Annotated in this window: 205 protein-coding genes, 1 tRNA gene and 2 pseudogenes (1 of these 208 cut by a window edge); 120 read left to right on the top strand and 88 right to left on the bottom strand. The window is 61.7% G+C overall.

What is annotated here, in order from left to right; all coding sequences use genetic code 11:
• The 4 genes from lysS to AC1D06_RS04825 form a co-directional block, all read right to left on the bottom strand.
• Positions 1 to 1,246, bottom strand: a 1,246-nt coding sequence (gene lysS / locus AC1D06_RS04810) for a lysine--tRNA ligase (RefSeq protein ID WP_477985367.1), incomplete at its 3' end; no start/stop codon positions are given.
• A gap of 249 nt (positions 1,247 to 1,495) precedes the next feature.
• Positions 1,496 to 2,953 carry a glutamate--tRNA ligase gene (gene gltX / locus AC1D06_RS04815; protein ID WP_477985368.1) on the bottom strand — a complete coding sequence of 486 codons (1,458 nt, stop codon included), beginning with the start codon at positions 2,951 to 2,953 and terminating at the stop codon, positions 1,496 to 1,498.
• Between the two features lie 185 nt (positions 2,954 to 3,138).
• On the bottom strand, positions 3,139 to 3,741 hold the full coding sequence (locus tag AC1D06_RS04820; protein WP_477985369.1) for a hypothetical protein: 603 nt from the start codon (positions 3,739 to 3,741) through the stop codon (positions 3,139 to 3,141).
• 62 nt (positions 3,742 to 3,803) lie between these two features.
• The gene (locus AC1D06_RS04825) at positions 3,804 to 4,487 is read right to left on the bottom strand and encodes a TetR/AcrR family transcriptional regulator (protein WP_477883715.1); all 684 of its coding nucleotides are present in this window, start codon (positions 4,485 to 4,487) and stop codon (positions 3,804 to 3,806) included.
• Between the two features lie 155 nt (positions 4,488 to 4,642).
• Between AC1D06_RS04825 and AC1D06_RS04830 the strand changes: the two genes are divergently transcribed.
• From AC1D06_RS04830 to AC1D06_RS04885, 12 genes are all read left to right on the top strand, one after another.
• Positions 4,643 to 5,890 carry an HlyD family secretion protein gene (locus AC1D06_RS04830; RefSeq protein ID WP_477985370.1) on the top strand — a complete coding sequence of 416 codons (1,248 nt, stop codon included), beginning with the start codon at positions 4,643 to 4,645 and terminating at the stop codon, positions 5,888 to 5,890.
• A gap of 178 nt (positions 5,891 to 6,068) precedes the next feature.
• On the top strand, positions 6,069 to 7,631 hold the full coding sequence (locus AC1D06_RS04835; protein ID WP_477985540.1) for a DHA2 family efflux MFS transporter permease subunit: 1,563 nt from the start codon (positions 6,069 to 6,071) through the stop codon (positions 7,629 to 7,631).
• A gap of 193 nt (positions 7,632 to 7,824) precedes the next feature.
• Positions 7,825 to 8,121 carry a type II toxin-antitoxin system RelE/ParE family toxin gene (locus tag AC1D06_RS04840; RefSeq protein ID WP_477985371.1) on the top strand — a complete coding sequence of 99 codons (297 nt, stop codon included), beginning with the start codon at positions 7,825 to 7,827 and terminating at the stop codon, positions 8,119 to 8,121.
• Positions 8,122 to 8,129: 8 nt separating this feature from the next.
• A complete protein-coding gene (locus tag AC1D06_RS04845) occupies positions 8,130 to 8,438 on the top strand; it encodes a HigA family addiction module antitoxin (RefSeq protein WP_477985372.1) in 309 nt (102 codons plus the stop codon).
• Between the two features lie 254 nt (positions 8,439 to 8,692).
• Positions 8,693 to 10,210, top strand: coding sequence for a sugar ABC transporter ATP-binding protein (locus tag AC1D06_RS04850; protein WP_477985541.1), 1,518 nt, complete (start codon positions 8,693 to 8,695; stop codon positions 10,208 to 10,210).
• A 16-nt stretch (positions 10,211 to 10,226) separates the two neighbouring features.
• Complete coding sequence (locus AC1D06_RS04855) at positions 10,227 to 11,246, top strand: ABC transporter permease (protein WP_477985373.1); 1,020 nt, start codon at positions 10,227 to 10,229, stop codon at positions 11,244 to 11,246.
• Between the two features lie 76 nt (positions 11,247 to 11,322).
• Positions 11,323 to 12,258 (top strand): substrate-binding domain-containing protein, encoded by a 936-nt coding sequence (locus tag AC1D06_RS04860; protein WP_477985542.1) that lies wholly within the window; start codon positions 11,323 to 11,325, stop codon positions 12,256 to 12,258.
• Between the two features lie 116 nt (positions 12,259 to 12,374).
• Positions 12,375 to 13,427 carry a sugar phosphate isomerase/epimerase family protein gene (locus tag AC1D06_RS04865; protein WP_477985374.1) on the top strand — a complete coding sequence of 351 codons (1,053 nt, stop codon included), beginning with the start codon at positions 12,375 to 12,377 and terminating at the stop codon, positions 13,425 to 13,427.
• Between the two features lie 224 nt (positions 13,428 to 13,651).
• Positions 13,652 to 14,821 (top strand): Gfo/Idh/MocA family protein, encoded by a 1,170-nt coding sequence (locus tag AC1D06_RS04870; RefSeq protein WP_477985375.1) that lies wholly within the window; start codon positions 13,652 to 13,654, stop codon positions 14,819 to 14,821.
• A 111-nt stretch (positions 14,822 to 14,932) separates the two neighbouring features.
• The gene (gene copM, locus AC1D06_RS04875; protein WP_477985376.1) at positions 14,933 to 15,352 is read left to right on the top strand and encodes a CopM family metallochaperone; all 420 of its coding nucleotides are present in this window, start codon (positions 14,933 to 14,935) and stop codon (positions 15,350 to 15,352) included.
• Positions 15,353 to 15,517: 165 nt separating this feature from the next.
• Positions 15,518 to 16,900 carry a GH1 family beta-glucosidase gene (locus AC1D06_RS04880; RefSeq protein WP_477985377.1) on the top strand — a complete coding sequence of 461 codons (1,383 nt, stop codon included), beginning with the start codon at positions 15,518 to 15,520 and terminating at the stop codon, positions 16,898 to 16,900.
• Positions 16,901 to 16,906: 6 nt separating this feature from the next.
• Positions 16,907 to 17,452, top strand: a complete 546-nt coding sequence (locus AC1D06_RS04885) for an NADPH-dependent FMN reductase (protein ID WP_477985378.1) — start codon at positions 16,907 to 16,909, stop codon at positions 17,450 to 17,452.
• A gap of 71 nt (positions 17,453 to 17,523) precedes the next feature.
• On the opposite strand, the gene AC1D06_RS04890 is transcribed toward AC1D06_RS04885, so the two are convergent.
• Entirely contained in the window at positions 17,524 to 17,949 is a 426-nt protein-coding gene (locus AC1D06_RS04890) for a hypothetical protein (RefSeq protein ID WP_477985379.1), read from the bottom strand.
• Entirely contained in the window at positions 17,946 to 18,725 is a 780-nt protein-coding gene (locus AC1D06_RS04895; protein WP_477985380.1) for a creatininase family protein, read from the bottom strand. Before AC1D06_RS04895 ends, AC1D06_RS04890 begins: the two co-directional genes overlap by 4 nt.
• Before the next feature lie 80 nt (positions 18,726 to 18,805).
• Between AC1D06_RS04895 and AC1D06_RS04900 the strand changes: the two genes are divergently transcribed.
• The 5 genes from AC1D06_RS04900 to AC1D06_RS04920 all read left to right on the top strand — a co-directional run bounded on the left by AC1D06_RS04900 (position 18,806) and on the right by AC1D06_RS04920 (position 22,863).
• The gene (locus AC1D06_RS04900; protein ID WP_477985381.1) at positions 18,806 to 19,312 is read left to right on the top strand and encodes a MarR family winged helix-turn-helix transcriptional regulator; all 507 of its coding nucleotides are present in this window, start codon (positions 18,806 to 18,808) and stop codon (positions 19,310 to 19,312) included.
• 127 nt (positions 19,313 to 19,439) lie between these two features.
• Positions 19,440 to 20,462, top strand: coding sequence for a LacI family DNA-binding transcriptional regulator (locus AC1D06_RS04905; RefSeq protein ID WP_477985382.1), 1,023 nt, complete (start codon positions 19,440 to 19,442; stop codon positions 20,460 to 20,462).
• Positions 20,463 to 20,473: 11 nt separating this feature from the next.
• Entirely contained in the window at positions 20,474 to 21,424 is a 951-nt protein-coding gene (locus tag AC1D06_RS04910) for a 2-hydroxyacid dehydrogenase (RefSeq protein WP_477985383.1), read from the top strand.
• Between the two features lie 195 nt (positions 21,425 to 21,619).
• On the top strand, positions 21,620 to 22,021 hold the full coding sequence (locus AC1D06_RS04915; protein ID WP_477985384.1) for a hypothetical protein: 402 nt from the start codon (positions 21,620 to 21,622) through the stop codon (positions 22,019 to 22,021).
• A 110-nt stretch (positions 22,022 to 22,131) separates the two neighbouring features.
• Positions 22,132 to 22,863: a dienelactone hydrolase family protein gene (locus AC1D06_RS04920; protein WP_477985385.1), complete on the top strand. Its 732-nt coding sequence runs from the start codon at positions 22,132 to 22,134 to the stop codon at positions 22,861 to 22,863.
• Positions 22,864 to 23,020: 157 nt separating this feature from the next.
• On the opposite strand, the gene xylA is transcribed toward AC1D06_RS04920, so the two are convergent.
• The 7 genes from xylA to AC1D06_RS04955 all read right to left on the bottom strand — a co-directional run bounded on the left by xylA (position 23,021) and on the right by AC1D06_RS04955 (position 30,469).
• Positions 23,021 to 24,331 carry a xylose isomerase gene (gene xylA, locus AC1D06_RS04925; protein WP_477877642.1) on the bottom strand — a complete coding sequence of 437 codons (1,311 nt, stop codon included), beginning with the start codon at positions 24,329 to 24,331 and terminating at the stop codon, positions 23,021 to 23,023.
• Between the two features lie 76 nt (positions 24,332 to 24,407).
• Entirely contained in the window at positions 24,408 to 25,862 is a 1,455-nt protein-coding gene (xylB, locus tag AC1D06_RS04930; protein ID WP_477985386.1) for a xylulokinase, read from the bottom strand.
• A gap of 18 nt (positions 25,863 to 25,880) precedes the next feature.
• Entirely contained in the window at positions 25,881 to 26,909 is a 1,029-nt protein-coding gene (locus AC1D06_RS04935; RefSeq protein WP_477985387.1) for a LacI family DNA-binding transcriptional regulator, read from the bottom strand.
• Between the two features lie 137 nt (positions 26,910 to 27,046).
• Entirely contained in the window at positions 27,047 to 27,550 is a 504-nt protein-coding gene (locus tag AC1D06_RS04940) for a DUF1993 domain-containing protein (protein WP_477877645.1), read from the bottom strand.
• Between the two features lie 83 nt (positions 27,551 to 27,633).
• Positions 27,634 to 28,704 (bottom strand): nickel/cobalt transporter, encoded by a 1,071-nt coding sequence (locus AC1D06_RS04945; RefSeq protein WP_477985388.1) that lies wholly within the window; start codon positions 28,702 to 28,704, stop codon positions 27,634 to 27,636.
• A gap of 128 nt (positions 28,705 to 28,832) precedes the next feature.
• The gene (locus AC1D06_RS04950) at positions 28,833 to 29,474 is read right to left on the bottom strand and encodes a DUF1007 family protein (RefSeq protein ID WP_477877647.1); all 642 of its coding nucleotides are present in this window, start codon (positions 29,472 to 29,474) and stop codon (positions 28,833 to 28,835) included.
• A 101-nt stretch (positions 29,475 to 29,575) separates the two neighbouring features.
• Positions 29,576 to 30,469, bottom strand: a complete 894-nt coding sequence (locus AC1D06_RS04955) for a LysR family transcriptional regulator (protein WP_477985389.1) — start codon at positions 30,467 to 30,469, stop codon at positions 29,576 to 29,578.
• 587 nt (positions 30,470 to 31,056) lie between these two features.
• On the opposite strand from AC1D06_RS04955, the gene odc2 reads away from it, so the two are divergent.
• Positions 31,057 to 32,190: an ornithine/lysine decarboxylase gene (gene odc2 / locus AC1D06_RS04960; RefSeq protein WP_477985390.1), complete on the top strand. Its 1,134-nt coding sequence runs from the start codon at positions 31,057 to 31,059 to the stop codon at positions 32,188 to 32,190.
• Positions 32,191 to 32,281: 91 nt separating this feature from the next.
• A complete protein-coding gene (locus AC1D06_RS04965; RefSeq protein ID WP_477985391.1) occupies positions 32,282 to 32,881 on the top strand; it encodes a GNAT family N-acetyltransferase in 600 nt (199 codons plus the stop codon).
• A gap of 284 nt (positions 32,882 to 33,165) precedes the next feature.
• Here the strand turns inward: AC1D06_RS04965 and AC1D06_RS04970 are convergent, their stop codons facing one another.
• Positions 33,166 to 35,097, bottom strand: coding sequence for a DEAD/DEAH box helicase (locus AC1D06_RS04970; RefSeq protein WP_477985392.1), 1,932 nt, complete (start codon positions 35,095 to 35,097; stop codon positions 33,166 to 33,168).
• A gap of 409 nt (positions 35,098 to 35,506) precedes the next feature.
• On the opposite strand from AC1D06_RS04970, the gene AC1D06_RS04975 reads away from it, so the two are divergent.
• Positions 35,507 to 36,064, top strand: coding sequence for a hypothetical protein (locus AC1D06_RS04975; RefSeq protein WP_477985393.1), 558 nt, complete (start codon positions 35,507 to 35,509; stop codon positions 36,062 to 36,064).
• A 143-nt stretch (positions 36,065 to 36,207) separates the two neighbouring features.
• Positions 36,208 to 36,585 (top strand): VOC family protein, encoded by a 378-nt coding sequence (locus AC1D06_RS04980; RefSeq protein WP_477985394.1) that lies wholly within the window; start codon positions 36,208 to 36,210, stop codon positions 36,583 to 36,585.
• Positions 36,586 to 36,621: 36 nt separating this feature from the next.
• Here the strand turns inward: AC1D06_RS04980 and AC1D06_RS04985 are convergent, their stop codons facing one another.
• The 6 genes from AC1D06_RS04985 to AC1D06_RS05010 form a co-directional block, all read right to left on the bottom strand.
• Complete coding sequence (locus AC1D06_RS04985) at positions 36,622 to 37,041, bottom strand: DUF2267 domain-containing protein (RefSeq protein WP_477985395.1); 420 nt, start codon at positions 37,039 to 37,041, stop codon at positions 36,622 to 36,624.
• Positions 37,042 to 37,063: 22 nt separating this feature from the next.
• Entirely contained in the window at positions 37,064 to 38,053 is a 990-nt protein-coding gene (locus tag AC1D06_RS04990) for a WD40 repeat domain-containing protein (protein ID WP_477985396.1), read from the bottom strand.
• Entirely contained in the window at positions 38,031 to 38,180 is a 150-nt protein-coding gene (locus AC1D06_RS04995) for a hypothetical protein (RefSeq protein ID WP_477985397.1), read from the bottom strand. The genes AC1D06_RS04990 and AC1D06_RS04995 overlap by 23 nt, the downstream gene beginning before the upstream one ends.
• 186 nt (positions 38,181 to 38,366) lie before the next feature.
• Complete coding sequence (locus AC1D06_RS05000) at positions 38,367 to 39,437, bottom strand: CobW family GTP-binding protein (RefSeq protein ID WP_477985398.1); 1,071 nt, start codon at positions 39,435 to 39,437, stop codon at positions 38,367 to 38,369.
• A gap of 147 nt (positions 39,438 to 39,584) precedes the next feature.
• Positions 39,585 to 40,421 (bottom strand): IclR family transcriptional regulator, encoded by an 837-nt coding sequence (locus tag AC1D06_RS05005; RefSeq protein ID WP_477985399.1) that lies wholly within the window; start codon positions 40,419 to 40,421, stop codon positions 39,585 to 39,587.
• Positions 40,414 to 40,815 (bottom strand): acyl-CoA thioesterase, encoded by a 402-nt coding sequence (locus AC1D06_RS05010; protein ID WP_477985400.1) that lies wholly within the window; start codon positions 40,813 to 40,815, stop codon positions 40,414 to 40,416. Before AC1D06_RS05010 ends, AC1D06_RS05005 begins: the two co-directional genes overlap by 8 nt.
• Before the next feature lie 93 nt (positions 40,816 to 40,908).
• Here AC1D06_RS05010 and AC1D06_RS05015 point away from each other — a divergent pair.
• From AC1D06_RS05015 to AC1D06_RS05045, 7 genes and pseudogenes are all read left to right on the top strand, one after another.
• A pseudogene (locus AC1D06_RS05015) lies at positions 40,909 to 41,865 on the top strand (FAD-dependent monooxygenase); the annotation flags it as partial.
• A 147-nt stretch (positions 41,866 to 42,012) separates the two neighbouring features.
• Entirely contained in the window at positions 42,013 to 43,668 is a 1,656-nt protein-coding gene (locus tag AC1D06_RS05020; RefSeq protein ID WP_477985543.1) for a benzoate-CoA ligase family protein, read from the top strand.
• A gap of 31 nt (positions 43,669 to 43,699) precedes the next feature.
• Entirely contained in the window at positions 43,700 to 44,425 is a 726-nt protein-coding gene (locus tag AC1D06_RS05025) for an alpha/beta hydrolase (RefSeq protein WP_477877659.1), read from the top strand.
• A gap of 52 nt (positions 44,426 to 44,477) precedes the next feature.
• Positions 44,478 to 45,173 carry a fumarylacetoacetate hydrolase family protein gene (locus tag AC1D06_RS05030; protein WP_477877660.1) on the top strand — a complete coding sequence of 232 codons (696 nt, stop codon included), beginning with the start codon at positions 44,478 to 44,480 and terminating at the stop codon, positions 45,171 to 45,173.
• A 2-nt stretch (positions 45,174 to 45,175) separates the two neighbouring features.
• On the top strand, positions 45,176 to 45,823 hold the full coding sequence (gene maiA, locus AC1D06_RS05035; RefSeq protein WP_477877661.1) for a maleylacetoacetate isomerase: 648 nt from the start codon (positions 45,176 to 45,178) through the stop codon (positions 45,821 to 45,823).
• Positions 45,824 to 45,847: 24 nt separating this feature from the next.
• Positions 45,848 to 46,951 carry a cupin domain-containing protein gene (locus AC1D06_RS05040; protein WP_477877662.1) on the top strand — a complete coding sequence of 368 codons (1,104 nt, stop codon included), beginning with the start codon at positions 45,848 to 45,850 and terminating at the stop codon, positions 46,949 to 46,951.
• Positions 46,948 to 47,730 carry a maleylpyruvate isomerase family mycothiol-dependent enzyme gene (locus tag AC1D06_RS05045; protein WP_477877663.1) on the top strand — a complete coding sequence of 261 codons (783 nt, stop codon included), beginning with the start codon at positions 46,948 to 46,950 and terminating at the stop codon, positions 47,728 to 47,730. Before AC1D06_RS05040 ends, AC1D06_RS05045 begins: the two co-directional genes overlap by 4 nt.
• A gap of 20 nt (positions 47,731 to 47,750) precedes the next feature.
• Here the strand turns inward: AC1D06_RS05045 and AC1D06_RS05050 are convergent, their stop codons facing one another.
• Together AC1D06_RS05050 and trhO are read right to left on the bottom strand one after the other, a co-directional pair.
• A complete protein-coding gene (locus AC1D06_RS05050) occupies positions 47,751 to 48,932 on the bottom strand; it encodes an amino acid aminotransferase (RefSeq protein WP_477877664.1) in 1,182 nt (393 codons plus the stop codon).
• 17 nt (positions 48,933 to 48,949) lie between these two features.
• Entirely contained in the window at positions 48,950 to 49,894 is a 945-nt protein-coding gene (trhO, locus tag AC1D06_RS05055) for an oxygen-dependent tRNA uridine(34) hydroxylase TrhO (RefSeq protein WP_477985401.1), read from the bottom strand.
• A gap of 108 nt (positions 49,895 to 50,002) precedes the next feature.
• On the opposite strand from trhO, the gene AC1D06_RS05060 reads away from it, so the two are divergent.
• The 7 genes from AC1D06_RS05060 to hemH all read left to right on the top strand — a co-directional run bounded on the left by AC1D06_RS05060 (position 50,003) and on the right by hemH (position 56,909).
• A complete protein-coding gene (locus tag AC1D06_RS05060; protein WP_477877666.1) occupies positions 50,003 to 50,287 on the top strand; it encodes a YciI family protein in 285 nt (94 codons plus the stop codon).
• Positions 50,288 to 50,289: 2 nt separating this feature from the next.
• Positions 50,290 to 50,655, top strand: a complete 366-nt coding sequence (locus tag AC1D06_RS05065; protein WP_477877667.1) for a nuclear transport factor 2 family protein — start codon at positions 50,290 to 50,292, stop codon at positions 50,653 to 50,655.
• The gene (locus AC1D06_RS05070) at positions 50,652 to 51,551 is read left to right on the top strand and encodes a heme-dependent oxidative N-demethylase family protein (RefSeq protein WP_477985402.1); all 900 of its coding nucleotides are present in this window, start codon (positions 50,652 to 50,654) and stop codon (positions 51,549 to 51,551) included. Before AC1D06_RS05065 ends, AC1D06_RS05070 begins: the two co-directional genes overlap by 4 nt.
• 113 nt (positions 51,552 to 51,664) lie before the next feature.
• The gene (locus AC1D06_RS05075) at positions 51,665 to 53,110 is read left to right on the top strand and encodes a homospermidine synthase (protein WP_477985403.1); all 1,446 of its coding nucleotides are present in this window, start codon (positions 51,665 to 51,667) and stop codon (positions 53,108 to 53,110) included.
• 174 nt (positions 53,111 to 53,284) lie between these two features.
• Positions 53,285 to 53,677, top strand: coding sequence for an outer membrane lipoprotein Omp10 (gene omp10 / locus AC1D06_RS05080; protein WP_477877670.1), 393 nt, complete (start codon positions 53,285 to 53,287; stop codon positions 53,675 to 53,677).
• Positions 53,678 to 53,808: 131 nt separating this feature from the next.
• A complete protein-coding gene (locus tag AC1D06_RS05085) occupies positions 53,809 to 55,749 on the top strand; it encodes a 5'-nucleotidase C-terminal domain-containing protein (protein WP_477985404.1) in 1,941 nt (646 codons plus the stop codon).
• Between the two features lie 125 nt (positions 55,750 to 55,874).
• On the top strand, positions 55,875 to 56,909 hold the full coding sequence (hemH, locus tag AC1D06_RS05090) for a ferrochelatase (protein WP_477985405.1): 1,035 nt from the start codon (positions 55,875 to 55,877) through the stop codon (positions 56,907 to 56,909).
• On the opposite strand, the gene AC1D06_RS05095 is transcribed toward hemH, so the two are convergent.
• Complete coding sequence (locus AC1D06_RS05095) at positions 56,906 to 57,685, bottom strand: MBL fold metallo-hydrolase (RefSeq protein WP_477877673.1); 780 nt, start codon at positions 57,683 to 57,685, stop codon at positions 56,906 to 56,908. The two genes, hemH and AC1D06_RS05095, sit on opposite strands and share 4 nt — an antisense overlap.
• A gap of 87 nt (positions 57,686 to 57,772) precedes the next feature.
• Here AC1D06_RS05095 and AC1D06_RS05100 point away from each other — a divergent pair, with 87 nt between their 5' ends.
• The 5 genes from AC1D06_RS05100 to AC1D06_RS05120 all read left to right on the top strand — a co-directional run bounded on the left by AC1D06_RS05100 (position 57,773) and on the right by AC1D06_RS05120 (position 61,235).
• Positions 57,773 to 58,726, top strand: a complete 954-nt coding sequence (locus tag AC1D06_RS05100) for a GlxA family transcriptional regulator (protein WP_477985406.1) — start codon at positions 57,773 to 57,775, stop codon at positions 58,724 to 58,726.
• Between the two features lie 93 nt (positions 58,727 to 58,819).
• A complete protein-coding gene (locus tag AC1D06_RS05105; protein ID WP_477985407.1) occupies positions 58,820 to 59,869 on the top strand; it encodes an SPFH domain-containing protein in 1,050 nt (349 codons plus the stop codon).
• Positions 59,866 to 60,324, top strand: a complete 459-nt coding sequence (locus AC1D06_RS05110) for an NfeD family protein (protein WP_477985408.1) — start codon at positions 59,866 to 59,868, stop codon at positions 60,322 to 60,324. The genes AC1D06_RS05105 and AC1D06_RS05110 overlap by 4 nt, the downstream gene beginning before the upstream one ends.
• A 72-nt stretch (positions 60,325 to 60,396) precedes the next feature.
• Positions 60,397 to 60,756, top strand: coding sequence for a DUF5675 family protein (locus AC1D06_RS05115; protein ID WP_477985409.1), 360 nt, complete (start codon positions 60,397 to 60,399; stop codon positions 60,754 to 60,756).
• The gene (locus AC1D06_RS05120; RefSeq protein ID WP_477985410.1) at positions 60,753 to 61,235 is read left to right on the top strand and encodes a hypothetical protein; all 483 of its coding nucleotides are present in this window, start codon (positions 60,753 to 60,755) and stop codon (positions 61,233 to 61,235) included. Before AC1D06_RS05115 ends, AC1D06_RS05120 begins: the two co-directional genes overlap by 4 nt.
• Here AC1D06_RS05120 and AC1D06_RS05125 read toward each other — a convergent pair whose 3' ends face one another.
• The gene (locus tag AC1D06_RS05125; protein ID WP_477985411.1) at positions 61,236 to 62,231 is read right to left on the bottom strand and encodes a KpsF/GutQ family sugar-phosphate isomerase; all 996 of its coding nucleotides are present in this window, start codon (positions 62,229 to 62,231) and stop codon (positions 61,236 to 61,238) included. It lies immediately after the preceding gene.
• A 191-nt stretch (positions 62,232 to 62,422) separates the two neighbouring features.
• On the opposite strand from AC1D06_RS05125, the gene AC1D06_RS05130 reads away from it, so the two are divergent.
• A complete protein-coding gene (locus tag AC1D06_RS05130) occupies positions 62,423 to 63,940 on the top strand; it encodes an outer membrane beta-barrel protein (RefSeq protein WP_477985412.1) in 1,518 nt (505 codons plus the stop codon).
• A 387-nt stretch (positions 63,941 to 64,327) separates the two neighbouring features.
• Here AC1D06_RS05130 and AC1D06_RS05135 read toward each other — a convergent pair whose 3' ends face one another.
• Positions 64,328 to 65,611 (bottom strand): metal-dependent hydrolase family protein, encoded by a 1,284-nt coding sequence (locus AC1D06_RS05135; protein ID WP_477985413.1) that lies wholly within the window; start codon positions 65,609 to 65,611, stop codon positions 64,328 to 64,330.
• A 186-nt stretch (positions 65,612 to 65,797) separates the two neighbouring features.
• Here AC1D06_RS05135 and AC1D06_RS05140 point away from each other — a divergent pair, with 186 nt between their 5' ends.
• Positions 65,798 to 67,153, top strand: coding sequence for a substrate-binding domain-containing protein (locus AC1D06_RS05140; protein WP_477985414.1), 1,356 nt, complete (start codon positions 65,798 to 65,800; stop codon positions 67,151 to 67,153).
• The gene (locus AC1D06_RS05145; RefSeq protein ID WP_477985415.1) at positions 67,150 to 67,659 is read left to right on the top strand and encodes a MarR family transcriptional regulator; all 510 of its coding nucleotides are present in this window, start codon (positions 67,150 to 67,152) and stop codon (positions 67,657 to 67,659) included. The genes AC1D06_RS05140 and AC1D06_RS05145 overlap by 4 nt, the downstream gene beginning before the upstream one ends.
• Positions 67,660 to 67,957: 298 nt before the next feature.
• Here the strand turns inward: AC1D06_RS05145 and AC1D06_RS05150 are convergent, their stop codons facing one another.
• The 5 genes from AC1D06_RS05150 to AC1D06_RS05170 all read right to left on the bottom strand — a co-directional run bounded on the left by AC1D06_RS05150 (position 67,958) and on the right by AC1D06_RS05170 (position 73,487).
• Positions 67,958 to 69,085: a substrate-binding domain-containing protein gene (locus AC1D06_RS05150; protein WP_477985416.1), complete on the bottom strand. Its 1,128-nt coding sequence runs from the start codon at positions 69,083 to 69,085 to the stop codon at positions 67,958 to 67,960.
• 70 nt (positions 69,086 to 69,155) lie between these two features.
• A complete protein-coding gene (locus AC1D06_RS05155; RefSeq protein WP_477985417.1) occupies positions 69,156 to 70,148 on the bottom strand; it encodes an ABC transporter permease in 993 nt (330 codons plus the stop codon).
• The gene (locus AC1D06_RS05160) at positions 70,145 to 71,128 is read right to left on the bottom strand and encodes an ABC transporter permease (protein ID WP_477985418.1); all 984 of its coding nucleotides are present in this window, start codon (positions 71,126 to 71,128) and stop codon (positions 70,145 to 70,147) included. The genes AC1D06_RS05155 and AC1D06_RS05160 overlap by 4 nt, the downstream gene beginning before the upstream one ends.
• Entirely contained in the window at positions 71,125 to 72,639 is a 1,515-nt protein-coding gene (locus AC1D06_RS05165) for a sugar ABC transporter ATP-binding protein (RefSeq protein ID WP_477985419.1), read from the bottom strand. The genes AC1D06_RS05160 and AC1D06_RS05165 overlap by 4 nt, the downstream gene beginning before the upstream one ends.
• Positions 72,636 to 73,487: a sugar phosphate isomerase/epimerase family protein gene (locus tag AC1D06_RS05170; protein WP_477985420.1), complete on the bottom strand. Its 852-nt coding sequence runs from the start codon at positions 73,485 to 73,487 to the stop codon at positions 72,636 to 72,638. Before AC1D06_RS05170 ends, AC1D06_RS05165 begins: the two co-directional genes overlap by 4 nt.
• A gap of 325 nt (positions 73,488 to 73,812) precedes the next feature.
• On the opposite strand from AC1D06_RS05170, the gene tehA reads away from it, so the two are divergent.
• From tehA to AC1D06_RS05195, 5 genes are all read left to right on the top strand, one after another.
• Positions 73,813 to 74,802: a dicarboxylate transporter/tellurite-resistance protein TehA gene (gene tehA / locus AC1D06_RS05175; protein ID WP_477985421.1), complete on the top strand. Its 990-nt coding sequence runs from the start codon at positions 73,813 to 73,815 to the stop codon at positions 74,800 to 74,802.
• 60 nt (positions 74,803 to 74,862) lie between these two features.
• Positions 74,863 to 75,603, top strand: coding sequence for an SDR family oxidoreductase (locus AC1D06_RS05180; protein WP_477985422.1), 741 nt, complete (start codon positions 74,863 to 74,865; stop codon positions 75,601 to 75,603).
• Between the two features lie 150 nt (positions 75,604 to 75,753).
• Positions 75,754 to 76,212: a hypothetical protein gene (locus tag AC1D06_RS05185; RefSeq protein ID WP_477877691.1), complete on the top strand. Its 459-nt coding sequence runs from the start codon at positions 75,754 to 75,756 to the stop codon at positions 76,210 to 76,212.
• A 217-nt stretch (positions 76,213 to 76,429) separates the two neighbouring features.
• The gene (locus AC1D06_RS05190) at positions 76,430 to 77,650 is read left to right on the top strand and encodes an efflux RND transporter periplasmic adaptor subunit (protein WP_477877692.1); all 1,221 of its coding nucleotides are present in this window, start codon (positions 76,430 to 76,432) and stop codon (positions 77,648 to 77,650) included.
• A 2-nt stretch (positions 77,651 to 77,652) separates the two neighbouring features.
• Positions 77,653 to 79,617, top strand: coding sequence for a MacB family efflux pump subunit (locus AC1D06_RS05195; protein WP_477985423.1), 1,965 nt, complete (start codon positions 77,653 to 77,655; stop codon positions 79,615 to 79,617).
• A gap of 35 nt (positions 79,618 to 79,652) precedes the next feature.
• Here AC1D06_RS05195 and AC1D06_RS05200 read toward each other — a convergent pair.
• Both AC1D06_RS05200 and ggt read right to left on the bottom strand, forming a co-directional pair.
• Positions 79,653 to 80,619 (bottom strand): annotated as a pseudogene (locus tag AC1D06_RS05200) (PAS domain-containing protein); the annotation flags it as partial.
• A 222-nt stretch (positions 80,620 to 80,841) separates the two neighbouring features.
• Positions 80,842 to 82,428: a gamma-glutamyltransferase gene (gene ggt / locus AC1D06_RS05205; RefSeq protein WP_477985424.1), complete on the bottom strand. Its 1,587-nt coding sequence runs from the start codon at positions 82,426 to 82,428 to the stop codon at positions 80,842 to 80,844.
• Positions 82,429 to 82,594: 166 nt separating this feature from the next.
• Here ggt and AC1D06_RS05210 point away from each other — a divergent pair, with 166 nt between their 5' ends.
• The 3 genes from AC1D06_RS05210 to AC1D06_RS05220 all read left to right on the top strand — a co-directional run bounded on the left by AC1D06_RS05210 (position 82,595) and on the right by AC1D06_RS05220 (position 84,585).
• Positions 82,595 to 83,047 (top strand): DoxX family protein, encoded by a 453-nt coding sequence (locus tag AC1D06_RS05210; protein WP_477985425.1) that lies wholly within the window; start codon positions 82,595 to 82,597, stop codon positions 83,045 to 83,047.
• Positions 83,048 to 83,289: 242 nt separating this feature from the next.
• Positions 83,290 to 84,120, top strand: coding sequence for an alpha/beta fold hydrolase (locus AC1D06_RS05215; RefSeq protein ID WP_477985426.1), 831 nt, complete (start codon positions 83,290 to 83,292; stop codon positions 84,118 to 84,120).
• Positions 84,121 to 84,246: 126 nt separating this feature from the next.
• A complete protein-coding gene (locus tag AC1D06_RS05220; RefSeq protein ID WP_477985427.1) occupies positions 84,247 to 84,585 on the top strand; it encodes a lysozyme inhibitor LprI family protein in 339 nt (112 codons plus the stop codon).
• An 8-nt stretch (positions 84,586 to 84,593) separates the two neighbouring features.
• Here the strand turns inward: AC1D06_RS05220 and AC1D06_RS05225 are convergent, their stop codons facing one another.
• The 13 genes from AC1D06_RS05225 to AC1D06_RS05285 form a co-directional block, all read right to left on the bottom strand.
• Positions 84,594 to 85,541: an ABC transporter permease gene (locus AC1D06_RS05225; RefSeq protein ID WP_477985428.1), complete on the bottom strand. Its 948-nt coding sequence runs from the start codon at positions 85,539 to 85,541 to the stop codon at positions 84,594 to 84,596.
• Between the two features lies 1 nt (position 85,542).
• Entirely contained in the window at positions 85,543 to 86,523 is a 981-nt protein-coding gene (locus AC1D06_RS05230; protein ID WP_477985429.1) for an ABC transporter permease, read from the bottom strand.
• A 1-nt stretch (position 86,524) separates the two neighbouring features.
• Entirely contained in the window at positions 86,525 to 87,991 is a 1,467-nt protein-coding gene (locus tag AC1D06_RS05235) for a sugar ABC transporter ATP-binding protein (protein ID WP_477877747.1), read from the bottom strand.
• An 11-nt stretch (positions 87,992 to 88,002) separates the two neighbouring features.
• Complete coding sequence (locus tag AC1D06_RS05240; RefSeq protein ID WP_477985430.1) at positions 88,003 to 89,019, bottom strand: substrate-binding domain-containing protein; 1,017 nt, start codon at positions 89,017 to 89,019, stop codon at positions 88,003 to 88,005.
• A 147-nt stretch (positions 89,020 to 89,166) separates the two neighbouring features.
• The gene (locus AC1D06_RS05245; protein ID WP_477985431.1) at positions 89,167 to 90,051 is read right to left on the bottom strand and encodes an SMP-30/gluconolactonase/LRE family protein; all 885 of its coding nucleotides are present in this window, start codon (positions 90,049 to 90,051) and stop codon (positions 89,167 to 89,169) included.
• A 4-nt stretch (positions 90,052 to 90,055) separates the two neighbouring features.
• The gene (locus AC1D06_RS05250) at positions 90,056 to 90,247 is read right to left on the bottom strand and encodes a tautomerase family protein (RefSeq protein WP_477877702.1); all 192 of its coding nucleotides are present in this window, start codon (positions 90,245 to 90,247) and stop codon (positions 90,056 to 90,058) included.
• Between the two features lie 112 nt (positions 90,248 to 90,359).
• Positions 90,360 to 91,109, bottom strand: a complete 750-nt coding sequence (locus AC1D06_RS05255) for a response regulator transcription factor (RefSeq protein ID WP_477877703.1) — start codon at positions 91,107 to 91,109, stop codon at positions 90,360 to 90,362.
• Entirely contained in the window at positions 91,109 to 92,371 is a 1,263-nt protein-coding gene (locus tag AC1D06_RS05260) for a GAF domain-containing sensor histidine kinase (protein WP_477985432.1), read from the bottom strand. The genes AC1D06_RS05255 and AC1D06_RS05260 overlap by 1 nt, the downstream gene beginning before the upstream one ends.
• A gap of 312 nt (positions 92,372 to 92,683) precedes the next feature.
• Entirely contained in the window at positions 92,684 to 93,652 is a 969-nt protein-coding gene (locus tag AC1D06_RS05265; protein WP_477985433.1) for an acrylyl-CoA reductase family protein, read from the bottom strand.
• A 164-nt stretch (positions 93,653 to 93,816) separates the two neighbouring features.
• Positions 93,817 to 94,902: a DUF2252 family protein gene (locus AC1D06_RS05270; RefSeq protein WP_477985434.1), complete on the bottom strand. Its 1,086-nt coding sequence runs from the start codon at positions 94,900 to 94,902 to the stop codon at positions 93,817 to 93,819.
• 380 nt (positions 94,903 to 95,282) lie between these two features.
• A complete protein-coding gene (locus AC1D06_RS05275) occupies positions 95,283 to 95,702 on the bottom strand; it encodes a hypothetical protein (RefSeq protein ID WP_477985435.1) in 420 nt (139 codons plus the stop codon).
• A 153-nt stretch (positions 95,703 to 95,855) separates the two neighbouring features.
• The gene (locus AC1D06_RS05280; protein ID WP_477877708.1) at positions 95,856 to 96,206 is read right to left on the bottom strand and encodes a YidB family protein; all 351 of its coding nucleotides are present in this window, start codon (positions 96,204 to 96,206) and stop codon (positions 95,856 to 95,858) included.
• 1 nt (position 96,207) lies between these two features.
• Entirely contained in the window at positions 96,208 to 96,663 is a 456-nt protein-coding gene (locus AC1D06_RS05285; RefSeq protein WP_477985436.1) for a hypothetical protein, read from the bottom strand.
• A gap of 260 nt (positions 96,664 to 96,923) precedes the next feature.
• Between AC1D06_RS05285 and AC1D06_RS05290 the strand changes: the two genes are divergently transcribed.
• Positions 96,924 to 98,393: an MATE family efflux transporter gene (locus tag AC1D06_RS05290; protein WP_477985437.1), complete on the top strand. Its 1,470-nt coding sequence runs from the start codon at positions 96,924 to 96,926 to the stop codon at positions 98,391 to 98,393.
• A gap of 28 nt (positions 98,394 to 98,421) precedes the next feature.
• On the opposite strand, the gene AC1D06_RS05295 is transcribed toward AC1D06_RS05290, so the two are convergent.
• From AC1D06_RS05295 to AC1D06_RS05305, 3 genes are all read right to left on the bottom strand, one after another.
• The gene (locus tag AC1D06_RS05295) at positions 98,422 to 100,017 is read right to left on the bottom strand and encodes an adenylate/guanylate cyclase domain-containing protein (protein WP_477985438.1); all 1,596 of its coding nucleotides are present in this window, start codon (positions 100,015 to 100,017) and stop codon (positions 98,422 to 98,424) included.
• A 150-nt stretch (positions 100,018 to 100,167) separates the two neighbouring features.
• On the bottom strand, positions 100,168 to 103,977 hold the full coding sequence (locus AC1D06_RS05300) for a peptidoglycan-binding protein (RefSeq protein ID WP_477985439.1): 3,810 nt from the start codon (positions 103,975 to 103,977) through the stop codon (positions 100,168 to 100,170).
• Positions 103,978 to 104,343: 366 nt separating this feature from the next.
• On the bottom strand, positions 104,344 to 104,517 hold the full coding sequence (locus AC1D06_RS05305) for a hypothetical protein (protein WP_477877713.1): 174 nt from the start codon (positions 104,515 to 104,517) through the stop codon (positions 104,344 to 104,346).
• A 252-nt stretch (positions 104,518 to 104,769) separates the two neighbouring features.
• On the opposite strand from AC1D06_RS05305, the gene AC1D06_RS05310 reads away from it, so the two are divergent.
• Genes AC1D06_RS05310 through AC1D06_RS05330 form a run of 5 tightly spaced genes read left to right on the top strand, consistent with a single transcriptional unit; the run spans position 104,770 to position 110,677 of the window.
• Positions 104,770 to 106,563 (top strand): acyl-CoA dehydrogenase C-terminal domain-containing protein, encoded by a 1,794-nt coding sequence (locus tag AC1D06_RS05310; RefSeq protein WP_477985440.1) that lies wholly within the window; start codon positions 104,770 to 104,772, stop codon positions 106,561 to 106,563.
• A 55-nt stretch (positions 106,564 to 106,618) separates the two neighbouring features.
• Positions 106,619 to 106,879 (top strand): AbrB/MazE/SpoVT family DNA-binding domain-containing protein, encoded by a 261-nt coding sequence (locus AC1D06_RS05315; protein WP_477985441.1) that lies wholly within the window; start codon positions 106,619 to 106,621, stop codon positions 106,877 to 106,879.
• Positions 106,879 to 107,208 carry a type II toxin-antitoxin system PemK/MazF family toxin gene (locus tag AC1D06_RS05320; protein ID WP_477877716.1) on the top strand — a complete coding sequence of 110 codons (330 nt, stop codon included), beginning with the start codon at positions 106,879 to 106,881 and terminating at the stop codon, positions 107,206 to 107,208. Before AC1D06_RS05315 ends, AC1D06_RS05320 begins: the two co-directional genes overlap by 1 nt.
• 39 nt (positions 107,209 to 107,247) lie before the next feature.
• Complete coding sequence (locus tag AC1D06_RS05325; RefSeq protein ID WP_477985442.1) at positions 107,248 to 108,456, top strand: acetyl-CoA C-acetyltransferase; 1,209 nt, start codon at positions 107,248 to 107,250, stop codon at positions 108,454 to 108,456.
• 10 nt (positions 108,457 to 108,466) lie between these two features.
• The gene (locus AC1D06_RS05330; RefSeq protein ID WP_477985443.1) at positions 108,467 to 110,677 is read left to right on the top strand and encodes a 3-hydroxyacyl-CoA dehydrogenase NAD-binding domain-containing protein; all 2,211 of its coding nucleotides are present in this window, start codon (positions 108,467 to 108,469) and stop codon (positions 110,675 to 110,677) included.
• A 73-nt stretch (positions 110,678 to 110,750) separates the two neighbouring features.
• Here AC1D06_RS05330 and AC1D06_RS05335 read toward each other — a convergent pair whose 3' ends face one another.
• Positions 110,751 to 112,235, bottom strand: coding sequence for a DHA2 family efflux MFS transporter permease subunit (locus AC1D06_RS05335; RefSeq protein WP_477985444.1), 1,485 nt, complete (start codon positions 112,233 to 112,235; stop codon positions 110,751 to 110,753).
• 505 nt (positions 112,236 to 112,740) lie between these two features.
• Here AC1D06_RS05335 and AC1D06_RS05340 point away from each other — a divergent pair.
• A complete protein-coding gene (locus AC1D06_RS05340; RefSeq protein WP_477985445.1) occupies positions 112,741 to 113,391 on the top strand; it encodes a S24 family peptidase in 651 nt (216 codons plus the stop codon).
• 11 nt (positions 113,392 to 113,402) lie between these two features.
• Here AC1D06_RS05340 and AC1D06_RS05345 read toward each other — a convergent pair whose 3' ends face one another.
• Entirely contained in the window at positions 113,403 to 114,314 is a 912-nt protein-coding gene (locus AC1D06_RS05345) for a DMT family transporter (protein WP_477985446.1), read from the bottom strand.
• Positions 114,315 to 114,402: 88 nt separating this feature from the next.
• On the opposite strand from AC1D06_RS05345, the gene AC1D06_RS05350 reads away from it, so the two are divergent.
• Positions 114,403 to 115,284, top strand: a complete 882-nt coding sequence (locus tag AC1D06_RS05350) for a LysR substrate-binding domain-containing protein (RefSeq protein ID WP_477985447.1) — start codon at positions 114,403 to 114,405, stop codon at positions 115,282 to 115,284.
• Between the two features lie 20 nt (positions 115,285 to 115,304).
• On the opposite strand, the gene AC1D06_RS05355 is transcribed toward AC1D06_RS05350, so the two are convergent.
• Positions 115,305 to 116,045, bottom strand: a complete 741-nt coding sequence (locus AC1D06_RS05355) for a carbon-nitrogen hydrolase family protein (RefSeq protein ID WP_477985448.1) — start codon at positions 116,043 to 116,045, stop codon at positions 115,305 to 115,307.
• Between the two features lie 448 nt (positions 116,046 to 116,493).
• On the opposite strand from AC1D06_RS05355, the gene AC1D06_RS05360 reads away from it, so the two are divergent.
• Together AC1D06_RS05360 and AC1D06_RS05365 are read left to right on the top strand one after the other, a co-directional pair.
• Positions 116,494 to 116,907 carry a tellurite resistance TerB family protein gene (locus AC1D06_RS05360; protein WP_477877724.1) on the top strand — a complete coding sequence of 138 codons (414 nt, stop codon included), beginning with the start codon at positions 116,494 to 116,496 and terminating at the stop codon, positions 116,905 to 116,907.
• 186 nt (positions 116,908 to 117,093) lie between these two features.
• Entirely contained in the window at positions 117,094 to 118,509 is a 1,416-nt protein-coding gene (locus AC1D06_RS05365; protein WP_477985449.1) for a DHA2 family efflux MFS transporter permease subunit, read from the top strand.
• A 1-nt stretch (position 118,510) separates the two neighbouring features.
• On the opposite strand, the gene AC1D06_RS05370 is transcribed toward AC1D06_RS05365, so the two are convergent.
• The 3 genes from AC1D06_RS05370 to AC1D06_RS05380 are packed head-to-tail and all read right to left on the bottom strand — an operon-like array spanning position 118,511 to position 121,119.
• Positions 118,511 to 118,894, bottom strand: coding sequence for a VOC family protein (locus AC1D06_RS05370; protein WP_477877726.1), 384 nt, complete (start codon positions 118,892 to 118,894; stop codon positions 118,511 to 118,513).
• 3 nt (positions 118,895 to 118,897) lie between these two features.
• A complete protein-coding gene (locus AC1D06_RS05375) occupies positions 118,898 to 119,635 on the bottom strand; it encodes an RlmE family RNA methyltransferase (RefSeq protein ID WP_477985450.1) in 738 nt (245 codons plus the stop codon).
• A 2-nt stretch (positions 119,636 to 119,637) separates the two neighbouring features.
• Positions 119,638 to 121,119 carry a Ppx/GppA phosphatase family protein gene (locus AC1D06_RS05380; protein WP_477985451.1) on the bottom strand — a complete coding sequence of 494 codons (1,482 nt, stop codon included), beginning with the start codon at positions 121,117 to 121,119 and terminating at the stop codon, positions 119,638 to 119,640.
• 493 nt (positions 121,120 to 121,612) lie between these two features.
• On the opposite strand from AC1D06_RS05380, the gene AC1D06_RS05385 reads away from it, so the two are divergent.
• From AC1D06_RS05385 to AC1D06_RS05400, 4 genes are all read left to right on the top strand, one after another.
• A tRNA-Gln gene (locus tag AC1D06_RS05385) sits at positions 121,613 to 121,686 on the top strand.
• Between the two features lie 426 nt (positions 121,687 to 122,112).
• Positions 122,113 to 122,409, top strand: coding sequence for a hypothetical protein (locus AC1D06_RS05390; RefSeq protein ID WP_477985452.1), 297 nt, complete (start codon positions 122,113 to 122,115; stop codon positions 122,407 to 122,409).
• Positions 122,410 to 122,468: 59 nt separating this feature from the next.
• The gene (locus AC1D06_RS05395) at positions 122,469 to 122,789 is read left to right on the top strand and encodes a type II toxin-antitoxin system RelE/ParE family toxin (RefSeq protein ID WP_477879121.1); all 321 of its coding nucleotides are present in this window, start codon (positions 122,469 to 122,471) and stop codon (positions 122,787 to 122,789) included.
• Positions 122,790 to 122,798: 9 nt separating this feature from the next.
• Positions 122,799 to 123,113 carry a HigA family addiction module antitoxin gene (locus AC1D06_RS05400; protein WP_477879120.1) on the top strand — a complete coding sequence of 105 codons (315 nt, stop codon included), beginning with the start codon at positions 122,799 to 122,801 and terminating at the stop codon, positions 123,111 to 123,113.
• Positions 123,114 to 123,223: 110 nt separating this feature from the next.
• On the opposite strand, the gene rtcR is transcribed toward AC1D06_RS05400, so the two are convergent.
• The gene (gene rtcR, locus AC1D06_RS05405) at positions 123,224 to 124,837 is read right to left on the bottom strand and encodes an RNA repair transcriptional activator RtcR (protein WP_477985453.1); all 1,614 of its coding nucleotides are present in this window, start codon (positions 124,835 to 124,837) and stop codon (positions 123,224 to 123,226) included.
• A gap of 534 nt (positions 124,838 to 125,371) precedes the next feature.
• On the opposite strand from rtcR, the gene AC1D06_RS05410 reads away from it, so the two are divergent.
• Positions 125,372 to 125,794 carry a hypothetical protein gene (locus AC1D06_RS05410; RefSeq protein ID WP_477879118.1) on the top strand — a complete coding sequence of 141 codons (423 nt, stop codon included), beginning with the start codon at positions 125,372 to 125,374 and terminating at the stop codon, positions 125,792 to 125,794.
• 71 nt (positions 125,795 to 125,865) lie between these two features.
• Here AC1D06_RS05410 and AC1D06_RS05415 read toward each other — a convergent pair whose 3' ends face one another.
• Entirely contained in the window at positions 125,866 to 126,078 is a 213-nt protein-coding gene (locus tag AC1D06_RS05415) for a hypothetical protein (protein ID WP_477985454.1), read from the bottom strand.
• A 206-nt stretch (positions 126,079 to 126,284) separates the two neighbouring features.
• Between AC1D06_RS05415 and AC1D06_RS05420 the strand changes: the two genes are divergently transcribed.
• The 3 genes from AC1D06_RS05420 (at position 126,285) to AC1D06_RS05430 (ending at position 131,272) form a co-directional block, all read left to right on the top strand.
• A complete protein-coding gene (locus AC1D06_RS05420) occupies positions 126,285 to 127,841 on the top strand; it encodes an RNA-binding protein (protein ID WP_477985455.1) in 1,557 nt (518 codons plus the stop codon).
• Positions 127,842 to 128,987: 1,146 nt separating this feature from the next.
• The gene (locus tag AC1D06_RS05425; RefSeq protein ID WP_477985544.1) at positions 128,988 to 130,397 is read left to right on the top strand and encodes an RtcB family protein; all 1,410 of its coding nucleotides are present in this window, start codon (positions 128,988 to 128,990) and stop codon (positions 130,395 to 130,397) included.
• Between the two features lie 137 nt (positions 130,398 to 130,534).
• Positions 130,535 to 131,272, top strand: coding sequence for a hypothetical protein (locus AC1D06_RS05430; RefSeq protein WP_477985456.1), 738 nt, complete (start codon positions 130,535 to 130,537; stop codon positions 131,270 to 131,272).
• A 4-nt stretch (positions 131,273 to 131,276) separates the two neighbouring features.
• Here the strand turns inward: AC1D06_RS05430 and AC1D06_RS05435 are convergent, their stop codons facing one another.
• A complete protein-coding gene (locus AC1D06_RS05435; RefSeq protein WP_477985457.1) occupies positions 131,277 to 132,200 on the bottom strand; it encodes an alpha/beta fold hydrolase in 924 nt (307 codons plus the stop codon).
• Between the two features lie 217 nt (positions 132,201 to 132,417).
• On the opposite strand from AC1D06_RS05435, the gene AC1D06_RS05440 reads away from it, so the two are divergent.
• The 4 genes from AC1D06_RS05440 (at position 132,418) to AC1D06_RS05455 (ending at position 136,038) form a co-directional block, all read left to right on the top strand.
• Positions 132,418 to 132,795 (top strand): winged helix-turn-helix transcriptional regulator, encoded by a 378-nt coding sequence (locus AC1D06_RS05440; RefSeq protein ID WP_477985458.1) that lies wholly within the window; start codon positions 132,418 to 132,420, stop codon positions 132,793 to 132,795.
• Between the two features lie 78 nt (positions 132,796 to 132,873).
• Complete coding sequence (locus tag AC1D06_RS05445; protein WP_477985459.1) at positions 132,874 to 133,947, top strand: alkene reductase; 1,074 nt, start codon at positions 132,874 to 132,876, stop codon at positions 133,945 to 133,947.
• A 178-nt stretch (positions 133,948 to 134,125) separates the two neighbouring features.
• The gene (locus tag AC1D06_RS05450) at positions 134,126 to 134,785 is read left to right on the top strand and encodes a peroxiredoxin (RefSeq protein ID WP_477879112.1); all 660 of its coding nucleotides are present in this window, start codon (positions 134,126 to 134,128) and stop codon (positions 134,783 to 134,785) included.
• Positions 134,786 to 134,970: 185 nt separating this feature from the next.
• Positions 134,971 to 136,038, top strand: coding sequence for a lysylphosphatidylglycerol synthase transmembrane domain-containing protein (locus AC1D06_RS05455; protein WP_477985460.1), 1,068 nt, complete (start codon positions 134,971 to 134,973; stop codon positions 136,036 to 136,038).
• Positions 136,039 to 136,050: 12 nt separating this feature from the next.
• On the opposite strand, the gene AC1D06_RS05460 is transcribed toward AC1D06_RS05455, so the two are convergent.
• Complete coding sequence (locus AC1D06_RS05460; protein WP_477985461.1) at positions 136,051 to 136,698, bottom strand: ThuA domain-containing protein; 648 nt, start codon at positions 136,696 to 136,698, stop codon at positions 136,051 to 136,053.
• A 195-nt stretch (positions 136,699 to 136,893) separates the two neighbouring features.
• On the bottom strand, positions 136,894 to 138,933 hold the full coding sequence (locus tag AC1D06_RS05465; RefSeq protein ID WP_477985462.1) for an NAD(+) synthase: 2,040 nt from the start codon (positions 138,931 to 138,933) through the stop codon (positions 136,894 to 136,896).
• Positions 138,934 to 139,191: 258 nt separating this feature from the next.
• Between AC1D06_RS05465 and AC1D06_RS05470 the strand changes: the two genes are divergently transcribed.
• Positions 139,192 to 141,753, top strand: coding sequence for a GcvT family protein (locus AC1D06_RS05470; protein WP_477985463.1), 2,562 nt, complete (start codon positions 139,192 to 139,194; stop codon positions 141,751 to 141,753).
• A 266-nt stretch (positions 141,754 to 142,019) separates the two neighbouring features.
• Here AC1D06_RS05470 and AC1D06_RS05475 read toward each other — a convergent pair whose 3' ends face one another.
• The 6 genes from AC1D06_RS05475 to AC1D06_RS05500 form a co-directional block, all read right to left on the bottom strand.
• Positions 142,020 to 143,654, bottom strand: coding sequence for an NTP transferase domain-containing protein (locus AC1D06_RS05475; RefSeq protein WP_477985464.1), 1,635 nt, complete (start codon positions 143,652 to 143,654; stop codon positions 142,020 to 142,022).
• The gene (locus AC1D06_RS05480) at positions 143,651 to 144,358 is read right to left on the bottom strand and encodes an XdhC family protein (RefSeq protein WP_477985465.1); all 708 of its coding nucleotides are present in this window, start codon (positions 144,356 to 144,358) and stop codon (positions 143,651 to 143,653) included. The genes AC1D06_RS05475 and AC1D06_RS05480 overlap by 4 nt, the downstream gene beginning before the upstream one ends.
• Entirely contained in the window at positions 144,358 to 144,687 is a 330-nt protein-coding gene (locus AC1D06_RS05485; protein ID WP_477879105.1) for an XdhC family protein, read from the bottom strand. Before AC1D06_RS05485 ends, AC1D06_RS05480 begins: the two co-directional genes overlap by 1 nt.
• Before the next feature lie 222 nt (positions 144,688 to 144,909).
• Entirely contained in the window at positions 144,910 to 145,362 is a 453-nt protein-coding gene (locus tag AC1D06_RS05490; RefSeq protein WP_477985466.1) for a CoxG family protein, read from the bottom strand.
• A gap of 133 nt (positions 145,363 to 145,495) precedes the next feature.
• Positions 145,496 to 145,972: a nuclear transport factor 2 family protein gene (locus AC1D06_RS05495; protein WP_477985467.1), complete on the bottom strand. Its 477-nt coding sequence runs from the start codon at positions 145,970 to 145,972 to the stop codon at positions 145,496 to 145,498.
• A 6-nt stretch (positions 145,973 to 145,978) separates the two neighbouring features.
• Positions 145,979 to 146,605, bottom strand: coding sequence for a pyridoxamine 5'-phosphate oxidase family protein (locus AC1D06_RS05500; protein ID WP_477879102.1), 627 nt, complete (start codon positions 146,603 to 146,605; stop codon positions 145,979 to 145,981).
• 137 nt (positions 146,606 to 146,742) lie between these two features.
• Here AC1D06_RS05500 and AC1D06_RS05505 point away from each other — a divergent pair, with 137 nt between their 5' ends.
• Positions 146,743 to 147,660: a LysR substrate-binding domain-containing protein gene (locus tag AC1D06_RS05505; protein WP_477985468.1), complete on the top strand. Its 918-nt coding sequence runs from the start codon at positions 146,743 to 146,745 to the stop codon at positions 147,658 to 147,660.
• A gap of 40 nt (positions 147,661 to 147,700) precedes the next feature.
• On the opposite strand, the gene AC1D06_RS05510 is transcribed toward AC1D06_RS05505, so the two are convergent.
• Complete coding sequence (locus tag AC1D06_RS05510; RefSeq protein ID WP_477985469.1) at positions 147,701 to 148,591, bottom strand: SphA family protein; 891 nt, start codon at positions 148,589 to 148,591, stop codon at positions 147,701 to 147,703.
• Between the two features lie 389 nt (positions 148,592 to 148,980).
• A complete protein-coding gene (locus tag AC1D06_RS05515) occupies positions 148,981 to 149,892 on the bottom strand; it encodes a LysR family transcriptional regulator (protein ID WP_477985470.1) in 912 nt (303 codons plus the stop codon).
• 175 nt (positions 149,893 to 150,067) lie between these two features.
• Here AC1D06_RS05515 and AC1D06_RS05520 point away from each other — a divergent pair, with 175 nt between their 5' ends.
• Genes AC1D06_RS05520 through AC1D06_RS05535 form a run of 4 tightly spaced genes read left to right on the top strand, consistent with a single transcriptional unit; the run spans position 150,068 to position 153,736 of the window.
• Positions 150,068 to 151,234 (top strand): alpha/beta hydrolase family protein, encoded by a 1,167-nt coding sequence (locus AC1D06_RS05520; RefSeq protein WP_477985471.1) that lies wholly within the window; start codon positions 150,068 to 150,070, stop codon positions 151,232 to 151,234.
• A 42-nt stretch (positions 151,235 to 151,276) separates the two neighbouring features.
• A complete protein-coding gene (locus tag AC1D06_RS05525; RefSeq protein ID WP_477985472.1) occupies positions 151,277 to 152,221 on the top strand; it encodes a VOC family protein in 945 nt (314 codons plus the stop codon).
• A gap of 6 nt (positions 152,222 to 152,227) precedes the next feature.
• Positions 152,228 to 152,593 (top strand): Rieske (2Fe-2S) protein, encoded by a 366-nt coding sequence (locus AC1D06_RS05530; protein WP_477985473.1) that lies wholly within the window; start codon positions 152,228 to 152,230, stop codon positions 152,591 to 152,593.
• Positions 152,594 to 152,605: 12 nt separating this feature from the next.
• Positions 152,606 to 153,736 carry an FAD-dependent oxidoreductase gene (locus tag AC1D06_RS05535; RefSeq protein ID WP_477985474.1) on the top strand — a complete coding sequence of 377 codons (1,131 nt, stop codon included), beginning with the start codon at positions 152,606 to 152,608 and terminating at the stop codon, positions 153,734 to 153,736.
• A 338-nt stretch (positions 153,737 to 154,074) separates the two neighbouring features.
• Here AC1D06_RS05535 and AC1D06_RS05540 read toward each other — a convergent pair whose 3' ends face one another.
• Entirely contained in the window at positions 154,075 to 155,019 is a 945-nt protein-coding gene (locus AC1D06_RS05540; RefSeq protein ID WP_477985475.1) for a LysR family transcriptional regulator, read from the bottom strand.
• A gap of 408 nt (positions 155,020 to 155,427) precedes the next feature.
• On the opposite strand from AC1D06_RS05540, the gene AC1D06_RS05545 reads away from it, so the two are divergent.
• The 3 genes from AC1D06_RS05545 (at position 155,428) to AC1D06_RS05555 (ending at position 158,418) form a co-directional block, all read left to right on the top strand.
• Entirely contained in the window at positions 155,428 to 156,546 is a 1,119-nt protein-coding gene (locus AC1D06_RS05545; RefSeq protein WP_477985476.1) for an MFS transporter, read from the top strand.
• A gap of 16 nt (positions 156,547 to 156,562) precedes the next feature.
• Positions 156,563 to 157,540: a fumarylacetoacetate hydrolase family protein gene (locus AC1D06_RS05550; protein ID WP_477985477.1), complete on the top strand. Its 978-nt coding sequence runs from the start codon at positions 156,563 to 156,565 to the stop codon at positions 157,538 to 157,540.
• A 107-nt stretch (positions 157,541 to 157,647) separates the two neighbouring features.
• The gene (locus AC1D06_RS05555; protein ID WP_477985478.1) at positions 157,648 to 158,418 is read left to right on the top strand and encodes a cyclase family protein; all 771 of its coding nucleotides are present in this window, start codon (positions 157,648 to 157,650) and stop codon (positions 158,416 to 158,418) included.
• A gap of 147 nt (positions 158,419 to 158,565) precedes the next feature.
• Here AC1D06_RS05555 and AC1D06_RS05560 read toward each other — a convergent pair whose 3' ends face one another.
• Both AC1D06_RS05560 and AC1D06_RS05565 read right to left on the bottom strand, forming a co-directional pair.
• The gene (locus tag AC1D06_RS05560) at positions 158,566 to 160,068 is read right to left on the bottom strand and encodes a DegQ family serine endoprotease (protein WP_477879091.1); all 1,503 of its coding nucleotides are present in this window, start codon (positions 160,066 to 160,068) and stop codon (positions 158,566 to 158,568) included.
• Between the two features lie 502 nt (positions 160,069 to 160,570).
• Positions 160,571 to 161,392: a helix-turn-helix transcriptional regulator gene (locus tag AC1D06_RS05565; RefSeq protein WP_477879090.1), complete on the bottom strand. Its 822-nt coding sequence runs from the start codon at positions 161,390 to 161,392 to the stop codon at positions 160,571 to 160,573.
• A 186-nt stretch (positions 161,393 to 161,578) separates the two neighbouring features.
• Between AC1D06_RS05565 and AC1D06_RS05570 the strand changes: the two genes are divergently transcribed.
• The 5 genes from AC1D06_RS05570 to AC1D06_RS05590 all read left to right on the top strand — a co-directional run bounded on the left by AC1D06_RS05570 (position 161,579) and on the right by AC1D06_RS05590 (position 166,543).
• Positions 161,579 to 162,676 carry an ABC transporter ATP-binding protein gene (locus AC1D06_RS05570; protein ID WP_477985479.1) on the top strand — a complete coding sequence of 366 codons (1,098 nt, stop codon included), beginning with the start codon at positions 161,579 to 161,581 and terminating at the stop codon, positions 162,674 to 162,676.
• A gap of 21 nt (positions 162,677 to 162,697) precedes the next feature.
• Positions 162,698 to 163,858, top strand: coding sequence for an ABC transporter substrate-binding protein (locus AC1D06_RS05575; RefSeq protein WP_477985480.1), 1,161 nt, complete (start codon positions 162,698 to 162,700; stop codon positions 163,856 to 163,858).
• A gap of 230 nt (positions 163,859 to 164,088) precedes the next feature.
• On the top strand, positions 164,089 to 164,955 hold the full coding sequence (locus AC1D06_RS05580) for an ABC transporter permease (RefSeq protein ID WP_477985481.1): 867 nt from the start codon (positions 164,089 to 164,091) through the stop codon (positions 164,953 to 164,955).
• A complete protein-coding gene (locus AC1D06_RS05585; RefSeq protein ID WP_477985482.1) occupies positions 164,955 to 165,767 on the top strand; it encodes an ABC transporter permease in 813 nt (270 codons plus the stop codon). The genes AC1D06_RS05580 and AC1D06_RS05585 overlap by 1 nt, the downstream gene beginning before the upstream one ends.
• A gap of 14 nt (positions 165,768 to 165,781) precedes the next feature.
• On the top strand, positions 165,782 to 166,543 hold the full coding sequence (locus tag AC1D06_RS05590; protein ID WP_477985483.1) for an SDR family NAD(P)-dependent oxidoreductase: 762 nt from the start codon (positions 165,782 to 165,784) through the stop codon (positions 166,541 to 166,543).
• Positions 166,544 to 166,554: 11 nt separating this feature from the next.
• Here the strand turns inward: AC1D06_RS05590 and AC1D06_RS05595 are convergent, their stop codons facing one another.
• A complete protein-coding gene (locus tag AC1D06_RS05595; protein WP_477985484.1) occupies positions 166,555 to 167,679 on the bottom strand; it encodes a patatin-like phospholipase family protein in 1,125 nt (374 codons plus the stop codon).
• Positions 167,680 to 167,997: 318 nt separating this feature from the next.
• Between AC1D06_RS05595 and AC1D06_RS05600 the strand changes: the two genes are divergently transcribed.
• From AC1D06_RS05600 to AC1D06_RS05675, 16 genes are all read left to right on the top strand, one after another.
• Positions 167,998 to 169,140 (top strand): RyR domain-containing protein, encoded by a 1,143-nt coding sequence (locus AC1D06_RS05600; protein ID WP_477985485.1) that lies wholly within the window; start codon positions 167,998 to 168,000, stop codon positions 169,138 to 169,140.
• A 2-nt stretch (positions 169,141 to 169,142) separates the two neighbouring features.
• On the top strand, positions 169,143 to 173,336 hold the full coding sequence (locus AC1D06_RS05605; protein ID WP_477985486.1) for an nSTAND1 domain-containing NTPase: 4,194 nt from the start codon (positions 169,143 to 169,145) through the stop codon (positions 173,334 to 173,336).
• A 310-nt stretch (positions 173,337 to 173,646) separates the two neighbouring features.
• Complete coding sequence (locus AC1D06_RS05610; protein WP_477985487.1) at positions 173,647 to 174,375, top strand: FadR/GntR family transcriptional regulator; 729 nt, start codon at positions 173,647 to 173,649, stop codon at positions 174,373 to 174,375.
• An 87-nt stretch (positions 174,376 to 174,462) separates the two neighbouring features.
• Entirely contained in the window at positions 174,463 to 176,283 is a 1,821-nt protein-coding gene (gene lepA, locus AC1D06_RS05615) for a translation elongation factor 4 (protein WP_477985488.1), read from the top strand.
• 4 nt (positions 176,284 to 176,287) lie between these two features.
• Complete coding sequence (locus AC1D06_RS05620) at positions 176,288 to 177,154, top strand: hypothetical protein (RefSeq protein ID WP_477985489.1); 867 nt, start codon at positions 176,288 to 176,290, stop codon at positions 177,152 to 177,154.
• A gap of 207 nt (positions 177,155 to 177,361) precedes the next feature.
• On the top strand, positions 177,362 to 177,859 hold the full coding sequence (locus tag AC1D06_RS05625; protein WP_477985490.1) for a hypothetical protein: 498 nt from the start codon (positions 177,362 to 177,364) through the stop codon (positions 177,857 to 177,859).
• Between the two features lie 75 nt (positions 177,860 to 177,934).
• On the top strand, positions 177,935 to 178,138 hold the full coding sequence (locus AC1D06_RS05630; protein ID WP_477985491.1) for a type II toxin-antitoxin system CcdA family antitoxin: 204 nt from the start codon (positions 177,935 to 177,937) through the stop codon (positions 178,136 to 178,138).
• Positions 178,139 to 178,190: 52 nt separating this feature from the next.
• Positions 178,191 to 180,551, top strand: coding sequence for a helix-turn-helix transcriptional regulator (locus AC1D06_RS05635; RefSeq protein WP_477985492.1), 2,361 nt, complete (start codon positions 178,191 to 178,193; stop codon positions 180,549 to 180,551).
• Between the two features lie 209 nt (positions 180,552 to 180,760).
• Entirely contained in the window at positions 180,761 to 182,326 is a 1,566-nt protein-coding gene (locus AC1D06_RS05640) for an ABC transporter substrate-binding protein (RefSeq protein ID WP_477985493.1), read from the top strand.
• 339 nt (positions 182,327 to 182,665) lie between these two features.
• Complete coding sequence (locus AC1D06_RS05645; protein WP_477985494.1) at positions 182,666 to 183,688, top strand: ABC transporter permease; 1,023 nt, start codon at positions 182,666 to 182,668, stop codon at positions 183,686 to 183,688.
• Positions 183,688 to 184,575, top strand: a complete 888-nt coding sequence (locus AC1D06_RS05650) for an ABC transporter permease (RefSeq protein ID WP_477985495.1) — start codon at positions 183,688 to 183,690, stop codon at positions 184,573 to 184,575. Before AC1D06_RS05645 ends, AC1D06_RS05650 begins: the two co-directional genes overlap by 1 nt.
• The gene (locus tag AC1D06_RS05655; protein WP_477985496.1) at positions 184,572 to 185,417 is read left to right on the top strand and encodes an ABC transporter ATP-binding protein; all 846 of its coding nucleotides are present in this window, start codon (positions 184,572 to 184,574) and stop codon (positions 185,415 to 185,417) included. The genes AC1D06_RS05650 and AC1D06_RS05655 overlap by 4 nt, the downstream gene beginning before the upstream one ends.
• A complete protein-coding gene (locus AC1D06_RS05660) occupies positions 185,414 to 186,310 on the top strand; it encodes an ATP-binding cassette domain-containing protein (protein WP_477985497.1) in 897 nt (298 codons plus the stop codon). Before AC1D06_RS05655 ends, AC1D06_RS05660 begins: the two co-directional genes overlap by 4 nt.
• A 26-nt stretch (positions 186,311 to 186,336) precedes the next feature.
• Entirely contained in the window at positions 186,337 to 187,884 is a 1,548-nt protein-coding gene (locus AC1D06_RS05665) for a hydantoinase/oxoprolinase N-terminal domain-containing protein (protein ID WP_477985498.1), read from the top strand.
• A complete protein-coding gene (locus AC1D06_RS05670) occupies positions 187,874 to 188,974 on the top strand; it encodes a DUF917 domain-containing protein (protein WP_477985499.1) in 1,101 nt (366 codons plus the stop codon). Before AC1D06_RS05665 ends, AC1D06_RS05670 begins: the two co-directional genes overlap by 11 nt.
• The gene (locus tag AC1D06_RS05675) at positions 188,974 to 190,050 is read left to right on the top strand and encodes a DUF917 domain-containing protein (protein ID WP_477985500.1); all 1,077 of its coding nucleotides are present in this window, start codon (positions 188,974 to 188,976) and stop codon (positions 190,048 to 190,050) included. Before AC1D06_RS05670 ends, AC1D06_RS05675 begins: the two co-directional genes overlap by 1 nt.
• 428 nt (positions 190,051 to 190,478) lie before the next feature.
• On the opposite strand, the gene AC1D06_RS05680 is transcribed toward AC1D06_RS05675, so the two are convergent.
• On the bottom strand, positions 190,479 to 191,558 hold the full coding sequence (locus tag AC1D06_RS05680) for a DUF3616 domain-containing protein (protein WP_477879067.1): 1,080 nt from the start codon (positions 191,556 to 191,558) through the stop codon (positions 190,479 to 190,481).
• Between the two features lie 383 nt (positions 191,559 to 191,941).
• Between AC1D06_RS05680 and AC1D06_RS05685 the strand changes: the two genes are divergently transcribed.
• Positions 191,942 to 194,605, top strand: a complete 2,664-nt coding sequence (locus AC1D06_RS05685) for an EAL domain-containing protein (RefSeq protein ID WP_477879066.1) — start codon at positions 191,942 to 191,944, stop codon at positions 194,603 to 194,605.
• A gap of 9 nt (positions 194,606 to 194,614) precedes the next feature.
• On the opposite strand, the gene AC1D06_RS05690 is transcribed toward AC1D06_RS05685, so the two are convergent.
• From AC1D06_RS05690 to AC1D06_RS05705, 4 genes are read right to left on the bottom strand one after another with little or no spacing between them, the layout of a single operon-like run.
• Positions 194,615 to 195,451, bottom strand: coding sequence for an ABC transporter permease (locus tag AC1D06_RS05690; RefSeq protein ID WP_477985501.1), 837 nt, complete (start codon positions 195,449 to 195,451; stop codon positions 194,615 to 194,617).
• Positions 195,452 to 195,454: 3 nt separating this feature from the next.
• Positions 195,455 to 196,333, bottom strand: coding sequence for an ABC transporter permease (locus AC1D06_RS05695; RefSeq protein WP_477985502.1), 879 nt, complete (start codon positions 196,331 to 196,333; stop codon positions 195,455 to 195,457).
• Positions 196,330 to 197,418: an ABC transporter ATP-binding protein gene (locus tag AC1D06_RS05700; protein ID WP_477985503.1), complete on the bottom strand. Its 1,089-nt coding sequence runs from the start codon at positions 197,416 to 197,418 to the stop codon at positions 196,330 to 196,332. Before AC1D06_RS05700 ends, AC1D06_RS05695 begins: the two co-directional genes overlap by 4 nt.
• Positions 197,419 to 197,473: 55 nt before the next feature.
• Positions 197,474 to 198,649: an extracellular solute-binding protein gene (locus tag AC1D06_RS05705; RefSeq protein WP_477985504.1), complete on the bottom strand. Its 1,176-nt coding sequence runs from the start codon at positions 198,647 to 198,649 to the stop codon at positions 197,474 to 197,476.
• A 180-nt stretch (positions 198,650 to 198,829) separates the two neighbouring features.
• On the opposite strand from AC1D06_RS05705, the gene AC1D06_RS05710 reads away from it, so the two are divergent.
• Genes AC1D06_RS05710 through AC1D06_RS05725 form a run of 4 tightly spaced genes read left to right on the top strand, consistent with a single transcriptional unit; the run spans position 198,830 to position 203,646 of the window.
• Entirely contained in the window at positions 198,830 to 199,549 is a 720-nt protein-coding gene (locus AC1D06_RS05710; RefSeq protein ID WP_477985505.1) for a GntR family transcriptional regulator, read from the top strand.
• Positions 199,550 to 199,567: 18 nt separating this feature from the next.
• Positions 199,568 to 200,755 (top strand): mannonate dehydratase, encoded by a 1,188-nt coding sequence (gene uxuA, locus AC1D06_RS05715; protein WP_477985506.1) that lies wholly within the window; start codon positions 199,568 to 199,570, stop codon positions 200,753 to 200,755.
• A gap of 30 nt (positions 200,756 to 200,785) precedes the next feature.
• Complete coding sequence (uxaC, locus tag AC1D06_RS05720) at positions 200,786 to 202,201, top strand: glucuronate isomerase (RefSeq protein WP_477985507.1); 1,416 nt, start codon at positions 200,786 to 200,788, stop codon at positions 202,199 to 202,201.
• Positions 202,198 to 203,646, top strand: coding sequence for a mannitol dehydrogenase family protein (locus AC1D06_RS05725; RefSeq protein ID WP_477985508.1), 1,449 nt, complete (start codon positions 202,198 to 202,200; stop codon positions 203,644 to 203,646). Before uxaC ends, AC1D06_RS05725 begins: the two co-directional genes overlap by 4 nt.
• 55 nt (positions 203,647 to 203,701) lie before the next feature.
• Here the strand turns inward: AC1D06_RS05725 and AC1D06_RS05730 are convergent, their stop codons facing one another.
• Positions 203,702 to 204,334 (bottom strand): Vgb family protein, encoded by a 633-nt coding sequence (locus tag AC1D06_RS05730; protein WP_477985509.1) that lies wholly within the window; start codon positions 204,332 to 204,334, stop codon positions 203,702 to 203,704.
• A 28-nt stretch (positions 204,335 to 204,362) separates the two neighbouring features.
• Positions 204,363 to 205,583, bottom strand: coding sequence for a helix-turn-helix domain-containing protein (locus tag AC1D06_RS05735; RefSeq protein ID WP_477985510.1), 1,221 nt, complete (start codon positions 205,581 to 205,583; stop codon positions 204,363 to 204,365).
• 118 nt (positions 205,584 to 205,701) lie between these two features.
• On the opposite strand from AC1D06_RS05735, the gene AC1D06_RS05740 reads away from it, so the two are divergent.
• Both AC1D06_RS05740 and AC1D06_RS05745 read left to right on the top strand, forming a co-directional pair.
• On the top strand, positions 205,702 to 206,499 hold the full coding sequence (locus AC1D06_RS05740) for a DUF899 domain-containing protein (RefSeq protein WP_477985511.1): 798 nt from the start codon (positions 205,702 to 205,704) through the stop codon (positions 206,497 to 206,499).
• 5 nt (positions 206,500 to 206,504) lie between these two features.
• A complete protein-coding gene (locus AC1D06_RS05745; protein ID WP_477985512.1) occupies positions 206,505 to 206,804 on the top strand; it encodes a hypothetical protein in 300 nt (99 codons plus the stop codon).
• Between the two features lie 10 nt (positions 206,805 to 206,814).
• Here the strand turns inward: AC1D06_RS05745 and AC1D06_RS05750 are convergent, their stop codons facing one another.
• Positions 206,815 to 208,353 (bottom strand): cation:proton antiporter, encoded by a 1,539-nt coding sequence (locus tag AC1D06_RS05750; protein WP_477985513.1) that lies wholly within the window; start codon positions 208,351 to 208,353, stop codon positions 206,815 to 206,817.
• Between the two features lie 134 nt (positions 208,354 to 208,487).
• Positions 208,488 to 209,477, bottom strand: a complete 990-nt coding sequence (locus AC1D06_RS05755; protein WP_477985514.1) for a YihY/virulence factor BrkB family protein — start codon at positions 209,475 to 209,477, stop codon at positions 208,488 to 208,490.
• A 250-nt stretch (positions 209,478 to 209,727) separates the two neighbouring features.
• Between AC1D06_RS05755 and AC1D06_RS05760 the strand changes: the two genes are divergently transcribed.
• Positions 209,728 to 210,096 carry a response regulator gene (locus AC1D06_RS05760; protein ID WP_477985515.1) on the top strand — a complete coding sequence of 123 codons (369 nt, stop codon included), beginning with the start codon at positions 209,728 to 209,730 and terminating at the stop codon, positions 210,094 to 210,096.
• Between the two features lie 48 nt (positions 210,097 to 210,144).
• On the opposite strand, the gene AC1D06_RS05765 is transcribed toward AC1D06_RS05760, so the two are convergent.
• Entirely contained in the window at positions 210,145 to 210,726 is a 582-nt protein-coding gene (locus tag AC1D06_RS05765) for a TetR/AcrR family transcriptional regulator (RefSeq protein WP_477985516.1), read from the bottom strand.
• Between the two features lie 187 nt (positions 210,727 to 210,913).
• Here AC1D06_RS05765 and AC1D06_RS05770 point away from each other — a divergent pair, with 187 nt between their 5' ends.
• From AC1D06_RS05770 to AC1D06_RS05780, 3 genes are read left to right on the top strand one after another with little or no spacing between them, the layout of a single operon-like run.
• Positions 210,914 to 211,411 carry a (2Fe-2S)-binding protein gene (locus tag AC1D06_RS05770; RefSeq protein ID WP_477985517.1) on the top strand — a complete coding sequence of 166 codons (498 nt, stop codon included), beginning with the start codon at positions 210,914 to 210,916 and terminating at the stop codon, positions 211,409 to 211,411.
• Positions 211,408 to 212,466, top strand: a complete 1,059-nt coding sequence (locus AC1D06_RS05775; protein WP_477985518.1) for an FAD binding domain-containing protein — start codon at positions 211,408 to 211,410, stop codon at positions 212,464 to 212,466. The genes AC1D06_RS05770 and AC1D06_RS05775 overlap by 4 nt, the downstream gene beginning before the upstream one ends.
• Entirely contained in the window at positions 212,456 to 214,711 is a 2,256-nt protein-coding gene (locus tag AC1D06_RS05780) for a xanthine dehydrogenase family protein molybdopterin-binding subunit (protein ID WP_477985519.1), read from the top strand. The genes AC1D06_RS05775 and AC1D06_RS05780 overlap by 11 nt, the downstream gene beginning before the upstream one ends.
• An 89-nt stretch (positions 214,712 to 214,800) precedes the next feature.
• On the opposite strand, the gene AC1D06_RS05785 is transcribed toward AC1D06_RS05780, so the two are convergent.
• The 6 genes from AC1D06_RS05785 to AC1D06_RS05810 form a co-directional block, all read right to left on the bottom strand.
• Positions 214,801 to 215,622: a TolB family protein gene (locus tag AC1D06_RS05785; protein WP_477985520.1), complete on the bottom strand. Its 822-nt coding sequence runs from the start codon at positions 215,620 to 215,622 to the stop codon at positions 214,801 to 214,803.
• 123 nt (positions 215,623 to 215,745) lie between these two features.
• Entirely contained in the window at positions 215,746 to 216,729 is a 984-nt protein-coding gene (locus AC1D06_RS05790; protein WP_477985521.1) for an ABC transporter ATP-binding protein, read from the bottom strand.
• Between the two features lie 3 nt (positions 216,730 to 216,732).
• Positions 216,733 to 217,560 (bottom strand): carbohydrate ABC transporter permease, encoded by an 828-nt coding sequence (locus AC1D06_RS05795; protein WP_477882585.1) that lies wholly within the window; start codon positions 217,558 to 217,560, stop codon positions 216,733 to 216,735.
• Positions 217,557 to 218,435: a carbohydrate ABC transporter permease gene (locus AC1D06_RS05800; RefSeq protein WP_477985522.1), complete on the bottom strand. Its 879-nt coding sequence runs from the start codon at positions 218,433 to 218,435 to the stop codon at positions 217,557 to 217,559. Before AC1D06_RS05800 ends, AC1D06_RS05795 begins: the two co-directional genes overlap by 4 nt.
• Positions 218,436 to 218,504: 69 nt before the next feature.
• Positions 218,505 to 219,779, bottom strand: coding sequence for an ABC transporter substrate-binding protein (locus AC1D06_RS05805; protein WP_477985545.1), 1,275 nt, complete (start codon positions 219,777 to 219,779; stop codon positions 218,505 to 218,507).
• A 44-nt stretch (positions 219,780 to 219,823) separates the two neighbouring features.
• The gene (locus tag AC1D06_RS05810) at positions 219,824 to 222,142 is read right to left on the bottom strand and encodes an alpha-L-rhamnosidase (protein ID WP_477985523.1); all 2,319 of its coding nucleotides are present in this window, start codon (positions 222,140 to 222,142) and stop codon (positions 219,824 to 219,826) included.
• An 84-nt stretch (positions 222,143 to 222,226) separates the two neighbouring features.
• Here AC1D06_RS05810 and AC1D06_RS05815 point away from each other — a divergent pair, with 84 nt between their 5' ends.
• The gene (locus AC1D06_RS05815; protein WP_477985524.1) at positions 222,227 to 223,327 is read left to right on the top strand and encodes a LacI family DNA-binding transcriptional regulator; all 1,101 of its coding nucleotides are present in this window, start codon (positions 222,227 to 222,229) and stop codon (positions 223,325 to 223,327) included.
• A gap of 10 nt (positions 223,328 to 223,337) precedes the next feature.
• On the opposite strand, the gene AC1D06_RS05820 is transcribed toward AC1D06_RS05815, so the two are convergent.
• Positions 223,338 to 224,375 (bottom strand): LacI family DNA-binding transcriptional regulator, encoded by a 1,038-nt coding sequence (locus AC1D06_RS05820; RefSeq protein ID WP_477985525.1) that lies wholly within the window; start codon positions 224,373 to 224,375, stop codon positions 223,338 to 223,340.
• Between the two features lie 168 nt (positions 224,376 to 224,543).
• Here AC1D06_RS05820 and AC1D06_RS05825 point away from each other — a divergent pair, with 168 nt between their 5' ends.
• The 5 genes from AC1D06_RS05825 to AC1D06_RS05845 all read left to right on the top strand — a co-directional run.
• Positions 224,544 to 225,791 carry an ABC transporter substrate-binding protein gene (locus AC1D06_RS05825; protein ID WP_477985526.1) on the top strand — a complete coding sequence of 416 codons (1,248 nt, stop codon included), beginning with the start codon at positions 224,544 to 224,546 and terminating at the stop codon, positions 225,789 to 225,791.
• A gap of 240 nt (positions 225,792 to 226,031) precedes the next feature.
• The gene (locus AC1D06_RS05830) at positions 226,032 to 226,949 is read left to right on the top strand and encodes a carbohydrate ABC transporter permease (RefSeq protein ID WP_477985527.1); all 918 of its coding nucleotides are present in this window, start codon (positions 226,032 to 226,034) and stop codon (positions 226,947 to 226,949) included.
• A complete protein-coding gene (locus AC1D06_RS05835) occupies positions 226,949 to 227,818 on the top strand; it encodes a carbohydrate ABC transporter permease (protein ID WP_477985528.1) in 870 nt (289 codons plus the stop codon). Before AC1D06_RS05830 ends, AC1D06_RS05835 begins: the two co-directional genes overlap by 1 nt.
• A 29-nt stretch (positions 227,819 to 227,847) precedes the next feature.
• Complete coding sequence (locus AC1D06_RS05840) at positions 227,848 to 229,803, top strand: glycoside hydrolase family 127 protein (RefSeq protein ID WP_477985529.1); 1,956 nt, start codon at positions 227,848 to 227,850, stop codon at positions 229,801 to 229,803.
• A 9-nt stretch (positions 229,804 to 229,812) separates the two neighbouring features.
• Positions 229,813 to 230,686, top strand: partial view of an ABC transporter ATP-binding protein gene (locus AC1D06_RS05845; RefSeq protein ID WP_477985530.1) — the 5' portion only. 224 nt of this gene lie beyond the right edge of the window; 874 of the gene's 1,098 nt are visible here — the first part of the coding sequence; it begins with the start codon at positions 229,813 to 229,815; its stop codon lies off the right edge, out of view.

Consider the following 230,686-nt stretch of genomic DNA (forward strand, 5'->3'; position numbering starts at 1 on the left):
CCTCCCAGGCATTGCAATAGGTCTCGAAACGTTCGACCAGGCGCGGCTCGCCAGGCACTTCCTTGGCGAAGGGCGAAATGTCCTTGGGGAAATGCGTCACGTGGCTCGGCTGGATCAGCGTGCCCTCGACCTTCTCCTCGAAGATGAAGGCCAGGCATTCGCCCCAGGTCCAGTCCTTCTCGACCTCAAAGCCGGCAGCTTTGGCCGCCGCACGGGCCTCCTCGTCGGTCTTGATGGCGAGGAAATCGATGCCGGTCACTTCCTTGACGGCATCAGGCATCGGCACCCGCTTGAACGGTCCCTTGAAGGAGATGTCCGTGTCGCCGTACTTGAACTCGGTCGAACCGTGGATCGCCATGGCCAGCTCGGCGAACATGCGCTCGACGAGGTCCATGATGTCCTCGTAGTCGGCATAGGCCCAGTAGCATTCCATCATGGTGAATTCCGGATTGTGCCGGGTGGAGACGCCTTCGTTGCGGAAATTGCGGTTGATCTCGAACACCTTGTCGGTCAGGCCCGAGACCAGCGTGCGCTTGAGGTACAGTTCCGGCGCAATGCGCAGGAACATGTCGAGTTTCAGCGTATTGTGATGCGTCTTGAACGGCTCGGCCGTGGCACCGCCATAGACGGAATGCAGCATCGGCGTCTCGACTTCCAGAAAGCCGTCCTTTTCCATGAAGCGGCGGATGCCGGAAATGATCCGGCTGCGCTGCAGGAAGCGCAGCTTTGAATCGTCATTGGTCATGATGTCGAGATGGCGCTTGCGATAGCGGATCTCGATATCGGAGACGCCGTGCCACTTTTCCGGCATCGGCAGCAGCGTCTTGGTCAGCATGGTGATCTCTTTGGCATTGATCGACAGCTCGCCGCGCTTGGTACGCCGCACCGTGCCGGTGACGCCGATAATGTCGCCGATGTCGATCATGGCAAGCATGTCGCGCGCGGCTTCCGGCGTCACGTCCTTGTGCGAAAAAATCTGGATCTTGCCTGACGCGTCATGGATATCCATGAACATGCCCGAATTGCGCGAGGAATAGACGCGGCCGGCAACGGTGACGACGTCCTGCGTCTCGGTGTCCGGCACCAGGTCCTTGTACTTCTCGGCCAGGTCGGCATTGGTGATCGTGCGATGGAAATGTGCCGGATAGACGTCGCCGATCTTCTCGCGCAAAAGCTTCAGCTTCTGCGCACGCACTTCGGCGGCATCGGAGGAAAGGGCGGTTTCGGTCGTCTTTGTGTCGTTCATCGTCTCTCGCCTTAAAGGGCTGTCGTTGTGGTCACCCCCCTCTGCCCTGCCGGGCATCTCCCCCTCAAGGGGGGAGATTGAATGGGGCACTCTCACCGTCCGCTCGCTACCGTCGAATACTGAGCACTCTATCTTTGCTTGGGGCAACGAACGAGCCTCTGGTCGATCTCCCCCCTTGAGGGGGAGATGCCCGGCAGGGCAGAGGGGGGTATTCCAGCGCTGCCGTTCCCGACAGCCATATTCCAACTGCTAATTTCCGCTTCCGACCATCGAGGCCACCACCGCGGCCGCCTGTTTGAGCCGCTGGCGCACAACCGAGCGGCCAAGCAGTGCCATGGAATCAAACAGCGGCAGCGAGCGCTGGCTGCCGGACACCGCTATAAACAGCGGCGGCGTGACGACGCGCAGCTTCTTGCCCATCCGGTCGGAAATGGCGCGCAGCTCTGCCTCGATCGTCTCGACATTCCATTCGAGGATCTTTTCGAGATCGGCCTGCACCGTGTTGATGATCTCGAACGTTTCGGCCGGCGACGTCTTGACGCCGGCAAACGAGGCGGGCGTTAGGCCGACATCGGAGGACAGCAGGAAGCCGGCGAGCGGCGGCAGTTCGCCGAGCCGCGTCACGCGCGATTGCGACAGTTTCAGGCCCTCGGTCAGGCGCGAATTCTCCGACGCCCATTCCAGCACACGGGCGATGAAATCCTCCGGCGTCAGCTTCTCGCGGATCCAGCGGCCGTTCAGCCAGTCGAGCTTGGCGATGTCGAAGATCGCGCCAGCTTTGGAAAGGTTGTCCGGATCGAATTTTTCCGCCAACTCGTCCATGGAGAGCATTTCCTCTCCTTCGGCGATCTGGATGAAGAACAGGCCCAAAAAGTTCATCAGCGCTTCCGGCAGGTAGCCGAGCGCGGAATAGTAGCTGATCGAGGTCGGGTTCTTGCGCTTGGAGAGTTTTGATTTGTCGGCATTGCGCATCAGCGACAGATGCATGAACACCGGCTGGTCCCAGCCGAAATAGCGGTAGAGCAGAATATGCTTCGGCACCGAGGCCAGCCATTCCTCGCCGCGCGCCACATGGGTGATCTTCATCAGATGGTCGTCGATGACGTTTGCCATGTGATAGGTCGGCATGCCGTCGCTCTTCATCAACACCTGCATGTCGACGCTATCCCACGGGATCGACACGTCGCCATAGACGCCGTCGTGGAAATCGCAGGAACCTTCGGCGGGAATCTTCATGCGGATGACGGAGCTTTCGCCCGCCTGCATCCGATGCGTCACTTCCTCGGCCGTGTAGGTCAGGCAGAGCCCATCATATTTCGGCGGCTTGTTGGCTGCACGCTGTGCCTCGCGCATCTGCTCCAGCCGCTCAGGCGTGCAGAAGCAGCGGAAGGCATGGCCCTTGTCCAGCAGCTCCTGGCCATAGGGCTGGTACATATCCTTGCGGTCGGACTGGCGATAGGGACCGTAGGGGCCGCCGACATCCGGGCCTTCCGACCATTTCAGCCCCGTCCATTTCAGCGCATCGAGCACCTTCTGTTCGAATTCCGGCGTCGAGCGCGTCGCATCGGTATCCTCGATACGAAGAATGAACTCGCCGCCGTTTTTCTTGGCGAACAGATAGTTGAACAGCGCGATATAGGCGGTGCCGACATGCGGCTCGCCGGTGGGAGAAGGAGCGATGCGGACGCGAACGCCGGAAGCTGTCATTTGATAGGACCCATGCGGAAATGGCTGACGGCAGCCGGAAAGCGCGAAAAACGCTGGCCACCTCGATTGGGCGAGCCTTAGGCCATATTCACGATTGCGCGTCAAGGAAAACGTCGAAGAGGCGGCGAAGCTTCACTCCCCGGAAGACCTTTGAAGGGCGCCCAAAAGTGAAGACCGGTATCCTGTCAGCAGATACCCACCTCACATCGGCGGACTTGAATCCTGTCGATCTCCAATTCGATCGCCGTGCCCTGCTCTTGCGTAACCCCCTTCGACAACTTCCGACGCTCCAGATTCCTCTGCTGATGAACCAAGTCGATGGTGGACTGCACCAGACGTCGATTTTGCTGCGTGTCATCCAGAATATACGACTGCCCACAAGCAGCGTCGAGCAGATGAATCTCAAGACTGCCCTGGCTGTTCAGCAGGAAGTAGAGGCCAATGATCACGTCCTTCTGCTTCCACTCTGATGGCGGAGGTTGTCCACCCGGAGTTTCCCAGGACACGCGGCGAAAAACGACGTCATTGTTCATAGGCGAACCGTCGAGACGACGAAGTACTGCAAAATCAAAATAAGCTTTATTGCCTGTTCTATCAGGGTAGTAACCGACGACTTTTGCTCGCAGCACGGCGTCGGCATACCCATAGGAGTCCCAGCGCATCTGGCTGACAGGGATAGCACAGGCTTGAAGATAGTGCGGCCAGAGGATCCAAAGCCATGAAAGCAGATAGAAGATGCAGCTCTTTCTCATCGGAACCGTGACCAGGGATCGACTGCTAAATTTCATCGGCCGATCGATCGGCCAATCCCAAAGTCAATCTATGCCCGGAAGAGACCAGTGTTCAACCCCTATCCCCCCGCTCCGTAGGTGTTCAGAAAAACCTTGACGGCGGACGCGACGTTCCTTTCGATTTGCTCTGCCGTGGGCGCCTCCTTCATTTCGCCGAACAAACGCAGGCGGAACAGTCCGGCAAGACAGAGATCGCCGAATTGGCGGCCGATCATCATCGCATCGTCTATGTCCTTGAGATTGCCCTGCTCCGCCTGCCGCTGCAGGTACTTGGCGAGCATGACCGGTCCGCTGTTCGGCCCGGCGACCATGAACTGAGCGGCAAGGCCGGGCATGCGGTCGATCACGCCGATCACCGTGCGCATGCCGCGGATGGTCTTGTCGGAGAGCAGATGGGTCGCGAAGAGAACGCCGAAATCATGCAGCGTCTCGGTGACGGGCAGATTTTTTTCCAGGATCTCCTGCAATTGGCCGAAGATGCGCAGCTTCTGCCGCTCGATCATCGCGAAGAACAGGTCTTCCTTGTTCTTGAAATAGACGTAAAGCGTGCCCTTGGAGACACCGGCCTCGCGGGTGATGTCGTTCATGCTGGCAGCGTCAAAACCCACTTGCATGAAGACTCTGAGCGCACCATCGAGAATCTGCTCGCGTTTGACAGGATCTTCGCCCGCCGCGGGCCGCCCGGCCGGCGTATCGGCCTGCGGCATAATCGCCGCATCGGTCTTGCCAAGGACCTCGTTCATGTCCATTTCCCTTTTATTCATTTTATTCGAACCGATCGGTTCGATTGCCTCTTGATATGGGACAAAAAACGGATTATGTCAATCTCGAACTGAACCGTTCGGTTCGATTGACTGTCCGGTTCGAACTCTTTGTGTGGAAGGCGGGAGTACCCGGTATGGCAAGCACGAACACCAATCTGCGTCCGGTCGAAGAGAACAATGAAGTTCCCACCGGTAGCGAAGCGCCGAAGATGGAAAAGCCGGCGGAACCGATCGCTCCGGCCGCACCGGCGGCAGCCCCTGCACCGGCTGCCGCGCCTGCGGCGCCGGCTGCTGCGGCCGAGCCCGCCAAGAAGAAGGGCGGCGTGCGGCGCTTCATCCTGCCGGTGATCTTACTCGCTGCCATCGGCGCCGGCGCCTATTACGGCCATGATTATTGGGTCACAGGTCGGTTCTTCGTTTCCACCGACGACGCCTATATCGGCGGCGACATAACCAATATCGCACCCAAGGTGACCGGCTATGTCGCCAAGGTCAACGTGGTCGCCAACCAGCGCGTCCACAAGGGCGATGTGCTGGTGACGCTCGACAATGGCGATTACAAGCTTGCCGCCGACCAAGCCGAGGCCGCCATCGAGACCCAGAAGATGACGCTCGAACGCTTCGACGCCCAGATCGCCGCCGCCAAATCCGCCGTCACCCAGGCCGAGGCACAGAAGACCTCTCTGGAAGCCTGGCTGCGCGGCACCCAGATCACGCTCGATCGTCAGGAAGACCTGGCCGCCAAGAAGGCCGGCACAAGGGCGGATCTTGACAACGCTCGCGTTGCGTTAGACCAGGCCAAGGCGAACCTCGCCGGCGCCGACTCGGCGATCGCCTCCGCCCAGGCCAATATCGCCGTCGTGACCGCCCAGCGCGCCGAGGCCGAAAGCCAGATCAAGTCGCTGCAGGTTGCCAAGGACAAGGCCGAACGCGACCTGTCCTTTACGCTCATCAAATCGCCGATCAACGGCGTGATCGGCAATTTCGCCGTCCAGGATGGCGACCTTGTTTCGCCCGGCCAGCGCCTTGCCTCGCTTGTTCCCGTCGATGATCTCTATATCGACGCGAACTTCAAGGAAACGCAACTCGAAGGCATCAAGCCCGGCGCCGAAGTCGACATTACCATCGACGCGCTGAGCGGCCATCCGCTGCGCGGCACGGTCGAATCGATCGCACCGGCCTCTGGCTCGGTCTTCTCGCTGCTGCCGCCGGAAAATGCCACGGGCAACTTCACCAAGGTGATCCAGCGCGTGCCGGTCCGCATCGCCATCCCCAAGGATGCGCTTGAAAGCGGCAAGCTGCGCGCCGGCCTTTCCGTGGTCATCGCCATCGACACCCGCACCGGCGACGCCAGCAAGATGCATTTGGCAGACGCCGAATAAGACTTGAAGCGCGGCGGCTCTGGTAACGGGGCCGCCGGCCGAACTTCGATCAAACTCATGTTTGGGCCGCGGGACCGCTGCGGCAGGGAGGGCCGCCATGGCCGCCACGACAGCCACAGTCGATCAGGTAACCCAGCTTCCGCGCGCTTCGGCTCCCGCCGCTCCGGCCCGGCCCGCGATGCCGATGGCGCCGCCGATACCCGAGCTGACCACGCGCCGCGTGCTCGCCTTCTTTGCCATGGTCTTCGGCATGTTCATGTCGATCCTCGACATCCAGATCGTTTCGGCCTCGCTCGCCGAGATCCAGGCGGGCCTCTCTGCCTCCAGCGACGAGGTCGCCTGGGTCCAGACCTCCTACCTGATCGCGGAAGTCATCATGATCCCGCTGTCCGGCACGCTGGCGCGGATTCTTTCGACGCGGGTGCTGTTCTCGGTCTCGGCGGCCGGCTTCACGCTCGCCAGCATACTCTGCTCCACTGCCACCAATATCGATCAGATGATCGTCTACCGCGCCTTCCAGGGCTTTATCGGCGGTGGCATGATCCCGTCGGTGTTTGCGGCCGCCTTCACCATCTTCCCGCCGTCCAAGCGCGCCGTCGTCTCGCCGATGATCGGCCTGGTGGCGACGCTGGCGCCGACGATCGGCCCGACGATCGGCGGCTATCTCAGCCACGCCTTTTCCTGGCACTGGCTGTTCCTGGTCAATGTTCTGCCCGGCATTTTCGTTGCCATATCAACCTGGCTGCTGATCGACTTCGACAAGCCCGAATACAGCCTGTTCAAGAAGTTCGACTGGACAGGCCTCGCCGCCATGGCCGTCTTCCTCGGTTCGATGGAATATTTTCTCGAAGAGGGCAATACCAAGGGTTGGTTCGACGACAATAACATCACGATTGCCTTCGTAGCGTCGGCGGTCGGCGGCGTGATCTTCTTCTGGCGGGCCTTTACCATCCCCTTCCCCGTCGTCGATCTCCGCGCCTTCACCAACAGGAACTTTTCCTTCGGATCGGTGTTCTCCTTCGTCATGGGCATCGGCCTTTATGGCCTGACCTATCTCTACCCGGTCTATCTCGGGCGCATCCGCGGCTATGACTCGCTGATGATCGGCGAGACCATGTTCGTCTCCGGCCTGGCAATGTTCTTCACTGCGCCGCTGGCGGGCTTCCTCTCCAACAAGCTCGACCTGCGCGTGATGATGGCGATCGGCTTCGGCGGCTTCGCCACCGGCACCTGGATCATGAGCCATCTCAATGCCGATTGGGATTTCTGGGAACTCTTGATCCCGCAGATTCTGCGCGGCTGCTCGCTGATGCTGGCCATGGTGCCGATCAACAACGTCTCGCTGGGCACGCTGCCACTCGACAAGATCCGCTCCGCCTCGGGCCTGTTCAATCTGACACGCAATCTCGGTGGCGCGGTGGGGCTGGCGGCGATCAACACCATGCTGACGCATCAGACCGACGTGCACTACATGCGGCTGGCGGAACATGTGAACTTCGCCAACCCGGCCGCGCTCACCATGATGAACAATCTGGCGGCGACCTATAACAGCGTCGGCATGGACGGCAGCCAGGTAGCAATCAAGAAAATGGTCGGCATGGTCACCCGGCAGGCCTATCTCCTGTCCTTCATGGATATCTTCATGGCGCTGACCATCCTGTTCGGCGTGCTGGTGCTGATGACCGCCATGCTGAGCAAGCCAAAAGCCCCGCCGAAGGGTGCGGGTGGCGGCGGACACTGACGAACCCGCCGCAATCCACGCAAGACTTCGGCTGACGACAAGCGCACGGTAACGACCTCCCGCCGTGCGCTTGTTGTCGGCCATCAGCTTTCCTAAATCCTAATGCGACACTTGACGGTGTCCACCTGCGATTATTCCAGCGCTTGCAGCATGAGTTATAGAGTGGTACATTCACTCGAAACTGGAGAGATGAATGATCGTCGGTTTTCGGGACGATTGGTTGCGGGCATTCTTCGTGGAGGATGTCCACTCCCGGAATATTCCTGCCGACCTCGAAAGCCGGTTGTTCCGCAAACTGCAGATGATCGACGACGCAATGACCGATCAGGACTTGCGTGTACCGCCCAGTAACCATTTCGAGAAACTGCGCGGTAATCTCGATGGTTTGTGTTCAATCCGGGTCAACAAGCAATGGCGGGTGGTCTTTCGATGGGATGGCAGTCGCGGCGAGGCGTCCGATGTCTATCTTGACGACCATAGTTATCGATGAGGTGAAAGATGCTGATGACCAAGCGTAAGCCGGCGACGATCGGCGAAATCTTGACGGAAGAATTCATGCAGCCGCTCGGCCTGACGCAGGCGGCCTTGGCCGAGGCAATGGGCGTCCAGCGCAAGCACGTAAACGAATTGTGCAACGACCGGCGTAGCGTGACGGCAGCAACCGCGCTGATTTTGGCGCGCGTGTTTGGCAACAGCCCGGACTTCTGGCTCAACGTGCAGCGGCGCAACGATTTATGGGATGCCATGCACAGCCCCAAGGAACGAGCGCGGATCGAGCGCGCGAAGCCGCTGGCGACAGCAGCGTAGCCCGCAGGTCGCTATCCTTGCCCCAACGCTGGCATCGACCGGCACATCGAGAGGCGGGGCCATCGCATCTTTAACTGACCCAACTGCCGCTACAGCAGAATTCTTCCAAATAATAACAGCATGCTCTAAAGTTGCTTTACGTACCTCATTTTCTGGGCTAGCTTGAATCCCGGAGGAATTCAGGTGTTGTATCTCAGCTACATTGGATTTGCTGCGTCTTTCGCGCGCCCCGAACGGGGTGCCGCCCGATGAGCATGTCCGCCGCGGGCTCACTCACGCCGCTGTTGCAGGCGGTCGGGATATCGAAGACCTTCGGCATTGTCGAAGTGCTGCGCGACATCAACCTCACCGTCAATGCCGGGCAGGTGCATGCGATCATCGGCGAAAACGGCGCCGGTAAGTCGACATTGATGAAATTGCTCGCCGGACACCTCACACCCACCCGCGGCGAGCTCAGCATGGATGGCCAGCCGATCCATCTCTCCGGTCCTGTCGATGCGGAACATCGCGGTATCGTCCTTGTCCATCAGGAAATCCTGCTCGCGCCCGACCTGACCGTGGCGCAGAACATCTATCTCGGCCGTGAATTGCGCCGCGGCCTGACGGTCGACGATCGCGCCATGAACGCCGGCGCTCACAGGGCCATTCTCGAACTCGGCGCCGACATCGATCCCACCGCCATTGTCGGCCGGCTGTCGATCGCCCAGCGGCAATTGGTGCAGATCGCCCGCGTGCTGCTGGTGCCGCATCGCGTGGTGATCTTCGACGAGCCGACCGCCTCGCTCACCCCGGTCGAGACCGAGGCGCTGCTGAAGGTGATCCGCGACATCCGCGACAAGGGCGTCGCCGTGCTCTACATCTCGCATCGCCTGCAGGAGGTGAAGGAGATTGCCGATCAGGTGACCGTGCTGCGCGACGGCCGCCTCGTTGCCAGCCATCCGGTGAGCGAACTGGAACCGGCAGATATGGCGCGGCTGATGGTCGGCCGCGACGTGGCGAAACTCTATCCGGACCGCCATGCCGCGACCACCGCTGGAACTGTGCTCGAGGTCAGCGATTTCAGCGTCCCGCACCACGCCGAGCATGCCTCGTTCAAGCTGCACAAGGGCGAGATCCTGGGCTTTGCCGGCCTGGTCGGCGCCGGCCGCACGGAACTGATGGAAGGCATTGTCGGCCTGCGGGCCGGCAGGGGCCAGATCCGGTTGAACGGGCAGCCGGTGAGCTTTCTGGACGTCAAGTCGAGCCTCAGGGCCGGCATCGTCTATCTCTCCGAGGATCGCAAGGGCAAAGGCCTGCTTCTCCTGAAAGACCTCAAGACCAATCTGACGCTCGCCTCGCTCGGCAAATTCATCCGCGCCTTCCAGATCGACCGCAACAGGGAACGCGCCGCGCTGGACGAGGCAATCCGCGAATTCGATATCCGCACCGGTCGCAAGGACCTGCTCGCCGGCCAGCTCTCGGGCGGCAATCAACAAAAGCTGCTGCTCGCCAAGATGATGATGCTCGATCCCTCGATCGTCATCATTGACGAGCCGACGCGCGGCATCGACATCGGCACCAAGGAACAGATCTATAAATTCATCGCCAAGCTGGCCGCAGAAGGCCGTTCGATCATCGTCGTCTCCTCCGAAATGCCGGAACTGATCGGCATTTGCGATCGCATCATCGTCATGCGCTCGCGCCGGATCGTCGGCGAGGTCACAGGCGAGCACATGAACGAGAACGAGATCGTCGTGCTTGCCACGGGCGTCAAAATCGGGGAGGCCGCCTGAGCGGCGAAGACTGAGCATGGCCAATGTTTCGACCGAAACTCCGAAGATCGAGCGCTCCTGGAAGGATGTCGATCTGCGCGCCGTCGCGCCCTTCGTGGCGCTGGCGCTGCTGCTCATCGTCGGCTTCTTCATCAACCCGAATTTTCTTGGCGGCACGAATCTCTCCAACGTCATGACCCGCAGCGCCTTCATCGCCATCATCGCGGTCGGCGCCACCTTCGTCATTTCCTCCGGCGGGCTGGACCTGTCGGTGGGCTCGATGGTCGCCTTCGTCGCCTGCCTGATGATCCTGTTCATGAATTCGGGCGTTATTGCCGAGCCCGGCCTGATGCTGCTTGCCGCCATGGCGCTCGCCGTGGTCATCGGCGCGCTCTGCGGCCTCGCCAACGGCCTCATCACCACAGTCGGCAAGATCGAGCCCTTCATCGCCACGCTCGGCACGATGGGGATCTATCGCGGCCTGACCACCTGGCTGTCGCAGGGCGGCGCGATCACATTGCGCTCGCCGGACCTGCAGAGCCTCTATCGCCCGGCCTATTTCGGCAATATCGTCAAGATCGGCAGCTTCAATGTTACGGTGCCGATCCTCATCATCGTCCTCACTGCCGCCATCGGTGCCTTCATCCTTTATCGCACCCGCTATGGCCGGCACGTGCTGGCGGTCGGTTCCAACGAAGATGTGGCGCGTTATTCCGGCATCCCGGTCAATATCGTGCGCACCGTCACCTACGTGCTCCAGGGCCTCTGCGTTTCGGTCGCCGTGCTGCTTTATGTGCCACGTCTCGGTTCGACGTCTGCGACAACAGGCACTCTCTGGGAATTGCAGGCGATCACCGCCGTGGTCGTTGGCGGCACTGCGCTGCGTGGCGGTGTCGGCCGCATCTGGGGCACAGTCTGCGGCGCCTTCATCCTCGAAATCGTCGGCAACATCATGCTGTTGTCGAATTTCATCAGCGAATACCTGATCGGCGCCATCCAGGGCGCGATCATCATCATTGCGATGCTCGTTCAGCGTTCGCTGATGCGGAAATCGTGAACCGGCCGGGTCAAGGGGTCGCCCGGCCCATGTCGTGGACCCTGAACTTGGGAGAGAGAACATGCGTAAAGGACTAATGGGCATTGCCGCCATCAGCATGATGGCGCTTACCGGCGTCGCCCACGCCGATGACAAGAAGGTGACGATCGGCGTGTCGATCCCGGCCGCCGACCATGGCTGGACGGCGGGCGTGGTCTTCCATGCCGAACGCGTCGCCAAGCTGCTGATGGCCGAACATCCGGGCCTCAACGTCATTGTCAAGACCTCGCCGGATGCCGCGAGCCAGGCCAATGCCATCCAGGACCTGCAGACGCAGGGCATCGATGCGCTGGTCATCCTGCCGTCCGACCCGGATCCGCTGGTCAACGCCATCAAGGAAGTCAAGGACGCCGGCAAGTTCGTCACCATCGTCGACCGCGCGCCGTCGGTGAACGACAACACGATCCGCGACCTCTATGTCGCCGGCAACAATCCCGCCCTCGGCCAGACGGCCGGCGAATATATCAAGAAGAACGATCCGGACGCCCAGGTCGTCGTTATCAGAGGCCTGCCGATCCCGATCGACCAGCAGCGTCAGGACGGCTTCGACAAGGGTATTGCCGGCTCGAACATCAAGGTTCTCGACCGCCAATACGGCAACTGGAACCGCGACGACGCCTTCAAGGTCATGCAGGACTATCTGACCAAATATCAGAAGATCGACGTGGTCTGGTGCCAGGATGACGACATGGCCGTGGGCGTGCTGCAGGCCATCGACCAGGCCAAGCGTACGGATATCAAATATGTTCTCGCCGGCGCCGGCTCCAAGGACATGGTCAAGAAGGTCATGGACGGCGACAAGCTGATCCCGGTCGACATCCTCTATCCGCCGGCAATGGTCGGCACTGCGATGGAACTGACCGCCAACAACTTCTATGATCAGGTCCCGGTCCGCGGTACCTATGTCCTCGACGCCACTCTCGTCACCAAGGACAATGCCAAGGATTTCTACTTCCCGGATTCTCCGTTCTGATCTGACGTGACCCTCTCGCGCCCATCCCACCGGATGGGCGCGTTTCTTTATGACCTTTTCCGTTTCGCAATCTTTTTTCCGATGTTAATTTCCCGCCACAATCAGGAGGAATCCAAATGAAGACGATCAAGGGCCCGGCGCTGTTTCTCGGACAGTTCGCGGGCGACACCGCCCCCTTCAATTCCTGGGATGCGATCACCAAATGGGCCGCCGATGCCGGCTATGTTGGCGTCCAGGTCCCGACCTGGGCCGGCCAGCTCATCGACCTCAAGAAGGCCGCGACCTCCAAGGACTATTGCGACGAATTCGCCGGAGTCGCCCGCCAGAACGGCATCGAGGTCACCGAGCTTTCCACCCATCTCCAGGGCCAGCTCGTCGCCGTCCATCCGGCCTATGACGAAGCCTTCGACGGCTTTGCCGCACCCGAAGTGCGCGGCAACCCTGGAGCACGCCAGGCCTGGGCCGTCGACCAGGTGAAGATGGCGATCTCGGCCTCGAAGAATCTCGGCATCAAGGCGCATGCGACCTTCTCCGGCGCCCTTGCCTGGCCATTCATCTATCCCTGGCCGCAGCGCCCGGCCGGCCTGGTCGAAACCGCCTTCGACGAACTCGCCCGCCGCTGGACGCCGATCCTCGACCATGCCGAGGACAATGGCGTCGACGTCTGCTACGAAATCCATCCGGGCGAAGACCTGCATGACGGCGTAACCTTCGAGATGTTCCTCGAGCGGGTTAAGAACCACCCCCGCGCCAACATGCTCTACGACCCGTCGCACTATGTCCTGCAGTGCCTCGACTATCTCGACCACATCGACATCTATCACGACCGCATCAAGATGTTCCACGTCAAGGATGCCGAGTTCAACCCGACCGGCCGGCAGGGCGTCTATGGCGGCTACCAGGGCTGGGTGCAGCGCGCCGGCCGCTTCCGCTCGCCCGGCGACGGCCAGGTCGATTTCGGCGGCATCTTCTCCAAGCTGACGCAACATGATTTCGACGGCTGGGCCGTGGTCGAATGGGAATGCGCGCTGAAGCATCCGGAGGATGGTGCGCGCGAGGGTGCGGAATTTGTCCGGCATCATATTATTCGTGTGACGGAGAAGGCATTCGACGACTTTGCCGCGTCCGGGACGGATGATGCGGCGAACAGGCGGATGCTGGGGCTGTAATGGGTGGGGGTTACCCCCCTCTGCCCTGCCGGGCATCTCCCCCTCAAGGGGGGAGATCGACCGAGGGGCACGGCCATCGTCCCAAAACGAACGTCGCTGAATATGCAACGGCAAATCGAGGCAGGAAGAGCGCCCCATCCAATCTCCCCCCCTTGAGGGGGAGATGCCCGGCAGGGCAGAGGGGGGTACCACGGCTGCCAACCAACAAGAACAGGAGAAACCACATGGCCATCGAAGGAACGACGGAAAAATTCGAGCCGCGCATCAAGCTCGGCATGGTGGGCGGCGGCTCGGGCGCCTTTATTGGCGCGGTGCACCGCATCGCGGCGCGCATCGACGATCACTATGACTTCGTCGCCGGCGCGCTCTCGTCGACGCCGGAGAAAGCACGCCAGTCCGGCGCCGAACTCGGCCTCGACCCGTCGCGCACCTATGACGATTTCAAATCCATGGCGATCCGCGAAGCCAAGCTCAAGAACGGCATCGAAGCCGTGGCTATCGTCACGCCGAACCACATGCACTACCCGGCCGCCAAGGAATTTTTGACCCGCGGTATCCACGTGATCTGCGACAAACCGCTGACCTCCAACCTCGCCGACGCCAAGAAGCTGCTGAAAGTTGCCAAGGAGAGCGATGCGCTGTTCATCCTGACGCACAATTACACCGGCTATCCGATGGTCCGCCAGGCGCGCGAAATGGTCAAGAACGGCGAGCTCGGCGAAATCCGCCTGGTGCAGATGGAATATCCGCAGGACTGGCTTTCCGAACCGATCGAGCAGACCGGCCAGAAGCAGGCAGCCTGGCGCACCGACCCGAAGCAATCCGGTGCCGGCGGTTCGACCGGTGATATCGGCACGCATGCCTATAACCTCGGCTGCTTCATCTCCGGCCTCGAGGCGGAAGAGCTCGCCGCCGACGTCCACACTTTCGTCGCCGGCCGCCAGCTCGACGACAATGCGCATGTGATGATGCGCTTCAAGGGCGGCGCCAAGGGCTTGCTCTGGTGCAGCCAGGTGGCTCCGGGTCACGAGAACGGCCTGAAAGTCCGCGTCTACGGCACCAAGGGTGGCCTGGAATGGGTGCAGGCCGATCCGAACTATCTCTGGTACACGGAGCTCGGCAAGCCGAAGACACTGCTCACCCGCAACGGCGCCGGCGCCGGCCCCGCCGCCGGCCGCGTCAGCCGCATACCTTCAGGTCATCCGGAGGGCTATCTGGAAGGCTTCGCCACCATCTACACCGAAGCAGCCAAGGCGATCATCGCCAAGCGCAACGGCAAGCCGGTCGACCCGGCTGTGATCTATCCGACCGTCGAGGACGGCGTGAAGGGCGTGGCGTTCGTCGAGGCCTGCATCAATTCGTCCAAGCGCAATGGCGCCTGGGTGAAGCTCTGACAGTAGGTCACGACAATCAATGTGAGAAACCGGGGCGGCAATTTTGCCGCCCTTTCCAATTGCGGCCACAATGACGCTGCTCGATAATGTTGAATGCTTTGGAGATTGACCATGAATCCTATTCTCAAGACGACAGCATTTGCCATCTCGATCGTGATCCCGATCCTCGCCGCCCCTGCTTTTTCGATGGCCATGACTCTTCCCGAGGCATGTGAAAAACCCGGCGAGAGCATGGCGATGCAACAGCAAATGGACATGTCCAGCATGCCGATGAAGGACTTCCAGAAGGATTTCATGAGCGGCATGCAGCAGATGGATCCGGCGATGACGCAAGGCATGATGCAAGACAAGCCGGACGTCGCCTTCATCTGCGGCATGATCGCCCATCATATGGGCGCAGTACAGATGTCCGAGGTCGAGCTCAAATACGGCAAGGATGAATGGGCGCGGCAATTGGCGCAGAAAATCATCGATGCCCAGAGGAAGGAAATCGATGACATGACCAAATGGCTGGAGAAGAACCCGAAATAGCGCCGGTCCATAAAGTCTATGCCCCGCAAACAGCCGTGGCAATTCAAACTGCAACGTTACAGATTTAAAAATTTCGTAACTCGACTTTCCGGCCCGGCTTGGCTAAACCGCCTCCGAACTCTGGCGCGACGCGCCTGTCCGTCACCCTAAAAGGGGAAATTCAGCATGGATCCGAAAATTCTCGCCGCCCGCTTCCCGGGAGATTTTGTGTTTGGCGTCGCCACCGCCGCCTTCCAGATCGAAGGCGCCAGCAAGGCCGACGGCCGCAAGCCATCGATCTGGGACGCCTTCTGCAACATGCCGGGCCGGGTGCATAACCGCGACAATGGCGACATGGCCTGCGACCACTATAACCGCCTGGATGAAGACCTCGACCTGATCAAGGAACTCGGCGTCGAAGCCTATCGCTTCTCGATCGCCTGGCCACGCATCTATCCCGATGGCACCGGCCCGCTGAACGAGAAGGGCCTGGATTTCTACGACCGCCTCGTCGACGGCTGCAAGGCGCGCGGCATCAAGACTTTTGCCACGCTTTACCATTGGGACCTGCCGCTGACGCTGATGGGCGACGGCGGCTGGACGGCGCGCTCGACGGCCTGTGCCTTCCAGCGCTATGCCCAGACGGTGATCCGCCGCCTGGGCGACCGGCTCGATGCCGTGGCGACCTTCAACGAGCCCTGGTGCTCGGTGATCCTGTCGCATCTCTACGGCATCCATGCCCCGGGCGAGCGCAACATGCAGGCCATGCTGCATGCCGCCCACTTCACCAACCTCGCCCATGGCCTCGGCGTCGAGGCGATCCGCACTGAGGCGCCCAAACTGCCGGTCGGCATCGTCTACAATGCCATGTCGGTGATGCCGGCCTCCAATAGCGAGGCCGACAAGGCCGCCGCCGTCCGCCACGATGCCTTCCACAACGGCATCTTCTTCGACCCGGTGTTCAAGGGCCATTACCCGCAGGCGCTCCTCGACGCCTATGGCGATATCATGCCGAAGATCGAGGCCGGCGACCTCAAGACGATTTCGCAGAAAATCGACTGGTGGGGCCTGAACTATTACCGGCCCGAGCACGTCTCCGCAGATCCCAACCCGAACGCCGCCTTCCCGGCGACCGTCGAGGCTGCTCCCGTCAAGCCGGAAAAGACCGATATCGGCTGGGAGATCAATTCGACCGGGTTGAGCCACGTCGTGCGCGACCTCTATGCCCGCTACGAGCTGCCGGAGCTCTACATCACCGAAAACGGCGCCGCCTACAATATGGGCGTCGGCGTCAATGGCGAAGTCGACGACCAGCCACGGCTCGATTACTACACCGACCATCTGTCGGTCTCGGCGGACCTGATCAAGGAGGGCTATCCGCTGCGCGGCTATTTCGCCTGGTCGCTGATGGACAATTTCGAATGGGCGGAGGGCTACAAGATGCGCTTCGGCCTCGTCCATGTCGATTATCAGACGCAGGTGCGCACGGTGAAGAAGAGCGGCAAGTGGTATAGCGCCCTTGCCAGCGAATTCCCCAAGGGCAACTATATCAAGACCGACGCCGCCTGATCAGCCGTGAAGCGCTTCCTCGCCATATCGGGCAGCCTGCGCCGTGTTTCCACCAACACGGCGCTGCTGCGCGCCATGGCGAAAGATGCACCGGACGGCATCGCCATCGAACTCTATGACGGCATGGGCGACCTGCCGATCTTCAATCCCGATCGCGAAGGCGATCTGACGCCACAGGCCGTCAACGACCTCGGCCAAAAGGTTCGCGAAGCCGACGGCCTGATCATCTCCTGCCCGGAATATGCCCATGGCATTCCGGGCGGGCTGAAGAACCTGCTCGATTGGCTGGTATCGCGCGACGAGATCCCGCACAAGCCTGCGATGCTGCTCAGAGCGTCGAGCCGCAACGACATCTCGCACGCGGCGCTGTCAGAGGTGCTGCGCACCATGTCGGTGGCGGTGATGCCGGAGGTCGGCATCCACATCCATCTCATCAGCCGGACACCGGATGAGATTGCAAGAATATTCGCCGACCGGAAACGACAAGAGGAGTTGCAGCGAGCCTTGCACGGCTTCGCGGGATGGATAGACGGGTTGAACGGCCACGCCTAGGCCGAAGCCCAGCGGCCCCCAAAGCACCGACTATTTAATCCCATACTCGGTGCTCCAGACTTTTGCCGCAGTCATGCTCCCGCCATCGAATGACATGCAAGGTGCTGCTGGTTCTCATATCTGGATTCTTCAATATAGACGTAACCTTTCACTGGATCCTTCAAGGTCTTGTAGAACTGGTCAAATTCTGCGTCCTCCATTGACAACAGAGCTACAGAAGTTCCGTTGACAAAGAGCTCATACGGCATCAAACCTTTGCCTTCACAATTGGTTATCTCGACAAAGAAAGTGGATTCCCACTCGTGGAGCCATTTCACATTCTGCTTTGGAAGCGATATTTCGATTTTTCTCCAACGATCGCCCAACGTTCCGAAATACCCTTTGGGCCGCGTCTCTACCACGCCATCGTCGTGAATACGTAATGGTGATATCCTCATGGCACAGGCAGCGCACGCGGCGGCCAGAGTGATTGCAAATGCGGTCGAGAGATATCTCAAAGGTCTGCCACCAGCGAGCGCCTCGTCCCAAAAATCGACATATCGAACCTGTCGACATCCTCGACCAGTTCCACCAGCCCCTTCACCGCATGCTCGATCAGCGCCTCACCCTTCTCAGCCGTGGCAGCGGTCGCATCCCCCGCCGCCCCATCCGGATTGAGATCGCTCATCATCCAGCCGAAAGCATGTGGTCCATAGGCGCGCAAATGGCCGAAATCGCGAGCGAAATAGCTCTGACGTGAGTGAAAATTCTGCGCCAGCGACATATCGACCTTGTCCGGATGCAGCGCCAGCATCACCGATGTCTCGATAGCGCCGCCATGGATGTCGAGCGCCTTTTCCGCCGGCGTGATCACGCCGTCGGGCACGCCGAAGCGTGTCCAGCTCGTCGTCACGCACAGCATCTTGAACCGCACCCGCGCCTCGGTGGCGACGATGGTGAGCAGTGGTGAATTGCCGCCATGGGCGTTGAGCAGGATGAGCTTTTCCACGCCGCTCTGCATCAGGTTGTCGGCGATGTCGAGCCAGCCCTCGACGGCCTCGTTGAAGGCGAGCGAGCGGGTGCCCTCGCGGTCGGAATGCTCGATCGAATAGCCGATCGGATCAGCCTCGAGGAACAGCATCTCGATATGCTGCGGCAGCGCCTCCTTCAGGCGCTGAGCGATGCCCTCTGCGATCAGCGTATCGGTGTCGAGCGGCAGATGCGGACCATGATATTCGTGGGCTCCGAGTGGCAGGACGGCAATGGTCCGAGGGTTTTTTTCGTGATCGGCCATTCTGTCCAACTTCCCCTTGCCATGCGCCTTGCGCTTCAGTCATACAGTCTCCGCAGATTTAAGCAAAGACCGGGGCGGACATGGTCAAGAAGGACAAGGGCGACAAGAAGGAGAAGGACGACAAGCCGAAAGAGCGATATGTGGCAGGCACGCTGCAGCCGGAAATCACCCGCGCAGCACGCTCGATGCGGACCTTCCTCACCAATTCGCTGTCGGCAAGCAGCATCTATGCCGGCCAGGACGCGGTCATTCTGGCGCTCGCCGGCAAGGAGTCGATGACCGCAGGCGCGATTGCCACCGAACTCGGCGTCAAGCCCCCGACCATGACCCGGACGCTGTCGCGCATGGAGGCGCAGGGCTTCATCCAGAAATTGCCGGGAGAGACCGACGGCCGGCAGATGCGCGCCACGCTGACGCCCGAAGGGCAACGGCATGTCGGCGCCATCGCCTATGCGATCAAGGCGACGGAGGCTTTCGCTTTCGATGGCCTGACCGACAAGGAAATCCGCCAATTCTCCAAGGTGCTGCGCCGGATCAATCGTAATTTCGGTGATCAGCCCGATGATGACGAGGGAAATGGTGAATAATACGCTTCCCTCGCGCGGAGGGCGTTGCAGATGCGCGATTCTGTGATACCTCAATCGATTTAGGGAGATATGCGGATCGGTGCCGCCGTGTTCATAAGTTCGGCGGGTCGTGCGTGCGGGAGGCTGTATGGCCCAGAAGATTAAACTATCGACCATAGCCGAGACCTTGGGCGTATCGACCGCCACGGTTTCGCTGGCACTGCGCGACAGCCCGCTGGTTGCCGTCTCCACCCGCGACAAGATCAAGGAACAGGCACGCGCGCTGGGCTATATCTATAACCGGCGCGCAGCCAGCCTGCGCACCTCGCGCTCGGGCATTATCGGTGTCATCGTCCACGACATCATGAATCCGTTCTACGCCGAAATCCTCAAAGCGATCGAAAGCGAGCTCGACCGCAGCCAGCACACCTTCATCCTCTCCAATCACTACGACTCGGTCGAAAAGCAGCGCAATTTCATCGAGACCATGCTGCAGCTCGGCGGCGACGGCATCATCATGTCGCCGGCGATCGGCACGCCGTCGGAGGACCTGGAACTGGCCGAGGAAAACGGCATGCCGGTCATCCTGGTCGCCCGCACCATCGAGGGCGTCAGCCTGCCTGCCTTCCGCGGCGATGACAGCTATGGCATCTCGCTCGCCACCAACCACCTGATCTCGCTCGGCCACAAGGTGATCGCCATGGTCGGCGGCACGGACCAGACCTCGACCGGCCGCGACCGCTACCAGGGCTATGTCAATGCGCTCCGCAAGGCCAATATAGATGTTCTGCCGGAACTCAGGATTCCCGGCCCTCGCACCCGCCAGAGCGGCTTCGAGGCGGCGGTGCATTTCCTGTCGCTGCCGCTCAAACCCACCGCCGCCGTCTGCTGGAACGACCTCGTCGCCATCGGCCTGATGAATGGCATCGCCCGTGCGGGGCTGACACCAGGGGTTGACATCTCGGTCTCCGGCTATGACGATCTTGAGGAAGCTTCGATCGCCACGCCGGCGCTGACGACCGTCTGGAACGGACAGTCAGAGGTCGGCCGGCTCGCGGCGCGGGCACTGCTCGATCGCCTGGCCGGCAGCCACGAGCCCGACGGCCTTCATCTCATCAAACCGGAAATGCGCATCCGCCAGTCTTCCGGTCCCATGAAACCGCGAAAGTAACGATATTTCCCATGACCACTGTTCTCCTGATCGGCAAGGTTCATCCGCGCGTGCGCGAACGTCTCACCGGCCGCTTCGACCTCATCGAATTGAAGAGCGCAAATCCGGCCGATGTGACGCCGGAAATGGCTGAAAAGGTCGTGGCGGCCGTCGCTTCCAGCGGCAGTTCGGCCGCCTTGATCGACGCGCTTCCGAAACTGAAGCTGATCGCCAATTTCGGCGTCGGCTATGACGGCGTCGACGTCAGGCATGCCGCGAGCAAGGGCATCATCGTCACCAACACGCCCGACGTGCTCGATGAGGAAGTCGCCGACACCGCCATCGGCCTGCTGCTCAATACCATTCGCCTGCTGCCCCAGGCCGAGAACTGGCTGCGTGCCGGCCGCTGGGTCAAGGAAGGTCCGTTCCGCCTGTCGCCACTGTCGCTACGCGGCCGGCATGTCGGCATCTATGGCATGGGCCGCATCGGCCAGCAGATCGCCAGCCGTCTGGAAGCCTTCCACGTCAAGATCAGCTATCACACCCGCCGGCCCAACAGCGCCGTGCCCTATGACTATGTCGGCTCGCTGAAGGAATTGGCCGAGACGGTCGATACGCTCGTCTGCATCGTGCCGAAGACGGCGGAAACGCGTCGCACAATCAACACGGAAATCCTCAAAGCGCTCGGTAAGAACGGCGTGCTGATCAATGTCGGCCGCGGCTGGACGGTGAGCGAGGACGACCTGATCCAGGCGCTGGAAAATGGCGACATCGCCGGTGCCGGCCTGGATGTGTTCGACGACGAGCCGAACGTGCCGGAAGCGCTGATGACGTTCGACAATGTCTCGCTGCTTCCGCATGTTGCCTCGGCCTCGGTCGTCACCCGCAACGCCATGGCCGATCTCGTCGCCGACAACGTCATCTCCTTCCTTGAGAAGGGCGCACCGGTCACCCCGGTGCCGGAGACGCCGTGGAACGGATAACACGTCGCCCGAAAATGGCCCCGGTTTCGGGATAACGACATGCGCAAAACAAGTAGAATTTAATTAGAATTTTACCATATTCCGAAAATCGTTAATCCTCCGGCAAGTTTTGCGCCGCATCATTGCTCCTCGAGCCGGGCATGCGCGCCCGGCGCCGCCCCAAAACCTCGGGACGGCACCAAGATGGAGCGGATCATGGGCATGCGCGCGCTCATCCTGACGCTTTGCGTCGGCGGTTTTGGATTGTGGATGCTCGGCCCGGCGAAAGAGCCGGCGCCCGATCCGGTCGTCACGGCTTCGGTCAACAAAACCAACCTGGATTTCACCGTTTCGAACATGGAAAACGGCACGGCTTGCCTGCTGACCCGCGGCAACCGCCAGAGCGGCCGTTCCAGCGACGTCAGGCCCGGCCACGATTGCGAAACGGTCTGGCCCGGCCTTGGCGAGGTGCGCAACTGGACGCAGAATGAAGACAACACCGTGACGCTCACAGATGACAGCGGACGGGAAGTCCTGACGCTGGCACAGGGCGACGGCGTCGATTTCGAAGCGCTTCAACCCGACAACGCGGTGCTCGCCTTCAACGCAGTGAACTGAAGCCCATAAATTCCTTGCAGCCAGACACGCCAATTTGTCTTGAGCCGGTCACGGCCATTTGACAGATTGCCAGAGCCGCTTGGCCGGCCGTCAAATGCAAGGGAATGTTCATGAAACGCGAGATCGAGATCAAAACCGCCGATGGCACCGCCAGGGCTTGGGTTTTCCGCCCGGATGGCGCAGAGACCAGCAAGGGCGCCCTGTTCTATATGGACGGTATCGGCATCCGGGATGCGATGTTCGACATGGCCCAGCGACTTGCGGACGCCGGCTATGTCGTCCTACTGCCTGATCTCTTCTATCGCTTCGGCGCCTATGGCCCATTCAGCGGCAATGCCTTCAACGTCGAGGCCGATCGCAACCAGATCATGACGATGATCCGTGGCACAAGCCATGCCATGACCAGGGCCGATACCGCCGCCTTCCTGGACGCGCTCGCCGCCGAGGGCGTGGATGGACCGGTCGGCGTGACCGGCTATTGCATGGCCGGCGGCCGCGCGATCACCGCACTTGCCACCTATCCGGATCGCATCGCGGCCGCGGCGAGCTTCCACGGCGGCAATCTCGCCAGCGACGCGGAGGATAGCCCGCACCGCTTGGCCAGCCAGATCAAGGGCCGCGTCTATGTCGGCGTTGCCGGCGTCGACGGCAGTTTCCCGCCCGAACAGTCCGCCCGGCTCGCTGAGGCATTCCGGGTGGCCGAAGTCGACCATATCATCGAGAATTATGTCGGGATGAAGCATGGCTGGACCGTCCCGGATCGCGACGGCGTCTATGACGAAACCGGTGCCGAACGGCATTGGAAGCGCCTGCTGACGCTCTTTGAGGAAAGCCTTGGGTGACAGTGGTGTCCTCTTCCCTCGGGGAGGAGGGTCCAGAGGACGGGTCGAGACGAGTGGCTCGACCCAGTGGGGCCGGATGAGGGGGCCGCCTCGCCCAGGAAGCCCGCTCATCTGTCCTTCGGACATCTTCTCCCCGATGGGGAGAAGAGGGTATCTATCAAACGTACCGGTTGACCACGTTCTCCAGCGCTTCCTGCTTGCCGGACTTCGGCCGCGGGTTGACGTTGGAATTGACAACCCAAGCCTCGATTTCTTCCAGCGTATAACCGCCGTCGAGCATTTTCCGCGCCTCAGGCACCTTCCAGCCGGCATAACGAGCCTCGAGCGGATCGGAAAGCGCCTTGTCCTCGATCATCTGCACAGCCGCCTTGAGGCCGCGGGCGCAGCAATCGATACCGCCGATATGGCCGATCAGCAGGTCTTCCGGATCGAGTGACTGGCGGCGCAGCTTGGCATCGAAATTGGTGCCGCCATTCTTGAAGCCGCCACCGGCCAGGACCTGGTAGAAGGCCAGCGCCATTTCCGGCACGTTGTTGGGGAACTGGTCGGTGTCCCAGCCCGACTGATAGTCGTTGCGGTTCATATCGATCGAACCAAAGATGCCGAGCGCATTGGCAAGCGACAATTCATGCTCGAAGGTGTGGCCGGCGAGAATGGCATGGCCCTGCTCGATATTGACCTTCACTTCGTTTTCCAGGCCGTACTTCTTGAGGAAGCCGTAGACCGTGGCGACGTCATAATCATACTGGTGCTTGGACGGCTCCTGCGGCTTCGGTTCGATCAGGATCGTGCCCTCGAAGCCGATCTTGTGCTTGTACTCGACGACCAGGTTAAGGAAACGGCCCATCTGGTCCAGTTCGTGCTTGAGATCGGTGTTGAGCAGAGTCTCATAGCCTTCGCGGCCGCCCCAGAGCACATAGTTCTGGCCGCCGAGCTTCTTGGTGGCGTCGATGCAGGTCTTGACCGTCGCAGCGGCAAAGGCGAACACATCCGGATCGGGATTGGTGGCGGCACCCGACATATAGCGGCGATGCGAGAAGAGGTTCGCCGTGCCCCAGAGCAGCTTGACGCCGGTCTGGGCCTGCTTCTCGGCGAAATAGTCGACGATCTCGTTGAGGTTTTTGGTGTTTTCAGCAAAGTTGCTGCCCTCGGGCCGCACGTCGGCGTCGTGGAAGCAGTAGAACGGCGTGCCAAGCAGGGTGAAGAATTCGAAGGCGACGTCGGCCTTCAGCTTGGCCGCTTCCATGGTGTTGTTGAACCAGGGACGCTCGAACGTGTTGCCGCCGAACGGGTCGGTGCCGGGCCAGACGAAGGTGTGCCAATAGGCCACCGCAAAGCGCAGATGGTCTTCCATGCGCTTGCCCATGACGATCTCATCGGGATTGTAGTGGCGATAGGCCAGCGGATTGGTGCTGTCCGGACCCTCATATTTGATCTTCTCGATCGTGCCGAAAAAGCCGGTGCTCATAGTTGTCTCCTTAGGTTAGTGTTCGTTATTGTCTGCGTCGCGCGGGGTCGTTTAGCGCATCGCGAGAACTGTCATCTTATTGCCCAAGCGCCGAAATCGCCGGATATACCGACCGATAGCGCGCATAGGCCGCCTCGTAGGCAAGCGTCAGCGCGCTATCGGGCTCGATCGTCTCATCCGTGGCAGGCGGCGTGCAGACCGCGACCGGATCGGCACCGGTGGCGGCGATCAGACCGAGCCGTGCGGCGCCAAAAGCCGCGCCGAAATCGCCATCGGCGGGAATGTCGACCGGAATGCCGAGCGAGGTGGCGATCGACTTCAGCCAGTAGCGCGAACGCGAACCGCCGCCGATGGCGGTGACGCGGGCGATACGTGTGCCGGCGCTCTTCAAGGCTTCGAGATTGTCGCGGATGGCGAAGGTCACGCCTTCGAGCACCGCCTGCGTCAGAACGACCCGCTCCGACTCGTGACCCAGGCCGGTGAAGACGCCGCGGATCTTCGCATCGTTATGCGGCGTGCGTTCGCCGGAAAGATAGGGCAGGAAGGTCACCGAACTCGGCGCCTTCAAGTCATCGCCGAGTTCCTTCGTCAGTTCCGCCGCGCCCTTGCCGGTGATGCCGGAATACCAGTTGAGCGCATCGGTGGCCGAGAGGATGACGCCCATCTGGTGCCAGGTGTTCGGCAGCGCGTGGCAGAAGGCGTGCACGGCGCTGGCCGGATTGGGCAGGTAGCGCGCGTTGGCGGCAAACAGCACGCCGGACGTACCGAGCGAGACGAAGGCATGACCTTCGCTCACGGTGCCCATGCCGCAGGCCGAAGCCGCATTGTCGCCGGCGCCGCCGGCAATCACCACGCCCGAGCCCATGCCCCATTTGGACGCCAGTTCGCTGCGTAGCGTGCCGGCCTTGTCTGTGCCTTCGACCAAGGACGGCATCTGGCTCTCGTCGAGACCGGTGGCGGCGAGCAGATCGGCAGACCAGGCGCGTTTGCCGGTATCGAGCCAGCTTGTGCCGGCCGAATCCGACATTTCCGAAATATACTCGCCGGCGAGCCAAAGCCTGAGATAATCCTTCGGCAGCAACACCTTCTTCACCCTGGCGAAGACATCCGGCTCGTTGTTCTTCACCCAGACCAGTTTTGGCGCGGTGAAACCGGGGAAAACGATATTCCCGGTGATGGCGCGGAAACGCGGATCAGCGTCGAGCGCCGCCGCTTCCTGATAGGAGCGCGTATCATTCCAGAGGATGCAGGGCCGCAGCACCTTGTCATCGGCATCGATCAGCGTCGCACCATGCATCTGGCCTGAGAGGCCGATGCCCTTGACCGCAGCCAATTCCTTCGGATGGGCTGCCTTGAGGCCGGCGATCGCCTCTTCGGTCGCCCTTATCCAATGCGCCGGATCCTGTTCAGACCAGCCCGAATGCGGCCGCGACACGTCGAGCGAACCGCTCGCCGAGCCGATAATCTTCTGCTGGTCGTCCATCAGCATGGCTTTGACGCCGGACGTGCCGAGATCGAGACCGAGATACATAATGCCTCCTGCTGCCGCTCAGGGCAGATTGTCCTTCAAGAAAATGTCGATGCGGATGCGCTCCTGCGCATCGATGACCGGCACGCCATCGGCCTTGGCCTTCATCACGCGGATGGCGCTGCGAACCTCGTGGCCGGGATCCTGGTTGAGGATCGCATCGATGAGCTCGGCATTCAACGCCTCGCGCGTAAACGGTGTCAGTTCGTGCGCGATGACGACCGGCCGCCGGGCGCCGGATTGCCGCTCCCGGAGCGCCCGGATGAGCCCACGGTTGCCGGCGCCAAGATTGTAGATGCCGGCCAGCCCGGGATGCTGGTGCAGGAGATGACCAACGAGATCATGCAGCCGCGACGGATCGTCCTGCCCTTCCACAACCGGCAGGATATCGAGGCCGGAATTGATCTCTGCGAGCCGCGCGGAAAATCCGGCAAGGCGGTCGCGATGGTCGCCCACCAGCATCGAGCCGGCGATGACGGCGACGCTGCCCTGCTGCCCGTTCAGGAACCGGCCCATCAGGCTGCCGGCGGTGCGGCCAGCCGCGACATTGTCGACGCCGGCGAAATGGTCGCGCTCCGAACCCGGCAGGTCGGAGACCAGGGTAACCACGGCGACACCCTGCTGCCGCAGCCGGCCGATGGCCGCATGCACCTCCGGCGCATCGACAGCAACGACCGCAACACCGGCGGGCGGATCGGCGAATAAACCGTCCAGCGCTTCCGCCAGCCGGTGCGCGTCGAAGGCCGGAACCTCGATGCAGTGGAGGCTGGTCCGTTCCAGCGGCGAGCGCTTGATCGCCTCGCCGACCTCGCGGCGCAATTCGACCATGAAGGAATTATCGCTGCCGGGAATGACGAAGGCCAGCGGATAGACACGGCCCTTGGCGAGATTGGCCGCAGCCATGTCACGAACGAAGCCGATGCGGCCGATCGCATCCTCAACCCGTGCCCGCGTCTCGGCGCGGACGCCCGGCCGGCGGTTCAGCACGCGATCCACCGTAGCAAGGCTGACGCCCGCCGCCTCAGCGATGTCATGTACTGTTGGCCGCATGGTGTCCTCCCTGCGGCTCGTCTTACAACAGATTTTGAGGTACGTAAATCAGAATTTGGTACTTTAAGCTCCGGTCAAAAAACGGGCGCCCTTCGCCAGCCGGCAAGGAACGCCCGTTGACTGTCTGCAAGCTGCGATCAGGCGCCCATATAGAGGATCTTGCCGAGCGGCAGGCCGTTGTGGCGCAGGATGTCGTAGGCGGTGGTGACGTGGAAATAGAAATTCGGAAGGGCGAAGCCGATCAGGTAATCATGTGCGGTGAACTGTCGCACGCCGCTGCCGAGTTTCAGCTCGACGATCGCGTCGTCGCGGCCGTTCATCTGCTCGGGCGTCACGGCTTTAATGAGCTCGATCGTCTTGTCGATGCGCGCGTGCAGTTCGGCGAAGCTCGATTCGGTATCGGGCAGCGACGGGTTCGGCAGGCCGGCGGTGCGATAGAAGGACCCTTTGGCATGGTCGGAAGCGAGCTGCACCTGATTGGTCAGGCTGCGCATGTCGGGCGCAAGCCGGGCATTGAGAAAGACCGAAGGGTCGATCTTGCGCTCGATGCAAAGCGCTTCGGCCTGGTCAAGCGCGGCCTTGAGGCCTTTGAAGCGCGGCAGGATGGAAAGCGTGGCGACGGAATGAAGGGTGATGCTCATATTTTCGGTGTCCTGAAAAAGAAAATCGGCGGCCTCTATGTGCGCTGCCGCCGACGCTTTTACCAGAGCGTGTCGCTATTTTATCAGTCGTAGAGCGAGGCGAGCAGGAACAGCAATCCGAACAGGATGACGAAGACGGCGGCCAGCAATTCCACGGCATTGCCGATCCACAGGCCGGCCGAGCCGTCGCCGGCGATCTTCAACGCCGTCCCCTTGGCCATGACGGCAATCGTCGCCAGGATCGATACGGTGATCGCGGTGCCGATCGACATGCCGAGCACCGAGAGCGCGCCCCCGAGATAAAGCCCGTTGAGGAAGCAGAAAGTCAGCACGAAGAGTGCGCCCGTGCAGGGCCGCAAGCCCACGGCGATGATTGCCGTCCAGGCCGAGGCGAGCGAGAATTCCTCGCCCGCGACCATGTCGACGGATGGCACATGCGCATGCCCGCAGACTTCGCAGACCTCGCCGGCCGTGTGCGCATGCGGATGGTTGAGGCCGGGACCATGGCGATGGCCGCGCTCGATGCCCTCGCGGAAATTCATGCTGCCCATGCCGGCAACGGCGAGCTCCGGGCCGACCGGCGCCAGCTCAAGCACAGGCCGCCACATCAGGATGCGCAGCTTGCGCACCAGCATATACATGCCGAAGACGACGATCAGCGCAAACGAGCCGACTTCGAGCCATTTCTGTGCATCGTTCATGGTGATTGTCGTGCCGCGCAGGATGAGGAAGCCAGCGGTGACGACAACGATCGCCATCATCCCCTGCAGCAGGGCGGAGAGGAAGGAGATCACGATGCCGCGCTTCAACTCGATCTTGTTGGCAATCATGTAGGACGAAATCACCGCCTTGCCGTGGCCGGGACCTGCGGCATGGAAGACACCGTAGAGGAAGGAGACACCAACCAACGGCCAAACCTGCCAGAAATCGGTGCGCATCCCTTTCAGAGCCGCGACCAGAGGCCGATAGAACTGCGCCTGCATGGCGTTGATCCAGAACATCAGCTTCGCCAGCCAGGGCATATATTCGATAACGAAGTTCGGCGGCGCACCGGCGCCGGGATCGGTATTGCCGATGCCAAGCGACGAGCCGGCATGGGCGAGGGTTGCGGTGGTGAGGAAAGCGAGAAGCGCTAGAAAGGCAGTCTTGGCCACCCCTCCCCAACCCCTCTCAATTGGAGCACACGACGGTGCCGCGAGTCTTCTCCCCCCTTGTGGGGGAGATGGCCGGCAGGCCAGAGAGGGTCTTGCCACATACGCATCGTCCGCGAGAATATTCCATCTCATTTGCATGTCACCTCCTCGCGGATGGCGAAGAGCTTCGCCATGTTGGTCCCGGTGGGGTCATTGTAAAAGGCATCGGTCAGGGTCGATTTATTTTCGGCAATCACCTCATCCGGATCCGGACGCACGATCTTGCCGGTGCAGCCGGCAAAGTCGCCCATCATCACCACGTCTTTTTCCGTCGGAAAATCGATAGACGTATAGAGTGTCGGATCGTAGATGCCAAAGGTCAGCTTGCCCTTGAGCGGCATCGGTTTGGCCGGCTTGATGGCAAAGAACATCAACAGCTGGCCGTCGCGATAGTCCACATTGATCACATCAGGCTTCTGCACGTCGACATGTTTACCGTCCTGGGTGAGGTTCGTATAGTAATCGAAATCGGCCAGCGACGTGCGCACCGTCTCGCCCACTTCCTTGAGTTCTTCAGGATCGAGCTTGAGATTGGTGTTCTTGTCGAAATCCATCAGCACGCTGGACGAGAACACTTCATCGAAGCGCCAGACATTGTGCAGCTCGACAACATTGTGATTGGCATCGGCAACGATCTCCAGCCGGGCATCGGCGAAGACGTGCGGATGGGCAGAAGCTGCCGCCGGCAAAAGCACGGCCATGGCCAGAAGCGGCAGAAATGAATGTTTCATCTGGAGACTGTCCCGTAATCCTGGCCGCCCAAAAACCGAACGAATGAGTCAAAATTCCGAATGATTAACGGCCTGCGGCAATTTGGACACTATGCCCGGACCTATACGTTCTTCTTGAACCAGCCATGCAGGTAATCAACGAAGCGGCGGACCTTGGCCGGCAGATAGCGGCGGTGCGGGTAGATGGCGTAGATGCCGCCGCCATCGGGCATGAAATCTTCCAGGATGGTGGTGAGTTCGCCGCATTCGGTCTTGGGCTTGGCGACGAAATCCGGGATCAGGGCCACGCCCAGCCCGGCGATCGCCGCCCGCGTCGAGGCGATCGGTGAGTTGACCTCGATCGGCCCGCTGACGGTGACGCTCTGGAAGCCGCCGCTTGCGCCGGCGAAGCGCCAGTTGTTGTAGGAGCGGCTGTTGGTATCGACGATGCAGGGCACCAGCGCCAGGTCCTGCGGCGACTTGATCGGCCCGTATTTTTCCAAGAGCGCCGGAGAGACGAAGCAGTGCATGCCGAAATCGCAGAGTTTGCGCGCGATCATGCCGGAATCTTCCAGCCGGGTGATGCGGATTGCCACATCGAAACCCTCCTCGATCAGGTCGACGAAACGGTCTTCGGCAATGATTTCCAGCGTAATGTCGGGATGTTCCAGCGAGAAGTCGATGAGCGAGCGGCCGATCTCGGCATCGACGAAACTTCTGGGCACGCTGATCCGGATACGCCCCTTGAGATCGGTGGCGCCTTCGCGCACCTGGTCGGCAAGACTGTCGATCTCTTTGAGGATTTCCGACGCCTGCCGGTAATAGGTATGGCCCGCTTCGGTCAGCGAGAATTGCCGGGTCGTGCGGTTGAGCAAGAGCGCGCCGAGCTCATCCTCCAGCTCCTTCACATATTTGGACAACAGCGCCTTGGAGCGTCCCAGCTTACGGGCGGCGGCCGAATAACCTTCGGCATCCACCACATCGATGAAGGCCCGCATCCTAGTCAGCGTATCCATGAAACCCCATTTCAGAAATTCGTTAAAATTCTCATGTCTGCCAGTGTCTTACCACGGCAAAAATTTTTCAAAAAGGGGCAAGAAAATTCTTGATTATGACGGCGAATATGCCTATCTCACCGTCAGCCCAAAGTCGCACGTGCCTGTGGGTGTCCGCCGAACCCTCGATATGGTGAGGAAATCGGTAAGGTACCTGGAACTAACCGCTCCAGTCGCTACTCCGGCCAACCGGAACAAGCGAGGACATCTTGAAGCAACGACGGTGCGGGCCTTTCTGGTGTCTGCCGGCTTTCCAACAGCCGGGGTTACTGAAGAGGCACACCTTCATTGCCCGATGTGCGGTGGGAACCACCCTCCAATCTAAGGCAGCAAATCTGAACGATCGCCATTCCGTGGCGTTGGTTCAAAAAGCCGCGTGATGGCTTTCGCATTTTGGCGCCGGGGTCTCCATCGGCTGGCGCCGGAACAAGAAATCGTCACCACTTTGCCCTCCGGTTTCCGGAGAACTGCCACATCGACGTAGCGATCAGGCCGTATGAACCCGGCTGACGCAACGCCCGCTGATTCGACTTTGGAAGGGAACAGCCATGACAACGCAGCGCATTCGCGATTTCCTCGCCACCCGACGTCCCGAGGGTCCGTGCCTTGTCGTCGACCTTGACGTGGTCAAGGACAATTTCACGGCATTCCGCCATGCCCTGCCGGACAGCATGATCTATTATGCGGTGAAGGCAAATCCCGCACCGGAAGTCCTCAAGCTGCTTGCCGGGCTCGGCTCCAACTTCGATTGCGCCTCCGTGGCCGAAATCGAAATGGCGCTTGACGCCGGCGCGACGCCCTCGCGCATTTCCTTCGGCAACACGATCAAGAAAGAGCGTGACGTCGCCCGCGCCCATGCGCTCGGCATCAACCTCTTCGCTGTCGATTGCCATGAGGAAGTGGAAAAGATCGCCCGCTCGGCCCCCGGCGCCCGGGTGTTCTGCCGCGTGCTCACCGATGGCGAAGGCGCCGAATGGCCGCTGTCGCGCAAGTTCGGCTGCGTGCCGCAGATGGCCGTCGACGTGCTCGTCTATGCCCATCAGCTCGGTCTCGTCTCCTATGGCGTCTCGTTCCATGTCGGTTCGCAGATGACCAAGGTCGATGCCTGGGATTCGGCACTCGGCGACGCCAAGCGCGTTTTCGCGCAGCTGGCCAAGCAGGGCATCGAGCTCAAGATGGTCAATATGGGCGGCGGCTTCCCGACCAAGTACCTCAAGGACATTCCGACCTCCGAGGCCTATGGTCGCGCGATCGTGGCAGCACTGCGCAAGCACTTCGGCAACCACATTCCGGAAACCATCATCGAGCCGGGCCGCGGCATGGTCGGCAATGCCGGCGTGATCAAGACGGAAGTTGTGCTGATCTCGAAGAAGTCCGACAACGACGCTCATCGCTGGGTGTTCCTGGACATCGGCAAATTCGGCGGCCTCGCAGAGACCATGGACGAAGCCATCCGCTACCCGATCCGTTCGGAGCGTGATGCTGACGAGATGGAAGCCTGTGTCATCGCCGGCCCGACCTGCGACTCGGCGGACGTGCTCTACGAGAAGAACATGTATCCGCTGCCGGTGACGCTGACGATCGGCGACGAACTGCTGATCGAAGGCACAGGCGCCTATACGACGACCTATTCGGCGGTCGCCTTCAACGGCTTCGAGCCGCTCAAGGCCTATATCATCTGAAATACCGCCAGCCCCGTAGCCAGCCGGGGCGGCAAACTCACAATTCCACTCCACTGACCGCTTACCACGGCATTGAGCACGGGAGGCCAAGATGGCCGCTGTTCTTGATACTGTCCGCGCACTGTTTGCGCCCAAAACCGAAACCGCTTTCCGGATCGACGCTGAAAATCCGTCCGATATCGTCGCGCGCGAGCGCCTGCTCGACAAGATGATGGGCTCGGACCGCAAGAAGAAGTCTTCCGAGGCGCTACGCCGCAACCGCGTGCCGGCCGAAGGCCTGGCGCTGGTCGCCCGCGACCCGTCCGGCCATGTCATCGGCACTGTCCGCCTCTGGGAAATCGAAGCCGGCGTCACCCGCGATGACATCCGTGTGCCGGCGCTGTTGCTCGGCCCGCTGGCCGTCGATTCCGACCATGAAGGCAAGGGTATCGGCGGGGCGCTGATGCGTGCGGCCATCCTCGAAGCCAAGAAGCGCGGCCATGGCGCCATCCTGCTGGTCGGCGATGCGCCGTATTACGAGCGCTTCGGCTTCTCGGCCGACAAGACCCGCACGCTGATGATGCCCGGCCCGTTCGCCCGCGACCGCTTCCTGGCGCTCGAGCTCAAAGACCGCTGGCTCGAAGGCGCCGCCGGCGTGCTGGTCCCCTCAGGTCGCCGGCTGGCCGAGCCGCCGCTGAAAAACGCCGCCTGACGGCCGGGAAGAACCCGGCCTCTATTCAATCCTGCTGAAACACAACAAGAATCAGCCCCTGATTCCTAGGGGATGCATTTCTTTAAGCTCAAGCTATCCTTGCCAATGCGTGGGGAGGCGGCGATCAGTTGTTTTAGCCGCAGGGCCGGTCTGGCCCCATCGCGTTCCCCCGCATGCCACATGCTTCGCGACGAGGCGGCGTCGACGAAGCCAATGCCCTCTTCCCTTTGACAAGGGAAGAGGGCAAATTGCTTTTAGGGACATGCGGAAAGCAATCGCAGACCTCAGCGCGTGTTGCTCTTGCCCTTTTTGCCCTTGGGCTTGCCCTCGCCGCCGCGGTCATAGGGCGCCTTGGTCGGCTTTGCCCAATCCTTGCCGGGCCGATCGGAATAGCTGCGCTTACCCTCGAACTCAGCCTTCTTGGCGAAGGGCTTGCGCGGACGCTCGCCCTCGAAATCAGCCGCGGCGCCATCACGCTTAGCCGGCTTATCATCGCTGAACGTCTTGCGCTCGCCTTCGAATTTTTTCGGCGCACGCGGGGCGCGGTTGAAATCCGGCATGCCTTCGATCGTCCGGATGCGCATGCCGCGCTCCAGCGTCTTGTTCGGCCCGATCTGGTGCAGGAACGCGTCGGCGCTGTCGGCGGCTAGTTCGACGAAGGTTTCGTCCTGCTGCATTTTGATCTGGCCGATATCGGCCTTGGAAATATTGCCGGCACGGCAGAGCACCGGGATCAGCCAGCGCGGCTCGGCATTCTGCTTGCGGCCGACCGAAAGCGCCACCCACACACTCGGCCCGAATTCTTCGCGCGAGCGACGCGGTGTCGCCTCACGCGGGCTTGCGTCACGGGAGGCGTTGTCACGGGTCGCCGGACGCTTGGCGGCCGCATATTCGGTGACTGGGCCGATATCGATCAGCTCTTCCGGCGCCGAGCGGCTGCCGCGATAGAGCTGCAGGAAGGCTGAGGCAATCTTGTCGGCACCGAATTTCGCGACCAGCGCACCGACCAGATCGCGCTCGTCCTCGTCGATGGGCGTTTCGAACACATCGTCGGCCAGCAGCCGCTCGCGGTCGCGCGCATTGACATCGTCAGCCGAGGGCGGCGAGGCCCATTCGGCGCGGATCGAGCCCGCCTGCAGCAGGCGTTCGCCCTTGCGGCGGATATTGGTCGGGACCACCAGCGCCGACACACCCTTGCGGCCGGCACGGCCGGTACGGCCCGAGCGGTGCAGCAAGGTTTCGGGATTGGTCGGCAGGTCGGCATGAATGACCAGTTCGAGATTGGGCAGGTCGATGCCGCGCGCCGCCACGTCGGTGGCGATGCAGACCCGTGCACGGCCGTCACGCATCGACTGCAGCGCATGGCTGCGTTCGTTCTGGCTAAGCTCGCCGGACAGCGCCACGACGGTGAAGCCGCGATTGTGCAGCCGCGCCGTCAGGTGATTGACCGCCGCACGTGTGTTGCAGAAGACGATGGCATTCTTGGCTTCGTAGTAACGCAGCACATTGACGATGGCGTTGTCGCGATCGCTCGGCGCGGTGACCAGCGCGCGATATTCGATATCGATATGCTGCTTACGCTCGGTGGAAGCAGCAATGCGCACAGCATCGCGCTGGTAGCTCTTGGCGAGCGTCGCAATCGAATTCGGCACGGTGGCCGAAAACATCAGCGTCCGCCGATTGCTGGGCGAGGCTTCGAGGATGAATTCCAGGTCTTCGCGGAAGCCGAGATCGAGCATTTCGTCGGCCTCGTCGAGCACCACGCCGCGGATGCTGGCGAGATCGAGCGCACCGCGCGTGATATGGTCACGCAACCGGCCGGGCGTGCCGACGACGATATGGGCGCCGCGCTCCAAGGCCCGGCGCTCGGTGCGCACATCCATGCCGCCGACGCAGGTGGCGATGGAGGCGCCAGTTTCCTCGTAGAGCCATTCGAGTTCACGGGCGACCTGCAGCGCAAGTTCGCGCGTCGGGGCGATCACCAGGCCGTAGGGCGCATGTCCACGCTCGAAACGCCTCTTGTCACCCAACAGCGTCGGCGCCAGTGCCAGGCCGAAGGCCACCGTCTTGCCCGATCCCGTCTGCGCCGAAACCAGCGCATCGGCACCATCGAGTTCGGGTGCCAGCACCGCCTGCTGCACAGGGGTGAGTTCGAGATAGCCGCGCTTCTCAAGCGCCACAGCGAGCGCCGGCGCAATGCCTGCAAATTGTGTCATGTCATGTCTTTCGGATGTCGCGCATCCGAGGCCTCAGCGGGTCGGATGCAAGCGCGGCGAACCGCGTCGATATTAAGCTGGCGCCTACATAGAGTGCATTGCACAAAATGTCGAGTGCATACGCGACATAGCTTGAATGCGGTTAACGCGTGCGCTGCCGTTGAAGCATGCTGGCATTCATGCGTGGGTGTCTTCGGCAGGTTACATTAAATGTCGGTCGCAGTCGACCGTCTTGCCGTGCCACCTCGGCGGCACTAAGCTCTTCGAAAAACGAGGCCAGCCGACGTGGTGCAGAAATCGGGTGCTAAACTCCCTACCCTTCTCGGCGGAATAACCAGCCTCTTGGTCGGCCTTGGCGCCTTCGCTACTGCGATCGCTGGCCTGCTCGACGGCACTATGTCTGTGACGGATGGATGCGCCCAAGCGAGATAGTGTGGAGGCGAGAGCTGTGATTTCAGAAGAGATAATAAAGATAATTTCAGCTAAGTTACGTTTAGAGATCGACAAGGAAACAGCTCGGAAGGCAGTGAGGGAACTACTTCCTGACGACCTGCCCCCCTATCTCGAAGAAGAATTGGCATACTCAATTGCGACACATGACAGTGGAAATCTTGAATACTGTCTGATAGTTGCAAACATGTTCGATATGCTAAAGGATTTTCCTGCGGTGCTGTGCCCGATATTGAAGGAGGATTGGCACGCCTCACATGAATATATCGTTGCGATAATAGACGAGCAGCGGTACGAGCCAGGCATCGACTTTCTTTATGATGCAGCAATCAGGGAGTATCCGTACCCGATCAAAGATGAATTCTCTTCTCTTGGCAAAAAGTGTGCGTGGGCATTGGCTGGATTTGGAACTGAGTATGCTCTTGAAAAGCTGCAATTGCTGACACATGCTGACGATCCGAATGTCGCCGAAAGAGCTCGTCAGCTCATTACAGGTGAAATATCGTCCATGGACTGAGTCCAATTTCTGATACCCCGATCTAACTTTCGAATAACAATATTGGCTGGATGCACACGTTGTAGCGCTACCCGTCGAACGGCGTTCTTATTTCTCTGCTAAACCGCCTCCCGCTGCATTTTCGCAGATCAAGGGAGATGACGATGAGCCACGGAACATTCGGCTGGAATGAGTTGATGACGAGCGATGTGGAAGCCGCCAAGGCCTTTTACGCCAAGGTTGCCGGCTGGACTTATCAGGACATGCCGTTCGGCGGCATGACCTATACGCTGGCTTTCGTCGAGGGCAATCCGGTGCCGGTTGCGGGCATGATGCCCTGCGCCGCCGACCAGCCGGGCGCCAATGACTGGTTCGCCTATATCAATGTCGATGACATCGACGCAGCCATCGAAGCAGTGACCGGCGCCGGTGGCATGGTCATGCGCGAGCCGTTCGAGATCGAAAGCACCGGCTGGATCGCCATTGTCATGGATTCGGCCCACACGGCCGTCGGCCTGCTCGAACCCAAGCCGATGGCTTGAAGGATCGGGGTGGCCGCCGCCGGCCGCCCTACCCTCTCAATCGAGCCAGTAGCGCTGCGCTGCCGCCGGCAACGTGTCGAGCGTCCGGCGGAAATCGCCCATGGCAACATTGCGCCGAAGCGCCTGCGCAACATCGCGGATCGAGCTCGCTGAGGCAAGATTGTGGTCTTTTCGAACTGATTGGACCTCGGCTATCAGTTGCGCCTCCGGAGGAAACGGTGGTGGATCGGCTCTGGGATGCCAATCCTCGACGAACAGCGCCCGGATGACCGGCGGCAAGGCATCGGCGAAGCGCAACGCCTGCTCGACGGTCAAATGCTGACGAAATGTATGCAGCACGCCGCGCAACACGGCATAGGCCTGATGATGGGTAGCCAGCATGGAGATCTCGAGTAGATCATCCATGAACCGGTCGAAATCCCGCGAGGCATTCTCGTAGTCTTGTGGGAGGGTCATGATGCACCTCCCAGGGCGTGCCCTAAACCGAAATATCCACGACGCCACAATCGCCGGCTTCCGAGGCGAATGCAAGCAGCTTGCCGTTCTCTGACCAACCCATCGAAGAGATCGCGCCCTTGCCCGGCCGGCGCAGCAGCGCCTCCTTCTGGTCGCCGATGCGCACGCCGAGGATCATGCCGTCGATGAAGCCGATCGCCAGCACTTCTTCGTGCGGATGGAAGGCGACGGCGGTGGCGAGGATGTTGGCGCGCGTGCCGAGTTCCAGCGGCGCCTTGCCCATCGGTCCATCCTTGGCGGCGAAGGGCCAGACGATCGCCGCCGGCGCGCCGGAAGAAGCCAGCCACTTGCCCTTGGGCGACCAGGAGAACGACTTGGGCTTGGCCGGATAGCCGCTCATGCGCATCTGGCGCGTCTCTTCACCGGGTTTGCCGTCGATCTTCCAGCCGTGCAGGGCATTTTCCTGCATCGTGGTGACAAGGAAGCGGCCATCCGGCGAAAACGTCACCTGATTGTGGGCGCCCTTCCATTCGAGGTTGACCGGGGCGCCATTGGTGCCCGCCCATTGCAGGGTGACGCCATTGTAGCGGGCGATGGCGACCCGCAGCCCCTTCGGCGCAAAGGCGAGGCCCTCGATCGAGCGTTGCTCGGAAAATTCGCGTGTCTTGCCACCCGACATCACGACAGTCGCCGTCTTGCCGAAGGCATAGGCCACTGCACTTGATGGTCCTGCGGCCAAGGCCGTGATCCATTTGCGCGGCACTTCGGCGATAGGCTTTACGCTGCCGTCGGCCATGATGCGATTGACCTTGCCGTCCTCGCCGCCGGTGACGAGCGAATTGGTCAGCGGATCGGAGACGACGGTCAGAAGCCCCTCATGCGCCTCGACCGTCTTCTGGCCCATGTCCAGCCGGTGGATTTCGCCGGAAGAGGCAGTGAAGAACGGCACATTGCCGAGAAAGAAGGCGCCCAGCACATGGCCTTCGAGGTCAAGCGGTGCGACAGTCGGCATCCAGGGTCTCCACGATAATTCTCCGATCCCATTCGAGGATTTCGGTACGCGCGATGTCGATCACGCGCATTTCCCATTTCCACTCATAGGCAAACCATTCGTCCCAATGGATTTTCAGCCAGTCCATGTCAATACAGACGGCACCGGGACGTGTGGATTCTTCGGGCAGAACGAACCAGACTTGGCCAGCCTTGTAGCCGGAGACCTAGACGGGCCCCAGGGCCTCCATCAGCCCCGAGATCGCCGCTGTCCGAAAGTCTGAGAGCTTCGCCGCGCCAGAGTTCGGCGCGGCCACTTTCCGTAAGAGACGGCATCAAGCCGCCTCGCAGGCCCTGAAACTGTCCTCGATCTTCTTGCGATCGAGATCACGGCCGATGAAGACCAGCCGGCTTTCACGCTTCTCGCTGTCCTTCCAGGGGCGCTGATGATTGCCCTCGATGATCATGTGGACGCCCTGCACGACATAGCGCTCCTCGTCCTGGTCAAAGGCGATGATGCCTTTGAGGCGCAGGATGTTCGGCCCTTGCGTCTGCGTGATGCGCTCGATCCAGGGGAAGAATTTCTTCGGGTTCATCGCGCCGCCGCGCAGCGAGATCGACTGCACCGTCACGTCATGGATCGCCGACGGGCCATGGTCGTGATGATGGTGGTCATGATCGTGACCATGGTGATCGTGGTCGTGATGATCGCAATCGGGACCGCAGACATGATCCTCATGGCCATGTTCGAGGAATTGCGGGTCGTTTTCCAGCGCCCGATCGAGGTCGAAGGCGCCGACATCGAGGATCTTGCCGAGGTCAACGTTGGAACGCTCAGTGTGATAGATGCGCGCCGACGGGTTGATCACGCGCACGATGTCCTCGATGCGCTTGACCTCTTCCGGTGTGACGAGGTCGGTCTTGTTGAGCAGCACGACATCGGCGAAGGCAAGCTGGTCCTCGGCCTCGCGCGAATCCTTGAGGCGCAGCGGCAGGTGCTTGGCATCGACCAGCGCCACGACGGCGTCGAGCTGGGTCTTGGCGCGCACATCGTCATCCATGAAGAAGGTCTGGGCGACCGGCACCGGATCGGCAAGGCCCGTCGTCTCGACGATGATCGCATCGAAGCGGCCCGGGCGGCGCATCAGGCCCTCGACGACGCGGATCAGGTCGCCGCGCACCGTGCAGCAGATGCAGCCATTGTTCATCTCGTAGATTTCTTCGTCCGACTCGACGATCAGGTCGTTGTCGATGCCGATCTCGCCGAACTCGTTGACGATGACGGCATATTTCTTGCCGTGATTGTCGGACAGGATGCGATTGAGCAGCGTCGTCTTGCCGGCGCCGAGATAGCCGGTGAGAACGGTGACGGGAATGGGCTTGGTCTGGGTGGCAGCTTCGGTCATGAGAGCCTCGAAAAGAATGACGGGCGCGGCTGGGAACCGTGTCAGGGCCTATATAGGAGAGGATGGGCCGGAGCGCAAATAGGGCGGCGAACGCGGAGACAACGGGTCGTGCCTCTGCCATCCTCGATGTCTGAAGGAGCCAACCTCTCAGAACCGCCCTCTTCGTGACTTCCCGCCTTTCTCCTCCTTTCCATCCGTCGTCGCGAAAGACAGCTTTGCGCAAAAGGCTTTGAGTTGTTTGACGGCGCCGGAATTCGGCTGAGCAACGGCCGGATCGGTGCCAATCAGGGTAACGATCGCCTGTGCCTCAGCCTGCCAATCGAGTATCGGAGCGGCGATGGCAACAAGTCCCGGGATGAAGCGACCTTCGACGGACGCATAACCTTGTGCTCGAACGGTCTCGACCAACGCGCCCACGTCCTTGGCTGTTTGCATGCTCTGCGGCCCGGTTTTCGAACTGCCGCGGGCCTGTCGAAGCTCCGCGTCGAGCACGGCCCGCAGCGGTTCGGCCGGCGCCCAGGCGAGAAACGCCCGGCCAGTGGCGGAATTGAGAAGCGGCAGGATCGTACCCAATCCCATCGAGGTCACGGTCGGCGAAGCCGCCCGCTCCCAGCGGACCACTGTCGCGCCTTGATTGCCCCAGACGGAAAGAAGTGCAGTCAGACCTGTGTCGCTCCGCAGATCCGGCAGCATATCGGAAACGCGGTTCACGAAGTCGAGCCGCCCCAGCGCGGAAAGGCCAAGCATGACCGCACCTGGACCGAGGTCATACTTGCCGGAACGGCCGGCCTGCACCACGAGACCAGCATGCTGAAAGGAAGCGAGATATCGATGCACCTTGCTTGGCGGCATCCGGCAATCGCGCGCAAGCTCGGATAAAGAAACCGGTCCGCTCAGGCCGGTCATGAACTGCAGAAGCTTCAGCGCCGCATCCAGCGACTGGATGCCGCCAGCCGGCACCTCCGTCTTTTCGTCGTCACTCATGGCCATTCACCAACTCGCGCAAGGCTTCGATATCCGCAGCAACGATCGCCGCGCCATCGCGCTTGAATAGACCCCTCACCTCCGTGCCGGCAACGGCAATCTGACCATCAACGCACACCTCGTAAGCGATGTGCATCGTCTTCCGTCCCCATTTCTCGATTGCGATGGTGATTGCCAGAATATCGCCATCACGCATCGGGCGGCGGAACCGGGCCGAGGCCTCCATCAGTCCGAGACCCTGCGCGGAAAGCTTTCGACAGACCTCCTCATGGCCGCCATACCGCCTCAGCCAATCATGAAACGTGCGGTCGAACCATGCATAGACATGGGGATAGAAAACGATTCCCGCGGGATCGCAATCTCCGAAACTCACCGGATATTCAAGTAGATGCATTTTTCCAATTTTCCTCTGTATGAAATTCGTTGCATAATACGGAAAAATATCTATCCTTCAATGCAACATATGTCGAGGGCTCTGGAGGATGCCATGTCGAAACTGACGACCGTCGAGATACTGGGTGGAGGCCCGGCCGGGCTTTACACCGCCATTCTCCTGCGACGTTTCATGCCGCATGTCCGGCTGCGCGTGACCGAACAGAATCCCAAGGGCGCCACCTTCGGCTTCGGCGTCGTCTTCTCGGATCAGGCGCTGGACTTTCTGAAAGCGGACGATCCGGAAACGCACGACCTCGTCACGTCGGGCATGGAGCGCTGGCGGGACATGGTGCTCAATTTGCCCGGCGGGCCAGTGATTTTGGACGGCGTCGGATTTTCGGCGATCGGACGGCTGGAATTGATCGAACTCTTACGCCAGCGCGCCGAGGCGCTTGGCGTCGAGATCCGTTTCTCGCAGCCGGTCGCGTCGCTCGATGACCTTGAAGCCGATCTCATCATCGGCGCGGACGGGCTGAATTCGCTGGTGCGCAGGTCCGATAAAGCCGGCTTCGCGCCGAGCCTCGAATATTTCAGCAATCACTTTGCCTGGTTTGGAACGGATCGGCCATTCGAGACGCTGACGCAGACCTTCGTGAAAACGGCCAAAGGCGCATTCAATGCCCATCATTACCGGTTTCAGGCCGCCCGCAGCACCTTCATCGTCGAATGCGACGATGCGACGTTCAACGCCTGCGGCTTCGCCAAAATGGATGAAGACGAGAGCGCACGCGTCTGTGAGACTGTTTTTGCCGACATCCTCGATGGCGCACCGCTCATCACCAACAAGTCGATGTGGCGCCAGTTTCCACGACTCTGGTGCAGGAACTGGTTTGCCGGACGGCGCGTGATTCTCGGCGACGCCGCACATACCGCCCATTTCTCGATCGGTTCCGGCACCCGGCTTGCGATGGAGGATGCCATCGCCCTCGTGCGTGCACTTTCGACCCATGCGGATGTCGATGCTGCGCTCGCCGCCTATCAGGCAGAACGCCAGCCGGTGGCCAGGAAAATCGTCGACGCCGCCAATACGTCGGCCGAATGGTATGAGGGTTTCGCGAACAAGATGGCGCTGCCGCCGGTCGATTTCGCCTTCGACTACATCACCCGTTCCGGCCGTATCGATATGGACCGGCTGCGCCAGATGGCGCCCGCCTTCATGGCCCGTTACGAAGCGGCAAAGAGCGGGGATACAGCATCCGTCGCCGATCCGGTCGGCGATGGCACGCCGGGTGCAACCGAGATCGGTTTCGACAAAGCCGCGCATCCCAACTGCTCCAGCATTCTTTGGGATAACTTGACCCGAAATCCCGACAAGCCGGCGCTGATCGGACCTGCCGGCACGACGACCTATGCCAAACTCATCGCCGAGGCTGCGCGTTGGGGCAACGCCTTCATCGCATCCGGCTTGCGGCGCGGCGATCGCATTCCATTTTTCCTCGACGACACGCCGGTCTATCCGGCCGCCTTTTTCGGCGCGGTCCGCGCCGGATATGTGCCTGTGCTTCTCAACACCCAGACCACGCCGGATGTGCTGAACTTCTTCCTGCAGGACACCGGAGCGAAGATCGCGCTGTGCGAAGCCTCGCTTGCCGGTCGCTTCTCGGATGAGACCCTGCGAGGCACTGCTTTGGAGCGTGTCGTGATCGTCAATGGCGCAGCCCAGGGGGATGGACGCCTGTTGGCAGCCGATTTCCTTGCCGGCCAATCCGATGTGCTCGGATGCGCCGATACCGGTGCGGACGACATGGCCTTCTGGATGTATTCGTCGGGTTCGACCGGACGTCCGAAGGGCATCGTACATCTGCATCACGACATGGCCTATACGCAGGCATCCTTCGGCCGGAATGTCCTGAAGCTGAAGGACGACGATATCTGCTTTTCCGTTCCAAAGATCTTCTTTGCTTATGGTTTCGGAAACGCACTCACATTCCCTTTTTCCGTGGGCGCGACCACGCTTCTTATGCCCGGACAGCCCAAGCCCGATGCTGTGCTCGACCTGATCGAACGGTTCAGGCCGACCGTTCTCTTCGGCCTGCCGACGCTCTACACGGCGCTGGCCCGGGCGGATGGTTTCAAGTCCCGCGACCTGAGCTCGCTCAGGCAATCGATGTCCGCCGCGGAGATCCTGTCCAAGGATATTTACGACACCTGGAAGGCACTGACCGGCCACGGCCCCACGGAAGGCCTCGGTTCGACCGAAATGCTGCATATCTATCTTTCCAACAGTCTCGATGATCATCGGATCGGTTCGGCCGGCGCCCGCGTGCCCGGCTATGAGATCCGTCTGGAGACGCAGGAAGGCAAAATTCCCGGCCCGGGCGAAGAAGGCGTGATGTTCGTGCGTGGCCATTCCTCGGCACCGTCCTACTGGAACCGTCCCGACAAAACGCGCGAAACCATGCGCGGTGACTGGCTCTATACCGGCGACCGGTTCATCGAGAGGGACGGCTATTATTACTTCCAGGGTCGCGCCGACGAACTGATCAAGGTCTCCGGCCAATGGGTGTGGCCACTCGAAGTGGAACGTTGCCTCAACGAACATCCGGATGTCCATGAATGCGCAGTCCTCGCACATCAGCTCGAAGATCGCCGCATGACACTGCGGGCCGTGGTACGCCTGCGCAGCGGCAAGACGGCCGACGACGCGCAGACGGAGGCTTTGCGCGCCTATGTGAAGTCCCGGCTGCAGCCTTATAAATATCCGCGCATCGTCGAATATGTCGCGGATTTGCCGAAGACCGGAACGGGCAAGATCGACCGCCAGGCGGTCGCGGCCATGCCGCTGGTCTCGAAGGAAGCAATCCCTGCATAGAGTCAAATCGACCATAGAGGAGGAGAGATTTATGGCGACTTACGTTCTTGTTCACGGTGCCTGCCACGACGGCAATCACTTCGAGGCCTGCGCGGCTCCGATCCGCGCGGCCGGACACGAGGTTCATTGTCCCACGCTGAAAGGCAATCGCCCCGGCGACGACCGGAAGGCAGTGACGCTCGACGACGCGATCAACTCGCTGGTAGAGTATTTCGACGAACATGGGATCGATGATGCGATCCTCGTCGGCCACAGCTGGGGCGGCATGGCGATCACCGGGGCAGCGGACCGGCTTGGCCCAGGCCGGGTGCGGCGTCTGGTCTATTTCAGCGCGTTCGTGCCCAATAACGGCGAAAGCCTGATCGACATGTGTCCGCCGCATTACCAGGCGCTTTTCCCGCAGCTTGCGGGAGAAACCGGAGAGGTCCTGTTCCCCTATCCCATTCTCCGGGAAGCCTTCATCAATGACGGCACCGACGAACAGGCCAGATCGCTGTTCGACAGTCTCAATCCGCAGCCGTTCAACACGATGAATGACCGGATCAGCCTTTCGAAGAACCCGGCCGAATTCGCCATCGGCAAATCATTCCTGCATTGCACCGAGGATACATCCTTGCCGCAATCGCTGCCGTTTCATCCGCGCCTGTCCGAAAAGCTCGGCCTCTACCGGCTGGTAAGCATGCCGGGCAGCCATTCGACCCATCTCACGGCGCCGGAACTGCTGGGCCTGAAGATAATCGAGGCTGGCCGAGACTGAAGCGGGCAGGGAATATTTCGTTTCCCGCCATACAACCAAACTGGAGACTTTCATGGGTTACGTTTTTCCTCCCGCGCCGGTTCCGAGCGTGGCAGTCGCCGACAGCATCGACCGCCTGCCGGTGAGACGGATTTTTTGTGTCGGGAGGAATTATGCGGCCCATGCTCGAGAAATGGGCAAGGACCCTGACCGGGAGCCGCCTTTTTTCTTCTCCAAGCCCGCGGATGCGGTGGTCGACTCCGATGTCACCATTGCCTATCCGCCGCAAACCGAGAACTTCCACTATGAAGCGGAACTGGTGGTGGCGATTGGCAAGGCCGGCAGCAACATCGCCGAAGCAGATGCGCTCGATCACGTCTGGGGCTACGCCGTCGGTAATGATCTCACGCGCCGCGACCTTCAACTCGCGGCGCGTGACCTGGGACGTCCCTGGGATTTCGGCAAGGCATTCGATCGATCCGCCGTGATCGGTCCTGTCTCGCCTGTCTCCAAAACAGGGCATTTGAGCAAAGGGGCGATCCGCCTGAGGGTGAACGGCGAAACCAAGCAGGATGCGAACCTTTCCGAACTGATCTGGTCGGTGCCGGAGATCATTTCCTATCTGTCCCATTCCATCGCGCTTGCGCCCGGCGACCTGATCATGACCGGGACGCCGGCTGGTGTCGGGCCGCTAATGCCGGACGATGTATGCGTCGTCAGCATCGATGGACTGGGGAAAATCCGGACGGATGTCGGGCCAAGGATGTAACCATGGGCTTCAGACTGCACAATTTCTTTCGCTCTTCCACCTCGACGCGGCTGCGCGCAGCCCTGAACATCAAGGGGCTCGACTATGAATATGTCCCTTACGTGCTTCGCCGGGGTGACACGCTGAGGCCGGATTATCTGGCGATGAATCCGGCAGGGCTGGTGCCGACGCTGGAACGCCCCGACGGCACGCACTTGGCGCAGTCGCTCGCGATCATCGAATGGCTGGAGGAAACCCATCCGGAGCCTGCGCTGCTGCCCTCCGATCCGGATGGCCGGGCACGCGTCCGGGCGCTCGCGCTGACGATTGCTTGCGAGATTCATCCGCTCAACAATCTTCGCGTTCTCGGCTATCTCGCAGACCAATTCGGAGCCGACGAAGCCGCACAAAAGGCGTGGTTCTGCCACTGGGTCGAGACCAGTTTCGATACGTTCGAGACTTTGCTTTCCTGCGACCGGCGGACTGGCCGTTTCTGCCATGGCGACACGCCGGGCCTCGCCGACCTGTGCCTCTATGCCCAGGTCTGGAACAACCGCCGCTTCGACATTGCGACAGCCAAATGGCCGACGATTGCCGGCATCTTTGAGCGGCTCGACGCAATTCCCGCCTTCAGCCGGGCGGCGCCGCCCAATCAGCCCGACGCGGCCTGACAAAACACCATCTGGAGAAATGCCATGCTCGACAAGACGGAAGGTGTTCCCGCCAATCAAATGACGCCCGACGACACGCCGGAATTGCGCGCCCTCTACCGTGGCTTTGAAGAACAGCATCTGATGCCGCTCTGGATTCAGCTTGGCGACTTGATGCCGCGCCATCCCAAGCCCCGGGCGGTGCCGCATGTGTGGAAATGGGCGGAGCTCCTGCCACTCGCGCAGCGGTCCGGCGATCTGGTGCCCGTCGGACGTGGCGGCGAGCGGCGCGCGATCGGCCTGGCCAATCCCGGCCTCGGCGGTCACGCTTATGTCAGCCCCACCCTCTGGGCTGCGATCCAATATCTCGGTCCACGGGAAACGGCGCCCGAACACCGTCACGCGCAGAACGCATTCCGCTTCGTCGTCGAAGGCGAAGGCGTCTGGACCGTCGTCAACGGTGACCCGGTGCGGATGAGCCGGGGCGATCTGCTGCTGACGCCGGGTTGGCATTTCCATGGACATCACAACGACAGCGACCGGCCGATGGCCTGGATCGATGGGCTGGATATCCCGTTTGCACAACACAACGATGTCGGCTTTTTCGAATTCGGATCGGACAGGGTGACCGACTATGCGACACCGCGCTTTTCGCGCAGCGAGCGGCTCTGGTGTCATCCTGGCCTGCGTCCATTGTCCAGCCCGCGTGACACCGTCAACTCACCCATCGGTGCCTATCGCTGGGAGCATACCGATCGCGCCCTGATGGAGCAGCTCCTGCTTGAGGAAGAGGGCCAGCCGGCGACGGTGGAGCAGGGCCACGCCGCAATCCGTTATGTCAATCCGACCACGGGCGGCGATGTCATGCCCACCATCCGCTGCGAATTTCATCGTTTGCGAGCAGGAACGGAAACGCCGGCACGCCGTGAAGTCGGTTCGACCGTCTTTCAGGTCTTCGAAGGACGCGGTGCGGCCGTCATCGATGGTGTCACCCATCAGCTCGACATCGGCGATCTCTTCGTCATTCCCTCGTGGATACCCTGGTCACTGCAGGCGGAAACGCAATTCGATCTCTTCCGTTTCTCCGATGCGCCGATCATGGAACGGCTCAACTTCATGCGCACCCATGTCGAGGCGGCCGAACCGTGACCCAATCGATCGACACCGCGCGAATGGCGCTCCGGCAAAGGCAGGGAAGTGGCGCGCGTTACGATGCGGACAATGCTCCGGCCCGTGAACTGGATTGGGCACGACGCGGAACGGCCTATTTTGCCCGCCTGCTCAATGATCTGCCGGCAACGGCGCTTGACGAAGCCAGCGCCGTTGCCGGCTTTACGCGGCGCCGGCTGATCGCCTATATCGGCTATCACGCCCGATTGACGAGCGAGATGATCGCTTGGGCGAGGACGGGCGAAGACGGCGCCTTTCCGCGCGCCGCCCGAGTGAACGAGGCGGACCTCGAATTCGGCGTCACCCAGCCGTCGCGAGCGCTGCGCTATCTCTTCGACCATTCGCAGGCTCATCTCAATGTCGAATGGCGCGATCTTGACGCCACCGGCTGGAACGGCTCGATCGCCGATGCCGGCGGCCGGATGATCTCTCTCAGGAGCACCCCCGTCATGCGCGCCGCGGCGCTCTGGCTGCATGCCGTGGATCTCGATAGCGGCGGGCGCTTTGCCGACATGCCGGACGACCTGCTGGATCGGCTCATCGTCCAGCATGCCGCCCAACGGCTTGGCACACATGCGGTGGCGCTTTCCGCGACAGATCGGACCGGGCCGCTTCTTTCAACCCGTCAGGCCAAACTCAGAGTGACGGGGCGGGCCGCTGACATCGCCCGCTGGCTCAGCGGCCGCGGAGTACGCAATCTCGAATGCGTGGGTGGCGCATTACCTACAGTCGGCCCACCGGCCTTGATCGGTTTTTGAGCCAAAGCGCCAAGCGGCAATTAAAGAACCGCCACGATCGCTTTCGCCAGCTCTTCCAGTCGGTCTTCCTTGAGGCCCGCGACATTGATGCGGCTGTCACCGACCATATAAATCGCGAATTCGTCGCGCAGGCGGTTGACCTGAGCTTCATTCAGGCCGAGGCGGGAAAACATGCCGCGATGTTCGGCGACGAAATCGAAACGGTCCGAATTGGTCTGCCGGCGCATCACCTCGGCAAACGCCTTGCGCAGCTTGAGCATGCGGAGCCGCATGCCTTCAAGTTCCGCCTTCCAATCTGCGGTCAGCGCTTCGTCTTCGAGGATGATACGGATTGCTGCCGCGGAATGATCCGGCGGCATGGAATAGAGGATGCGGGTCAGCGCTGTCGCCTGGCCGCCGGCAATCTTCACCGTCTCGGCATCTCGTCCCATCAGCAGCACCGCGCCGACGCGGTCGCGATAGACGGCGAAATTCTTCGAGCAGGAGGTCGCGACAGCCATTTCCGGCACCTTGCCGGCGAGCAGCCGGACGGACGCAGCATCTTCGTCCAGCCCGTCGCCAAAACCCTGATAGGCGAGATCGACGAAGGGAAACAGCTGATGCTCGACCAGCAGGTCGGCCAGCTTGCCCCATTGATCGAGGGTCAGGTTGGCGCCGGTCGGGTTGTGGCAGCAGGCATGCAACAGCACGACATCGCCCGGCTTGGCGGCCTTCAGCGCCGCCAGCATTTCCTCGAATTTCACCGTCCCGGAGGTGGCATCGAAATAGGGGTAAGTGGCCGTCTTGAGATGCGCGGCAGCCATGATCTGCGGATGGTTGACCCAGGTCGGGTCGGAGAGCCAGACTGTCGCATCCGGCCGCGCCTTCTTCAGCAGGTCCGCGACTGTCCGGAGCGCGCCCGAGCCGCCCGCTGTCTGGCAGCCGAACATACGGCTTAGATCGGCATCCGCGCCGAAGACCAGCTTCAGCATCGCCCGGTTAAAACCTTCGTCGCCGGCCATGCCGACATAGGTCTTGCTCTTCTGGCTGTCATAGAGACGCTTTTCCGCCTCGCGCACCGCCCGCATGATAACGGTCTCGCCGGCCTCATCCTTGTAGACGCCGACACCCAGATCCATTTTCTGCGGCCTTTGGTCGGCGCGAAACAGGGTGGAAAGATAAAGAATTTTGTCGGGCGGGGCGGCGGTCAGCGTTTCGAACATCGATTTTCCTTGTGAATTCACACACCAAACAGTTTTTGCCCACGCTCGCGCGCCAGGCGAGCCTGTTTCTCCCGCTCGCGAAACCGATTGCGGTCGTCCTCGCTCCGCACCTCGTAGCATTGCGGGCAAGAAACGCCGGCTTCGTAGAGCGGAGAAGCCAGGGCTTCGGAAGTTAGCGGGTTGCGGCAGGCGCGGCAGAGCTTGTGGTCGCCCTGTTTCAAATCCTGGACGACGGAGACGCGCTCGTCGAAGACGAAGCAGGCGCCTTCCCAGAGGCTTTCCTCTGCCGGCACTTCTTCGAGATATTTCAGGATGCCGCCCTTGAGGTGATAGACCTCATCAAAACCCTGCTCTTTCATGAAGGCGGTGGCCTTCTCGCAGCGTATGCCGCCGGTGCAGTACATGGCGACCTTCGGCTTGTCGTGCAGGCTATCGTTCTGCCGCACCCAATCGGGGAAATCGCGAAACGTCTTGATATCAGGATCGACCGCACCCTTGAACACACCAAGCGCCGTCTCGTAATCATTGCGGGTGTCGATGACGATCGTATTCGGATCGGTGATCAAGGCATTCCAGTCGCGCGGGCTGACATAGGTGCCGACCACGCGCGTCGGATCGATGTCCTCGACGCCCATGGTGACGATCTCTTTTTTCAGCTTCACCTTCATCCGAATGAATGGCGCCTTGCTCGCGCGACTTTCCTTGTGCTCCAGCCCAGTAAATGCCGGCTGCGCGCGCAAAAAACCCAGTACGGTCTTCACACCGTCATCCGGACCCGCAATCGTGCCGTTGATCCCCTCATGCGCAAGCAGCAGCGTGCCGCGCACATCGTTGGCTTCGCAAAGCGCCTGCAAAGGCTCCTGCATCTCGCGAAACTGCGGAAACGAGACGAAATGATAGAGCGCCGCCACCAGGAAGGGGCTCGCCTCCATGTTTTCAGGGGAATGTATCTGGTCGTTCATGGCCGGGAAATACCGGGTTTGGCGGCAAAGCGCAATCGGCTTGGCAAAAGCTTGCAATTGAGTTTCTGGATGCTAGTTTTGCAACTGTATAATTTGCCGGGGTCCGCCATGCTCATTCTCTCGCTGAACTATATCGTGCCGTTGGAAAAGGTCGACGCGGTCGTCGAACCGCATATGGCCTGGGTGAAGAAGGGCTATGACGACGGCCATTTCATCGCCTCCGGCCGCAAGGTGCCGCGCACCGGCGGCCTGATCCTGTCGCGCGGCGACCGCGCCGAGATCGAAGCCTATTGCGCTGCCGATCCCTTCGTCCTGGCCGGCGTGGCGGAATACGAGATCACGGAAGTGGCCTTCACCACCACGCTGCCCGGCGCAGACATCCTCAAGGCTTGACCATGGACGCGCTCGCCTGCGAGATCGAAGCTCTGGAGCGGCGACTTCTGGACCTTGGCGTCCGCGCATCGCCGGAGCAGGCGAGTGAATTGCTCGCCGATGGTTTTCGCGAATTCGGTAAATCAGGCCATGCGTGGCGCCGCGACGAAATTATCGCAGCGATGGCGGCAGAACGGCACCCGATCAACTATCGTTTTGACGACTTCGGCGTCCAACGCCTGGGCGAAGACGCGGCCCTTGCTCTCTATACACTCTCCGTCATCTCTCCTGATGGCAGCGAGACAAAAGCGCTTCGCAGTTCGGTCTGGCAGCGCGGCGAAGACAGTCGCTGGCGCCTGCTCTTCCATCAGGGTACGAAGTGCGAATGACCAATCTCAAATACAAGCCTTACGCTTCCGGTACCAATCCCTTCACCATTGGGCTTTCAGCGCTCGACCCAAACCGTTGGATCGAGCCGGATGCCGACCTCGATAGCGTCCTGCGGGAAAAAGACCGGCTGCTCAGAGATCATTTCGACGCGGTTTTCCAGACGGTCGAAGGCTCAGAACCCGCCCAGAGCGAATGCCTTCATCTGCTCGCGGCACACCTGCTGGACCAGCACGCCGATACCTATCAGAGGGACGGCTCGACCATCCGCTTCGCCGGCCGCACAGTCGATCTCGATACCGAGCAGCCACCGCTTCTGACCGCTGGCGCACTGGTTGAAGACGACCTCGTCGTCCTCGAAAAGCGCGACACCGGCTGGCATGTCACCGCCGGCTATGTCGCCTTCCCCTCTTCCTGGTCGCTCAAGGAGAAGATCGGCCTACCGATGGAAGGCGTCCACCATCATGTGCCCGGCTTTGCCGGCGGCACCCGCAACGCCACCATGATCAACCGCATCTTCGACAATCTGCAGCCCGACCTCCCGGCCGTCCGGTTGAACTGGTCGATCTACCCCGAAGGCGACCTCTTCTGGCCGCCCGAGCGCGGCGCCCGGCAGGAGAGCCGGCTCTTCACGCCGGCGACCAATTTCATCCGCGTCGAGCGCCAGACGCTCCGCCGCCTGCCGAAGACCGGCGGTGTCGTCTTCACCATCCGTATCTACACCGATCCGATCGGCCTGCTGACCACGCTGCCGGATGGCCGAGAAATCGCGGCAAAGCTCGCCGAACGACTGGCTGATCTTTCGCCGGAGCAGCTCGCTTACAAGGGTATGGTGAGCAAGAAAGCCTCGCTGCTGGACTATCTGCGCGCCTTAGAACTGCGCTCATCGCAGGGCTGATCGTCATAAAACCGTCATATATAGTGGGCGAACCCCCTTTATTGTGACAAGGGATTGTGGTTAGAGAAATTCTCCAACTGTACAACAACCAATCACAGGAGTGCCTCCCTAAAATGAATGAACAAAATTACCCCGTTTACGGCGACATCAGTGGCCCGATCGTGATGATCGGCTTTGGCTCGATCGGACGTGGTACTTTGCCTCTCCTCGAACGCCATTTCCGGTTCGACAAGAGCCGCATGGTGATCATCGATCCGAAGGACACCGATCCCAAGCTGATAAAGAAGCATGGCATCAAATTCATTCAGGAAGCAGTCACCAAGGACAATTACAAGGACCTGCTGAAGCCGTTGCTCACCGAGGGCGAAGGCCAGGGCTTTTGTATCAACCTGTCGGTCGATACCGGCTCGCTCGATATCATGAGGCTCTGCCGCAAGCTCGGCGTCCTCTATATCGACACGGTCGTCGAGCCCTGGCTCGGCTTCTATTTCGACAAGGAAAAAGACAACGCCGCGCGCACCAACTACACGCTGCGCGAAACCGTGCAGGCCGAAAGGGTGAAGAACCCGGGCGGCACGACGGCGGTCTCCTGCTGCGGCGCCAATCCGGGCATGGTGTCCTGGTTCATCAAGCAGGCGGTGATCAATCTCGCCAATGACACCGGCCTCAAATACGACGAGCCGGCGACCGGCGACCGCGAGGGCTGGGCCAAGCTGATGAAGAAGCTCGGCGTCAAGGGTGTCCATATCGCCGAGCGCGACACGCAGCGCACCAAGCAGCCGAAGCCGTTCAACACGTTCTGGAACACCTGGTCGGTCGACGGTTTCATTTCGGAAGGCTTGCAGCCGGCCGAACTCGGCTGGGGCACGAACGAGAAGTGGATGCCGAAGAACGGCCGCAAGTTCAAGAAGGGCAGCAAGGCCGCCATCTTCCTCGAACAGCCCGGTGCCAACACCCGCGTCCGCACCTGGTGCCCGACGCCTGGCCCGCAATACGGCTTTCTCGTCACCCATAACGAGGCGATCTCGACCGCCGATTATTACACCGTCCGCGACAAGGATGGCGACGTGACCTATCGGCCGACCTGCCACTATGCCTATCATCCGTCCAACGACGCGGTTCTGTCGCTGCACGAAATGTTCGGCAACGGCGGCAATGAACAGCCGGTCAAGCACGTGCTGGACGAGAAGGAACTGGTCGACGGCAAGGACGAACTCGGCGTGCTGCTCTACGGCCACGAGAAGAACGCCTACTGGTATGGCTCGCGGCTGTCGCTCGAAGAGGCCCGCAAGCTCGCGCCCTACCAGAATGCCACCGGCATGCAGGTGACCTCCGCCGTGCTCGCCGGCATGGTCTGGGCGCTTGAAAACCCCAATGCCGGCATCGTCGAAACCGAGGAAATGGACTACAAGCGCTGCCTCGAAGTGCAGATGCCCTATCTCGGCCCGGTCGAAGGCCATTATACCGACTGGACGCCGCTTGACGGCCGCCAAGCGCTGTTCGATGAGGACATCGACGAGTCCGATCCCTGGCAGTTCAAGAATATTCTGGTTCGCTGAACCGTCTAACAGGCACCCCCGCGCGCATGGAACGCGCGGGGGTGCTGTTGCATTCTTCCCGCACAGGCGGATTGATCACTGCCAACGCCTTGCGTTCATTTCAGAATGACGGCAAAATCAATTCCGACACGCCGCCGGCACACTGCGCCACGCCGGCCCCATGGGGAGATCGATATGAGGAAATTTGCCGTTCCGGCCTTGATAGCCGCTGCGACACTGGCATCGTGCACCACAGACAGCGGCGACCGCCCGGCGCCCAACACCCCGGCCGCGCCGACGACGATCGAAGGCAACTGGACCGATCCAAACGGGCTTGTCTCGACCTTCCAGGCCGGCAATTTCAACACGCGCACCACCGATACCAACCAGTTGCTCGCATCCGGCACCTATGTGAAGCTGCCCGGCGACAATCTCTACGCGATCAACATGGTCTCGCATGTCCAGAACAAGCAGTCCAAGGTCAATTGTGCGATGATCTCGCCGCAGCAGCTCAATTGTACGGCTGATTCCGGCGCCCAGTTCTCGCTGGTGCGCAAGGGCGCAGCGACGCCGGTGGCGGCACAATAATCACCGCCGGCCGATTCTCTTGAACCTGATTCCGGACTTCTTTGGAGGTCCGGTCGCTTGCGAAAGCATAGATGTCATACGCCCTGGATAATTCAGCGGTAGAGGCATGTTGCAATAGGAAGGAGAACACCATGTTACGCACGATCCGTCTCGTATGCGTCAGTGCCTCGGCGCTTGCCTTCTCGGCCGGCGCCGCACTGGCCGACTACGAACTGCATATCCTGCACATCAACGATTTCCATTCCCGCGTCGAATCGATCAACAAATATGACTCGACCTGCTCGGCCGCGGATGAGGCGAAGAATGCCTGCTTCGGCGGCGCTGCCCGCCTGAAGACCGCCATTGACCAGGCCCGCGCCGGCCTTGCCGGCAAGAATGTGCTGACGCTCGACGGCGGCGACAGTTTCCAGGGGTCGTTGTTCTACACAACCTATAAGGGCGCCGTCGAAGCCGAGATGATGAATGCCATGAAGTTCGACGCCATGACCGTCGGCAATCATGAATTCGACAATAGCGAAGACGCGCTCCTGACCTTCCTGCAAAAGGTCCAGTTCCCGGTCGTGACCGCCAATGTCGAGGCTTCCGCCAAGTCCAAGATCGCCGGCAAGATCAAGCCCTATCTCATCCTGACCGTCGGCGGCCAGAAGATCGGCATTGTCGGCGCCGTGACCAACGACACGCCGGAAATCTCTTCGCCGGGTCCGAACATCACCATCACCAACGATGTCGATGCGATCACCAAGGCGGTGCAGGAGGTGAAATCTCAGGGCGTCGACAAGATCATTGCGCTCACCCATGTCGGCTACCAGCGCGATCTCGACGCGATCGCCAAGATCCCGGATGTCGATGTCGTGGTCGGCGGCCATTCGCACACGCTGCTATCCAACACCGACAAGAGTGCGGCCGGCCCCTACCCGACCTGGGCTGACAATCCTGGCGGCTATAAGGTGCCGGTGGTCCAGGCCGCCTCCTATAGCAAATATCTCGGCGATATAACCGTGATCTTCGATGACAAGGGCGTGGTCAAATCCGCAAAGGGTGACCCGATCCTGGTCGATTCCTCGTTCAAGCCCGATCCGGTGCTCGCCGCCCGGATCAAGGAACTCGGCGCGCCGATCGAGGCGGTCAAGAAGAAGATCATCGGCTCGTCAACGACCGCGATCGACGGCTCGCACGACACCTGCCGCTCCAGGGAATGCCAGATGGGCGACCTCGTGGCCGACGCCATGCTCGACAGCACCAAGGCGCAAGGCGTCCAGATTGCCATCGCCAATGGCGGCGGCCTGCGTGCCTCGATCGACGGCGGCGACATTTCGATGGGCGCGGTGCTGACCGTGCTGCCGTTCCAGAACACCATCGCCACCTTCAAGCTCAAGGGCGAGGACGTCAAGGCCGCGCTCGAAAACGGCCTGAGCCAAGTTGCCGACGGTGCCGGCCGCTTTCCGCAGGTCGCCGGGCTGAAATATAGCTTCGACGCCAGCAAGCCGGTCGGCCAGCGTATCACGTCGGTCGACGTGGCCGAGAACGGTAGTTTCACACCGCTCGATCCGAACAAGACCTATAGCATCGTCTCCAACAACTACATGCGCAGCGGCGGCGACGGCTACAAGATATTCAAGGACAAGGGCATCGATGCCTATGACTACGGCCCGAACCTCGAAGACGTGGTCGCCGCCTTTATCGGCAAGCACTCGCCTTACAAGCCTTATACCGATGGCCGCGTGACCGTCGTCGCGGCTGCCGCTGAGGCAAAGCCTGCTGCTACGACGACAACGACGGAAGCCAAGCCCGCCGCCACGACCACCGAGACCAAACCGGCGGCGACGACCACCACCACAACCGAAACCAAGCCGGCGACGACCACGACAACGGAGGCCAAGCCGGCCGATACCGGGGCCTCCGAGACCGCCGGCAAGGAAACCAAGCACACCATCGCGAAGGGCGACACCTATTGGGATCTAGCCAAGACCTATTACGGCGAAGGTGCTCAGTGGAGAAAGATTCGTGAAGCCAACCGCATGCGGCCGCATGCGCTGACGATCGGCGCGGACCTGACGATCCCCGCCAAGTAAACGACATCTGTGGTACTTCTTTCCAGCGGCCCGGTCTTTTCCGGGCCGCTGTTCTTTTCTATATCCGGGGCGGCATCATCCGCGCTGCGGCGTTGCGCGTAGAACAAAGAAAAACAGGACCGATCATGACCATTGCAGCAGCGCAGCTCCCCACCGGCCATCCGTCGGTGACATCCGGCAAAGTCGGTGTGCTGCTCGTCAATCTCGGCACGCCAGATGGCACCGACTATGCCTCGATGCGCCGCTATCTCAAGGAATTCCTGATGGATCGCCGGGTGATCGAATGGTCGCCGTGGAAATGGTATCCGATCCTGTTCGGCATCGTCTTGAACCGCCGCCCGCAAAAAGTCGGCAAGGCCTATGAGACGATCTGGAACAAGGAGAAGGACGAGAGCTATCTGCGCACCTATACGCGGGCGCAGGCCGAGAAAATGGCTGAACGGCTCGCGGATTTCCCCAATGTCGTCATCGATTGGGGCATGCGCTACGGCAATCCGTCGATCGCCGAACGGCTCGATGCGCTCAAGGCCCAGGGCTGCGACCGCATCCTGATCTTCCCGCTCTATCCGCAATATGCCGCAGCCACGACGGCGACCGTCAACGACAAGGCCTTCGACGCACTGCAAAAAATGCGCTGGCAGCCGGCGATCCGCACGGTGCCCCCCTACCATGACCATCCGGCCTATATCGAAGCGCTGGCCAATTCGATCACCAATCACCTGGCGACGCTCGACTGGCAGCCGGACCTGGTGATCGCCTCGTTCCACGGCATTCCGCAGAGCTATTTCGACAAGGGCGACCCCTATTACTGCCATTGCCAGAAGACCGCCCGGCTGCTGCGCCAGCGGCTCGGCTGGGACGAGAAGAAGCTGATGCTGACCTTCCAGTCGCGCTTCGGACCGGAAGAATGGCTGAAACCCTATACCGACAAGACCATCGAGGCTTTGCCGGCTGAGGGTGTCAAACGCTTGGCCGTCTTCAATCCGGGCTTCGTCTCGGACTGCCTGGAAACCCTGGAAGAAATCGGCGAACAGGCCAGGGAATCCTTCCTCCACCATGGCGGCGAGAAGTTCACCCACATCCCCTGCCTCAACGACAGCGACGATGGGATGAACGTGCTCGAAGCCCAGGTCCGGCGCGAACTGCTGGGCTGGATCTAGCCGAGGATCGTGCGATCGCCCGGCTTGATTGTCCGGATGCGATGGCCGAGACCGAGCGCGCCGAACACGCCCGCGACTTCCTCGGCGGCCTGGGTGAAATGCGCCCAGCCTTCCGTATGAACCGGGATAATCAATGACTGCGGAAAGGCATTGGCCGTGTCGAGCAGGTCATTGGCCGACATGGTGAGATCGATCGGACCGCGAACCCGCGCCGCCCCGGCGAATGCGAGGACAAAGCCCGGCGAAAACCGCCGCGCCACCTCGGCCACGCCCTCGTAATAGACCGTGTCGCCCGTCACATAGAGCGACGGCAACGAGCCGTCCACCGTCTCGAGCACAAACCCGGTGACATCGCCGGTCACCGGCTCGATGCCCGCAGGTCCGTGACGGCAGGGTGTCGCGGTGATCCGCACCTCAGTGCCATCGGCTGCGTGAAACGTCTCGGTCTCCCAGACGGCGAGACCACGGGCATTGCCCTGAAGACGGCCGGCGCCGACTGGCGTGGTCAGCACGACGGGCACGGTTTCGGAAAATTCCCGCCCATGGTCATCGAGATTATCAGCATGCTGGTCATGGCTCAGCAGCACCGCGTCGACTTTGCCCAGTGCCTCTGGCGTAAGAGCAGGGTCTGCGGTTTTCTTGAGCGTTACACCATTGCGGGGATATTCGTGGCCGCTGTGATCGAAAGTCGGATCGGTGAGAAACCGCAATCCACCATACTCGACCAGCACCGTCGGACCGCCGACCAATGTGAGCGCTACTTCCTTGTCTGGCATTTTCGCCTCCTTTGCTGTATTTGCGCCAGAAACTACGCCATGCTATAAAAGACGCAATTGGCAAATAAGCCATTTATGGAGGCATTCTTGCCAAAGCCGATTCCTGTTTCTATTCTCTTTCACGCTGGCACCCAACCAGGCTTTGCCATGCTCGCGGCCTCCATCTTTCGCCTCGGCAACCGTCATTCAGGCGCCACCGTCTTCGATATCCGGCTCGTCGGCACCGGCAACAGGTTCGAATGGGAGGATGGCACGATCAAGCTGCAGCCGATCGAGAATATGGGCAGCGGCTACCTGATCATCCCGCCGATGGACTCCGCGCGCCTGCTGCAGGACTTTGACATCCCCGAGCTCGATTTGCTGCGCCAATCGGCTGACGCGGGAGCCACGATTGCCAGTGCCTGTCTGGGCGCATTCCTCCCGGCCGCCGCCGGCCTGCTTGACAGCCGCGAGGCGACGACACACTGGAACTACGTGGACTTTGCCACGCGCACCTACCCCGCAGTGCGCTGGAACACACGAGAAATGCTGGTCGACCATGGCGATGTCATCACGGCCGGCGGCCTGCTGTCGATCGTCGATCTCTGCCTGCACATCGTCCGAAAGACGCAAGGTGGCGCGCTGGCGCAAAGTCTTGGCCAGACATTGCTGGCCGACACCATCCGCCAGAAGCAGTCGGTCTACGCCACCAAGCTGGTGGCGGCGCCGAGAGATGCGACTATCTTCGAAGCGCTCGAACGGGAAATGGACCGGCGCGGCGGCGGCGGCCTCACCGTCCCCGATATGGCGACCTTCTGCAATATGAGCCTGCGCAGCTTCCAGCGCCGTTTCCAGGACAATTACGGCGTCACGCCGATCAAGTTCCTGCAACTGCGGCGGATCGAAGCCGCAAAGACGATGCTGGCGCAAAAGCAGCTGTCGCTCGACACGGTCGCCGAACGCGCCGGCTTTTCCGACATGGCCTTCTTCCGCGCCGTGTTTTCGCGCGAGACCGGCATGACGCCGGGTCAGTACCGGCGCAATATGGTCGAATCCGGGTAATTGAAGGACGCGGCCTCTTGCAAATAAAGCGCGCCACTCCAACGTTCTATGTTACGAACAAGCATGAATTTCGCAACGAGGGAGCGCGCGAAAATGGATTCCTTTTCCGGCATGGACTGGGCGGTTGTCGCCATAGTCGTTCTGGTGATTTTAACACTGTTTGCCGGTATCAAGACCGTCCCGCAGGGCTATAACTACACCGTCGAACGCTTCAAGCGCTATACCAAGACCCTGCATCCCGGCCTCAACCTGATCATCCCGTTCATCGACTCAATCGGCGCCAAGCTCAACATGATGGAGCAGGTGCTCGACGTTCCCACCCAGGAAGTGATCACCAGGGACAATGCCAGCGTCAAGGCCGATGCCGTCGCCTTCTACCAGGTGCTGAATGCGCCGCAGGCCGCCTACCAGATCTCCAACCTCAACCAGGCGCTGCTCAACCTGACCATGACCAATATCCGCTCGGTCATGGGCTCGATGGATCTCGACGAACTGCTCTCCAACCGCGACACGATCAATGAGCGGCTGCTCAGGACCGTCGACGAGGCGGCCAATCCCTGGGGCATCAAGATCACCCGCGTCGAGATCAAGGACATCACCCCGCCGCAGAACCTGGTCGATTCGATGGCCCGGCAAATGAAGGCCGAACGCGAGAAGCGCGCCCAGGTGCTGGAAGCCGAAGGCCTGCGCAACTCGCAGATCCTGAAAGCCGAAGGCGCCAAGCAGGCCGCCATCCTCAAGGCCGAGGGCGAGCGCGAAGCCGCCTTCCGCAACGCCGAAGCCCGCGAACGCCTGGCCGAGGCCGAAGCCAAGGCGACGCGCATGGTCTCGGAAGCCATCGCCGCCGGCAATGTCCAGGCGATCAACTATTTCGTGGCGCAGAAATACACTGAAGCGCTGACTGCCATCGGCTCGGCCAACAATTCCAAGATCGTGCTGATGCCCATGGAAGCCTCCTCCCTGATCGGCTCGCTGGGCGGCATCGGCGCCATTGCCAGGGAGGTGTTCGGCGGCGGCGACACGCCGACCCCCACCCCCGCGCCGACCACGCGCAACAGCGCATCGCGCACGACCCCGATCGTCACCAACGCCAACCCCAACCCGTTCGTGTCGCCTTTCCAACCGGGAGGTAACCAGACATGATCCTCAACCTCATCCACGAATTCGGTGCCTGGAGCTGGCTGATCTTCGGCGTCATCCTGCTGGTCGCCGAAATCCTCGTCCCGGGCAATTTCCTCGTCTGGGTCGGCCTCGCCGGCTTGGTCACCGGCGGCCTGTCGGTCGCCTTCTGGGGCGCGAGTTGGTGGAGCTGGGAGGTCCAGTGGATCGTCTTCGCGATCCTTTCGGTGATCAGCGTCTTCATCGGCCGCCGCTGGCTGATCCGTTCCAACGCCCGGACTGATGAGCCGCTGCTCAACGACCGTGGCGCGACGCTGATCGGCCGCACCGCCAATCTGATCGACCCGATCGTCAACGGCCATGGCCGCGTCAAGATCGGCGACACCGTCTGGATGGTCAACGGTCCCGACCTGCCGCTCGGCTCCAAGGTCAGGGTGGTGGGCAGCCGTGGCAGCGGGCTGATGGTCGAGGCGATGTAACAGTGTTCCCGTGGTAACCGCGCCGGCAACTTGCTCGGACCAGTATAGCGACAGCGAGAACTGGAGGAGCAAATGACGTGGACCTATAGTCAGAAATCAGGCGAGATGAAGCAGGGAACGAAACTGGTCGGAACCGGATATTCCGGGACCGGACAAGGGCGAAACAATCCGGACATGCAGAATGTCCGCAATGTCGGCCCGGTTCCGCAGGGCACCTACGCGATCAGCGCCCCCTATGACACCAGGACGCATGGGCCGCATGTCATGGCGCTGACCCCGAGCGCCGACACCAACACATTCGGCCGATCGGAATTCCTCATCCACGGCGACAATTCCAAGCACGATGCCTCGGAAGGCTGCATCATCCTCGGGCCATCCATACGGCACAGGATTTCGGGCTCCAAGGATCAAACGCTGAAGGTCACGGCATGATCATCGCGCTGCGCACTGCAATCCTGCTGGCACTGGCTGCGGTGCCGCTGATGGCAGCGGAAAGGACTGCGGAGCAGATTGCAGCCGATATCGACAGGAACGGACCGGTCAAGCTCGTCGCCACTTTGTCGTCCACTGCGCCGCAGGATTGGCAGCATGTGCTCGACGCGATCGCGACCGGCGACGAGGCCTGGCTTGATATTGCCGCCCGGCTGCGGCCCGGAACCGATGCCGGGACCGGAGAAGACCTGGTCGGCGCGGTCGCGGCGGCGCTGAAGGTCAATCCGGATGCCGTGCTGCCCATGATCGGCCCGGCCTTTCCCATGGATGAGGTCTGCACCGTGCCGCTGATCGAGCCGAGCCCGGAACAGCTGGCCCAATGGAAGAAGGCCGCTCTCCAGGCACTTGCCAAAGCCAAAGGCGACACGAAGATCATTCGCCAATGCAGCGACAGCATCGCCGCGGTCTCCGCGCAGTAACTACGCCACGCCAATCCTGAGCAGGTCGTGGAAATGCACCACCCCGACCGGGCGCTTGTCCTCGTCGGTGACGATCAGCGCCGAAATCGTGTACTGGTTGAGCAGCCCCATGGCGCTGGTGGCGAGCATATCGCCATGCACGAATTTGGGGCTATGGGTCATGATGTCCTCGACCTTCATCTCGACAAGGTTCTTGCCGAGCCGCCGGGCAATATCGCCATCCGTCACGATCCCCACCAGCACGCCGTCATCATCGACGACGCCGACACAGCCAAAGCGCTTTTGAGTCAGCGTCATGACCGCGTCGGGCACGCTTGTACCCAGCAATACGACCGGCACGCTGTCGCCGGTATGCATGACCTCACGCACATGCGACAGCGTCGCCCCCAGCTTGCCGCCGGGATGGAAGGTCTTGAAATCCAGTGCGGTGAAGCCGCGTGCTTCCAGCAGTGCCACGGCGAGCGCATCGCCCATGGCCAGCGTGATCAATGTCGACGTCGTCGGCGCCAGCCCATGCGGGCAGGCCTCATCCACCTTCGGCAGGCAGAGCACGATATCGGCGGCACGCGCCAGCGTCGAATCCTTGCCCGAGGTGATGGCGATCAGTGGAATGGAAAAACGCCTGGAATAGGCGATGATCGCCTGCAGTTCCGTCGTCTCGCCGCCCCAGGAAATCGCGATGATCGCGTCGTGCACGGTGATCATGCCGAGGTCACCGTGACTGGCCTCGACCGGATGGACGAAGAAAGCCGGCGTGCCGGTCGAGGCGAGCGTCGCCGCGATCTTGGTGCCGACATGACCGCTCTTGCCGACGCCGGTGACGACCACACGGCCCGGCAATTTGACGAGGCGTTCCACCGCCTCTTCGAAGGGCCTCGACAGACCATTGCCGAGCGCGCGCTCAAGCTCGGTCAACCCGGCCTTCTCGTATTTTATCGTCCGGATCGCCGACCGGGCGGCGTCGCTTTGGGGGAGTTTCAGCACATTTTCTGTCATTGGCCCGATCTACTCTTTACTGCGGCGATGTCCAGACCGGAAATCCGTCACATCGCGCGCCCTCGCCGCCACCTTCAACCGGATGAAGTCGCCTGATTTGTGGCTCGGCACGGCACTTTGAAAGGAATGGTTAACCTTGCTCCTTTACCAATGGGTAATGATTTGAAACAGCTGTGACCGGCCGGCCGAGCATGAAAAACCGTCGTCTCAACGCCAAACTCGTTTCGGCAGGCCTGTCGGCGGCCGTGCTGGCGGCATTGCTCGCGGCCGGGCATGCGGCGGCGCAATCGGCGACGCCGACAGATACCGGCGCATCGAACCGGCTCAACCAGCCGCTGACCGCCACGACACCGGATCAGCAGGCGCAGGATCCGAACAACGACTCGACGGCGGACGATTCCGACACCGGCAATACCGACCGCAACGGCAGGCCCGGACAGGACGCGGTCACTTCGGCCGACCCCGATTTCGATCCGAGCGCCGATTTCAACGCCATTGCCGATGCGGCGACGCTGAAAGAACTGCGCCGCCAGAACATGCGCGACCAGAAGGTCGATGATAACAGGCCGCGCAAGGTCGATGACGGGCTGACACCGGGCATCCGGATGGGCTCCTTCATTCTCCGGCCGACCGTGTCGGAATCGATCAACACCGAGCGGACCGCGACGGGCAAGGATTCCGTCAACCGCACCTTCCTGCAGACCGGCCTCAAGGGCAGCCTGACATCGGACTGGGACGAGCACCAGCTCGATATCAACACCCAGGGCACCTGGCAGAAGACGCTGAGCGGTATCAGGCAGGACGATCCCGAAGGCTCCATCGATGCGGCGCTGAGACTCGACATCACCGATGGCACCGCGGTCAACCTGAAAGCCGGCTATTCCGTCCAGCGCGAGGATATCAGCGCCGTCAACGCCATTTCCAACGCCACCAGCCAGTCGCTGGTCAACACGACGACGGCGACCGCCGAAATCGTCCGCAACCTCGGCCTCATCAGAGGCACTGCCGGTGTCGATTTCCAGCGGCAGACCTTTGGCGATGCCGAAGTGACGCCCGGCCAGTTCGTGTCGCAGGCCGACCGCAATCAAAACACCGTGACGCTGCGTGGCCGCATCGGCTACGAGGTCTCGGCGGCGATGATCCCCTTCATCCAGGCGTCCTATGCCCGCACGATCTATGACGAGCACAAGGACAGCCTCGGCTTCGTCCGCGATGCGCAGGTCTACGAATTGCGCAGCGGCGTCGAAACCGATTTCGGCGACAAGCTGCGCGGCGAACTGGCGGGCGGCTATGCCTTGGCGCAGTTCGACGATTCCCGGCTGAAATCAATCTCCGCCGCCACCCTGAACGGCAACGCGACCTGGTCGCCCCAGCGCGGCACCGACGTCAATTTCGGCCTGACGACCCTGATCGAACCATCGACCACGGCCGGCGCCAGCGGCGACATCGCCTATACCGCCAATGCACTGATCACCCAGGACATTATCGATACGCTCAAGGGCCATGTCAGCACCGCCTTCACCATCCGCGACTATTCCGACGCCGCGCAGGCCAACCAGAAAGTCTACGACCTCGGCGCCGGCCTGACGTGGGGCCTGTCCCGCTCGCTCGATCTCAACGCCGACATCGCCTGGGAGAGGACCACCCAGCCCGGCACGCCGACATCCAGCCAGCTGACGGCCGGCATGGGGTTGTCGCTGAAGCGGTGAGTGTATCAGGGACGCGTTTTTCCGAGGCGGCTGAGAACTCGCTGCGCGATCCACATCATACTGACATTCGTTGACCAGCTTGCGGGCTAGGCTGCCCCATGGACATCAGAGCTGTCGCATACGGCGCAAAGACCCCGCCCCAACTTACGGGGTCGAGCCACTGGTCTCGACCCGTCCTTCGGACCCCCACAAGGGGGAGGGGCTTAACCCGCGGCTTCGCTGTGCCCCAATTGAGGCAAAGAGCGTGCCGCGCGTCTTCTCCCCCCTTGTGGGGGAGATGGCCGGCAGGCCAGAGAGGGTCTTTGCCACATGCGCAGACCCCGTCATAACACGCACCGACCCTACCGCCGCCGGCAGACTCGGCTGAACCATGAATCCTGACGCGAACTACTCCGCCGCCACCCGCCGTACCTGCCGTTTCGCCTTGCGCGGATCGCGATGCATCGACCCGTCCTTCATGATCATCGAGAAATGGCTAGGCCCCACCAGCACCGACTGGTCCCTGAGCGGGTCGCCGTCGACCAGCAGCAGGTCGGCAAGCGCGCCGGCCTTGACGATGCCGAGTTCGCCCTTGTGGCCCATCAGGTCGGCGCCGACGATTGTCGCGCAACGCAGCGCCTCGACCGGCGAATAGCCGAAGAATTTGACGAAATGGCCGATGTCGCGCGCATTCTGCCCCATCGGCGTGACGGTGAAACCATAGTCGCCGCCGATCACCACCCGCATGCCGCGCTTGCGCATCTCACGATAGGTGGCGATCGTGTGCTCCAGCTTGCGCGGCAGGCCCATGCGCTCAACGACGGCCTTGGTCATGCCGACCACATCGCCCTCGAACACCGAATTGTGCACCAGGCCAAAGGCAGGGCCGACGATCACCCGGTCTTTGGCGGCTTCGAGCATGTCGAGCGCCTCCTCGTCGGCGAAATCGCAATGATAGATGCAGTCCGCACCGGCCCGCAGCGCCCGCTTGACGGATTCGGCTGCGCGCGCATGCGTTGCCACCCGTTTGCCGAAATCATGCGCCGTCTCGACGCCAGCGTTCAACTCCTCCTGGCTGATCGAAACCAGTTCGGCGCGGATATTGGAGGTGAACTCGTCACCGGAGACGTTGAATTTGATGTTGTCGACACCTTCGCGCACGCAAAGCCGCACCGCGCGGCGGATTTCCGCAACGCCATCGGCAATCATGCCGAAACCTTCGAAATTGCCATGGTTCTTGCGCTCGTCGCCAAGCCCGCCGGTGACCGTGATTTCCGGCCCCGCCGCCTTGTAGCGCGGCCCGGCAAGATAGCCGTCCTCGATCTCCTGCCGCACCACCACGTCGAGGCGAAGCTTTGCCGAGGCGGCAGAATAGGCGGAGGTGAAGCCGCAATTGAGCAGCAGCGTCGCATTGCGCATCGTCTTCAGCAGATGTTCCTCCGGCGGGATTTCGCCGAGGTCCTGATTGCGGCTGGGATTGGTGAAGCTCAGATGGCAATGGCCCTCGACAAGGCCGGGCATCAGGAATTGGCCGCCGCCGTCGATCACCTCCGCTGCATTTTCACGGGCGATCTGGTTGGCGCCGCGCGCGACCGTCTTGATCCGGTTGCCTTCGACCAAAACCTCGCCGCGATAGGCTTCGTCGTCGATCGCGTCCCAGACCGTAACATTGGTGAACAGATAGGCGGTCATGACGTTTCCTCCTCGATCGTCACGGGGAGAGCGGAGCGTGCCGCTCCCGATGACGGCGATGATAGGCAGCGAAAATGCCATGTCCTACGGCCATGTTTTGCACGGAATCCGCTATTTGAGACAGACCGGTTGACTTGCAGAGCCCAAGCATCCTCTAATGAAAGGGTCCAAACGTTGGGAGGCGGCATGGGCCAATACCGCAATGGTATCGATGATGCGATCACGCTGCTGCTGGCGCTGGCGCAGCATAATGGTGAGGCAAAACTTACTGATCTCGCCGCCGAATGCGGCATTGCGCGCGCCAGTTCCTATCGGATTGCCCGCATCCTCGAAGAAGCCGGCCTCGTCCACCGCGTCCGCGGCAGCCTTTGCGTCGGCCCGGCCGCAGCGGCCTTCGCCACCCGGTTTGGCGCCCACCCCTGCCCGCCCGCCGGCGGCGGCCATCGGCTGACCGAGTCCGAACGGCTGCGCGAAAAACCGGAGACGGGGCCGGTCGCGCTGTCGGCGCCGCCTGTGCGCCATCGCGACGGCCGCTACCGTATCGGCTTTTCCAACGCCTCACTCTCCAATCCGTGGCGCTATGCCCTGGTGCATAGCGCCGAGTTCGCCGCCGCCCGGCTCGGCCGCGCTGTCGATCGCTTCACCGTGCGCCACGCCAACGAGGATGGTCTGCAGCAGGCTGCCGACATCGACGCCTTCATCGCCGAGGGCGTCGACGGCCTGTTGGTCAGCGCCGCCGTGCCGGATGTCGTGGCGCCCGCCGTTGGCCGCGCCATGGCGGCCGGCATCGCCGTTGTGCTTGTCGATCGCGGCGTGACGGAAAATGTGCCCTATCTGAGCTTCGTCTGTGCCGACGATGCCGGCATCGGCCGTCTCTCAGCCATCTGGCTCGGCGAACGCCTGGCTGGTCAAGGTCCGGTGCTGATGCTGCCGGGCCATTCCGAGGCCGAGCCGGCGCGCAAGCGGCTCGCCGCGGCACTGTCGGCCTTCGCCAATTTCCCCGAAATCCAGCTGCTGCCGGTCGAATGGACCGGCTGGGACCGCGAACGGGCGCGCGACATTGTCCGCGATCATCTCTCCCGCGCCACACCGATCTCGGGCGTCTGGTGCGACAGCGGCCTGCAAGGTGTCGGTTCCCTGCAGGCGTTCAACGATTTCGCCACGCCGCGCGGCGAATTTCCGCCGCATACCGGCGGCGACCTCAACTTCGCCTACAAGCTCGCCATCCGCCACCAGGTGCAGCTCGCCGCCGTCGACTATCCGGCGTCGATGGGTTTTCGCGCCATGGAGATCCTGCATGCCTCGCTGCAGGGCCAATGGGTGCCGAAACGCGTCGACGTGCCGCTCTATGTGGCGATCACCAAGGGTGCGGCGACGCGCTCGCTGAAGCCCGATGCCTGGGTCGAGGATCGCGTACGCTGGGACCTGCCGGATGATCTCGTCTTCCATTCAGGCCTCGGCGAGGGCTACAATCCGCGCGCCTTCCGCGTCCACTATCCCGGCAACAGCTATAACCGTTCGGCAACGAGGTCCTGGCAATGAGCGTCGAGGAAACCCAGGGCGTCGCCTCGCTGGCGCGCATTCTGGCCGAACTCAGCCGGGACGACAGCACCGGCGTCATGGATCTGGCCGAAAAGGCGGATGTGTCGCGCAGCACCGCCTTCGACATCATCCGGCGCCTGTCGGACGCCCAGCTCATTCGCCGCCGCCTCGACGGCGCGATCACCGCTGGCCCGGCGGCCATAACACTCGGCTTCGCCGCCTTCGGCATCGCCCCGCTTGCCGGCCCGGCTGAGACATTGCTCGCCTGGCTGCATGAGCGCAGCGATGCCTTTACCGAGCTTGTGGTGGGCGACACAGCGATCATCGCCTTCGGCAAGCCGCAGCGCGAGATACACCTCGATGCCGCAATCTCGGATGCTGCCGGCGCCGAGCGTGCCCGGTTGCGGCTCGCCTGGCGTCCGCATACGAGCCTGACCGAGCGGCAGCGGATTGCCGTGGATTTTGAGCGAGTTCGGCAGACGCTGGAACAGCATTTGGCGAGGTGAGCTTGTGGCACCCTACCTCTCCCCTTGCGGGAGAGGATAGCAAGGCCGGGTGAACGCAGTGAACCCTTGGCCGCGCTTGGTGAGGGGTAATGTGACGGAGTTTTCACCCCTCACCAACTTCGTCCAAGGGTTCGCTTACGCTCACCCGGTCTTCGTATCCTCTCCCGCAAGGGGCGAGGAAAACCCGCGGCGGCCCCTTGCCCCAAATGAAGTTGGCGCCGTGCGGCGCCATCTCTTCTCGAACCAGTGGGCGCGAAAAGGGCGCCTCACGGCGCCCCTCGCAGTCCGCCAGTCAATCTTACTTATGCATCCACGCCGCCGGATAGTTCGGCATGTTCTCGCAGCCGCAGAATGCATAATGCAGCGGCGGCATCGAGGTGTTGACATATTTGTCGAGCGTATCCTGGGTGATGGCCGGCTGGGGCAGGATCCATTCCGGGCCGGGCACCGGTTCGCCCTTCAGCACGTGCAGGGCGGCGATGATCGCCGTGCGCCACTGATAGGTCGGATAGGTCGGTGCGATGGCGTTGAGCTTCAGTTCCTTCCACTTCTGCAGATAATCCTGCTGGTCCTCGCCGACGAAGACCGGCACGTCGTTGCCGCTGTCCTGGAAGGCTTCGATCGCCGCAACCGAGGTGGCGCCGGCATCCATCCACACCGCGTCGATCTTGCCGCGCTGCAGATAATCCTCGACGATCGACTTGGTCTTGGCATTGTCGCCATCGGTGAATTCGGCGCCGACAATCTTCATACCCGCTTCCGTCAGAATCCGCTTGCCGGCAGCATAGCGGTTTTCCAGCACGTCGACGCCGGGCAGGATGCGCAGCATCAGTACATTGCTGCCCTTTGGCACCTTGCTGACGATGTAGTCGGCCCCGAGGATGCCGAAGGCATAGCCGCCGATCGGATGCACGAAGGTGATCGGGCAGGTCGTGGTCACGCCGCGGTCGAAGACGATGACCGGCAGCTTGGCGCAGGCCTTCTCGACGGCCGGCGTCAGGGCTGCCGTGGTGTTCGGCGCAACGATCAGCAGGCTGCACTTGCCGCCGTTCAAGAGGTCGTTGATGTCAGCGATCTGCTTCTCATCCGAGCCTTGCGCGTCGACATGGATCAGTTCCTTGATATCCGAATGCAGCTTCACTTCCTGCTGCATGTCGGTATAGCCGACCACGCGCCAGGGATTATTCACGCCGGCATTCGAGAAGCAGATGGTATAGGGCCCATCCTTCTTGAACTTCGACGTGTCCTTCATGCCGTCGACCAGATATTGTTCCCAGGGCTTGCCTTCCGGCCCCATGGGCTTGACCTTCAGGAGTTCGCGCTGGCGGGCGAATTCCTTCGGATCGTCGAAATTAGGTGCCTGGGCGAAGGCATTGGTGACCAATGTCAGCCCCATCGTGAGTGCGAGAAAGAGTAGTTGCTTCATCAGTTCCTCCCTTTGGTTGCGATGACTCCATCCGCATGGCAAACCTCCCGCCATGCGGAATTCGTGCGGCCTAGCGGCCGGTATGCTTGCGCCTGTTCATGGCGAGCGCCACGGCGGCGATCAGGATCACCCCCTGCACCACCTGCCGCACCGGCTGCGGCAGGCCGACAAAATTGAGCAGCGTGAAGATCGCCGTCAGCGTCAGCGCACCGGCAATCGTTGCCGACACCGAGCCGCGGCCGCCGAGTAGTTGCGCCCCGCCGAGCACCGCCGCCGTGATCGCCTGCAATTCCCAGCCCTTGCCGACATCCGTCGATACCCCGGCAAAGCCGCCGAGCAGAATGCCGGTGATGACTGCCGTGAGCGACGAGATGACGAAGGCGAGGATGCGGACGCGATTGACCGGCACGCCGGCCAGCTGTGCTGCGCGCGGATTGTCGCCGATCGCATGGATCATCCGGCCGAGATTGGTGCGATGCATCAGCCAGTAGAGCACGAAGCAGACGACGATCAGCACGATGATCGCCACCGGCAGGATGCGGATGACCGGCAGGCCGGTGAAATTGTAGCGCCCGAACCAGCGGAAACTGTCGGCCAGATAGCCACGCGGCGAGCCGCCCGACCACATGAAGGCGACGCCATTGAGCGTGATCATCATGCCCAAAGTGGCGATCAGCGACGGCACCTTGAGGTAACAGACGACAAGCCCGTTGATCAGCCCGACCAGCGCCCCGACGGCGAACATCACCGCAATCACCCAGACCGTCGTCTCGACATCCGTGCCGAGCAGCATGGACGAGCCGACCACGACCAGCGTCATCAGCGAGCCCTGCGACAGGTCGAAACCGCCCGAAACCAGTACATAGAGCTGCCCGAGAGCAAGAATCGCGATCGGTGCGCCACGCTTGATGAAGTTCATGTAGCCGCCGGGCTGCACGAAGCTTGGATTGTAGACGATGATCGCAACGATCAGCGCGGCAAGCACGAAATAGATCGGATTGACCTGCGGCAGGCTGAATTTGCGCCGGGGCTTTTCGGTATGGGCGAAGGCCTGGTCGGTCATGCCACCAGCCTCTTCGAACGCACGGCATAGAAGGCAACGGCGGCGATGATGATGATGCCGCGCAGCACCTGCTTGGCGAAGGCATCGACGCCCGCGAGGTTGAAGATCGAGTCGATCAGCGAGAAGATCAGCACGCCGGCAATCGTCCCCCAGATGCCGCCGCGCCCACCGGCCAGGATCGTACCGCCGATGACCACGACCGCGATCGATTGCAGGTCATAGACGCCATCGGCGCCGACCCAGGGCGCGCCGGAGCGTAAGCGGCTCGCGAGATAGAGCCCGGCCACGGCCGACGACAGCGAACAGATAAGGTGTGCCGCCAGGAAAATACGGCTCGTCTTGATGCCGGCCAGCCGCGCCGCATCCGGATTGCCGCCGACCGAATAGATGTTGGAGCCGAAGGGCGTGAAGCGGAGCACGAACCAGGCCAGCACGACGAGGACCGCGAGGAAGATCAGCCCATAGGGCACGCCGCCAAGGCCGCCATAGGCGAAGGCCTGGAATTCCTCCGGCACCGAGCCGGTGAAATTCGACACGAAGGCCGACAGGATGCCCTGGATGATCAGGCTGGTGCCGAGCGTGGCGATCAGCGGATTGACCTCGAAGCGCACGACGATGACGCCATTGACCACGCCGACCACGGCACCGACCGCCAGCACGGCGAGGATCGCCGGAATGGTCATCGCCGGATCGCCGTTCATCACCACCGATGTCAGCACGGCCGCCGCCGAGATCAGGCTGGCGACCGACAGATCGATCGAGCCGAGCAGGATGACGAATGTCTGGCCCACCGCCGTGATGCCGAGCGTGATCGAGCGGTCGCCGATCGAGATCAGGTTGTTGAGGGTAAGATATTGCGTCTGGTCCGTCGCCACCGCGATCACGACATAGATGACGAGCGCGATGACCAGCAGCAAAGCCGGCGCCCAGCGCTCGAAGCGCAGGCCGGGTCTGGCGGGGGAAAGGCTGATGTCGGTCATCCCGCCACCTCGCTTTCGCCTGTCGCCGCCAGCATGATCTCATGCTCGGCCGGCCCATGCGGGAACTCGGCGACGATCGTGCCGGCGCGCATCACCAGCACCCGGTCGGCCGCGCCGATAACTTCGGGCAGATCGGACGACACCATCATGATCGCCGTGCCCTGCCGCGCCAGGTCGCGCATCAGGTGATAGATGCCGGCCTTGGCCTTGACGTCGATGCCGCGAGTCGGCTCGATGAAGATCAGCACCTTGGGCTTGAGCGCCAGCCAGCGGGCGAGGATCACCTTCTGCTGGTTGCCGCCGGAGAGGAATTTGATGTCCTGCTCATAGGAGGCCGCACGCACCTCCATCTGGTCGAGCAGCCCGTCCATGCCATCGAGCGTGACATGGGTGTTGGCCTTATGCGTCGCGGCCAGATTGCCAAACGCGCGCGATGTCAGCATGCCATTGTCGCGCACCGACTGCATCAGCACTAGCGCCTCGGCTTTACGATCGCCGGGCAGCAGGTCAAGGCCGGCGCGGATGGCATCACGCGGCGAGGCGAAAGCGACCTCGCTGCCGTTCAGAGTTACGCGCCCAGAGGTAAACGGCGACTGGCCAAACAGCGCCATGGCGAGCGCCGCACGCCCGGCACCCTGGATGCCGGCAAAACCGACGATCTCGCCGGCGCGCAGGTCGAGATTGATGTTGCGCAGGCTGGCATTGCCGCCATTGCGCACCGACAGCACCACCGCGCCCACTTCCTCTCGCGTCGCCGGCGGCGCGTAGAAATCGGCGATATCGCGGCCAACCATGGCGCGCACGATGGCCTCGGGCCGCGGTGGCGTATCGAAGCGGGCGGCGACCTCGCCATCCTTCAGCACCGTCACCCGGTCGGCAAGCCGCGTTACCTCGCGCATGCGATGGGTAATGTAGATAATCGCCGTGCCATGCTGCCTGAGCTTGTCGATGGTCTGGAACAGCACCTCGCATTCCGACTCGTTGAGCGCTGCTGTCGGCTCGTCCATGACGACGACGCGGGCATCGAGCGAGATCGCCTTGGCGATCTCGACCATCTGCTGTGTCGCGACATCGAGATCGGCAACCAGCGCATCGGGCGACACCCGGGCGCCGGCGCCGAACAGGTCGAGCACCCGCCGGGTCTCGACGCGCATGGCGGCATTGTCGAGCACCAGGCCCTTGCGGATCTCACGGCCGAGAAAGACATTCTGCGCCACCGTGCGTTCGGGTAGCAGCGAGAATTCCTGGTAGATCACCGAAATGCCGGCTCTCAGCGCCTCGACCGGATGCCGGAAGGCCACCTTTTGGCCATTGAGCACGATGTCGCCCTGGTCTGGCCGATAGACGCCCGAGAGAATCTTGATCAGCGTCGATTTGCCCGCACCGTTCTCGCCGACCAGCGCATGCACCTCGCCGGCATGGACGGTGAAACCCACGTCATCCAGCGCCCTGACACCCGGAAACGCCTTGGAAATATGCGCCATTTCGATGACCGGAGTGCCGTCGGTCATGCCGCCTTCTCCCAGCCGGTGCGGACGAAGCGGATCGATTCCGAGTATAGCGTGTCGAAATCCGGAAACAGCGGCCGCCAGACGCGCGTCGCCGCGGCAAGCTCCGGCAGCCCCGAACCAAAAGCCTCGATGGTGATCCACCCGTCATAGCCGATGCGCCGAAGCGTCGAGAAAATCTCGCCGAAATCGATATGGCCGCGCCCCGGAATGCCGCGATCGTTCTCCGACACATGCACCATGCCGATATGGCCGCTGATCGACTCGATCGCCGCCCGCTGGCTGCGTTCCTCGATATTGGCGTGGAACGTGTCATACATGATGCGGAAGGCTTTATGTTCGACACGACTTACATAAGAGCGCGCCTGTTCCATCGTGTTGAGGAAATAGGTCTCAAACCGGTTGAGCTGTTCGAGGCTGATAAAGAGACCGTTCGCATCGGCACGCTCGGCCATGCGGCGATGCGCATCCGCCCCATAATTGAGCTCATCCTCGGTCGGCCCAACCCCTGTGAAATACCCGATCGGCGCATGAAACGGACCGCCAACGCTTTCGGCACCGAGCGCAATGGCACAGTCCAGCGCCCAATCAAGATGCGCAATGCCTGCCTTGCGGACAGCGGCATCGGACGAGACGGGATTGGCATCCGGCGACGGGATCACCGAGGTCGTCGTACGGCGCAGGCCGATGCCGTCGAGCTCGTTAGCGAGCCACGCATAATGCTGCGGATCGCCGCGCAACACCGGTATCTCCACCCCGTCATAGCCGAGCTCCTTGAGCCGCCGGATGTCGGCCAGATGGGCCTTCTCGACGAACCCCGTGAGGCACAGCAAATTGATGCCGACCTGCATTTCCTCTCCCTTTTTATTTGCTAGGAGTATTTTTGATCCGCAGACACTCCGCAACAATGAAACCTCTGCCGCAATCCGGCATTTGAGACAGCCAGGCGATGCGCCAGACGGCCCTCCTTCCGTCGCCCGACCGATCGAAGAATATTTACCATCGTTTTTCAGGCTTTTAACTTGAGCACCCGGACGCCTGCCAAATAATTGGACGCGCGGTTAAGTCTCTGCTCACCTCGCCGCACGCTATCTCGCATCGCGAAAATTCGCTTGACCGGTCATCGGGTGACGCTAGGAAATGATCCGATCTGCAGGTGAATTTCGGGGGGATGGGATGGCTGCCGGTATCAAACTACCACTTGTTCCCGCGAGCTTCTTCGGCATGGTGCTCGGCATTGTCGGGCTGGGCGGATCGTGGCGCGCGGCGACGAAGGTCTGGCCCCTGCCCCCGGCGATCGGCGAGACAATCATCCTCGTCGGCGTGCTGGTATGGCTCATCCTGCTTTCCCTGTTCGTGGCGAAATGGATCGTCGCCAAACAGGATGCGTTCGAGGAAGTCGCCCATCCGGTTTTCTGCTGTTTCATCGGCCTCGCCGGCGTCTCGACCATGCTCTCGGCCGGCGCCGTCCTGCCCTATTCCCATATTGGTGCGAAAATCCTGTTCGGGGTCGGCGCGATCTTCACGCTGCTGTTTGCGGTGTGGCGAACAGGCGGCCTGTGGCAGGGAGGACGAGAACCTGCCTCTACCACAGCGGTGCTTTACCTTCCCTCGGTTGCCGGCAGTTTCGTCGCGGCGATCGTCGTCTCAGCGCTCGGAATGGCAAACTGGGGCGAGCTTTTCTTCGGCGCCGGCGTGCTGAGCTGGCTGGCGGTGGAATCCGTGCTGGTGCAGCGGCTCTACGCCGTCACTCTGCCGCCGCCGCTCCGCCCGACGCTGGGCATCCAACTCGCCCCGCCGGCGGTCGGCGCGGTGGCCTATCTCAGCGCCTATTCCGGTCCGCCGGACATTATTGCCCATATGCTGGTCGGCTACGGCGTGCTGCAGGTGCTGATCATGCTGAGACTGCTGCCGTGGATCCTCGAAGGCGGCTTTTCGCTGGGCTTCTGGGCCTTCACCTTCGGCATCACTGCGCTCTCCACCGCTACGCTCAGACTCGTCGAACGCGGCGACAGCGGTCCCGTTGCCCTGCTTGCGCCGATCCTCTTCGTCTTCGCCAATGTCGTTGTTGCTTTGATCACCGCTTGCACGATCTATCAATTGGCGACCGGCCGCGTGCCGCTCAAATGGTGGTCGCCCGGCCTGCCGCAGCCGCAACAGAATTGAGGCCTTCCAACCTGCCCCAAAAACGCTAAGGTCGCGCGGTTCGAATCTCGGGAGAAGAAAATGAAAATCGCATTGGTGACCGGCGCCGGCAGCGGCCTCGGCAAGGTCGTATCGCTGAAGCTTGTTTCGGATGGCTATCACGTCATTCTCGTCGGACGTGGCCGCGACAATCTCGAGGCGACCGCCGCGAAAGCGCAAGCGGGCAACACCACGGTCATTCCCTGCGATGTCAGCGACCCCGCCTCGGTCGACCGGCTGTTTGCCGAGATCAACGAACGCTTCGGCCGCCTCGACGTCGTCTTCAACAATGCCGGCATCACCGCACCGGGCGTTCTGCTCGACGAACTCGCCGTCGACGACTGGATGCGCGTCATCGGCACCAATCTCAACGGCGTCTTCCTGATCGCCCGCGGCGCCTTCGCCATCATGCGGAAACAGGATCCGCAGGGCGGCCGGATCATCAACAACGGCTCGATCTCGGCGCATGTGCCGCGCCCGAACTCGATCGCTTATACCGCCTCCAAACATGCCGTGACCGGCATCACCCGCTCTATCTCGCTCGACGGCCGGCCGTTCAACATCGTCTGCGGTCAGATCGACATCGGCAATGCCGCCACCGACATGGCCGCATCGCTGGGCCAGGGCGCACGCCAGCCGGACGGTTCGATCAAGGCCGAGCCGCTGATGGATGCGGCGCATGTCGCCGATGCTGTCTCTTACATGGCAGCCCTGCCGCTCAATACCAATGTGCAGTTTATGACGGTGATGGCTTCGAGCATGCCCTATATCGGTCGGGGGTAAGACCGCTAGCCACCGCATGTCGCCCGAAAGGGGTGCGTGGCTTCAAGCGACGTGCGCAAAAACAAAAAGCCGGATCGTCAGGCCGGTGAAGAGATTTGAAAGACCCCAATAGCTGCTGGTGATTGAATGCATGCGAGGACTGAGGCCGCATTGGAAGAACTCCGACAGGTGGAGTGGTTCCGCAATGTTGGGGTTCAAGATAAGGAGACGGCGGAAGTTCTCAATTCCTGGGAGGAAGCAATCAAACATTGCGGCTCGCTGGAATGGGAGAACTTATGCCTGGAAGCGGTTAATCAATATCGGGCCAGATTACTCGAACGATCTCTGGATGAATACCGGAGATGGAACGACATCGCTGTTGCGGTAAAGCCAGTTGTTGAGGCGCTTGTCCGTGAAAAAACGCGTCGCGTGGTGGCTGAAAATAATCTGCCAAAAGTGTTCGTGGACACCGTGAATTGGGATATCCTCCACCTGTGCATAGAGGGTGAATTTGCTGATGTCTATCCGCCTGGGTTCTATGCTAGCCAGGCTTACTGGTACATGAGCGGACACTTCCCATGCGGCTGGCGCGGCACCTTTCCCAAAGAGGGAAATCGTATCGTCTACTGAGCAGATGCCATGCGATAACGGGAGCAGTTCTGGCGATCATAGGTAACCCGCCGTTCCAGGGCGTATCACCCAAATCCATGGTCATGCGAAGCGCTTCAGCAGGCAGGCCTGCGGCATTTTTGCAGTGCAATACTTCTTTACATTCGCGCAATGACCGCGAAACAAGCAGATGCTATTGATCAAGCATGTCCTCGCATAGCCTCCGCTGGCCCACCGAATGAAAAGATTTTTCAAATATCTGGTCCTCCTTCTCATCGTGTTGGCTCTCGGCGGAGGCGGATTTCTGTGGTACCGCCACCGCCATGCCGCTGATCCGCTCGCGGGCGTGATCACCGCCGAGGCCGAGCGCGGCGATATCGAACTGGCAGTGCTGGCAACCGGCGCGCTGCGGCCCGCCAAGATGGTCGCGGTTGGCGCGCAGGTTTCGGGCCGCATCACCGCGCTCAACGTCAAGCTCGGCCAGACGGTCAAGGCCGGCGACCTGATTGCCCAGATCGACAGCTTACCGCAGCAGAATGCGCTCAAGACCGCCAATGCAGCGCTCGCCAATGTCCAGGCGCAATTGCAGGAAAAGCAGGCGAGCCTCGTCTATGCGAAGGAAGCGTTGAAACGCGCCCAGACGGCGTTCGACACCCATGCGACATCGCAGGATGCCGTGCAATCCGCCCAAACCACCGTGCTCACCACGGAAGCACAGATTTCTGCCCTCAATGCCGAGATCGTCGAAGCCCAGATCGGCGTGCAGACGGCAAACATCAATCTGCAATATACGAAGGTGACTGCACCGATGGACGGCACCGTGCTGCTGATCCAAGCCCAACAGGGCCAGACGCTCAATGCGGTTCAGTCGACGCCGACCATTGTCGTGCTCGGCCGGATCGACCAGATGACCGTGCGGGCAGAGATCTCCGAAGCCGATGTGACCAAGGTCAAGCCAGGCCAACCCGTCTATTTCACCGTGCTCGGCGACCCTTCGAAACAGTTCGAGGGCAAGCTTGAAAGCGTCGATCCCGCCCCGGATGACTTGCGTTCTGATACCGAGATCGCGACGACCACCACCGCCGCGTCAAGCTCATCGGATTCGACTTCGGCAGCCGTTTACTACTATGGCCGTTTCGACGTGCCGAACCCCGACAATTTCCTCAAGACTTATATGACCGCGGAAGTCCATATCGTGCTCGGCCAGGCGAAAAACGCAGTCATCATCCCTTCCACCGCCATCCGCACCAGCCCGAAGAGCGGCAAGACCTTCGTTGAGGTGATCGGCAACGATGGCAAAGTCGAGCGCCGCGCCGTCGAAGTCGGCCTCGACGACAAGGTGCGCGCCGAGATCAAATCGGGCCTCGATGCAGGCGAGCGTGTCGTCTCCAGCCGCAGTTCCGGCAACTTCGTCGGCACCAATTTCATGCGCCGCCGACCCGGACCGATGGGGCTCTGAGCATGAGCGAACCGGTCATCCGCCTCGATGGCGTCGAGCGCACTTACGGCACGGGCGAGGCAGCGCTCACTGTGCTCCATGATGTCCATCTCGATATCGAGGCCGGGGAAATGGTGGCGATCATCGGTCCCTCCGGTTCCGGCAAGTCGACGCTGATGAACATTCTCGGCTGCCTCGACCGGCCGACGCGCGGCGATTACCGCATCGATGGCCGCTCGACCTCGTCGCTCGATCCGGACGAACTGGCAGCACTCCGGCGCGAGCATTTCGGCTTCATCTTCCAGCGCTATCACCTGCTGCCGGAACTGACGGCGCTCAGCAATGTCGAGCTTCCCGCCATCTATTCCGGGCTCGGCACCGACACGCGCCGCGACCGGGCCGCCGCCCTGCTCGGTCGGCTCGGCATGGCTGAGCGCCTCACCCATCGGCCGGGAGAGCTCTCCGGCGGCCAGCAGCAGCGCGTCTCGATCGCCCGGGCGCTGATCAACGGCGCCGATGTCATCCTCGCCGACGAGCCCACCGGCGCGCTCGACAGCCATACAGGCGAGGAAATGCTGAAAATCCTCGCTGAACTCAATGCCGATGGACACACCATCGTCATCGTCACCCATGACATGAGCGTCGCCCGCCGCGCCCGGCGGATCGTCGAGATCGCCGATGGCCGGATCACCGCCGACTATCCGGTGCCGGAACAGACGGAAGCGGCAGCCGACGACGCTCTGTCCGAAAAGGAATCCGGCCGCAAGAAGCGCCGTATCAGCGCCGCCATCGGCCGTTTCGGCGAGGCAGTGCGCATGGCGCTGATCGCCATGAACACCCATCGGCTGCGCACGGTGCTGACCATGCTCGGCATTATTATCGGCATCGCCTCCGTCGTTGCCGTTGTCGCACTCGGCACCGGCTCGCAGCAGCAGGTGCTCGCCAACATTTCCCAGCTCGGTTCCAACACGCTCGAAATTTTCCCGGGCAAGGATTTCGGCGACGTCCGCTCCGGCAAGGTCGAGACGCTGGTTCTGGCCGATGCCGAAGCGCTCGCCGAACAGCCGTTTGCCGCCGGCGTGACGCCCACCGTCACCGGCCAGCGCACGCTGAGACTCGGCTCGACGGAGGCCAATGCGCTGGTCAACGGCGTCGGTGCCGATTTCTTCGCCGTTCGCAACGCCCAGCTGGCCGAGGGCCGTTTCTTCGACAAATCCGGTATCGACGACATGTCACAGGAAGTCGTCATCGACGACAACACCCGCACCACCCTGTTTCCTGACAGGACCGAGAGCCCGATCGGAAAAGTGATCCTGATCGGCAATGTGCCGAGCCAGATCATCGGCGTCACCGCGGCGCAATCCACCGGCTTCGGCGCCAGCGGCAATCTCAACGTCTACCTGCCCTATACGACCGTGCAGGCCCGCTTCCTCGGCAGCCCGTCGCTGCGCTCGATCCTGCTCAAGGTCGACGACAATACCGATACGACGCTGGCCGAAGAGGCGACGACGGATTTTCTCCAGGCGCGCCACAAGACCAAGGATTTCTTCATCCTCAACACCGACGACATCCGCAAGACGATCACCAGCACAACGGAAACGCTGACGCTACTGGTGGCGGCAATCGCCGTGATCTCGCTGATCGTCGGCGGCATCGGCGTGATGAACATCATGCTGGTCTCGGTGTCCGAACGCGTGCAGGAGATCGGCGTGCGCATGGCGGTCGGCGCGCGGCGCAGCGATATCCTGCAACAGTTCCTGACCGAAGCCGTGCTCGTCTGCTTCATCGGCGGCGGCATGGGCGTGCTGGCGGCACTCGGCGTCGGCGCCGGCTTCAGCCTGGCAACCGACAAGCTCTCCTTTGTCTATTCGTCGGCATCGATCGTCTGGGCCTTCTGCGTCTCGACCATGATCGGCATCGTCTTCGGCTACCTGCCGGCGCGCAATGCGTCGAGGCTGGACCCGGTCGTGGCGCTGGCGAGAGCCTAGGTCTCCCCGCAAGGGCTATGATACGCAGGTGAAAGCGACGAGAAGACGCGGCTATGCAGCCGCGTCGGCCACATCATGCTTGCCGAGATATTCGAGATGGGCCTCCGCCCGCTTACGCGCGGTGATGTCGGTCAGCGCCACCAGCACCAGCGACCAATCATGCTCGGAGCCGGGGAGGACAGAGAGTTGCAGCAGCACGTAGCGTTCTGAACCGTCGAGCGCATAATTCACCACCTCGCGATGGTGCAGGAGATTGCCGTTCCACAGGTCGATCAACTGCTCGCGGAAATGCTGCTCCATGTCGTCGCGGAAGACTTCGGATATCTGCCTCAGCAGCGTCCTGCGGTCCGGCGCGCAGAACAGGTCGAGCGTCGCCCGATTGACGTCGATGACCCGGATCTCGCTCATGCATTTGCGGACGAATTCCGGATGCACGTCGGTGAAGGCGCGGAAGTCGGTGATGCCGCGAAGGCGGACATCATCCATCAGGATCTTGACCTCGCTGAAATCCTCGACCCAGAGCGACACCGGCGAATGTTCGAATAGTCCCTCGGCGTAGCGACGGTTTGCATTTTCCTTGCACAGGGATTCCTCGCGGACCGTGACGTCTTCCGTCGTCAGCAGAAATCGGCCGAGCGTCTTCTCATAACCTGGCAGCGCGGTGGCTTTCAGCTGGATATCGAGCCTGCGGCCGGAAAGGCTATAATTGACCGCATCGCTGGAAAATTCCGATCTGCCGTCCCAAAGCTGCGCCAGTTCCAGGATGAGGTTTTCCAGCATGTCATCGCGAAAGACTTTTGCGAGATTGGCGACAAGATGCTCGCGGCTGTCGGCCTCGTACAGTTCCAGCGTCTTGGCATTGACGTCGATGACCCTGATCTGCCGGGAACAGGCCACGACTCGTTCCATGTCCTCTTCCAGGAAGGCTATTATGTCCTCGACACCCTCGCTCCGCCAGCTGTCGAACAGCGCCTTGACCCCGCTGAGATCCTCGATCCACATGGGAACGGGGGCCAGCTCGAAAATGTCATTCTGAAAAGCATCCGAGGTCACGGGTCATCTCGCTGTCATCGGGCTGCCCGATTGCAACCCTCGGCGAACCGCCTCGCCGCGCGGAAACCTTAGGAAAAAATCCTTAACCGCGACTTGATGACCGGTGGAAAGCCGGCAAATCATCTGGAAAATACGCAATCAACATAAGCACTTACTTATATTGACCGACTCTCAGTAGCCGATCGCGCAGCCATCCTTGCGCGGGTCCGAGGCGCCGGTCAGCGTGCCCTTCTCCCAGTCGATCAGCACGGTCTGGCCGCCGCCCAGCGGCTCGGGCGTGGTCGTGACCGAATGACCCCGCCTTTGCAGGCCTTCGACTACCGATGCCGCCACGCCGCGCTCCGCCTCGACCATGCCGTTCTGGTAATAGACGCGCGGCGCATCGATGGCCTGTTGCGGGTCCATGGCGAAATCGACGAGATTGGTGACCAGATGCACATGGCCGAAGGGCTGGTAACCGCCGCCCATCACGCCGAACGGCATCATCACCCGCCCGTCCTTCACCGCCATGCCGGGCATGATCGTGTGCATCGGCCGCTTGCCGGGTGCGATCGCGTTCGGATGGCCCTCGATCAGCCGGAAACTGTTGCCGCGGTTCTGCAGGACCACGCCGCTCTTCGGCCCGACCACACCACTGCCGAAGGACATATAGATTGAGTTGATGAAAGACACCGCGTTGCGGTCGGCATCGACCACCGAAATGTAGACGGTATCGCTTGGCCTGAGGGGAACCGCGGGCAGGTCGGTCATGGCGCGATCGGGGCTGATCGCCGACCGCAGCCGCGCTGCATAATTCATCGACAGCAGATCGGCGACCGGCACATGCACCTTGTCCTGATCGCCGAAATAGGTGTCGCGGTCACGATAGGCGAGCCGGCCGGCTTCGAGTTCCAGGTGCAGCCGCGCAGCGCCATCCGGATCGAGCGAGCCGAGATCGAAGCCAGACAGGATATTGAGCATGATCAGCGCCGTCAAGCCCTGATTGTTGGGCGGCATCTGATAGATGTCATGGCCGCGATAATGTGTGCTGATCGGCTGCACATAATCGCCGCGTGCCGCGGCGAAATCCTCAAGCGTGTGCAGCCCGCCCAGCGCTTTGAGCCGCGAGACCAGATCCTCGGCAACAGCGCCTTCATAAAAACCTGAACGGCCCTTAGCCGCGATGGTTTTCAACGTTGCCGCCAGTTCAGGCTGCACATGCCTGTCGCCCGACCGGAACGCTGCCCCGTCCTTGAGATAGATGCGCGCCGCCGCCTCGTCGCCGGCGAGCAGATCCACTTTCTCGGCCCAGTCGAAAGCGACGCGGTCATGCACGACATAGCCCTGCTCGGCATAGCGGATGGCGGGCGCCAGCGCCGCATCGATGCCCTTGCGACCATGGTCATTGAGCAGCCGGCACCAGGCGTCGATAGCGCCGGGAATGGTCACCGCATGCGGCCCGGATTCGGGGATGGCCTCAAAACCTCGCTCGCGGTACCAGTCGAGCGTCGCTGCTGCCGGCGACCGGCCCGAACCGTTGAACGCAACCACATTGCCTTCGCCCTTCGGCGCATAAAGCACAAAGCAATCGCCGCCGATGCCGGTCGATTGCGGCTCGACGACGCATTGCACGGCCGCGGCAGTCACCGCCGCATCCATAGCGTTGCCGCCGGAACGCAGCATGTCGATTGCCGCCAGCGTTGCAAGCGGGTGGGAGGTTGCCGCCATCGCACCGGTGGCGCGGACGGGGGAACGGCCGGGAAACTGAAAATCGCGCATGGGAAATCTATCGATTGCGAGGGGACGGCATAGACGAAAGGATACTATCCGGCAGGTCCGAAGTTTTGCAACATAAACCGACAAACGGCATCGGCCGATGGCATTGTACGACGCCGAAAAGCCGTTGTAAGCTTCCCTTGCTCATCACACTGCGGAAGGGGAAAACATGCTTGCGAGAATAGAACACAATCTGGCCGTGACCTGCCAGCCGGTGCTCATGAGCCATCCGGTGCGTTGGCTGGGGCTCATCCTGCTCTGCGCGGCCTATTTGCAGGGCGCTGCGATACGATTTTACGATTTCGGCGGCGCCGTCGCCGAGGTGGAGCGTTATGGCCTCACCCCGGCCCGGCCGGTCGCCGCGTTCATTATCCTCATCCAGCTCGGGGCCTCTTTGATGATCATCACCGGCTTCTGGCGTTGGATCGGCGCGATGGTGCTGGCAACCTTCACCGTGGTTGCGACGCTGATCGCCTTCCGCTTCTGGAGCATGCCGCCGGGTCTGGAACGTGATCTGGCGACCAATACTTTCTTCGAGCATCTGGGCCTCGCGGGCGGCTTCCTGCTGATTTCCTGGTATAGCCTGCACAAGTGGCGAAGGGGTGAGCGCGACTGGACCTGACATAACCAAAGCAGGCGCCAGACAGAAATTTAGCCGGGCTGCAATACGTCATTTTCCTGCAGTCAAGGCGTGCAAAAACAATCGCTAAATTCACGCAAGGCGCTATTTTGGCAAAAAAGCGCAAATCAGGTTTCCAATCTTCCGGCTTCCGCATGACAGGCAAGGACCGCGCTTGACCATTTGACCCGTTCTACCGGCAGCACCGCCCGCTGCCTCAACTCAAGCCCAGAAGGAGAACGACCATGGGTTTCGTTACCACCGCCGACGGCACAGAGATTTTCTACAAAGATTGGGGCTCGAAGGACGCTCAGGCGATCGTCTTCCATCACGGCTGGCCGCTCTCGGCCGATGACTGGGATGCGCAGATGATGTTCTTCCTCGAAAAGGGTTTCCGCGTTATCGCCCATGACCGCCGCGGCCATGGCCGCTCGACCCAGACAGACACCGGCAACGAAATGGACACCTATGCCGCAGACGTCGCAGTGCTGACCGACGCGCTCGATCTCAAGGGCGCCATCCATGTCGGCCACTCGACCGGCGGCGGCGAGGTCGCGCACTATGTCGCCCGCGCCAAGCCCGGCCGCGTCTCCAAGGCTGTGCTGATCGGCGCCGTGCCGCCGATCATGGTCAAATCCGACAAGAATCCGGGCGGCCTGCCGATCGAAGTGTTCGATGGCTTTCGCGCTGCGCAGGTGGCCAATCGCGCCCAGTTCTTCCTCGACGTCGCCTCGGGTCCGTTCTACGGCTTCAACCGTCCGGGTGCGAAGATTTCCGAAGGTGCGATCCGCAATTGGTGGCGGCAGGGCATGATGGGCGGCACCAAGGCGCATTATGATTGCATCAAGGCCTTTTCGGAAACCGACTTCACCGAGGACCTGCAGACGATCGACGTGCCGGTGCTGATCATGCACGGCGAAGACGACCAGATCGTGCCGATCGCCGATTCCGCCCTGCTTGGCATCAAGCTGGTGAAGAACGGCACGCTCAAGACCTATCCGGGCTTGCCGCATGGCATGTGCACCACACATCCGGAGATCATCAACCCCGATCTCCTGGCCTTCTTCCAGTCCTGATCGTTGCCTTGGGGCGCCCGCCACGTGCGGGCGCCTTAACCATTCATCCGGATTTCACAGAGCTTTCGGAACCTACGCTCCAGTTACAGACTTCCCCAAAAGAAATCAAAAATACCGGAGCGGATCATGCTGAAATATCTCGCCTTTGCCCTCTCTCTGCTGTTTGTGACAAGCGCGGAAGCCGCGAGCTTCGACTGTGCCAAGGCGCAAGCCCCAGACGAAAAGGCGATCTGCGCCCATCTCGACCTCAACGATGCCGATGTGCGCATGGCGACCGTGCTCGACATAGAATTGCAGATGGTGGCGATGGGACAGCGCGACGCCATCCGTGATGCGCAGAAGGCATGGCTGACGCTGCGCGGCAAATGCGGCAGCGACGTCGCCTGCATCCGCGCCGCCTACCAGCGGCGGCTTACGGATCTCGACAAGGTGTTCAAGGACATCGCTTCCCGCGGCCCCTTCTGAGCCGCGATCTACCGAAGCGCTTTCTGGCCGCCGGCGGCGGTGATGACACCGACGATGATTAGCCCGGTAAATAATAATCTCAGGCCCGCACTGACGCCGAATGTGTTGAGCATGGTGAGCAGCAGCACCAGAAACAGCGCAGCCCCCCAGATGCCCGGTACATTCGCCTTGCCGCCAGCCACGGACGTGCCGCCGATGACGACGACGGCGATCGACGACAGCAAATATTCATTGCCGATATCGACATTGGCGCCGCGGAAATAGCCGGCCAGCAGCGCGCCATTCAGTCCACCGAGCGTGCCCGAAAGCGTGTAGGTCAGGAACCGGATCCGGCCGACATTGACGCCAGCCAGCCAGGCGGCACGGATATTCTGCCCGATCGCCAGGACCGAACGGCCATAGATCATCCGGTGCAGCGCAATCGCCGCGCCAAGCGTGAAGAGCGCCGTCAGGATCGCCAGCACGGGAATGCCCAGCACCTGCACATTGGTGAAATCGGCAAAGCCCGGCGGCGGCTTGATCTGCAGGCCGCGGCCATAGCTGATATCGACCGACTGGATGATGAAGCTGGCCGAAAGGGTCGCGATGATCGGCGGAATGCGCAGTGCCCAGATCAGCAGGTAATTGACAGCACCGATGGCCGCGCCGCAGGCAAGCGCCGCAATCAGGCCGACGACGATCATGCTGTCCTGGCCGTCCATGGTCTTCATCGCCACAGCACTTGCCAGGCCGATATTGGCCGGCAGCGACAGGTCGACATTGCCCGGGCCGAGCGTGATGACGAACATCTGGCCGATGCCGACAATCACCATGAATACGGCGAGCGACAATGCCGCCGTCACCATGCCGCCGGCCCCGACGCCACCGGTGAACACGATCGTGGCAATCCAGACCAGCAACGCGCCGAGGAAGGACCAGATCCAGGGTTTCGATGCGATCATCTTCACGTAAGCCATCTTACGTCTCCCTGCGGCTGATCAAAGCGCGCGCGGCCAGAACGACGATCAGGATCGCGCCATTGGCCGCCACCTGCCAGTCGGGCGGAATGCGCATGAAGGTCAGCAGCGACGATGCCGCGAGCGCCAGCGTCAGTGCGCCGATGACCGCGCCGATCGGCGACACGCGCCCGCCGACGAATTCACCGCCGCCGAGGATGACGCCGGCGATCGACAGCAGCGTATAGCCGTTGCCGATATTGGCGTCGCCCGACGAGGTGATGCCGATCAGCGTTATCCCCGAAAGCACGCCGAACACGCCGGCAAGCGAGAACAGCGCGACCTTGGTCCAGAGCAGCGACCAGCCGGCGCGCGCCAATGCCGCCGGATTGCCACCCGATCCGCGCAACACCGCACCGTAAGAGGTGCGCATCAATCCGAACTGCACGACCACGGCAATCAGGATTGCCGCCAGGATCGGCAAGGGAATGTAGGGCGGCTTGAATGAAGTCAGCGCCTGCAGCCATTCCGGCGCCTTGCCGCCCGGCTTCGGCAGGATCAGGATCGCCAGCCCCTGCCAGACGAAACTCATGCCGAGCGTGACGACGATGGACGGCAGGTTGCGCAGATGGATGAGCGCCCCGAGCAGCCCGTAGAGCGCAATGCCGCCGACAAGCACAAGCACGCCGATCGCCGGATCGTCATGCAGCCAGGTCGCCGTGACGCAGCCGACGAAACCAACAAAGGTGCCGATCGACAGATCCAACTCATTGCCGGCGATGACGAACATCTGGCCGATGGTCGCGAGCGCAATCGGGATCGCCAGATTGAGCATCAGGCTGAAGCCGAAATAGGAAATGGCGCGCGGATTGAGCCAGGCAATGGCGATCAGCACCAGTGCCAGGGACAGCGCCGGCAGAAGCGCGCGCAATGCCCGCGCCCGGCCTGCCGCGCCCTGCGCGCCGGTCAGCCCGGCAATATTGCGAAGCGGGGCCGTCGTCATTTCAGACCGCTTCCGCAAACGAGGACTGGATGATCTTCTCTTCGGTCAGTTCGTCGCGCTGCAAATTGGCGACGATGCGGCCGTTCTTGAAGACATAGACATGATGGCAATTGTCGAGTTCCTCGGTTTCGGTCGTGTACCAGATGAAGGTACGGCCGTTCCTGGCTTCCTGGCGGACGAGGTCGTAGACATCGAGCTTGGTGCCGATGTCGACGCCGCGCATCGGATCGTCCATCAGAATGATCTCGGCATCGGAACCGAGCGCCCGGGCAAACAGCGCCTTCTGCTGGTTGCCGCCGGAAAGCGACAGGATGTTGTTGTTCATGTCGGGCGTGCGAATGCCGATCTTCTGCTTCCAGCTGTCGGCCAGTTCGGCCTCGCGGGTTTCCGAGATCAACAGGCCGGAGCGTAGTCGCGCCACGGAGCGGATGCCGATATTTTCCTTGATCGACCATTGTGGAAAGATGCCATCCGACTGGCGGTCGCCAGCCACAAGCGCCACCGGCCCAGCGACCTCGATCCCTGTCTTGCGCCGCGCAGCACCACGAAAAATATCGAGCAACAGGTCGGTCTGGCCATGCCCGGCGAGGCCGGCGAGCCCAATGATCTCGCCGGCATGCGCAACGAGTTCGGCGCCATCGCTCTGGCGTTTGGGCTTTGCACGCACCCGTACCTCACCGACCGACCAATCCGCTCCCTGTTCACGCGCCGCCTTCTCACGATGGCTCGCGCCGCCCATGGTCGCGACCAGCAGTTGGCGGTTGAAGGCTCTCGCCCCATCGACTGCTACCACCTTGCCGTCGCGCATGACGACGATGCGGTCGGCATTGTCGAGGATTTCGCCGAGAACATGCGAAATCAGAATGCAGCTGCCACCGCCATCGACGAAGCGCCGGACGAAGGCCAGCAACTGGCCCGCCGTATGCGCATCGAGCGACGAAGTCGGCTCGTCGAGGATGACCATGTTGAGCGGATCGTCGGTGACGGTGAAAGCCCGCGCCACCTCGACCATCTGCCGCCGGCCGATCGACAGGTCGGCCACGATATCGTTGGGATCGATGCCGTTGTCCGGAAAAATCTCGTCGAGCTTGGCCTTGATCAGCTTCGCCGCCTCGCGGCGCCAGCCAAAGCCCCGGATTGCCGGGTGATTGATGCGCGTGTTCTCCGCCACCGACAGATTGGGGCAGAGCGACAGTTCCTGGAACACGCAGCGAATGCCGACCTTCTTCGCGCGGCTGACGGAATAGCCCGTCTCGGCGCTGTCCATCACCACCATCTGGCCGCGATCGAGCACGCCTGTCCCGGCCAGCATATGCATCAGCGTCGACTTGCCGGCGCCGTTATGTCCGACCAGGCCGACGCATTCGCCGGCCTGGACGAGGAAATCCACCCCATCAAGCGCGCGAACGGCGCCGAAATGCTTTTCGGCGTCGCTCAGCTTGACGATGGCCTTGGATGTGTCCGCCAAAGATGCCACGATCACTTCTTGATATTGTCGGCAATCGCCTTGATCGCATCAGCCTGGGTATATTCCGCCGAGGCGACGCCACCGACAGGGATGTTCGGCAGGGCGGCTTCGAAGTTATCCTGGGTGAAGGCGAGATACGGCACCAGCAGGTCATGCGGAATGTCCTTGCGGCCATCGAGCACCTGCTGCGCCACCCAGAAAGCCAGCGTCGAGACGCCGGGCGCAATCGAGCCCGACCAGGTCTTGTAGCCGTCCTTGGCCTTCTGTTCCTTCCACCATTGCAGCTCGTCCTGGCGGTTGCCCATGATGATGGTCGGGCGCGGCTTGCCGGCAGCGGCAAAGGCCTGCGCCGCACCATAGCCGTCACCGCCCTGGTCGACGATGCCGACGACATCCGGCAGCGACGGCAGCACGGTGGCGACTGCCTTCTGCGCCGTCGTCTGGTCCCAGTTGCCGGTCACCGAATTGACGATCTTGAATTCCGGATGCGCTTTCACGCCTTCGAGCAGACCATTATGGATGGCATCATCGATCGAGGTGCCGGCCAGACCGCGGATTTCCAGGAGGTTGCCGCCTTCCGGATGCAGCGCCTTCATCTGCTCCACTTCCTGCTTGCCCATGTCCTTGAAGTCGACGACGACGCGGTAGGCGCAGGGTTCGTTGACGATGCCATCGAAGGAAACGACGACGATACCGGCATCGCAAGCCTGCTTGATCGCGCCATTCAGCGCATCCGGCGAGCCGGCGTTGATGACAATCGCGTCATAGCCCTGCAGGATCAGGTTCTGGACCTGCGCGGCCTGGGTCGGCACTTCCTGGTCGGCCGTGGTGAAGACGTCGGCGGCAGCGACCACCTTGTCGGCGACCGCCTTCTTGGTGACCGCGTCATAGCTTTTCAGCATCGCCTGCCGCCAGGAATTGCCGGCATAATTGTTGGAAAAGGCAATCTTCTTGCCACTGGTATCAGCGAGCGCCGTGCCCGATGCGAGCATCGCGGTCAGTGCGCCGAGTACGAAGAGTTTACGCATATCATTCCTCCCGTTGAACGTTGGCTTCTACCGGCCGCCGGTCCTCTCCCGGCATTCCGGCCTCATGGTGCCCGAGGCACCCCATGCCGTCAACCAATGGCCGGCGGTCATTCGTCTTGCGCGTCGCCGCGCCCAGGGCCGAAGCCCCTAAAACAGTCTCAAGCCCGGCACCCGTACCCTCAGCCGATAAAGCGTGCTCGAAGCGGTGATGTAGAGGCTCTTCAGATCTTCGTCGCCGAAGGTGAAGTTGGCGCAAGGCTCCGGCATGCCGATGACGCCGAGCACATTGCCCGATGGATCGAAGACATGAATGCCGCCCGGCCCGCAGCAATAGACATTGCCGACGCTGTCGATCTTCATGCCATCCGGCGCGCCCTCGCCTTCACCAGTCGTCTCGGCCCAGACTGCGCCACCGGTCAGTTGACCTTTCGGCGTGATGTTGAAGACGCGGATATGCTGCCGTTCGGTGTCGTTGACGAACAGGCGCGATTCATCGAGCGAGAAGCAGAGCCCGTTCGGCTGGCCGAAGTCGTCTGCCAGGAGCGTCAAGTCGGATCCATCAGGATTGACCCGGTAGACGCCCCGAAACGACAGCTCCAGCTCGCGCGGCACGCCATAATATTCAACCCGCCCGAAGATCGGGTCGGTGAAGTAGATCGCCCCGCCGGTCGCCACGACGATGTCATTGGGGCTGTTGAGTTCCTTGTCGCCGTAATGCGTAGCGATTACCGTCGTCGAGCCGTCTGCTTCCTGGCGGGTGACGCGGCTCAGCGCATGTTCGCAGGTAAGCAACCGGCCCTGCCGGTCGAGCGTGTTGCCGTTCGCCTTGTTGCTCGGCCGGCGGAAATCCTCGATCGCGCCGTCCGGCCGCCGGATATACATCCGGTTCTCCGGCATGTCGCTGAACACCAGCCATTTCTCATACGGGTGCCAGACGGGGCCTTCGGTGAAACCCATGCCGCTCTTGATCACCTCAAGAGCACCATCGCCGACCACATCGGCAAAGCCGGGATTGCGGGTCATCAGTGTCATGGGGCTAACGCGACGGTTTCACGGCCTTGTTGCCGCCGACATACCAATCGCCGCTCTCGACATCTTCGAACACGACCCAGATAGCATCCATCGGCAGTTCGGCAACGTCGGCGATCACTTCCGTCACCCGATGCGCAATCTCTTTCTTGCGCTCCTCGGAATGACCCTTGAGAATCTGGATATTGACGAATGGCATTGGGCGTCCTCCCCGCTTCCTGCTTTTGGCACAGTAGGACACGGGCGGATGAGAGGCGCCAGCGCACAAACCACAGCTTGGACTGTGCGTTTACACACTCTTAATAAGTTGGCTATTGCTTACGAATATCCTTGGGCGGAGTGGGCCGTTCCAGCCAGGCATCGAGATTTTCCTGCTCGCGCCGGAGCGCATCGATGTTGATCAGCCCGCGCGCCAATGCGAGATAGATCGCCCTTGTGCGCGAATTGAACATCGAACTTTCGCCCGCGCCTTCATCGAGATCGGCAAGGCCGAGTTTTTCGTAGAGATGGCGGATGCGCGCCTGGGCGCCGCGTGTCGACAGCCCGCGCCGCATGGCGATCGCCTTGTCGGTCAGGCCGAGCGCCACATCGATCAGGCTTTCATATTCGCTGTCGGTAATGCCTTCCAGCCGGTCCTGGACGCGATGCTGAATACCGCGCACCTCGCGATCGATGATGCAATGGCCATCGACGAAGACGCCGCGCAATGCCGAGCGCATGCCTTCTTCCGACGCCGATTTCAGCACATAGCCATAGACCGTGCCCGGCGGCACGATGCGGGCGACACCACGGACATAAGACTCGTCAGCGAAGTTCGACCAGAACAGGATATGCGTGTCCCGGCTATGGCTCCAGATCGAGCGCGCCACTTCGATGCCGGTGGCCTTGGGCAATTGCAGGTCGAGCACGACGCAAGGCGGCTGGTGGCGGCGGGCCAGATCGATGGCGACGTCGCCCGCTGTTGCCTCGATCACGTCGACATCCCCGGCCCACAAATCCTCGACGGTGCTGCGCGCAAAGGCGCGATGCAGCCCGTCATCCTCGGCGATCATCACCAGCATCAGTGTCTCTCTGTCGTTGTCATGGGAATTTCGGGTGGCGCTGCGTCAGCCGGCCGGGGTATTTCGATCGCGACACGCGTACCACCCTTGCGGCTCGCACGCCGGATCCTCAGCCGCGCACCGATCAGCGCCGCCCGCGTGTGCATATGGCCGATGCCGCCGCCGGCATTCGGATCGACGGTGTCGCAGCCGCGCCCGTCGTCGGTGACGACGATCCGCAGCAGAGCAGGCGTTGCCTCGATCTTCACCTCGATACGCTGAGGACCGGCATGCCGCACGGCATTGTTGATCGCCTCCTGCGCAATGCGATAAAGCGCCGTCAGGATACGTTCCGGCAAGGCTTCCGCCGCCCCGCCGGATTCATCATGCATCCTCACCGCGATCGACGGCACCGCGCGGCTGACGCTGCGGTTGAGATGCGCCTCGATCGCGTCGCGCAAGCCGAAGAGTTCCAGCACGCTCGGCCGCATGTCGTCGACGATATGGCGCAGCTCGGTCAGGCAATTGACGACTTCGCCTTCCAGTTCCGCGAGTTGCGAGACGCCGGCAATGCCGTTGCGGTGCATCGCCGAGACCTGCCGTACGACGCGCGCGAGATCGGCGAGCGTCTGGTCGTGCAGATCCATGGCAATCCGCCGCCGTTCGCGCTCCATACCTTCTGTAAGTCGAGACGCACCTATGCGCAGCAGTTCCTCGCGATTGCGTGCCTCGCTCTCGGCGATCAGCGCCCGGCGCGCCTCCTCGGCCTGGCTGAGCGCGAAAATATAGGGCGCGATGAACTCGGCGCAGTGCCGCGCCGTCTCGACATCGATGTCACAATAGCAATCGGGCGCATGCCGGCTGACATTCAGCGCGCCGACGATATTGCCACGCGCCTTTAGTGGCACCACGACGCGGCTCCTGAGCTCAGCGGCAAAGATTGGGCCATCGGCAGCGCCGGCGAAGTGGAAGCGGGGGTCCTTCAGCGCATCGCCGCTGAGGAGATGGTCGACCTCGCCGCGCAGCACCGCCCGGATCGGGCTCATTTCGATCTGCAACGGATGCAGCACGGATTCGCTCCAGCTGGTGAAGCAGCCGGTCTCATAGCAGACATGACTGCGGCCGTCCTTGAGCAGCACGGCGATGTCCATATGGTCGTGCGGCAGCAGCCGGCCGATCTCGGTCGCCGTCGCCCGGAAGGCGGCGCCGACATCGGTATAGCCGGAAAACGCCCGCGATATCGCCAGCAGCCGATCGACCAGTTCCGTACCGGGACTGAGCATGAATTGCACTCCTCCATGCACCATTGAGGACGATCATGCCATCTTTCGGGAAGGTTGGCATCCTGTTCTATATCCGATGTTTAGGACAGATTGGGATGGCGGCCCTGCCGTATTTGGAAAAGACCCTCTCTGGCCTGCCGGCCATCTCCCCCACAGCGGGGGGAGAAGACTCGCGGCACCCGCTCGGCTCAATTGGGGCGCAGTGGGTGCGGCTGGGTTTGGGGCGGGGTCTTGGCGTCATATGCGATTGCGCCGCCGTAATAACGGGGAGAGGACTTGCGCAACCGGTACAGTCGCCAGTCCAATCACAATCTACCAGCTCAATACGATCCGCCCCTTGCTCTTCGACGCGAGCAGGCCCTTGGCGAGATCGGCTACCTCATCGAACTTATGTTCGAAGATCATATCATCAAGCGGCCGCTTGGCGATCGCCGCACCCACCCGCCTCCAGGCGGCGGCGCGTTTTGCCTGCGACGCCATGACGGAATCCACACCGAGCAGGTTGACGCCGCGCAGGATGAACGGCGCCACCGATGTCGGCAGGTCCATGGTCGCGGCGAGACCACAGGCGGCGACCGAGCCGCCATATTTCGTCGTCGACAGGATATTTGCCAGGATCTTGCCGCCGGCAACGTCGATGCCGGCCGTCCAGCGCTCCTTGGCGAGCGGTTTTGGGTCCTGCTCGAACTCGCCGCGCGCAACGATATCCCTCGCGCCCTGCGCCCGCAGATAGTCTTCTTCCTCCGGGCGGCCGGTCATCGCGACCGCGTGATGACCCGCGGCATCCAGCAAGCGCAGCGCAAAACTGCCGACGCCGCCGGTGGCGCCGGAGACGACGATCTCGCCCGAGCCGAGCGGCAATCCATAGGCTTCGAGCGCGTCCAGCGCCAGCGCCGCGGTCACGCCGGCCGTGCCGACCGCCGCGGCATCGCGGCTCGAAAGATCATCCGGCAGTTTCACCAGCCATTCGGGTTTCAGCCGCGCCCGCGTCGAATAGGCGCCCCATTGCGTCTCGCCGAGGCCGAAGCCGGTGGCGATAACGCGGTTGCCGACCTTGAAAGTGCCCGACGCATCCTCGCGCACCGCGCCAACCAGATCAATGCCGGGCACCATTGGAAATTTGCGCGAAATCGGCGCCAAACGGGTAATCGACAGCGCATCCTTGTAATTGATCGCCGAATGCAGGACGTCGATCAGTACAGATTCTGGCGGCAAATCGTTTTCAGAATGCTCGACCCAGCCGCCAGCGTCGCCTTTGTCCTTGAAAATCCAGCTTTTCACCGCAGTCTTCCTCCTCACTTGTCCAGTCGCGTTAGCCCAGTTGTTGCAAAAGGATTGCAAGCCAAACTCTCGCGGCATTGGCAGGGTGCAGTAAATAGAAGGCAGCTGAAAACCCAGGCGCATCGCCTGATGGGATATAGCCAAGGTGCAGAAGGAAGCCTCACCTAGCCTTTTGATGCCGGCGCGGCATCGTAATACGCCTTCCAGACTTTGTAATCCTCCTTGACGGCGTGCTCGGCCGTCTGGGCCGCATCGTGCAGCCAGTTCGGATGCCTTGCTGCAAGATCTTCGACGATAGGCTGCCGTCCCCGATTACCGGAGAGATGGATCGCAGCCAGGTCGGCGCCCATCTTCTCGAGAAGTTTGCCATTGTATTTCGCTGCCCGACCGTCGGTCAGATCGATCTTGTGGGAATCGAAGGCGATACGCCGCACGATATAGCCGGGACGAACCTCGAGGAAAGGATCTGGCGCCCGATACCTGCCTCTCGCCAGCTCCATGAACAGGGCGCCGTCATTGCTGCCTGCCGGGTCCCAGGCGGACGGCACGAGCGCCTTGGCCTCCCGCAGGACCTTACCGCCGCGCCACAGGCCGATAGCGAGATAACGCGGCCGGCCAAGCGAGCCTCCTCCCTTCTGCCAGGTGCGGATATCGATATCCTCGGTCTCGCCGGGAAGCAGGGCTGTCAGCAGTGCCACGACATCCTCGGGGACATTCTTCGTCTTTTGCGCTTCCGCGAGTTCGTCATCGAAAGAACTTGCTTCTTCGTGCATATCGTAGAGCAGCCCTTGAAACCAATCCGCCGCGCCCACCACAAATGGCTGGGGTTGGTCGAGGCCACTGTGATAGCCGGTCAGGATCGCATCTATAGCCTCGTCATCGCCGATCGGCAGGGTCTTGGCCAGACGCGCGCTGGTGGCGAGCCGTACCAGATCGTAGGTATAGGGCAGGATAGCGGCTTCGTCGAAATCATTGACGCCCCAGACAAGGCGACCTTCCGCATCCCGCCATGTACCCCAGTTTTCAATATGCGCGTCGCCAACACTCGGAACCTGAGGCGCGTCGGCAAGTGCAGACAGAAGAAGGGGAAGTTGCCTGGCGAACCGGTAGCACGTGGCGCGGAAGAACCGGAAACCGTTCCTCGCCATCTTCTCATGCTTCTCATCCAGACCCTGTTTGACAACCGGGCACTGCTGGCGCAGCCAGGTCTCATAGGCTTTGGTCTCTTCGACGATCGTGGGTAAAGACATCGACAACCTCCCCTTGGTCCTCTCTTGTATACGGGCGGCTAAGCGATATAGCGCCGACGATGAGCCACAGACAGCAACAACACAAACTTCCTCGCCGCAAGCTTGACAAAGAGCAAGTTCCGACTGCCTCGATCGGACCGCGGTCAGACAGTCCAGACGCTTCGGAGGAATGTCATGCGCGTCATTTCGGCCTTGCCGGCCTGCTGCTCGCAGCACTCATCACGGTGGTCTTGGCCTATCCTGCTGCCGCGGCCGTGGCCTGCCCTTCCTGCCACGATTTCACTTCGCTTGGCGACAATATCTACATCGACCGCACCATGCAGCAGGTCGAACGAAGGCAGACGGAACAATTCATCACAGAGGCCCGCGACAAAGTGTCCTCATTCTACGGCGAGCGGCGGGGGGATCCGCGTATCCTTGTCTGCGCCAGCGACGATTGCTACCGCAAGATGGGCGGCGGATCGCGCGGCATGGCGATGTTCGGCATCGCACTCGTGCTTGCGCCAGGCGGCGACAATCCGGTGATCGCGGCGCACGAACTTTCGCATATCGAGCTGCATCGTCGAACCGGCCGATGGAAGACATTCGAGCGAGCCGTGCCGCAGTGGTTCGACGAGGGCTTGGCAGTGGTCGTGTCCGGCGACCCGCGTTATCTCAAGCCGGAGGGCGCGGCCGATCGATGCACCGCCGCACCGGCGGCCGACCTGCCGGCGTCGCGCGCAGACTGGGTCGAGCATGCCGAGCGCGACGATCTCTATCCGAAGGCGGCGTGCCGGGTGCTGCGCTGGATGAACACACATGGCGGACCAGCCGCCATCGACCGACTTGCCGACGCAATAGCCGGCGGGATCGGACTTCGCAACCGCGACCCGATAGTGCGAAGATTGAAGGCACGGCGATCCACCGCGACAACATGTGCTGAAGGGGCGGCACTTCTGCCGCCCCGGCACGCTTCACCGCGACGCGAGCACACCGTCCGGGCTGGCCTGGTCGACCGCCGATGGCAGATGCTGGGCGAGCAAGTGCGGCACCTGATCGACCGAGACGCCGAGCTTGGCCGCGATCTGCTGCAATTGCCCACTGCTCAGAACGGAGTTGATCTCGTCGGCCGTCAGCGGCACGTTGTCGCCCTTGCCCAGCCAGGAATTGACCTTGGAGCCGAGGCCGGCCTGGTTGAGCTGGTTGACGATACCGTCCATGCCGCCAATCTCGGTGAACGCCTCGGACAACAGCCCGCTTACGCCGCCCGGATGCGATGCAATGGCATTCTCCAGAATTCCCGTGAGACTATCGAACAGGCCCATATCATGACGCCTTCAGTTTCGCGTTGCAGAGCGAGTAGAAACCGCCGCCCTTCTGGATCCACTTCAGGCCACCCAGCGTGTTGGCGGTCTTGTTGGCATGATACGCGTCAACGCAAGTGTGCATGCGCGCCTTGCCAGCAGATTCCTTGGCGTATTTCGCATCGACCTTGGTCGGGAAGTTCACGCCCGACGGCGCCGTTACCGTCGGCTTCGCCGGCTCGGCATTCTCATTGGCCTTTTCGGTCACTTCCGGCTCGGCTTCGGCGTCAGCGCCGCACTGCGACTTGCGGAAGTCGTTCCACTTGACACCGTTCAGCGTGTTGTTCTGCTGAGCGAGCTTATATTTGGCACTGCACTCTTTCATGGTCAGCGCGGATGCCGAACTGGCCGATAGGCCAAGCACGGCGGCTGACCCGAAAAGTGCGAGTGTTGTAAGGATTGCAGCGCGAGTGATCATAGGAATTCCCTTCCTGTTGCATCGTGGCCACGCGACTATCAACCCGGTAAAATTCCGTGTCAATCGGGCAAAGCCGCCGATGGTCCGGAAATATAACTATTGGCCTCAAGCTGACTAGAACATGAACGAAACCAGTGCGTTGCAGCATCGCGCGCGCAATTTGTCAGATCCAAGGAACAGAAATCCTTTCCTCTCTCTTTCCATAATTGACGGACATCATGTAAGCCGAAGTTGAACCCTCCGAAGTGAAAGATTTGGCCATGGACCAGGCGAAGCCACAAAAAGGCAGCGGCAACCGGCTGACCAGCGGTCCCATTCCAAGCACGCTTCTGCTCTTCGCCCTGCCGGTGCTTGGCGCCAATGTCCTGCAATCGCTGAATGGCTCGGTCAATGCTGTCTGGGTCGGCCGCTTCCTCGGGCAATCGGCGCTGGCCGCCACCTCAAATGCCAATCTCGTGCTCTTCCTGATGCTCGGCACCATGTTCGGCATCGGCATGGCGGCGACCATTCTCGTGGCGCAGTCGGTCGGCGCCCGCAACCTGCCGGAGGCCAAACGCATCGTCGGCACCAGCGCGGTGTTCTTCTTCCTCGTCTCGGCGATCTTCGCCATCGGCGGCTGGTTGTTCGTTGACACCATCCTGTCGCTGCTCGGCACACCCGCCGACGCCATGCCGCTGGCGCGGCAATATCTCCGCATCATCTTCGTTGCCGTGCCGGCGATGAACCTTCTGAGCTTCGTCATGACCATCCTGCGCGGCGCAGGCGATTCCCGCACGCCGTTCTTGTTCATGGCGCTGGCGGTGGTGCTCGACATCGCGCTCAATCCGCTGCTGATCGACGGCATCGGCCCTTTCCCGAAACTCGGCATTGCCGGTTCCGCCACATCGACACTGATCGGCCAGACGGTCAGCGTGGTCGCGATCCTCATCCTGCTCTATGCGAGAAAACATCCGCTCAGGCTCGCCGGCGCCGATCTCCGGCTGTTGATCCCCGATCCGAAGTTGCTCCGGCTGGTCATCTTCAAGGGCATCCCGATGGGCTTACAGATGATCGTCATCTCCGTATCGGCGCTGGTGCTGATGGGACTGGTCAACGCCTATGGATCGCAGACGGCCGCCGCTTACGGCATTGCCGCCCAGCTCTGGACCTATATCCAGATGCCGGCGCTGGCGATCGGCGCCGCGGTCTCCTCGATGGCAGCGCAGAATGTCGGCGCCAAACGCTGGGATCGGATCGGCAAGATCGCCGGCGCGGGCATCGCCTTCAACCTGGCCATGACCGGCACGCTGGTGGCGCTGCTCTTCGTCTTCGACCGGCCGGTGCTTGGCCTGTTCCTCAGCGGCAATACGGCGGCAATCGACGCCGCGACGCATATCAATACGCTGGCCTCGTGGTCATTCGTCCTGTTCGGCGTGACGATCGTGATCTTCGCCACCGTCCGGGCCACCGGCGCCGTCACCCCGCCGCTGATCATCCTGACGATCTCGCTGCTGGTGGTGCGCACCAGCTTCGCCTACGGCTTCAAGGACGCGCTTGGCCCGGAGGCCCTGTGGTGGAGTTTTCCGGTGGGCTCGATCTGCTCGCTCGTGCTGGCGATCGGTTATTACCGATTCGGCCGCTGGCGCAGCATGCACATGATCGAGGAAGAGCGCCCCGCCGCCGGCGAGCCGCCGGACACAGGGCTGGGCGTGCCCAGGCAAAGGGCGGCGATGGGGGCCGAGACGTCGTGACGCCGCACGCGCTCGATTGACCCGGCCATCAAGCTTCGGGAGTGGTCTTCCCGACGGCGTCATTTGCCTCCACCGCGTCCAAAATCCGGCGAAGCGCGGCACGTGCCTCCTGCCGGGCGGAGCCGTCCATGGTTCCCAAATTGGCGACAATCTGCAGACCGGGGACATTTTCCTTGAGCACAAATGCGGCATCGTCGGCCAAATCAGGCAAAATCACCTCGTAGGGGATGACTTCGCGTGAAATGCCCTTGAAGCGGGTCGGCGCAAGCGGCACGGCAACCACCAGATCCTGTACATGCGCCCAGGTTTCATAGCTCATGACAATGCCGCCCGGCTTGGCGATGCCCTCCAGTCGCGCAGCGAGATTGGCCTCCGCGCCAATGATCGTATAGTCCATGCGCGATTCCGAGCCGAAATTGCCGACATTGCAATAGCCTGTATTGATCCCCATGCGGGCACGGAAAGGCTGTTCGAAACCACGCCGCCGCCACTTGCGCTCCAGATCGGCAAGGCGATGCTGCATGGCGATCGCCATGGTGACACAGGCGCGTGCGTCCTCGACCACGCCATGGCTGATGGGGTCGCCGAAAAAGGCGACGATGGCGTCGCCGATGAACTTGTCGATGGTCGCGCCATGCGCCTCGGCAATGCTCGACATCTCGGTGAAATATTCGTTGAGCAGCGTCGTCAGTTCTTCCGGCTGCAGCCGCTCGGTTGTGGCGGTGAAATCCTTTATGTCGGAAAAGAACACCGTCAGCTTCTTGCGCTCCGTAGAGATCGCAACGTCCTTTTCGCCGTGGAATATCGTCCGGTAGATCTGCGGCGACAGATATTTGGAAAGGCTGGCGGAAATCTTCGACAGGAAGTCGTTCTTCAGTTGCAATTCGGCATTCAGCCCCTGGAATTCGCGCGCCAGCCCGAACTGACCGATGGCAAACATGAGGCCAAAACCGCCGGCAACCGCCATATAGCTCAACAGCCAGCGGAACGACAGTACACTGAACGCCAGCGGCTGCTGCACCGTTATCGCCTGGATGCCTCTGACATCGCCAACCTTCCAATCTTTCTTGGGGCTCTGCGGATGCGTGTTGTGGCAGGCGACGCAGGCACTCGCCATGACGATCGGTGTCGCCACGGTGATCTTGCGGTCGAGCAGGCCACCGATGATCTCAGTCGAGACTTTCGACGTTCCATGATCGGCTTCGAACTGGTGCAGGGCCGCGGTTTCGAACGCGGTGAGCTTGTACGGCTTGCGATTGGTGAACGGGAATTCCGAAACGAAGCGATAGTCGACATCGCCCTCCTCGTCACCGATCGACCGGCCGAGCTCGATGGACAGCGTCGCCGGAATCGGAATGCCGCCCGGCGTGTCATGATAGGTGCTGAGCGGATGCGCCACGCCGTTTGCGGCAATGACACGATTGACCACATTGGTGGCGTAGTAGGATCGAAATGCTGTGATGACGTGGTTGAGGGTCGTTGCCTGGCGGCGCAGATTCTGATCCGAAATGTTGCGAAGATCGAGCCAGACGCAAACAGGCAGCAGCGCTACGGCAAGAGCGATGAGCGCCACCACCCAGAAGGGGCGTTCGAGAAAGAAGCGGCTCAGCACTTTCACAGTCATTCCCGCGCAATTTTTCAGCCAATGCCGCCATCTCATCCTCGACGGGATGAAAAAGCAAGTTCAAAGGCTGAAGGCGCAGTAAAAAATACTTCGCAAACGCGGACAGACTATCCGCAATTTGGAAACCCAAGAGCGTAAGTCGCGGCTTTCTCAGGCGGCTTTCTTGTTGCGCTTCAGCAGTTCCTTGACCAGCGCATCGTCGATCTGGCCGTTGGGCTCCAGGCCGACGGATTTCTGGAACGCCTTGATCGCCACCACCGTCTTCTTGCCCAGTTCGCCGTCCGGCTTGCCGGCGTCGAAGCCGTTATTGTTGAGGATCGCCTGGATGTTGCGGATCGCCCGCTTCATGTCGATCGTCGCCGTGGTATTGCCCTTTGTGGCCCATTCGTCCGGCACCATCGGATTGTTGGCGCTGTCGTTCATCTCCTTCGGCTTCCAGAGGTCGAGCTTGGCCTTGGCGGTCTTGAGCTGCTCGGCGCTCATCGCATTGGCCACTTCGTCTCGCTTCTGCGCCGCATCCTGGTCGCCCTGCCGGGCGGCAATGCCGAACCACTTGTAGCTCTCGGTCAGGTCCTGCTTGACGCCGCTGCCGCGCGCATAAAGGATGGCGAGATTGAACTGGCTGTCGCGGACATTGAAATCGGCCGCAGCCTCGAACCAGTGGGCGGCTTGCGTGAAATCCGGATTGCCGGCGGCGCCCGTGGCATAAAGCACCGCGAGATTGTGCATGGCGCTGGCATTGCCTTTTTCCGCGGCCGATAGATAGAGCGTCCGCGCCTTGTCGAGATCGCGCGCCACGCCCGTGCCCTTCTCGTAGAAGCTGGCAAGGCGGTATTCAGCGGGCGCAATGCCCTTGTCTGCGGCGAGCTGATACCATTTGGAGGCCGCAGCAAGGTCGATCTTCATGCCCCCGCGGCCATCGGTATAGCGAGAACCCATTTCGAAATAGGCGAGCGCATCGGCTTTCTTGACCGCCTCGACCAGCGAAGCGGGCTGCAGGCCGGCGGGCAGCTCCGGCGTCGCGGCCGGAATGGTCTTGGTGTCCGTCTGCGTTTCGGCCGTCGCGACCTTGTCCTTGATCATCGGCTGGGCCGCGGCGTTGTCGCCTGGCTTGGCCTTGTCGGTCGCCAGCGCCGGATCGGCATCGGCCGGCTTGCTGAGATCGGCGGCCGGAATGGTGATTTTTTCCGCCGGCGCCATGTCGTCGGTTTTTTGCAGCGACGTCGCGTTGTCGGCATTGTCGGCTGGCGCAAGCAGCCGCTCCTTGCCCATATCCGCCTTCTTCGCAGCGGGCTTCGCATCCGGCTTGACCGGCGCGGACTTGTCCGCATTGACGTCGGCGTTGACGTTCTGATCCGCCTTGATGTCCAAGCTGCGGGTCTGGGCGACCGGCGGAGGGGCGGCATGATGCCGGCCGATCAGGTTGGAGACCAGCGGATAGGACATGACGACGAGCAGCACGGCAGCCGCGGCAAGCAGGATCGGACGGCGGCTCTCGCCGGCGGCACCGAAGATCGACTTCGATTCCTTGTCGGGCTTGGCGGACTTATCTTTATCCTTGCCCTTGGCGGCAGGCTGAGTGAACTTCTTTCCGGCCGTCTCCTGCGCAGCCGCCTGAGCGGCACGACGGGCGGCGGCGATCACGTCGGCCTGGCCGGCCGGAGCGGCCTTGCTGACGCCATTGCCGGCCTTCTGCCCGGCACGCACGCGCTCCATGATCTTCTTGACATCCGGCACGCCGGAGCCGGGCTCCATCAGCAGGCTTTCGCTTTCCGACGCCACCATCATCTCGCCTGCGTCGAGCGCCGGCGCCGGTTCGATAGCGACGCGCGCCTCGGCCTTTTCCTTCTTGCCCGGCATCAACTTGGCCGCCAGGCCGGCGATCAGGCTCTTGGAAGCAGGCTTTTCCTTTGCCGAGCCAAGGGTCGGCTGGGCTGCGGCATCGGCGGAAATGTCCGCATCGGCGGCATCGAGCAGCATGTCGACGTCCTGAAGGACATCCACCTTGGAATTCTTCGGCGCTGAGCGGACCGGCGGCTCCTCGATGGCCGCGGCAATTTCGTCGAATTCCGGCTGCGTCGCCTTCGGCATTCTGGCGGCAGCAGCAACGGGTTCGATGTCGCGCGGAACCTCGCGCTCCATGCGAACCGCGGCCGGTGCCGGAGCGGCGACACCATGCTCGCCCAGATCGTCCAGGCGATTGGCAATCTGCACCAGTGTCTGGTGCAGTGCCGAGAAGGTTTCGGCCGTCCGCTCTTCGCTCGATCGCGTATGCGCCTCGAGTGCGCGCAGATCCTCGGCCAGCCCGGCAAGCGCCGAGATATCGGCGGGGATCGCGGCATGCGGCGTGACACTGCTGCGCGAATAGGCCTCGACCACCGCCTCGGCAGCCTGGCGTGCGGCCTCGACGATGAATTCATCGCTGGAAGCGAGATAGTCTTCGATCGCCGTCATCCGTTCGGCGAAGGGATCGCCTGCCGCGACGACCGGGGCAGCGCCGGGCGTGCTCAGCAGGGCGGACAGCGACGCAATCTGGGTTTCGAGATTGCGGATCGCAGTCGTGTCGGCGGCAGGCGCTGCGACACTCTCGTCGAGACGAAAGGCGATTTCACTCAGGCGGCTCTCCAGTCGGGACATGTCCGCATGGTCGAAAGCCGGTGCCGAAACGACAGCCGCCGCCGGATGTTCAAGTTCGTCGAGCTTGCGGGTCAGCAGTTCCAGCCGCTCCATCAAGGCTTCGCCGGGTGCATTGAGACCATCGATCTTGCGCGAAATGTCGGCGAGATGGGTGGAAACTTCAGGGGCCTGCGGCGCCTCGCGGAAATTGCGCTCGATCAGCTTGGAAAGCTGGCCGATCCGATCTTCGAGCTTTTGCGCCGCATCCTCGTTGGCGAGTTCGTCGATCCGGGCGGTCAAAGCTTCGATCTGCCCGACGATCTCGCTTTCGTGATCCGGCGCCTGCAGCAAGTCGATATGCGCGGTCAGTTCGCCGATGCGGTTCTCAAGCCGCTGGAAGGCGGCGCTATCGGTGCTGGCGGCGCTCTGGCTGGTGCTGGCGGCAATGGCGCGGCTGATCTCGTCGAGCCGGCCATCAAGCCAGCCGAACTGTTCCGACATATCCGTGCGGGCTTCGACGCTGCGGCCGAGCGCCTCGACGGAACTTGCCAGCGCAATCAGCTTGTCCTCGAGTGCACGCACTGCCGGACCGGCATTGGCGTTGCCGAGGCCGGTTTTCATCTCGTCGACCCGCCAGGCAAGATTGACAAGTTCCTGTTTCAGCGGTTCCGGATCGATCGCGGCGATCGACGCTTCCGTGCGATCCCAGCGTCCCTCGAAGTGGCGCAGGCTGTCCTCGCGGGCAAGTCCGGACACCATGTGGCGCAGGTCGTCGAGATCGGCCCGCAGATCGTCGCTGGTCTGGACGTGACGGGTGTCGCCGAGCCGGTCGATGCTGTCGCCCAGCCGTATCAGCTCATTGCGGATCACTTCATCGCCGCCATGCGAACTGGCCGCGACACTCTTGAGACTGCGCATGTCGTTGCGGATTTCGCCGAGATCGTAAGCCAGGCGATCGGTGTTGAGGCCTCGCTTCAGTTCAGCGCGAAGTGCGGCCAATGCGCCGGCAATATCGTCAAGCGCTGCCGATTGGGTGGGCTGTGCTGCGCGTTCCGGCTCGGACCAGGCCCGCTGCGGGCGACTTTCCTCCCGTTGGCGAAGCTCTGGCTCTTGCCGGGGATTGCGCTCTATCGCGGCGGAGACACGGTCTCGGGCGCTCAGCGCCCTCTGCCGCTCAAGGATTTCATCGACGGGATTGCCCGCGGAAGGATAGGGGCGGGTCGGCGCCTTGCGCTCGCTCACCAGGCCCTGAATGCGCGCCTCAAGCCCCTCTATGGTCCGGTTGAGCTGGTCCAGAGAGGACTTGCCGCCGTAACCCGAGGTATTTGATCGTGATCCGTTCATGTCACCAGCCCGCTCGATCCCACCGCCGGATGTGGTTGATCCGGCCCATTCCTTTCGGATGGCTGTCGTTTCAGCGTGCTCCGGATAGAATGCGTCACCTCGTTGTAACAGGCCGGACTTTCGCCGGGCTGTCGAGTTGGCTAAAACCACCGGAAGCGCGCAAATCGTACACCGCACCGCGTTTCATTAACGAGCTTTAAGAAATCATGGTAAACAAGCCGTTAATGTAAGCGGAAGGCCGTTAAAAATAGGTGATTTTTGAGTAATGTGCGGGCTGGGAAGCCGCGATTGCCAAATCCGGACGCGGTCACGGCCGTTCGGCAGCAGGCCGGCGGCGATATCATTTCGTCACTATAGGGAAACTGATCACCAGGCGGTTTTTGCCGTCGCCAGCGCATAGGCATATTGCGAGATGACGACGACGATATTCATCTTTACCGCAAGGGTGCAGTTTCCGGGACAGGAGAGATTGTGCGCCGCAAGGTGCTTCAGGAGCAGATCGACGTCTCTACCATTGGTGAGGGGAAAGCTCAAAGTCATAGGCTTCTCCGACGGTTGGCGACGGTTGCCGGGAGCGGCGTCGAGGGATCATGCCACAGAATTGATGCTCCGCAAGAAGGATTTCGCACTTGCGAAATTAAAATCGATTAAAATATTTTAAACTTTTGATCATCCCTTCAAGAACCCGAAGAGCGAACAAATCGCCGCAATCTGCATTCTGACGTTTACGCAAACGTCAATATTTTGTATTAGTGTCCTTGTTCGAAAATGGCTTGGGTGAGGAGAGATTGCATGCCGGTTTACAAAGCGCCCGTCGAAGACACGCTGTTCGTGCTGAACGATGTCCTCGGCATCGAGAAATACCACAATCTCCCCGGTTTCGCCGATGCCACGCCCGATATGATCGAAGCCATTGCCGGCGAAGCGGCGAAGCTCTCTGAGGAAGTGCTGTTTCCGCTCAACCGCGTCGGCGACGTCGAGGGCTGCATCCGTAACGATGACGGCTCGGTGACGCCGCCCAAGGGCTTCAAGCAGGGCTATGACCAATACTGCGAAGGCGGCTGGTCGGGTCTCTCCGTGCCCGAGGCCTTCGGCGGCCAGGGCCTGCCCTACACGCTGCACAGTGCCGTCGGCGAATATATGTCCTCGGCCAATATGGCGCTGATGATGTATCCCGGCCTGACCAACGGCGCCATTGCCGCCATCCTCGTCCATGGTTCGGATGCGCAGAAGGCTGCCTATCTGCCGAACATGGTTTCCGGCAAATGGTCGGGCACCATGAACCTGACGGAGCCGCATTGCGGCACCGATCTCGGCTTGCTGCGCACCAAGGCGGTGCCGCAGGGCGACGGCACCTACAAGATCACCGGCCAGAAAATCTTCATCTCGGCCGGCGAGCATGACATGACCGACAATATCATCCACCTGGTGCTGGCCCGTATCGAGGGCGCACCGGAGGGTACCAAGGGCATTTCGCTGTTCATCGTGCCGAAATTCATCCTCGACGCCGATGGCAAGCCGGGCAAGCGCAATGGCGTTTCCTGCGGCGCCATCGAAAAGAAGATGGGCATCCACGGCAATGCCACCTGCGTCATCAACCATGACGACGCGGTGGGCTATCTGATCGGCGAAGAGAATCGCGGCCTTGCGGCCATGTTCGTAATGATGAACGAAGCCCGTCTCGGCGTCGGCCTGCAGGGCCTCGCCGTCTCCGAAGCCGCCTATCAGAGTGCCGCCCATTATGCCCGCGAGCGCATCCAGGGCCGCTCGCTGACCGGCCCCAAGGTGCCGGACAAGAAGGCCGATCCGATCATCGTCCATCCGGACGTGCGCCGCGCGCTGATGCAGATCCGTTCGATCAACGAGGCCGGCCGCACCTTCCTGCTCTATACGGCGCTGCAGTCCGACATCGCCCACCGCTCGCCGGACGCCGCCGAGCGGCAAAAGGCGGAGGACATCCTGTCGATCATGACGCCGATCCTCAAGGGCGTGATGACCGATCGCGGCTTCGACAACGCCGTGCAGGCGCAACAGCTGTTCGGCGGCCACGGCTATATCGAGGAAAACGGCATGAGTCAGTATGTTCGCGATGCCCGCATCGCCATGATCTACGAAGGCGCCAACGGCGTGCAGGCCATGGACCTCGTCGGCCGCAAGCTGGCCGCCAATGGTGGCCGGGCCGTGATGGCCGTGTTCAAGGAGATCGGCGATTTCTGCGAGGAAAACCGTAGCGATGAACGGCTTGCACCCTTCACCAAGGCGATCAAGAAAGGCCTCAACGATGCGCAGGCCGCGACCATGTGGTTCATGCAGAACGCCATGGCCAAGCCCGACAATGCCGGCGCCGGCGCCACGGATTACATGCATCTCTTCGGCCTGGTCGTGCTCGGCTATATGTGGGGCCTCAGCGCCAAGACGGCTTATGAGAAGCTCGACGCCGGCGACAGCCGCGCGGATTTCCTCAACAACAAGCTGGTGACCGCGAAATTCTACATGGACCGCCTGATGCCGGAGACGGCGCTGCGCAAGGCTCGGATCGAGAGCGGCGCGGACAATGTGATGGCGCTGGCGGCTGAAGCGTTTTAGTTTGCGGATGCATCACCTAAGTTATATATTGGTATAACTTTGTAAGGAGATTCCGATGGCTTCTACATCAACCCTCAGAACGGTCGGCGGCTCCGTGATGATGGCGATTCCTAAGCCGCTTCTCGACAGTCTCGGCATCGCCGCTAACGCCAAGCTCGACCTGACGGTGGAAGACGGGAAACTGGTCGCTGTTCCGAGAAAGCGGCCGAGATATACGCTGGATGAGCTCATGGCCCAATGCGATCTCGATGCGCCGTGGACGGAAGAAGAGCGTGAATGGCTTGAATCGAAACCCGTCGGCCGCGAGATCATCTGATGGACGTCGGCGAAATCTGGCATGTCGACCTCGATCCCACGATTGGTCGCGAACAGTCCAAAGCACGATATGTTCTGATCGTTTCACCACGTGCTTTCAATCAGTTGGGAACGCCGCTGATCGCGCCGATTTCGTCCGGCGGCGAGTTCGCGAGAGCGAAAGGCTGGGCGGTATCGTTGTCTGGAGCCGGCACGCGCGCGACAGGCGTCGTGCTCTGTCATCAAATAAGGACAATCGACATACAAGCCAGGAAAGGCCGATTTATCGAGAAAGTCCCAAGCTTTATCGTTGAAGAAGTTCAGGCGAGGCTGTCGTCGCTCTTCGAATGAGCGGAGGCGCCCGAGAAATTGGAATAGGGAAGAAGCACCATGACCGAAGCCTATATCTACGACCATGTCCGCACCCCGAGGGGCCGCGGCAAGAAGGACGGGTCGCTGCACGAAGTGCCGTCCGTCAGGCTGGCGGCGCATGTGCTCGAAGCCATCCGCGATCGCAACGGGTTGAACACGAGCACCGTCGACGACATCATCTTCGGCTGCGTCGATCCGGTGATGGAAGCAGGCTCGGTGATCCCGCGCGCCGCCGCCTTCGAGGCCGGCTATGACACGCGCGCGCCGGGCATGCAGATTTCGCGTTTCTGCGCCTCCGGCCTCGACGCCGTCAACCTCGCCGCCGCCAAGGTGGCGCAGGGCGCCGACGACATCATCATTGCCGGCGGCGTCGAATCGATGAGCCGCGTCGGCATCGGCATGTCCGGCGGCGCCTGGCCGGTCGATCCCTCCGTGGCAGTGCCGGCTTATTTCATGCCGCAGGGCGTCTCCGCCGACCTGATCGCAACCAAATATGGCTTTTCCCGCGATGATGTCGACGCCTATGCCGTCGAGAGCCAGAAGCGCGCTGCCAAGGCCTGGGAAGGTGGTTACTTCAAGAATTCGGTGATGACGATCAAGGACATCAACGGCCTCACCATCCTTGACCGTGACGAGCATATGAGGCCGACGACGGACATGCAGGCGCTGGCCGCGCTGCAGCCCTCCTTCGTCATGATGGGCGAGATGGGCGGTTTCGACGCCGTGGCAATCCAGGCCCATCCGGAAGTCGAGAAGATCAATTATGTCCATCACGCCGGCAATTCCTCCGGCATCGTCGACGGCGCGGCCGCCGTGCTGGTCGGCTCGAAAGCCGGCGGCGAGAGCATGGGGCTGAAGCCGCGCGCCCGCATCAAGACGATTGCCAGCATCGGCTCCGACCCGGCTTTGATGCTGACCGGTCCGGTCGACGTCACCGAAAAGCTCTTGAAGCGCTCCGGCATGCAAATCACCGACATCGATCTCTTCGAACTCAACGAAGCCTTCGCCGCCGTCGTGCTGCGCTATATGCAGGCCTTCGACATCCCGCATGACAAGATCAACGTCAACGGCGGCGCCATCGCCATGGGCCATCCGCTCGGCGCCACCGGGGCCATGATCCTCGGCACGGTGCTGGACGAACTGGAGCGGCGCGGCCTTTCCACCGCGCTGGTGACGCTCTGCATCGGCGCCGGCATGGGCACCGCCACTATCATCGAACGCGTCTGAGGAGATCGACATGGCCTATACCAATTTCACCGTCGACACCGACGCGGACGGCATTGCCCTTGTCACCTGGGATATGAAGGACAAGTCGATGAACGTCTTCACCATGGAGGTGATGGACGAATTCGATCATTTGATCGACGACATGACGGCGGATGCTGCCGTCAAGGGCGTGGTCTTCACCTCCGGCAAATCGAGCTTTTCCGGCGGCGCCGATCTCACCATGCAGAAATGGTTCTTCGCCCTGATCGACCGCGAGCGCGTCGAAAACCCCGACAAGCTGGCCGGATTGCTGTTCGAGGGCGCCGGCCGCATGGGCCGGATGTTCCGTAAGCTCGAAACCTCGGGAAAACCCTGGGTGTCCGCCATCAACGGCACCTGCATGGGCGGCGCCACGGAATTGTCGCTGGCCTGCCATGGCCGCGTCGCCTCCAATGCCAAGTCGGTCAAGATCGGCCTGCCGGAAGTCAAGGTCGGCATCCTGCCGGGCGCCGGCGGCACCCAGCGCCTGCCGCGGCTGATCAACACCCAGGACGCGTTGCAGATCATGACCACCGGCCAGGACCTGACGCCGTCGCGTGCCAAGGCGCTCGGCCTGCTCAACGACGTGGTCGATCCGGACAAGCTGATCGAGACGGCCAAGGCCCTGATCAGGAACGGCCTCGATCCGGTCGCCCCCTGGGACAAGAAGGGTTTTAAGGCCCCCGGCGGAGCGATCTGGTCGCCGCAGGGCGTGCAGCTGTTCTCGGCGGCAAACGCCATCCTGCGCCGCGAGACCTATATGAATTATCCGGGCGCGCATGCGATCCTGAAAGCCGTCTACGAAGGCCTGCAATTGCCCTTCGATACGGCGCTCAAGGTCGAACTGCGCTATTTCATCCATATCCTGCAATCGACCGAAGCGCGCGCGATGATCCGCTCGCTGTTCGTCTCGATGCAGGAACTCGGCAAAGGCGCCCGCCGTCCGCATGGCGTGCCGCCGACGAAATTCTCCAAGATCGGCATTGTCGGCGCCGGCTTCATGGGTGCCGCCGTCGCCTATGTCACGGCCCGCGCCGGCATTCCGGTCGTGCTGCTCGATCGCGACCAGGAGGCCGCCGACAAGGGCAAGGCGCATTCCGAAACGCTGGTCAAGGATGCGATCGGCAAGGGCAAGTCGACCAAGGAGGAAGGTGAGAAGCTCCTGTCGCTGATCACGCCGACATCCGATTACAGCCAGATCTCCGACGCCGATCTGGTGATCGAGGCGGTATTCGAGGATCGCAACGTCAAGAAGGCGGTGATCGAACAGGTCGAAGCGGTTCTGCCGGCAAGCTCCATCTTCGCCTCCAACACCTCGACCCTGCCGATCACCGGCCTTGCCGAGAATTCCAAGCGGCCGGACCAGTTCATCGGCGTGCATTTCTTCTCGCCGGTCGAGAAGATGATGCTGGTCGAAGTCATCCTCGGCGAAAAGACCGAGGACAAGGCAATTGCGGTTGCGCTCGACTATGCCGCCGCGATCAAGAAGACCCCCATCGTCGTCAACGACACCCGCGGTTTCTACGTCAACCGCTGCGTCTTCCGCTACATCAACGAAGCCTATGACATGCTGATCGAAGGCGTGCCGCCGGCAATGATCGAGAATGCGGCGAAGATGGCCGGCATGCCGGTGGGTCCGCTATCGCTCAACGACGAGGTGGCGATCGACCTCTCCTACAAGATCATGAAGGCCGAAATCCACGATCTGGGCGAAGCTTCCGTCAAGAAAGAGCATATGGCCCTGGTCGACAAGATGGTGACCGAACTCGGCCGCCTCGGCCGCAAGAACACCAAGGGCTTTTACGACTATCCGCCGAAGCCGGCAAAGAAATCACTCTGGCCTGGCCTGAAAGACCTTTATCCGCAGAAGACAGCCGAAGAGGTCGACGTCAAAGTGCTGCAGCACCGCCTGCTCGGAACGATCGCGCTCGAAGCGGCCCGAACGGTCGAAGAGGGTATCGTCACCGATCCGCGCGAAGCCGATGTCGGCTCGATCCTCGGCTTCGGCTTCGCGCCCTATACCGGCGGGACGCTCAGCTATATCGACGGCATGGGGGTGAAAAACTTCGTCACCATGTGCGACCAGCTGGCCGACGCCTATGGGGAGCATTTCAGACCGACGCCGCTGCTGCGCGACATGGCTGCCAAGGGCGAGACCTTCTACAGCAGGTTCGATCCTTATCGCGAGGAACAGGCAGCGTAATCGCCAAGCGGCGCAAGCGCTTCAGCCCTAACAAAAGCCACGCGGAACAATCGACGCGTGGCTTTTTCTTTGCTCAGGCAGCGGATCTCGACCGCTGGTCATCGTTTGCTGCTTCCACAGCAGCGACAGCCGCCCGTCTGTGACCACTCAACTCTGCACCGGCGGTGGGCGAGAAGCGAAGGTTCCAGATCGTCGCCAGGAGCGAAATCGTGGTCACGACCACGAAGGCGAGAGAAAAATCCTCGATCTTCGGATGGACATTGCCATGGAAGGTCATCGAACTGTTGAGCACCAGCGCACCGACACAAATGCCGAGCGACAGCATCAATTGCTGCAGCGTCGTATAGAAGCTGGTGGCCGAGCTCATGCGCTCCGGCGCGATCTCGTCATAGGCAACGGTATTGTAGGCGGTGAACTGCAGCGACATGAAGCTGGCGCCGGTGACCAGAACCAGGAAGATCAGTGCCACCGGCCAATCCGGCCGGAACGCGGCGCAGAGCCCATAGCCCAGGCTGGCGCCGACGCCATTGACGACCAGGCTGGTGCGAAAACCGAATTTGCGGAAAATCTTCGCCCCGACAGCCTTCATCAGCACGGCGCCAACGGCGGTGGCGAGCACGATCTGCCCCGCCTTCGCCGCCGACATGCCGAAACCAAGCTGGAAGAGCAGCGGCAGCAGAAAGGGCTGCGCGCCTTGCGTGATGCGCGTCAGCGAGCCGGCAATGACGGAGGTGCCGAAGCTCGGCACTTTCATCAGCGAGAAATCCATGATCGGCGCCGGATGCCTGCGCGCATGCCGGAGATAGGCAATGCCGAAAACCAGCCCCATCGAGACAAGGAATATCGAAAACATCCCCTCGCCCGGATGGCTCGCCATTTCGAAGCCGAACAGCAGCGACCCCAGCGCGATACCCGAGAGCACGAAGCCGACCGTGTCGAACGGCACTTTCGTCTGGTTGCGAAAGTCTTCGATGAAAGTCGAGACCAGGATCATTCCCAAAATACCGATCGGGATGTTGATGTAGAAAATCCAGCGCCAGTCGAGATAGGTGACGATGAAGCCGCCCAACGGCGGCCCGACGATGGGGCCGACCAGCGCCGGCACCAAAAACCATGTCATGGCGCTGACCATGTCCTTGCGGGCGACGCTGCGCAGCAGCACGAGACGCCCGATCGGGATCATCATCGCGCCGCCCATGCCCTGCAGCAGGCGCGACAACACCAGCAACAACAGGTTCGGTGCTATGGCGCAGAACAGTGAACCAGCCATGAAGATCGCAATCGCGGTGCGGAACACGGTGCGCGAGCCGAAATTATCGGCGATCGGGCCGCTGGCGGGAATGCAGACGGCGAGGCTGAGCAGGTAGGAGGTAAGCGCGATGCTCATCACCGGGGCGCTGACATCGAAATCGCGCGCCATGGTCGGCAAAGCCGTTGCCAGCACGGTGGCGTCAAGCTGCTCCATGAACAAAGCCGTCGCCACGATCAGCGCAACGATCCGGAAATTGGGCGCGGCACGCGGCTTGACAACAGCCGCCTCGCAGACCTGATGGGACATCGCCGGAAAAACTCACGGATGCGGCAACGGCAGGCGCTGCCATGAACGATCATATAGGGTGCTTATAATCATATATACTTAAACAATTTGAAAAACCCATCCCCTTTGCGCGCAGCTGCCATGCTGAAATGGAATGGCGGGTGACGGAGCTTTGCAAAATGATGGCGCGGAAGACGGACAATTGCATATGCGGTGATACCCCCCTCTGTCCTGCCGGACATCTCCCCCTCAAGGGGGGAGATTGGCTGGGAGCGCATTCCTAGCCCATACCAAGCTTCGAGATCGGGGCGAGCGGCAGCCGCGAGTCAATCTCCCTCCTTGAGGGGGAGATGTCCGGCAGGACAGAGGGGGGTGAGCCACAGACGACAAACCTGCAATAAAAGGAACTCACCCTCAACGAAATCCATGGGATTTTATTCCTGAGTTTCTTTACTCTACCGCTAAGGCCAGCTAACATCACCCCAATCGGCGCCTGCAGGCGCCCGGACCAGTCGGACATTCCGCCATGTTATCGCATGACAAGATCTGGGAAGCGATCGACGCCTTGGCGGCCCGCCACGACCTGACCACATCCGGCCTGGCGCGAAAGGCTGGGCTCGATCCAACCTCGTTCAACAAATCCAAACGCAGTTCTGCCGATGGCCGGCAGCGCTGGCCGTCGACGGAATCGATCCACAAGGTCCTCGAAGCAACAGGGTCGACCATCGAGGATTTCATGGTCGCGCTCAAAGGCCCGCTCTCAGCGCTCCAGCAAAGCGCCTCTGCGCAGCGGAATGCCACCATCCCTCTGCTCGGCTTTGCCCAGGCGGGCGCCGGTGGCTTCTTCGATGATGGCGGCTTTCCGGTCGGCCAGGGCTGGGATGTCGTCGAGTTCCCGGCCCAGAAGGCCGGCGTCTACGCGCTCGAAGTGCAAGGCGAAAGCATGATGCCGCTGTATCGCGACGGCGATGTCATCATCGTCGAGCGCGGCGCCCAGCTTCGCCGCAACGACCGCGTCGTCCTCCGCACCAGGGAGGGCGAGGTCATGGCCAAGGTGCTGGTCCGCCAGACGCCGAAAATGATCGAACTCCTGTCGCTCAACCCCGACCATCCGGGCCGCTCGATCGATATCCAGGATGTCGACTGGATCGCCCGCATCATCTGGGCAAGCCAGTAGGACGATTTTCCTTACTGCAGCTCCAGCACCGGCTGTTTCTCCGGCGCCGGCCTCACCGTGGCGAGCACGATGCCGCCGCCGGCGATCAGCACGGCGCCGGCAATGACACCCGCGGTCGGAATTTCTCCGAAGAAGATGAAACCGATCACTGCCGCAAAAACCAGCCAGGAATAATCGACCGGCCCGACCACTGAGATATCGGCCATCCGATAGCCGCGGATAGTGCAATATTGCGCGCCGATACCGAGCGGTCCAAGCAGCATGTAGAACAGCATATCGGTGATCGGTATCGGCCGCCAGACGAGAAAGGCAGGAACCACGAGCAGCAGGAGGCCGAAAATGTTGACATGCAGAAGCACCGTCATCGGCTTGTCGGATTGCGAGAGCAGCTTGATCAAGATGCCCTCGAAGGAGAAGAGTGCCGCACCGCTGATGGCGAGCAGCGCCGGCAAGACGTAAGCCGCATCGAGGCTGCGGAAGGCGCCGCGTGACAACATGATGGTGACCGCGCCCGCCGCGCAGACCAGCATGCCCGTTCCCTGGCGGCGCCCGATCCGCTCGTGAAAAATCAGCATTCCCAGAATGACGACGAAGACGACGTAGAGCAGGCTCATCGCGGTGGCATCGACGATCGGCATGCTGGCGGAGGCCTGCACCACCGCCACCGCCCCGAACACGCCGAAGATGGAACGAAGAAAATGCGCCATCGGCCGGCGGCTGGCATAGGAGGCGAGCGCTTCTCGCTTCAGCGCCACGACCGTGGCGAGCGTGATGAGGCCGCCGACATTGCGCAGGAAATTGATCTCGAACACCGGCGCCGTGCCGGCTGCGAACTTGCCCGAGGCGAAAATGAAGGAAAACACCGCCGTCGATGTCGCCACCCAGGCAATCGCCTCGGCATTTCTGGTCCAGAATCTATTCATGATCGCCGCCTTCTCTTGCGGCACATTTCTGCTAAGGTTCGGGCCTTCAAATCAAATGAGAAATTCTAAGCCTGCATGAGTTTTTTCGATGCAGAACCATCGCCTGTCACTCAACGCCGTGCGCATCTTCACCGTGGTTGCGCGCCACCGTTCCATCGCGCTTGCCGCCGCCGAACTCGGCGTCACGGCCAGTGCTGTCAGTCATCAGGTCCGCAAGCTGGAGACTGAGCTTGGCATCCGCCTGTTCATTCGCAGCAACAATGCCATCGAGCTGACGGACGAGGGCCGCCGTTTTCACGAGGATGCGGCAGCCGCGATCGCCATGATCGACCGCTCGGCCGAATCGATGCGCCGCAATGCCGACGAGATCGTTATCCGCGTGTCGATGTCGATTGCCGTGCGCTGGCTGATCCCGGCGCTCGAAGGTTTCAAGCATCGCCATCCCACGGCCCGCGTGCGGGTGGAGACGCTGCATCTCACCAAGGCGACGCTGGGCGCCTCGGCCGACATGGCGATCTCTTATGAACGCGCCGGTCCCGGCGACAAGGAGGGCGAACTCTTGGCCGGCGATTTCAGCAGGCCAGTGCTCTCGCCGGCTTTGCTCGCCGCCTCCGACTATCGCGGCCCGCGCGATGTCTCGAAGGTGCCGGCACTGAAATGCGCGCGGGAGAACTGGGACTGGGTGATGTGGGCGGAGAAACTTGGCCTGCCCAGGAATTCAGTCCATATCGCCCATGAATTCGACACCGACGATGCCGCAGTACATGCGGCGGTCGCCGGCCTCGGCATGGTTCTGGCGCCGGCTCTGATGACCAAGACCGAGATCACGGCCGGCACGCTTGCCGAACTGCCGGGTTTCGAGCCGGTCGAACTCGGCTCCTACCATCTGCTGGTACGGCCGGAGCCGAGCCGCATGGTCAAGAATTTCCGCGACTGGCTGAGGAAGGAACTGACGGCGCCGGCCAGTTGAACGGGTCCAGCCCACGGCGATCAGCCATGGGTGGGGACGTCAAAAACCAGAAGCCCAGGCTCTCCCAGCGGCAGTTGCGCCACCACCCGGCCGGCAGGATCGAGCACCGCCGTCGGCCCCCAGGCAACACGGTCCTCGCACTCGCCCGTGACATCGGCGGATATCAGCCAAAGGCCCGTCTCGCGACAGCGTTCTCCACGGATGGCGTTGTGCCTGTCCCTGAAACGCTCGGCCGCGTCCCGGCGCAACATATTGTTAGCCGGACAAACAATCAGCGATGCACCCTGGTCAGCGATCGCTTGGGCGGCAGCGGGAAAATTCGTATCGTGGCAGATATTGATGCCGAAGCGCAGACTGGCGACATCGAAAACCGGACTGTCGGTTCCGCCTGCGAAAATCCGTTCGCTGCCGAGCAGATGCGCTTTCCGATACCGGCCAATGACAGCACCGCCCTGCACGACGACGGCAGTGTTGAACAATTGCCCATTCTCGACCTCGATCATGCCCATGACGATCATCGGCCCGGGTTTCGGCAAGCGCTCGACAATTCCCCGAAAAGCTGGCGATGCAAGGTCGAGCGCCGCCCCATGCGCCGCCTGTATCTCAGTGAGATAGCCCTGCAGAAAACCTTCCGGGAAACACAGAAGCGAGACACCGGCCGCCCCGGCGCGGGCAATGAGGTCGACTGCACATCGCAATGCCGCGTCGACGTCATCTCGGATTTCTACGGTCTGGGCGGCTGCAATCCGCACGGTCAGCATAATATTTTTTGAAAGCTGATTCCCATGTCGTGACGATGGCGCGGCGAACTGCATTCCACAATCAAATTCGACACCAGCTGTAGGGCAGCGGTAATCGTATATGAAAAAGGCGTTGCGTTCGGCGAGCGGCAATGGCGGTTTCCCTCTTTGTCCCCTCAGGCTATCGCATATGACGCCAAGACCCCGCCCCAAACCCCGCCCCACAAGGGGGAGGGGCTTAACCCAGCCGCACCGCCTGTGCCACGTTTGAGGCAGGGAGCGTGCCGCGAGTCTTCTCCCCTCTTGTGGGGGAGATGGCCGGCAGGCCAGAGAGGGTCTTTGCGTCATATGCGATAACCCTGCTCTTCTCCCCGAGGGGAGAAGAGGACACCTGTGGCCGCATCCTCCTTGATTTCCCTCGGCCGCCGCTCTAACTGGAGCGCCAGATGAATTCGATGAGGATGAGGGAATGGCGAAGAAGGTCACCGTGCATGCGGCTTTGATTTACGTGATGGTCATGGTGTCGGCCGCCGACGGCCAGATGCCGGATGCCGAGCTCAAGCGCATTGGCTGGCTGACGCGTTCCCTGCCGGTGTTCAACGGTTTTGACGAGGAAATGCTGATCCCCACCATGCGAGACATCCAGGAAATCCTGGCTGGCCCCGAAGGCTTGGAGATTGCGCTCGAAACCATCAAGGACGCCCTTCCGCCACGACTCCACGATACGGCCTATGCGTTGGCCGTCGAAATCGCCACGGCCGACCTCCGCTACGACCCCACCGAAGTACGCTTCCTGCAATTGCTGCGCGATCGGCTGGATATCGACAAGCTTACAGCCGCGTCAATGGAGCATAGCGCCATCGCGCGCTACCGCCTGGCGTAACCACGTTATCGCCTGGCGTAACCACCAACGGCGGGAGCGGAGAGATCCGCTCACCGGAATTTGACGAAAAAGTAAGCCAGCCGAACGATTTTCGGGCACTTGGTCTTGCCCTTGTCACATTTAATGCGCGAATATGTCCTCGCATTTCGTCGCATGTGACGAGTCGCACGTTTCCGGATCCCCGCCTTGAACCGCTTCGCCCCGTTCATCCTTGCCATCGCTCTGTTCATGGAGCAGATGGACTCCACGGTCATTGCGACGTCGCTGCCGGCGATTGCCCGCGATCTCGATGTCGGGCCGATCACGCTGAAACTGGCGATGACGGCCTATCTGGTGTCGCTGGGCATCTTCATTCCACTGTCGGGCTGGGCGGCCGACAAGTTCGGTGCCAAGCGGATCTTCATCAGCGCCATTGTCGTCTTCATGGCCGGCTCGATCTTCTGCGCCATGTCCAACAGCCTGATCGCCTTTGTGCTGGCACGGTTTTTCCAGGGGCTCGGCGGCTCGATGACCACGCCCGTGGGCCGGGCCATCCTGCTGCGCTCGACCAAGAAGACCGATCTGATTTCCGCCATGGCGATGTTCACCATTCCCGGTGTCATCGGCCCGCTGGTGGGGCCGCCTGTCGGCGGCTTCATCACCACCTATTTCAGCTGGGAATGGATCTTCCTCATCAATATTCCGATCGGTGTTCTCGGCGTGATCCTCTCCTGGATCTTCCTGCCAGAGATCAAGAGCCCGCCCCCGCCACCCGCGGATGTCAAAGGGTTTTTCCTCTCGGGCATCGGCGCCGCCGGCATCGTCTTCGGCCTCTCCGTCGTCAGCCTGCGCGCCCTGCCGCCGGCGATCGGCGTCGGCGCCGTCGTGATTGGCGCGATATCGCTCTTCCTCTTCGTCCGCCATGCGCGGCGGCACACCCATCCGGTGCTTGATCTCGATCTCTTCAAGATCGATACGTTCCGGGCCTGCGTCATCTCCGGCACGATCTTTCGCATCGCCATGGGCGCGGTGCCCTTCCTGCTGCCCCTGATGCTGCAGCTGGGCTTCGGGCTCACGCCTTTTCATTCCGGCATGATCACGTTCATCGCCGCGGGCGGCGCGCTGTTCACCAAATTCGCCGCGCGAAAAGTTTTCACCCGCTTCGGCTTCCGCCGCACCTTGCTGGTCGCGGCCAGCCTCTCGGCCTTCGGCACCGCCGCCAATTCGCTGTTCTTCGCCGATACGCCTTACCTGGCAATGATCACGGTGTTGTTCTTCGCCGGCTTCGTCCGCTCGTTCTTCTTCACCGGCATCAACATTTTGGGTTTTGCCGATATCGAGCAGCATCAGACGACCCATGCCACGGCGCTGAATGCGGTGATCCAGCAGATTTCCGGCGCACTCGGCGTCGCCTTTGCCGGCATCATCCTGGAAATCTATTCCTTCACCACCAGCGAAGGGCTGACCATCTCGGCCTTCCACATCGCCTTCCTCTGCGTCGCCGTGCTCAACGTCATCGCCGCCTTCCCGATCTCACGCCTGCCGGGCAATACCGGCAGCGCCATTTCGGGCCATGGCGGACATGCGATCGAGAAGATCGAGGAAGAACTGGAAAAGGCCTAAGCTATTCCGCCGCCTCGCAGACAGCCGAAATCTTGTTGCCGTCCGGATCGCGAGCATAGCAGGCGTAAAAAGTCTTGTGATACGGCCGCAACCCCGGCTTGCCCTCATCCTCGCCACCATAGAGCAGGGCGGCGGAATGAAATGCCCGCACCGCGGCGCGGCTAGGCGCGAGAAAGGCCGTCATCGAACCATTGCCGATGGTCGCTTCCTGCTTGTCATAGGGATAGGTCACCCAGAAACGGCAGCGTTCGTCCCCCGCGGCCGCGTAACCAGCCTCGTCCTCATCCAGCACGCGCCGCTCGTAACCCAATGCCTTGAGCACCGGATCGTAGAATTCGACCGCCCGTTCCAGATTGTTGGTGCCAACCGTCAGATAGAGCAGCATGCATCACCCCTGATCGCCGGCCTCGGCCTGCTGATCGGCCATATCGGCCTTGCGTCCCTTGAATCCCTTGGCGAGAATGAACATCTCGACCGACTCCGACCGCGACGCACCCGGCTTGACATGCACGACCTGCTTGAAATTCTGCTTCAGCATGGTCAGCAGGTCGCGTTCAGCGCCGCCCTGGAAAGTCTTGGCGAGAAAATGCCCGCCTTCGCGCAGAACTTCAATGGCAAAATGCGCTGCAACCTCGCAAAGATGCATGGTGCGTATATGGTCGGTGCGCTGGTGGCCGGTGGTCGGCGCCGCCATGTCCGAAAGCACGACATCCGGCGCCCCGCCGAGCGCCTCCATCAGCCGCTTCGGCGCCTCGTCGTCCAAAAAGTCCATCTGGATGAAATGCACGCCGGAGATCGCATCCATTTCGAGGAAATCGATCGCCGCCACATGAATATTGTCATTGTCCGACTTCGTCACCTTGGCGGCGATCTGCGACCAGCCGCCAGGTGCCGCGCCAAGATCGATGATCCGCCGCGCGCCGCGCAGGATATGATGCTTCTCATCGATCTCGAGCAGCTTGTAGACCGCGCGCGAGCGATAGCCTTCCTGGCGCGAGCGCTGCACATAGGGGTCGTTGATATGCCGCTCCAGCCAGCGCCGCGAGCTTTCCTTGAGGTTCTTCTTGGTGACGTGCTGGGTGAGCTTGCGGCCGGTGCCCCGGCTGCCGGAAGGCGGCTTCGTCATGGTCAGCTCCTGTGATAGGGCGAACGCGGCTTCTGCCGCCGCCAGACGCCGTCATCGGCCATCATTTCGGTGAGCAGGCCTTCGCGCAGGCCGCGGTCGGCGACACGCATGCGGTCGGCCGGAAAGCGGCGGCGGATGGCTTCGAGAATGGCGCAGCCGGCGAGCACCAGATCGGCACGATCCGGACCGATGCAGGGATTGGCCGCACGCGCAGCGAAATCGAGCCCGACCAGCTTGTCCTGCATGGCGGTGACCTCGTCGGCGCTCATCCACAGCCCATCCACCTGCCGGCGATCATAGCGCGGCAGGTTGAGAAACACGCCGGCCAGCGTCGTCACCGTTCCCGACGTGCCGATCATGTGAAAACCGCTGTCATCGCCGTTGAGGTCATCGGCGGCGGGCGATTCGAAGCGCTCCAGCATCCCCGCCACTTCGTCGACCATCGCTTCGAAAATCTCCGGCGTCACATGCCGGCCGCCATGCCGCTCCGACAGCGTCACCACGCCCACAGGCAATGAGGTCCAATGGGTGATATGGTTGGCGAGCCGCGGCGAGCGCTGGCCGTTGATCTGCAGCACCGCGATTTCCGACGAGCCGCCGCCGATATCGAACAGCACGGCCGAGCGCGCTTCGCGGCCGATCAGCGAGGCGCAGCCGGACACGGCGAGCCGGGCCTCGGTCTCGCGATTGATGACTTCGAGGTCTAGCCCGGATTCCACCCTGACGCGCGACAGGAATTCGTCGCCATTGCCGGCCGAACGGCAGGCCTCGGTGGCGATCAGCCGTGCGCGTCGGACATTCTTCGAAGCAAGCTTGGCGGCGCAGACCTTCAGCGCCTCGATGGCGCGATCCATGGCGTCAGTCGACAGCATGCCGCTCGAGCCCAGCCCCTCGCCCAATCGCACAATCCTGGAAAAGGCGTCGACGACCCGGAACTGGCCCGGCCGCGTCGGCTGCGCCACGAGCAGACGGCAATTGTTGGTGCCCAAATCGAGCGCCGCATAAAGACCTTCGGGCGTATCATAGCGCCGGTTCGCCTGCGGAGCCGCCGGCTCAGGCGCCCGGACCGGAGGCTGCGGCCGCGGCGGCTCCGGCTCGGCCGGCTTGCGCGCCTCGTTCTGCGGCAGCGAACGCGCCTGCAGCCTGCGATGATGCTGATCGTGCTTGCTTTTGGGATTTGCCTGAGGCGGAGATTTGCGCTGCGCCGGGTTTTGCGCCTGCTGCTCGGCAGGACGCGTGTCACCGCTGCCGCGGGATCGCTTGCGGCGCCGCTTCCTACGCTCGGGGCTTTTGGCCTCGCTGGAATCTCGGGGCACCGATCCGCCGGAATGGGATTCCGGGCTGGAACTCACAGGCGGAGACGCAGCGGCAACCGCCTTCCTGCGCTTCCGTTTACCACGCCGGGATCGCTGCGATCCCTGCTTTTGCCCTGCTTCAGACGCCCCCGGAACGGTCGGCTTTACGCCGGATTCGGGGTCACTCACGTTTTTGATCCATCACGCCGCGCAAGACCGAAAGGCCGCAGCAGGCGCCTCATTGTTCAATGTTGGCGCGAATGTAACAGCTTGACATGAAATCGCCAAATTCTTTTTCGGCCCGGATTGAAATCTTTACGGTTCTTGCCGGTCCACGGCCGGTGCAACCGCGATCAGGACCGACCCGAATTCAGTGGGCAAATCCCGCGAGCAGGATCAGCACAGCCACGATGCAGCTTGAGAGATTGATGACGACAAAGGACGTGTCCATCGACGTAATTCCCGATCCGGCGGCACTCCCGCCAAGCCAACAACACCACGTCCGCGCTAAAAGTTCCGCCAAAAGCCCGAAAACCACATTCAATATTCCATCACGATTTTCTCTCTTGATCAGAAGCGCAAATATGCTAGAAGGCGCCCACGACGCAGAGAGACTGTCTCACCAGGACAGACCGGCAAAGCTTGCCCTCCCCGCATCGTCCACGCCGCCTCAGGCGGCCGTTGGGGAATAGTTCAATGGTAGAACGACGGACTCTGACTCCGTTAATCTTGGTTCGAATCCAGGTTCCCCAGCCATCTTCCAGAATGTCAATATTTTCAATGCCTTAAAGACTGACGCGTACCGCCGATCGTGCCTCGTTGTGGGCCCCAGCTTCGTGAGCTTTCCGGGTGGAACACGCACAGTGGCCCTGCATCACCATTGCCGGTATCGAGATGGAGAAGTAGTGTCACCTCACCATGAGCAACCTATCGTACCAAATCCTTCCTAATCCGGACGACGACACCTATGAGGTGAGATTGTTCGTTGACGGCATAGACTGGATAGAAATGGGTCACTTGGGGCTCGATCCACCTGACCTGGTCAGAGAGCTTACCAGTGTGCATCGAAGCCACCTGACCATAGGCCGCTGTGGCTGCGGGGTGTTGGGATGCGATGATCTTGTCGTTAACGTTCAGAGGACGTTGCACTCTGTGGAATGGTCGTGCCTCAATCGGAAGTCCGTGGTTTTCGATGCAGAGCATTTCGACTGCTTCGTCGCCGCGCTGGTCACTGATCATAGTTGGGAACCAGTGGGACGAACTGTTGAGCGTCACCTCAACGAGATGTTCGCCGGCATGGTGACCGATGATCGATACGTGTTCGACTGGAGTTCCACCAGAATTCGGCCCGATCATGTGAGCATCAGCGTATCCAAAGGCGGGCAGCAGAAGTTGCTTGAGTGCTCTTGGGATGGCGCAACATTAGCAAGCGCGCAATCTAGCGCCCGGCGGCTTGCGGAAGAGCAGTTCGTGTCTTGAAAGGTTTCACTAGTTCCGGTGCACCACCAGGCGGCTGATAGATCGGAGATATTTTACCAATGGAAGACATCATGGCCCGACAGCGGCCGGTCAATCGCTGCCCGTCGCGTCGCGGCGCCTTGTTGGCGGATACTATCCCCGCCACTGGTAAGAGTAAGACAGAGATCTCCGCCCTGCTCAGTATTCCGCGTCAGCAGCTTTGCGATGCGCTCGATGTGGCAACGAAAGCCGAGGACATGAATATTCCCGGTTTCAACTATCATCAGCTTACGGGCTTTAACCCGACCAGATACACCGTCCATGTCAACGGTCCCTGGTGCATCACGTTCGAATTCAGCAATGGCAACGCATATGACGTTGATTTTGAGCAATATCATTAGGAGCATCAAATGACATCGTATCCTGCGAAGCGTGATCCCAATAGATGCCCCACTCATCCCGGCGCGTTGCTTCGCGATGATGTGCTTCCCGCCATCGGAAAGCCCAAGGCTGAAATTGCCAGGCTGCTGGGGATCTCCCGCCAGCACCTCTATGAAATTCTCAACGAGCAACGGCCCGTGAGTGCAGCGGTTGCGGTCAGGCTCGGAAAGATGTTTGGCAATGGCCCGGCTGTTTGGATCAGGATGCAGGCGGCTTATGATACCTGGAACGCCGAACGTGAGGTCGATGTGTCCGGTATCCCGACGCTCGTCGCTGCGGAGTGATTGCTGAATTCCAGGGCGTGTCGCCTACCTCACGGCTCCTTCCATCTTCATCCTTGGGGCCGTGTACCCATGCGCAATTGCGCTCATCAGATTGACTTGGTCTGCGCAGCTCATCCCAAATCCGTCCTCACCTGAATATCCTCGAACCGCAACCCAAACCTCGCTAGGTATTTCACCAGCCGGTCGGCATCATTGCTGCTCTTCTTATCCAGCCGCGAGCTCGCAAACAGCGCCCGGCCCGCAGCACTGGCCGAAGGCTGGGCACGGCAGACGCGAACGACATCTGCGAGCTGAACGGCATCAAACCGGTCGAGCGATGCCGCAGACGTTTCCCCAAGCACATCCGTCAGCAGCCCCGCTCCCTCGTCTCTCTGCGAACCATGCCAAAATGCCTTGAGCCGCCCAATCTCCCCATCCACCACCTCCGTCGTAATTCGCCCCTGCGGCGCCAGTGTCGCCATGCGGGTCACCGAGGCGGAGAGGTCGCGGAAATTGGCGCTCCAGGCGGCGTCCGGGCCGGTGGCGAAGGCGAGGTAGCGGTCGCGTGCTTCCTTGTTGAAGGTGACGTTCTGGCCTTCCCGCTCGAGGAAACGGCGCAGTTCGAAGTCTAGATTGGGCTCGATGTCCTCCTTGCGATCCTTCAGGGCCGGCAGCCGGAAGGTCCAGAGATTGAGGCGAGCATAAAGGTCTTCGCGGAAGCGGCCGGCCTGCACCGCTTCGCCGAGATCGCGATTGGTGCCGGCGATCAGCTGGAAATCGGCCGATGTCTCGCGATCGGCACCGACGGGGAGAAAACGCTTCTCCTCGATGGCGCGCAGGCACATGGCCTGTTCGTCGAGCCCGAGCTCGCCGATCTCGTCGAGGAAGAGCACGCCCTTGTCGGCCGATTTCAGCAAACCGGCGCGCTCGCCCGAGGCGCCGGTGAACGCGCCCTTCACATGGCCGAACAGAGCCGACATCGCCTGGTCGCCGCGCAGGGTGGCGCAGTTGATCTCGACGAACTGGCCCGTCACCTTGCGTTCCGACTTCTTCAGCTCGAAAATCCGCCTTGCCAGTTGCGATTTGCCCGCGCCGGTCGGCCCGGTCAGCAGCACCGGCGCGGTCGAGCGGATCACCACGCGTTCGATCTCATCGATCATGCGGTTGAAGGCGGGGTTGCGGGTGGAAATGCCGGATTTCAGGAAACTGGTGGCGCTGGCGCGCTCGGAGGCGAAACGCGTGGCGATCTCGTCATAGCGCGACAGGTCGAGATCGATGATCTTATGGGTGCCGGCGAAATCCTGGTCCGGCTCGCGGTCGCGCGGCGGCGACAGCTGCAAGAGCCGGCCGGGGATGATGCGCGCCTCGGTGAGCAGGAACCAGCAGATCTGCGCCACATGCGTGCCGGTGGTGATGTTGACCAGATAGTCCTCGGTATCGGGATCGAAAACATAGGCACGGGCGAAATCGCGGAGCTTGGTATAGACCTCGGAAAAGTCCCAGGGATCGCGCAGGTCGATGACATTCTCGCGCACGATCGTTGCCGGCGAGACGATTTCGATATCGCTGACGATGCGTTTGCCCAGCGGTGCTGCGCGATTGTCGCGAACGATCTCCAGCCGGTCGATGAACAGGCCGGGCTGCTGGCAGAGACCGACATTCGGCCGCCAGCGGTGCCAGCGATCCTCGGTCTTTCCCTGATCCAGCGTCGTGCCGAGAATGCTGATGACGACCCGCCGCTTCATTTTATAATTTCCTATAAACTGCTATCCGGCGGACTATAGATGCTCGCCCCTCGCCGACAAGCGGATTCTTGCCGCCATCTTGGCCTGCGGTTGCGCCAGGTGCAGCCGTCCGCGGGCTCAATATCCGTAAGCGCGAATCCCCGCACCTTTTGCCATTGAATGCGTCGAGGCATGAGATGCCCGCCGAAATGGGTGCGGAAATTCAAGATATGAGACACCAAAACCCGCCGCTCTTTATCTCTGAACTCTCCCTCAATTTTTTGTGACTGAATACGACTGCGAACTCACTCGTCCTGCTGTGAGATCCGTGACGAACACCGTGCCCGATGATCTCTTTGTTGCACATGGCCGGTCCAACGCTGTCGATCACGCATCTTTGCGGCGTCGATCGGTCCGTGCCGATCTCGCACCGGATGGATTTTCGATATCGCCGGAAGCCGCCACGGATCGTTGATCGCTCGCCGATGACTGCACGAAACGCGCGCGATTGACTTTCACTGTTCGAGAATTGGCGTTCAACGTAAGGAGACTGCGATGGAATGGCTTATCAGAACTGTCGGTATTGGCCTGATCAAAGCGATCACGATCGGTGAATACAAAAGGATCAAGGCTGAAAACAAAAGGGCAAGCGATTACGGCGAATTCATCCATTTGATGGACGAAATCGCCGCCCAACGATCAGTGAAATGCAGCGCTGACGAAACATCGACGGATTGCCCCATGAGTACCGTGATACCCCAATATAAACAGGAGGGCAGAACGTCGGACGGTACGGCTCCCTTGCGTATTTACACGATCGTGGGCTCCGATGGCCAGTTCATCAACGTGCAAGGCTTTGATCTGTCACAATCGATCCTGGTCACGGTCCGGCACACGAACGGGACGACAGACGCTGAAAGGATCGATCCAAGCGATGCCATGAAGCGGATCAGGAGGGAGGCGGGATACCTCCACTGATACGCGCTGCGCTATGGGCATCGAAGCTCGAAGGTCTACCAAGGCCGCGGAAAGCCTGGCTTTTGCGTAAGTCAAGGCTTGTGCGTCAGTTGCATGACCACCAAGACGGCGCCATTGGCGCTCTGATCCATATCCAGACGATGAGAGCCCACCCCGCCCGGCTGACGGACGGGGCGGGCTGCTGGCAGAGACCGACATTCGGCGGGCAGCAGTTCCATCAATCCTCCGCTCTTGTCCTGATCCAGCGTCGCGCCGAGGATGCCAATGGCGACCTGCCACTTCATCTTATAAGTTTCTATAAATCGTTATACGCGTGGCTATAGATATTCGCCTCTCGCCGACGAGCAGTTTTTGCCATCATTTTGGTCAGAAAATTTTTCATGTTCTAAATCAATAGTTTAATACTTTTATTTGGGATTTTCAGCTTGATTCCGCAAAACTGGCACGCCGCTCGCAATGTATCTGGCACAACAACCGAAGAGGTGGTGCCATGGTGAACAAGGCAATCTTCAAAAGCTATATCGGCAAGCTGCTGCCGGGAACCGATGCGAAGAACCGCGAAGGCGCTGCGTCCTACAAGATGGGTCCGCGCGAGGCGCTGGCGCAATATGCCGTGACCGGAACGTTCAACCACACGTTCTACGCCGATGGCGCCGAACAGTTGGAAGCGGTCAAGGCGCTGGCGCTCGAGGTCGAGCCGGAATTCCTCGCCAAGGTGGCGATCCATGCCGCCGAAAGCGGGCATATGAAGGATATGCCGGTGACGCTGCTCGCCATCCTCTCCGGTCTTGAGAGCGACGCCTTTGCCCGTGCCTTTCCGCGCGTGGTCAAGAGCGGCAAGATGCTGCGCGGTTTCGTGGCCGTGATGCGCTCCGGCGCCGCCGGCCGCAAGTCGCTCGGAACGCGTCCGAAGAAGATGATCCAGGCCTGGCTCGAGCGCGCCAGCACCGAACAGATCCTGCGTGCCATGGTCGGCAACGACCCGTCGCTCGCCGACGTGATCAAGATGGTCCATCCGAAGCCCGCAAGCGAAGAGCGCCGCGCGCTCTATGCCTGGGCGATCGGCCGGCCGCATGATCATGCCGCTCTGCCGGATCTGGTGAAGGCGTTCGAGGCGTTCAAGCGCGACCAGTCGCTGTCCGTGCCGGACGTGCCGTTCCAGCTCTTGACCTCGCTGCCGCTGACGCGGGAGCACTGGGTCGAGATCGCCCGCAAGGGCGGCTGGCAGATGCTGCGCCAGAACCTCAACACCTTTGCCCGCAACGGCGTGTTCGAGGTCGACGGCATGGCCGAGATGGTCGCGGCACGGCTTGCCGATGCGGAGGAAATCCGCAAGGCCCGCGTCTTCCCCTACCAGCTGATGGTGGCGTGGACGATGACGGATGCCACCGTGCCCGCGTGCGTCAAGTATGCGTTGCAGGATGCGATGGAAGTCGCCATCGGCAACGTGCCGAAGGTGCTGGGACGCGTGGTCCTCTGCCCCGACGTGTCGGGTTCGATGAGCTCGCCGATCACCGGTCACCGCCGCGGCGCGACATCCGCAGTGCGTTGCATCGACGTCGCCGGCCTGATGACCGCTTCCATGCTGCGGCGTAGCCCGGACGCCAGGATCCTGCCGTTTGAGAACGACGTGGTTCGCGTCGATCTCAACCGGCGCGACACGGTGATGACCAATGCGGCACGGCTCGCCAGCATCGGCGGCGGCGGAACCAATTGCTCCGCGCCGCTGAAAAAGCTGGCGGACGAACGCGCCAAGGTCGATCTCGTCGTGTTCATCTCGGACAACCAGTCCTGGATGGATGCGCGCGGACAGAGCCAGGCGACGGCCATGATGATGGAATGGGCTCGCATCAAGCGGCTCAATCCTGAGGCGCGGCTCGTCTGCCTCGATATACAGCCCTACGCGACCACGCCGGCAGCGGCGGGTCCGGATGTGCTCAATGTCGGCGGCTTCTCGGATGCCGTCTTCGCCACGATCGCCGATTTTGCCGCGGGCAGGAACGGCGCCGATCACTGGGTGAAGACGATCGAGGCGGTCGAATTCTAAAGCAATTCCAGCAAAAGTGTTGCGCGGTTTTGCGTCCGGAATTGCGTAAAAACAAAGAGCCAAAGCCCCGCGCCGTGTCGTGAACGGCGCGGGGACGACCTCGGCAAATGCCGGAGAAACTACAGGACTGTTAATCCCCAGGTCGCGGGTTCGAATCCCGTCGGGCCCGCCATGTCTTGCGATATGGGCCCGTAGCTCAGTGGATAGAGCGGGACGTTTCTCCAAACCTCGTTGCCGGGGTCTCGTGAATTTGAATACGCATGGCGAATGCCAAGGAAACTCCATAGCCGCGGCAGGTTCGAATCCTGCATGGTGCTGTCATAAGGCACCATATTAAAATGGTAGCGGGAGATGTTTCCTTGAAACCTCGTCGCCGTGAAGCGACTATAGAGAAGGAGAATTGTGAATACGCATGGCGAATGCGCCGGAAACTACATCCACCCTTCAGGTCGCGGGTTCGACTCCCGCCGGGGCCGCCAATCGGACCCGTAGCTCAGACGGTAGAGCAGAAGCAAATGTTTCCGACAATTCTCGTCGCCATGACCTCTTAGCGGCGAATGCCGGACGAAACTACAGCCCACCGTGGATGGCCTGGCGAGGTTCGACTCCTCCCCTTGGCGGCGCTCTCTGGCATGAGCGGGGCCATCCTGTTTCGTCCATTCTCGTCGCCGCTGCCAAAGACTATCTCGGCGAATGCCGATCGGACTACAGGTAAGGCGCCCCACGCCCTGCTGGGGAGACGGGTGTTCAAGTCACCCCGCATCCGATCCTGTCGGATGCGTGGCCAAGTAAAAGCGTCCGGTCCCGCCTCGTCGCCGAGGCTGAGATTATGGAATACCCCCGGCGAATGCCGGCAGGACTACAGGATAGAGCGCTCCCGCAAGGGAGAGGCGGATGTTCGACACATCCCGGTTCCCGACCAGGGAATGCGTAGCTCAGGAAACCGTCCTGTCACCCGTCGTCGCCGGGTTTGGTGGAGAATGGAGAATACCGGGCGAATGCCGTCCGTTGGACTACAGGGGCCGCATAGCGCCGCGAAAGCGGAATGCGTGCGGTGCGTTGGTCTCGGATAAATCCTCGTCGCCCGGGCTTAGGGTGCAACAGAACAGAAGGACTGCAAAAGCAGAAAAGAAGATGATCGAGGTAATGAGCGGACAGGATCTCATAAATGCCGGCATGCCCCAGGGCAAGTGGTTCCGCCCGGCATTGGAGGCTGCTAACAAGGTGCTTGGTGACGGCGGTTCGAATGCGGATGCGCTCGACACGGCACGCGCCTATCAGCCCGCGCCGACGCTGCCGCTCCAGCATGCCGGCGACGTGCCGATCCATGTCAACATCCGCGCCGAAAACGAGCACGAGCAGCAGAATGTCGAAAACGTCACCGCGACCATGCGGGCGCTGACGCGCACGCCGATGGTCAAAGCCGCGGCGATCATGCCCGATGCCTGCCCATCCGGCCCGATCGGCACGATCCCTGTGGGCGGCGTGGTGGCATCGGAAGCCATCCATCCGGGCATGCATTCGGCCGATATCTGCTGCTCCATGGCGATCTCGATCTTTCCGGGGACCGAGCCCGCGGCGCTGCTCGACGCCGTGCACAGGGTGACGCATTTCGGTCCCGGCGGCCGGCCGCGCGGTGCGCAGCTGCGGCCCTCGACCGAGATGCTGACGGCGTTCCAGGAAAACCGCTACCTCAAGGACATAATCTGGACCAGCATCGAGCACTTCGCCACCCAGGGCGACGGCAACCATTTCGCCTATGTCGGCCAGATGAAGTCGACCGGCGAGACGGCACTCGTCACGCATCATGGATCGCGTGCGCCCGGCGCCCGGCTCTACGATCGCGGCACGAAGGTCGCCAACAAGTTCCGCGAATTGCTGTCGCCGGAAACCCTGCGCGACAATGCCTGGATCCCGGCAGACACCGAGGAGGGCGAAACCTATTGGGCGGCACTGCAGGCGATCCGCCAGTGGACGAAGGAAAACCACTTCGCCATCCACGACATGACGGCGGAGAGCCTCAGCGCGAAAGTGTCCGACCGCTTCTGGAACGAACACAACTTCGTCTTCCGCAAGTCGGATGGGCTGTTCTACCACGGCAAGGGTGCGACACCCGCGTTCGACGGCTGGGCCGAAGACGCGACCGATCTGACGATCATTCCGCTCAACATGGCGGAACCGATCCTGATCGTGCGTGGCCGCGACACCGCCCATGGCCTGGGCTTCTCGCCACACGGTGCCGGCCGGAATTTTTCGCGAACCGGCCATATCCGCCGGCTTGCGGCGGAATTCGGCGCCGACAGCCGTGGGCTCAGCGACAACAACATCGCTGCGATCATGGCGCGGGAAACGCAGGGTCTCGACGTGCGCTTCTTCACCGGCGTGCCCGACGTGTCGGAACTGCCCACGGCCTACAAGAACGCCGCGGCGGTGCGTGCCCAGATCGACGAATTCGGCCTTGCCGAAGTGGTCGATGAGGTCATCCCGTTCGGCTCGATCATGGCCGGCGACTGGCAGAAGGATGCGCCTTGGCGGAAGAAGAAAAATCGCGGGTGAAAGCTTGGCGGCGGCGGGTGCGATGCATTCGCCGCTGCCTCATGCTGCGCGTTCATCGCCATCGCGGGGCGTTATTTTAAGCATTGCTTAAGTTAAGATTTTCAGTAGCCTCCATACATCTTCACCGGGAGGCGGCAATGACGACGCAGATCACGTTTGAAGCATCCAAAGACGGGCTCGACACGCGTTTCTTTTTTCCCAGCATGCTTTTGGTGGCGCCGCACTTTGCCAACCCCGCCGAAACAACGGCGGACATCGAATTTACCTACAAAGGCCAGGATTATTCGATCGTTTTCCAGGGATCCGACTTCAACCAAAGCCTCGGGTTCGATTGGAGCGGAATCGTCACCAGCGCGACGCTCTTCGCTGACGACGGCCTCGGCGGCGGAACCAAGCTCGGCACCTTCACCGTATCGGCAGATCAGCTGAACACCTATGGCGGGGCCGCGGTCGACTCGGCGGCCTGGTTGACGCCCAACAACCTCGTGCTCGCACTCTCGGGCCGCTTCGGCGGCGCCCATCTCAGTTTCATCGGTGACCGCGGGGCCGATAAACTCTACGGCAGCGATTTCGCAGATCTTTTCAACGGCAATGCGGGAAACGACCAGCTGACCGGCAACGGCGGCAAGGATACGTTTATCTTCGGCAAGGGCGACGACACGGATACTATCACCGATTTTACCGCCGGCGGCAAAGGCCACGACGTCGTCGAGCTCTTCGGTTTCGACAGCGTCAAAAGCTTCAATTCTGTCCAGCACTTGCTGGAGGCTCATGGCAAGGACACGTGGTTCGACGCGGGCCATGGCGACGTGCTGGTCTTCAAGCACGTCGATATCCACGACCTCGGCAAGGGCGATTTTCTGTTTCTGGGATAGCGGCCTAAACCTCCACGTCCTGGCTCTGCGACAAGCCTCCAGATGAGGGTAAAAGGCCGATCCAGCTGTGGATACAAGCGAGCGCCTCCGGTTCGTCGAGAAACGGAATATGCGCCCGGTCCGGAACATCGGCAAACAGCATGTCGGGCCGCCGCTCGCGCATCTGCCGCGCCGTCCCGGCCGCGAGCAGGTCGGAATTGGCGCCGCGGATCAAAGCTAGCGGCAGACCTACGCAGGCGTCGAACAACGGCCAGAGATCGACAGGGGGAGCTGCCATCGACGCGACGAAGACATCCCGCAATGCCGGGTCATAGGTCAGGTCGACGCCATCGACCTTGGCGACAAAGCGGCGATCCGCCTCTTCTTGCCAGCGCGACATCGGAACATTGTCGAAGCCCGACGACGCCAACGCAAGCTGCTCGGCGGCGGCTTCCGGCATGAGGCCGATTGGGCGTATGCCGACATAGGCGCCAATCCGTTCGAGGCCGTTCCGATCGAGCTCCGGACCCACATCATTGAGGCAAAGCCCAATCAGGCGCTGCTTCGCGGTGGCCGCGATAACCATGCCGATGAGCCCGCCGCGCGAGCTGCCGATGATGGCAACGGATGCGAGGCCGAGATGATCGAGCAGCGCCAGGACATCCTTGGTCTCCTGCGCCACAGTATAGGTGGCCGGATCTGCCCAGTTCGAGGCGCCCCTGCCCCGGCTGTCGAGACGGATGAGCCGTATGCCGGTGAGATGCGGCTGCAGATAGTCGAAATCCCGCGCATCGCGGGTCAGGCCGGCGAGCGCCAGGATCGGCACGCCCTGTCCCTCATCCCGATAGGCGAGCCTGGTTCCGTCTTCCGTACTGAAATAGTGCATGATCGTCTTCAGCCTCTCGAACGCCTGACGCGGTCCCGTCCCGCCGCGCGAACTTCCACGCAACGAAATTCACCCGGAGATGACGACATAGGCGATCGAGAAGCAAGCCATCAGATGGCAAGGAAGGTTCGCTACGACGACATCCGTCGATCAGATGGCTCACGAAAGGGTGCTCCGTCAAAAATTTTCGCAATGCACAAGATCGTGACTTGCATCGTGGAAGTGACCTCCCTACCTACTTCCATAACGGAAGCAACCTATCCCACCCGGGAACGCCACGATGGATCACAAGAGCTTCGAGGACATGGCATGCCCGATCGCCCGCAGCCTGGACAAGGTCGGCGAATGGTGGAGTATTCTGATCCTGCGTGATGCCTATCGCGGCAAGACCCGTTTCGACGAGTTCCAGAAGAATCTCGGCATCGGCACCAACACGCTGACACGCCGGCTCAACCAGCTGGTCGGGGAAGGCATGTTCGAGCGCCGTCAGTACAACGACCGGCCGCCCCGCTTCGAATATATCCTCACCGATGCAGGCCACGATTTCCGGCCGGTGCTCGAAGCCTTCATTGCCTGGGGCAACAAGCACGCCCTACCCGATTGCGACTGCAAGCATCGTGTCGCGACATCATGTCCGGAAGACAAGCCTTCCGACTGATTACCCGCCAGCGCCGCCTCGGCGCTACCCCGAACCACCCTCCTCCCAAGCGAACCCCAACCACAGAAAGGGACTGCTATGCCAACTTTGTTCGATCCTATTCAGATCGGTGCGCTGCATCTGCCCAACCGCATCGTCATGGCGCCGCTCACCCGCATGCGCGCCTTTGACGAGCGCGCCGTCGGCCCGATGCAGGCCGAACACTATGCCTCCCGCGCCGATGCCGGCCTGATCCTCACCGAAGCCACCTCAGTCACGCCGATGGGCGTCGGCTATCCCAACACGCCCGGCCTCTGGTCGGACAAGCAGGTCGACGGCTGGGCCCATGTCGTCAAGGCGGTGCATGGCGCAGGCGGTCGCATCGTCTCGCAGCTCTGGCATGTCGGCCGTGTCTCCGACCCGCTCTATCTTGATGGCCGCCAGCCGGTTGCCCCGAGCGCGATTGCCATCAACGGCAATGTCAGCACCGTCCGCCCACCCAAGCCCTATGAAGTACCGCGCGCGCTCGAAACCGACGAGATCGCCGGCATTGTCGAAGATTTCCGCAAGGGCGCCGAGAATGCCAAGCGCGCCGGCTTCGACGCCGTCGAACTGCATTCCGCCAATGGCTATCTCTTCGACCAGTTCCTGCACGACGGCTCCAACAAGCGCACCGACCGTTATGGCGGCTCGATCGAAAACCGCGCCCGCTTGCTGCTCGAAGCGCTCGATGCGGTGTTGACCGTCTGGCCGGCCGACCGCGTCGGCGTGCATCTCAACCTGATGTCGAGCTCCTACGACATGCAGGATTCCGATCCAGTCGCGCTGTTCACCTATGTCGCCGAGCAGCTTAACGCCCGTCATATCGCCTTCATCTTCGCCCGCGAAGCGCTTGTCGGCGATCGTGCGCTGATCGGTCCTGCTGTGCGTGAAAAGTTCAAGGGCGCTTATATCGTCAATGATGGCCTGACCAAGGAGATTGCCGAGCAGGCGGTCGAGAATGGCTCGGCGGATGCCGCCGCCTTCGGCCGGCTCTATATCGCCAATCCTGATCTCGTCGAGCGCTTCCGGCAGGGCGCCGAACTCAACCCGCTCAACGGCGCGACGATCTACACCAGCGATGCGACGGGCTATAATGACTATCCGACGCTCGAAACGGCTGTCGCCGCCTGACGGCCATCGTGCTGGCGGGATGTGGTATAAAGCCATATCCCGCCACAGAATTTTCTATTAGGATCGGGGTCGCGCAATTCTATTCCGACAGTTGCTCGTCATCGGAAAGACTTGCCTCGATATAAACGGCCGTTTAACTAGTCTGTGAACTACCCCAGCCTCACACGGAGTTCGGACCATGACGCTACGCATCAATCAGACCGCCCCCGATTTCACCGCCGAAACCACCCAGGGTACGATCCATTTTCACGACTGGATCGGCGACGGCTGGGCCATATTGTTCTCCCACCCGAAGAATTTCACCCCGGTCTGCACCACCGAGCTTGGCACTATGGCCGGCCTCGAGGGCGAATTCCGCAAGCGCGGCGTCAAGATCATCGGCATTTCCGTCGATCCGGTGACCAGCCATGACAAGTGGCAGCAGGACATCAAGGTCGCGACGGGCTTCGATGTCGGCTATCCGTTGATCGGCGACAAGGACCTGCAGGTCGCCAAGCTCTACGACATGCTGCCGGCCGAAGCGGGCGAGACATCGGAAGGCCGCACGCCGGCCGACAATGCCACGGTCCGCTCCGTCTACGTCATCGGCCCCGACAAGAAAATCAAGCTGATGCTGACTTATCCGATGACCACCGGCCGCAATTTCGATGAGATTCTCCGCGCCGTCGATTCCATGCAGCTGACCGCCAAGCACCAGGTGGCGACGCCGGCCAACTGGAAGCAGGGCGAAGACGTGATCATCACCGCGGCCGTGTCGAACGAGGACGCGGTCAAGCGCTTCGGCTCCTACGACACCATCCTGCCCTACCTGCGCAAGACCAAGCAGCCGCAGGCCTGACCATTTTCGGCGCGACGCGCCGAACAATCACTTATGGACGCGTGTGACGGGCCGCCATGGGCGGTCCGTTTAGCTATCCACGACCCGGGCGCATCGAGCACCCTTGATTCATGCTGATATTTTCGATAGTGCCGCGTTGACGTCCGAGCCCATCAAAGGGCCGATTTCGAGCGGGGAGCTTCAGTTTGGCTGACGATATAAGACACGGCAGCACCTCGCACTCCTACCTCTCCGACGTCACCGAAGGCACCGGCCTGAAGGTCTCCGTGCCCAGCATGATCGTCGGCTGGACGATCGGGCTGGCCGCGCTCGGCGCGCTTGTGGCGCTGACCCTGCATTTCGGCGATATCAAAGCCTTCCTCAAGGCCGTCTACGCGACAAAGCTCGCCTGGCTGCTGCCGGCCATTGCGCTTCAGGTCGGGACCTATATCTGTGTCGCCGCCACATGGTCGCTGGCGCTGGCCAATTCGAAAGTGCATTACCGCTTTTCCGCCCTGTTCCGCCTCTCGGTAATCGAGCTCTTCGTCAATCAGGCGCTGCCGACCGGCGGCCTGAGCGGCACGCTTGTGGTCGTTCGCGGGCTTTCCCTGCGCGGTGTTCCCTCCTCGGTCGGCACGGCGGCACTGCTGATCGGCGCGGTTTCCTACTATTCGGCCTATCTGATCACCGGACTGGTCGCCTTCGGCCTGCTCTGGCTGCACGGCGATCTCACCGGCGTCTGGCTGGCGACCTTCATCGCTTTCGTGTTGATGATCAGCTTTGTCGGCGGGCTGATCCTGATGACCGCATGGTCTGGACACAAGCTGCTGCCGAAATTCATGCTCAAATGGTCGTTCATCGATCGCCTGCCGCATTTGATGGAGCAGGTGAAAATGGAATTCACCCGCAACACCCGCGTCATCGGCGAAACCATCCTGCTGCAGGCCGCGGTCTTCCTGCTGGATGCCGGCACGCTCTATTGCATCTCGCATGGCGTCGGCGCGCCCGTGACCTTCGCCAACGCCTATTCGAGCTTCATGCTCGCTTCCGTGGTGGCGACCGTGGCGCCGATCCCGCTCGGGCTGGGAACTTTTGAGGCAACATCCACCGCCATGCTGCACGCGCTCGGTGCCAGCACCGAAGGCGCGCTCGCGGCCACGCTGATCGTCCGCGGGCTGACCTTCTGGGTGCCGATGATCCCAGGCATCTGGCTGCTGCTGCGGGAAAACCGTCTTCGCCCCAAGGACTCCATGGTCCAGACGCCGGGCAAATAATCTCCGCCGGCCTCAGTCTCTCGCAGCCCAGAGCAGGCCGCGCTCGAACAGCATCGCCATCTGCGGCACCGCGAACTCATCGGCGGTATGGCCGAGCGCGCTGTAGAACACGCGGCCCTCGCCATATTTCCGCTTCCACACCACCGGCATCACCACGCCGCCGATGCCGGGGAAATGCTCGTCGGTGAAGGTCGTGGTCGCCAGCACCTCGTTGCTCGGGTCGGTGTGCATGTAATACTGCTCGGAGTGGTAATCGAAATCGCCGATGCCCTGCATCACCGGATCGTCCGGCCTGGTCACATGGACGCGATAATCGATAATATTGCCGGGATGGGCGACCCATTGCCCGCCGGTTATGAACTGATAATCCGGCTCGTTGCGGAAACTGTCGCCCATCGTGCCGTGAAAGCCGGCCAGGCCCGAACCGCTACGCACCGCTGCGGTAAGATTCTGCAGTTCCGGCTTTTCGATCGTCGACATGGTGATCATCGGCACGATCAGGTCGTAGCTTGTAAGCTCGGGGTTAGCGAACAGCGCCGTCCCTTGGCTGAGCGCCACCGCGAATCCGTGCCTTTCCAGCATGTTCCGGACGATACCGGCGCTGCGTTCCGGTGTGTGGCCTTCCCAGCCGCCCCAGGCGATCAATGCCTTCTTCGACATTCGCATTCTCCTCCACTGCCTGCTTGGCGCCTCCCTGATCAAACCGGGAGACGCGGTGAGGCATAAATGAACGGTTCGCGCCCGAGGTCAACCCTCGGCGAGACGTGACGGCTGCTACAATTCGCCCGGCGCTTCGCGCCGCCAAAGTCTGCAAGCGCGGTTAAACTGCTTAAAGGGCCACATCAGACCTCTTGCTCACGCATCCGGCACATTCTCGGCGAGCTCCTTCAGCCACAGCGCCGCACTTGCATCCGACGGCATCCGCCAGTCGCCACGCGGCGAAAGCGAGCCGCCCGAAGTGATCTTCGGGCCATTGGGTAGCGTCGAGCGCTTGAACTGGTTGGCAAAGAAGCGCCGGAGGAACAGGCCGAGCCAATGCTTGATCTCGGCCAAGGTATAAGCCCTGTAGTCGCTTTCCGGCAGGCCCGACGGCCAATTGCCCTCGTTGATATCCCGCCAGGCGGCAAGCGCAAGGAAGGCGATCTTCGATGGCCGGAAACCGAAGCGCGTCAGATAGTAGAGATTGAAATCCTGCAGCGCATAGGGGCCGACGATCGCCTGGGTGGACTGGATCTGCTGACCCGGCTCCGCCGGCACAAGTTCAGGCGAAATCTCCGTCGCCAGGATCATCCGCAGCAATTCGCCGGTTCGTTCATCGAAATCGCCGGAGGCCGCGACGAAGCGGATCAGGTGCTGGATCAGCGTCTTCGACACCGAGCCGTTGACGTTATAATGCGACATGTGATCGCCGACGCCGAAGGTGCACCAGCCGAGGCCGAGTTCGGAGAGGTCGCCGGTGCCGACCACCAGCGCGTTGTGCCGGTTGGCCAGCCGGAAGAGATAGTCGGTCCTCAGCCCCGCCTGGACGTTTTCGAATGTCACGTCGTAGACCGGTTTGCCCTCGGCGAAGGGATGGCCCATATCGGCCAGCATCTGCCGCGCCGCGGGCTTGATATCGATCTCTTCCGCCGTGGCGCCGATGGCGCGCATCAGCGCCCAGGCATTGCTCTTGGTGCCTTCCGAAGTCGCAAAGCCGGGAAGCGTATAGGCAAGGATGCCGGAGCGATCGAGGCCGATCAGATCCATGGCGCGCGCCGTAACGATCAGCGCATGGGTGGAATCGAGGCCGCCCGACACGCCAATGACGGCATGTTTCATGCCCGTCGCCTTGAGCCGCTTGGCAAGGCCCTGGACCTGGATATTGTAGGCCTCGTAGCAATCCTCGGCGAGCCGCTTCGGGTCGGACGGAACATAGGGGAAGCGTTCGATAGGTCGCCGCAGAGCAACCGGCTCGGACGGCACATCGAGCGCAAAGGTCATTGTCCGGAAAGCCGGCGCGGCGCCAATCTCGTTGCTGACGGTATCGCCGAAAGTGTTGGTCCGCATCCGCTCCTGGCGAAGGCGTCCGACGTCGATATCGGCAATCGCCGCCTCCGGCTGCCAGGAAAAGCGATTGGTCGAAGCAAGCTGATTGCCCATTTCGAAAATTTCGGCCTGGCCGTCCCAAGCGAGGTCGGTCGTCGATTCGCCCGGTCCCGCAGCGGAATAGGCATAGGCCGCGATTGCCCGCGACGACTGGCTTTCGCAGAGCCGCCGGCGCGTCTCGGCCTTGCCGATGGTGATATTGCTGGCCGACAGGTTGAGCAGGATTTCGGCCCCGGCCAGGGCGGCCCGCGACGACGGCGGCATCGGCACCCAGAAATCCTCGCAAATCTCGGCATGGAAGGTGAACTTTGCCGAGCCGGACGAGGCGAAGATCAGGTCCGTGCCGAACGGCACGTCACGACCGGCGACCGCGATCATCTCGCCTGTCACTCCGGCCCCGGACTTGAAATGCCGGCGCTCGTAGAATTCGCGATAGTTCGGCAGATAGCTTTTCGGCACGACACCGAGGATTTCGCCGCGATGAATGATCACCGCCGTGTTGAAGAGGCTGCCGAGCGCGCGGAGCGGCGCCCCAATCACCAGCACCGGAAACAGCTTTTTCGACGCATCGACGATCCGGGCGATCTGCCGCTCGACCTCTTCGAGCAACACATCCTGCAGCAGGAGATCGTCTATCGAATAGGATGACAGGGTAAGTTCGGGAAAGAGCACCAGGGCTGCATGTTCGGCAGCGCCTTTCGCAGCACCCTCCAGCACTTCGTTTGCCGCAAAGGCGGGATCGCTGACCGCGCCGCGCGGCACATAAGCCATGATGCGAATGAAATCGTGGCTGTAGAGAGAATGAAACATGCGCTTCCCCATCCTGGCAGTCCGACAGACGATCGGCGGGATCAGTTGCTCCTGCTCGATCCCCCGACGTGGATGCAACATTTTGCAAGAGAATGCCAGTACCGGCCGGCGGCACTGGCCATGCGCGAGACACAAACCGCAGTTTTGCACGACGGCAATGCCGCCCGTCGTGCAGCCTTTTGAGAATGTCGCAGACAGGCTTCAATTGCGACGTCGCAAGCCCTAAGATTGTCGCCAACATCACACGGGGTTACAAGAATGGCAGAATTTCCTCAGAAGGCGAAAGTGGTCATCATCGGTCTGGGCGGTATCGTCGGCGCATCGATCGCCCACCACCTGATCGAACGCGGCTGGGACGACATCGTCGGCATCGACAAATCAGGCATACCGACCGATATCGGCTCCACCGCCCACGCTTCCGACTTCTGCTACACGACCAGCCACGACTACCTGTCGGTCTGGACCACCCAGTATTCGATCGATTTCTATGAGAAGATGGGCCACTACGCTCGCGTCGGCGGCCTCGAAGTCGCCCGCACCGGCGACGACACCTGGATGGAAGAGATCAAGCGCAAGGTGACGTCAGCCAAGGCTTTCGGCACCCGCGCCCATCTCGTCTCGCCGGAAGAAATCAAGAAGCTCTTCCCGCTGATCGAGCAGGACCAGGTCATGGGCGGCATGTTCGACCCCGATGCCGGCCTCGTCATTCCACGCTCGCAGACGGTCGCCGGCAAGCTGATCGACACGGCCGAGAAATCCGGCAAGCTGAAAGTCTTCGCCAACACAGCGGCGCAATCACTGATCGTCGAGAACGGCCATATCAAGGGCGTCGTCACCCATCGCGGCACGATCATGGCGGATCATGTCATCGTCTGCGCCGGCATCTGGGGCCGCCTGATCGCGGCCATGGTCGGAGAAGACCTGCCGGTCATGCCGGTCGACCATCCGCTCACCTTCTTCGGTCCGTTCAACGAATTCGCCGGCACCGGCAAGGAAATCGGCTATCCGCTGCTGCGCGACCAGGGCAACTCCGCCTATATGCGCGACACCGGCGACCCGACCACGGCCGAAGGCGGCCAGATCGAATGGGGTTATTACGAGGCGAACAATCCGCGCCTCTGCCATCCGCGCGAAATCCTCGAAAAGCACGAATCCCGCCTGTCGCCGTCGCAGCGCGACCTGGAAATGGACCAGATCATCGAGCCTCTCGAACGAGCAATGGAACTGACCCCGATCCTCGGCGAACTCGGCTATAACGAGGGCCATTCCTTCAACGGCCTGCTGCAGGTCTCCGCCGCCGGCGGCCCGTCCTGCGGCGAGAGCCAGAAGGTTCGCGGCCTCTGGTATTGCGTCGCCATCTGGGTCAAGGACGGCCCTGGCTACGGCAAGCTGATCGCCGACTGGATGACCGACGGCCGCACCGAAATCGACCATAACAGCATCGATTATTCGCGCTTCTACCCGCACCAGCTGACCGAAGAATTCATCCACGGCCGCAGCTTCGAAGCCGCGCAAAAAATCTATTTCCCGGCCGTGCATCCGCGCGAGCCCTATGCCAGCAGCCGCAATGCCAAGCGCTCGCCCTTCTACGAGCGCGAGAAGGAGCTCGGCGGCCATTTCATGGAGCTTGGCGGCTGGGAACGGTCCCATGGCTACGCCGCCAACGAGCACCTTCTGGAGAAATACGGCAACCGCGTTCCGGTGCGGGCAAACGAATGGGACAACCGCCATTTCTGGCGCGTCTCGAATGCCGAACATCTGGCAATGAGCGAGGATTGCGGCATCGTCAACCTCAGCCATTTCTACATGTTCGACGTCGAAGGTCCTGACCATGTCGAGCTGCTGGAATGGCTCTGCGCCGCGAAAATCGGCGGTGATGCCAATATCGGCAAGGGCATCTATACCCACTTCCTCGACGACGAGGGCATGGTCCGCGCCGACTTCACCGCCTTCCGCATGGCCGACCGCATCCGCGTCGTCGACGGCGCCGATGCCGGCCCGCGCGACTTCCACTATGTCAAGCGCATCGCCGAGGACAAGGGTTTCGACGTTACCGTCACCGACGTGTCGGAGAAGTACATCACCATCGGCATCTGGGGTCCGAATGCCCGCGCCACGCTGAAGAAGGTCGTTGCCGATCCGGCTGGCCTCGATCTCGAAAATTTCGCTTTCGCTGCGATCAAGCAGATCGAGATCGCCGGCAAGCCGGTCAGCGCCTTCCGCATTTCCTATGTCGGCGAACAGGGCTGGGAACTGCATATGAAATACGAGGACGGCCTCGCCGTCTGGGACGCACTGCGCGCCACCGGCGTCATGGCCTTCGGCGTCGAAACCTATGCCAATTCCCGCCGCATGGAAAAGAGCCTGCGCCTGCAGAACGCTGACCTCCTGACCCAGTACAACCTGATCGAAAGCGATTTGGCGCGTCCGAAGGTCAAGGATGTCGATTTCCGCGGCAAGGCCAAGCATCTCGAATACAAGGCCCGCGATCACCAGCCGGCCATGCTGTGCACCCTGGTCATGACCGAGAATACCGACAAGAACGGCGTCGCCCGCTACCCGGTCGGCTCACTGCCGGTGATCGATCCCGAGACCAGCAATGTCCTGGTCGACGAACTCGGCCGCCGCTCCTACACGACCTCGATCGCCTTCGGCCCGACGGTCGGCAAGAATATCGCGCTCGCTTATCTGCCCTGGTCGCATTGCCAGGTCGGCCGCAAGCTGAATGTCGAGTATTTCGCCGAGACGTATCCGGTGGAAGTGGTTGGGGTGGGCTACAAGCCGATCTACGATCCGGAGAATTTGAAGCCGCGGAGCTGAGGCTTACCAGCTTCAGTGCCTGGCGCAGCTTTTCACAAGCTTCAGCGTTTGACGCTGCCCCTCACCCTAACCCTCTCCCCGTAAACGGGGCGAGGGAATCCGCTCCAAGTTTGCCGCAGCGAAACGCATTCGGTAGACGTTTGAGAGGGACGGGAACGGCGCCGCAAGTCCCTTCTCCCCATTCTACGGGGAGAAGATGCCGGCAGGCAGATGAGGGGCAGATCGCCGATGGCGCGACATTCTCATCAATACGCCGTCGCCTCTGGCTACCCCTTCAGCACCCCACCGGCGGCAAGCACCGCCTCCGGCGTATCGACATCGAGATGTGCCGCATCACCGATATCGACATCGATCACCGCCAGCCCCGATGTCTCGATAATGTGACGCGCCCCGACATCGCCCTCAAGCCGCATCACCTCGTCATGCAGCGAAACCGGCAGTATCACCGGGTTGCCACGCTTGCCCTGCGAGACCGCACGGACGATTGCCTTCCCGCTCGCCTCGCGGAAAGCAGCCATCAGGAGCTTCAGGCTGTCGGCCGTGACGCGCGGCATATCGGCCAGCATGACCAGCACGCCATCCGCCGCCCGTGCCTCGGCTGTCGAAAAACCGGCAATCAGCGACCCCGCCATGCCCGCGGCATAGTCTGGATTGTGCGTCAGACTGATCTCCAGCGCCCCAAGCGCCGCAGCGATCTCGCTGTCGCGATAGCCGGTCACCACCGTTACAGAACCCGCGCCGCTCGCCAGCGCATTTTCCGCTGCCCTGCGGATCAACGGCACGCCATCGAATTCCGCCAGTAGCTTGTGCGACCCGCCCTCGCCCATGCGGCTCGCCCGACCGGCTGCCAGCAGCACGACGGCAACCGAAATCTGCTGCAGCGGCTTTTCCGCCGTCTCACGCGGCCGCGGCCTCGTCTGTATTTCCATCAGCAGTCCTCCGACGCCCAAACCACTGATATCATCTGATGTCGGCATGTCGCCGGCAAGGATTCTGTCCATCACCCAATCAAAACCGTTTTCCTTCGGGCTGCGGGCGCAGCCCGGCGCACCGATCACCGGCACGTCGCCGATCCGGCCGAGCACCAGGAGATTGCCCGGATCGACCGGCATGCCGACCCGGATGACCTCGCCGCCCGCCTGCCGGATCGCTGCCGGGATGACATCCGCAGGATCGATCACGGCCGAGGCGCCAAATACGATGATGAGCTTGCGCGCATACCCCGGCACCGCCATCGCCGTCTCGATCGCTTCTGCCACCGGCGCAGTCTCATGCGGCACGCGCACTTCCTGAATGAGGCGGCTGCCGGACGGCTGAAGCCGCTGCGCCAGAACCCGCGCCGTCTTGTCCATGACCGACGGCTTTAGCGATGGCAGCTCGGTTGCCACGAGGAAAACCGAATGCGCGGCAAAGGGCTGGACCTGGAAGGGCGGCGAGGAGCCGAGAATATCCTTTGCCCACTCGACCTTGTCGCGCGGCACGGCGAGCGGAATGATCTTGAATGTCGCCACCATGGCGCCGGCCTGTACCACCGACCGATCTGCCAGACAGGCCAGCGTCATCGCCGGGTCGATGCGGTTCAACCGGTCAATGACCTCGCGGTCCGCGGTGAACAGGCCGTTGACGCCGGCATAGATGTTGACCCGGCCCGTCGCCGCCTCGGAAAAACGCAGATGATCGGACGCAATCGCAGCGGCCAAAGCTGCCGCGGCCTCATCCTCGGAAAGATCGCCGGGATCGAGGCGTGCAGCAATGACGCTTTCGACAGCACTCGACCTGAGCGCATCGAGATCCACCTCCGTCAGCACGTGACCCTTGGGAAACTGCCGGTCCGCCAGCCTGACGGCATGCGCAAGGATGGCGCCCTGGGCTTCACGCAGTGGCAGATCGCCGAAAATCATAGCCCGCGCCTTCCCTGGCCTGCACCTTCCGGCCGCCTCAGTGCCTGGATGATTTCGGCGAGGATCGATACAGCGATTTCGGCTGGGCTCGCCGCGCCGATATCGAAGCCGATCGGCGCATGGATGCGCGCCAGATCTGCTTCCGACATACCTTCATTTGCCAACCGCTCCAGCCGCTTGGCATGCGTCTTGCGACTGCCGAGCGCGCCGACATAGAAGCAGCCGGCCGTCAGTGCCGCGACGAGCGGGTGGTCGTCGATCCGCGGATCATGGGTGAGCGCGACCAGCGCGGAATAGCGGTCGAGCGGATGCTCCTGCAAGACGTCCGCCGGCCAGTCGGCGATCAGTTCGAATCCGGCAAAACGTTCCGGGGTGGCAAAGGCGGTGCGCGGATCAATGATGCGGATATCGAAGCCGGCCAGCGTCGCCATCGCCGCCAGCGCCTGGCTGATATGCACCGCGCCGATTGCCACGATCCGAACCGGCGGCAGGTAGGGATTGAGGAAGAAGGAACGGCCATCGGCCTCAATGGTGCCGGCGCTGCCCGAGCGGAACGCCGCCGAAACTGCTGAAACCAGCACATCGTCGACAATCTCGTCTTCGGCGATGATCCGGCTCTCGCCAGCAGCAAGATCGATCACATGCACCACAGCCTCTCGCGCTGCACGGGCAGCATTCAGACGCGTCAACAGAGCCTGCTGCATCAGTCGAGCCTTTCGACATAGACGCGAATGCGCCCGCCGCAGGATAGGCCGACGCGCCAGGCCGTTTCGTCGGCGACGCCGAATTCCAGCATTTTCGGCCGGCCCGAGGCGATGATGTCCCCCGCCTCCGAAATCACTTCGCCCTCGACGCAGCCGCCGGACACCGAGCCTTCGAAATTGCCGTCCCTGTCGACGATCAGATGGCTGCCGGCCGGACGCGGCGCCGAGCCCCAGGTTTCGATGACCGTGGCGATCGCCACTTCGCGCCCACCAGCCTTCCAGGCCTCGGCAATCGCAAGTGGATCGAGACTATCGGATGGTCGTGTCATGGCGCACTCCCGACTATAGCTGAGATCGCAGCCGAGACGCGGCCGCGGCGAGGACGATAGCAAATCGCGGAATGAATGAAATGCTTGGGCATGTCCTTCGCAAGGCGCAAGGCCGCGGCATCGTTTCCGAACGATCGGCAAAATTCATATCAGACATTCATCATTCCGGAGGCACCCTCCGTATAATTCCATATAGCAACGCCTGGCTTGAATTTGAAGCCACTACGCAACGCTTCCCGCCGCCTTGGCGGACAATTTGGCAAAAAACTGCTCGGCAAGTTTGCTCGTCACGGCACTGACCAAACGGCTGCCCAGTTGCGCAATCTTGCCGCCAACGTCACCTCCGGCAATATAGGTCAGCACGGTCGTATCGGGTCCCTCGCCCGTCAACGTCACGTCGGCCGAGCCCTTCGCGAATCCCATGAGCCCGCCTTTGCCTTGGGCGGCAATGGTGTAGGAATGCGGCGGCTTGAGATTAGAAAGCTCGATCGTGCCTTCGAACCGCACCTTGATCAGGCCGAACTTCACCACCAGCGTCGCATTCAGTGTCGTGTCGGATGTCCAGTCGAGAGCCTCGCAGCCGGGAATGCACTGTTTGAGGAGTCCGGGATCGTTGAGCGCCCGCCAGACGACTTCGAGCGGCGCCGGGATCGTCTCGCTTCCAGTAATGTCCATCCCGCATTCTCCCGTCGCTCTTCCACGCTGAAATCCCGTGCGGTCGCAGGGCGCTCTTCGGCCTAGAAGATATAGGCGGTGGCGACGGGCAGACAAGCAGACCCTTCCGCCCGGCATGTCGCCGCGCGGGCAGTCAGAGGCCGAGATCGCTGAGCGACGGATGGTCGTCCGGACGACGCCCTTGCGGCCAGTGAAACAACCTTTCCGCATCCGACTTGAGCGCGAAGTCATTGATGCTGGCATGGCGGCGCTTCATCAGGCCCCGCTCATCGAATTCCCAGTTCTCGTTGCCATAGCTGCGAAACCAGCGGCCCTCGTTGTCATGCCATTCATAAGCGAAGCGCACGGCGATGCGATCGCCTGTATAGGCCCACAATTCCTTGATCAGGCGATAGTCGAGCTCCTTCGCCCATTTCGCGGCGAGAAAGTCGCGGATCTCCGCGCGGCCATTGATGAACAGGTCGCGGTTGCGCCAACGGCTGTCCGGCGTATAGGCGAGCGACACCCGTTCGGGGTCACGGCTGTTCCAGGCATCCTCGGCCAGGCGGACTTTTTTCGCCGCACTTTCGGCATCGGTGAAAGGCGGCAGAGGCGGACGTTCAGCTTCCATGATCAATCAATCTCCCTGTTCGGCGAGCCTGGCGCGCAGGCTGGCGTTTTCGGCTTCCAATGCCGCCAGACGCTCGTGCAGCGGCTGCACGGCCGCGGCGATCTCAGCCTCGGTGAAGCGCGGCGTGATGTGCTGCGGACAGTTCCAGTCAAACGCCTCCAGGCGCAAGCGAAAAAACCGTTCGGGCTTGCCGCGATAGTCCGTGTCGAAAACACGTTCCGTCAGCGCCGGATCGGCATCGAGCGCCAGAGCCTCCACATGAACATAGAGTTTCAGACGGGTTCGTCTTGCATAATCCATCAGGATGAGCGCCGCCCGGCCGCCGGCATCGACATTGCCGAGGCTGATATATTGCCTGTTGCCACGATAATCGGCGAAGGCCAGCGTCTTGTCGTCGATCACCTTGAGAAACCCCTTCGGTCCGCCACGATGCTGCACATAGGGCCAGCCGGTCTCCGATACGGTGGCCATGTAAAAGCTGTCGCGCTCGGCAATGAACGCTGCTTCATTCGCCGTAAACCGGCTGAAAGCACGATCGCTTGCGAAATCCTGCCAGACATGTGCGCTGCCCATCGCGGCCTGGGCGGCGCGGACACTTGGGGTCGAGGCGATATCGAGGAATCCGTAGGACATGACTTTCTCCTTCACAATCGGCGGGGGCGGTCAGCGCAAATTGCACAGCCGCCTTCTCACTGGGAGAAAAATAGGGCTTCAGGAAATTGAGATAATCTGCTATTTTCAAAAAGGATTATTTCAAATTTCGAGAAAATATGGATCGCCTCGAGGGCATGTCGATCTTCGTTGCTGCCGTGGAAGGCGGAAGCCTGACCTCCGCTGGCCGTCGCCTCGGCATGCCGCTGCCGACCATCAGCCGCAAGCTGGCGGAACTGGAAGAGCATCTCGGCGCCCGGCTGCTGCTGCGCTCGACCCGCCGCCTGACGCTGACAGACGCCGGCAGCGCCTATTTCCAATCCTGCAAGCGTATTCTGGACGAGGTGGGGGATGCCGAGCGGCAGGTGGCGGGCGAGCAAATGGCGCCGAAGGGCGAACTGGTGCTCACCGCCCCAATCGTTTTCGGCCGGCTGCATGTCCTGCCCGTGGTCAACGAATTCCTCGCCGCTTATCCGGAAATCAATATCCGGATATGGCTCTCGGACCGCAATATGCATCTTCTCGAAGACCGCGTGGACCTCGCCGTCCGCATCGGTGCACTGCCCGACAGTTCGATGATCGCCATGCGCATCGGCGAGGTGCGTTATGTCGTCTGCGGTAGCCCGGCCCATTTCGAGCAACATGGCGTCCCCACTGATCCGGACGACTTGGCAAACCGCCCCTCGATCGCCTTCGACATGCTGGGCTCACCGCCGTCCTGGACCTTCAAGCTGGCGGAGCATAGCCGCGACCATGCGGTGGCAATCCAGCCGCGGCTATCGGTGAACACGGCGGAAGCCGCACTCGATGCGGCAATTGCCGGCGTCGGCATCACCCGCGTGCTCTCCTACCAGGCGGCACGCGCGATAAAGGAGGGCAAGCTGCAAGTCGTGCTCGGCGCCTTCGAAGGGCCGCCATTGCCGGTCTGGCTGCTTCATCAGGCACAGGGGACGATCCCGCTCAAGCTGCGAAGCTTTATCGATTTCGCCGCTCCGCGGCTCAGGCGACGGCTCGAAGAAGCCGCTTTGCCGCGTTGAGTGGGCATGACCGGTCTGGATAGGACGAAATCGATCGATCCTAGAATTTTGTCGCGAAATTGAGCCAGACAGCGTCGCCCTGGGCACGGTTTTCGGCCATGAGGTCGTGTTGCCAGGAGGCGCTGAATTGCATTGCCGGATTGAAGCTATAGGTCAGCGATGGGCCGATCGCGAAACCTTTGCCGCGATGTCCGTCCATTGCAACGCCTGGTCCGGTGTCATCGGTAAACTGCAAGAGATAGTAACCGGTCGCCCCGACTTTGACCTTGTCGAAATTCCAGCCCGCCGCGTAATCCAGGACGAATTCGTCGCCGGATCGATAATGCGTATCGGTGTTTTCGCTGTTGAAGATAAAGCGTGCCGAGGCCGCCAGTTCGAGCCCCTGCGGATCGAAATAGTGATAGCCCGCAGTCGGCTGCAGCGACCAGTGGTTCAGCCCGGTATTGGCAAAGGCATCCTTGTCATATTGCCCGGTCGGCATTCCGACATCGAGCCCGAGGACGAATGTCTGTGCCTGGTCGGGGTGCCAGGCGAGCCCGATCGTTGCCGTCATATCGCCAGGCGCAAACGCGGTATCGCTGGCAAAGACGGAGGACAGGTTGAGATGGATGACCGGCAGGACGAGTTGGCCCCAGACCTGCGCATCTCCAACCCGGATGTCGGAGACATAGAGAAGGCGCAGCGTTTCGACGGCCGCATCGACGTGAAAGTCGATCGGAATCTCGTGACCCTTGCTGTCATTGGTCCGGTCGGAGCTGAAATAGCTTGTCTGCGACAGGAAATAGAGGCCTTCATAGGGTGGGATGGAGCCGGCAAAGAATTGCGACGCGCCGGGCGCATATTGGGTATTGCCATTCTCCGCCGCCTGGGCCGCCACGGCACAGACCGAACTCATGATCATGGCTGATGCCAGTTTGCGAAAATGTCTCATCATTCCCTCCTCTTCAATGATGCGATGAGCCGCCGCGCCGAGCGGTTTCAATCGCCGGCGCTTCAATCTGGATGGGGTCAATGTCGTGCGGGCGCACGCCTCCGTTCCCCGTGAGCTAGGGGTTGGCAGCGTCGGTCAAACGCCTGCTGCCCGGTTCAATATGTCGTCAGATGTCCCGCCATACCCCTGTGACGCCGGCGCGGAGCTCGCCCGGCGTCGATCGGCTTCGCTGGTACTCCGTCCCGAGCGACGCCGATGAACTTCCCGGACCTTGCTTAGATACGGGATTGAAGGATGTAAAATTGCTATTCGTCATAGAAGTATTGACACGCTGAATAGTCGGCGCGCCTGATATTCAGTGGTGATGTATTTTGCGGAAGATGTCTTCCCTACGCGGCATGACGCTCCGCTGCGGCCTGCTTGAGTTGCGAACGGATCCAGATCAAGGCCGGATCACGGGTGCGATAGCTGTGCCACTGCACCGATTGTTCCAACGGAGGCAGCGCGAGAGGCGGCTCCACGATCGCCAGCCCGTCAAGTCTCGTCATCATTTCGGCCAGACTGCGCTGGACGAGCGCAATCCTGTTCGTGCCTCTGACCAGGATCGGCAGCGACGTGAACGAGAAGGTCGTCACTTCCACCTTGAGTTCGACGCCCATTTCCCGGCAGGCTTTCTGCGCGACGCTTTCGCCGCCATTCGGCGGCAGCATGACGATATGGCCGGCAGAGATGAAATCTTCCTTGCTCAGCCCGCCCACGGCATGTGGCCCCTCTGCATCCACCACGGCGCAGAATTCGTCTTTCAGCAGTTCTTCCATCGGATGATTGGTCGAACAGAACACGGTCGGCGCGACCAGCAGATCGGCTTCGCCCCGTTCCAGCAAGAGATGCGGGAAATTTTGCTGCGGCTTGAGATCGATGCGGATGCCGGGCGCCTGCGTGGCGACCCTGCGAAGAAACGGCGGGATCAGCGTGTGCAGCGTATAATCCGACACCACGAGACCGATGCTGCGGGTCGATTGCTGTGGTGAAAAGGATGGCGTCGAGACGACGGCTGTTTCGATGCGGACGATGATATCCCTGAGCGGCTGTTCCAGCGTGACAGCCAGAGGCGACAGTTCCATGCTGCGGCCGACCTGGATCAGCAGGGGATCGTCGAAATAATCGCGCAGCCGGCCCAGCGCATTGCTCATCGCCGATTGGGTAATGAACATTTCGTCGGCCGCACGGCTGACATTGCGGACACGGATCAATGTGTCGAGAGCGACCAGAAGATTGAGATCAAGGTTCTTGAAACGCATATCGTCCTCCCGAATATATTCAGCGAATTAATACATGCCATTGAAATAAGCAATTTCATAAACGATTTGGTTTGCACTAATCCTGACACAGGGAGGCAGCCGCACGACGTGGCGGCGGATATTTATCAACCTCCCGAAACACGGCGATTGTCTCGTAGTGGTGCGTGGAGGCCTGATGTTTAAATATTTTCCCACCAACTATGTCTGGAACCTCTCCGTCGACCTGTCGATCGAGATGGGCGCCCGGATCGGGGAAATCGAGGAAATGTGCGCCCCCCTGCAGGACGCGGCCAAGGCGCCCGACGCAGCCGGCACCATGGCCTTCCGCCAGACCTGGGTGACGATGGCCGACAAGTTGATCGCACTTGCCGAAGAGGATGAAGCGCGCCGTCGGACAATCTCGGCCGGCGACAAGCTGATCCGCGCCGCCAACTATCTTCTCACCGCCGAGCGCCTGCAGGCGCATGGTTCGGAAGGGCGGCTTGCGCTCTACCAGCGCTTTCTCGCGGCGTTCGCCAAGGGGTTGGAGCTTTCCGGTTCGCGCTGCAGACGCGTCGACATTCCCTATGAGGGCAAGCATCTCTCGGCCCTCTATGTTCCCGCCGAAGGCGTGCAAGGCCCCGCGCCGATCCTGGTGCAGGTGAATGGCCTGGACAGCACCAAGGAGATGAAATTCCTCGTCGGCCTGCCGAAATGGTTGGCTGAGCGCGGTGTCGCTTCGCTGATCATCGATCAGCCCGGCACTGGCGAAGCCCTACGCCTGCAAGGGCTGACCGCGCGCTATGACAGCGAACACTGGGCAAGCCGCATTGTCGACTGGCTGGAAACGCAGCCGCATATCGACCCCAGGCGGATCAGCATGGAGGGCGTCTCGCTCGGCGGTTACTACTGCCCCCGTGCGGTCGCCTTCGAGCCGCGTTTTGCCTGCGGCGTCGTCTGGGGCGCCAATCACGATTGGCGTGACGTGCAGAAGAAACGGCTTGCCAGGGAAGGCAATTTTCCCGTGCCGCATTATTGGGATCATGTCCGCTGGGTCTGGGGCGCCAAGGATATGGACGAGTTCATGGCGATCGCCGAAAACGTCCATCTCGACGGCATACTCGACCGCATTCGCGTGCCCTTCCTCGTCACCCACGGGGAGAAGGACAGCCAGATCCCGCTTCACTGGGCGCAGGCGACCTATGACCAGCTGGTCAACAGTCCGCGCCGCGAACTCAAGATTTTCGACGCCCGCACCGGCGGTGTCCAGCATTCGAGCTTCGACAATTCGGCCAATGCCGGCGCCTATATCGCCGATTGGGTCGCCGAGGTTCTGGGTGGGCGAACCGCTCTCGATGGATGATGCCGGCCGCTTTGGCGAAGGGCATGCTGGAGGAATGGAAGAATGAATATCATAGGTCCCGACTATCTGGTTTTCGGTGTCGACGACGTGGCTGGCGCGATCGAATATCTGACGGCCTTCGGCCTGAAGCCCGTCGACGTCTCGGACAAAGGCGGCCTGTTCGAGGCGCTCGACGGCACCGGCATCATCGTCCGCCACAAGTCGGACCCTACCCTGCCGCCGCCGCTCAGGACATCGAACATGCTGCGCCAGCAGATCTATGGCGTGCGCTCGGCGGCCGATCTCGACGCGATCGAGGCGGAACTTGCCAAAGACCGTCGCGTGACGCGGCTCTCGGACGGCTCGATCGAAGTCAAGGACGACCAGGGCTTCGAACTCAGGTTCCAGGTCACCATGCGCCGCGAACTCGACATGCCGGCGGAAAAGATCAACGCGCCCGGCGCGCCTGCGCAGCGAAAAGCCAATGAAATCGGCGTCTGGGAGGAGATGCCGGCTTTGCCGCGCTCACTGAGCCACGTCGTGCTCTTCGTGCCCGACATCGAGATTGCCGCGAATTTCTACTGTTCGCGCCTGGGCTTCGTCATCACCGATGTGCTCAAGGGGGCCGGGCCGTTCCTGCGGCCGAAGGCCAACGACGATCACCACACGCTGTTCTTCATCCGCACGCCGGAATACATGCAGGGCTGCGAACATCTGGCCTTCCACATGGGCGGCCCGACCGAGCTGATGGTCGCCGGCACCCGCTTCGTCAAGAAGGGCTTTCAGAGTTTCTGGGGGCCGGGCCGGCATAAATTCGGTTCGAACTGGTTCTGGTATTTCAACAGTCCGCTCAGCTGTCACTTCGAATATGACGCCGACATGGACAAGCACGACGACAGCTGGGTGGCGCGCGAGGCGCCCATGGGGCCGGAAGCCTCGCAGATCGTGCTGTTCGAAATGCGCGAGAAATGGGCGCCGGGCGGGCCGCCTCCAGGCGCGAAGGGCTGACCGCGCATGGTCATGGAAGAGGCGCAGGCCCTGCTTCGGCTATGCCATGCAAGCGACATCGCCGAGGGCGAGGCGCGGGGCTTCACCCCGGCGCCGTCATGGCGGCGCAAGGTGATCGTCACCCGCCGCGGCGACCGCCTCTTCGGCTGGCTCGATGCCTGCCCGCATTATACCAGCGGCACGCCGATGGCGTGGAAGGCGGATGCCTATCTCAACGGCGAGGGCAAGCATCTCGCCTGCCATTCGCATGGGGCACTCTTCGATATCGAAACCGGCGAATGCGTGCTCGGGCCCTGTCTGGGCCAAAGTCTCAGGAAAGTGGAGCTGGTGATCGGCACGCATGGCGACGTGTTCGTGGCGGATCGCCTGTAGGAGGAGGATAGGATGAATTCCGGCGTGAAAACGGCGCTCGTCATCGGCGGCGGCTTTTCGGGCATGACCGCGGTGCTGCAATTATCAAGGCAGGGCATTGCGGTTGACCTCGTGGAAGTGGATCCGGGCTGGCGGTCCTATGGCGCGGGCATCAGCCTGCATGGCTCGACCTTGCGCGTCCTGCGCGACCTTGGCCTGCTTGAACGCTTCCTGCAGGAAGGCTATGCCACCGATGGCGTGGACTTGCGCGGACCGGACGACAAGGTTCTGGTGACGCTGCCTACGCCGCGGGTCGCGGGACCTGATGTTCCGGGCGGGGCGGCGATCATGCGCCCGGCGCTCGCCGGCATCCTGAGGGAGGCAGTGCAGAAGGAAAAGGTGGATGTCCGCCTGGGCCTCACCTTCACCGACATCGAGCAGGTGCCGGAGGCAGCCACCGTCACCTTCACCGACGGATCGCAGCGCAGCTACGACCTGATCGTCGGCGCGGACGGCCTCTATTCCCAGGTCCGGACAAAATGCTTTCCCGAGGCGCCGAAGCCGCGCTTCATCGGCCAATCGGTCTGGCGCGCCGTGCTGCCCAGGCCGGAGGGCATCGAAACCACGACAATGTGGATGGGACCGAAGCTCAAGGTCGGCGTCAACCGGGTGACGGCAGACACCGTCTATCTGTTCCTGACCGAGGACAAGCCAACGAACGATTTCGTCGCGCCTGAGACATTCGTGGACGCCATGCGCGGCCCGCTCAATCGCTTTGCTTCGCCGACGGTCCGGCGCATTGCCGAGACGCTTACGCAAGACAACCAGATCGTCTACCGGCCGCTGGAGCAGATGCTGATGCCGAGGCCGTGGAGCAAAGGCCGGATCGCGCTGATCGGCGACGCCGTGCACGCCACGACGCCCCATCTGGCCGCCGGCGCCTGCATTGGCATCGAGGATGCCGTGGTGCTGGCGGAAGAAGTCGCGACCGGCACCTCGCTTGAAGCAGCGCTCGGGAGCTTCGAGGCGCGCCGGTGGGAGCGCTGCCGAATGGTGGTCGAGAATTCGGGAAAGCTGGCGGATATCGAGATCACCAGCGGCAGCCGTGAGGAACACGCCGCCATCATGCGGATGTCGATGAAGACCTTAGCAGAAGCAATTTGACCGCCGGATTGGCGGCGATTGGAGACGCCGCGCAATCGGGCTGCTGACAGGACGATCGGGAGGGAACATGTCAGGACATAAATTTGGAATTGGCGGCATGGTCACCCTGGTCATTACCCATTGCGCCCTGATGTTGACCTTTATCGCAAGCAGTCAGGACATGCGCCGCAGCATCCGATACCCGCGCGACGCCCGGACAAGAATTGCTGAGCGGCACCCTGCCGAGCTGAGCTTTAACTCCGGAAACTCGAGAGCCCGTTGGCTGGAGATCGGGATTGCACATCGGTGGAGGTTCTCTCTCCACCGCCTGCGCCGCGATCGCGCCGCCCGTCACACGGTTACCCACCGCGTCCGGGGACGGGCGTCCCCAGCGCGGTATTTAGGGATCTCCCTGTTTCTACGAGGAGATCGCGCAGCCACATGGCCTCCATGTCGCGGTCGAGATATTTGTTCCAGTACAAGACTTCCGTCAGGTCCGGAATCTCTAGTGGAACATCGAAATATCGGAGAGGCAGGTCGACCGGCAATTCGTCGATCAGGCGGCGGTGGACGGTCGCGACATTCTGCGTGCCGATCACGAAATAGGGGAGTAGCACAAAGCTTGGGACCATGGCCGCAACGGATATGCGGATGTTCTTCGTTTCAAGCTCCCGTTCGAAATGGCTCTTGCCGTCATGCACCCCGAAAGACGTTACGATGTGCGGCAAACTTTTGAACGTAACGAGGTCCAAAGACGCCTTAACGGAGACATTCGTCGCGCTGACGACGCATCTGAAGTTGTCGGAAAAGAGGGCTTCTGCGCCGCGATTTGCCGAGGCCAGAAATTCAGGCGCGATTTGAAAGTCGATATTGCCCCGATCGAACTGCGACGCTGCATTGTCGCTGAAAGAGATCATCTGCAGAGACACCTTGGGAGCAAGAACCGCCAGCCCTCTGGAAACGCGCGAGAGCAGGACTTGCGAAACATAGTCGGACGCAATGATCTTGAATGTCCGATGAAGGGAGGAGGCGTCGAACCTGGCGCGGGCGCGCGCAAGCGGGCGCAGCTGGGCAATCAGGTCCGAAACTGTGCCAGCCAAGCCGCGGCCGAACTCTGTGGGCGTCATCTCCCCGCCGCTGAAGATAAATATTTCGTCCCCGAAATGCGCCCGCAGACGGGCCAAAGCGCTGCTCACGGCCGGCTGGGTGAGGCGCAGCTCGAGGGCGGTTGCCGAAACGCTCTTGGTACGCAGCAGTGCCTCCAAAGCCACCAACAGATTGAGGTCAAACCGCTCTAACCGCATCGATATAAATTCCACTTATAGGAGGCACAAATGTTATCTATTTGATTACTGCCTCAGTCAAGTCGTAGCTTGAAGCATGAGGCTGGGCGTTAGATTGATCGTGCGACTGCAGATAACGCCTGCCTCTTGTTTGGAGGACGTATTGCTGGGGGAGCGCTTGCTTCCTTCGAAGCGCGTCGATGGGAACGCTGCCGGATGGTGGTCGAGAATTCCGGAAAGCTCGCTGATATCGAGATCACCGGCGGCAGCCGCGAAGAACATGCAGCCATCATGCGGGCATCGATGAAGACCTTGGCCGAAGCAATATGACGGCCACATTACCGGCGGCGAGGGGATGCTGAGCGCACGGACCGCTGACACAATATCGGGAGGGAGAACATGTCAGGAAAGAATTTTGGAATTGGCGGTATGACCGCCCTGCTTATTGCCCATTGCGCAGGCATGATCGACCTTGTAGCGCTTCCAGTTTGGGTCGGTGCGCTCGTTGAGCGGTTCGGCTTTCGCCCGCAACAGGCCGGTGGATTGGTCACGCTCTTTCTACTGGGCGCAGTCGCCGCAAGCGCCGTGGTAGCACCGCGTCTCAACAGGCTGAACCAGCGCCTGGTGGCGACAGCAGGCTTTGGGGCCGCAGCGCTCTCCTTTTTCCTTGCGTCCACCCAGGCAAGCTTCCTCCCGCTTGCCGGCCTTCATCTGCTGGCGGGCTTCTCCGTCGGCTTCGCTCTTTCCATGGTGCATGGAACCATGGGTCGCTCTGGAAATCCTCACCGCCTCTTCGCCATAGCTGGGGTCGCGCTCGGACTTTCCGGCATCGTGCTTCTCGGCACCATCCCGCAGCTTCTCATCATCCGGGGCGGTGCTGCCTTGTTTCAGGTCTTCGCGGCCGTGATGGCAATCGCTGCGATTGCCTGCGCTATCCTGTTTCACAATCCTCCCGCTTTCGAGGAGGAGCGCCCCGTTCCTTTCAGCCGTGCCGTCTGGTTCACCATTCTCGGCGTCAGCGTCATGACATTCAATCAGGCCATGGTGTTTTCCTTCGTCGAGGTCATCGGCAAGGCGCGTGGCTTTGCAGCCGGTAATGTGCTCACTGTTCTGATCGCCCTCGGCGTTATCAATTTCCTGTTGCCGTCGCCCTTGGCAGCTGTGCTTCAGAAACGTGTATCGGCAACATTGGTGGTTCAGATTGGTCCGGCCGTGCAGGCTCTGCTCGCGATCATCGTGACGATGGCGACGGTATTTCCCGTCTGGGCTCCGGCAGCCGCCGTATTCGTTGCCGTCCAGATCTTCACCCATACCTTCGCCTTCGGCCTTCTCGCCCGGCTCGACCCATCGGGGCGGGCTGTAGCGGCCACGCCGGCCATGCTGATGATCGGGTCAGCACTTGGCCCGATCATCGGCGGCGCGCTGGGCGAGCATTTCGGCTTCGGCGCGCTCGGATTGACGGCGGTTCTAGTGGCGCTCGTTTCGATCACCCTCTTCACCAGGGCAAAGACAGCGATGACATCCGTCCCTTCCGGCGCCGTGGCATAATAGAGGACTTGGGACGATGAAACTTGCCACCTATCACGACGGCAGCCGCGATGGCCAATTGTGGGTCGCATCACGCGATCTCCGGCGAGCCGCTCCCGCTGTCGGTATTGCACGGACGATGACTGAGGCACTCGAAACGTGGGATCAGGCTTCACCCCGCCTCGCGGCACTCTATGAGCGACTGAATGCCGGGGAAGAGGCATTTGCAGTCGACTTCGATCCCGCACGCTGCCTCGCACCCCTGCCCCGGGCGCCGCAATGGCTGGATGCCTCCGCCTTCCTCAATCATGGGCGGCTCATGGACAAGGCGTTCGACAATCCGTCCAATCCCGATTTCGAGACGATCCCTCTCGTTTACCAGGGCGCCAGCGATGATTTTCGCGGCCCCGTGGCGGATGTCGAATTTCCCGACGACAGGTTGGGCATCGACATGGAAGGCGAATTCGGCGTCATCCTCTCCGATGTGCCGATGGGCACACATGCCGAGGCAGCACCCGGCCATATTCGCCTGCTGGTGCAGATCAACGACTGGTCGCTACGCGCCCTCGGGCCGCGCGAAATGCGCTCCGGCTTCGGCTGGCTGCAGGCAAAGCCCTCGACCGGCTTTGCACCCGTCGCCATCACGCCGGACGAAATCGCGCCTCACTGGCGAGACAACCGCATCAAGCTGCCCTTGCATGTCGCGGTCAATGGCCGCGAGGTCGGCCACGCCGGCGGCGCCGAGATGCATTTCTCTTTCGCCGAAATCATCGCCCATTGCGCGCGGACACGAAAACTGGCGGCCGGGACAATCATCGGCTCAGGCACCGTATCCAATGCCGATCGTGCCGCCGGCTCGTCCTGCATTTCCGAAATCCGCGTCATCGAACAGCTCGACCATGGGGCCGCCAAAACCCCGTTCCTCACCTGGGGAGACCGGGTGCGGATGGAGGCCCGGCTGCCGGATGGCACCGCGCCATTCGGCACCATCGCGCAGACGGTGATCCGCGCCTGACGCATGTTGTACCTTCCCTTGATGCCGGTCAGCCACTAAAACCTGCGCCTGACGTTGACAGGCACGGGGATGCCTTGCCGCGCACCCGCCATATCAGGAGATTTCTCATGAAGATCATCGACCTATCCGTCGCCATCGAAAACGATATTCCGGCCGATCCGCCGGGGCTTGGTCCGAAGATCACCTATTCCGGCCACAAGGATGGCGGCGCGGAGATGGCGCGTTTCTTTCCCGGGCTGGATATTGCGGATTTGCCGGGCGGCGAAGGCTGGGCCGTGGAACAGTTGACGCTGACCACGCATGTCGGCACCCATCTCGATGCGCCCTGGCACTTTGCCTCGACCATGAATGGCGGCGAGCGGGCCTGGACGATCGACGAGGTGCCGCTCGACTGGTGCATCCGGCCCGGCGTGAAGCTCGACCTGCGCCATCTCGCCGACGGCCATGTTGCAACCGTCGACGAAATCCGTTCCGCCGTCGAAAAGACCGGCGGCGCTCTCCAACCCTTCGACATCGTCCTGATCAACACGGCTGCCGGCGCGGCCTATGGCCGGCCGGACTATGTCGGACGCGGCTGCGGCGTCGGCCGCGAGGCAACGCTGTGGCTCCTGTCCCAAGGCGTGCACATCACCGGCACCGACGCCTGGTCATGGGATGCGCCGTTCATCCATACGGCAAAACGCTATGCCGAAACGCATGACCCTGGCCTGATCTGGGAAGGCCACAAGGCCGGCCGCGAGGGCATTTTCCTGCATATGGAAAAATTGACACGGCTGGACGGACTGCCTGCCAGGGGCTTCACCGTCTCCTGCCTGCCGGTGAAGATCAAGGGGGCTTCCGCCGGCTGGTGCCGCGCTGTCGCGCTTTTCGACGAATAGTCTTGGTCGAACGTCCGGAGCGGGCGCTGATCGCTGACATGACCTGCATGCGTTAGCAGCAGGCGTCCCACCGCCGAGGTGCAAAAACGCAAAAAGGGAGAGGCAGGGGCCGCCTCTCCCGGAGAATGCAGACGCTTCCGCCGCCGCTTACGCGTTACCGAACGGCACGGCAATGAAGGTCTGGCCGCCGCTGCGCTCGACGAGCAGCAGGACAGACTTGCGGCCGGCTTTGGCCGCTTCGACAACGGCATTGCGTGCTTCGCGCGCATTGGCGACCGGCTTCTGGTTGACCGCGACGATCACGTCGCCCGTCTGGATGCCGGCAGCGGCGGCAGTCTTGTCGGGATTGACCGATTCGACCACGGCGCCATGCTCATTCGACGGCAGGTTCAGCGCCTGGCGGGCGTCGCTGTCGAGGTCGCCCAAGCCGATGCCGATCGAAGGCATATGCTTGGCGGGCTCGACGGAACCGTCGTCCTGCCCATCATTCTCAGCGGCCTGCGTGCTGGTCTTGTCGCCGCCGATGGTGATCGACAGGTCCTTGCTCTCGCCATTGCGCCACAGCGTCATCTGCTCGCGTGTGCCGGGCGTTATGTCGGCGACGAAGCGCGACAGGTCCTTGGTGGTCTTGATCGTCTTGCCATCGAGGCTGAGGATCACGTCACCGCTTTTGACGCCCGCATTGGCGGCCGCAGAGTCCGGATTGACCTTGGCGACCAGTGCGCCCCCAGCGTTCTTGAGGCCGATGGCATCAGCGATATCCTGGGTCACCGGCTGGATCACCACCCCCATGACACCATGCTGGATCGAACCATGTTGGATCAGCTTGGCAACGATACTCTGCGCCTCGTTCGACGGAATGGCGAAACCGACGCCGACATTGCCGCCATTCGGCGAATAGATCGCGGTGTTGATGCCGACCACTTCACCCTGGCTGTTCATCAGCGGTCCGCCGGAATTGCCATGATTGATCGCCGCATCGACCTGGATGAAATCGTCATACGGGCCATTGTTGAGGTCACGGCCACGGGCGGACACGATGCCCGACGTCACCGTCGTGCCGAGGCCGAATGGATTGCCGATGGCAAGCACGGGATCACCGGCATTCATGTGATCGGAATCGCCCCACCTCACCGTCGGAAGCTGGCGTGAGGCGCGGATCTTCAGCACGGCGAGGTCCGACTTCGGATCGGCGCCGATCAGTTTCGCGGGCAATTCGGTGCCATCATCCAGCGTCACCTTGATATCGACCGCACCATCGATGACGTGGTTGTTGGTGACGATGATGCCGTTCGCGTCGATGATGAAGCCGGAGCCGAGCGCCTGCGCCATGGGCTGGCGCTGCTGCGGCATGGGAATGCCCTGCTGGCCGAAGAACTGGCGGAATTGCTCGTCGAAAGGCGAACTGCCACCGAACGGCGAATTGCCGTCATATTCGACATTGGCCGCCTTCATCTTTGTGGTGATCGTCACCACCGCCGGCTTATCGGCCGTCACGATCGGCGCAAACGACGTCATGCCATTCGTCGTGGTCGTCATAACCGGTGTCGCGGCGGGATTGGTGATCATGGCGGACGCCACGAGTGGCGTTGCGATGAGAGCGACGCCGACGAGGGCGGCAATCCGATGCTTGGCGAATACTGAGGTCATTGGTACGTCTCCTGTTGAACCTGGAAAATGAGCGCAGAGGACCTTGCCGCCGGTCTCGTGACGGCGGATCAACTGCGGGAATGAAATTGAAAAGAAGCCGCCGACGTGATCAGAAGCCGATCGGCCGGGGCCGCCTGTCAGTCCTTATGGAAGTGCTTGCCGCCCATCCGTCGCACAGCAATGGCGATATTCGATAACAGAGCGCATGAGCGTCTCCACGATGTCCTGCGAGGCTTGCCTCGATGGCAGCTGTCTTGCTCTGCCGCCACATCGGCGTCAGGCCCCAGCTTTCGAGGAGAAATATACATCGCGAGAGAGCCGCCGCACGTTAATTATCGCTAATAAAGGCGTTCGAAACCTGAAATATTCGTCAGAATATGACGAAACCGGCAAGCATCATTAAGTCTTTGTAATCTTACGCATTCGCCGGCTTTCACAAGCACGTGAAAACGCCCCGTTCTGCCTCGAATCATCTTCATTGGAAGGTCGCACGATCTAGTGGCTAGTGCCGCCCGACCGTGCTCAGATAGATCGACAGAAGCTGTGTCTGCGACGAAATCCCGAGCTTGCGGTAGACATTGCGCCGGTGGACCTTCACCGTCCCCGTCGAAATGTTGAGCCTCAGCCCGATCGACTCCGACGAATGCCCCTGCAGTACCAGATCGACGATCGCCATCTCGCGGCTGGTGAGCTTCAGGTCGCGCCACACCGTATCCGCCGCCGGTAGTGACGTGCCGCTCACGCCGCGTTTGCGGCCGGTGCGCGCGCCGGCATCGAGCTTGGCGTCGAAGCGCGGTCCGAGACCGGACCAGAAATGCCGAACCAAAGCCGACACCAGCGCTTCCGCTTTCCTGAGCTGCACGAACTCGGCCGCGGGAAACGGTCCCGTCTTCTCCCGCCGCATCAGCGACAGCACGACCGTGACGTCGTCATCCAGCGTAACGAAGAAGCCGACTTCTTCTGCAAGCCCGGTCTGCACATAATAACTGCGATAATATTCGCTGGAGAAGAACCGGTCCGGCGCCAGTTCCCGCATCCGGAACAAGCCGGCGCGGCGTTCGCGCGCCGTGTGGTAGAACGGATCGAGCAGATAGGGCCCGGCCTGGTAGAGTGTCACGAAGACGATATGCTCCTCCGGATCGAAGGTGCTGTAAAGATCGATCGGCCGCTCCTTGCCGCGATAGGCGAAAACGACGACATAATCGAAGCGCACCAGCGCCGCCATCATCTGGCGGAACGTCTCGCCGAACTCAGCGTCAGGCATCGACGCGCGGCCGACCGTCGCGGCAAAACCATCCAGCAGCGCCTCCAGATCCACGCTCATCCGTTCTTGCCTATCATCGCAATCGTCTTCCTCCACTCTTGCCGATATACACCTTGCCTGAGACATTTTCTGAGAAAATACCTCTCTCGGGGTATATACCTCGCGGAAGCCCCGGGCATAGTCTTCGGTCAAAGACGGTGACAAGGCAGCCAAGACTGCCGCTATGACCAACCGCGGGGAATAGACGTGACATCCGCTCTGACGAACGATATCGAATTCCGTTCGGTCACCAAGAATTATGGCCCGGTGACTGCCGTGACGGACATCAACCTAAATGTGTCGAAGGGCGCCTTCCTGGCCCTCCTTGGCCCCTCCGGCTGTGGCAAGACCACGTGTCTGAGGATGATCGGCGGCTTCGAACAGCCGAGCAACGGCAAGGTGCTGATCAATGGCCAGGAGATGAACGGCGTGCCGGCCTATCGCCGCCCCGTCAACATGGTCTTCCAGCACTACGCCCTCTTCCCGCATTTCAATGTCGAGCAGAACGTCGCCTACGGCCTGCGCCAGCAGCGGCCGCGCCTTGCAAAGGCCGAGATCACCCGCCGTGTCGGCGAGGCGCTGGAAATGGTCCGCCTCGGCGGCTTCGCCACGCGCCGCATACACGAAATGTCCGGCGGCCAGCAGCAGCGCGTGGCGCTCGCCCGCGCCATCGTCAACCGCCCCTCGGTGCTGCTGCTCGACGAACCGCTTGCGGCCCTCGACAAGAAACTGCGCTCGGCCATGCAGATCGAGCTCCAGACTTTGCAGCGCGAACTCGGCATCACCTTTGTGCTGGTCACGCACGACCAGGAAGAAGCGCTCTCCATGGCCGATATCGTCTGCGTCATGAGCGCCGGCCGCATCCGCCAGCTCGGCACGCCGCAGGAAGTCTACGACCATCCTGCCGATCTCTTCGTCGCCGATTTCGTCGGCAAGACCAACCGTTTCGAGGCCACGACCGACGTTGATGGCGCCACACTGCGTTTCGCCGACGGCTCGGTTCTGGCGCCGGGCAGTAAGGTTCCGCCGGCATCCGGAAAATCGATCGTCGCCATCCGGCCCGAAGCGATCCGGATTTCCCGCAGCGCCGTCGAAACCGGCCCCTCCTTCAAAGGCACCGTCACGCACCGCATCTTCCTCGGCTCTTCGGCCGAATACGCCGTCGCCGTTCCGGGACTTGGCGACGTCCTGGTGACCACGGAGCGCAACGCCATCGACGTATCCGATCTCGCCGCGCCGGGCGAGCCGGTCGTGCTGAGTTTCGACCCCAGGGCTGCCCACGTCTTTCCAGCGTCAAATGCATAAACCAAAACAGGGAACAGCATCATGAGCAAGGACTACAAGGACAATCTCCCGATCACATCAGAAGGCTTCATGGACGAGTTCATGCGCCTGAAGCGCGGCTCGATCACCCGCCGCACTTTCCTCGGCATCACCGGCCTTGGTCTCGCGACCGCCGTCATGTCGCGCTTTCCCGGCGCGCTTGCCACGCCGGCCTATGCTGAAGACTTGGGCACGCAGATGTCGATCGCCACCTGGCCGAACTACCACGACCCCAACACATTCGAGACTTTCAAGGCCAAGGCCGGCGTCGCCGTCGAAGTCAACGTCTTCGGCTCCAACGAGGAAATGCTCGCCAAGCTGCAGGCCGGCGCCTCGGGCTGGTCGCTGTTCGTGCCGACCAATTACACGATCTCGACCTATCACAAGCTCGGCCTGATCGACGAACTCGACCTGTCCAAGCTGCCGAACTTCAGCACCACGACGGAAAATCCGCGTTTCACCAAGGAGGGCAAGATCGACGGCAAGACCTATGCCGTGCCGAAGAACTGGGGCACGACTGGCTTCTCCGTCAACACCAAGAAGATCAAGAGCAAGCTCACCAGCTGGAAGGATTTCTTCGAGGTTCTGCAGACGGAAGCCGACGGCCGCGGCATGGTGCATGATTACCAGCTGACCACGATCGGCAGCGCACTCGTCTCGCTCGGCCTCGACTTCAATTCGATCAAAGCCGACGACCTGAAGAAGGCCGAGGAACTGCTGATCAAGGTCAAGCCGCACCTCTTCGCCATCAATTCCGACTACCAGCCGTCCATGCGCTCGACCGATGCCTGGATCACCATGTGCTGGACCAATGACGGCGCCCAGCTCAACCGTGACGTCCCCGAAATTGCCTATATCCTCGGCAAGGACGGCGGCGAGATCTGGACCGACTATTATGCGATCCCCAAGGACGCGCCGAACAAGGCCGCCGGCTATGCGCTGCTCAACTACCTGATGGATCCGCAGAATGCGGTGAAGGAGCACATCGCCAACGGCGCGCCGACCACCGACAGCCGCGTGATTTCGCTTCTGCCGAAAGAAATCACCGCCAACAAGATCGTCTATCCGGATGAGGCTTCGCTGACGCCGCTGGAATTCGGTGCTGCCGTGACGCTGACGGATCCAGGCCGGGCAGAGTTGATGGCGCGGTTCAAGTCGGCTTGATTTAAGCTCTTGTGATCGAGGTCACCCCCCTCTGTCCTGCCGGACATCTCCCCCTCAAGGGGGGAGATTGGCAAGAGGCATGCTCCTCGCCTCAATCGAAGCGTCGAGATCGGGGCGAGCGGCCACCGCGAGTCGATCTCCCCCCTTGAGGGGGAGATGCCCGGCAGGGCAGAGGGGGGTGTCTCGCCCACCGACCAAAAATAGTATGACCCGGAAAAACGAAAACTTAGATGCCCCTGAAGCCAGCCACCAAACGACACCTCGTCACCGCCGTCCTCGTCGGACCGGCGAGCCTCTGGCTGTTCTTCTTCCTGGTCCTGCCGTTCATCGCCATCATCGTCTTCTCGGTCGGCAAGCGGGCGCCGGAGGGCGGGTATCAGGCGGCGTTCACGTTCGAACAATTCGCCAATCTCGGCTCGCGCGCAACCGCTTTCGTCAACACGCTGATCCTGGCGCCGATCGGCGCCGCCGCCTGCCTGCTGGTCGCCTATCCCGTCGCCTATTATCTCGCCATCAAGGCGAGCCCTGAGCGCCGGCTGCTGCTCGTTTCGCTGGTCGTCGTGCCCTTCTGGACCAGCATGCTGGTCCGCACCTATGCATGGATGTATATCCTTGGCGCTCGCGGCATTCCGCATCTCTTCGAATTCGTCGGCATCGAAAATGTCCGGCTGATCAACACGCCCGGCGCGGTGTTGCTCGGTATTGTCTACGGCTATCTGCCGCTGATGATCATGCCGATCTATGTCAGCCTTGAAAAGCTTGATCGGCGCCTGCTCGAAGCTTCGGCCGATCTCGGCGCGAAGCCGCTCGCCACCTTCTTCGGCGTCACCCTGCCGCTCTCTCTACCCGGCGTCATGACCGGTGTGGCGCTGGTGACCATCCTGCTGCTCGGCGAATACCTGATCCCGCAGCTTCTCGGCGGTGGCAAGGTCTTCTTCATCGGCAACGCGCTGGTCGATCTCTTCCTGCAATCGCGCAACTGGCCCTTCGGCTCAGCCATCGCTGTCACTCTTGTCGCGGTCGTGGTCGTCGTGCTGCTGATTGCCATGCGCATCGCCTGGCGTGTCGCCGGCACCCGTCAGGTGGATCTCGTCTGATGCGCGCACTGGTGACTGCCGTCTATCTCTTCCTCTACGCGCCGATCGCGCTGATCGTGTTGTTCTCGTTCAACTCCGGCCGCAATGCCAGCGAGTTCGTCGGCTTCTCGACGCAGTGGTATGGCAAGGCGCTGTCCAACACTTTTCTCACCGAGGCGCTGCAGAACAGCCTGTTCATCGCCTTCACCAGCGCTGCTCTCGCCGCGATCTTCGGCACCATGGCCGCAATCGGCCTTGAGCGGTTGGGCGCTCGCACAAGGGCCGTGTTCGACGGCCTGTTCGCCGCCGCGATCGTCGTGCCCGGCGTCGTCATCGGCATTGCCACGCTGGTCGCGCTCGTCGCCCTGTTCAGTGTTCTCAACCCGGCCATTGCTTTCATCTGGCCCGGCGACCATCCGCCGAAAATCCAGCTCGGTTACGGCTCGATCATCGCCGCGCACGGCCTGTTCACCATGGCGCTGGTGACGATGATCGTCAAAGCCCGCATTGCCGGCCTCGGCCGCGACATCGTCGAGGCGTCGAGCGATCTCTATGCGACACCAATCACCACCTTCCGCGAAATCGTGCTGCCGCAGATCCTGCCGTCGATCCTCGCCGGCTTCCTGCTCGCCTTCACCTTCTCCTTCGACGATTTCATCATCGCCTTCTTCGTCGCGGGCTCGAACACGACGCTGCCGATCTATGTCTTCGCCTCGATCCGCCGCGGCGTGACGCCGGAAATCAATGCGATTGCGACGATGGTGCTGGTCGCCTCGCTGGTGCTGATCCTCATCGCCCGCTTCCTGATGCGCGAAAAGACAAGAACAAACTGACAGGGAAAACACTCATGATCCTGGAAAACCGGGTAGCAATCGTCACGGGTGCCGGCTCCGGCATCGGCCAGGCCGGCGCGCGGATCATGGCGCGCGAGGGCGCGCATGTCGTCGTCGTCGACATCAACGCCAAGGGCGCGGAAGAGACGGTGGAGATGATCCGCACCGAGGGCGGAAAGGCGGAAAGCGTGCCGCTCGACGTTACCGACGACCGGGCGCTGGAGGCCGGCATTGCCGACATCTTCGCCCGCCAGGGCCGCATCGACATCCTTCACAATCATGCCGGCGCGCAGGTGGCCGGCGATCTCGAACAGGTGGCCGTGGAAGGTTTCGATAAGTCCTGGGACCTCAATGTCCGCGCCCATTTCATGGCTGCCCGACTGGTCATGCCAATGATGAAAAAGGCCGGCCGTGGCGTCATCCTCAATACCGCCTCGTCTTCCGGCATTCTCTACGACCGCGAGATGATCGCCTATACGACCACCAAACATGCCGTCATCGCCATGACCCGGCAGATGGCCGGCGACTATGGAAAATTCGGCATTCGCGTCAACGCGCTCTGCCCCGGCTGGGTCGACACGCCGTTCAACGCCCCCTTCATCGCCCAGGTGGGCGGCCGTGCCGCGATCGAGGCCTATGTTGCTGAAAAGGTGCCGCTGGGCCGCTGGGCGCATGTCAGCGAGATTGCCGAGCCGATCCTGTTTCTCGTCTCCGACCGTTCGTCTTATATGACCGGGCAGATTCTGGTGGTCGACGGCGGTGAAACAGTCGTCTGAGACAGGCTATCTCAGCTGAAGTGTTCGACCTTCACCTGTGTCGCCGCGGCCAGGGCGGCGAATTCCTGGGCAATCCGCATATTCTTGGGATCGTCCATCAATCTCAATTGCGCAATCGTGGCCACATCGGCCCTGCGCCCGAGATTTTGCTCGATCCAGTCCGCCTCGAGCCGGATGTCATAGCGCACATAGCGGAAGAGCGGCCCGCCGGGCAGACGCATGCCCTGCATATCGCCCACTTCGCTGTTGATCTTCCACGGCGTCGGCGTCGTGCCCAAAGCCTGCATCAGGCCGATGGTCTGCGATTCCGTGTCGAACATCAAACCGGTCAGTGCCTTGAGCGCCAGCCCGGCCGCCGTCATCCCGGTTGCCTCCTTCGGCGTCATCAATTGCCGATAGCCGCCGGTGCCGACCGAGACGATTGTCAGGTTTTCCGCACCAAGCGCCCAGTTCAGACCATATTGCGGCAGTGCCACCTGAAGGAAGAGTGGCATCGAGGGGTTGTTGTACGGCGACACGCCGCCATCGACGAACAGCCCCTGATCGCCGTTGCTCAGCACATCCATCGGCTCGGGATCGAAATAGTGGGGTGCCGCGGTCGAGGCGCGGATCACCTTGGCAACCGGATAGTTCCGGTTGCCGATATAACTCTTCTCCGGCGGGTCGTTCCAATAGGGTGCCTTCGGATTGTTGGCGATGATCCAGGGGCTGCCTGTATCCATGCGCTTGGCGATGACGCAGAAACCGATCTTGAACCGGTTGCTGTCGAAGGTCATGTCGCCGAAAACATTGTTCAGTTCGTTCTGCAATTCCTTGATCGAGAATTTTGCCTGCAGCCCGAGAATGCGCAGCCGCGACCGGCGGAAGACCTTTGGTGCCAGGCGATTATAGAGGTCCCTGACTTCGGTCGCACTCATGCCCAGCGCCAGGCCGCCGGCGATGATCGCCCCCGTCGACGTGCCGCCGATCAGATCGAAATGCTCGTGCAGCAGAACCCGCCGTCCGGCGCGTTCCGACAGCTGGTCCTCCATCTGTTGCAGGAATTGCAGCGAGATCGCCCCGCGCACGCCGCCACCGTCGAGCGACAGGATGCGCTTGGGGCCATCGGATAACAAATGCACGTCGCGTTCTGACATCGATCCACCCTTCTCCGTCGCGGCAAGATTAAGCGACATTTCGTCGAGCTTGAAAAGAAGAAAGTCACTTCCACGAACGTCTGATAAAATGGAGATGCGGAAATTATCACCGGCGGGTATGGAGGAACGCCGAAATGAAATTGAAGCTTTCCATTTCAGCATCCGCATGAAATTGTTGACGGTACGATGCCGGAACTTCCGCTTCACACGCATGGGATGAGGGAGGGTACCCTGTACTTCAAACTGAGATCCACGCTGCAGCGATTGCTTGACGGGGCGCCTGCGAAGCGCCGCCGAATTCATCCGGAGATCTCCTGATTGGAAAACGGCGACGACATCCACTTCCCGAACGACGCGGCACTGGCGGCGTGGCAATTGCTGGCGCGGACCCCGTTCGCCGACCAGGCGATGGCCGTCGGCCATAGGCGCATTCGGCTGCTGTTCGCCGGCTTTTCGCAGACCGTGACGGAGATCATCATCCAACTGCTGCGCGCTTCCGCCTTCGAGGGATTGGATCCGGTCCGCATCGACATTTTCTGCGAGGACCGGCGTTCCACGGCTGAACGCATCGTCAGCCGCGCCACCAATCTTCGACACATGCTGGACGGCCATGAAGCAGACAAGCATCAACCTCTGGCTTGGGCTGGCCGCATCCATCTCCATGAGGAGCGCTCTGTCGACCTCATCCATAATCCTGCCCTCAGCGACGCGCTCGCAACGGACGGTCCTTTCACGGCGATCGTCATTGCCGGCGACGATCAGACAGCCAATGTCAGGACGGCGCTTTCGCTCCGGCCATGGACTGCCCGGCATCCGGTGTTTGCCGCGCCGATCTATATCCAGGCCGACAGATCGGAAGGCTCCAGCGAATTCTACATCCGTTATGACGGCATCCGGCCGAAACCGGCCGCCGGACTTCTGGCGATGATCAGAGGCAGCAAAGACGAAGCGGAAGTGATAGAACCCTTCGGCACACCGGAAGACCTCCATTCACCGGGCTCCCTGCTCGCCGAACGGGAAATGCTTGCCAAGCGTGTGCACGAGGCCTATCGACGGAGGCGCCGCGAAGCGCTCGCCCGACAGGGTAGCACTGAACGCACCGACCTCCCCGACTGGAACAATCTCGACGACACCTACCGGCAGGCCAATCGCCGCGCCGTGGACCTCATCCCCGCCTTGCGCCTCGCTGCCGGTCTGCCGAATTGGTGGGATCGCAATGCCGGACTGCCACGCGGCCTCGTCGACGATCCCCGGTCGTTGGAAAGACTGTCGCGCATGACCCACAAATCCTGGCGCGCCGACCGCGAACTCGACGGCTGGCTGCCCGCCGCCGTACGGGATTCCGACAGGCGGCTGCACACCGACCTCGTGGACTATGATGATCTCTCGGAAGAGAAGAAGGAGCTGGATCGCGAGCAGATACGCCTGCTTGCCGATTTTCAGCCCAAACAAGAGGCATGACGATGAGAACGGTACGGATCTTCATCTCCTCGCCTTCGGACGCCAATCGCGAGCGCGACCGGCTCTCGCGCGTTGCGCGGCGCCTGAACCGGATTTACGCGGAAGTGGTGGAATTGCAAATCATCCGATGGGAGGACGATTTCTATAGCGCCCACGAAACCTTCCAGACGCAGATTCCGGAAGCCAAGACCTGCGACATCGTCATCGGCATCCTGAAACATCGGCTCGGCTCGCCGCTGCCTTCGACCTTCCCGCACATGCCCGAAAGCGACCCCTTCCGCGGCGAAGCCTATCCGTCGGGCACCGCTTATGAAATCCTGTCGTCGATCGCCAATCGCGTGCTGGATGGCAGTGAAAAGCCCGACATCTATGTTTTCCGCGACGAGGAACCGCCGGTGGTCAGTCTCGGCTCCGGCGACATGGAGCGCATCGGCAGGGAATGGACGCGTCTGGAGGATTTTGCCCGCCGCTTCTTCTTCACCGCCGAGGGCGATTTCCGTTTCGCCTTCCAGACCTTCCGCTCCGCCAACCAGTTCGAGGCGCAGATCGAAAACCTGCTGCGCAAATGGATCGAAACGAATGTCTATGCCGAGCATCGCTCGACCTGGCCGGTGGATACCAAGGGCTCGCCTTTCCGGGCGCTCGACGTGTTCGATTTCGCCCATCGCGACGTCTTCTTCGGTCGCGATCGCGATACGGCGAGGATTGTCGAACTGCTCGCCGATATCGGCACCGAGGCACTGGCCCCGGACAGTACCAAACAGCCCTTCCTGCTGTTGACCGGCCCCAGCGGCGCCGGCAAATCCTCGCTTCTGCGCGCTGGTGTCGTGCCTGCCCTGATCGGCAGCGACGTTGCCGATACAGAACAATGGCGCGCGGCAATCATGACGCCTTTGGCTACCGGCCAGGGACCATTCCGGGCGCTCGCTGCAGCGCTTCTGGGGGCCGAGCCCGGAAAGATGCCTTCTGAAGAAGCGGGCGCTGCCAAGGACGACGAGCTTCTGGCGCTGCCGGAATTGCGCGCCGGCGCATTCTCGAATGTCGATTCGCTGGCCAAACTGCTCGCCCACGCCGATACCAGCGCAGCACTTGTCGTCATCGATGCGCTGCAGCGCGTCGAGAAAGATTTGTCGGCTAAGGAAAAGTTCGACAAGCCGCCGAAAGTGCGGTTGCTGCTCGTCATCGACCAGCTCGACGAGATTTTCTCCAGCGAGGTTTCCGAATCCGATCGCGCCGCCTTCGCGGCGCTGCTGACCGAGTTTGCCAACACGGACAATATCTGGATCGCGGCGTCGTTGCGTGCCGGCCTGTATGAAAGCTATCTCAGCGAGCCAGGCTTCTTCGCGCTCAGGAATGCCGGTGCAATCTATGATCTCGGCCCGCCCGGCACGACTGAACTGGCAGATATCGTTCGCAAGCCCGCCCAGGCCGCAGACATCGTCTATGAGAAGGATCCGGTCAGCGGCAGCGTGCTCGACGAACTCCTGCTCGCCGATTTCGACCGCCCGGACATGCTGCCGCTCCTGCAGTTCACGCTCGAGGCGCTGTTTCAGCGGCGCGAGACGCGCGACGGCGTCATGACGCTGACCCATGCCGCCTATCGCAACATGAACGGCATTGCCGGCGCCGTGCAAACCGCAGCCGCTGCGGCCATGGCCAAGGTCGGTGAAGCCGAGCGGCAGAAATTACCAAAGCTGCTGCGCCGGCTGGTGACCACCGGACAGGCCGGAGAGACGGAAAATGCGCCGCTGGTCCTCAACGACGTGCCGGCCTCGGACCTGGAAGGTGATCCGGAAATGCTGCGCCTTGCCGAGGCGCTGACGGAATCGCGCATACTGGTCGCCAGCGGCTTTTCCACGCAAAGCCGTAGTTACAGGCTCGCCCATCAGCGGCTGCTGACGCTCTGGGACGACGCCGCCACGGCGATCCAGGAAAACACCACGTTCTATCGCGTTTCCGACGAGCTCGAACGGGCCCGTCGCCGCTGGCAGCGCCTGGGCCGCAGAAGTTCGCAGCTTATCCGCGACCCCATTCTCCTCACCGAGGCGACACGGCTGAGCCGCAGCTATCCGGACGAAATCCGTCATGAGAGCCTGGAATTCATCCGCCGCTCGCGGCTCCGGGCGCGGCGCGGCACGATCATACTCGGCGTAGCGGCCTTCGTCTTCGCCGTGCTGTTCGCCGGCACGATCTGGTTCTACCAGAAGGCCAAGGACGCAGAAGCCCTGGCGCTCGAACAAAAGAAGAAGGCGGAGGACAGTTTCGACCTCGCCCAGAATACGCTGCAGGGCGTCGTCTCGGACATTGCTGGCGGTCTCAAGAATGTCCAGGGGATGAGCATCGAAAATCGCCGCGCGATCCTGATGCGCGTCAGCCGCTCGGTCGACATGCTGCGCTACACGGCGGGCGACAATCCCGCGCTCAATTCGACGCGCGCCATGATGCTCAAGGCATTCGGCGATGCCTATTGGTCGGGCGGCGATACGCTCAAGGCGCTGCAATCCTATCAGGAGGCAACCAGTCTCTATATCGGCATGCTGAAGACTGCCAAGGGAGCGGACCTGAATGAGGCGAACAGACAGATCGCCAATGGCCTCGACAATATCGGCGACATCCTCGTCAGCCAGGGCAAACGCGACGACGCCTTACAGATCTTCAACAAGAGTATCCGGATCCGGCAGAAGCTTCTCGCCGCAAATCCCAAAGACAGCATGCTGAAGCGGGATGCGATGACGACCACGGAGCGCCTTGTGCAACTGCGCCAGGCCATGGGCGATGTCAAAGGCGCGATAGAGACGCTTGGGCAAAGCATCGCGCAGTCCCGCGCCCAATTGAAACTCTATCCCGGCGACACGGGGACCAAGCGCGACCTCAGCGTCGACCTCGAAGGCAGTGCCGATCTTGAACTGCAGCGCGGCAATCGCACCAAGGCTGAGGCGCTCAGCAAGGAAGCCCTCGATATCCGCAAGCAGCTCTACGATCTCAATCCGAACGACACGTTTGCGGCCAGCGACTATATGATCTCTTTACGCCGCAAGGCCGACTTCGCCAGGGATAGTGGTGACCAGGCAACCGCCAAGGAAACTTATGGCCAAGCTCTGACGATGGCGCAAAAGCTTTCCGCATCCGATCCCGGCAACGTCGTGTGGCAGCGGGACGTTGCAATCGTGCTCAACAATCTCGGCGATATTTTCGAAGCCGAAGACAATGCGGGCAAGGCGCGCGAAAACTATGAGCAAGCCCTCTCCATGGCGCGCAAGATGGCGGCGATCAATCCACAGAACGTGGTATTCCAAAGCGATGTAGCCTACGGTCTCAACAAGATCGCCGATCTCCTGCAAAAACAGGCCAAATACAAGGAGGCGGACCCCTTCTACGAGCAGTCGCTGGTGATCGCGCGCCAGCAGGCGGCAGCCGATTCCGGCCGCCTCGATTTGCAGCGGAACATCTCCTTCACGCTCACCCGTATCGGCGATACGAAATATCTGGCGAACGATCGCGACGGCGCGATGAGCGCCTACAAGGAGGCGCTCACGATCGCCCGCAAGCTCACCGGCACCGACGCGACCAACATCATCTGGCAGAACGACCTGCAACTCATCATTTCCCGGATCGCAGACCTGCAATTCGACAAGCGCCAGATGCAGGATGCGCTGGCCGGCCTTCGTGAAAGCGCCGAGATATTGAACAGACTCCGCCTCGTCGATCCGAACCGTGTCGACTGGCAAAATACCATGGCCGCGATGCTCGACAGGATGGGTGACGCGAGCGTCAGTCTGGCAGATACGGCGTCGGCGATGGATTCCTACCAGAGGGGACTTTCACTTGTCGTGGACCTGTTGAAAAACACGCCCGGTGCAAGCAGATTGCAGCGTCGGCAGGCCTATTTCCTTGGCAAGATCGGCACGCTGCAATACCGCCAGGGCGACAGGACAGCCGCTGCGGCGAATTTCAAGCAGGCCCTCGACATCGCCCGCACGATCGTCCGCAAGGACCCGAATGCGGGAGATGCCCAGACCGATGTCGCGCTCGGCCTGCTCAATCTGGAGCAGGTGCAAACCGGCGCCGAGCGGCTTGCCAGCCTGAAAGAGGCCGCGACCATCGCCGACAAGCTCGCGGCGGCAAACCAATTGGCCGCCGCACAGAAAACCTTGCCGGATCGCATCCGCGCGGAATTGGCCAAGGCCCTGCCGTAGCATCGATCCGACGCATTGCCGGCACGGCGATCACGCCATTGTTCGCGCTGGCCGATGCAGAGGCCCCCGTCGTCGATATCCCGGTCGCCGGTCAGCACATTCCTCTCGAAGCGTTCGATCGTGGCTTTCGTTTCCGCGATCGATGAATTCTGTGATGACACATCTTTTGTTTGAGCATGTCCTTGTCCTGAAACCGGTGCCCACTTTCAGGCGACATACTCCAAAACCGTCCACAGCAACACAATTTGCCGTGGCCGGCAAATTGTGGCATGCCCTGTGAACGGGTGTTTCAGATATGGTGGCGGGGCTATTGACTATCGGGGAATTCGAGCCGCTTGCCGGCCCGGCCGAAAGGCTGCATGCCAAGGTCGCCAACCATCTCGGCCTGGCGATCGTCCGCGGCGACTTGAAGCCGGGTCAGGCGCTGCCGCCGGAGCTGCAGCTTTGCGAGATGCTTGGCGTCAGCCGCACGGCGATGCGCGAGGCGATCCGCGGCCTTGTCGCCAAGGGCATGATCGATTCCCGGCCGCGGCTCGGCACACGGGTCCGCGAACCCGCCCATTGGAACCATCTTGACCCCGACGTGCTGCGCTGGCGCGTCGAGACGACGGACACCGAAACCTATCTCAAGAAGATGTTTCAGCTGCGCTATGCGACGGAACCCTCCGCTGCAGCCATGGCGGCGGCCAATGCCGATGCTGAGGATCACACGCGGCTCAAGCGCGACTTCCAGGCCATGGTCGATGCTGGCGACGACAATGCCGCCTGGGTCGAGGCCGATCTCCTGTTTCATCGGTCGATCTACCTGGCGACCCACAACGAATTCTTCTGGCCGATCGGCCAGTTGTTCAGTTTCGGGCTAAAGCAGATGTTCGATATCGCCGCGCAGGGCTCTCATCGGCCACGCGCCATTATCGAACATCGCGACGTGCTCAACGCCATTCTTGACGGCAAGCCGGACGCGGCGCGGGCTGCGGCGCTGACCCTGCTTGGCAATTCGGCGGCCGATATCGACCACATCCGCCATCCGCGGGGATAGTCGGGCAGGCTGATATCCCGGTTTTCCCGCCCTTTGCGGCCCGAAAAATCTTTACACTTTTAACCGGTCACTATATGCGGGCGGGCCATGAGCACAGAAAATCGCACGCCGCTTGACCATATCCGTAACTTCTCGATCGTGGCCCATATCGACCACGGCAAGTCGACGCTGGCTGACCGCCTGATCCAGACGACCGGCGGCCTTGCCGACCGCGAAATGTCTGAGCAGGTGCTCGACAACATGGACATCGAGAAGGAACGCGGCATCACCATCAAGGCCCAGACGGTGCGCCTGCACTACAAGGCCAACAATGGCGAGACCTATATCCTCAATCTGATGGACACGCCCGGCCATGTCGACTTCGCCTATGAAGTCAGCCGCTCGCTCGCTGCCTGCGAGGGCTCGCTGCTGGTCGTCGACGCCTCGCAGGGCGTGGAAGCGCAGACGCTCGCCAATGTCTACCAGGCGCTCGACGCCAACCATGAGATCGTGCCGATCCTCAACAAGATCGACCTGCCGGCCGCCGAACCCGACCGCATCAAGCAGCAGATCGAGGACGTCATTGGCCTCGACGCCTCAGACGCGGTGATGATCTCGGCCAAGACCGGCCTCGGCATCCCCGATGTGCTGGAAGCCATCGTCAACCGCCTGCCGCCGCCGAAGATCGGCGACGCCAATGCACCCCTGAAAGCCATGCTGGTCGACAGCTGGTACGACGCCTATCTCGGCGTCATGGTTCTGGTGCGCATCATCGACGGCGTGATGAAAAAGGGCCAGATCATCCGCATGATGGGCACCGATGCGAAATACGGCATCGAGCGGATCGGCGTGATGACCCCGAAAATGGTCAATGTCGATGAACTCGGCCCCGGCGAGGTCGGCTTCATCACCGCCTCGATCAAGGAAGTGGCCGACACCCGCGTCGGCGACACGATCACCGACGACAAGCGCCCGACCACCGAAGCCCTGCCGGGTTTCAAACCGGCCCAGCCGGTGGTGTTCTGCGGTCTCTTCCCCGTCGACGCCGCCGATTTCGAGGACCTGCGTGCTGCCGTCGGCAAGCTGCGCCTCAACGATGCCAGCTTCTCCTTCGAAATGGAAAGCTCTGCGGCTCTCGGCTTCGGCTTCCGCTGCGGCTTCCTCGGCCTGCTGCACCTTGAAATCATCCAGGAGCGGCTGGAACGCGAATTCGACCTCGACCTGATCGCCACCGCCCCGTCGGTCGTCTACCAGCTGAGCATGACCGACGGCTCCGAGCGCGAGCTGCACAATCCGGCCGACATGCCCGATGTCGTCAAGATCGGTGAAATCCGCGAACCCTGGATCCGCGCCACGATCATGACGCCGGATGACTATCTCGGCTCGGTGCTGAAACTCTGCCAGGACCGCCGTGGCGTCCAGATCGAGCTTACCTATGCCGGCAGCCGCGCCATGGTCACCTACGACCTGCCGCTCAACGAAGTTGTCTTCGACTTTTACGACCGGCTGAAATCGATCTCCAAGGGCTACGCCTCCTTCGACTACCATCTCACCGATTATCAGGAAGGCAATCTCGTCAAGATGTCGATCCTGGTCAACGGCGAGCCGGTCGACGCGCTCTCCATGCTCGTCCACCGCTCACAGGCCGAAAAGCGCGGCCGTGACATGTGCGAGAAGCTCAAGGAACTGATCCCGCGCCACATGTTCAAGATCCCGATCCAGGCCGCCATCGGCGGCAACGTCATCGCCCGCGAGACGATTTCGGCCATGCGCAAGGACGTGACGGCCAAATGCTACGGCGGCGACGCCACCCGCAAGCGCAAACTGCTCGACAAGCAGAAGGAAGGCAAAAAGCGCATGCGCCAGTTCGGCAAGGTCGATATCCCGCAGGAGGCGTTTATCGCGGCGCTGAGGATGAGCGACGAATAAAGCCATGCTTCAAGTCGGGCGTGACGAAAAATGGAATGTCAGAGTTGAGATCATTCGCTTTGTCAGCACTTATCAGCCCGGTATTGTCGAATTTAAACTGACGGACGCATACGGCTGCAATTGGTATTTCATCGAAAAGCAGGCGCTGCTCTGGCCTTACGACCTCGACCACGAGGATGACTTTCCGCAGCCGGGCTGGACAGCATACCATATCGTCGAGCGGTTCGTGGATGGCACGGGTCGAAACATCGTGCGGATCGACATCGAGCAGCCATGGTCGGTATGTTCAATCGAGGGCGAGCATGTCTTCGACATTCTCGCCAACCAGATTGAAGATCCCCCCGAAGCAATTAAGCGTATGCAGCAACTGTGGGACAGCGCCGATGGCCCACATCCTTTTGCATTCCATCTCTACAAATTCGCTGATCGTCGCTCGATGTTGTCACACATCGAATATCACAACATCAGCGACGTTATCGAAGAAGATCATGCAGTCAATTGGGGCTGCTTCGTGCTGCCAAAATCCGGCGTCATCGTCGTTGGCTTCAACCAAACCGGCCTGACACCGCAGGGCGTAGTTTTCGATAGCGCTCTTTACATTGGCGTCGGCGGGTTTTGCGCTTGCTATGACCTGGCGTCCAGTTCGCGTCGCTTTCTCCACCGGATGCCGACGCTGTTTCACGAATTCGTTCGCTTCAAGCCTTGGCTGATCGTGCAGGACGAGATCGGTTTTGTTGGGCTCGACGCGAATGGCAAGCAGCGATGGTGTCGTATTCTCGGCGATAGTGTCGAAGCGTTCGAACTGGATGGCAGTCGACTGAAGGGGCGCCTCATGAGTGGTGCTGAGTTTGCTTTGCAGATTCCGGACTGACCATCGCCGGCATTGCGCCATTGTCCGAACCTGCGCGATCGCGTTGTTCGAACTGATATCCTTTACTTTGCCGGTTTCAGCAGGATTGCGTGCCCAAAAGCGTTGCCACCGAGTCAGAAGATTCACTGACAATCCCCTATCGTTCCGACAGATTTCCTGTATCGTAGCCACTTGACGATTGACAATCTTGGCTAGGGGGTATCGCCAATGTCGGATGTTTTTCTGACCTATTTTCACACACTGCTCAGCCTGGTCGCCATAGTCACCGGCATCAGGGTCGTCTATGGCTTTCTCAAGAGCCAGACCTATCCCGGCTGGACCACGACCTATATCGTCACCACGACATTGACCCTGATCACCGGCTTCCTGTTTAAGTTCCATGGTTTCACACCAGCCATCGGCGTCGGAATTCTCTGCATTCTCATTCTGATCCCCACGCTCTACGCCAAATACAGGACGTCGCTGACCGGTATTTGGCGTATCGTCTATGTCGCCGGGTCGACGGTGCTTTTGTACTTCAACTGTTTCGTGCTGATCGCCCAGTCCTTCCAGAAAGTGCCCTTCCTGCACACGCTGGCACCGACCGGGTCCGAACCGCCCTTCGCGATTTCCCAGGCAATCCTGCTGATCGTTGCGATCATCGTCGGCTTTCTCAGCGTCCGCCGTTTCCGCACGCCGGGTCCGCTGCTCAGGGTGGTTCGCTGAAGGCGGCACGCGCGAATGAACAAGCGTTGTCTCGGGAGCCGTGCGCGTTATAGTGCATGGCATCCGGAGATTATCATGACCTCGAATGCTCGCAGCCCGAAACGGAACGCTTCACGCATCGACGGCGCGGATGCGCGAAACGGAATTTACGGGTCTCTCTCTGGCGAACAGGCAGAGAGAGACCGCTGTTGGCTGGCGGAAAATTCAGACGCGATTGATGCGGAGAATGTGTACACCGAAAAGCACGGTCTGCCGCTCGCGAAATACCGGCTCTTCTAATGGCTCGTTTCCAGGTTCGTATAAGCTACTTGCCTGAGTCCGAGGCCGGGCTATGAACACATCCTTTTGCCGAGAGACACTGATAGACCACATCCTTGCGGCCAAGCACAGCATCATACTCCTCGAAGCGCCGGCGGGCATGGGAAAATCGCAGTTGCTTCAGCAGCTTGGTGCGCACCTCGGCGCAACGGCTTGGACCTCGCACGAGATTCCACCGGGTGACGAACAGCCAATCACCCTCTGGGACATACCGCCGTATCGCCCAGCCCAGCCGCTGCCCGAACGCTTCCTCAATGATAGCGCTCGCATCGTCATCGCCAAACGCCCCGAAACCGAGCTGCCGGGACTCGCCCGCGCCATCAGCTATGGCCTCGTCGAACGGATCAGCAAAGAGTCTCTGCTCGTTTCCGAAGATGAGACCACTGCACTGTTCGGTGCAGCAGACGCCCCAATCATCCTCGCCCGCTCCGGCGGCTGGCCGCTGATCACCTTCCGCCATGGCCAGATCGACGGCATGGCAGAATTCCTGCGCCACGAATTCCTCGCCTCGGTGCCGGACGCCGACCTCGTCGACCTGAAGCTCATGGTCGAGGGCAGCCGACTTGCGGCTCGCAATCCCCACAGCCTCTTCCCCCTGGCACAGGCCGGTGACGATCGAAAACTTTCATTCCGCATTCCTGCAATCGCCGATGCCTTGCGCGAAAGCGCTGACACCGTGATTGCCGAACGCCTTGCCACGCCCGCCGGCGTCAAGGCGATCGCCGAGGCCTATGCCGACCGCGACCGGACGATCGAAGCGATCCTGACGTTCCAGTCGGCCGGTTTCTTCGACAATGCGCTGGCGCAGTTCAACCGCGCCGGCGGCCTGTTCTTCATCTATTTCCATGGTCCTGCCGATTTCGAGCGCGTGCTGTCGGGCTTTCCACCCAGCTACGCGCATCAGAGCGAGACGCTGGTCCTGTCATTGGCGCTGCAGGCGCTCAAGCGCGGTGATATTTCCCGCGCCCGCCGCCTGCTTGTCGATCGTTTTGGCGACACGGCCAATGATATCGAGACGGTGTTTTCCTCGCGCACCCTCTATTCGCGCGAGTTCCGCGAATTCCGCTTCCTGATGCTGATCTATGAGGATCACCATTTCGGCGAGGACCTGCTGGCGACTTTGTTCACGCTGATCGCCGAATTCCCCGGCGATGCGCACCTGTTCCGCGGCAGTTTCTACAATTCGGTGCTGGAATTCTATATCCGCCAGCGCCGCTTCGCCGAGGCGGAGGAGGTGGCGCAGCGGGCAATGTATCATTACAAATGCGCCAAGGCGCCGATGCTCTGCTTTTATATCAGCCTGCATCAGGCGATGATCGCGCTGATCGAGGGCGATACGCTGACGGCGCGCAAGCATGCGGCGCTGTCGCGCGAAAGCCTTATGGACGTGCCGTTCGAAACGCCCAACGACATGCGGCTGCAGACGCTGCTCGAAGCCTGCATCGAATATGAAGGCGGCCGTGCCGAGCCCTTGGCCCGCTTCCTCAACACCGAGATCGACGATTTCTCGCATGGCGAGATCTGGCCGAGCCTGATGGAATTCACCCTGCTCTATGGCAGCGAGGCGATGGCGACGCATTTCTCGCTGCTCGCCGCGCGCGGCTTCCTCGACCGTTGGCGCGTCTACCAGATCTCCAACCATGCCTTCCAGGCCATGGTCAGCACCCGCGAGGCGATCATCCTGCAGAACGCCAATCGCTGGTCGGAAGCCGCCGCACGGCTGAAAAGCGTCGACACCGCAATTGACCGCGACTGGGTGCTGGCCGACACGGACCGGCTTTCAGGCATCGCCGACCGCGACGACGTCGCTGTCGCACTCGGCTGGCTCCGGCAGATCCTGCACGAACAGCCGGACCTGCCGCAGATCGAAACGCTGCTCGACGCCGTCCACGGCAATCTCAACATCACCGACCGGCAGCGCATGGCGGTGGGCATCTGGCTCGCCTATATCCACAAGCGCCGGCAGGACCTCACCCGCGCCCGTGCCCTGCTGCTCGGCATATTCGAGGATGCCGCCCGGCTCGGCTCGATCGCGCCGCTGGCCGAGGAAAAACCTTTCCTCGGCGAACTGATCGACAACAAGCGCATCAGCCAGTTCTTGAGCGCCTCGCCAGCGATCCGCCAGGTGATCCGCAAGCTGCGCGACAGCGGCCACCTGACGCCCACCTCCGGCATCCGCAGCGAACTCTCCCGCCGCGAAAACAAAATCCTGGTGATGATCTCCGAAGGGGCCGCCAACAAATCCATCGCCGGCATGCTGGGCGTCAGCGAGGCGACGGTCAAATTCCACCTCGGCAATGTCTATCGCAAGCTCGGCTGCCGCACGCGGCAGGAGGCGATCAGCACGGCGCGCGCGGCGGGCATCGTCGGCTGACCTGCGACAACCTCACCTTTGGCACCTAGCCGAAGCGTATTGTTTCACCAAAACCTAGACTATTTAGACAAAAACCTAGACTTTCATCACGTTGTCACATGGCGATTGCCATGCAAGCTTGTCTCCGACGCCGTGCACTCCGCTGGCACGCGATCGAAAAGACGGCCGCACGGGCCGCTTCGGGAACCCATGTTGAACCGGGAGATACAATGAGCAAGCTCCGAATTCTCGCATCCACTGCCACCGCAGCGCTTATGCTGGGTGCAGCTGGCCTGTCGTCCGCCTCGGCCGAAACCGTCGTCACCATGAACACGGTGCAGATCTTCGGCACGATCGATCCAGCGAAAATCTCCGACTACACCGACTATATGGCCGCGGTGAACCTGTACGACGGCCTCGTCACCGTCGATTCCAAGGGCAATCTGCAGCCGGAACTGGCCGAAAGCTGGTCTATGTCGCCGGACGCCACCGAAGCGACCTTCAAGCTGCGTGCCGACGCGCATTTCTCCGACGGCACGCCGGTCACCGCCAAGGACGTCGTCTATTCGGTCGAGCGCCTCCTGAAGATCAACCAGGGGCCAGCGACCCTGTTCGCCGGCGTGCTCAAATCCGGTTCGGTCACCGCCGTCGACGACCACACGGTGAAGTTCAAGCTCGAAAAGACCTTCGCGCCCTTCTTGTCGACCGTGCCGGCGATTTTCATCGTCAATTCGAAGGTTGCTGAGGCCAATGCCGGCAGCGACAACGGCCAGACCTATTTTGCCACCCATGTGGCCGGCGCCGGCGCCTACCAGCTCAAGGATTGGGATCGCGGCGCCAAGATGACCATTACCCGCGACAAGAACTATTATCGCGGCTTCGGCAAAGGCCCGATCGACGAGGTGCGCTGGATCATCACCAATGACGAAGCAACGGTAAAATCGCTCGCCGCCTCCGGCGAACTGACCATGTCGAGCCAGTACCAATCGCCGGACACCTATAAGGCGCTGGCCGAGATGGGCCGATTCACCATCGTCAGCCAGGATACGACGATCGCCTTCTACCTGAAGCTCAACACCAAGGTTGAGCCCACCGACGACATCCACATCCGTCGCGCCATCGCGCTGGCCACGGATTACGACACCATCCGCAACGTCATCTATCCGGGCGGCGAGATGCGTGGACCTCTGCCGAGCGGCTTTGCCGATTTCTACGCCAATGACCTGCCGGCCCAAAAGTTCGACCTGGAAGCGGCCAAGGCCGAAGTCGCCAAGTCGAAATATGCCGGCAAGGACATCCCGATCACGCTCGGTTGGGTCGCCGGCACCAAGTTCGAGGAAGAAATCAGCCTGCTGATGCAGTCCAATCTCGAACAGATCGGCTTCAAGGTCACCCAGCAATCCGACCCGTGGAACCGCGTGACGGAAGTCGCCTCCAAGGTCGACACCTCGCCGGCCGTCAACCAGATCTTCTTCGGACCGACCTATCCGTCACCGGATTCGATGTTCTACGCCCAGTATCATTCCAAGTCGGCCGGCACCTGGATGTCGATGGAATGGCTGCAGGACAAGGATATCGACAAGCTGATCGACGACGCCCGAGGCTCGGTCGACGTCAAGAAGCAGGCCGAAATCTACAAGGAATTGCAGCACAAGATCGTCGACATGCAGCCCGACGTCTTCCTGCTGACCCAGCGCGTGCAGCATGCGATGGACAAGTGCCTCACCGGCTTCAACGCCGTGCCGATGCAGTCCTTCGACTATAACTTCACCCGCTATAGCTGGAACTGCAAGTAAGCGGCTTTGGCGCTGCCCTCACCCTCTCCCCGTTTACGGCGGGGCAATCGCATCTGACGCTAAGACCCCTCCCCAGAAGGGGGAGGGACTAACCCAGCCTCACCGGCGAGCCCTAATTGAGGCAGGGAGAGTGCCACGGGTCTTCTCCCCCCTTGTGGGGGAGATGGCCGGCAGGCCAGAGAGGGTCTTAGCGCCATATGCAATAGCCCTCCCTTCGTGGGGGAGAGGGAACCCGCTTCCAGTCCGTCTCACCCGCGGCATCCAACGGATGTCCGAGAGGCGCAAACCGGATGAGGGGCATATCTCCGCCCGTCCGATAACTCAACAAGAGGCAAGTCGTTGGAATTCCTGCTCTTCCTCGTGAGGCGCGTTCTGTGGTCGATCCTCGTCCTGGTGGGCCTGTCGATCGTGATCTTCGTCATCGCCCGCGCCATGCCCGGCGATCCGGCGCGACTGGCGCTGGGGCCGCGTGCGACGCAGGAGCAGGTCCACGAATTGCAGCAGACGCTCGGCCTCGACAAGCCGCTCTACCAGCAATACGGCCTGTTCGTCACCGGCCTCGCCAGGGGCGATCTCGGCCTGTCGCTGCTGACCAAGCGGCCGGTCAACGACGATATCCGCGACACCTTCGCCGCCACCTTCGAACTGGTGCTGGCAACCATCACCATCGCCTTCGTCCTCGGCGTGCCGCTGGGCGTGATCGCGGCGCGCTGGAAGGACAAGTGGCCGGACAATATCGTCCGCATCATCGCCATCATCTCAGCCGTCACCCCCAGCTTCTTCCTGGCACTGCTGCTGCAAATATTAGCCGGCTATGTATTGCATATCCTGCCGACCACCGGCCGCCTGCCGCCGACAATGACATTCGTGCCTGACATCACCGGCCTGGTCACTGTCGATTCCATCCTGCACGGCCAATGGGACGTCTTCGGCCAGGCGCTGCGCTACTTGCTGCTGCCCTCGATCTCGCTTTGTGCCGCGACCATGGGCCAGATTGCCCGCATCACCCGCGCTTCGATGATCGACGTCTCCAGCCAGGACTATATCGAGGCCGCCCGTGCTTTCGGTATTCCCGAGCGGCTGCGGGTGATGAAATACATGCTGCGCCCAAGCTTCGTACCGCCGCTCACCATTTCCGGCCTGGAATTCGCCTCCCTGATCGGCAATGCCTTCGTCGTCGAACTGGTCTTCGCCTGGCCGGGCATGGCGGCTTACGGTGTCCGCACCATCCTGCAGAAGGACCTGAATGCGGTCATGGGCGTGGTGATCGTTTCCGGCGTGTTCTTCGTGGTTGTCAACCTGCTCATCGATGTCCTGGTCGGCTTCGTCGATCCGCGCGTCCGCATCCGGGGGCATCGCTGATGGCCGATATCGACACCCTCGCCGCCGAACCCGAGCGCCTCTCCAACGCCTACCAGAATTGGTATCGCTTCTCGCGCAACCCAACCGCCGTGATCGGCGCCGTCATCGTTATCGTCACGATCCTCGCCGCGATCTTCGCACCCTATATCACGCCCTATCCGAAGCATGTCGGCGCGGTTGTGGATTTCCGCGCCCGCCACCTGCCGCCCTCGTTCGAGCACCTGTTCGGCACCGACAATGTCGGCCGCGATCTCTTCACCCGCGTCATCTTCGGCGCCCGCATCTCGCTGCTGCTGGCCCTGGTGGTGCTCGGCACCGCCGTGCCCTTCGGCACCGTGCTTGGCCTGCTCGCCGGCTATTTCGGCGGCTGGGTGGAAACCGTGATCATGCGTCTCACCGACATCGCGCTCGCCATCCCGCCGCTGGTCATGGCGCTCGCCGTCGCGGCCGTGCTGTCGCCCGACCTGATCAATTCGATGATGGCGATCGCCGCGCTCTGGTGGACCTGGCACACGCGGCTCATCTATTCGATCACGCGGCAGCTTCGCACCCAGGAATTCGTTGAAGCGGCCGAGACGCTCGGGGCATCGAAATTCCACATCCTCTTTCGCGAAATCCTGCCGAATTGTGTCTCGGCGCTGGCGGTCAAGACTTCGCTCGATTGCGGCTTCGTCATCCTCGTCGGCGCTTCGCTGTCCTTCCTCGGCCTCGGCATCCAGCCGCCGACACCGGACCTCGGCACCATGGTGGCGCAGGGTTCCGCCTTCCTGCCGGATTACTGGTGGGAATCGGTGCTGCCCGGCTTCGCCATCCTGTTCATAGCGCTCGGCTTCAACCTGCTCGGCGACGGCCTGCGCGACCTCTTCGACGTCCAGGAGGTCAAATGAGCTACGCCCTTCTCTCCGTGAAAGGCCTCTCCGTCGAATTCTCGACCTATGGCCGCACCAACAAGGTCTTGCACGAGGTCTCGCTCGACGTGCCCGCCCATTCGCAGGTGGCGCTGGTCGGCGAAAGCGGCTCCGGCAAGACCGTGACCATGAAGGCGATCATGGGCTTGCTGCGCGAGCCGCCGGCCAGGATCACCGCAGGCCAAATCTTCTATGACGGCGCCGACCTGCTCACCATCCCCGATCGCGATCGCTTGAGGTTGCGCGGCACCTCCATGTCCATGGTCTTCCAGGATCCGATGAGTTCGCTGAACCCCGTCTTCACCATCGCCGACCAGATGGGCACGATCCTGAAATATGCCGACAAGCGTCTCGGCCGCAGCCGTTCGGGCCGCGAACGCATGGCGCGTGTGCATGAAGTGCTCGAACAGGTCCGCATGCGTGACCCAGAACGGGTCAGCCGCTCCTACCCGATCCAGCTCTCCGGCGGCATGCGTCAGCGCATCCTGATTGCCATGGCGCTACTGAGTGAACCCAAATTGCTGATCGCCGACGAGCCCGGCACCGCCCTCGATGTTACCACCCAGGCGCAGATCCTCAAACTGCTGAAAGACCTGGTCGAGGCGCGCGGACTGGCGCTGCTGATGATCACCCACAATCTCGGCGTCGTCCGCGAAACCTCCAGCCATGTGTACGTGATGAACAAGGGCGTGGTGGTCGAGCAAGGCCCGACCGGGGCGATCTTTTCCGATCCCAAGGACGCCTATACGAAGAGCCTGATCGCCGCTGTGCCGCGGCTGACCGGCGGCATGCAGTTCGGCAGAGCGGAGGCCAGGCCATGACCGCGCCCATGCTCGAAATCGTCAATCTCAAGAAATATTTCCCGGTCCACAATGCCTTCAGCCGGCATGTCAGCGACGTGCACGCGGTCGACGATGTCAGCTTTTCCATCGAGCGCGGCGCCGTCTACGGCCTTGCCGGCGAAAGCGGCTCGGGCAAGTCGACGATCGCCCGCATGGTCATGGGCCTGGAGACGGCGACATCCGGCGCGATCCGCATCGACGGCCGCGAGATCGCGGCAGGCCGGGGATCACGCGAGCACGGCAAGACCGTGCAGATGGTGTTCCAGAACCCCGGTTCGTCGCTCAATCCACGCCGCACCGTCGGCCAATCCATCGCCGTACCGCTCGATGCCCATGGGTTCCCCACCTCGAACCGGTCGAAGCGGATCAGCGAACTCTTGGAAATGGTGCAATTGCCGGCCAATTTCGCCGAACGGTTCCCGCACGAGCTCTCCGGCGGCCAGAAGCAGCGCGTCGCCATTGCCCGCGCACTTGCGGTGGCGCCGAAACTGCTGGTGCTCGACGAGCCGACCTCGGCGCTTGACGTCTCGGTGCAGGCGCGCGTCATCGACCTGCTGGTCGATCTCGGCAAGCGGCTCGACCTGACCTATCTTTTCATCTCGCATGACCTCAGCCTGATGCGCAATTTCGCCAGCCGCGTCGGCGTGCTCTATCGCGGCAAGCTGGTTGAGACCGGCTCGGTCGACGATGTCTTCATGCGCCCCCAACATGTTTACACGCAGCTTCTGCTCGCCTCCGTGCCGGTGATCTCGGCCGAGGAAGAGGCGATGCGTCCAAAAATTCCGCTGATCGACGGTGAGATTCCAACGGCCGAGAAACTCATCGAATTCAGGGGCGGCTCTGCCGCTCCCGAGCAGGCGTCGAATGCCTAACAAGCCTTCAATGAGGAACAACCAGGATGATTAGAATTGGGATCGATGTCGGCGGCACCAACACCGATGCCGTCGTCATGGACGGTACGCAGGTGGTGGCCGGTGTGAAATCGGCCACGACGGCCGATGTGATGAGCGGCGTCGTCAATGCGCTCAAGGACGTGCTGGCCGCCTCCGGCGTGGCGGCGAGCGCCATCGACGTGGTGATGATCGGCACCACGCATTTCACCAATGCCGTCGTGCAGCGCCGTGACCTGGCGCAGACGGCGGCCGTCCGCCTCGGCCTGCCCGCGACCTCGTCGCTGCCGCCGATGGTCGATTGGCCGGAAGACCTGAAGACCGCGATCGGCAACCATGCCTGGCTGGCCCATGGCGGCAATGAATTCGACGGAAGGGTGATCTCGCCGCTCGATGAAGAGGAACTGCTCGGCATCGCCGACGAGATCAAGGCCAAGGGCATCAACACCATCGCCATCACCTCGGTCTTCTCGCCCGTCTCCAACGAGTTCGAGAAGCGGGCCGGCGAGATCTTCGCCAAGGCAATTCCAGGCGCACATATCACGCTCTCCAGCGAGATCGGCCGCATCGGTCTGCTCGAACGTGAGAATGCAGCGATCATGAATGCCTGCCTGCGCGACCTCTCCGCTCACGTCGTCGAGGCATTCCGCAAGGCGATCACCGAGACCGGTATCAAGGGCCGTTTCTTCCTGACTCAGAACGACGGCACGCTGATGGATGCCGCCTTCGCCGAGAAATTCCCGGTGCTGACCTTCGCCTCCGGCCCGACCAATTCCATGCGCGGCGCCGCCTTCCTGTCGGGCGTCGATGACGCCATCGTCGTCGATATCGGCGGCACGACCTCGGATGTCGGCTCGCTGCAGAAAGGCTTTCCGCGCCAGGCGACGGTCGCCGTCGAAGTCGGCGGCGTGCGCACCAATTTCCGCATGCCGGATGTCTTCTCCATCGGCCTCGGCGGCGGCTCGCTGGTCGTCGACGGCGATGGCGGCGTCAAGGTCGGCCCGACCTCGGTCGGCTATCGGATCAAGACCGAAGCATTGATCTTCGGTGGCGAGACGCTGACCACGACGGACGTTGCAGTAGCGGCCGGCTATCCCGATCTCGGCGATGCCACAAAGGTCTCGCATCTGCCCAAAGACCTGCTCGCTCGCACCCAGGCGAAAATCCTCTCAATGCTTGAGGATTGCGTGGAGCGCTCGCGGCTGTCGCCGGACCCCTTGCCGGTGATCGTCGTGGGCGGCGGCTCGATCCTGATCGATGGCCCGATCGGTGGACTGGAAGTGATCAAGCCCGCGCATTTCGGCGTCGCCAATGCCGTTGGCGCCGCCATCGCCCAGGTCTCGGGCGAGATCGACCGCGTCTACGCACTGGCCGATATCGGCCGCCAGCAGGCGCTCGATGATGCCAAGGCGCGCGCCATCGATGCTGCGGTGGCTGCAGGCGCCTCGCGCGACAGCGTCGAGATCGTCGATGTCGAGGACGTGCCACTCGCCTATCTGCCGGGCAATGCAACGCGCGTCCGCGTCAAGGCCGTGGGTGAACTCCATGTCGCGTGATTTCCGGATACTCACAGAGGCGGACCTCAAGCCGCTAGCACTTGGCGCGGCGCTCCTCGGCACGGGCGGCGGTGGCAATCCCTATATAGGCATGCTCCGCACCCGCGAACTGATGCGCCGCGGCGCGAAAATCGAGCTCATGCCGCTCGAAGCTTTGCCCGATGACGCCTGGGTCGGCGAAGTCGGCGGCATCGGCGCGCCGGTCGTCGGCGTCGAAAAGATCGAGGAAGGCGGAGAATGCTATCGCGCCATGCTGGGCGTCGAGGAAGCAGCCGGCGTCAAAATGACGGCAGTGATCTCGGGAGAGATCGGCGGCGCCAATTCGATGGAGCCGATCATCACCGCCGCCTATGCCGGCCTGCCCGTGGTCGACGGTGACGGCATGGGCCGCGCCTTCCCCGAAGTGCAGATGACCACCTTCTTCATCAATGGCGCCAAGGCTTCGCCCGGCGCCATTGCCGATGAAAAAGGCAACGTCGTCGTCTTCCGCCATGTGGTCGACATGTTCTGGCTGGAAAAGTTCGCCCGCGACATCGCCGTCGACATGGGCGCAGGCGCCGGTTTCGCCGTGGCACCGATGAGCGGCGAATTCGTTCGCCGTAACGCCGTGCCAGGCACGGTGACGCAGGCGCTCGATATCGGCAACACGATCATCCGGGCGCGTGCGAAACACCAGAACGTGGTTGAGAAGATCGTTGCCGAGACCGGGGCCAAACTGTTCTTCACTGGCAAGATCACCGATATCGAACGGGTGCTGCGCGGCGGTTTTGCGCGCGGCATGGCCAAGATTGCCGGCACCGGGCAATGGGCCGGATCGGAAGCCTCGATCGCCATCCAGAACGAGAATCTGGTGCTCTGGGTCGATGGCGAGCCGGTGATCATGGTACCGGACCTGATCATGAACCTCGAACTCGACACGGGCGAGCCGATCACCACCGAAATGCTGCGCTACGGCCAGCGCGTCGCCGTGATCGGCCTGCCGGTGCATGACCTGATGAAGACGCCGCACGCCCTGGAAGTCGTCGGCCCGAAAGCCTTCGGCTACCCCGAACTGACCTTCAAACCCCTCCCCTCGCATAGGAGCTCCTGATGAAAACCTTGCGCACGGTCTATGCCGAGGACCTGGACGATATTGCCGTCGGCGGTGCGATCATGGGCACGGGCGGCGGCGGCGACCCCTATGTCGGCAAGCTCATGGCCCAGCAGGCAATCCGCAAGCACGGCCCGGTGAAGATCGTCGATGTCGAGGATCTGGCAGACGATGCGCTGGTCGTCCCCGTCTGCATGATGGGCGCACCGACGGTCATGACCGAGAAGCTGCCGCAGGGCGAGGAACTGATCAACGCCTTCCGCCAGCTCGAACAGGTGATGAATCGCAAGATCGACGCCGTGCTCTGCGGCGAGGCCGGCGGCATCAATTCGACCACGCCTTTCGTCGTCGCCGCCATGACCGGCCTGCCGCTGGTCGACGGCGACGGCATGGGCCGCGCCTATCCGGAACTGCAGATGGTGACCTTCACCATGCACGGCGTCTCGGCCACCCCGATGGTGCTGTGCGACGACAAGGGCAATTCCATCGTGCTGGAAACAGTCAGCAATGCCTGGACCGAACGCCTCGCCCGCGCCGCCACCATCGAAATGGGCGGCTCGGCGCTGCTCGCCTTCTACCCGATGAGCGGCGCAGTGGCAAAGAAGGCCGTGGTGCGCGGCACGCTGACGCTTTGCGCCAATCTCGGGTTGACGCTGCGCGAGACGCGGGCGGCGCATGCCGATCCGGTCGAGGCGGTTGTCGACATGCTCGGCGCCCAGATCATCTTCCACGGTCGCGTCAAGGACATCGACCGCCGCACAGTCGGCGGTTTTGCCCGCGGCACCGCCCGTTTCGACGGCGTCGAAGACTGGAAAGGCCATACGTTCAAGCTCGATTTCCAGAATGAGTTCCTGATGGCCGAGCGCGACGGCAAGATCCTCGTGACGACGCCGGAACTGATCACGCTGCTGGAAGCCGACAGCGGCAATCCGGTGACGGCGGATTCGCTGAAATATGGGCTTCGGCTTGTAGCCCTCGCCTTTCCCTGCAATCCGCAATGGCGGACAGCGGAGGGGATTGCTTTGGTCGGACCAAGGTATTTCGGGTACGATATCGATTATAAGCCGTTCTTTTGACAGCCGGTATATTGGCCTAAAAAGACCCCGCCCCAAACCCCTCCCCACAAGGGTGAGGGGCTTAACCCAGCCGCACCCACTGCGCCCCAATTGAGGCAAATAGGGTGCCGCGAGTCTTCTCCCCCCTTGTGGGGGAGATGGCCGGCAGGCCAGAGAGGGTCTTTTCTTCTCACCCCCCTTGGCCGCGCCATCAACGTGCGGATCACCCACCGGCCCATCCACCTTCATCGCCATCCGCTTGACCGCCTTGCCGTGTACGGCGATGTCTACCAGCATTTCTGCCGCCGCCTGGCCCATTTCATAATTGGGCAGCATAGGGGTGGAAAGCGGCGAATGCGTGTAGCCCTTGAGGCGATCGATCGCCGCATCCATCCGGACTTCACCGTCGATGTCGGGCGGAATGAAACTCTGCCCGATCCAGGACCGATTTAGTCGATCGGCGGCAGATGAAATACAGTTGGATGGCCCTCGTCCAGATTGTCGTAGAGCACCACGACATCGACGCCGGACGCGTCGTTCGACAACACGGTCAATGTTTCGGCTTTTCCGATCGTATTGTTGACGACCACCGTCGGAATTGGCAGCAGCGTCTTCGTTTTGCGAATGTCTCCCGGAGTCAAATTGTCCAGCAACCGAATCTCATAGGGAACGTCTGGTTGCTCAAGCGTAGGCCCCGACAGAATGAGAAGTTTTTGGTCGTCCAGGGCAGCAAGGTCTCGGATGCCGACATCGGGAGCGAGGGCGACTTTGATCGTATGCACAAGGCCCGTCGGCAATCCTTCCTTGCCCGGTGCAAACAACGGTTCGACTGGAACAGTGACGATATATCCCACGCCGGCATCGACAGGGGTCCGCAATCCCGCATAGAGATCGCCTCCGATGACCGCAATGCCCTCGATGTTCGTGCCGACGGTTTTGGCGTTGCCGAAATCCTTCGCAACGTCGCTTTCGGCCAGCACATCTGCAAGCCGCCAGGTTCTCTCAACCGTGACGGAATCCGCGATCGGCTCATCGGGCTTGGCAGCAAAGCGCGTGAGCAGATAGCTTGACGCCTTGTACTTATCGCTTCCGTTACAAGAATGGGAACTCGACACAAAGATCATGTCATCTGCATAGGCTACGCCTTCACCATCAAGCTCCTCATACTGGTGTTTCGAATTGCCGCCAGGGCAAGGCGCAATGCGTTGTTTTCCAAGGACATCATCGCCGGTGTCATTTCCTTTGATGAAGGTGATGACATGCGCCAGCGGCGTCAGGGTATCGGAGCCGAGTTCGGCAAACTGGCCGAATTTTTCCTCGTCGTTGATGACGAAGCATAGTCGGGATGGATCGGCGGCCTTTCCCATACATGCCATGCCGCTGATCCCACGCGGCTTGTTGCCGGTTTTGGATCCAGGGGCATCGAATTGCGCCGGGACCTTTAACGCCTTGCCGGATATTTCGGCTCCATATGACTGCGATGCCAGACATGCAAATATCGACGCGCTAAGCAGTAGTTTAAGCGACATGCACATTCCTCCCCTGCTTTTGCTGCCTGTGCGATCCCGAATACGCGACGCTCTGTTGTCCGCTCCGTTCCTCTGTAGGCACGACGCCTCAAAGTCGTCGAAGGAGGCTGCAGGTCAGGCCGGCCGCAGTTCGGTTGTTCCATTGATACTCGCAACCTAAACGATTGGCAAGCGAACAAATTCGATCCGCTGGAATCCGATCACTTCCAACTCGGTAGAACCAGCGCCACGCCATGCGATCAGTTGCGCAACGGCAACCAGTTCGACATGCCTTTGCCATGAACCGTGCCAGACGAGCATGATTTAGCGACGGTTAACAACTGTATATTATAGGTAAGCAGTCGCAGACATTGCTTCATGCATGTACTGGGAAGGTGCTGCAATTGCTTGAAAAACATTTTATCAAAGGTTTTAACGACAGCGGCCTTGATCCTGAGGACGTGCAGCAGGCGCATGACGAGCAGGAGGTGCTGTCGGTCCTTCCGTCGCTGATGGTGCAGATGCTGCGCTACCAGACGCTGATCGACAATATTTCCCAAGGTGTCTGCTTTTTCGACGGCGAACAGCGGCTGGTGCTCAGCAATCCGCGCTACGCAGAAATCTATCGCCTCGATCCGGAATGTCTCGTCTCCGGCACGTCGTTGCGCGAGATCATCGAGCTGCGTGAGGCCAATGGTACCTGCCCGATGGGCAGCGCCGACAACTATACCTCATTCTGCACCGATGCAGCTGTCGCCGGGCGCCCGATTATCTGGAATGCCGAACTCCAGGATGGTCGTGTCATCCGCGTCTGCCACCAACCGATGGAGGATGGCGGCTGGGTGGCGACCCATGAGGATATTTCCGACAAGATCGCCCACACGGCGCTCGCCAATGAACGGATGTCGCTGCAGCATCTGATCGACTCCGTGCCCGACTATCTCTGGGTCAAGGACGTCGACGGCCGCTTCGTCATCGCCAACACGGCGCTGGCCGCCGACTGGGGCCGGACGCCGGAGGAAATGATCGGTCTGGTCGACAGCGATTACCATCCACCCGAACTGGCAAAGGAGTTCCGGGAGCGCGAGCTCGAGATCCTGCGCACCGGCACACCGATGATCGACCGGGAGGAGAATGTCCACGATCCGTCCGGCCGGTTCAAATGGATCTTGTCCACCAAGCTGCTGCTGCGCGGACGCGACAACGAGGTTCTCGGCCTCGTCGGCATTGCCCGCGACATCACCGAACGCAAACGGTCTGAAATATTGCGCGGCGGCCAGGCGAAGATCCTGGAAATGATCGCGACTGCAGCGCCACTGCAAGATGTGCTGACCGAACTCGTGCTGCTCATCGAAGCGCAATTGACCGGCATCGTCGCCTCGATCCTGCTGCTGGACAATGACGGCGAAAGGCTTTGCCGAGGGATCGCACCGCACCTCGATCCGGATTATTCACGTGCGATCGAAGGCGTGCGGATTGGCCCCAAAGTCGGCTCCTGCGGCACGGCCGCCTATCGTCAGGAAACCGTGATCGTTGCCGACATCCAGGCTGATCCGCTCTGGGAGGATTTTCGCGAGCTGATGGCGCCCTTTGGCTACCGCTCCTGCTGGTCGACACCCATCATGTCACATAGAGGGGCGGTTCTTGGCACCTTTGCGATGTATTCCAAATCGGTGCGCGAGCCCACCAGTGAAGAGACCGGCCTTGTCAGCATGGCAACCCGCATCGCTGGCATCGCCATCGAGCGGAAGCTGACCGAGGACCATATCCAGTTCATGGCGACGCATGACGCGCTGACACATCTGCCCAATCGCACTCTGCTGAGGCAGCGTCTCGCCGACGCGATCGAGCAGGCGGAAGCCACCGATCGCGGCGTTGCCGTGCTGTTCATCGATCTCGATCGCTTCAAATTCGTCAACGACAGCCTCGGCCACAATGCCGGCGACGAGCTGCTGCGCATCGTCGCCAACCGCATGCTGGAACATGTCCGCTCGACCGACACCGTCGTCCGGCTGGGCGGTGACGAATTCGTCGTCCTGCTGCCCGACCAGCCCAAGCTGCCGGAGACCGTCCCCGCCATATGCCAGGTCATTATCGACGCCGTGGCCGCGCCGATCACGCTGGAAGGTCATGAACTGCGGGTCACCTGCAGCATGGGCATCGCCCACTACCCCGCCGACGGAGCGAGCACTGAAGCGCTGCTGACCAATGCCGATGCGGCCATGTATCAGGCCAAGGGCTTGGGGCGCGACAATTTTCAGTTCTATTCGCCGGAGCTGAACGCCAAGGCCCACCAGAAACTGCTGCTGCAGGAGCAGTTGCGCAACGCCGTGGAGCGCGCCGAACTTTTCCTGCAATACCAGCCTCAGGTCGACCTGAAGACCGGTCGCGTCTTCGCCGCCGAAGCGCTTATACGCTGGAACCATCCTTCACTCGGTCGCATCTCGCCGGCCGATTTCATTCCGCTGGCCGAAGAGACCGGATTGATCGTGCCGATCGGCAATTGGGTGATCCGCGAGGCCTGCCGCCAGAACAAGGCCTGGCAGGATGCCGGCCTGCCGCCGATCAATATCTGCGTCAATGTCTCGGCGCGTCAGTTCTGGGAAAAGAACCTGATCGAGCAGGTCGTCGAGGCGCTCGAAGCGAGCGGGCTTGAGGCAAAATATCTGGAGCTCGAACTCACCGAAAGCCTGATCATGCAGAATATCGACCACGCGGTCGCGACCATGCAGGCGCTGCAATCGCTCGGCGTGCAGCTGTCCATCGACGATTTCGGCACCGGCTATTCGAGTCTCAGCGCGCTGAAGAATTTTCCTGTCGCCCGTCTGAAGATCGACAAGTCCTTCATCGACGACCTTTCGGTCAACGAGAGCGATCGCGCCGTGGCCAGCGCCATCATCCTGCTCGGCCAGAAGCTGAACCTGCGCGTCATCGCCGAGGGCGTCGAAACCGACGAGCAACTGACCTTCCTGCGCGAAAACAATTGCGACGAGATGCAGGGTTACTATTTCAGCCGGCCGGTTTCAGCGCCGGAATTCGAGGACATCGTTCGCGGAGCGGCGGCCTGAGCCGACGCCCTATTGCTGCTGCTTGGCGCGGGCAACGATCTGTGTCGGGTTGACGAATTGCAGCGCGATCACCAGCCAGAACAAGGTCGTCACCATATAGACCACCGCCATCGCATCGATCGATTGCGCCGCACGCACACCCGAAGCGAAGACGGCGTAGTAGAGCGCCACCACCAGCGTCTGGGTCGTCGGGCCAGCGATCAGGAATGTCAGCTCGAACATGGCGATCGTGCGCACCAGCACGAGCAGCAGTGCCGCCAGCATGCCCGGCAGCAGCAGCGGCAGCAGGATGCGGACGAACAGGCTGGAGGTCCCGGCACCAAATACCCGTGCCGCAGCCTCGATGCGCGGATCGATCTGCTCGACGAAGGGGATCATCACCAGCACGACGAAGGGCACTGACGGGACCAGGTTGATCAGCACCACGCCCCAGAACGACCCGCCGAGACCGAGCCGGTAGAGTACCGTGGCGAGCGGAATGCCATAAGTCAGCGGCGGAATGAGCAAGGGCAGCAGGAAGAGCAGCACGATGGCGCGCTTGGCCGGAAAATCCCGCCGTGCCAGCGCATAGGCCGTCATCACGCCGATCAGGCCGGAAATGATCACCACCGTAAAGGTGATCTCGAACGTCACCAGGACGACGTTTCCCAGCTGGAATTCCTTCCAGGCGCTCGCATACCAGCGCGTGGTCCAGCCAGCCGGCAGCCATGTGCCGAGCCAGCGCGTGGCGAAGGAATTGATGATGACGACGGCGATCACTGCCAAGAGATTGAGGATGAAGAGCAGTGCTGTGCCCCAGACCGCGAAGCGCCAGATTTTCGATGTCAGCCCCTTGTCGCGGATCATGACTCAGCCTTTCGTTCCAGCAGCCGGGCCGCGATAAAAGAGCGAACGCAGGCCGAGCACCACCAGCACGACGACCAGTTCGACCGCCCCCATGACCAGCGCGATCGCCGAGCCGAGCGAGTGGTCATATTGTTCGAAGGCCGCCTGATAGGCCGCGATCGATATCACCCGTGTCGGCCCCGCCGGCGCGCCGAGCAGCAGGGCGGAGGGAAACACCGCGAACGCCTGGACGAATGACAGGCAGAAGGTGATCGCCAGTCCCGGCACCAGCAACGGCAGGAAAACGCGCAGGAACCGACGCCGCGCATCGGCACCGAGCGTCGCGGCGGCCTGCTCGATGGCCGGATCGATGCCGGTGATGAAGGACAGAACCAGCAGGAAAGCGAAGGGAAATCCGGTGATCAGCAGCGAGGCAAACACGCCCCAGTAATTGTTGGTCAGCTTGACCGGATCGCTGAGAATGCCGAGCGCCTGAAGCGTATGATTGAACCAGCCGCGCGGTCCGAGAAAGGTCAGCAGGCCATCGGCGACAAAGACCGTGCCAAGCGTGATCGGCAGGACCAGGATCGTGGTCAACAACCTCTGCCGATGCATCAGCCGGACACGGAAGGCGATCGGCACAGCGATTGCCAGATTGACGATGGTCACCGGCAGCGCCAGCCAGAGGGTGGCGCCGATCGTCTTGTACTCGAACGGATCGCTGAAGAATTTGACATAGTTGGCGTACCAGGCGCCCTCTTTGGGGATGAGTGAATCCACCACGCCATAGAGGAACGGATAGACAAACAGCGCGATCATCAGCAGCAGTCCGGGCAGGACCAGAAGCGTGGTCCCGTCCAGCCCGCGCACGGCAAGCCGTGTCCTGAGGCTCGGACCGCTCATTGCTTTCCATCCCTGAACAGCAGCGCATGACCGGGAAGCGGGTTTAGCCGCGTCTCTGCCCCGCGCGGCAGCGCCTGGTCAGCGCGGAAATAGAGGTCGGCGCCATCGGGCGCTCGCGCCATGCCAAAAAAGGCGCGGCCGCGATATTCCATGCTGGCGACCGTCGCGAAAATGCCTTCTCCGTCTGTCGCCATCAGATCCTCGGGACGGACGGAAAGCACCGCAGCATCACCGACCTTCAGCGGTGCTCGCATAGTGCCGGACAACCGCGCCCCAGCCGCTTCGATCTCGGCTTCAGCCCCGGACACCGAAACGACCCGGCCGGAAATGCGGGTGCGAAACCCCATGAAATCGGCGACGGCGAGATTGACAGGCCGCTGGTAGAGGTCCTGCGGCGAACCGATCTGCTCAATATGACCCTGGCTCATCACCACGATGCGGTCAGCCAGCGACAAAGCCTCGTCCTGGTCATGCGTGACATAGATGGTGGTCGAGCCGATCTGATCATGAATGCCGCGAATTTCGGCCCGCATTTCCAGCCTGAGCTTGGCGTCGAGATTGGAGAGCGGTTCATCCATCAACACGATAGGCGGACGAATGACGACGGCGCGGGCAATGGCGACGCGCTGCTGCTGACCGCCGGACAATTGGCCCGGCAGCTTTTCCGCCTGGCTTTCGAGCCGGACGAGCGCCAGCGCCGCCTGGATGCGCTTGTCGGCTTCAGCTCCCTTGACGCCCTGCATGGAGAGGCCGAAGCCGACATTCTTCCGCACGCTCATATGCGGAAACAGCGCATAGCTCTGGAACACCATGCCGAAGCCGCGCCTCTCCGGCTCCAGTTCATCGATGCGACGATTGCCGAGACGGATTTCGCCACCCGACAGCGCCAAGAGGCCTGCAATGCAATTGAGCGCCGTCGACTTGCCGCAGCCCGAAGGCCCGAGCAGCGCGATGAATTCGCCCGGCTCGATCGCCAGATCGATATCGTCAAGCGCATTATAGGCGCCGAAGGAGCGGCGAAGCCCGCGCAATTCGAGGCGTGCATTGTTTTTTGCAGGCGAGAGCGAGGTCAAGCCAATCTCCATGGTGAAGCGGATCGGCCGGCGCCAGCCGAGAAAAGCGGCACCGGCTCAAGCGGGATCAGCCCTTCCTGGCGCCGATCTTCTCGTCCCAGATGCGGAAGGCCGTGACCATCTGCTTGGGTTCGAGCGGCACCTCCAGCGGGTTGTTCGGAATCCAGTCGTCATACTCCTTGCGGCCGAATTCCTTGAGCGTGTCCTGGCTTTCCTGCGGCGCCATGGCCAGCGTCACATCCTTGACCGCCGGGCCGGGATAGAAATAGCCGGCATCATAGGCGATACCCTGCTGCTTCGGCTGCAGGATGTAGTTCAGCACATCGATCAGCACCGCGATCTTCTCGTCGGAGACGCCCTTCGGGATCACGGCATAATGCGCGTCCGTTACCCAGTGGAAACCGTCGAGCTTCGTCACCTTGGCTTCGGCCGGCACGATGCCGAGCGCGCGCGGATTGATATCCCAGCCGGTCGTGGTCGCCACCATGTCGCGGGTGCCTTCGCCGAGTTCCTTGAACACGACGGCGGTGCCGGTCGGGTAATATTCGATATTCTCGCCCAACGCCGCGAGATAGTCCCAGGTCTTGGCCCAGCCGTTGACCGGATCATGCGGATCCTTATCCCCGAGCAGATAGGGCAGGCCCATCAGCAAAGTGCGGCCGGGGCCGGAATTGGCGGGACGGGCATAGAGGAACTTGTTCTTGTTGGCCTTGGTCCAATCGAGCAGTTCCTGCACCGTCTTCGGCGGATTGGCCACCTTGTCCGGCATATATTCAAGCAGAGGTCCCGACGGATAATACGTGATCACCACGCCTTGGCCCTTGGCGAGCGACTGCATCTTCAGCGCCTGCGGCAGAAGGATGTTTTCGGCATTTGGCAAGTCGGCCTTGTGGCTGTCCATGCTGATCCACAGGCCCTGGTCGATGCCGGCCGAGAGCGCGTCCGTGCCGGTGAGCACGAGATCGATATCGACCTTGCCGGCATCCTGCTGCGCCTTGATCTTGGCGGGCAGTTCCGGCGCCGGTGCCTTGGTGAAGGCAAAATTCGACACCCAGTCGGATTTTTCCGATGCATAGTTCTCGAACATGCCCTGCGTCAGCGCCAGGTCGCCTGCCACGTCGGCGATCGTGATCGTCACCGGGCTGGCCGGCTTGGCGACGGCGGCCAGCAGGCGCGAGGGCAGCAGGCTGGCAACGGCCGCGCCGGCTGCGGTGCCGACGAATGTTCTGCGTTTCATCTCCATCGTGGTCTCTCCTCCACTTTGATCCATACCGGCGACATGGGGCGGATGCCGGCGTGAAAATGATTGGAAATATTTGCGTAAAGTTCAGGCCAAGTTTCCAACTCCTCTTCGGATGCCCTTGGCAAGCGACGGCAACTGATATACTAGTATGCACGAAAGTGTCAACAACATGGAAAGCCGATGACGGAGAACAGCGTCTCAAACGCGCTGAGTGAGCGAGAGCCGGAGAAAATAATCACGCTACGTCGCGTGACGACGGCGGATGCGATTTTCAGTCGCCTTCACGCCGACATCCTGTCGCTACGCCTGCCGCCGGGAACCGCGCTGCAGGAGAAACGGATTGCCGAGGAATTCGGCGTCAGCCGTACGCCGGTGCGCGAGGCGCTGTTGAGACTGTCCGAGGGCGGGTTGGTCGATATCTATCCACAATCAGGCACGGTGGTGTCGCGCGTGCCGGTCGGCGCCATTCCGGAAGCCGTCGTGGTGCGCAAATCGCTCGAATGCACGACGGTGGAGCGGGCGACCGAGATTGCCACCGCAGCCGATATCGAACGGCTGGCGGCGATCATCGCGCGCCAGAAGGCGCTTGCGGCGATCGGCGACACATCTGGTTTTCACGAGCAGGACGAGGCGTTTCACGAAGCCATCAGCCAGATCGCCGGCTATCCGGGCATCTGGAATATTCTCAAGACGGTGAAAGTGCAGATCGACCGCGCACGACGGCTGACGCTGCCGGTGCTTGGCCGCATGCAAAACGTCATCGCCGAGCATCAGACAATTCTCGATGCGATCGCCGCCCATGACATACAGCAGGCGCGGGAGCGGATGATCCATCATCTCAGCGCAGTCATCCCCGACGTCGCGGAACTGCGCTCCCGCTATCCCGATTATTTCTGCTGAGCCGCCGGAGGAGAATGCGTGAAACAGGGCTGGAGATGGTTCGGGCCGGCGAGCCCGGTGACGCTCGACGAGGTGCGCCAGACCGGTGCCACCAATATCGTCTCGTCCCTGCATGACGTGCCGATCGGCCGCGCCTGGACCGAGGCCGAAGTGCGCGAGCGCCAGTCGCTGATCGAGATCACGCCACCCGGCCGCTCGAAACTCACCTGGTCGGTGATCGAAAGCATACCTATTCCCGACGCCGTCAAGCGCAAGGGCAAGGGCGCGAAACAGGAAATCGAGGCCTGGATTGCCAGCCTCGAAGCCGTCGCCGCCTGCGATATTCCGATCATCTGTTACAATTTCATGCCGGTCGTCGACTGGACGCGCACCGAACTCGACCACGTAACGCCCACAGGCGCGACCGCGATGCGCTTCGACCACGAGCGCTTCGCTGCCTTCGATCTCTTTGTGCTGCGGCGTCCGGCCGCCGTGCAGGACTATGGGCCGGAAGACACAGCGCGTGCACGCACGGTCTTCGAAAGCATGACGGAAGACGAGATCGCCGAGATCACCCGCATCATCACGTCCGCCCTGCCCGGCTCGACAACAGAACCGCTGACCATTCCCGAATTCCGTGACAAGCTGCTCGCCTATGCCGAGATCGACGCTAAGACTCTGCGCCGGCACCTGATCGAATTCCTCGAAGCCGTGACGCCGGCGGCGGAGGCACGTGGCGTCAAGCTGACGCTGCATCCCGACGATCCGCCACGGCCGCTCTTCGGCCTGCCGCGCATCGCCTCGACGGCGAAGGACTATGCCGCCCTCTTCGACGCGGTGCCGTCCGCGGCCAACGGCATGTGCTATTGCACCGGCAGCCTTGGCGTCCGCGCCGACAACGACCTGCCGGCAATCGCTCGCCGCTTCGCCTCGCGCATCCATTTCGCCCATCTCCGCGCCACCAAGCGCGAAGGCGACGGCCGCAGTTTCCACGAAAGCGCGCATCTCGAAGGCAATGTCGACATGGTCGCGGTGCTCAGGGAACTCATAGCGGAGGACCGCAGGCGTAACGAAAAAGATTCGATCGTCTTCCGCTCCGACCATGGTCATCGCATGCTCGACGACCTCCATAAGACCGTGACCCCCGGCTATCCGGCCATCGGCCGCATGCGCGGCCTCGCGGAACTGCGCGGCATTCTCTACGCGCTCGGCAGCGTGCCGAATTAGAGCCCGCTTCAGGCGGCAAGGAGTATCCTCATGACGGCAAGCGACGGCTTCCTACACCCCGACCGGCTTTTTCCGGCTGATCCAGCCCTCCGCACGATCGCCCGCGACCTCTATGAAACCGTGCGTGACCTGCCGATCGTCAGCCCGCACGGCCATACCGAGCCGGCCTGGTTCGCCGAAGACAAGCCGTTCGAGGATGCCGCCTCTCTGCTGGTGATCCCTGACCACTATCTCTTCCGCATGCTCACTTCGGTTGGGGTCGATCTCGACACGCTGGGCGTACCGCGCCTGGACGGCAAGCCGGTTGCGCGCGGCCGGGATATCTGGCGGGCTTTTGCCGCACACTATCATCTTTTCCATGGCACGCCGTCGCGGCTCTGGGTCGACCATGCCATGTCGGCCGTGCTGGGCTGTACCGAGCCGTTGACGCCACAAAATGCCGACGTGCTCTATGACCATATCAACGCCGAGCTCGCCCGGCCCGAATTCCGCCCGCGGGCACTACACCAGCGCTTCAACATCGAGACGATCGCGACGACAGACGGCGCACTCGATCCACTCCTGCATCACCAGAAGCTGGCGAAGGACGGCTGGATCGGCAAGGTGCGTTCGACCTACCGGCCCGACAGCGTCACCGATCCCGATGCGCGGCATTTCCGCGAAAACCTGGTCAAGCTCGGCGAAATCGCCGGCACCGATATCACCAATTGGGAGGGCATGATCGAGGCGCATCGCCGCCGCCGCGCCTTCTTCCGCCAATATGGCGCCACCGCCACCGACCATGGCGTACCCACCGCCTTTACCGCCGACCGGCCGCTGTCGGACAAACAGGCCCTGCTCGACCGCATCCTGGTCGAACCCGCCACTGCCGCCGATGCCGAGCTCTTCCGCGGCTTGATGCTGACCGAAATGGCTGGCCTTTCAGCGGAAGACGGCATGGTCATGCAGATCCATGCCGGCTCCCGACGCAACACCGACATAGGCCTCTTCCGCACCCGCGGCCCGAATATGGGCGCCGATATCCCCACCCCCACCGATTGGGTTGGCGGCCTTGGCCCGCTGCTGTCGAAATACGGCCATGCGCCGGGCCTGCGCATCCTGCTGTTCACACTCGACGAGACCACCTATGCCCGCGAACTTGCCCCGATGGCAGGCTACTGGCCCTGCCTGATGATCGGCCCGCCCTGGTGGTTCCACGACAGCCCGAACGGTATCCGCCGCTATCTCGATCAAGTCGTCGAAACGGCCGGCTTTGCCAATCTCGCCGGCTTCAACGACGACACCCGGGCGCTGTTGTCGATTCCCGCCCGGCACGATGTTTGGCGCCGCGAAGTCTGCCGCTTTCTCGCCGACCTCGTTGCCGAACACCGCCTATCCAAGCGAGATGCGGAAGGCGTGGCGGAAGCACTGAGCTACAGTAATGCAAAGAAGGCCTACAAACTGTGACCGAGCGTCTACACGATACCGCCGGCCTGCCATCCGGCGTCAGCATTCCCAGCTATGACCGCAATTCGCTGAAGGCAGGCATTCTGCATCTCGGCCCCGGCGCATTCTTCCGAGCGCATCTCGCCGGCTATACGGACGCTTCGATTGCCGATGCCGGTGGCGATTGGGGCATTGAGGTCGCCAGCCTTCGGACTACCGATGTGGTCGACCATCTCAACGCCCAGAACGGACTCTATACGCTGCTCATCCGCGATACAGCCGGGACAACGGCTGACGTGATCGGCTCGATCCTCAAGGCGCATGCCGCCTCCCGCGACCCGGCCGCATTGCTCGCCCGATTGGAGGATCCCACGATCCGCATCGTCAGCCTGACGGTGACCGAAAAAGCCTATGGATTGGATCCGGCCACCGGCGGCCTCGACATCACGCATCCGGATATCGCCCACGATCTCGCCGACCGGCATGCATCACGCAGCGCTGTCGGTTATCTCGTCGAAGGCCTCTCGCGGCGCCGGGAAAAAGGCATTGCCCCGTTCACACCGTTGAGCTGCGACAACCTGCCGGCCAATGGCCACGTGCTGCGCCGGCTGGTGCTGGATTTCGCAGCACGCATCAATGCTTCGCTGCACGACTGGATCGCCGAAAACGTGCCTTTCCCATCGACCATGGTCGACCGCATCACGCCGGCCAGCACGGACGCCACCTATACCGACGCTGCGCGTCTCACGGGCCGGATCGATCTCGCCGCTGTCGAAACAGAACCATTTGCTCAATGGGTGATCGAGGACCGCTTTGCGAACGGCCGACCGGCCTGGGAGAAAGCTGGCGTACTGATGGTCAGCGACGTCGCACCCTATGAGAAAATGAAGCTCCGCATGCTCAACGGCACGCATTCGCTGCTCGCCTATCTCGGCTTCATCGGCGGCTTCGACTATATCCGCGACGTCATGGAGGATGCACAACTGGCAGCGTTGGCGCGGCGCCATATGGCAGCGGCGGCCGCGACGCTCGACCCCTTGCCCGGCATCGACTTTGCCGCCTATGCCGATCAGCTCGCATCCCGCTTCGCCAACAAGGCGATCGCCCACCGCACCTACCAGATCGCCATGGATGGCACACAAAAACTGCCGCAGCGCCTGTTGGAGCCAGCCGTCGCCGCGTTGGCTACAGGCGATGGAGCCGAGACATATGCCATCGCGATCGCCGCTTGGATGCGCTATGCAGTCGGCGTCGACCGGAACGGTGAGGCTTATGATCTGCGTGATCCCCGGGCCGCGGAGATCGGCGCGTCTCTGGGAGACATTCCCAGAACAGGCAATGCCATCTCGCATGCGCTTTTCAGGCTTCCCGGTCTTTTCCCGGCGGCGCTGAGAGAGAACATCGGCTGGACAGAAAAAGTGGCCGAGACGCTGAACTCGCTTCTTCTTCGCCATCGCCTCAATTGATAAGCCGATCTCGGCGTTTCACGAGACTTTCGCTTCAGTGAAAAAGATGCGGCCGCTACCCCGGCCGCCGCACGACGCGGACCTTGCCGCTGCTTCCGCCGCCGCAGAAGAACCGCTCTCGGCCGTCGGATTCCAGCCCGGAAACGCCGGTGCCGGTGGGCATTTCCAGCACTTCAAGCAGCTTGCCGCTGACGGGATCGATGCGGCGAAGGTCGCTTTCTTCTTCTTCCCAGGTGCCGTGCCAGAGTTCCTCGCCGGCCCAGGTCACGCCGGTGACGAAACGGCTGGTCTCGATGCTGCGCAGGATGGCGCCGGTTTCCGGGTCGATCTGGTGAATCTTTTTTGCGCGGTAATGACCGACCCAGAGCGATCCTTCGGCCCAGGTCAGGCCGGAATCACCGCCCTCTCCCGGCGCGGGAATCGAGGCGAGGACATCGCCATTTTTCGGATCGATCTTGAGAATGCGATCCTCGGCGATCTGGAAAAGGTGTCGGCCGTCAAAGGCCGTACCGGCATGCGAGGCGACGTCGATCGATTGCTGTTCCTCGCCACTATCGGGATCGAAAGCATGCAGCTTGTCGCCAGCCGCAAACCAGACGCGTTCGCCGTCGAAAGTAACGCCGTTGACGCGCGACGCGCCCTCAAAGGGTCCGTATTCGCAGAGGACTTCAGCCCGGGATTTCTTCATTCGCCCATCCTAACCAAATGCCTTCATTCTATCCCACCGGCAGCGGGCCGGGGAGTAACAAAGTTGTCGGAAAGCCGGTGATCGGCGGCATCATCCACCGGCGCGCCGGCCCGCGGCCGAAGCACTGCACTTTACCAGCGGTCAGGAGTTCGTCGAGTGCCCGCTGAATCGTCCGCGGACTGGTTTCGAGCGCAATTGCCAGCGCCGAACTCGACCACGCCTCGCCATCCGCCAGAAAGGCAAGCAAGGCCGCATGGTCCTCCTCGACCGGCGGCGCAAGCACGACGATCTGCCGCGCTTGATGCGGCGACAGCGCAAAACCCTCGCGCGTGGCGCGGATGTCGGCAATCGACTGCAGCGCAACGCGCAACCGCCCGATCTCCACCCGAAGACGCGCGCGGTGCGATTCATCGGCATATTTTGCCCGGAACGCTTGGGCGATCAGCACGCTCCGCGGCACGTCGCCCGGCCATGCCTGCGCCAGACTGCGTGCCAGCGCAAACAGCACCGGCCGGCTTGCGAGCGGCACGATGCTGCCCCCCTGCCGAACGGCATTGCGGCACGCATCCACGACGAGGACATCCGAGTCGAACAGAGCCTCGACCTCTTCGAGCAAGATCGGACGCTCGCCGTCGCGCCCGACCAGACGCGCAGCTGGCACCGCAAGAACGGCCGCCGCGCCCTCGATTTCCGCCGCCAGCGCCGGAATCCCCGCCTGCCGCGCCGCAGCGAGCGCATCGGCGAAAGCCGTCCGCGCCGCTCTCGTCTTCAGGCGGCGTATCGCCAGTCCCGCGACGGCCAGCCAATGAGCGGCCCTCGAGGCTGGCGGCAATGGCGCGGGATCAAGGTCGGCCAGCAGGCGCTCCGCATGCTCCAGCCGTCCGATCAGCAGCAGGCGCCGCACTTCGAGATTGCCGGCATAAGCGGCATTGACCGCATCGCCATGCGCCTGCAGCGTCGCCCGCGCCGCTTCGAGCGTCCTGGCCGGCCAGGCAAGATCGCGCGACACCAGTGCAATCTCGGCCTCGGCGACGACACAACGCGCCCGCGCCACTGCTTCTCTTGGCCCGAACACCTTGGCCGCCGATTTGAGCAGGGCCTTGGCGCGCGGAAAATCGCCGAGCTGGGCCATGGCGATGCCGCGCAGCGCCAGCGCGGGCGCGTCTTCGCGCAAGGCAATGCGCTTGAGCGCCCCGAGCGGATCGCCTGTCGCAAGCGACCGCGCCGCGGCATTGATCAGCGAATCCATAGAAATCCCGTCACACTTGTAACTCCACCCTCTTGGCATCCGAGGCTAATTTACTCCTCGCAAGCAAGCAACATGCCGCCCGGATGTGGTGGCGCAAGAGAAGTAGAGGAAGAGTTCAATGACAATGCACCTCACCGGCTCACGCGAAGAATGGCTCGCAGCACGGATCGACCTGCTCGCCGCCGAGAAGGAACTGACCCGGCAAAGCGATGCGATCGCCCAGCGGCGGCAGGATCTGCCCTGGGTGAAGATCGAGAAGGACTATCGCTTCGACACCGAACAGGGCAAGGCAACGCTCCGCGACCTGTTCAAGGGTCGCTCGCAGCTTCTGATCTACCACTTCATGTTCGGCATCGATTATACCGCCGGCTGCCCGTCCTGTTCGTCGATCGCCGACGGCTTCAACGGCATTACCGTGCATCTCGAAAACCATGATGTCGCCTTCACCGCGGTATCGCGCGCGCCGCTGGCGAAGCTCCAGGAATTCAGGCAGCGCATGGGCTGGGACTTTTCCTGGGCCTCGTCCGGCGAAAGCGATTTCAACAATGACTTCAATGTCTGGTTCACGCCGGAGCAGCAGCGCGACGGCGGCATCGAATATAATTTCCGCAAGGAGCCACCGATGGCCGGGATGAGCTCCGGCGGCACCATGAAGGAATGGAAAGAGCGCGGCGAGGAAAGCCCGGCCGAACAGATGGCTGCCATGACTGGCACCGACCTCGCGACTTATACGCGCGACCGGCCCGGCCTCAGCACCTTCGTCATCGAAGACCGCGACATCTATCATAGCTATTCCAGCTATGCGCGTGGACTGGACGGCGTCTGGGGCATGTATCAGTGGCTCGACCGCGCGCCGAAAGGCCGCAATGAGCAAGGCATCTGGTGGCGCCACCACGACCGCTACGGCAGGGAGTGATTTCCATGCCGGATCTCTCGACGTGTTCCAGCTCTGCGCTGCCCGAGGGCAAGGCGTCCGTCGTCGCCGCCGGACGACGGATCGGCGACCTCCGCCTCGCTGACTGGCTCTCCCTCGCGGCAGCGCCGACCTTCATCGCCATGACCGTGGCAACGCAACTCGGTGGCGACGCGTCGATGATGATGTGCTCCGCCGGTCAGGGGACCTTTCCCCTGACCGGCATGGCGATGATGTATCTGCTGATGAGCGCCTTTCACCTGACGCCTTGGATAAGACTGGTCTCGCCGGCAAACGCTCAACACTGAGGCAGGCGCGTTACGACGTCTCCTCGATGCGCCGCGCCTCCACCGGCAGGACGGTGAGTTCACGCCAGTCGATCTCCTCGAGCAGGAGATTGTATCCATCGATCGTGACGCGATTGTCGGCGCGGAGCTGTTCCAGCATCGCCCTCTGCGCCGCCACCGCCTTGAGTGCGAGCTTGCGATATTTCTGGAACGGCAGGCTCTCGCCCGGTTCACGGATCGCCGTGTGCTCGAGCCGGAACGTGGCGCGCAGCAATTCGGCCTCCGCGAGATCGATACCGTCGAGCTTCGACAAAGCCGCCGATGCGAGCTCGCCACGCAAGACTTCAAGCTCGCGGCTGCCGTCGTGTGACTCCAGCCCCAACCAGCGGATCAACGGCGACAATGTCAGCCCCTGAAGCACCAACGTGGCAATGACCACGGCGAAGGCGGCCAGGACGACAATGTCGCGCTGCGGAAAATTTCCCGGCAGGGCAAAGGCCGTCGCCAGCGTGACCAGCCCGCGCATGCCGCACCAGCTCGCCAAGACAGACTGTTGCAGCGTAGCCCGCTGGGGCCGACCCCGCCGCCTGGCAAGGGCGCTATAGATCCGATTGAAGCCGATGCAGACCACGAAGCGGGCCGCGATGACGATCATAACCACGAGTGCGGCGAAGATCATCGCCTGCTTGAAATGGTCGCCGCTCATGCCCCCGACGATCTCGCGCACCTGCATGCCCATCATCAGGAAGGCGACGACGTTGAGCACGAAGACGACTGCGGTCCAGACGGCATAGGACTGGACGCGCATGCGCGCCGACGTCATGCCGCCCTGTCTGGCAATGGTCATGGCGCAGGTGACGACCGCGAGCACGGGTGAGAAACCGAGATGTTCGGCAATGATCCACAGAAGATAGGTCTGGACGAATTGCAGCAGGTTGCCGCCAAGTGAATCGGCGAGATAGCCGCTCAATCGTCCCATGATCATGGCGGCGACGATGCCGAGAATAATACCGCCCGGGATGGCCGCAGCGAGGTGCAATGAAACGGACGTGTCAATGCCGCCCGCCGACTGGATCGCCAGCGCCGCACCGAAAATCAGAAGCGCCGCCGCATCGTTGAACAGGCTCTCGCCGCGCAACACGGTATCGGTGTTGCGCGGCACGGCCATGGAGGAAAGGATCGCCGTTGCCGCCACAGCATCCGGCGGTGCGACGATCGCGCCCAGCACCACGGCCGCCGCCAGCGGCAGCCCGGCGAGAGCCCAGCCGGCATAAGCCACAGCCGCCGTGGTGACCACGACGCCGCCGATGGCATAGACCACCAATGGCAGCCAGAAGCGCCGCGCCGTACCGAGCGGAAAATCAAAGGCGGCATCCATCAGCGCCGGCGCAATGAATAATGCCAGCGCAATGCGCGGATCGAAGGAGAAATGCGGAGCGCCTGGAACCAATGCGAAGACCACGCCGGCCATGGCCAGCATCGACGGATAAGGCAGCTTAAGTTTGCGCGCCACCTGCAGCAGCAGGACGGCGCTCAGCAATAAGATAAGAAGGCTCTCGAAAAAATTCATTCGCCATCGCTATCGGAGAGTGAGGATCTTTGCGGCGCACATGCTTGCGCCACCGCAAATCTAGCACGATTTTTCTCCGATGAAAGGCGTCCAGCGCCGTCAACCGACACCAAGGATATGAGATTGACCGCGGCTCAATCGGTGGCTTTGCCCACCGTATCGGCCATGACCGCACCCCGCTCGCCGATCGGCAATGGCGGACCCGTCGTCGAATCGCAGAGCGTCTGATGTTCGAGCTCGGCATCGAGTTCTGCACCGACGATCAGGATGCAAACCGAGATCCACGTCCAGACCATGAAGCCGATCAGTGCACCCAACGTGCCATAGGTGACGTTGTAATGGCCGAAATTCTGCAGATAGTAGGAAAACGCGATCGAGGTCACCATCCAGACGACAGCGCTGATCCCGGCGCCCCAGCTCAGCCAGCGCAATTTGGCCTTCTCCCGGCTCGGTCCGAAGCGATAGATGACGATCGTTGCCGCCCAGACGATGACGAGCACGACCGGCCAACGAGCCACCGCGGCAAACATCTCCGCCCAGCTGTCCAGGCTCAGAAGCGCGAACAGCGCCGGGACGACACCGATAGCGGCGATCAGGACCACGGCGAGCACAATCGTTCCGAGGGTGAAGCCGAGGGAAAGCAGGTTGAGCTTGACGAAGCTCCGCTTCTCCTCCTCGCCATAGGCGACATTCATCGCATCGAACAGCGCCTTCACACCGCTATTGGCGCTCCACAGCGCAACGGCAAAGCTGATCAGAAAGGCGATGCTCAATGTCGACGCCTTCTGCGAGGTCAAGGTGGAAAGTTGCCCGAGCACGAGATCGAATGCGCCTGGCGGCAGGACCATAGACAAAAAGCCAATTTGCTTGCCGAGATCTGCGGGATTGAACACGAAGCCGTAGAGACTGACGAGCACGCCGAGCGCGGGAAACGAGGCAAGCAGGAGGTAATATGTAACACCGGCGCCAATCAGGGTGACCCGATCCTCGACCACTTCGGAGGCGGTCCGCCAAAGCACATCCTTCCAGCCCCGCATCGGGATCTGGCGCGGGCCGGTGGCGTGACGCCCTCTGCCTTGCTCTGTTTCAGCGTTTGCAACAGGCTCACTTGTCTGGTCGCTCATCGGTCTGCTCTGGTGAAATGCCCTTATTCAATCCACCGGAAGGCCTGGAGTTCCCGGCGCATGCCGCGAAACCATCAAATGCCATTTCTCCCGCGGCTGTTCGAACGTGTTTCCTGCCGCAACATCCTGCCCTGCCGCTTTACCGGCCGGGCGGTCCAATCGAGATCAAATTCGCGTGTTGGCGACAGCCGTACCGCGCATCGCGGAACCTTGATGCCGTCTTCGCGGTTGATCGGGCAGGAGAAACGCCATGTTTGAACAATCGGACCTCAAGAATGGACGCATCCTCGTCGTGCAGGATGACTTTGTCGAAGAGCTGAAAATCATCATGGACCTCAACCCAGATGCTTCGGCAGCCAGGATGAGCCTGACCGAGCAGACGATCGCGATATTGCAAGGCTCCGATATCGGCGCTGCCATTTTCGACCACCATCTCGACCATGCCAGTTCCGCGGCAATCGCCGACGCACTGGCCACGCTCGGCATCCCCTTCACCTTCACCGACACAGACGATATGCTGGCTCTACCGAAACGACTGATGACCTACAGCATGACGGAAAGCTCGCCGGAACTGCAGATGATCGCCCACCAGATGCTGGGTCCCCCGACCTATCATTGAACGCGGTCGGGCGCGTCAGCCTTGCAAAAGCCATTAGCCGGCTCACATTCAGCGAATACGCAACCCGTCGACAAACACGTCGGCCAGGCGCAACGCATTCGCCTGCCATCCCGCAGTTCCCTGGCACGAATAGAAAATCCCGACAATGGCGCGAAAAAGATCTTCCGGCGGCACGTCATCGCGGATCATTCCCGCCGCGACCGCCCGGTCGAGCAGAAGACGGATCGCCGCCATCATCCGTTCGGAAGAGTAAGCCTTCAGTTCGGAAGAGCCATGCGCGGCAAGCTGCAGCGCCTCGATCATGCCCTTCTTCGTAGCAACCAGGCGCACATTGGCATGCAGCCAGTTCCTCAGTGCCTCGACCGGATCGCTATCGCGTGCGAGCGCCCCAGCCAGGTCTCCGAGAAGGTCGACTTCGTGCCGGTAGACGGCTTCGAAAAGCGCATCGCGCGTGGGAAAATGCCGATAGAGCGTACCTATGCCGACACCAGCCTGCTTGGCCACCGCTTCGAGGCTGGCCTGCGAGCCGCCGCTGCTGAAAATCAGCGCCGCCGCTTCAAGCAATCTGTCCCGGTTACGCACCGAATCGGCGCGAATCTTGCGCGTCGTTGTGCCAGCCTCGTCTCGCATCGTCGAAATAATCTCATTCCCTCTTGATAAACGGAGGCTGCCTCCGTATAACTATAGCACACCGCGAGAATAATGAGCGCGCTTTTCCGGTGGAACCCTAACCGCCCTATCAACTTTCCGCGCCGACCTTGCTGCTCCCGACCGGCAGCCGCGATCCAAACATCACAATCCCTGAATGGAGCACAAGATGTCACTCTCCATCAGCCTCACCATCAATGGCCAGTCGCATTCGCTTTCGCTCGATGACCCGCGCGTGACGCTTCTCGATCTCCTGCGCGAGCGGCTTGACCTGACGGGCACCAAGAAAGGCTGCGATCGCGGCCAATGCGGTGCCTGCACTGTACTCGTTGATGGACGGCGGATCAATTCCTGCCTCACCTTGGCCGCCAGCCTTGATGGCGCTCAGATCACCACGATCGAAGGCCTGGCAAATGGCGACACACTGCATCCGGTGCAGGCCGCCTTCATCGCCTGCGACGGTTTCCAATGTGGGTTCTGCACGCCGGGCCAGATCATGAGCGCTGTCGGCTTGATCGCCGAAGGCAAGGCCGGTGACGATCCGGAACGCATTCGCGAGCTGATGAGCGGCAATATCTGTCGCTGCGCCGCCTATCAGGGCATCACCGAAGCCGTCCTGCAGGCGCAGGCCGCGCTTGTCGGGCGAGATGAGAGGAGCGCCGCATGAACCGCTTCGATTATATCCGGCCGGCAAGCGTTGCGGATGCCATCGCCGCCGCGCGCGAACCGGGATCGGCTTTTCTCGCCGCAGGCACGAACCAGCTCGACCTGATGAAGATTGGTGTCTCGCGCCCTGAGCGCCTTATCGACATCGGCAAGCTTCCCGGCCTCGACCGCATTGAATGGCTGCAGGACGGCAGCGTCCGCATCGGCTCCCTCGTCCGCAATTCGTACCTCGCCTACGACGATCGCTTCCAACGCACATTCCCGGCGATCGCGGAAGCGCTGCTGTCGGGTGCATCGGCGCAGCTTCGCAACGCCGCCACCGTCGGCGGCAATCTGATGCAGCGCACGCGCTGCGCCTATTTCCAGGACCTGGCAAGCGCCTGCAATCGGCGTGTACCCGGTTCCGGCTGCGACGCCCGCGAGGGCGAAAACCGTCTGCACGCCGTGCTTGGCTGGAGCGAACACTGCATCGCCACCCACCCTTCGGATTTCTGCGTGCCGCTTGTGGCGTTCGACGCCGTCGCCGAAGTGGAAGGCCCCAACGGCACTCGTGAGGTTCCGGTGGAATCTCTGCATCTTCTGCCCGGCGAAACACCGGAGCGGGAAACAACGCTGGAAGCCGGTGAACTGATTATCGGCCTGAGAATCCCCGCAGCAGCAGCCGGATTTGCCGATAACGCGCGCTATCTCAAACTGCGCGAGCGCACCTCTTTTGCCTTTGCTGTCGTCTCGGCGGCAGCTGCTCTGCAGATCGAGGACGGCGTCATCCGTAGCGCCCGCATCGCGCTCGGCGGCGTCGCCGCAAAGCCATGGCGCGCCCGCCAGGCCGAGGAAGCGCTTGCCGGTGCCGAGGTGGGCGAGGATGCTTTCGCCAAAGCCGCCGAACAGGCCCTCGCCGAGGCAAAACCATCGGGCGACAACGCCTTCAAGATCGAACTTGCGCGCCGCATTGTCAGGCGCGCCCTGATCCTCGCAGCGGAAGGGACGCCGGACACGATGCCCGCACTGCCGGCCTCGCCCTTCTCAGCCTTTTCGGGAGCGACCCATGCCGCGTGAAGTCATCGCACTCGCACAACAGAACCCGCGCTACGGCTCGAATTCCGGCCAGCCGCTGACACGCCGCGACGGCGTGCTCAAGGTTACCGGCCGCGCCACCTATGCCGCCGACAACCATCCCGCCGGCATGCTCCATGCCATCACCGCCGTGTCACGGATTGCCCGCGGCCGCGTCACGTCACTCAACGTGGCTGCCGCCAAAGCCCATCCCGGTGTCGTCGAGGTGCTGACCCCTGAAAACCGGCCGCCGCTCGCGCATGATCCGGACCAAAAAATGCCGCCCTTCGGCTTCCGCATCGAGGTGCTGCAGGATGACACGGTGCGCTACGTCAACCAGCCGATCGCCTTGGTGATCGCCGAAACGCTGGAGGCCGCCACCGAAGGCGCGGCCCTGCTCGATCCGCAATACGCGGTCGAAAGCGCCCGTACGGGGCTCGACAATGGCCAGAATTTCGATCCCGCAAGCGTTGGCATCGGTTCGCCGCCACGGACAGCCTTTGGTGATGTCGAGGCCGGACTGGCAAATGCTGCTCGCAGCATCGAAGTGGATTACTCTACACCGGCGCAATATCACAACGCCATGGAGCCCCATTCGGTCGTCGCCGAATGGGATGGCGACCGGTTGATGCTGGATATGCCCAACCAGGCCATGGCGCTGAGTTGCGCCTCCTACGCGGCCTATTTCGGCATCCCGGCCGAAAACGTAACGATCCGCTCGCCCTTCCTTGGCGGCGGCTTTGGTTCGAAGGCGATCCTCAACGGACCGCAAATGCTCGCCATCATCGCCGCACGCATGCTCAAGCGGCCGGTAAAGCTGGCGCTCACCCGGGGACAGATGTACGGCCCCGTCGGCCATCGGGGCCAAACCTGGCAGAAACTGCGCCTCGGCATGGACGGCGACGGCCGGCTGACGGCGCTCCACCACCGCTCTCTCAGCTCCACATCAAGCTTCGACGAATTTCTCGAAGGCGCCGCCAACGCCTCGCAGCCAATCTATGCAAGCCCGGCCATCCTCACGGAACACCAGGGTATCCGGCTCGATATCGGCACCCCCGGGCCCATGCGGGCGCCAGGTCTGGCCTCGGGTTCGGCGACGCTCGAAGTGGCGATGGACGAAGCCGCTGAAGCCTGCGGCATGGATCCGCTCGACTTCCGGCTCGTCAACTACGCCGAAACCGAGCCCGGTACCGGCAGGCCGTTTTCCTCCAAGGCGCTACGCGAATGCTATGCCGAAGGCGCCAAGCATTTCGGCTGGGCCGATCGTCCGCTTGCGCCGCGCCAGATGCGCGACGACAACGGCTTCCTCGTCGGTTGGGGCATGGGCACCGCCGTGTTTCACTGCCCGCACTTCCCCGCTTCGGCGCGCGCCACATTGCGTGCCGACGGCACTGCGCTGGTCGAAACTGCCGGTGCCGATATGGGCCAGGGCGCCTGGACGGCTTTGGCGCAGATCGCAGCCGAAGCACTCGGCCTCGATCCCGACCAGGTCGAATTCCATTCCGGCATTTCGACATTGCCTGATGGCGGCATTGCCGGTGGTTCGGGTCACACCGCAAGTGCGGGCCTGGCGCTCAACAATGCCGGCAAGGATGCCATTGCCCAACTCTCGGAGATCGCAGTCGCCGATCCCGCCTCGCCACTGTTCGGCGCTGGCAATATCGGCGTGACCGCCCGCAATGGCCGCCTCCACCGGCGCGATGACGAAACGCGCAGCGAAAGCTACGCAGAAATCCTCAAACGCGCCGGACGCACCGACATCGTTGGCAGCGCCAAAGCCGCCCGCGACCCGGCAGCCGCTTCGGCGCACGCCATGTATTCACACGGGGCCGTCTTCGCCGAGGTGAAGGTCGACCCCGACCTTGGACAGGTGCGGACAACACGCCTTGTCGGCGCCTTTGCTGCCGGGCGGATCGTCAATCCCCGGCTCGTCCGCAGCCAGTATTTCGGCGGCATGATCTGGGGCGCCTCCTTCGCCCTGTACGAAGAGGCGATCGCCGACCGCCGCACCGGCAGGATCATGAATGCCGACCTTGCGGAATATCATGTGCCCGTCAATGCCGATGTGCCATCGATCGAGGCGATCGTGATCCCCGAGCATGACCCATACGTCAACCCGCTCGGCATCAAGGGCGTGGGTGAGATCGGCATCACCGGCACTGTCGGCGCCATCGCCAACGCGGTCTGGCATGCGACGGGATTTCGTGTCCGGCGCTTCCCGATCCGGATCGAGGATCTGATCGGCTAACGGCGGTGACATCGATGAACATGATCGGCGGGACGAAAATCCTGCCGATCAGATTCGACAGCGGAATTTCTCTATCCGGCGTGATCGCGCTATCGCCAATAGCGCACGAAGGCGAATTGCTTTGCGTCCGGCGCCCAGCAGGGCACGTTGATCGTGCCCTGGCCTCCAAAGAGAGACAGCAGCGTCTTGGGCTGCCCACCCTCGGCCGGCAGCAGCCGTAGCTCGACATCCTCGTCCCGCGGATGGCCTTTCACCCCAGGCTTATAAGCCAGGTAGAGAATATGCCGACCGTCCGGCGAGGGATGCGGAAACCAGTTGACGCGATCGTCGTCCGTCATTTTTTCAAGCCAAGCGCCATCCGGGGCAATACGCCAGAGATCGACCGCACCCTGCCGCTCGCCATTGAACCAGATCCATTGGCCGTCCGGCGTGTAGTCCGGGCCATCGCAATGATCGAAATCATGCGTGACCTGAAATTCCTCCCCGCCTGCCGCCGGGCAGGTAAAGACCTGAAAGGTCTCGCCGCGTGTGGCGACATAGGCCAGCCGCCCACCGTCCGGCGACCAGCCGTGCCAATAGGACGGCGCCTTCTCCGTCACCAGCCGCGGCGTTCCACCGGCGGCAGGCAGGATATAGACCCGGCTCGCGCCAGCTTCCGTCGAGTCACTGATAACGAGCGTCTTCCCATCCGGGGAAATCCCGTGGTCGTTGTTGCAATCCTTTGCGAAGCCGGTGTCGATCTCGACCATGCCCGGATTGCCGAGATCGACCCGATAGAGCCGTCCATCGCCATTGATAATCAGCGCCTCACCATCCAACGTCCAGTTGGGCGCCTCCACCAGGCGCTCCGTCCGGAGCACGGTTTTGACATGTCCCGTCTCAAGGTTGAAAATCGCAACTTCACTTGCCATACGCTTCTCTTTCCGTCTTCCTGGCTGCAGCGACTGGCGGCGGATGTGAAAGACCGTCAGCGGCCCGGAAGGGTTTCTAACGCCATCTCGGGAATGAGGTCCATCTCACCTGGCATGTCCGCTTCAGTCTGCCAGAAGATGCTCGTGCTCCTTCATTGGCGAAGCCCAGACGATATCACCTGACTTGAGGTCCGTATTGCCTCTGTCTCGCGCCAGCAATAACCCAAGACCTTCCGCGTCGAGATGGATGATGGCGTCGGCGCCGAGCCGTTCGATATGGGCGATGCGGCCTTTCCATCGGCCGTCACTGCGCGACAGCGTGAGATGTTCCGGCCGGATGCCATAGGTCTTGCAGCCTCGCGCCTCGGCGATCGCACCGCTGAACAGATTCATCTTCGGGCTGCCGATAAAGCCGGCGACGAAGGCGGTCTTCGGTCTGTCATATAGTTCCATCGGGCTGCCGATCTGTTCGATGCGGCCGCCATGCAAAACAACGATCTTGTCGGCCATGGTCATCGCCTCGACTTGGTCATGGGTGACGTAGATCATCGTTGCGCCCAGGCGGTCGTGCAACTCGATGATCTCCATGCGCATCTGCGCCCGAAGCGAGGCATCGAGATTGGAAAGCGGCTCGTCGAACAGGAAGATTTTCGGGTTGCGGATGATCGCCCGGCCGATGGCGACGCGCTGGCGCTGGCCGCCGGAAAGCGCCTTCGGCTTGCGATCGAGCAATTGGGTGAGCTGCAGCGACTCCGCCACCGTGCGGACTTTTTCGGCGATCTCGGCCTTGGGCCGGCCGGCGAGCGACAGACCGAAGCCGATATTTTCCGCCACCGTCAGATGCGGATACAGTGCATAGGACTGGAACACCATGGCAATGCCGCGCTCGGAAGGCTCGGCATGGGTGACATCGGCGCCACCGATCGTGAGTTGGCCGGATGTCACGTCCTCAAGACCGGCGATCATCCGCAGCAGGGTCGACTTGCCGCAGCCGGACGGACCGACGAAGACGGTGAATTCGCCAGCTTTCACTTCGAGATTGACGCCCTTGATGACTTCGAGTGCGCCAAAACTCTTGCGCACATCCTTCAGCGTGAGTTCGGCCATCGATTATCCCTTTACGCCGCCCGCCGTCATGCCGGCGACGATCTGTCGGTTGAAGAAGATGAAGACGATCAGCGGCGGTATCGTCACCAGGAGGATGTTCATGAACAGCAGATTGTACTGTGTCGTATACATGCTCTGGAAATTGAACAGGGTCAGTTGCACGGTGACGTTTTCCTTGCCCGGCAAGTAGTAGAGAGGGTTGGTAAAATCGTTGAAGATGGCGATCGACTGCACCACGACATTGGTGACCGTCACCGGTTTCAACAGCGGCAGGATCACCCGGAAAAACACCTGCCAGGGTTTCGCGCCATCGATGATCGCCGCCTCGTCGAGATCGCGCGGGATGGTGGCGATGAACGAACGGTAGAGCAGAGAAGAGAACGACAGGTTATAGGCAACCTGGATCAGGATCATGCCAAAAACGCTCTTGAACAGGCCGATCGACTGCAACAGCCATATGGTCGGCACCACCGCCGGCGGCATCATCAGGCCGACGAGAAGAAGAATCTGGGCAACGCCGTTCCAGCGTGTCTTGCGGCGCTGCATGATATAGCCAACCATGGCGGAGAGGATGATCAGCAGGATCACGGCAGCGACAGTAATGACGCTCGAATTGAAGAAGGCGAGCAGCAACTGATAGTCCTGCACCTTGACGACGGCGACGAGGTTGTCGACGAAGAGCCAGGAATTCGGCAGGCTGAAATCCAGCCGCGACGCTTCCGAGCGCGACTTCACCGCCTGCAGCGCGATGAAGGCGAAGGGCAGGATAAAGATCACGGCGGCGAAGGCCAACGCGATCAAGCCGGTGATGAGCGGACGATGGCGTTTCAAAGCTCGACCTCCCGGCGGTTGAACCAGAGCGTCAGCGGCAGCATGACCACGCCGATCAGCAGGAAGAGGATGACATTACCGGCCGTCGACAAGCCATAAAAACCGGCCTGGTACTGTTTGTAGATCACCGAGGCGATGACATCCGAGGAGAAGCCGGGGCCGCCGCGGGTCATCGCCCAGATAATGTCGAAGGACCGCATGCCGCCGATCAGCGACAGCGTCACCACCGTCGCAATGGCCGGCCGGACGAGCGGCAGGGTAATGCGCCAGAACTGCTGCGAGCGCGTTGCGCCGTCGATGCGCGAAGCTTCGTAGTAATCCGGGCTGATCGCCGCGAGGCCGGCGATGAAGATCAGGGTCGCGAGCCCGACGCCTTTCCAGAGATCGACGAGAGCAACAGAAAACAAGGCAAGCGACGGATCAGTCAGCCAACCCGGCCGCGGCAGGTTGATGGCGTGAAGCGCCACGTTGATGATGCCGCGTGTCGGATGCATCATCACGGTAAATGCGATGCCGACCCCGATGGTCGAAACCAGCACCGGGAAGAATACCACCGTGCGGAGAAAGCCGCGGGCGAAAATATTGCTGGTGAGCAGCACGGCCAGCAACAGGCCGCAGACCGTCTTCAGGCCCGATGTCGTCACCGCATAGATCAGCGTGTTGGTCAGGCCCTGCACCAGGAACGGCTCGGAAAAGAACTGCTCGAAATTGGTAAGTCCGATAAAGGTCGCGTTCGTCAGGTCCCAGCGGGTCAGGCTGAACCACAGCGATGCGACGGTCGGCGCCAGGAACAGCACGCCATAGATCACGGCCGCCGGCAGGAAGAACCAGAGAGGATAGGGCGAGCGGCGGGCGCCCGGGGAACCATGCTTCATCTTCGCCTCGCAATTTGAGACCGCCCCGCCACATCTAACGCAACGGAGCGGTCTTCGCCCAGGGAGGAGTTACCAGTTGGGTAGACCCAACTGTTGGGCTTGCTTGCGGACGTCTTCGTCATAGAGCTTGGCGGCCTCGGCCGGCTGGCGGATGCCGGTGCCGACTTCGACGGTGATCTGCTCCAGCGCCGGCCCCTTGACCGGCGAGAGGAATTCGAGCGCCGGCGCCGTGCGGCCTTCGGTGTCGAAATAGGGCAGCATGTCGGTGACCGCCGAGGGCACGTTAGCGGGCAGCTTGCAGCCCTTGGTCAGCGACGGACCCTGGGCGGCATTGGTCGCCATCAGGATGTCGCAGCCTTCGACGCTGCCGACGAAGTCGAGGAATTTCTTCGCTTCGTCGATATGCTTGCTGGTTGCCGGGATATAGAGCGCGGCCGGCATCCACACGGTGAGGCCATTCTTGTTGGCATCGTCGCCGGGCTGGGCGAAGAAGCCGATATCCTTGAGATTGTCCGGATAGTTCTGCTTTATCGCGCCGATGGCGAAGGTCAGCATCGGATAATGCGCCGCCTCGCCGGTCGCCACCATGCGCAGGCCATCGTCATAGGTGGCGGCGCCGAAATCCTCGTTCAGATAGCCGCCGTCATGCACTTCCTTGAGGTGCTCGAAGCCTTTGATCGCGGCCGGCGTCGTTGCATATTTCGCCTTGTTGGCGGTGTAGTCATCGGCGAAGTTCGGCACGACCGCCTGGACATTATAATAATCGGCGAGCACGAAGAGCTGCGACGTCCAGGTGTCGTGATAGGTCTGCGCTACCGCCACCTTGCCGGCCGCCTTGATCTTGGCATTGTTGGCCATGAACTCGGCCCAGGTCTTCGGTACCGAAAGGCCCAGTTGCTTGTAGATCGCCTTGTTGTAGAAAATGCCGCCGCCCATAGCCGTGCCGAACGGCACGCCATAAACCTTGCCCTCATTGGTCACCACGGTCTTGAACACAGACTGGACATTGGCCTGCGCCGGCAGGTCAGAAACGTCGACCAGCGACTTGGCCGGGTTCAGCGCCTTGAACAGCGAGCCGGAATTATAAAGGAACATATCCGACATTTCGCCGGTGGCGAGGCGCGTCTTGATGATATTGTCGCCATCGCTGCCGCCCGGCCGCTGTTCGATCTCGATCGAAACGCCGGGATGGGCCTTCTGATAGGCGTCGACCAGAGCCTGCATGCCGGCGACGGTGTCGGGTCCGTTGTCGATCAGCAATGACAGGCTCACATCCGCCCAGGCAAGGTTGACCCCGCCAGCGACAATCGCCAGCGCGAGCGGCAGTGAAAATCCAAGCTTCATGTTCATGTCGTTCCTCCTCCGAACATTGACATGGTGGCCGGGCGTCAGGCGCCCGGAAGGGTGAAAGCGATGGTATGGGTTCCGGCCGGCAGCACGGTCTCGCCGTCTATGGCCTTACCGGCAAGCGTCGCGTTGCGATAGCGGGGACCGGCATGGAACACGCCCTCGCAGCCGGCCGGCAGCGTGATCGTATAGGCAACCTTGTCGCCCTCGATCTTCCAGGACGCCTCGATCCGGCCCTGCGCGACGTCGTGATGGGCGGTGAGGTGACCGAGTTCGGCAAGCGGCACCGGCTCGACGATCACCCGCGCAAAGCCGGGGGCTTCGGGATCCGGGCGGATGCCGGCGACCTGCTCGAACAGCCACTGGCAGACGGCGCCATAGGCATAGTGGTTGTAGCTGTTCATGTCCGGATCATAGATCGTGCCGTCGCGGCCGATCGCATCCCAGCGCTCCCAGATGGTGGTGGCGCCCTGCACAACCTGGTAGAGCCAGCCTGGCACGTCCTCCTGCAGGAAGACGCGGGCGGCGAGATCGTCAAAGCCGAGCTTGGTCAGCGCCGGCAGCAGCGCCGGCGTGCCGATGAAGCCGGTGCCGATCTTGTAATCAGCATCCTCGATGACGCGGCGGAAATGCGCCTTGGCGGCGTCGAAATGCTTTTCCGGCACGAGATCGTAGAGGAAAGCCAGCGCATAGGACGTCTGGTCGTTGTGCGCCAGACGGCCCGAGGGCGCGATGAACTCTTCCTCGAACGCATCCTTGATCGCCTGGACGCGCTTTTCCATCTCGGCCTTCAAAGCCCGATCGCCGAGCACATCGGCGATGCGGGCCAGCAGCGAGGTTGAGATGAAGTGATAGATCGTCGCGGCGCAATCATCGGCAATGGTCGGCCGCGGCTTGCGATTGTCGCCCACCGGCTGCAGCCAATCGCCGAAGGTGAAGCCGCGAGCGCCCCAATGCGACGGCGGACGCACCAGCGGGCCATCGGAGATCGACCAGACGAAATCCACCCATTTGCGCATCGCCGGCAGGCATTCGGCCAGCACATCGCGATCGGCATAATGCGTATAGAGCACCCAGGGAATGACGACGATCGCGTCGCCCCAGCCCGTCGAGCCGGCAAAGCCGGGGAAATGCTGCGGATGCAGCCGCGTCGGATCGGGCGAGAAATGCGACACCGCGCCATCCTCGCGCTGGTCGGCCATCACGTCGCGCAGATATTTGCGCAGAAAACTCTGGCTGTCGGTCAGCCAGCTGGCCGTGGCCGCAAAAACCTGGGCATCGCCGGTCCAGCCGAGGCGCTCGTCGCGCTGCGGGCAATCGGTCGGCACTTCGATGAAATTGGCGCGCTGCGACCAGATCGTATTCTGCACCAGCCGGTCGACCAGTGCATTGCCGCTGGCAAAACCGGCCTTCAGCTCCGGCACCGACGAGATCGGCACCGAGTGGATCGCCTTGATCACGGCACCGCCCTTGAGCGTCAGCCGTGCATAGCGGTAACCCTGGAAGGTGAAGATCGGCGCGTAGGTCTCGTCGCCAGTGCCCTTGAGCGTATAGATCGTCTTGGCCTCGGCCGTGCGGAAATTGCGGTTGTCGAAGATGCGACCGGGCGCCAACACTTCGGCGTGCTCGACTGTCACTTCGGCGCCCGATGGGCCGGAGACGGTAAAGCGGATATAGCCACCGACATTCTGGCCGAAATCATAGATCGTCCGACCCTCAGCGTCGGCCCACTGTTCGACCGGCGCGATCGGCGCGAGTTCCTTGACCGGCGCCGTCTCATGGGCGACGAGCAGCGCCTTGTCGAAGGCCAGCGTCTCCACCGTACCGTCATTGCTCAGCAATTCAAGGCGAGCGTCATAGACCTCGCCGAAATAGATGCCGTTCTCCAGGATCGGCAGCTTGCCGCTCTTCCAGCTCGTGTCGGTCTTGACGATCAGGCCCTGCGGACTGACGAGCTCGGCAATCGCACCGGCACGCTCGCCCCAGGTATTAGGGATCGGATGTTTGCCCCACATCAGCGGCGAACGATACCAGCCGTCGCCGAGCCAGATCTCGATCCGGTTCTCGCCGGCCTTCAGCAGGCCTGCCACGTCATAGCGCTGGTAGCCGATGCGGTCGTCATAGCAGGTCAGGCCAGGCGTCAGCAGGTCGTCGCCAACGCGGGCGCCATTGATGAAGCAGCGATAGAGGCCAAGCGCCGAAATGAACAGATCGACGGCGGCGGGAACGGCATCGAGCGAGAATACCTTGGCGACATGCCATGCCTGCGTCCCCTGACCTTCATCGCCGACGGCGGCAATCATCTCGCCTTCCCATTGGCGCCGGTCGAGGCGCGCGGTTCTCCGCGAATGCATGTTCATCACCATTCTCCCATTCCCTGCCGTTCTGTGTAGAACGTTCTCCGTATAACGTTCTACACATGTTGACGCAAGCAGATTTTTCGTATGGTAGTGAATGAAGCGGCGTCCCTGTCAGGCGTCCGGAGAAAAACCATTCGCGAAAAACCCCAGAGCCGGATCACCATCCGCACCGTTGCCGCCGATGCCGGCGTTTCCGTCGCCGCGGTGTCGAAAGTGTTGCGCGATGCCTATGGCGTCAGCGACGAGATGCGGCAGAAGGTCAACGGCACGATCGCCAAGCTGGGCTATCGGCCCTCCAAGCCGGCGCGCGGTCTGCGCGGCAGCACTTTCACCATCGGCATCCTGCTGGTCGACATCGAAAACCCGTTCCTGCCGCAGATCATCGAAGGCATCCGCGAAGAACTCCGGGCGTCGAATTACCAGGCGATGATCGGTGTCGGCAGCGCGCAGGTCACGCTTGAGACCTCGCTGGTCGATTCCATGATCGACCATAAGATGGATGGATTGATCCTGGTCGCGCCACGCCTGCCGGCGGCCATGGTCGAGGATTTCGCCCGCCATATCCCGATCGTCACCATCGGCTACCATCATGCGGACGCGACCGGCTTCGACACCATCAATACAGACGACCAGAAAGGCGCCGAAATGATCGTCGAGGCACTTGCCGCGGCGGGGCATCGCGACATCGCCATGCTCACGCTCGCGGAGCAGGACGGCCACAAGGTTTCCGTCGTCTACCAGCGCGAGATCGGCTACCGCCGCGCCATGCAGCGCCTGGGCCTGGCCGACCATATGCGGCTGCTTCAGATGCCGGTGCAATCCGCCGCCGATGCCAACCGCAGACGCGAAATCATCGCCGGCTTCCTGTCAAAGCCGGACCGGCCGCGCGCGATCTTCTGCTGGAGCGATCTTGACGCCATCCAGCTCCTCGCCGCCGCGCGCCAATTGGACATAAGGGTGCCGGAGGATCTCGCCGTGGTCGGCTTCGACAATTCGCCGATCGCCTCAAACCCGATGTTCGATCTTGCCAGCATCGATCAGTCGGGCAACAGCCTCGGCCGGCTGGCGACCAAGGCATTGCTGTCCCGGCTTGATGGCCGGACCGCGGCGGAGCATATCCAGATCGAACCGAAGCTGATCGTCCGGAACAGCCTGCGTCATGCCGCTCCCGCAGAGATTTCGTAACGAGGTGAAGCTAGCCATCACTACGCTCGCCCCGGATCGCTGCCGCGGAACTGCGGACGACGAGCGTACAGGGCAATCTCTCGATCCGAGGTTCGAGCGTCTCCCCCTTCGAGAGGCCCAGAATGGCCAATCCGGCCCGATGGCCGAGCTCTTTGAGCTCCATATCGATCGTCGTCAGTGGTGGCCGGGTCTGCTTGGCGACGACACCCCAATTGTCGAAGCCGACGACCGAGATGTCGTCAGGTATGGAAATATACCGGTCGCGGAGTGCATCGATGACACCACGGGCGATCTCGTCGCTGCCGGCGAAAATCGCATCCGGCTTTTCACCTGACCGGGAAAACACGGTTTCGATTGCGGCATGGCCCCATTCCTCGGACCAGTCCCCGAACATGACGTCCGCGGGCGACGCAACCATTTCCTGGTAGGCCTTTGCCCGCAGGCGTGCGGCGAGATAGTCGCGTTCTCCGGTGATATGCAGGATGCGCTGCCTGCCGAGGCTCTGCAGGTGTTCGACGGCGAGCCGCGCGCCCTGCGCGTCGTCGGGATGGAAGCTGACACTGTCCTCGGGGCCCTGTGCAAAGACATAGATCACCGGAATCTTCAGCCTGGTCAGTTCCGGTGGCGGCTCAAGGTCGATGCGGGTGGCGGTGAAGATGATGCCGTCCACCTGCCGGTCGAGCAGCGTCTCGATATGCAGTTTCGACAGCCGCGGATCGTTGTTGGTGGCGCAAAGGAAGAGCGAGACGCCGTGGTCGACCAGCACTTCCGACACGCCTGACGCCATGGGCAAGGTCAGGCGCCCATAGGTGTCATTGGTCAGCATGCCGATCGCATGGCTACGCCGGGTCAGCAACCCCCGCGCGAGCGCATTCGGCCGAAATCCGATCTCCTCGGCGATCCGGCGGACCTTTTCGCGGGTCTCCGCATTGGTCCGGCCGGTGCCGTTGAGCGCGTTGGAGGCTGTCGCAATGCTCACCCCCGCAGCCTTCGCCACGTCCCGGATCGTGTGCCGTCCGGTGCTCGGTTCCTTCAATTCAGCCCCCATACATCTGGCTTGCTAAAACCTTTTATCAGAAATAATCTAGCTGCTAAAAGGTTTTATCAAAAACCTGGATTTTTGATGCACACAGACTGTCGACATCAAAAATTTTCTCTATTAACGTCGCCTCCGTTCCGATGCCCCAAGGGCTCAAACAAGAGAAGGGGAACTCGCATGTACCGTTTGAAATCCACGATTGCCGCTCTTGCGCTGCTGGCGAGCTCTTCTCTCGCCCATGCCGAAGAAATCACGCTATGGGTGCGGACGTCTTCCGGCGCCGTGCTCCAGGGCCTGGCTGACAAATACAATGCCTCGCATTCCGACAAGGTCCATGTGACCCAGATCACCGCCGAACAGATGGTGCCGAAGCTCGGTGCTTCGATCGCCGCCGGCGCGGCTCCGGATGGCGCCGTCCTCGACCTGATCTACCTGCCGACCTTCGCTTCCAATGACAGCCTTGAGGACATTAGCGATTTCGTCAAGGGCCTGCCCTATTCCGCCGCACTCAGCCCCTCGCATATCCGCCTCGCCACCTATGACGGCAAGATCTATGGCGTGCCGGCGCTGCCGGACGCCTCGATCATCGCCTACAACACCGACCTGTTCAAGAAAGCCGGCCTCGATCCGAACAAGGCGCCGGCTTCGCTCGAAGAGATCGCGGCCGATGCCAAGAAGATCCATGCGCTCGACAAGGAAACCTACGGCTTCTATTTCGTCGCCAATTCCGGCAGCTGGCTGATCTATGACTTCCTGCCGCATCTCTGGGCGGCCAATGCCGATGTGCTGAGCGATGACGGCCGCAAGGCGACCGTCGATACCCCGGCACTGCGTGACACCATCGCCGCCTACCGCGACATGTGGAAGGCCGGCGCCATCCATCCGACCGCGCGTTCGGGCAATGGCAACAACGCGGTCGAAGCCTTCGCCTCAGGCAAGGTCGGCGTGCTCATGACCGGTTCCTATATCGTCAACCTGCTGACCAGCAAATATCCGGACGTGAAATTCGCCGTTGCCCCGATCCCGGGACCGAAGGGCGGCGTCTCGAGCTTTGCCGGCGGCGACACGCTGGCGCTGATCAAGGGCATCAACGATGCCAAGAAGAAGGTCGCGCTGGATTTCGTGAAATTCTACATGGAGCCGGAACAGCAGGTCTACATCACCCAGGAATCCGGCATGCCCTCGCGTACGGACCTGGCCAAGGAAGCCTATTCCAAGTTCGACCCGCGCAACCTCGTGGCCTATGACATCCTGGCTAAAGCACGTACGCCCTACACTTTCTCGTCGGACGAACTCTTCGTCAGCCGCACAGGCCCGTTCATCAACCTGATCCAGGGCACGATTTTTGGCGAGGATGTGGATGGATCAATCAAGAAGGCGCAGGATGATTTCACCAAGATCCTGGATCGCACGAATCCGCAATGAAATTCTCCCTTTAGGGAGACAGAATTGAATGTCCTGCTATGCCCCTCATCCGGCTGCCGCCACCTTCTCCCCGTAGTGACGGGGAGAAGGGACTTGTGGCACTGCCAGCGCCTCTAGCGTCCCCTCTCCCCGCCTGCGGGGAGAGGGCTAGGGTGAGGGGCAAAGCCGCACTTTCGACGGCTGAGATTGGGACAACCTTCGCTAGCGCCCATAGACTGTACAGAAATCCAGGGAACACCAGTGGCAGACACGCCGACAGACAGAAAGCAGCCGATCACCGGCGACCCCGAGCCGAAAGGCTGGCTGGGTCTCGCCTTCATCCTGCCCGGCTTCCTGTTCATCCTCGTCCTGTTTCTCGTCCCGCTCGCCATGACCATCTGGATGAGCTTTTACAATTGGCCGCTGCTCGGCCGAAAAAAGTTCATCGGCCTTGCCAATTACAGCGAGCTCCTCGGCGACACCCAGCTCTGGCATTCGCTGGGCTTCACCATCCTCTACACCGTGCTGGTCACCGCCGCGATCTTCACCGTCGCCTTTCCGCTGGCACTGCTGGTCGACCGGCCGCTGCGTTCCGCCGGCTTCTTCCGCACCATCTTCTTCATGCCCGTCGTCATCGGCTTCGGCGCCGCCTCGACACTCTGGATGTGGCTGCTCAATCCCGATAGCGGCGTGTTCGCCGAAGTGTTGCGCGGCATCGGCCTGATCAGTTCCGCGCCCCGTCCGCTCGAAGGCTTTTGGACGGCGCTCGGCGTCATCATCCTCATGGTCGTCTGGAAGACCTCCGGCTTCACCATGGTCATCCTGCTCACCGGCCTCCAAAGCATTTCCACCGACGTGATCGAGGCCGCAAAGATCGATGGCGCCAGCGTCTTCAATCGCTTCCGCCGCATCATCCTGCCGCTGATGCGCAACTCGCTGGTCCTGGCGCTGGTCCTCAACGTCACGTCTTCGATGCTCGCCTTCGACCAGTTCTTCATCATCACCCAGGGCGGGCCGGAAAACTCGACGATCTCGGCGGTGTTCTCGATCTACCTGGCGTCGTTCTCGTCCTACCGGCTGGGTTACGGCTCGGCGCTCTCCTTCGCCCTGCTCATTGTGCTGGTCGCCATCAGCGCCATTCAATTCGTGCTCCTGCGCGAGCGTCCGGAGGAAGGCTGATGAACACCGCCACGCCCAAATCCGCGAGCAATTCTGAAGGCCGCCAGGTCGGCTATCTGCTCTTCCTGCTGGCCTCGATCCTGTTTGCCATCTTCTTCATCATGCCGATCGTCTGGTCGGTCGCCAATTCGTTCAAGCCTGCAGCAGAGGCGCTTGCCAATCCGGCGGCTCTGTTCTCCAAGACCTTTTCGCTGGAAAACTACCACCGGCTCGAACATGTCGGCGCCGGCTGGTATGTCTATGCCGCCAATTCGGTGATGATCGCCATCGGCACCGTCGTCCTGACTGTGGTCGTATCGGTGCCATCAGGCTACGGCTTTTCCAAATTCCGTTTTCCCGGCCAGTCGATCCTGTTCATCCTGATCATGGCGACGATGATGATCCCATTCCAGTCGATCCTCACGCCGCTCTTCCTCATCCTGAAACTGCTCGGCCTGCAGAACAACCTGTTCGGCCTGGTGCTGATCTATGTCACCTTCCAGCTGCCGTTCTCGGTGTTCATGATGCGCAATGCCTTCGACGCCGTGCCGAAGGCGCTGATCGAGGCGGCGCGTATCGACGGCGCCTCGCAGGCGACGATCCTGCGCCGCATCATGCTGCCGATCGCGCTGCCCGGCGTGGCGACGGTCGCCATGTTCGCTTTCCTCAATTCCTGGAACGAGTTCCTTGCAGCCCTGATCTTCCTGTCGGATGAGAACAAGTTCACCCTGCCGATCATGCTGGTCAACGTCTCCTCCGGCCTCTACGGCATCATCGATTGGGGTGCGCTGCAGGCCGGCATCGTGGTGACCATGATCCCCTGCATCATCCTCTTCCTTCTCTTGCAACGCTATTATGTGCGCGGCCTGACGGCCGGCGCCGTGAAATGACCGGCGGCCCCGCCGCTCAAGGAGTTCCCATGCCCATTGCCCAAAAACCCGCGACGCAATCGGGGACCGAGTCCCAGCCGCGATCGCCGATCGAGCGCTATCTCCCGGCCGACCACGCCCGGGTCAGCTTCTATGGCGGCTTCTGGAAAAGCTGGACCGAGACCGTCCGCGATGTCACCATTCCGACCCAGCACATGCGGCTGGAGGAAGAGGGGTTTCTCGAAGTGCTGGATTTCGACAAGCCGGCCGCTCCTTTGGTCCGCCCGATCCAGCCGAGCGGCCTCTCCATGCAGCATTTCTTCGATTCCGATTTCGGCAAGTGGATCGAGGCGGCCAGCTACACGCTGAAGAACAATCCTAACCCGGATATCGAGGCCAAGATCGATTCTATCGTCGAAAAGCTCGAACACGGCCAGATGGCCGACGGCTATCTCAACAGCTGGTTCATCCGCCGCGAGCCCGACAAGCGCTGGACCAATCTGCGCGACCTGCACGAAATGTATTCGATGGGCCACCTGCTCGAAGGTGCCGTCGCCTATTTCGAGGCAACGGGAAAACGCCGCTTTCTCGACGTGATGATCCGCGCTGTCGACCACATCATCGACACCTTCGGCCGCGAGCCGGGCAAGCTGCGCGGCTATGAAGCGCACGAGGAAATCGAACTGGCGCTGGTCAAGCTCTACCGCGTCACCAAGGACCCACGCCACCTGAAGCTCGCCACCTATTTCATCGACGAGCGCGGCCGGATGCCGTCCTACTACGACGAAGAGGCACGCAAGCGCGGCGACGATCCGGCAAAATACGTCTTCCACACCTATGCCTATAGCCAGGCGCATATGCCGGTGCGCGAACAGACCCAGGTCGTGGGCCACGCCGTGCGCGCCATGTATCTGTTCTCCGCCATGGCCGACCTCGTTATCGAGAATGATGACGACAGCCTGAGAAGCGCCTGCGACCGATTGTTCGACAATCTCGTCGGCCGCCAGCTCTATGTCACCGGCGGCCTTGGCCCTTCGGCCTCCAACGAGGGTTTTACCCGCGAATACGACCTGCCCAACGAAACGGCCTACGCCGAGACCTGTGCTGCCGTGGCGCTCGGCTTCTTCAGCCACCGGATGGCGCAGATCGAATTGGACAGCAAATTCACCGACAAGCTGGAAACCGTGCTCTATAACGGTGCGCTCTCCGGCATTTCCCGCGACGGTGAGCATTATTTCTATGAGAATGTGCTCGAAAGCCACGGCCAGAACCGCCGCTGGAAGTGGCACTACTGCCCCTGCTGCCCGACCAATATCGCCCGCATGATCACCTCGCTCGGCCAATATTTCTATTCGACCAAGGCCGATGAAGTGGCGATCCATCTCTATGGCGAAAACTCAGCCGAACTGTCGATCGGCGACGCTTTCCTGCACCTCAGGCAGACGACCGAATATCCCTGGAATGGCGACATCCGCATCTCGCTCGGCCTCGACAAGCCTAAGCGTTTCACCCTCAGGCTACGCATCCCCGGCTGGTGCCGCGATGCCAAGGCCTTCGTCAATGATGAAAGCGTCGAACTCGACGTGACCAAGGGCTACGCCGCGATCGAGCGCGAATGGCGCGACGGTGACGAGCTACGGCTTGCCTTCGACATGCCGGTCGATCGCCTATACGCGCATCCAGCTGCAACGGAGGACAATGATCGCGTTGCCCTGCGCCGTGGCCCCGTGATCTTCTGCGTCGAGGAAACCGACCTCGGCACCGAACCGCAACGCCTGCGGCTGTCATCCGATGGTGAGATTGTCGCTAACTATGATGCGGCACTGCTCGGTGGCGCAACTGTTCTCGAAGGCGATGCGCTAGAAGCCGACGCCTCGGACTGGAAGGACATGCTCTATCGCACGGCACCGCCAGTGTTGAAGCCGAAACGCTTCAGGGCCATCCCTTACCATCTCTGGGCTAACCGTGAGCCGGGCGCCATGGCCGTCTGGCTGCACGAGAAGTAGGAGAACCCGATGGCACGGCTCCAACTGCGCAATGTGGTGAAGTCCTACGGCACATACGAAGCCGTGCGCGGCATCAATCTGGAGATCGAGGACAACGAATTCGTCGTCTTCGTCGGTCCATCCGGCTGCGGCAAGTCGACGACTTTGCGCATGATCGCCGGCCTGGAACATATCACCGCCGGCGACATCGTCATCGGCGGCCAGGTGGTCAACCGGCTCGGCCCCGGCAAGCGTGACATCGCCATGGTGTTCCAGAACTATGCGCTCTACCCGCATATGAGCGTGCGCGAAAATATCTCCTTCTGCCTGGAACAGCAGAAACTGCCGAAATCTGAGATCGACGCCCGCATCATGCGCGCCGCCGAGACGCTGCACATCACCGAACTGCTGTCGCGACGGCCCGGCCAGCTCTCCGGCGGCCAGCGCCAACGCGTCGCCATGGGCCGCGCCATCGTGCGCAATCCAAAGGTCTTCCTGTTCGACGAGCCGCTATCCAATCTCGACGCCAAGCTGCGGGTGCAGATGCGCACCGAAATCAAACGCCTGCATCAACTGCTGCCGACCACAACCGTTTATGTCACCCATGACCAGGTCGAGGCCATGACCATGGCCGACCGCGTCGTCGTCATGAATGGCGGCATCATCGAGCAGGCCGGCCCGCCACAGGAACTCTACCATCATCCGGTCAGCCAGTTCGTCGCCGGCTTCATCGGCTCGCCGTCGATGAATCTTCTGAACGCCGGGCTTGAAGCCGATGGCGACAGCCTTGTCGTCGTGCTCGACGACGGCAACCGCCTGGCCGTTCCCCCCGTCCGTGCCCAGGAATACCGCGGCCATGCCGGCAAGCCCGTCGTCTTCGGCATTCGCCCCGAGTCGATCTCGA

This window comes from Rhizobium sp. P2_G2 (assembly GCF_056403555.1).

Excerpts from the sequence above, each read along its gene's own strand:
- AC1D06_RS04855 (WP_477985373.1), top strand. The coding sequence starts at position 10,227 with ATGGCCAATGTTTCGACCGAAACTCCGAAGATCGAGCGCTCCTGGAAG.
- AC1D06_RS05010 (WP_477985400.1), bottom strand. The coding sequence starts at position 40,815 with ATGCATCTACTTGAATATCCGGTGAGTTTCGGAGATTGCGATCCCGCG.
- AC1D06_RS05315 (WP_477985441.1), top strand. The coding sequence starts at position 106,619 with ATGGCTTCTACATCAACCCTCAGAACGGTCGGCGGCTCCGTGATGATG.
- AC1D06_RS05135 (WP_477985413.1), bottom strand. The coding sequence starts at position 65,611 with ATGACCGCCTATCTGTTCACCAATGTTACGGTCTGGGACGCGATCGAC.
- AC1D06_RS05115 (WP_477985409.1), top strand. The coding sequence starts at position 60,397 with ATGACGTGGACCTATAGTCAGAAATCAGGCGAGATGAAGCAGGGAACG.
- AC1D06_RS05165 (WP_477985419.1), bottom strand. The coding sequence starts at position 72,639 with ATGACCGACGGCACTCCGGTCATCGAAATGGCGCATATTTCCAAGGCG.
- AC1D06_RS04860 (WP_477985542.1), top strand. The coding sequence starts at position 11,323 with ATGGGCATTGCCGCCATCAGCATGATGGCGCTTACCGGCGTCGCCCAC.
- AC1D06_RS04915 (WP_477985384.1), top strand. The coding sequence starts at position 21,620 with ATGGGCATGCGCGCGCTCATCCTGACGCTTTGCGTCGGCGGTTTTGGA.
- AC1D06_RS05660 (WP_477985497.1), top strand. The coding sequence starts at position 185,414 with ATGACCGCGCCCATGCTCGAAATCGTCAATCTCAAGAAATATTTCCCG.
- AC1D06_RS05480 (WP_477985465.1), bottom strand. The coding sequence starts at position 144,358 with ATGCAGCAGGCTCTGTTGACGCGTCTGAATGCTGCCCGTGCAGCGCGA.
- AC1D06_RS05085 (WP_477985404.1), top strand. The coding sequence starts at position 53,809 with ATGTTACGCACGATCCGTCTCGTATGCGTCAGTGCCTCGGCGCTTGCC.
- AC1D06_RS04845 (WP_477985372.1), top strand. The coding sequence starts at position 8,130 with ATGCTGATGACCAAGCGTAAGCCGGCGACGATCGGCGAAATCTTGACG.
- AC1D06_RS05745 (WP_477985512.1), top strand. The coding sequence starts at position 206,505 with ATGCCGGATCTCTCGACGTGTTCCAGCTCTGCGCTGCCCGAGGGCAAG.
- AC1D06_RS05095 (WP_477877673.1), bottom strand. The coding sequence starts at position 57,685 with ATGCCAGACAAGGAAGTAGCGCTCACATTGGTCGGCGGTCCGACGGTG.
- AC1D06_RS05755 (WP_477985514.1), bottom strand. The coding sequence starts at position 209,477 with ATGAGCGACCAGACAAGTGAGCCTGTTGCAAACGCTGAAACAGAGCAA.
- odc2 (WP_477985390.1), top strand. The coding sequence starts at position 31,057 with ATGACAACGCAGCGCATTCGCGATTTCCTCGCCACCCGACGTCCCGAG.
- AC1D06_RS05835 (WP_477985528.1), top strand. The coding sequence starts at position 226,949 with ATGAACACCGCCACGCCCAAATCCGCGAGCAATTCTGAAGGCCGCCAG.
- uxaC (WP_477985507.1), top strand. The coding sequence starts at position 200,786 with ATGACGGCAAGCGACGGCTTCCTACACCCCGACCGGCTTTTTCCGGCT.
- AC1D06_RS05020 (WP_477985543.1), top strand. The coding sequence starts at position 42,013 with ATGGCCCGTTACGAAGCGGCAAAGAGCGGGGATACAGCATCCGTCGCC.
- AC1D06_RS05075 (WP_477985403.1), top strand. The coding sequence starts at position 51,665 with ATGAATGAACAAAATTACCCCGTTTACGGCGACATCAGTGGCCCGATC.
- AC1D06_RS04900 (WP_477985381.1), top strand. The coding sequence starts at position 18,806 with ATGGTCAAGAAGGACAAGGGCGACAAGAAGGAGAAGGACGACAAGCCG.
- AC1D06_RS05790 (WP_477985521.1), bottom strand. The coding sequence starts at position 216,729 with ATGGCCGAACTCACGCTGAAGGATGTGCGCAAGAGTTTTGGCGCACTC.
- AC1D06_RS05510 (WP_477985469.1), bottom strand. The coding sequence starts at position 148,591 with ATGAGACATTTTCGCAAACTGGCATCAGCCATGATCATGAGTTCGGTC.
- AC1D06_RS05270 (WP_477985434.1), bottom strand. The coding sequence starts at position 94,902 with ATGTCTTTACCCACGATCGTCGAAGAGACCAAAGCCTATGAGACCTGG.
- ggt (WP_477985424.1), bottom strand. The coding sequence starts at position 82,428 with ATGCGCGATTTTCAGTTTCCCGGCCGTTCCCCCGTCCGCGCCACCGGT.
- AC1D06_RS05620 (WP_477985489.1), top strand. The coding sequence starts at position 176,288 with ATGCTTCAAGTCGGGCGTGACGAAAAATGGAATGTCAGAGTTGAGATC.
- AC1D06_RS05760 (WP_477985515.1), top strand. The coding sequence starts at position 209,728 with ATGTTTGAACAATCGGACCTCAAGAATGGACGCATCCTCGTCGTGCAG.
- AC1D06_RS05605 (WP_477985486.1), top strand. The coding sequence starts at position 169,143 with ATGAGAACGGTACGGATCTTCATCTCCTCGCCTTCGGACGCCAATCGC.
- AC1D06_RS05525 (WP_477985472.1), top strand. The coding sequence starts at position 151,277 with ATGAATATCATAGGTCCCGACTATCTGGTTTTCGGTGTCGACGACGTG.
- AC1D06_RS05140 (WP_477985414.1), top strand. The coding sequence starts at position 65,798 with ATGGGCCAATACCGCAATGGTATCGATGATGCGATCACGCTGCTGCTG.
- AC1D06_RS05750 (WP_477985513.1), bottom strand. The coding sequence starts at position 208,353 with ATGAATTTTTTCGAGAGCCTTCTTATCTTATTGCTGAGCGCCGTCCTG.
- AC1D06_RS05060 (WP_477877666.1), top strand. The coding sequence starts at position 50,003 with ATGCTCATTCTCTCGCTGAACTATATCGTGCCGTTGGAAAAGGTCGAC.
- AC1D06_RS05280 (WP_477877708.1), bottom strand. The coding sequence starts at position 96,206 with ATGGGCCTGTTCGATAGTCTCACGGGAATTCTGGAGAATGCCATTGCA.
- AC1D06_RS04870 (WP_477985375.1), top strand. The coding sequence starts at position 13,652 with ATGGCCATCGAAGGAACGACGGAAAAATTCGAGCCGCGCATCAAGCTC.
- AC1D06_RS05000 (WP_477985398.1), bottom strand. The coding sequence starts at position 39,437 with ATGACCGAAGCTGCCACCCAGACCAAGCCCATTCCCGTCACCGTTCTC.
- AC1D06_RS05300 (WP_477985439.1), bottom strand. The coding sequence starts at position 103,977 with ATGAACGGATCACGATCAAATACCTCGGGTTACGGCGGCAAGTCCTCT.
- AC1D06_RS05640 (WP_477985493.1), top strand. The coding sequence starts at position 180,761 with ATGAGCAAGCTCCGAATTCTCGCATCCACTGCCACCGCAGCGCTTATG.
- lepA (WP_477985488.1), top strand. The coding sequence starts at position 174,463 with ATGAGCACAGAAAATCGCACGCCGCTTGACCATATCCGTAACTTCTCG.
- AC1D06_RS05820 (WP_477985525.1), bottom strand. The coding sequence starts at position 224,375 with ATGGGGGCTGAATTGAAGGAACCGAGCACCGGACGGCACACGATCCGG.
- AC1D06_RS04895 (WP_477985380.1), bottom strand. The coding sequence starts at position 18,725 with ATGGCCGATCACGAAAAAAACCCTCGGACCATTGCCGTCCTGCCACTC.
- AC1D06_RS04990 (WP_477985396.1), bottom strand. The coding sequence starts at position 38,053 with ATGCCGACTGTCGCACCGCTTGACCTCGAAGGCCATGTGCTGGGCGCC.
- AC1D06_RS04840 (WP_477985371.1), top strand. The coding sequence starts at position 7,825 with ATGATCGTCGGTTTTCGGGACGATTGGTTGCGGGCATTCTTCGTGGAG.
- AC1D06_RS05220 (WP_477985427.1), top strand. The coding sequence starts at position 84,247 with ATGCTGAAATATCTCGCCTTTGCCCTCTCTCTGCTGTTTGTGACAAGC.
- AC1D06_RS04835 (WP_477985540.1), top strand. The coding sequence starts at position 6,069 with ATGCCGATGGCGCCGCCGATACCCGAGCTGACCACGCGCCGCGTGCTC.
- AC1D06_RS05255 (WP_477877703.1), bottom strand. The coding sequence starts at position 91,109 with ATGCTGGTGATGATCGCCGAGGATGACGGGCTGCATCGCGCCTTTGCG.
- AC1D06_RS05810 (WP_477985523.1), bottom strand. The coding sequence starts at position 222,142 with ATGAACATGCATTCGCGGAGAACCGCGCGCCTCGACCGGCGCCAATGG.
- AC1D06_RS05840 (WP_477985529.1), top strand. The coding sequence starts at position 227,848 with ATGCCCATTGCCCAAAAACCCGCGACGCAATCGGGGACCGAGTCCCAG.
- AC1D06_RS05625 (WP_477985490.1), top strand. The coding sequence starts at position 177,362 with ATGTCGGATGTTTTTCTGACCTATTTTCACACACTGCTCAGCCTGGTC.
- AC1D06_RS04825 (WP_477883715.1), bottom strand. The coding sequence starts at position 4,487 with ATGAACGAGGTCCTTGGCAAGACCGATGCGGCGATTATGCCGCAGGCC.
- AC1D06_RS05250 (WP_477877702.1), bottom strand. The coding sequence starts at position 90,247 with ATGCCATTCGTCAATATCCAGATTCTCAAGGGTCATTCCGAGGAGCGC.
- AC1D06_RS05630 (WP_477985491.1), top strand. The coding sequence starts at position 177,935 with ATGACCTCGAATGCTCGCAGCCCGAAACGGAACGCTTCACGCATCGAC.
- AC1D06_RS04985 (WP_477985395.1), bottom strand. The coding sequence starts at position 37,041 with ATGACCCTCCCACAAGACTACGAGAATGCCTCGCGGGATTTCGACCGG.
- AC1D06_RS05440 (WP_477985458.1), top strand. The coding sequence starts at position 132,418 with ATGGATCACAAGAGCTTCGAGGACATGGCATGCCCGATCGCCCGCAGC.
- AC1D06_RS05425 (WP_477985544.1), top strand. The coding sequence starts at position 128,988 with ATGAGCGGACAGGATCTCATAAATGCCGGCATGCCCCAGGGCAAGTGG.
- hemH (WP_477985405.1), top strand. The coding sequence starts at position 55,875 with ATGACCATTGCAGCAGCGCAGCTCCCCACCGGCCATCCGTCGGTGACA.
- AC1D06_RS05190 (WP_477877692.1), top strand. The coding sequence starts at position 76,430 with ATGAAAAGATTTTTCAAATATCTGGTCCTCCTTCTCATCGTGTTGGCT.
- AC1D06_RS05780 (WP_477985519.1), top strand. The coding sequence starts at position 212,456 with ATGCCGCGTGAAGTCATCGCACTCGCACAACAGAACCCGCGCTACGGC.
- trhO (WP_477985401.1), bottom strand. The coding sequence starts at position 49,894 with ATGAACGACCAGATACATTCCCCTGAAAACATGGAGGCGAGCCCCTTC.
- AC1D06_RS05445 (WP_477985459.1), top strand. The coding sequence starts at position 132,874 with ATGCCAACTTTGTTCGATCCTATTCAGATCGGTGCGCTGCATCTGCCC.
- AC1D06_RS05070 (WP_477985402.1), top strand. The coding sequence starts at position 50,652 with ATGACCAATCTCAAATACAAGCCTTACGCTTCCGGTACCAATCCCTTC.
- AC1D06_RS05730 (WP_477985509.1), bottom strand. The coding sequence starts at position 204,334 with ATGAAGAAATCCCGGGCTGAAGTCCTCTGCGAATACGGACCCTTTGAG.
- AC1D06_RS05500 (WP_477879102.1), bottom strand. The coding sequence starts at position 146,605 with ATGTCCTACGGATTCCTCGATATCGCCTCGACCCCAAGTGTCCGCGCC.
- AC1D06_RS05105 (WP_477985407.1), top strand. The coding sequence starts at position 58,820 with ATGGATTCCTTTTCCGGCATGGACTGGGCGGTTGTCGCCATAGTCGTT.
- AC1D06_RS05485 (WP_477879105.1), bottom strand. The coding sequence starts at position 144,687 with ATGACACGACCATCCGATAGTCTCGATCCACTTGCGATTGCCGAGGCC.
- rtcR (WP_477985453.1), bottom strand. The coding sequence starts at position 124,837 with ATGAAGCGGCGGGTCGTCATCAGCATTCTCGGCACGACGCTGGATCAG.
- AC1D06_RS05765 (WP_477985516.1), bottom strand. The coding sequence starts at position 210,726 with ATGCGAGACGAGGCTGGCACAACGACGCGCAAGATTCGCGCCGATTCG.
- copM (WP_477985376.1), top strand. The coding sequence starts at position 14,933 with ATGAATCCTATTCTCAAGACGACAGCATTTGCCATCTCGATCGTGATC.
- AC1D06_RS05065 (WP_477877667.1), top strand. The coding sequence starts at position 50,290 with ATGGACGCGCTCGCCTGCGAGATCGAAGCTCTGGAGCGGCGACTTCTG.
- AC1D06_RS05040 (WP_477877662.1), top strand. The coding sequence starts at position 45,848 with ATGCTCGACAAGACGGAAGGTGTTCCCGCCAATCAAATGACGCCCGAC.
- AC1D06_RS05285 (WP_477985436.1), bottom strand. The coding sequence starts at position 96,663 with ATGATCACTCGCGCTGCAATCCTTACAACACTCGCACTTTTCGGGTCA.
- AC1D06_RS05460 (WP_477985461.1), bottom strand. The coding sequence starts at position 136,698 with ATGTCGAAGAAGGCATTGATCGCCTGGGGCGGCTGGGAAGGCCACACA.
- AC1D06_RS04940 (WP_477877645.1), bottom strand. The coding sequence starts at position 27,550 with ATGAGCATCACCCTTCATTCCGTCGCCACGCTTTCCATCCTGCCGCGC.
- AC1D06_RS05560 (WP_477879091.1), bottom strand. The coding sequence starts at position 160,068 with ATGACCTCAGTATTCGCCAAGCATCGGATTGCCGCCCTCGTCGGCGTC.
- AC1D06_RS05130 (WP_477985412.1), top strand. The coding sequence starts at position 62,423 with ATGAAAAACCGTCGTCTCAACGCCAAACTCGTTTCGGCAGGCCTGTCG.
- AC1D06_RS05320 (WP_477877716.1), top strand. The coding sequence starts at position 106,879 with ATGGACGTCGGCGAAATCTGGCATGTCGACCTCGATCCCACGATTGGT.
- AC1D06_RS05350 (WP_477985447.1), top strand. The coding sequence starts at position 114,403 with ATGCAGAACCATCGCCTGTCACTCAACGCCGTGCGCATCTTCACCGTG.
- AC1D06_RS05540 (WP_477985475.1), bottom strand. The coding sequence starts at position 155,019 with ATGCGGTTAGAGCGGTTTGACCTCAATCTGTTGGTGGCTTTGGAGGCA.
- AC1D06_RS04935 (WP_477985387.1), bottom strand. The coding sequence starts at position 26,909 with ATGCGGCCAACAGTACATGACATCGCTGAGGCGGCGGGCGTCAGCCTT.
- AC1D06_RS05290 (WP_477985437.1), top strand. The coding sequence starts at position 96,924 with ATGGACCAGGCGAAGCCACAAAAAGGCAGCGGCAACCGGCTGACCAGC.
- AC1D06_RS05595 (WP_477985484.1), bottom strand. The coding sequence starts at position 167,679 with ATGTCAGAACGCGACGTGCATTTGTTATCCGATGGCCCCAAGCGCATC.
- AC1D06_RS04995 (WP_477985397.1), bottom strand. The coding sequence starts at position 38,180 with ATGGACTGGCTGAAAATCCATTGGGACGAATGGTTTGCCTATGAGTGG.
- AC1D06_RS05785 (WP_477985520.1), bottom strand. The coding sequence starts at position 215,622 with ATGGCAAGTGAAGTTGCGATTTTCAACCTTGAGACGGGACATGTCAAA.
- AC1D06_RS05210 (WP_477985425.1), top strand. The coding sequence starts at position 82,595 with ATGCTTGCGAGAATAGAACACAATCTGGCCGTGACCTGCCAGCCGGTG.
- AC1D06_RS05775 (WP_477985518.1), top strand. The coding sequence starts at position 211,408 with ATGAACCGCTTCGATTATATCCGGCCGGCAAGCGTTGCGGATGCCATC.
- AC1D06_RS05575 (WP_477985480.1), top strand. The coding sequence starts at position 162,698 with ATGAGCAAGGACTACAAGGACAATCTCCCGATCACATCAGAAGGCTTC.
- AC1D06_RS05225 (WP_477985428.1), bottom strand. The coding sequence starts at position 85,541 with ATGGCTTACGTGAAGATGATCGCATCGAAACCCTGGATCTGGTCCTTC.
- AC1D06_RS05330 (WP_477985443.1), top strand. The coding sequence starts at position 108,467 with ATGGCCTATACCAATTTCACCGTCGACACCGACGCGGACGGCATTGCC.
- AC1D06_RS05360 (WP_477877724.1), top strand. The coding sequence starts at position 116,494 with ATGGCGAAGAAGGTCACCGTGCATGCGGCTTTGATTTACGTGATGGTC.
- AC1D06_RS05825 (WP_477985526.1), top strand. The coding sequence starts at position 224,544 with ATGTACCGTTTGAAATCCACGATTGCCGCTCTTGCGCTGCTGGCGAGC.
- AC1D06_RS05145 (WP_477985415.1), top strand. The coding sequence starts at position 67,150 with ATGAGCGTCGAGGAAACCCAGGGCGTCGCCTCGCTGGCGCGCATTCTG.
- AC1D06_RS05805 (WP_477985545.1), bottom strand. The coding sequence starts at position 219,779 with ATGAAGCTTGGATTTTCACTGCCGCTCGCGCTGGCGATTGTCGCTGGC.
- AC1D06_RS05520 (WP_477985471.1), top strand. The coding sequence starts at position 150,068 with ATGTTTAAATATTTTCCCACCAACTATGTCTGGAACCTCTCCGTCGAC.
- AC1D06_RS05550 (WP_477985477.1), top strand. The coding sequence starts at position 156,563 with ATGAAACTTGCCACCTATCACGACGGCAGCCGCGATGGCCAATTGTGG.
- AC1D06_RS05690 (WP_477985501.1), bottom strand. The coding sequence starts at position 195,451 with ATGATCCGCGACAAGGGGCTGACATCGAAAATCTGGCGCTTCGCGGTC.
- AC1D06_RS05170 (WP_477985420.1), bottom strand. The coding sequence starts at position 73,487 with ATGCAGGTCGGCATCAATTTGCTGTGCCTCACGGGGTTCGTCGAGAAG.
- AC1D06_RS05295 (WP_477985438.1), bottom strand. The coding sequence starts at position 100,017 with ATGACTGTGAAAGTGCTGAGCCGCTTCTTTCTCGAACGCCCCTTCTGG.
- AC1D06_RS05375 (WP_477985450.1), bottom strand. The coding sequence starts at position 119,635 with ATGACGAAGCCGCCTTCCGGCAGCCGGGGCACCGGCCGCAAGCTCACC.
- AC1D06_RS04920 (WP_477985385.1), top strand. The coding sequence starts at position 22,132 with ATGAAACGCGAGATCGAGATCAAAACCGCCGATGGCACCGCCAGGGCT.
- AC1D06_RS05240 (WP_477985430.1), bottom strand. The coding sequence starts at position 89,019 with ATGCGTAAACTCTTCGTACTCGGCGCACTGACCGCGATGCTCGCATCG.
- AC1D06_RS05260 (WP_477985432.1), bottom strand. The coding sequence starts at position 92,371 with ATGCTCAGTCCCGGTACGGAACTGGTCGATCGGCTGCTGGCGATATCG.
- AC1D06_RS05005 (WP_477985399.1), bottom strand. The coding sequence starts at position 40,421 with ATGAGTGACGACGAAAAGACGGAGGTGCCGGCTGGCGGCATCCAGTCG.
- AC1D06_RS05370 (WP_477877726.1), bottom strand. The coding sequence starts at position 118,894 with ATGCTGCTCTATCTGACGGTTGGCACCAACAATCTGGAACGGGCGGTC.
- AC1D06_RS05490 (WP_477985466.1), bottom strand. The coding sequence starts at position 145,362 with ATGGACATTACTGGAAGCGAGACGATCCCGGCGCCGCTCGAAGTCGTC.
- AC1D06_RS05530 (WP_477985473.1), top strand. The coding sequence starts at position 152,228 with ATGGTCATGGAAGAGGCGCAGGCCCTGCTTCGGCTATGCCATGCAAGC.
- AC1D06_RS05495 (WP_477985467.1), bottom strand. The coding sequence starts at position 145,972 with ATGGAAGCTGAACGTCCGCCTCTGCCGCCTTTCACCGATGCCGAAAGT.
- omp10 (WP_477877670.1), top strand. The coding sequence starts at position 53,285 with ATGAGGAAATTTGCCGTTCCGGCCTTGATAGCCGCTGCGACACTGGCA.
- AC1D06_RS05400 (WP_477879120.1), top strand. The coding sequence starts at position 122,799 with ATGACATCGTATCCTGCGAAGCGTGATCCCAATAGATGCCCCACTCAT.
- AC1D06_RS05665 (WP_477985498.1), top strand. The coding sequence starts at position 186,337 with ATGATTAGAATTGGGATCGATGTCGGCGGCACCAACACCGATGCCGTC.
- AC1D06_RS05700 (WP_477985503.1), bottom strand. The coding sequence starts at position 197,418 with ATGGAGATTGGCTTGACCTCGCTCTCGCCTGCAAAAAACAATGCACGC.
- AC1D06_RS05695 (WP_477985502.1), bottom strand. The coding sequence starts at position 196,333 with ATGAGCGGTCCGAGCCTCAGGACACGGCTTGCCGTGCGCGGGCTGGAC.
- AC1D06_RS04880 (WP_477985377.1), top strand. The coding sequence starts at position 15,518 with ATGGATCCGAAAATTCTCGCCGCCCGCTTCCCGGGAGATTTTGTGTTT.
- AC1D06_RS05310 (WP_477985440.1), top strand. The coding sequence starts at position 104,770 with ATGCCGGTTTACAAAGCGCCCGTCGAAGACACGCTGTTCGTGCTGAAC.
- AC1D06_RS04905 (WP_477985382.1), top strand. The coding sequence starts at position 19,440 with ATGGCCCAGAAGATTAAACTATCGACCATAGCCGAGACCTTGGGCGTA.
- AC1D06_RS04850 (WP_477985541.1), top strand. The coding sequence starts at position 8,693 with ATGTCCGCCGCGGGCTCACTCACGCCGCTGTTGCAGGCGGTCGGGATA.
- tehA (WP_477985421.1), top strand. The coding sequence starts at position 73,813 with ATGGCTGCCGGTATCAAACTACCACTTGTTCCCGCGAGCTTCTTCGGC.
- AC1D06_RS04910 (WP_477985383.1), top strand. The coding sequence starts at position 20,474 with ATGACCACTGTTCTCCTGATCGGCAAGGTTCATCCGCGCGTGCGCGAA.
- AC1D06_RS05465 (WP_477985462.1), bottom strand. The coding sequence starts at position 138,933 with ATGTTTCATTCTCTCTACAGCCACGATTTCATTCGCATCATGGCTTAT.
- AC1D06_RS05650 (WP_477985495.1), top strand. The coding sequence starts at position 183,688 with ATGGCCGATATCGACACCCTCGCCGCCGAACCCGAGCGCCTCTCCAAC.
- AC1D06_RS05305 (WP_477877713.1), bottom strand. The coding sequence starts at position 104,517 with ATGACTTTGAGCTTTCCCCTCACCAATGGTAGAGACGTCGATCTGCTC.
- AC1D06_RS04950 (WP_477877647.1), bottom strand. The coding sequence starts at position 29,474 with ATGAAACATTCATTTCTGCCGCTTCTGGCCATGGCCGTGCTTTTGCCG.
- AC1D06_RS04970 (WP_477985392.1), bottom strand. The coding sequence starts at position 35,097 with ATGACACAATTTGCAGGCATTGCGCCGGCGCTCGCTGTGGCGCTTGAG.
- AC1D06_RS05655 (WP_477985496.1), top strand. The coding sequence starts at position 184,572 with ATGAGCTACGCCCTTCTCTCCGTGAAAGGCCTCTCCGTCGAATTCTCG.
- AC1D06_RS05545 (WP_477985476.1), top strand. The coding sequence starts at position 155,428 with ATGACCGCCCTGCTTATTGCCCATTGCGCAGGCATGATCGACCTTGTA.
- AC1D06_RS04865 (WP_477985374.1), top strand. The coding sequence starts at position 12,375 with ATGAAGACGATCAAGGGCCCGGCGCTGTTTCTCGGACAGTTCGCGGGC.
- AC1D06_RS05340 (WP_477985445.1), top strand. The coding sequence starts at position 112,741 with ATGTTATCGCATGACAAGATCTGGGAAGCGATCGACGCCTTGGCGGCC.
- AC1D06_RS05590 (WP_477985483.1), top strand. The coding sequence starts at position 165,782 with ATGATCCTGGAAAACCGGGTAGCAATCGTCACGGGTGCCGGCTCCGGC.
- AC1D06_RS05415 (WP_477985454.1), bottom strand. The coding sequence starts at position 126,078 with ATGAAGTGGCAGGTCGCCATTGGCATCCTCGGCGCGACGCTGGATCAG.
- AC1D06_RS05345 (WP_477985446.1), bottom strand. The coding sequence starts at position 114,314 with ATGAATAGATTCTGGACCAGAAATGCCGAGGCGATTGCCTGGGTGGCG.
- AC1D06_RS05430 (WP_477985456.1), top strand. The coding sequence starts at position 130,535 with ATGACGACGCAGATCACGTTTGAAGCATCCAAAGACGGGCTCGACACG.
- AC1D06_RS04980 (WP_477985394.1), top strand. The coding sequence starts at position 36,208 with ATGAGCCACGGAACATTCGGCTGGAATGAGTTGATGACGAGCGATGTG.
- AC1D06_RS05470 (WP_477985463.1), top strand. The coding sequence starts at position 139,192 with ATGGCAGAATTTCCTCAGAAGGCGAAAGTGGTCATCATCGGTCTGGGC.
- gltX (WP_477985368.1), bottom strand. The coding sequence starts at position 2,953 with ATGACAGCTTCCGGCGTTCGCGTCCGCATCGCTCCTTCTCCCACCGGC.
- AC1D06_RS05120 (WP_477985410.1), top strand. The coding sequence starts at position 60,753 with ATGATCATCGCGCTGCGCACTGCAATCCTGCTGGCACTGGCTGCGGTG.
- AC1D06_RS04830 (WP_477985370.1), top strand. The coding sequence starts at position 4,643 with ATGGCAAGCACGAACACCAATCTGCGTCCGGTCGAAGAGAACAATGAA.
- AC1D06_RS05740 (WP_477985511.1), top strand. The coding sequence starts at position 205,702 with ATGACAATGCACCTCACCGGCTCACGCGAAGAATGGCTCGCAGCACGG.
- AC1D06_RS05275 (WP_477985435.1), bottom strand. The coding sequence starts at position 95,702 with ATGTGTGTTCATCCAGCGCAGCACCCGGCACGCCGCCTTCGGATAGAG.
- AC1D06_RS04975 (WP_477985393.1), top strand. The coding sequence starts at position 35,507 with ATGGATGCGCCCAAGCGAGATAGTGTGGAGGCGAGAGCTGTGATTTCA.
- AC1D06_RS05735 (WP_477985510.1), bottom strand. The coding sequence starts at position 205,583 with ATGGATTCGCTGATCAATGCCGCGGCGCGGTCGCTTGCGACAGGCGAT.
- AC1D06_RS05420 (WP_477985455.1), top strand. The coding sequence starts at position 126,285 with ATGGTGAACAAGGCAATCTTCAAAAGCTATATCGGCAAGCTGCTGCCG.
- AC1D06_RS05155 (WP_477985417.1), bottom strand. The coding sequence starts at position 70,148 with ATGACCGACCAGGCCTTCGCCCATACCGAAAAGCCCCGGCGCAAATTC.
- AC1D06_RS05150 (WP_477985416.1), bottom strand. The coding sequence starts at position 69,085 with ATGAAGCAACTACTCTTTCTCGCACTCACGATGGGGCTGACATTGGTC.
- AC1D06_RS05180 (WP_477985422.1), top strand. The coding sequence starts at position 74,863 with ATGAAAATCGCATTGGTGACCGGCGCCGGCAGCGGCCTCGGCAAGGTC.
- xylB (WP_477985386.1), bottom strand. The coding sequence starts at position 25,862 with ATGTATCTCGGTCTCGATCTCGGCACGTCCGGCGTCAAAGCCATGCTG.
- AC1D06_RS05355 (WP_477985448.1), bottom strand. The coding sequence starts at position 116,045 with ATGCTGACCGTGCGGATTGCAGCCGCCCAGACCGTAGAAATCCGAGAT.
- AC1D06_RS05325 (WP_477985442.1), top strand. The coding sequence starts at position 107,248 with ATGACCGAAGCCTATATCTACGACCATGTCCGCACCCCGAGGGGCCGC.
- AC1D06_RS05565 (WP_477879090.1), bottom strand. The coding sequence starts at position 161,392 with ATGAGCGTGGATCTGGAGGCGCTGCTGGATGGTTTTGCCGCGACGGTC.
- AC1D06_RS05475 (WP_477985464.1), bottom strand. The coding sequence starts at position 143,654 with ATGATTTTCGGCGATCTGCCACTGCGTGAAGCCCAGGGCGCCATCCTT.
- AC1D06_RS05215 (WP_477985426.1), top strand. The coding sequence starts at position 83,290 with ATGGGTTTCGTTACCACCGCCGACGGCACAGAGATTTTCTACAAAGAT.
- AC1D06_RS05025 (WP_477877659.1), top strand. The coding sequence starts at position 43,700 with ATGGCGACTTACGTTCTTGTTCACGGTGCCTGCCACGACGGCAATCAC.
- AC1D06_RS05110 (WP_477985408.1), top strand. The coding sequence starts at position 59,866 with ATGATCCTCAACCTCATCCACGAATTCGGTGCCTGGAGCTGGCTGATC.
- xylA (WP_477877642.1), bottom strand. The coding sequence starts at position 24,331 with ATGAGCACCGGCTTTTTCGGCACGATCGAGAAGATCAAATATGAGGGT.
- AC1D06_RS05535 (WP_477985474.1), top strand. The coding sequence starts at position 152,606 with ATGAATTCCGGCGTGAAAACGGCGCTCGTCATCGGCGGCGGCTTTTCG.
- AC1D06_RS05195 (WP_477985423.1), top strand. The coding sequence starts at position 77,653 with ATGAGCGAACCGGTCATCCGCCTCGATGGCGTCGAGCGCACTTACGGC.
- AC1D06_RS04820 (WP_477985369.1), bottom strand. The coding sequence starts at position 3,741 with ATGAAATTTAGCAGTCGATCCCTGGTCACGGTTCCGATGAGAAAGAGC.
- AC1D06_RS05125 (WP_477985411.1), bottom strand. The coding sequence starts at position 62,231 with ATGACAGAAAATGTGCTGAAACTCCCCCAAAGCGACGCCGCCCGGTCG.
- AC1D06_RS05160 (WP_477985418.1), bottom strand. The coding sequence starts at position 71,128 with ATGACCGACATCAGCCTTTCCCCCGCCAGACCCGGCCTGCGCTTCGAG.
- AC1D06_RS05505 (WP_477985468.1), top strand. The coding sequence starts at position 146,743 with ATGGATCGCCTCGAGGGCATGTCGATCTTCGTTGCTGCCGTGGAAGGC.
- AC1D06_RS05705 (WP_477985504.1), bottom strand. The coding sequence starts at position 198,649 with ATGGAGATGAAACGCAGAACATTCGTCGGCACCGCAGCCGGCGCGGCC.
- AC1D06_RS05410 (WP_477879118.1), top strand. The coding sequence starts at position 125,372 with ATGGAATGGCTTATCAGAACTGTCGGTATTGGCCTGATCAAAGCGATC.
- AC1D06_RS05635 (WP_477985492.1), top strand. The coding sequence starts at position 178,191 with ATGAACACATCCTTTTGCCGAGAGACACTGATAGACCACATCCTTGCG.
- AC1D06_RS05680 (WP_477879067.1), bottom strand. The coding sequence starts at position 191,558 with ATGTCGCTTAAACTACTGCTTAGCGCGTCGATATTTGCATGTCTGGCA.
- AC1D06_RS05050 (WP_477877664.1), bottom strand. The coding sequence starts at position 48,932 with ATGTTCGAAACGCTGACCGCCGCCCCGCCCGACAAAATTCTTTATCTT.
- AC1D06_RS05245 (WP_477985431.1), bottom strand. The coding sequence starts at position 90,051 with ATGACACTGATGACCCGCAATCCCGGCTTTGCCGATGTGGTCGGCGAT.
- AC1D06_RS05585 (WP_477985482.1), top strand. The coding sequence starts at position 164,955 with ATGCGCGCACTGGTGACTGCCGTCTATCTCTTCCTCTACGCGCCGATC.
- AC1D06_RS05815 (WP_477985524.1), top strand. The coding sequence starts at position 222,227 with ATGGTAGTGAATGAAGCGGCGTCCCTGTCAGGCGTCCGGAGAAAAACC.
- AC1D06_RS05335 (WP_477985444.1), bottom strand. The coding sequence starts at position 112,235 with ATGTCCCATCAGGTCTGCGAGGCGGCTGTTGTCAAGCCGCGTGCCGCG.
- AC1D06_RS05670 (WP_477985499.1), top strand. The coding sequence starts at position 187,874 with ATGTCGCGTGATTTCCGGATACTCACAGAGGCGGACCTCAAGCCGCTA.
- maiA (WP_477877661.1), top strand. The coding sequence starts at position 45,176 with ATGGGCTTCAGACTGCACAATTTCTTTCGCTCTTCCACCTCGACGCGG.
- AC1D06_RS04965 (WP_477985391.1), top strand. The coding sequence starts at position 32,282 with ATGGCCGCTGTTCTTGATACTGTCCGCGCACTGTTTGCGCCCAAAACC.
- AC1D06_RS05555 (WP_477985478.1), top strand. The coding sequence starts at position 157,648 with ATGAAGATCATCGACCTATCCGTCGCCATCGAAAACGATATTCCGGCC.
- AC1D06_RS05450 (WP_477879112.1), top strand. The coding sequence starts at position 134,126 with ATGACGCTACGCATCAATCAGACCGCCCCCGATTTCACCGCCGAAACC.
- AC1D06_RS05230 (WP_477985429.1), bottom strand. The coding sequence starts at position 86,523 with ATGACGACGGCCCCGCTTCGCAATATTGCCGGGCTGACCGGCGCGCAG.
- AC1D06_RS05800 (WP_477985522.1), bottom strand. The coding sequence starts at position 218,435 with ATGAAGCATGGTTCCCCGGGCGCCCGCCGCTCGCCCTATCCTCTCTGG.
- AC1D06_RS05030 (WP_477877660.1), top strand. The coding sequence starts at position 44,478 with ATGGGTTACGTTTTTCCTCCCGCGCCGGTTCCGAGCGTGGCAGTCGCC.
- AC1D06_RS05770 (WP_477985517.1), top strand. The coding sequence starts at position 210,914 with ATGTCACTCTCCATCAGCCTCACCATCAATGGCCAGTCGCATTCGCTT.
- AC1D06_RS05395 (WP_477879121.1), top strand. The coding sequence starts at position 122,469 with ATGGAAGACATCATGGCCCGACAGCGGCCGGTCAATCGCTGCCCGTCG.
- AC1D06_RS05675 (WP_477985500.1), top strand. The coding sequence starts at position 188,974 with ATGAAAACCTTGCGCACGGTCTATGCCGAGGACCTGGACGATATTGCC.
- AC1D06_RS05580 (WP_477985481.1), top strand. The coding sequence starts at position 164,089 with ATGCCCCTGAAGCCAGCCACCAAACGACACCTCGTCACCGCCGTCCTC.
- AC1D06_RS04955 (WP_477985389.1), bottom strand. The coding sequence starts at position 30,469 with ATGGATACGCTGACTAGGATGCGGGCCTTCATCGATGTGGTGGATGCC.
- AC1D06_RS05515 (WP_477985470.1), bottom strand. The coding sequence starts at position 149,892 with ATGCGTTTCAAGAACCTTGATCTCAATCTTCTGGTCGCTCTCGACACA.
- AC1D06_RS05710 (WP_477985505.1), top strand. The coding sequence starts at position 198,830 with ATGACGGAGAACAGCGTCTCAAACGCGCTGAGTGAGCGAGAGCCGGAG.